The sequence below is a fragment of the Sulfitobacter sp. R18_1 genome (assembly GCF_017743915.1).
In the GTDB taxonomy this organism is placed as follows: Bacteria; Pseudomonadota; Alphaproteobacteria; order Rhodobacterales; family Rhodobacteraceae; genus Sulfitobacter; species Sulfitobacter faviae.
In genome coordinates, this window is the sequence record NZ_JAGHRG010000010.1 from 55,897 (window position 1) to 234,125 (window position 178,229).

Consider the following 178,229-nt stretch of genomic DNA (forward strand, 5'->3'; position numbering starts at 1 on the left):
GGTCAGCAGTGCGCTATGAGCGTCGGCATACAATGGGTGGGGCTCGCGGACCGATATCGCTCCGGGTGTGCCCAGCTTTCCCGCTTCGGCGCTCATTTATCGGACCTGTAATGGGCCATGAACATGGCCACGCAGCCTTCCATCAGACCAGGCGCCTCGGTCTGCTTATCGAGGAAGAACTTTGGCCAGAAGTAGAAGTTCTTCACCAGGGCGAGCAGCTGACTGGACACGAGGACCGGGTCGCTTTTGCGCAGTGTGCCGGCCTCCATTGCCTGCGCGACCAGTTGCGTTACAGGGTGATCATGTGCCGCGGTCTCCGCGAAAAACCAGCGTGATTGGTCGAGGTCCACGGGCTACTGCTTGAGAGACAGAAACTGCGATATCAATTCGCCTGCGTAGAGCGCGCTGAAGCGGCGCATGCGGATATAGAGTGGAACGGCAACAAGACCAAACACCAGTAGCGCCAGATGCCATTTCATCAATCCGCCGAGTAGAAGGATCAAGAGAGAGGTCAGCAGTGATCCTGCGACCATGCCGCGACAGAGGCCATAGGTGCGTGTAAAGGCGTCCAGCCTCCGGGTTCGGCCCTCCGCGTTCAATTGCGAGTAGATCTCTCGTGCTGTTGAAAACCAGGTATCATGGCTGAGGTCAGCGCCGGATGCATTCGTCCTGGCTCGGAGAACTTGTTCGAAGCGAGCCCACTGATCCGGGCTAACCGGCCTTCGGGTCGGACTGAAGAGCAGGGAGCTCCGCCCCACCCCAAGGCGGTCTTCCAGTGCCTCGATGCCGTTCCCGAACATATGGACGACATGCCCCACCACGAAGGAGACGATCAGGAAAATGCCGAACTCGCCGAGCTCTACTCCTTCTGTGCTGAGCACCGCAGCCAGCTCCGGGACGAGGAGAGACGCTGCCAGAGTGGGGAGGGCACCCGGGATGATGACAGCGACGAACTCGTAGGCGTCGAAGCTCATCGGACAGCCTCCCGAGCAGAAACCCGGAGTTCGTCAGCGCCGACGATGATCATCACGGCCGGTCGTTCTTCCGTGGCGAGGTCAGATGCCAAGGCGTCCATCTGCTTGCGATCTACCGGGCTGGGGTCGGCCGCAGCTCCATCCGGATGGGTGTGCCATTCGCCGAGGTAGGTGATCTGATGCATGACTTTTCCCCTTGCTTCATCTACGGCTTCGGAGAGGCCGCGAACTCCTCGCTCGAAGGCCCGCGGCGTCCCGTAGCTGTCGTCAGGCGCTGGAAGGCCGAGAGAGACCTCGATCCGCTTCCGACGATGGTCGACCACCCCGAGAAGGACTCCGCCTGTCTCGTTCGGAAGTGCTGTTGCACGGAGCTCTCTGAGCTGTTGATGGACCGCCCCCGAACAGCGGATGCGCCATCCTTGATGGGCGACCTCATGCATGCCGGGATTCACGGACGCTGTTACGATGCTCAAGGAACCGTCGGGGTGGAGCGAACCGATCATCAGATGGGATGCCGGAACGCGAAGTGCGCGGCCTATTGCGCCGGCCGCCGCGGCAGACAGCAGCGCGGCGTCGGAGGAGGAGATCCGACTCGTCACCGATCTGCACTGCCCGCTTGAGACTACAGCCTCGCTCGGAGCCCTGAGATGATGCCTCAGCGCGGGGTTGAGGATGACCTCTCTGTAGTATCTGACCTCCAGCGCGGCGAGATCCTCATGCCGCTTCTGATCCTCGACCATTACCACGACGGCGTCGCCACTCGGATTGTAGAAGGCACTGATCCCGCGACCGCGTTCCTCAGTATCTGACAGGATACGGCTCGCGCCCACTGATGCGGTCAGATCGAGTGCGAGGTCCGAGGTCGTGATGGCACCGACAAGATCCTCGCTCATGCCGCCCTCGCTAAGCTGCTCGGCGTAGTAGGCAGGGTGGATGTCTGGGCGAATATGATGAAGCTCAGAGGCGAGCACCTTCGCCTTCAGGGCTCCGACTTGGTCTTCGCGAAGGATGTGCCTGGCGAGGTTGTGGGGCCGCAGGCGGTCGTCATCGGCAATAACGAGTTCGGAGAAGGCACCCTCTCGAACGAGGCTGTCGAGAACCTGGCAGCCGATCGCTCCGGCGCCGAACGCAATCACCCGACCGCCAACTGCTTCGCGCCCGGCCCAGGTTTGGGCTGTGGCTCGATCGAAAGACAGGGACAGGTTCGCTGGCGTGAGGGACACCGCCTCAAGTTGGTCCGGCCTTGCCTCTCCCTCCGGAATTCGAAGTGTGTAGCCGCCGCCGGCGGCATCCATCGGAGGCCAGAGCAAGCCCAGAGCTTCACCGATTTCGCCGATCGATTGATGTGCCAGCAGGCAGAAGCTCTCAATGCGGTCGGTGATGACGTTGTGAGCGAGAACGCGGATCAGGAGGTGGGACTGGTGAATTCGCTCCGAGTTTGCGTCGGTCAGAAGCCGACGGACGTGACCCTTTAGATGCTCGAGGAGGTCAAACTCCACGTTTGAGAACGCCAGGTTCAGATGCCCGAGATGCCGTGGCGGATGCCACATTGCCCCGAGGTTCTCGACCCGGATGCCCAGCGTCAGCCCGAGGAAGGGTCTCCAGGCCCGGCCTTCGCCAGGCGGCGGCTTCGCCCTATCGTATTCTCGAGCTGCCCAGACTCTGGCATCATCTTCGGTTTCGGTGAGAGCGAGGAACAGCGGAGGCCCATCTACGGCATCCATCTCTTGCACGAGATGCGAGGACATGAAGACCGTATCAGCCGGGGGCAGAAACGCGGGGTCGCGGAACTGCATTTCGTCGTCCATCTGCCCCGTTCCCGCGCGCCGGAACCATGAATAGATGCGCCGGACGATTTCGGCACCGTTGTAGTCGGCGCAGGCATCAGCCCACGGTCGGTCATCTATGCAAAGCGCGATGCTGCCGGAGGTCGGCGCCTCTACGGGAAGGCCGAATGTGTGAGGCGTGGCCGGGAAATCTGCTCGGAGGGGAACGACGAGGGGGGAGGTGTCATCTTGAAACAGAACCACCAGCTGCTCGGAAGGAAGGACCTCGAAGGCGGGCTCTTGAGGGGAGCCGGTCTTGACGGCCAGACTGACGACTTCCATCCCGCTTTCCAGCCGACGCGTTTCATCGATGCGAACTTCCCGCCCACCAAGCTTCGCGACAAAGCGCACGAGAGACTGGGCAAGCCGATGATGGAGCGTCTTAGGGTCGACCGCCTCTCCGCCCAGGGCTTGGCCGTCAGCGTATTCTGGGGGAACCGCGCCGTCCATGTCTCACCCTGCACGCATGGGTTTTGAAGTGGAGCTCGAACCGGCGGACGCGGGACTCGAGAGACCAAGCGCCGCGCCGGTTGCGGTGATGTTGATCGTAAGGGGCTTCTTCGGATCGTCCATCGTCACTTCGAACTGTCCCTTCCGGCTGTTCTGGAGGGGCTTGTAGTAGGCCGCAGCCTGACGGTGCGGCGGCTGGTCATTGTCCTTCGCCGACCCCTTCGTGGGGATCGGGGCGCTCGGCGAAACTATGAAGGAACGTTCCTGACCTTGCTCTTCCAATAACCAGGCGACCTTCTCGACAGGCATGGTCTTGTCGGTCCCGCGATCGTTGCAATTAAGGGCTTTGTAAGAGCAGTGGTGGAAGAGCTTGAGGACGTCCCATTCGAGGCGCTCGTCGTTCTTGTGCCGCTGTGTGCTCTGAACGATCCGGCTCAAAGTGTCCGAGTTGATGTCGGAGCCGAGGAGCATGCGCGTGTCGCGGCCGCCCTCGCGGAGGATCGCTTGGAGCACGATCGAATCCTCGTTGCGAATCACCTCTCCATTCTCATCCTGAACCCAGCTGAGAGGACAGTGGACGAAGAAATCGGCCTGGGCGCTTCCGGTCAGCTCGAAGCCCGGCACACTCTCTCCGGCGTTGACGATGCAGTGAGAGCGTTCGACCAAGGAGATCCCGTTCTTTCGCAACCAGCCCTCAAGCGCCTTAGGGGTGGAGAATATCTTAATGCCCTCCCCCTCCTTGAGCCGGTGCTTCGCCTCCTTCTGCAACGCAATCGCCGCCGGTTCCTCCAGGTTCGGTTCGAGGACGGCCGCCGCGGGCACCCAGAGCTCGTCGAACTTGATCCGGTCCTTCGACTGATAGCTTGAATGGTGAGAGAGCCAGAAGGCCTCGTCCGCTCCGAAGCAGTGGTCCTTGTCAAGGTGGGTGAAGCACAGGACCGAAAGCTCGTTCTTCCCACCCTGCCGAAGGTCGCGTCGGATCTCGTCGGCAAGGTCGATCGTGACCTCCGACTTCTCAGATTTTCCCATGTCAGCGAAGTCGAAAAGGATGCGCTGACCGTCAGCCAAATTCAGTCGGGTCGAATCGGCGTTGCCGAGAGGGAAGAAAGTGATCGCCGCGCTCATATGGACCTCGTGAAATTTATCCTACAATACCACACGATGTGGGTATGGGGGGCGGAGATCACAAGGTAATGTGTAAAGTTTCTTCTGTTCGAGCTTGCATCGATCCAGGAAGTCTGTTGGCGGCTGCCAACCTCGAGCCTCAGTTGACAGGGGCACAGGTTGCTCAATCGAGAGCTCATAGCTCTACAATGCAAGCGCCTCGTGCAGCGCCTGTGACGCGCGACGCCCATGATCCTCATATGCCGGCGTAGCCGAGAAAGGAGTGCGTGCGGGGCACCGAATAACGGTGTCCAGAAACGGGGCAGGTAACTGGAAGCACATCGGCGGTCGAGGTTCCGAAGTCGGATCTGGAAACGAAAGACCGAGGATACGGGCTTGCTATGGCATGGCGCGAACATCGGCCATCGTCAGCAGACGCCCCACGCCCTACAGTCCCGAACAATCAGCAGCCTAATAGGCAGCTATTGAGGCCAAAGACGCGCGCGGAGCCACTGCTGCCGTTCGAGCATTGCGGGGCGAACGGCATGTGTGGATGGCTCCTACATAGCAAGACATTTTTGATCTGATTTGTGCATTTGTCAGAAGCAGTCATGTGTCAGGCCTGTTTGCGCGGTTTTGACCGCTGGCCCTGATGGGTTCCGCAAGCCAAGTTCCTATCAGCTTTGCGGGCTATTATGCCCGCGCCATTCGGCGGAGTGTCTTGGCTTTGGCGGCAGACTTATGCACCATCATCTCGCGGGTCTTGCTAACTCGTTGTTCCTTTCGTCTCAGGCTACGGTGCGTAGGCTGTAGGGTTCGTTGCGGGTAAGCACTGCCCAGACGATCCGGGCGGTCTTGTTGGCCATGGCGACGGTTGCGACACGCGCAGGTTTGCGTTCAAGCAAGGATGTAAGCCATTTGCTGGCTCGCTCGGGATGGGATCGTGTTTGTCGAACGAGTGATGTCATACCAACGACAAGCAATGATCGCAGATACTGGTCACCCATCTTGGTGATCCTCCCCAACTTCTCTTTACCGCCGCTGGATTTGTTGGCAGGCGTTAAACCCAGCCATGCTGCGAACTCCCGGCCGTTTTTGAATTGGTGACCATCTCCAATGCTGGCGATGATCGCAGAAGCCGTTACCGCGCCGACGCCGGGTATAGTGCGCAGCAAACGGACACGCGCATCTTCTTTGGCCACTTGCTTGAGGCGCTCTTCATACCATCGGACCCGCTTATGCAGAGCCATGAGCTGTTCTGAAAGGTTGCGGATCACCTCGTTGGCGATGTCTGGCAAGTCGAGCACTTCACCAAGAGTGATGTCCTCAGCAAATCCAATCACACGGGCCAGCCCTTTAGGAATGAATATGCCGAACTCCGCGACCAGACCACGCAGATTGTTGATGAGTTGCGTTCTTTGGCGCACCAAAAGGTCACGCGCCCGATGTAGCGACAACAGGGATTGCTGCTCGACTGTTTTGGTCGCAACAAACCGCATGGTGGGTCGGGTCACTGCCTCGCAAATTGCTTCGGCGTCAATGGCATCAGACTTACCGCGTTTGACATATGGCTTCACATACATCGGCGGAATCAGTCGAACCTCGTGACCAAGAGCTGTCAGTTCACGGGCCCAATGATGCGCAGTGCTGCACGACTCCATGCCAATCAGGCACGGATCCAGTTTTGCAAAGAACGGCAGAAATTGCGCTCGTCGCAGCGGCTTGTTGAACACGACTTCTTCGCTCGCGGTGATCCCATGGACTTGGAAAACGTTCTTGGCCAGATCAACGCCGATTGTGGTAGCTTGCATGGGGTGGCTCCTCTCATAAGCAGATTTTGACACCTGCACTATGGCGCATTGCGACGCCGGTTGAAGCAGGAGCCATCCACCCCATCAGCTCTCCGCCCTTCATCCCAAAGGTCTTCGCAAGCGCAGCGAAAACCGAGCGCCCGCAGCGAACGGTAGGAAGATCCGCACAGCAGACCTTGGCGCAAAGCGCAGCGAACATCCGCAATCCGCCCTCTCTGCAGGGGGAGTTCACGGGCCCATTCCTGCCGTTCAAGAGGGACGTCACGCTGCAATGCCGTATTCACCAGACCTGCCATTCGAAACCCGGCGCCAATTTCCGACTGTCCGAGTTCCTACAAAGCCACAACTTGATAGAGGCGCCGTATGTCGGCGGACGGATCAATGCGATTGAGATTAGCTACCGTCGGGAGCGTGTCCATTTTCTGATCAGAATTGAACATATTGAGCGCACCTCACTCGTTTACCCAATTCAAGGTGGACATATGTGTTTCTACTATGTTCTACTTTTTTCTCGGTTAAGGTGAAACTCAGCAGGGGCACTCACCTCCATCGACATTTTTTTAGAGATCACAGCTTTCAATTGGAATTCATCTATAGGTTGACACATGGGTAAGAATATCTGCATCTTTTCGGATGGAACTGGCCAGATGGGTGGTGCCAGGCCAGACCAGCGGCTCTCAAATGTCTACAAGATGTATCGCGCAATGCGCCCGGGCCCGGATTCACCCATTAGCCCTAAAGATCAAGTAGCTTTCTATGATCCAGGCTTAGGAACAGGAGAAAGCGGCGGGATCTTCATTCGTATCAAGCCGATCCTGGAAAGCGCGGTCGGAACTGGCTTAGATCACAACATTGTCGATTGCTACGAGCAGATAATCGCACACTACGAACCAGGCGACCGTATCCTTCTTATTGGGTTCTCAAGGGGAGCCTACACGGTCAGAGCGGTGGCAAACGTTATGAACCTCTGCGGTGTCCCAACGCAGATGCCCGATGGTTCGCCGGTTCCGCGCCACGGCCCCGGTCTGCGCAAGATCGCCAAGGATGCTGTGAAATTCGTGTATAACCACGGCGCGGGAAAACCCCGCGGAAAAGACCCTTACTTCCAGAACCGTGAAGAGCTCGGCAGACGGTTTCGCACGAAATATTCAAGCTTTCCTCTCGAAGGCAAAGACAATCAAGGCAACGTTCAGCCTACTTTCATCGGGGTCTTCGACACGGTTGCATCACTCCGAACCGCAGTCGTTCGCACACTGGTCTGGGGCGTCACCTTTGCGGCCGGGGTTACTTTAGTTGCTGGCATTGCATTGGAGTGGTCCTTGCTTCTGCTCATCCCTGTCGGCGTTTTATTCAGTGCGCTTCTTTGGCAGCTTAGCTCACTGCTGCTCGATAACTTTAAATATTTCTCGGACGATCACGATCGCAAACTGAAGCTCTGGCGCCCAATGGATTGGCCGCAAATTCTCAAGACGGGGCATTTCGCGGCTTGGAACAAGCGCAACTACGACAAGTGGCTGGATCCAGACGTTCAACACGCCCGCCACGCTATGGCGATCGACGAAGATCGTGCCGATTTTCCAAGGGTTGGATGGGCTTCCAGGGCAGCTGCCATCGAAACCAAAGATCGAGAGCCGAAGTGGCTCAAGCAGGTCTGGTTTCCGGGGTGTCACAGCGACATTGGCGGAAGCTATCCCGAGGCCGAGTCGCGCCTGAGTGATATCGCCCTGGATTGGATGGTCGAAGAGTTGAACGAATGTGTGCCTTCGATTCAGATCAACGAAAATGTCCTGAATCGCGCACCTGATCCTCTGGGTTTGCAGCACCGCGAAGACGCTATCGTGGCATTTGGACCTTTTCGCATCCTCTGGAAGAAGGGAATTCGCGCAATTGGTGACGATTTTCCTATCCATCCCTCAGTCGAAGCGCGCATGCGAGCAAAGACCGTAGCCCAGTGCGGGGATGTCAAACCTTATCGGCCGGTTCAATTGAAAGGGCGGCGTGATTTGGAGTGCTTTTATGAGGATTAAAAAAGTTCCTGGTCAAACCGTTAGTGCCAAATAACAGGTAACGACGGCCCGAGCCATGCGGCAAAGCAATTCCCAAAACCGGACGCTGCCGATTGTCCACGAATTATGGATCTTGGCTGCGGGTCAGTTTAGCAAAAGGTGGACGGATGTATTGGAAAGGGTTTTCGTTTATGGGTTGTAAAGCGTAATAGGTAGGTCATGCCGATTGCAATCACACCAGTCGCAGAGAAGGGTTGTTGGTCCGGGTCCACTTGGACGATCGACCACGAGGGTGAACTTGCGGAATTGATTGCACGTGTTGCCATTGGGCAGTCCAGAACTGTGGAACGCATTCTAAAAGCCACTGGTGATTTGCCAGCAGGATATCCAAAGGGCGGCTTTCAAGGCGCCAGGACGCTACTGACTGTTGGAAACGGAGATAAAACATATCACCGAGATGGTTGGGTATTTCAGGTCATCGCTTGGATCGCCGCCCATCGTTTCGATGAAGACGCCCTTATCCGGTCACCTCAAATGATTAAAGCTGACAAAGGCTTGGACGGGCTCATGATCGAGTTCGATGACAACGGCATTGCACAGGTTGTCATCTGTGAAGAGAAAGCGACCGAACATCCGAGACAGAAGATCAAATCTCAGGTCTGGCCAGAGTTTGAACAGTTCGAGACGGGTGCTCGCGACAATGAGCTTGTTGCGTCCGTCACGTCTTTGTTGGAGAAATCGGACGATGCAGATCCGGACCGAACCGTTGCCGATATCCTGTGGAACGAAAAACGTGCCTATCGTGTGGCCGTGACAGTTGGTGATAAGCATGCATCAGAAAAAGGGCGCAAACGCCTATTTGCAGGATACGAAAAAAGGGTGTTGGGCGACGTTGAGCGGCGCCGTGCGGAAACCTTGGTCTTAGAAGATGTGCGTGAATGGCTGGACAAGATAGCTGAGATGGCGCTTGCCGCAATTGAGGACGCGGAGGCCGACAGCCTTGTATGATCCCACGACAGCAGCGCTTATTCGATCCACACCAGAACTTGATGATCTGGATACTGAGGCATTGCCCGATCAGCTCGCACGCGCTTTCGCAGAAATTGTATCGGCGCGGGTGATGCTGCGTGAGGGCGACGAGGATCTCGCCTCGCTCAGTGAAACCACCAGCTTCGCGCGCCGGCTGGCGCAAACAAATGAAGCATTGGTCGCAATCAATCCTGATCGGGAGAACCGGGCTGCTGCAGGCTTTGTTGCCGCGAGCGCTTACCAGTTGCTGTATCAGGCACAGGCGCTGAAAGAACCGGAGCCGCCCGCATCGTTCATCACACCTGACGGTATTAGCCCTGAGATTTCAGCGATGCTGCTCTTTCTGGTTGCTGAAGCATCAGCCGATGCTGCAGAGGTCGCAGCAGCCATGCGGGTTCCAAGCGGTAACAGGCTTCAGTCAGAACTGATTCTTCATTTGATCATGCTGGCAAAGGGTCAAGTTGGTCGAATTCGAAACCGAAAACGGCCTCCACAGGACGACCTTGTCACTGGTTCGGGTGGCGAACGCGCAAATGCCGCACTCTATTACCGGATTTTGCGCGGTATTCGGGCGCTTGCGTTCGTGCTTCAGGGACGACGCATGAGGGGGCTGGTGGATCCAATTGAAGTTTTCACTGAAGTCAAGGATTTGGCAGCACCTGGTGCAGAAGAATTCGCCGATGAATATCCTGATGGCGTGGTCGCTGTATTCCCAGGGCCATTTCACTTGGCAAGTCTTCTGATTGCAGCGGGTTCAGCACTTCTTGGCGGCGCTGTTGTTAAATTGCCGCCTCCCGAGGGGGTGGATGGGGACCGATGGGCTAAGGCGATGAAAACGGTTTCTGAGACGCGTCCGTATCTTTGGCGCAATCACAGAGATGCCGTCGAGCAAGGTTATCTGGAAATAGGAACGTCCTCAGCGATAGGGTTCCCAACCGGGGCGGGTAAGTCAACCACAGCCCAACTAAAGATCCATGCAACGCTATTGTCCGGTCGCAAAGCGGTGTTCCTTGCCCCTACTCATGCACTCGTGGATCAAACAACGCGAGACCTACGCGATGCCTTCCCTCGGGCAACTGTCCGCGGCGAACGCACGGACGAGTTTGGGTTTTCGAGCCAGGGAGAAGACCTACCCGACGTCATGGTCATGACGCCGGAAGCCTCTCTGCTTTCAAGCCACATGGAGCCAGAGCGATTTGACGATGTCGGCTTGCTGATTTTCGACGAATGCCATCTTATGCATCCCAGCACAGATGGGGATCGTCGGGCCATTGATGCCATGCTCTGCATCTTGGGCTTCACCCGCGTCGCACCTGATGCTGATATCGTTCTCTTGTCAGCAATGATGAAAAACACGGATGAGCTCAGCGGCTGGCTTGAAGAACTTACGGGTAGAAAATCATTGCCTCTCGACAATGCATGGAAACCAACTCGCCAACTCAGGGGCTGTGTTGTCTATGACGCCAACAGATACGCAAATCTTCAAAACTTTCTGAAAGCGGAACGTCGCAAAAAGCCAACAGGGGGAGTGCCGGTCGCGGTCAAGCGCAAGCTCACGGCTACCCCAAGAGGTTTCTTTAGTGTTAAGCAGACTTGGGCGTCTCAAATTCGCAGTGACTACACGCTGGTCCCGCTCCTTGATACCGCGCTTGAGTTCTCAACCAACAAGTTTTGGAAGCTTACACCTAATTCCGGGATTGTCGCGTCGTCCATAGCTGTCGCTGCTGCGCGGGCTGGCTTGAGAACTCTTGTCTTCTCGCAATCTATTCCAAACGCGTTTTCGATCTCAGAGAAAGCACGCATGGCACTTGACGATTGTGCTGTCGAACTGACCGAGAATGAGCAGCGGTTCTATGAAGTTTCTGCCGATGAAATGGGTGGCGCTGACCAACTCTATTTGACGCTCGAGAACGGAAAGCTTGTGTCGCAGGCGGCCACGCATCACGGCCAGTTGCTTCCAGAGGAGCGGCAGCTCGCAGAAGCACTGTATAAGCGCGATGGTGCTCTATCTGTCCTCGCTGCAACTCCAACACTTGGCCAAGGTATGAACCTGCCAGCAGATTTAGTCATCATCGCAGAAGATAGCCAATACGATGCTGCATCGGGACGCAAAGACCTTTTGGAAGCTGAAGATCTTCTCAATGCCGCTGGTCGCGCGGGTCGAGCTGGTGAGAGCGCGACAGGCATTGTCTTGGTTGTCCCAGGGCAAGTTGTTCCGTTGGATGATACCGAGAACAAGATTGGTGGAAGATGGACACGCCTCCGGGCGATATTTGGTCAGTCCGATCAATGCCTTATTTTGGACGATCCGTTTACGGCATTGATGGATCGCATTCATGACAAAGCTTCAGACATTGGAGATCTGGAACGATATGTTGTCGCGCGGCTCGCGGAGACCGATCAAAGTGAAGACGGTGTTCTCGATGTGCGGCTTGGCCTATCGAGAAGCTTCGCAGCTTATCGCAAACGTCAGGATGCTGAAGAGGACTGGATTGAAAGCAGGACAGCAGCGGCCCTTTCGCTATTGAATGATGATGACGAAGCCCTGCCCGTTGAGTCCCTGTCTTTGCGCAATACTGCCTCTATGTTGGGGCTGCCCGAAGATGTCCTGAAGGACTTGTCAAATGCCCTTGCCGAAGAGGGGTTTCACAGCTTTCATTCAGTCGAAGCATTGTGCAATTGGATGTTCGAGTGGCTGACAGCCAAGCCTGAATATTTGGACCGTGTAATCAAGCCAGACAGCTTGGAGTATCTATTTGGAACAGACTTCAAGAAGCTTAAGGGCGACGCTGCTCGTGCGTCCCACGCCCTCCCAAAGCTGCGGGAAGCATTGAGCCTGTGGATGAACGGTGAGCCACTTAGGGCCATCCAAAAAGCCTTATCTGACAAAACTCGTGACCGGAAGCGCAGCACAAGTGCGCGAAAATTCGTGATCCGGCTTGTTCCGGATCTTGCACATCTGATGGGAGCCCCTCTTCATATCTTGCAGGGTCATCTTAATGTGCACGCTGATGAACAGATTAGTCCAACTACTGCATTGGGGCTTGCCAATCGGTGTGTCAGGCGTGGCTTCTCAAGCGCGGAGATGGCAGCATTTGGGACACTTATGTCATCTGTAAGATGGTCCAGACGTGAAGTGCACAGGAGTTTTGCAAACATCACACCTTATCTCCAGCCGGCAGGGGAGCACGAAACCCTCGAAAGACTTGAGCTGCGCGTTGAGTTGGCGTCGGACGAAGAACTAAACAACAGAACTTATCCAGATCCATTCCAAGACGGTTTATGACTGAAAAACAGAGGCGTAGTTTCCCCGAGCGTTGTTCGGAAAGGCTCTTCGAATTGAACAGTCGGGTCAGACCAGAAACAACCATCTGAGTGTCCGCTTTCCTAAGGAAAAGGTGATCGTCTTTTTGTTCTTCAGCTGCGGTGCCTATCCCGTGGTCTGCGACTTCGATCCGAACTTTCTGATCTATCCGTCTCACGCTCATTTCAACCACATCACCTTCAGAGGTAAACTTGGCCGCATTCGAAATCAGGTTACACAAAACACCACGGCGTAAGCGGCAATGTGACGGGGCGCGCGGTGGATCGCGGGACGGCTGTTGAGAGCGATAGGGATGCACGACGCAAATTGGGATTTCCGACGCAGCCGACACAGATCTCGTTGAGAGATGGTCGCCTGATCCATCTTTAGCCCGGCGGCACTAACCGTGCTGTCAATTTCAGGTAGCAGCTTATCGGTTGGGCTCTCCGTCTCAATCGTGCCAAGAAGATTTATCTACTCAAACTCATTGTTGGTGGCAGGATCGATGATGCCGCCACCTCCACTTAGTGCTCTCCCGATCCGACAACCATGCATCAGCTATCGCCTAACCCTATCTTAATTTGCATCAGTTTATTCACTGATGCATTGTCCAGTTCTGGGTATGTTCGGTCCTGTTCACGCATGGTTCTCAACGCAAATTAACACATCAAATCCCACTAAAACTTAATGGTATATTGCACTTACCCTATTCGATAATTAGGAGACTCCCGCGTGATCTGCACGTCATGCACGTGGCTTTCCTTCAGCCCTGCGCCGGTGATCTTCACGAAGTTGCAGTTGCGGCGCATCTCATCGACCGTGGCGCAACCGGTATAGCCCATCGCCGCGCGCAGACCGCCGACCAATTGGTGCAACACATTGCCCGCGCTGCCCTTGTAAGGCACCTGACCTTCGATCCCCTCGGGCACCAGTTTGTCGGAGGCGGCGTCTTTCTGGAAATACCGATCCGCCGAGCCGCGCGCCATGGCGCCCATGCTGCCCATGCCACGGTAGCTTTTGAAGCTACGGCCTTGATAAAGAACGACTTCGCCGGGGCTTTCGTCCGTCCCGGCGATCATGCTGCCGACCATGGCGCAGGAGGCACCAGCCGCAATCGCCTTGGCGAAATCGCCGGAGAACTTGATGCCGCCATCGGCGATGATCGGCACGTCGCCCGCAGCGGCCACGCAGTCCATGATCGCGGTCAGTTGCGGCACGCCCACGCCCGCCACCATCCGCGTGGTGCAGATGGAGCCGGGGCCGATGCCGACCTTGACCGCATCGGCGCCCGCGTCGATCAGCGCGCGGGTGGCGTCACCGGTGGCCACATTGCCCGCGACGACCTGCACATCGCCGAACTGTTTCTTGGCCCGGGTCACCGCATGGGCCACACCTTCGGAATGGCCATGGGCGGTGTCGATCACGATCATATCGACGCCCGCATCGACCAGCGCCTCGGAGCGCTCGAAGCCCGCGTCGCCCACTGTCGTCGCCGCAGCGACGCGCAAGCGGCCCAAATCATCTTTGCAGGCGGTGGGGTTCAGCACCGCCTGTTCGGTGTCGCGCAGGGTCAGCAGCCCGGTGAGCTTGCCTTCGGCATCCGTCACCAACAGTTTCTCGATCCGGCGCGATTTCATCAGGCTGATCGCCTCGTCCCGGTCCGCAGGCTCTTGCAGGATCGCCAGCCGTTCAGAGGTCATCATGACCGAGACCGGCGTGCGGTCGTCGGAGGCGAAACGCATGTCGCGGTTGGTGACGATGCCCAGCACGCGGCCATTTTCGTCTACAACCGGGAAGCCGGTCACGCGGTAGCGTTCTTGCAAAGCCTTGGCATCCGCCAGCGTCTGGTCGGGACGCAGGGTGATCGGGTTGTAAACGATCCCGGATTCAAAGCGTTTTACCCGACGCACTTCGCGGGCCTGTTCTTCGATCGTGAGGTTGCGGTGCACCACCCCCATGCCCCCGGCCTGCGCCAGTGCGATGGCCATGCGGCTTTCGGTCACCGTATCCATGGCCGAGCTGAGCAGCGGGATATTGAGCGCGATGCTCTGCGTGACGCGGGTTCGCGTATCTGCGGTGGACGGCAACACAGAAGACGCTGCGGGAACCAGCAGGACGTCATCAAAGGTCAGGGCCTCACGAATCTCCATTTAACACCTCGGGTCTGGATGGGTTCATTTGGCGGTTTCCTATTTCACGGATGGCCGGGATTGGAAAGGCCTATTCCCCCGCGTAAGCCACAGACGGCGAATGACGCAGGCGCGGCACGAATTGCCGCCCCGCATCTTTCCCCTGCCGCGCGGCACGCTATGCTGTCGCAAAGAAACAAAGGACGGCCCCGATGAGCAGTGACCCCCTCGTGATTTTCACGCCCTCCGGCAAGAGAGGGCGCTTTCCCAAAGGTACCCCGGTGCTGACCGCCGCGCGGCAGTTGGGTGTCGATCTCGACTCGGTCTGCGGCGGGCGCGGCATCTGTTCGAAATGTCAGGTCTCGCCAGGCTATGGGCAGTTCTCGAAACACGGGGTGACCGTCGCACCTGACGCGCTGAGCACATGGAACGCAGTCGAGGAACGCTATGACGAGAAGCGCGGCCTGAAGGAGGGCCGCCGTCTGGGCTGTCAGGCGACGGTGCAAGGCGATGTGGTGATCGACGTGCCGCCAGAGAGCCAAGTGCACAAACAGGTCGTGCGCAAACGCGCCGAGGCGCGGGAGATTGTGCTGAACCCGTCGGTCAAACTCTTCTACGTCGAGGTGACGGAGCCCGACATGCACGAACCCTCGGGCGATCTGGAGCGTCTCAGGGCCGCGCTGGCCGAGCAGTGGGAGTTGGAGAAAGTCACCGCCGATCTGCACATCCTGCAAATGATGCAGCCGGTTCTGCGCAAGGGCGATTGGAAAGTCACCGTCGCCGTCCATCTGGGCGATCAGGAAAACGCCGCGCGGATCATGAACATCTGGCCGGGGTATTACGAAGGCACTGTCTATGGTTTGGCGGTCGACCTCGGCTCCACCACCATCGCGGCGCATCTGTGCGATCTGCAAACCGGTGAGGTCATGGCCTCTTCCGGTGTGATGAACCCGCAGATCCGTTTCGGCGAAGACCTGATGAGCCGCGTCAGCTATTCCATGATGAACCCCGACGGCGCGCAGGAGATGACCCGCGCGGTGCGCGAAGGGATGGCGACGCTTTTCACTCAGATCGCCGCCGAAGGGAATGTCGCGCCCGATCTGATCGTCGACGCGGTCTTCGTCTGCAACCCGGTGATGCACCACCTGCTGCTGGGCATCGACCCCTTTGAGCTGGGCCAAGCGCCCTTCGCGCTTGCCACCTCCGGCGCGCTGCGTCTGCGGGCCGAGGATTTGGACCTGAACATTCACCCCTCCGCCCGTGTCTACCTGCTGCCCTGCATCGCGGGCCATGTCGGCGCGGATGCCGCCGCCGTCGCCCTGTCGGAAGCGCCTGAGAAGTCCGACGAGTTGATGCTGGTGGTCGATGTGGGCACCAATGCGGAGATCCTGTTGGGCAACAAGGAAAAGGTGCTGGCCTGTTCCTCTCCCACCGGGCCCGCGTTTGAGGGGGCGCAGATCAGCTCGGGCCAACGGGCGGCACCGGGGGCGATCGAACGGGTCGAGATTGACCCGGAAACCAAGGTGGCCCGGTTCAAGGTGATCGGCTGTGATCTCTGGTCCGATGAGGACGGCTTTGAAGAAGCGGTGGCGAGCACCGGCGTCACGGGCATCTGCGGCTCCGGCATTATCGAAATGGTCGCCGAGATGCGCATTCACGGCATCGTCGACGCGCCGGGTCTGATTGGCAGTGCTGCGCAGACGGGCTCGGCCTCGGTCTTTGCCGATGGGCGCACCAACAGCTATCTGGTCTATGACGGCACCGAAAAGGGCGGGCCCAAGATCACGGTGACCAACCGCGACATTCGCGAAATCCAGATGGCCAAGGCCGCGCTCTATTCCGGCGCGCGGCTGCTGATGGACAAATTCGGCGTCGACAAGGTCGACCGCGTGGTGCTGGCGGGGGCCTTTGGCGCGCATATCAGCCCCAAACACGCGATGGTGCTGGGCATGATCCCCGACGCGCCGCTCGACAAAGTCACCAGCGCGGGCAATGCCGCTGGCACCGGCGCCCGGATCGCCCTGCTCAATACCGAGGCCCGGGCCGAGATCGAGGCGACCGTGGGCGCGATCCACAAGATCGAAACCGCCGTCGAGCCGCGCTTTCAAGAGCATTTCGTCAATGCCTCGGCCATTCCCAACGCGGTGGAGCCTTTCCCCATCCTCAACAGCCTCGTCGCCCTGCCGGAGGTGACCTTCAACACCGGCGGCAGCGGCGAAAGCGAACGCGGCGGGCGTCGGCGCAGAAGAAAGGCGACATGATGAGCGCCTCCGACAACAGCGATCAGGTCGAATTCTGGAGCGCCTCTGCGGGGCAGAGATGGGCCGCGCGGCAGGCTGAGCTGGACATTCTGATGCAGCCGGTGCTCGACGGCGTGCTGGCGCGCGCCGAACTGGCACCGGGGCTGAGGGTGCTCGACATCGGCTGCGGCGCGGGGGCGGGCTGTCTCGCCGCCGCCGAGGCGGTGGGCGATGCGGGCGCGGTGCTGGGCGTCGATGTCTCTGCCCCGCTGCTCGACCTCGCGCGGCAACGGGCCGCCGCCCTGCCCCATGTCGCCTTTCATCACGGTGATGCAACGACGCTAGCGCTTTCCCCTCCCTATGATCGGCTGATCTCGCGCTTTGGCGTGATGTTCTTTGCCGATCCGGTGCTCAGCTTCACGCGCATGGCCGCGCAACTCAGCCCCGGCGCGAAGCTCAGCTTTGCCGCTTGGGGCCAAATCCCCGAAAACCCTTTCTTTACCCTGCCCGCCCGCGCCGCCCGGGCCACCATCGGGGCCATGCCGAAAAGCGATCCTGACGGCCCCGGCCCCTTCGCCTTTCGCGACCCCGAACGCGTGGTATCGATCCTCGCCGAGGCAGGCTTTGTCGATATCGCCTGCAAGGTGACACGGCTTGACCTCACCCCCGCGGGCACGGTCGATGACCTTGCCCAGCAGATGTGCGACATCGGCCCGGCCAGCGGCGCGATCAATCATTTCGAGGCGGGCCCGGCACAGGTCGCGGAACTTCGGCAGACCATCGCCGAAGCTCTGCGCCCCTATGCGAAAGACGGTCCCCTGCGCCTGCCTGCCGAAATCAATTTCGTCACCGCGACGAAACCCTGACTTGACCTTCCCCCGCGCGCCGATTATCTCACCCTCAGCGCGCGGGTATGGTGAAAAGGTATCACGGCAGCTTCCCAAGCTTTAGTTACGAGTTCGATTCTCGTTACCCGCTCCACGCTCCCCCCTCCGCCTTCGTGACGCCGCCACATGCCCTCGCATAGGCCCCGCAGGGTTCCCCAAGGTCACACCAATGAAAAGCCTAATCTGGTCCGAATTTCGCCATGATTGCCCGCAAAAGTAGCGATCTACAGGGAAGTAACTTACGCGCAAATGGCCCAACGATGTCGGATGCGCATTGAGGCAAAGGAAAAAAGCGTGGCAAACGCGTTTCGGGACTACGCGACATCCAAGGCGTATATCATCGTCAATTTCATCGTACTGTGCTGTGTCGCCGGCATCAGCTATTCGATCGTCAAACTGGATTACGAGCAGCATATCGCCAGCATCCGTCAAGATGCCCGGCAAACACTGCATGAAGTCAGCAATCAGGTGCAGCATCAGTTCCAAGAGACCATTCTGGTCACTAAGAACATCGAGAATATCCTGCTCTCCGGCGAGGCGTTCAAAGACAAAAAGATCGAACTGCTGGTCAAGGAGTTGCGCGACCGGAACCCCGGCATTCAGGCCTTCGCCCTCGCCCCAGACCTCAAGATCACCCATAGCTATCCCAAGACCCAGAATGGCGAGACGATTGGCCTGGAATACAAGAACATCCCGACGCAGCTTTCCGGCGTCGCCAATGCCTATCGCCGCCAAAGCCCGACCATCGAAGGGCCGCTGAACCTTGTTCAAGGCGGCAAGGGCTACATCATGCACTACCCGGTGTTCGAGCGCCCCATCGGCCTTGGTGCGCCGCGCTTTTGGGGGGTGATGTCCATCGTCTTCCAGCCCGACCGGCTGTTCGAGCCGCATCAAAACCCGCATCAGGCCGCCGACTACATCTATAGCCTCCGCGCCTTCCCCACAGGCGCCATGCCGCCTGAGATTGAGCCTGCGGCGGTCGACCCCACAGCCCCCGTGCGCACCCGGTTCGAGCTTTTGGGCAAGACATGGGAGGCGACGGCCAGCCCTGCCAACGGTCTGCCCCCCTATGCCCCGCAAAGCCCCTACCTCGTAGCCTTCGCCCTGATCGCGACCATCGCGCTGATGGCGGGCCTTTGGGCCTTCCGCCGGGTCACGTTGAAAAAGCAGGAAGCCCATGCGCTTTTGGCCGAAGGGATCGGCTCGATCCAAGAGGGGTTCATCGCCTTTGACGAGAAGGAACGCCTTGTCACCGTCAACAGCAAGTTTCTGGAGTATCACCCTGAAATTGCTGATCTTCTGATCCCCGGCAAAACCATCGAAGAGCTGTTGCGTCATTGGGTCGCCCGCCATCAGCACCCTGAGCAGGTCGAGGAGCGTGAGGCTTGGATCGCCAAACGTCTCGCCCGGTTCCGCAACCCGACCGGCGCCTTCATTCTTGAGGTCTCGGATAACTTCTGGCTCAAAGTCACGGAATCCCGCACGCCGCATGGCTATACCGTGGGCATCTGGACCGATGTGACGGCCGAGAAACGCGCGCTCGACGCGGCCAAGGCGGCGGACCGTGAAAAGACCGAATTCCTCAACAACGTCAGCCATGAGCTGCGCACGCCGCTCACCGTGATCTCGGGCCGAGCGACCTTTCTGCAACATGCCGAGAAGCTGCCCCAAGCCCGGCGTTTGCAGACCGCGCTGAACAACAGCGCCAATGCCACGCCCGACATTCGCCACAGCGTCGATGAGTTCCAAAACTTCGTCTCTGACCAAGCGGGCGGCATCGCGGGGTCGTCCAAACATATGCTGCGCCTTGTCGAAGACCTGTTGGATTGGACCAAGGTCGCACGCGGCAAGATGGAGCTTGATCTGCAAGAGATTGAGACCAGCGAGATCGCCCGCTCCGTTGCCGATGACCTGCGCCCGGATGCCGAGGCCAAGGGGCTGACGCTGACCTATGAGGACAATGGCACGGCCCTCGCCAATGCCGATCCGGTGCGCCTGCGGCAGATCCTCTACAACCTGATTTCAAACGCGATCAAATTCACCCGCAGCGGCAATATTCATCTTCAGATGCAGCAGGATGCCGAAGAGATCACCTTCTCGGTCTCCGACACGGGCTGCGGTATTTCCGAGGACAATCTCGAGCGGGTTTTCCTGCGTTTTCAGCAGGTTGACGGCTCAATGTCGCGTGAGAACGGCGGCTTGGGATTGGGCCTTGCGATTGCCGAGCAACTGGCCAGCCTGCATGGCGGCAGCCTGTCGCTGGAAAGCAAAGTCGACGTGGGCAGCACTTTCCGGCTGACCCTACCCCGCCCCGTGGCAGATAGCGAGATGCGCCGTTCGGCCTGACGGCAAAACGCCCCGGCCCAAAGCGGACCGGGGCGGATTACCTTAGCTCTCGCCCTGCATCAGCACATCGCCGAACCGGTCCCGCAGGTCGCGTTTCAGCACTTTGCCCGTCGCGTTTCGCGGCAGTGCCTCGGCGAAGACCACCCTGTCGGGCACCTGCCATTTGGCGATCTGATCCTCGAAAACCTTGAGGATATCCGCCTCTGACGGATCGGCCCCTTCGGCCTTCACCGCGACCAGGACCGGGCGCTCATCCCATTTGGGATGGGTGGCCCCGATGACGGCGGCGTCGGCCAGATCGGGGTGGGCGATGGCGATATTCTCTAACTCGACCGAACTGATCCATTCGCCGCCCGACTTGATGATATCCTTGGCGCGGTCCCGGATGGTGATATAGCCGTCGGCGTCCATCGTCGCGATATCGCCGGTGTCGAACCAGCCATCGCGCAGGGTGCTGTCCCGGTCGGATTGGTAATAGGCATCCAAAATCCAATGCCCGCGGGTGACCAGCGCGCCTTGGGTCTCGCCGTCATGGGGCAGCGGCTTGCCTGTGTCGTCCCAGATCTCAAGCTCAACACCAAAGACCGGGCGGCCTTGGTTCTCGCGCAGCTTGTGCTGGGCATCCTCGGGCAATTCACCGTGTTTCGCCAAGGGCTTGTTGACGCTGCCCACCGGCGACATCTCGGTCATGCCCCAAGCGTGGATGGTCTCCACCCCATAGTCTTCGCGGAAGGTCTTGATCATCGACGGCGGACAGGCCGAACCGCCGACCACGGTACGCTCTAGGCTGGGCAGTTCGCTGCCGGATTTCTTTGCCGCCGCCAAGAGCCCTTGCCAGATCGTCGGCACGCCAAGCGCCAAGGAAACGCGGTAGGTGTCGATCAGCCCCACCAGCGATGCCCCATCGAGGTTCGGCCCCGGCAGCACCATCCGCGCGCCGGTCATCGCACTGGCATAGGGGCAGCCCCAAGCGTTGACATGGAACATCGGCACCACGGCCATCACGATGTCCCGTGCGGAGATTGCGATGCTATCGGCCATGTTGATGCCAAAGGAATGCAGCACGGTCGAGCGGTGGGAATAGAGCACGCCCTTGGGATTGCCCGTGGTGCCAGAGGTGTAGCAAAGGCTCGACGCCGTGTTCTCATCCAGATCGGGCCAGTCGAACCCGGCATCGCCCGAAGCCACCAATTCGTCGTAGAAGACCAACCCCGGCAGCGCCTCAGCGGCCTCGGCATCAGGGCCGGACATCAGGACGAGGTGCTTGAGATGCTCCAGCTTGTCGCGGATCGCGGCGACGAGCGGCACAAAGGTCTTGTCGATGAAGAGCACCTCATCCGCGGCATGGTTGAGGATATAGACAAGCTGATCGGCAAAGAGCCGCGGGTTGATCGTATGGCAGACAAAGCCCGCGCCGGAGGTGCCGAAGTAGATTTCCAGATGCCGCCGATTGTTCCATGCGATGGTCCCGCAACGCGCCTGCGGCGACAGCCCCAGATCGGTCAAGGCCGCGCCCAAACGCCGCGCGTTCTCGGCCACCTGTCCCCAATTGGTTTCCTCGACCCCGCCGATGGTCGAGACCGAGATGATCTCGCCCTCGGGGTGATAGCGTTCGGCATGGGAAATCAGGCTTGAGATCAGCAGCGGCTGCGTCATCATCTGGCCAAGCATAGGGGGTCCTCCAATCATTTGCTTCGAGACTGTCCAAAGGTCAGGGCAGTTGCAAGCCTTCCCCTCCGGCAAGTCGTAATAGCGCTGACGGACAGGACAGTGGCACCGCGCAGGCGGCTGTCGCCCGCGGGGTGCCTCGTTCCGCTCGAAGGGCAGCCCCTAGCCGCGATGCTGGTGGATATAGCCGATCAGCCCTGCGGTAGAGCCGTCTTTCCCCTCGGTAGAGACCTCCCCTTCGACCAGCGGTTGGAGCGATTTGGCCAGTTCCTTGCCCAGTTCCACGCCCCATTGATCGAAAGAATTGATGCCGAGGATCACACCTTCGACGAAAACGCGATGCTCGTAAAGCGCGATGATCTGGCCCAGCGTGAAGGGATCAAGCGTTTCATAGGCGAGTGTGGTCGAGGGCCGGTTGCCGGGGAAGACACGGTGGCGGGCTTGGCGTTCAAGCGCGTCGCCCGAAAGCCCCGCATCGCGCATGATGGCGCGCGCTTCGTCCAGAGACCGCCCGCGCATCAGCGCCTCGGATTGGGCGAGGCAATTGGCGATCAGCAGATCGTGGTGATGCTGCAACTCCGGCTCATGTCCCTTGGCCGCCACCAGAAACTCGCAAGGGATCACCCGCGTGCCTTGGTGGATCAACTGATAGAAAGCGTGCTGGCCATTGGTGCCCGCCGCGCCCCAGACCACGGGGCCGGTGTGGCGCGGGCTATCGGCGCCGTCCATCTGCACGCCCTTGCCGTTCGATTCCATCTCAAGCTGTTGCAGGTAATCGGGCAGCATCTCAAGCCGTTGGTCATAGGGCAGCACCGCGCGGGTGGCATGGCCGCAGATTTGGTTGTGCCAGATGCCCACCAGCGCCAGAAGGATCGGCATATTCTCAGCCGGATCAGCGGCGCAGAAATGGCGGTCCATCTCCTGCGCGCCGCGCAGGAAGCTGTCGAAAGCCTTGGGCCCAATAGCGATCATCAGCGACAGCCCAATCGGCCCCCAGACGGAATAGCGCCCGCCGACCCAATCCTCGAAACCGAAGACGCGAGCCGGGTCGATCCCAAATTCGGCGGTCTTGCCATCCGCGGTGCTGAGCGCGGCGAACTGCGTCGCCGGATCGCCGCCATGGTCCTGCATCCATGCCCGTGCCGTGCGCGCATTGGTCATGGTCTCGATGGTGGTGAAAGTCTTGGAGGCCACGATCACCAGCGTTTTCTTGGCATCCAACCCACGCAGCGTATCCGCGATATGCGCGCCATCGACGTTCGAGACGAAGTGGCAGCGCGGCCCATCGTGATAGGGCGTCAGCGCGCGGGTCGCCATGGCGGGGCCAAGGTCAGAGCCGCCGATGCCAATGTTGACCACATCCGTAATGTCGCCGCTGCGCACCTGATCGGCAAAGCTGCGCATCCGCGCCAGCGTGTCGCGCACCTGCGGTATGACATCTTCGCCCGCGACTTCTACCGCCCCGCCATCGAGATTGCGCAGCGCAGTGTGCAACACCGCGCGGCCCTCAGTCTCATTGATCGGCGCGCCCGCGAACATCGCATCGCGGCGTTCGGTGACTTTGGCGTTTTCGACTAGTTGCAGCAGCGCCGCGCGGGTCTCGGTGTCGATATTCGTCTTGGCGTAGTCGAACAGCATATGCTGCGTGCGCAGGGAAAAATCCTCGGCCCGGTTCGGGTCGTCGAACAGTGCCGTGATCTTGCGGTCTGCCACGGCGCTTTGCCGCTCTTGAAGGTCTTGCCAAATGTTCATCATGCCGCCCAGTAAACTTCGATTTCATCCAGCACCGCTGCAATCGGCGCCTCTTCGGGGGAAAGCCCCTGCGCGCGCTCAAGGGCCGCGCGTTTCTCATCCCCGAAAATCACGAGATGCTTGTTCAGCGCCCCGTCGAGCACATGCGCCGGCAGCGTGACCCGCGCGGTCGGCTGGCCCTCGGGATAGACCGGGCACAAAAGCGGGGCATCGGCGGCCAAAGCGTCAGGCAGGCTGGGATCGCCGGGGAAAAGCGAGGCGGTGTGCATGTCGTCGCCCATGCCAAGCAGCAGAACAGAGATCGGCACATGATCCGTCAGACTGGGGGCCACCACCTCTGCCCCCTCGCCCGGAGAAAGCCCGGGTCGGAAAAAAGGGATGAACTGCGCCGCTGCGGCACGGTCGTTCAACAGATGCTCGCGCACCAGACGCGCGTTCGACAGCGGGTCATCCACGTCCACCCAACGCTCATCGGTCAGCATCACATCCACCCGGCCCCAATCCAGATCGGTCGCGCTGAGCATCTCAAAGATCGGCCCGGGGGTAGAGCCGCCTGGCACCGCGAAAGACACGTGGTCATTGCCCGAAAGCGCCGATTTCAACTTGCCCGCCAGTTTGTTGGCGACATTCATCACCAGCATTTCGCGGTCCGCATATTCGATGATGTTCATGGGGATACCTTTCGCCATTCACGGCCATCGCGCCGCATCATTTCTGTCGCATCCGTGGGCCCTGCCGAGCCGCTGTCATAGGGTTTGGGCACGTCGTGACGGGCCTCCCAGCCTTGGATGATCGGATCGGTCCAGGCCCAGGCGGCCTCGACCTCGTCGTCGCGCATGAACAATGTCTGGTTGCCCCGGATCACGTCCATGATAAGCCGCTCATAGGCATCGACCTGATCGCCCCCATCGGGGCCAAGCGCTTCGGCAAAGGTCATGTCGAGCGGCACATCGACAAGACGCATGCCCCCCGGCCCCGGTTCCTTGATCGTCACGCCAAGGGTGATGCCCTCATTGGGCTGCAAGCGGATCGACAGCACGTTGCGATGGCGGCCTGCGTCTTCGGCAAAGATGGAATGCGGCGTATCTTTGAAAACCACCGTGATCTCGCTGGAGCGCGCCACCATGCGCTTGCCGGTGCGCAGATAAAACGGCGTGCCATGCCAACGCCAGTTGCTGATATGGGCCTTCAACGCCACGAAACTCTCGGTCCGCGACCGTGGGTTGCCGACGGCATCGCGATAGCTGGGGGCATCTTCCTCATTGCCCTCCTCGGCCTCATACTGCCCACGCACCAGATGATGCGGCAGCACCGGGTCGATCGCGCGGATCACTTTCAGCTTTTCGTCGCGCACCGCATCGGGGTCGAAACGCGCGGGCGGCTCCATCGCGATCAGGCACAAGAGTTGCATCAGGTGGTTCTGCACCATGTCCCGCATCGCGCCGGATTTGTCGTAGTACTCGCCACGCCCGCCGACGCCCACCGTCTCGGCCACGGTGATCTGGATGTGGTCGACGTATTGACGGTTCCACAACGGCTCGAACAGCATATTGCCAAAGCGCACCGCCATGAGGTTCTGCACCGTCTCTTTGCCGAGGTAGTGGTCGATCCGGTAGATCTGCTGCTCTTTGAAATAGGTGGCCAGCGTCGCGTTGAGGGCGCGCGCACTCTCCAGATCGCGGCCAAAGGGTTTTTCAACGACAATGCGACATTCTTCGCCCGCCATGCCCCATTGCTGCAACCGTTCCGCCAGATCGCCGAAAAGCCCCGGCGCGACAGAGAAGTAATAGACCTCGATCCGGTCCTTGCCGGACATCAGGCCTTGCAGTTCGGCCCAGCCGGTCTCTCCGCGTGCGTCGATGGCGACATAGTCAAGCTTGGCGAGAAAGGCATCGAGGTTGTCACAGGCGTCTTTCCCGCCAAACTCTTCAATCGCTTCGGCCACCATCTCGCGGTAGCCTGCGGCGTCCATCTCGGTGCGCGCAGCGCCGATGATCCGCGCCTCTTCGGGCATTTGACCCGCACAGTAACGGCGATAAAGACCCGGCAAAATCTTGCGCCGGGCCAGATCGCCGGTGCCGCCAAAGATGACAAGATCGGAGGGGTCGACAGGGATAACACGCGAAACCATTGATTAATCCTTGTCCGGGCAGAATGGCAGAGTTAGCGCAAACATACTTATTTTTCCCTACATCACAAGACTGTGCGCCCCGGTGCTTGGACTTTTAGGGTGCGCCGCAATAGCTTACCACAACAGGAACACACGGGATCACGCAAGGAACAATCATGAAAGATATTGCGCAAGCAAACGAGGGCAAGTTCCAGAACCCGGCGGTCACCGCCAAGGGGGAACCCCGCGCCACCGTGGCCCTGCGCGGGGCGGAAACGCTTTGGTTCAACACAGGCACCCTGTGCAACATCGAATGCGTGAACTGCTACATCGCCTCCAGCCCCAAGAACGACGCGCTGGTCTATATCACCGCGGATGAGGTGCGCGACTATCTCGACCAGATCGAGGAGCGTAGCTGGCCGGTGCGCGAGATCGCCTTCACCGGCGGTGAGCCCTTCATGAACCCCCAGATGATCGAGATCACGGAAGCCTCACTAGAGCGCGGATACGAGGTGTTGATCCTGACCAACGCCATGCGTCCGATGATGCGCAGATCGGTGCAAAAGGGGCTGTTGCGTCTGCGCGATGCCTATCCCGGCAAGATGACCTTCCGCATCTCCGTCGACCATTATCGCCGCGACCTGCACGACGCGGAACGTGGCGAGGGAGCTTTCGACAAGACCTTGACCGGCATGGAATGGCTCCGCGACAACGGCTTTCGCATGGCCGTGGCGGGGCGGTCGATTTTTGCCGACAGCGATGCTGACAGCCGCGCGGGTTATGCCGCCTTCTACGCCGAACACGGCTTTGACATCGACGCGCAAGACCCCGCCATGACCGTCCTCTTCCCCGAGATGGACGAGGCCGTGGAGGTGCCCGAGATCACCACCGCCTGCTGGGGCATCTTGGACAAGTCCCCTGACGCGGTGATGTGCGCCTCCTCCCGTATGGTGGTCAAACGCAAGGGGGCCGAGAAGCCCGCCGTGCTGGCCTGCACGCTCTTGCCCTACGACCCTGAGTTTGAACTCGGCACCACATTGGCCGAGGCGGAGCGCGACGTGGCGCTGAACCACCCGCACTGCGCCAAATTCTGCGTTTTGGGCGGGGCGAGCTGTTCGGCCTGACGCCCTGCCCTCGGGCTTACCGGCTCAATGTAGCGTGAACTCGCCCACTTGGTTTTGCCATTCACCGGGGCCGGTCAGCCTGCGGTGGGTGAACCGGACCGAATGCAGCGGACCGTCCAACTCCGCGCGCCAGAATTCGACGAATTCGAACAGGCGCGGATGGTCCGGTGCGATGTCGTAATCCTGCCAGATATAACTGTTCAGCACATGGCTGTAATCGGGCATGTGGTAGAAGAACTCTGCCGTGGTCAGCCCGTAACCTTTCAGCATCAATTCGGTTTCACTGCGGGGCATGTTGCGCCTCCCTTGCTGCCTCTGTAGAACAAGTTTGCGTGGTCAGAATTACTTTTCAATGAAAACAGTGTGTTGGCACTTCGCCCCAAGTGCTGCCAGTGCGTTTCGGCCACAGCCATTGCACCTGATATGCCCCGTCTGCTATAGAAAACCCCAAGATATAGAACCATAAAAATGGTGGGCAAGATACGTGACCGATACGCCGGATACCCCTGAAAACGCAGACGAAAAGCCCATCTTTCACGGGCCGTCGGTGACCATCGAACACGAGATGCGCACGTCCTATCTGGACTACGCGATGAGCGTGATCGTCAGCCGCGCGATTCCCGACCTGCGCGACGGTCTGAAACCGGTGCACCGCCGCATCCTTTACGCGATGCATGAGACCGGCAACACGCATGAAAAAGCCTACCGCAAATCTGCCCGCCCGGTGGGCGATGTCATGGGCCAGTACCACCCCCATGGCGACAGCGCGATTTACGACGCGCTTGTGCGGATGGCGCAGGATTTCTCCATGTCGCTGCCGCTTTTGGACGGTCAGGGCAACTTCGGCTCGATGGACGGTGATAACCCGGCGGCCATGCGCTATACCGAGGTGCGGATGGACAAGCCCGCCGCCTATCTTCTGGCCGATATCGACAAGGAAACCGTCGATTTTCAGGACAACTATGACGGCAAGCAGCAGGAACCGACCGTCCTGCCCGCACGCTTTCCGAACATGCTGGTCAACGGCGCTGGCGGCATTGCCGTCGGCATGGCGACGAACATCCCGCCGCATAACCTTGGCGAGGTGGTGGATGCCTGCCTCGCGCTGATCGACGATCCGGACCTGACCTCGGAACAGCTCATCGAATACGTCCCCGGCCCCGACTTTCCCACGGGCGGCATCATGCTGGGCCGCTCCGGCGCGCGCAAAGCCTATCTCGAAGGCCGCGGCAGCGTGGTGATCCGCGCCAAGACCCGGGTTGAGGAAATCCGCAAAGACCGCTGGGCCATCGTCATCGATGAGATCCCCTATCAGGTCAACAAAGCCACGATGATCGAAAAGATCGCCGAACAGGTCCGCGAGAAGAAGATCGAGGGCATCGCCCACGTTCAGGATGAGAGCGATCGTAACGGCGTGCGCGTGGTGATCGAACTCAAACGCGACGCCACCGCCGAAGTGGTGATGAACCAGCTTTACCGCTTCACCCCGATGCAGACATACTTCGGCTGCAACATGCTGGCGCTGAACGGCGGCCGGCCTGAGCAGCTCACTTTGCGCAAATTCCTGAGCTACTTCATCGACTTCCGCGAAGATGTCGTGGCGCGCCGCACGGCCTACCTATTGCGCAAGGCGCGCGAGCGCAGCCATATCCTTTGTGGTCTCGCGGTCGCAGTCACCAATATCGACGAGGTGGTGGCCACCATCCGCTCTTCCGCCGACGCCGCCGAGGCGCGCGAGAAGCTGATGACCCGCCGCTGGCCCGCCGAGGACATTCTGCCCTATATCGCGCTCATCGACGACCCGACCCATACGGCGAACGACGACGGCACCTACAACCTCTCCGAAGCGCAGGCCCGCGCCATTCTGGAACTGCGCCTGCAGCGTCTGACGCAGATCGGCGTCAAGGAAGTGACCGACGAGCTGGAAGAACTGGCTGGCAAGATCAAGGAATACCTCGAGATTCTGGGCAGCCGCGAGCGCATCCTCGGCATCATCTCGGAGGAGTTGCGCGAGGTGCGCGAGCAATTCGCCGTGCCGCGCCGGACCGAGATCGTCGACTGGTCGGGCGACATGGACGACGAAGACCTGATCGCCCGCGAGGAAATGGTCGTGACCGTGACCTCCGGCGGCTACATCAAGCGCACGCCTCTGGCCGACTTCCGCGCGCAGCGCCGCGGCGGCAAGGGTGTCTCGGGCATGCAGACCAAGGAAGAGGATGTCGTCACCAACCTCTTCGTCGCCAACACCCATACGCAGCTTCTCTTCTTCACGACCGATGGCATGGTCTACAAGCTGAAGACATGGCGCCTGCCGCAGGGTGCGCGCACCGCCAAGGGCAAGGCCATCGTCAACATCCTGCCCATCCCGACCGGCGTCTCCATCGCGGCGATCATGCCGGTGGACCGGGATGAGAAGGAATGGGATGACCTGCAGGTGATCTTCGCCACCTCTGCCGGGACCGTGCGGCGCAACAAACTGTCGGATTTCACCAATGTGAAGGCCAACGGCAAGATTGCCATGAAGTTCGAAGGCGAGCATGAGGGCACCACGCTGATCAACGCGCGCATCGCCTCGAACGACGATGACGTGATGCTGGTCACCGACGCGGGCCGCGCGATCCGCTTCCCGGCGACCGACGTGCGGGTGTTCAACTCGCGCAACTCCGTTGGCGTCCGCGGCATCCGTCTGGGCGAAGGCGACAACCTCGTCTCCATGTCCGTCATCCGCCACTTTGAGGCGAGTTCGGAAGAGCGTGTCGCCTACCTCAAACAGCGCCGCCTGATGGCGGGGCTGACCGATGACGACAGCAGCGATGACGAGGAAGAGCAGGTTCAAGCTGGCCAGTTCAGCACCGAACGCTATGCCGAAATGTCCGCCGCCGAGGATCTAATCTTGACGATCACCGCCAAGGGCGCGGGCAAGGTCTCCTCGGCCCATGACTACCCTGTACGGGGCCGCGGCGGCATGGGCGTGACGGCTTGGACCAAGGCCATGGCCCACGGTCCCATCGTCGCCTGCTTCCCGGTCGAGATGTCCGATCAGGTGATGCTGGCGACCTCCAAGGGCCAGTCGATCCGCGTGCCGGTCGAAGGCATCTCCTTCCGCTCGCGCAGCGCAGGTGGTGTGAAAGTGTTCAGCACCGGCAAGAACGAGGAAGTCGTCAGCGTGGCTTGGATCGCCGATCAGGGCAACGAAGAGGATGAAGCCGAGGGTGACAGCGCCGCCGAGTGATCGGCGGCCACCCCGCCCCATGCATATGCTTTGGGGCGGGGGCTTTTTCCCAAAACAGCATCGAACAACAAAAAATCCCCCGCGCCATCAACGCGGGGGATTTTCTAATCTTAAACTTCCGTTAGGAAATTAGTTGGTAGTAGTGGTCGAAGAAGAGGAACCGGATGCCGCGACTGCAACCAGAACCAGAGCAGCACCAGCTGCCGCCGCGCCGCCACCAAGACCGGCACCAGCAGCAAAGAGCCCTGCACCAGCTGCAGCGGCAGGCACGCAAACGCGCGCAGTGTTGCCGTCTACGGTGACCGGATCAGGCTTACAGTTATAAACCACACCATTGGCACCTTGAACCTGAAGCGAATAGACCGCATCGTCAGACGCCCCAAGAACAGCCGCTTGAGAAGTGGTTTGGGCGAAAGCAGCACCCGAAAGAGCGATAGTTGCCGCCACCGTTGCAAGAATTTTCATGTCTAGGTACTCCTATATCTCGTCAAAAATGAAACTCACCGCAGCATCGCATATAACCTTATCCGGCGCAAAGGCGAAATATTAAGCTATGGTTAGGATTTATAGCGATGCCCGTTGTTTAAGCAACATCCAAAATGGCGATTTGTTCCCCATCTTAGATGCCTAAATTCCATACAGTTCCGTGAACTTGTTTTCTAGGTAGGTCAGCAACGGTGCCTCGGTCGGCGGCTTTCCGCAAGCGCGGGTGATTACCTCACGCGGCTCGTAAAGGCCCCCATGCTTTTGCACGTTCTCACGCAGCCAACCGGTAGCGGCACTCGTATCCCCCCTTGCCAAGGCTTCGTCGAGATCGGGTACGGCCTCCCACAGTGCCTCGTGAAGGCATCCGGCATAGACGTTGCCGAGGCTATAGGTCGGGAAATAGCCCAGAAGCCCGACGGACCAATGCACGTCCTGCAAGACGCCATTTGACGGGCGGTCGACCGGATAGCCGAAATCAGCCTCGAAGCGATCGTTCCACGCCGCTTCCAACCCGTCGCCCTGCAAGTCGCCCGACATCAGCGCCCGTTCTAGATCGAAACGCAGCAGGACATGGAGATTGTATTGAAGCTCATCCGCCTCGGTCCGAATGAAACCATCCGACACGCGGTTAACGATCCGGTAGAAGGTCTCGGCATCCGGTACGCCGAAATCGCCATAGACCGCCGTCATCTCACCAAAGAGCCACCCGGTGAAGGCGCGGCTGCGGCCGATTTGGTTTTCGTAGATGCGGCTTTGGCTTTCATGCACCCCCATCGACACGCCCCGGCCCAAAGGCGTCAGCAGATAGGCGCTGTCGATCCCCTGCTCATAGGCCGCATGGCCAACCTCATGCACGGTGGAATAAAAGCAATTGAACGGGTCGAGGGCATTGGTTCGCGTGGTAATCCGCACGTCCAGCCCCGATCCGGAGGAGAAGGGATGCACGGCCTTGTCGATGCGCCCGGTGGCCAGATCATAGCCAAAGCGCCGCGCCAGTTTGGCGGTGAGGGTCATCTGCGCCGCTTCGTCAAAGACACCCTCCAACACCGGCGGCGCTTCGGCTTCGCGGACGGCGGCGCGCAGTTCGGAGAGTTTTGGCCGCAGCGCGCCGAACATGGCTTCGAGGTCCGCCGCCGTGGTGCCGGGCTCGTAATCCTCCAGCATCGCGTCGTAAATCCCGATCCCGCGCCCTTGGGCCAGCGCGGCCCCCTCTTCGCGTTTGAGCGCGATCACTTCTTTCAGAGTAGGCGCGAAGGCCGCGAAGTCATCGGCGGCGCGGGCCTCGGCCCAAGTGCCTTGGGCGGCGGAGGTGACGCGGGCGATACGCGCCGCCAGATCGGCGGGCACGCGGGTGGCGCGGTCAAAATCGCGCTTGATGTGGCGCAGGTTCGCCTGCCCGACCGCGTCCAACGCCGCGGGCTCGATCTGGGCCAGCCAATCTGCGATGCGCGGGTCGATGCGGCGGGCGTGGAGGACGCTTTCCATCGCCGCCATCTCCTCGGCCCGCTGCGGGGCCGCGCCCCGGGGCATGACCGTCTCTTGATCCCAGCCCAAACGGCCTGCGACCTGCGCCAGCGCCTCGGTGTCGCGCTGAAAAGCCATCAAATCATCATATGCAGTCATGTCTCAGCCTCTCAGCGATGTGGCGACGGGATAGGCCGCAAGGAAACGCGCGCGCAGGATCAGCACCCAAAGCAGCACGGCCAGCGCCTGATGCGCGAGCGCCAGATGCACGGGCGCGGCATAGAGCACGGTGGTGATGCCCAGAACCACTTGCAAAGACAGCGCCGCCATCACGGCGTTGAAAGCAAAACGCGTGCGGGCATGGGCCGAGCGGCGACCGCGCAGCCAAACGACAACCCCGAAAGCAAAGAGCAGATAGCCCGCCATCCGGTGCATGAATTGCACCAAGCCCGGGTTCTCAAAGAAATTCCGCCATGTCGGCGTGATGTCGAATGCCTCGGGCGGGAAGAACTGCCCCTGCATCAGCGGCCAGTCGACAAAATAGCGCCCCGCGTCAATCCCTGCGACCAAGGCGCCCAGCAGGATCTGCAGTGCGGCGAAATGCAACAGACCCGTTGCCATGCCGAATTGCTTGGCCTCCTTGGCGCGGCGGGCCTGAATCAGATCGCGTTCGCTGCGACCCAGCAAGAGCACATACCAAGTGATGAAACCGAGGATGACAAAGGCCAGCCCGAGATGCGTCGCCAAACGGTAGGAGGCCACATCCGTCACCCCCTGCCCGCTGGTCACGCCCGAGGCGACCATCCACCAGCCGATCGCCCCCTGCGCGCCGCCCAAAGCGCCGATAAAGAGCAGCCGTTTGGACCAGCCGACAGGGATTTGGCGGCGCAGGAGGAAGTAGAGAAAGCCCAAGACCCAGACGAGGCCGATCACCCGGCCAAGCTGCCGATGCCCCCATTCCCACCAGTAGATGCTTTTGAAATCAGAGAGTTCCATCCAAGAATTCTGAACCTGAAACTCGTCAATCTGCTTGTATTTCTCAAATTCTGACTGCCAATCGGCCTCGTTCATCGGCGGCAAGGCACCGGTCACCGGGCGCCATTCAGTGATGCTGAGGCCGGAGTCAGTGAGCCGCGTGAGCCCGCCCACGGCGATCATGACAAAGACCAGCGCAAAGAGGATCATCAGCCAGACCCGGATCGGCCCGCGCGCGCCGCCCCGGCCCTTGTCGATCGTGCCGGTTTGCACCGGGGCACGGCTGGGTTGGTCGGTCCCGACCTCTTCGAACAGTTTGCGTTTCTCCGCCATGGCGCGCCTCTTTTTCCGTTTGGATAGAGTGGTATGACATGGGCAGAGAAAGGTCTAGCGGGGTGGGGTCGCCAGACAGGTGAGGGCCATCGCCTGCCCGGGGGTGGCGATCCGGCGGGGCCATCATGCCACTTTATGGCTCAGCGATGGTGCAACATGCGTAAGGCGTTGCATTGCTTTGCAAAATCGCCTCCCCGTGGGGCGGGCAGGCGATGGCCCGGCGCCTGCGGCTTGATTCCGGGCCGGGCTTCGGCTCAGCTCTTCTCCTTCCAGCGGACCATTTGCCGCAGGATGCCATGCAACATCTGCACATCCGCCCGCGTCAACGGCATCCGCGACCACATATTGCGAAGGTTGAGCTTCATCGAGGCGACCTTATGCTCGGGGAAGAAGAACCCGGCCTCGGTCAACTGCTCCTCATAATGCCGCGCCAGATGGTCGATCTCGGCGCCCTTGGCCCAATCGGTGCCCGCCATCTCGACCACCTCATGGGACACTTCGCCCTGCGCCCGCATCCATTCGTAAGACATCAACAGCACGCATTGCGCAAGATTGAGAGAGGCGAACTTTGGGTTCACCGGGACCGAGACGATGGCATTGGCCTGCGCGATATCTTCATTCTCAAGCCCTGCCCGCTCGGGTCCGAACAGCACCGCAACCCGTTGTCCCGCCAAAATTTTCTCCGCCGCCAACCGCATCGCGGCTTCGGGGCTGTAGACCGGTTTGGTCAGGTCTCGGCTACGCGCCGTGGTGGCAAAGGTGAAATCGCAATCGCCAAGCGCTTCGGGCAGATCGGCGCAATGCTGCGCCTCGTCCAACAGCCGCCCCGCCCCCGAGGCCATGGCCACGGCGGATTGGCTCGGCCAGCCGTCGCGCGGGGCCACGACCCGCATGTGATCGAGGCCGAAGTTCCACATCGCGCGCGCCGCGGCGCCGATGTTCTCGCCCATCTGGGGGCGGACAAGCACGATGGCCGGGATCGGCGCGGGCTGAACGGGGGAGGAGGATGTCTCTGTCATGCGCGCCTCATAGCCCCTGCGCCTGCGCACCGCAAGAAAGCCCGCGCGACGCACGCATATCCGTTTTCTTTTGCAACGCCCTGCGCTAGTCAGGCGCTCAGACCCGATTAAGGACAGTGACCATGGACGCGCCAGAACAGCCGCAGATTTACCTTATCACCCCGCCCGAAGTTGAGCTGAGCCAATTCCCCGCGCAACTCGCCGCCGTGCTCGACGCCCATCCGGTGGCCTGTGTGCGCATGGCGCTTTCGACCCGGGATGAAGACCGCCTCGCCCGTGCCGGTGATGCGCTGCGCGAAGTGACCCATGCGCGCGACGTGGCCTTGGTGATCTCGGATCATCTGCTGCTGGTCGAAAAGCTCGGCCTTGACGGCGTGCACCTTAGCGATGCCGCCCGCACCGTGCGCCATGCCCGCAAAGAGCTGGGCGATGATGCCATCGTCGGCGCCTTCTGCGGCACATCGCGGCATGAGGGGATGGCGGCGGGCGAAGCCGGGGCAGACTACATCAGCTTTGGCCCGACCCAAGCCAGCGCGCTTGGCGATGGAAGCTTTGCCGAGGCCGATCTGTTCCAGTGGTGGTCCGAAGTGATCGAAGTGCCCGTCGTCGCCGAAGGCGCGCTCGACATCAACATGATCCGCGATCTCGCCCCCCGGACCGACTTTTTCGGCATCGGGACCGAGATTTGGGACAAGGACGATCCGGTGGCCGAACTTGCCACCCTGATCGCTGCCATGCAGGGCTAAGCGCCCCCGAGGGCAGCCCGGTCAAGGGCTGCCCGCTCACTTACAAAAACACCCGTTCGATGAACCAATAGGCCCCGACCGCCGCGATGACGCAGGAGGCGGGGACCGCGATAGCGCGGCGGTACCAATCGCGATTCATCGCCCAGCCGACCAGTACGAAGGCGATGGCGATCACCGCAAGCTGGCCCAGCTCCACCCCGATGTTAAAGCCGATGAGCGCAGGCACGAATTGCCCCGCAGGCAGGCCGAAATCCCCCAGCACCGAGGCGAAGCCAAGCCCGTGCAACAGCCCAAAGCCAAAGATCACCAAGGGCCGCCAGCGGTTTAGGGCGGAGTGAAAGATATTCTCGACCGCGACATAGGTGATTGAGGCGGCGATCAGCGGCTCGACGATGGCCCCCGGCACGTTAACCCAGCCCAAAGCGCCAAGCGCCAGCGTGACCGTATGGGCCAGCGTGAAGGCAGTGACCTGCCAGATCAAAGGCCGCAGACGGGTCGACAGAAAGAACAGGCCCAAGACGAATAGGATGTGATCCAACCCTTTGGGCAGGATGTGGTCGAACCCGACGGGGATGTAGCTGACGAAAGCCTGCCAGCCGCTTTCGGCATCACCGCCCCCGAGGGCGATTTCGGGGCTGGTCTCACCGCCCGACAGATACCCGGTATAGGGCGCCTCCACCCCTTGCTGGCGCAGCACCAGCGCGCCCGCGCCATCCGGCCACGTCACCTGTACCTCTTCGGCGCCTGCCGGCACTGCGCCCTCCAACCGCCACTGGCTGTCGCGCGGCAGTTCGGCGTCGATCCCTTCGGGCACCTCGACCATCACACTCTTTAACGGCACGGCGGCGCCATCGACGCTGAGCAGCGGCAGGCTGTTCCACTTCGGCAAAAGCTCGGGCGCGCGGTCGGCGATGCGCGCGGCGGGCAGGCTGCGCAGCGCATCGTAATCGCCCGCATTCTCGGCATTGTCGGTGTCGTCGACGGTATCGAGGTCGATGCCCGCCAAGAGCGCTTCGAGGTTGATCTCAAGCGCCAGCACCGCCCGCCCGTCGGCCACGGTCAGATCCGCGATCGTGGGTTTGACCTCATGCGCCTGTGCACCCGCGCCTGCCGAAAGCAGTACCGCGCTTGACAACAGCCACAGCAACGCCAGCTTGGATCTTAACAAAATGAAAGTTCGCTTCATGAAACTGTCCCAGTTGTCCGCTATTATTTTCAGTATCTTATCGGCAGCGCCTGCCTTTGCACATGAATACTGGCTGTCGCCGGTGAACTATCAAGTGGAAAGCGGTGAAAAGATCGCGGCGCATTTTCGCAATGGTGAGGAATTTACCGGCGCGGCCTTTCCTTATCTGCCCAACCGGCTGACGCGTTTTGAGGTCAAAATCGGGGGGCGAGAGGTCGCGCTATCGCCGCGCGCGGGCGACAGCCCTGCCCTGAGCCTCCCCGCGCCCGAGGGTGACGCGCTGGTCGTGGCGGTGGCCGAAACGACGCCCTCCAAAGTGACCTATGAGGACTTTGATAAATTCCTCCGGTTCGCCGCGCATAAGGATTTCCCCAAGGCCGAAAGCGATCACCGCGCGAACGGATGGTCGACCGAGAAGGTCGTCGAGAGCTACACCCGCCACGTCAAAACCCTGATCGCCCTCGGCGCGGGCACGGGGCAGGATGCGCCCACCGGCATGGCGACGGAGTTCGTGGCACTAACGAATCCCTATGACCCAGATTTCGCGGGTGAGATGAAGGTGGCCCTCCTCTATCAAGGCACCCCCCGCCCCAACGCGCAGATCGAAGTGTTCGACCGTGCGCCGGATGACAGCGTCGCCATCTCCCTCCACCGCACCGATGCGGCGGGCGAAGCACTGATTCCGGTCACGGCGGGCCATGAATACCTCTTTGACGCGGTGGCGCTACGCCCGGCGGCAGAGGCACAGACCGGCCCGGGCTACGACCCCGATCAACCGGTCTGGGAAACGCTCTGGGCGGCGCTGACATTCGCGGTGCCACAATAACGCCGCTTGCGCGTGGGGAGATTTGGCGGCTAGAAGCGCCGCATGACCAAGACAGCTGACATCCTTTGCATCGGCTCCGTCCTTTGGGACGTGATCGGCCGTTCTGAAAACGCCATGCGCCAAGGCTCTGACATGCCGGGGCGGATCACCCGCCTGCCCGGCGGCGTGGCGCTGAACATCGGCATGGCGCTGGCGCGCTTTGGGCTAACGCCGGCGTTGCTTTCCGCCGTGGGGCGCGATGCCGAAGGGGATGAGTTGATCGCCGCCTGCGCCCTGCGCGGGCTGATCACCGATCACGTCTACCGCTCGGACGATCTGCCGACCGACCGTTACATGGCCGTCGAAGGGTCCAACGGGTTGATCGCCGCGATTGCCGATGCCCATTCGTTGGAGGCTGCGGGCGACAAGATCCTGCGCCCGCTGGAGGATGGCAGCCTGCCCAGCCCCTACGAAGGGGCCGTGGCGCTCGACGGCAACCTGACCGTCGAACTGCTGGCCCGCATGGCGCAAAGCCCGCTGTTGGCAAAGGCCGACCTGCGCGTCGCGCCCGCCTCACCCGGCAAGGCGCTGCGGCTGACGCCCTTCCTCAAAGCGGGACGCGGCACGCTTTATGTGAACCTTGAAGAGGCCGGGCTGCTCTGCCAGTCGAGTTTTGACGATTCCCCCACCGCCGCCCGCGCCCTGCTGGCCCGTGGCGCACGCCGTGCCGTGGTGACCGACGGCGGCAACCCCGCCACCGTGGGCCAAGGCGACGAGATCATCACCCTCACCCCGCCGCAGGTGCATGTCGCCCGGGTCACCGGTGCAGGCGATACATTCATGGCGGCCCATGTGGCCGCTGAACTTGGCGGTGCTATTGCGCAATCCGCCCTCAAGGCAGCACTCGATGCCGCCGCCCTTTACGTTTCCGGAGAGACCAAGATATGACCACCGCCACATCCGCCCTGCCCCTGACCTTCAGCGCCGAAGTGGCCAAGGCCCGCGAAAACGCCGCGCCGATCGTGGCCTTGGAAAGCACCATCATCACTCATGGCATGCCCTATCCGCAAAACCTCGAAGTGGCGCGGCAGGTCGAACAGGACATCCGCGACGCAGGCGCCGTGCCCGCCACCATCGCCGTGATCCGCGGCGCGCTGCACATCGGTCTGGACGATGACCAGTTGAGCGATCTGGCCCAAGCCAAGGACGTGGCTAAACTGTCGCGCGCCGATATGGCCGTCTGCATCGCTTCGGGCGGGACAGGTGCCACCACCGTCGCCGCCACCATGATCGCCGCCAATCTTGCGGGCATCGAAGTCTTCGCCACCGGCGGCATCGGCGGCGTGCATAAGGGCGCGGAAGACAGCTTTGACATCTCCGCCGATCTCATGGAACTGGCCCAAACCCCCGTCACCGTCATCGCGGCGGGCGCCAAGGCGATCCTCGACGTGCCGAAGACGCTGGAAGTGCTGGAAACCCAAGGCGTGCCGGTCATCACCGTGGGCCAAGACAGCTTCCCCGCCTTCTGGAGCGCAGGGTCGGACCTGCAATCGCCGCTGCGCCTCGACGATGCCGCAGCCCTTGCCAAAGCCCACCGCACCCGCGCCGCCATGGGCCTGCCCGGTGGCCAGTTGGTGGCCAACCCGATCCCCGCGGCAGAGGAAATCCCCGCCGCCGAACTCGCCCCGATCATCGCGCAGGCCCAGGCCGAGGCCGATGCCCAAGGGGTCCACGGCAAGGGTGTGACCCCCTTCTTGCTGCAACGCATCTTCGAGCTGACCGAGGGCCGTTCGCTCACCGCCAATATCGCACTGGTGCGCAACAATGCCCGGCTGGGGGCCAAGATCGCCGCAAACCTCGTCAACCTGCCGCGTTAAAGGCGAAAAACACCGCGGAGCCATTGCCGGGCCGGGGCATACGCCTTAGCTATGTTGCGATTAACTCTTCGGAAAACGGCGCAGATGAACACACCTTTTGATCCCGACCCAACGCAGGTTCGGCGTAGCCTTGTCGCAAGGCTGCGCGCGTCTTTCCTGACCGGTCTGGTCGTGATTGCGCCTGTCGGGCTGACCATCTGGCTGATCTGGAGCGTGGTCGGCTGGATCGACGGTTTCGTGCTGCCATTGGTGCCCAAAGCCTACCATCCCGACCGGCTGCTCCAAGATTTCTTGGGCCTCGACCCGTCGATGCAGTTCAACGTGCGTGGCCTTGGGGTGGTGATCTTTCTGATCTTCACCGTCATGGTGGGCTGGGCCGCGAAAGGGCTGATTGGCCGTTCGATGATCCGCTTCGCCGAAAGTCTGGTGGAACGCACCCCCGTCGTGCGGACGATCTATTCCGGCATCAAACAGATTTCCGAGACGATCTTCGCCCAGTCCGAGCGGAGCTTTGAGACCGCCTGCCTGATCGAATACCCGCGGCGCGGGATCTGGGCGCTTGGCTTCATCTCGACCGAGGCGAAGGGAGAGGTCTTAGCCCGCACCAACGCGGGGGGCGAGATGCTCTCGGTCTTTCTGCCCACCACGCCGAACCCGACCTCGGGCTTTTTGCTGTTCCTGCCGCGGGAGGATGTGATCGAACTCGACATGAGCGTCGAAGACGCGGCGAAGCTGGTGATCTCTGCCGGGCTGGTCTATCCGCCGCGCCCCGGTGCCGATCTGCCCGAGGCGCTGGCGCTGTCGGACCCTGAAAACTCAGCCGAACATCGCGGGTAGATCAACGCTGCTGCGCTGGTTCAGATCGTCGAAGTGATCCTCTAGAAACCGATCCGCCGCCGCCACGCCTGCCTCATGCAGCGCCCGGATCACCGCCGGGTTGGGCATCAGCTTCGTTGCCACCGACAGCTGCGCCATCAGCGCGTCATCGGCGATCATATGCATGTGCACGCGCTTCATCCGCCCCTCCGGCAGGGTGCCATCCGCAATCAGCCGCTGAACGAAGTCAATCGCCCGCATCTCGCGCAAGAGGCTGGAATTAAAGCTGATCTCATTAATGCGGTTCTGGATTTGCTGCGGCGTGACCGGCAGGTCTTCGCGGTCGAGCGGGTTGATGTTCACCACCACGATGTCTTCGGGCAGGTCATCGCGGAACAGCGGAAACAGCGCCGGGTTGCCGGTATAGCCCCCGTCCCAAAACGCCTCGCGCTGGCCGGTCTGGGCGTCGTCAATCTCTACGGCCTTGAAGATCGTCGGCAGACAGGCTGAGGCGAGCAAAGCATCAGGCCCGATCTCATCCCCCTCGAACACCCGGATCTTGCCGTTGCGGACCCGTGTGGCGCAGACGAAAAAGAACGGCGGCTTATGCGCGCCCACTTTGCCATAGTCGAACCGCGCCACGACATCTTCGAGCGGGTTGCGATAGAACGGGCCGTAAGCATAGGGCGAGACGACCCGCGTCAGCGAATCCGAGATCGCCATGGGCAGCGAATATTCCATTGCCTGACTGAGCTTGTCCAAACCGAAGGGCGCCAGCCAATGCGACAGCCGCAGGTCCGAAATGCCAGAGACCTGCGACCAAAGCCAATCGAGATTCTCCCGCGCGCCCTCGCGACCGCCTGCAATCATACCCGACTTCAACGCCGCCCCGTTCAGCGCCCCCGCCGAGGTGCCCGAGATCCCGCAGATATCCAGATCGTCCTGCTGCAACAGCCGGTCGAGCACCCCCCAAGTGAAAGCGCCATGGGCGCCGCCCCCTTGGAGGGCGAGGTTAATCCGTTTCTTGACCGCCACGGCGCTTACAACGCCGTCCAGCCGCCATCGACGCTGATCGTCGTGCCGGTGATCTGCGCCGCTGCATCCGAGCACAGGAAGGTCGCCGTGCCGCCCATCTGTTCAACAGTGGCGAATTCGCGCGACGGTTGCCGGGTGAGCATGACCTGTTCGATCACCTCTTCGCGGCTCATGTCGTATTCCTTCATCGTGTCGGGGATCTGCTTCTCAACGATCGGGGTCAGCACATAGCCGGGGCAAATCGCGTTGCAGGTGATCGGGTCTTTCGCCGTCTCAAGCGCTGTGGTCTTGCTGAGGCCGACGATCCCATGTTTCGCGGCGATATAGGCGGATTTATAGGGCGATGCCGTCAGACCATGGGCCGAGGCGATGTTGATCACCCGACCCCACCCCGCCTTGCGCATCATCGGCAAAGCCTCGGCGGTGGTGTGAAAGGCTGACGACAGGTTGATCGCGATGATCGCGTCCCATTTCTCGGCCGGAAACTCAGGAATTGGCGCGACATGCTGAATACCCGCGTTGTTCACCAAGATATCGCAGACCCCGGCTTCGGCAATCAAACGCCGACAGTCCGCCCCCTTGGACATGTCGGCCTTGATGTAGCGGGCCGTTACGTTGCATGTCTGCGCAATCTCCTGCGCCAGCGCATGATCCGCCTCGTCATCGGTAAAAGAGTTCAACACGATATCGGCCCCGGCCCGCGCCAATTCCCAGGCGATGCCCAGTCCGATTCCAGAGTTCGATCCCGTGATGACGGCTGTCTTGCCGGACAGGTCGATGGTGAAAGCCATGGCGCGTCTCCTTGTTCATGCTGCGCCTGCATAATGTACTGCGCGCGCGCCAAAGGGAAAGGGTTTGCGCGAAGGAGCTTAAGGGTCGGTGAAAATTGGCCAAAAAAAACGCCCGCACGAGGCGGGCGTAAGTTATTGAGGCAGGTTTCATACAGGCAAGAAACCTATCGAGCAGTGACCTCTGTATACGCCTTTCACGCTCACAATCCAAGCTAAAAGTTTGATAAGGCGATAATCCGCGGGTATGGAATAACTCCAACAAAATAAGGGCAGATCGTGATTGTTTCAAAAATGACCTGGGAATTTTTCTCGAAAGCACGGGGCGTTGCGGCCCTTTCTTCACTGATTCTGCTCTCGGGGGCGGCATGGGCCGCCCCGCAACATGGAATCGCTATGTATGGCGACCCTGTTCTGCCGGCCGATTTTGACGCCCTCCCTTATGTGAACCCCGAAGCCCCCAAGGGGGGTGAAATCGTTCTCGGCAATACCGGGGGATTCGACAGCCTCAACCCCTTCGTCCGCAAGGGCACCGCGCCTTGGCAGTTGCCGCATTTTACGCATGAGACCTTGATGGGGCGGTCCTGGGATGAACCCTTCGCGCTTTACGGCCTGCTGGCTGAGACGATCGAGGTGCCCGAGGACCGCTCTTGGGTGGAATTCACCCTGCGCGAGGAGGCGCGGTTTTCCGATGGCACGCCCGTCACCGTCGAGGATGTGATCTTTTCTTTCGATCTGCTCGGTACCGAAGGCCACCCCCGCTACCACGGGCTGCGCCAGCAGATCGACAGCATCGAACAGACCGGCCCGCGCAGCCTGCGCATGACTTTCAACAGCGATAACCGCGAGCTTGCCCTGCTCGCTGGGATGCGCCCCATCCTCAGCAAGGCGCAATGGGAGGGGCAGGACTTTGCCAATGCCCCCCTGTCCGAAATCCCCTTGGGCAGCGGCCCCTATACCATCACCGACTATCAGGCGGGCCGCCATGTCACGCTGACGCGCAACCCCGATTACTGGGGCGCAGAGGTGCCCTTTCGCCAAGGCACGCATAACTACGATGAGGTAAAGATCGACTTTTACGGCGATGCCAATGTGCTTTTCGAAGCCTTCAAGGCCGGTCAAATCTCAGCCGTGCGCGAATTCAACGCCGAGACTTGGGCCACGCAATACGCCTTCCCTGCGATCACCCGCGGCGAGGTGGTAAAATCGACCTTCCCGCATAGCAAACCGTCGGGCATGACCGGTTTTGTCATGAACGCCCGCCGCGCGCCTTTCGACGATTGGCGGGTGCGCGATGCGCTGATTTCGGCCTTCAACTTCGAGTATATCAACGAGACGCTTACCGGCGGCACCCTGCCCCGGATCACCTCTTATTTCTCGAACTCCGACCTTGCCATGCGCGACGGTCCGGCGTCGGGGCGGGTTTTCGACCTGCTGGCCGATTACGCCGACACGCTGCCGCCCGGCACGGTGGATGGCTATCGGCTGCCGGTGGGTGACGGCTCTGCCCGCAACCGTGCGGGCATCCGCGCCGCGATGCAGCAGTTGAATGCCGCAGGCTATCAGGCCGAAGGCGGCGTCATGCGCCGGGGCGATGGCACACCGCTGACCTTCACCATTCTGCTGTCCAAGGGAAGCCGTGAAAACCTAGCGATTGCAGAGCTTTACACGCAGGCCCTCAAGCGGCTTGGCATCACCGCCGAGATTGAAACCGTGGATGATGCGCAATTCGTCGCACGGCAGAACAGCTATGATTTCGACATGACAACCTTCCGCCGCGCCCTGTCGCTCAGCCCCGGTACGGAGCAGCGGTTTTACTGGGGGTCGGAGGCCGCCGATCTGCCCGGCACACGCAACCTCATGGGCGTGCGCTCTCCGGCGGTGGATGCCATGATCGACAGGATGTTGCAGGCCCGCGAAACGGCGGATTTCGTCGCCGCGACCCGCGCGCTTGACCGTATCCTGACGGCGGGGCGCTATGTCATCCCCTTCTGGCAGTTCGACGAAGGGCTGATCGCCCATGACGCGCGTATGGCCTACCCCGAGACGATCCCGCTTTACGGCGATGGGCCGAACTTCATGCCCGAGGTCTGGTGGTGGGAACCGGCGGAGGGGTCAGACCAGTGAGGTCACCCAGAGGATCGTCGCATCCTCATCGCTGAGCGAGACGACGTTATGCCCCATGGTGGCGTCGTAATAGGCGCTATCGCCCCGGCGCATGTCGACGGGCTCGTAAAACTCGGTAAACAGCCGCACCATGCCGGTCAGCACATAGAGGAACTCCTCCCCGTCGTGGCGCACCCAGCCGTCGAACTCTTCCATCCGGCGGGCGCGGATGCGGGCGCGGTAGGGCAGCATCTGCTTCTTGCGCAAGGCGTCGGCCAGCAGGACGTGCTCATAGGTGCCGGTGGCCTTGGGCGCGCCTTCCTCGGCGCGGGTCACGGCCATGCGGCCGGTGATCTTCTCCCCTGCGGGCGGGGTGAAAAGCTGCGGCACGGTGATCTCTAGCCCCACGGCGAGCTTTTTCAGCGCGTCATAGGTGGGCGACATCAGCCCGTTCTCAATCTTGCTCAGCGTAGAGCGCGCCAGCCCCGCCTGCCGCGCGGCCTGTTCCAGCGTCCAATTGCGCGCCTTGCGCAGCTCGCGCACCCTTGCACCAAGGTCGACCGGCGGGGCGGTCTCGCTCGCGCCGCTTTCGCGGGCGATCTGGATCAGGGAACGGGGCGGCGTATCTGTCATGGACCTGCTATAGCCGCGCCCCGGGGCGCATGCAACGCTGCCCGCTTGCGATACCGGCCCCGGCCCGCTATGCCCATTGCGCAGCAATAGATGGGGCGCATCATGGCCGAAGCGATCAAACTCGATATCATGTCAGACCCGATCTGCCCGTGGTGCTATATCGGCAAGGCGCATCTGGACCGCGCTTTGCAGGACCATCCCGACCATCCCTTTGCCATCGAATGGCACCCGTTCCAGCTCAACCCCGACATGCCGCGCGAAGGCATGGACCGGCGCAGCTATCTTGAACGCAAGTTCAGCGGCAAGGAAGGCGCCGTGCGCGCCTATGCACCGGTCGTGGAACATGCCGAGAAGGCCGGGCTGAAGATCAATTTCGAGGCCATGCAGCGCACGCCCAACACGCTGGATGCGCACCGTCTGATCCATTGGGCCGGGATCGAAGGCCGCCAGACCGCCGCTGTCTCCGCCCTTTTCAAAGCCTATTTCGTCGATGCCCGCGACATCGGTGACGCCGAGGTACTGGCCGATATCGCTGACAGTATCGAGATGGACGCCGCCGTGGTCACCCGCCTGCTGAAATCCAATGTCGACGCGCAGGACATCCGCGACCGTGATGCCCATAGCCGCAAGATGGGCGTGAACTCGGTGCCGACCTTCATCGTCGCTAACACCCATGCCGTGCCCGGCGCGCAGCCGCCCGAGCTATGGGCACAGGTCATTGCCGATCTGACCAATCAGCAGGACTAAACAGGGCGGCAATCATTGCCAAGTTAAGCGTTCTCGACTATCGAGAGCGCAACCACAAGTTATTCCCTGAATCCTGCCCAAACGGATCCGCCGTTCGGGACAATCGCCGGAGTGCGCCTTCGTGACCACCGAAAAACCAGAATTCTCTATGGGGCGGATCGAATTCGTCGGCCTTATCGCGATGATGATCGCCACCATCGCCTTTTCCATCGACGCGATGCTGCCCGCCCTCCCCGAGATCGCGGCGGAACTCTCGCCCGAGATGGCCCACCGCGCCCCGCTGATCCTAACAGCCTTCGTGCTGGGCATGGGGCTGGGCACATTCTTTAGCGGCGCGCTGTCGGATGCATTCGGCCGCCGCAATGTCGTCTTCGGCGGGGCGGCGCTCTATTGTCTTTCGGCCTTCGTCGCTTGGATGAGCAACTCTCTCGAAGTCATGCTCGTGGCACGCATCTTCCAAGGGCTTGGCGCCTCTGGCCCGCGTGTGGTGGCCGTGGCGATCATTCGTGACCTCTACGCGGGGCGCGAGATGGCGCGGATCATGTCGGTGGTGATGATGGTCTTCGCGCTGGTGCCCGCCTTGGCCCCGATGCTGGGCGCGGGGATCATCCTGACGGCGGGCTGGCGCGCGATTTTCATCGCCTTCATGGCTTTCTCGCTCATCTCGGTCATCTGGATGGCCCTGCGCCTGCCCGAAACACTTGCCCCCGAAGACCGCCGCCCGCTGCGCGCACGGCTGATCATTGGCGCGGTGCGGGAGTTGGTCGGCCACCCCACGGTGCGCCTGTCGATCCTCGTGCAGTCGCTCGCCATGGCAATGCTCTTTTCGATGCTGATGCTGGTGCAGCCGATCTATGACACCGTCTATGGCCGGGGCGAAAGCTTCCCACTGTGGTTCGGCGGCATCGCCGTGGTGGCGGCCAGCGCCAGCCTGATCAACGCGCTTTTGGTCGTCCGCTACGGCATGCGGCGGCTGGTGACCATTGCCTTGGGCGTGCAAATCCTGCTGTCGGGGGCCATGTATTTCCTCAACCTCGGCGCCCTGCCCGACCCTTACGGCTTTGCCGCCTTCGTGTTCTTCCAGACCTGCCTGTTCTTCCAAGCGGGGCTGACATTGGGCAACCTCAACGCCATCGCGATGGAGCCGATGGGCCATATCGCAGGCATGGCGGCTTCGGTCGTGGGGGCAATTTCTACCGTGCTGGCGGCGCTGATCGCCTCCCCGGTGGGGTTGATGTTCGACGGCACGACCAAGCCGCTGGCGCTGGCCATGCTGCTGATGGCAATCGCGGCCTATGCGCTGATGCTCTACATGGGGCGGGTGGAGAACCGGCAGCCGGCGGCGGCGGAATAACCGCCGCCTTTCGAAGGGCTTAGCCCTTCGCCTTGGCCTTTTTCGCGGTCTTTTCCTTGGCGATCACATGTTCGGCCAAATCGCGCGCAATGGCAAAGGCACCTTTGATCTTATCGGCATCCGTCTTCCAATCCCGGCGCACGACGATCTTGTTGTCCTTCACCTTCGCCAGCCCGCGCTGGTCCTGAATGAACTTCACCAACCCCTCGGGCGAGGCGAATTTGTCGTTGTGGAACTGGATCGTCGCGCCCTTTGGCCCGCCGTCGAGCTTGGCGATCCCGGCGCGCTTGCACATCGCCTTGATCCGCACCACCAGCATCAGGGTGTTGACCTCCTTCGGCAGCTTGCCGAAACGGTCGATCAACTCGGCGGCGAAACCTTCCAGTTCGACCTTGGTCGATAGCTCGCTCAGGCGGCGATAGAGGCCAAGCCGCACGTCGAGATCGGGCACATAGTCGTCGGGGATCAGCACCGGCACGCCAAGGTTGATCTGCGGCGCCCATTGCTCGTCGGCCTCGGACAGCCCCTCCAGCTCGCCCGCCTTGATCTTGGCAATCGCCTCTTCCAACATGGACTGATAAAGCTCGAAACCCACGTCGCGCATCTGGCCGGACTGTTCTTCGCCCAGCAGGTTGCCCGCGCCGCGAATGTCGAGGTCTTGGGATGCCAGCGTGAAGCCCGCGCCGAGCGTGTCGAGGCTGCCCAGCACCCGCAGGCGTTTCTGGGCCGTGTCGGTCAGCTTGGCGCGGGGCTTGGTCGTGAGATAGGCATAGGCGCGCGTCTTCGAGCGCCCCACCCGGCCCCGGATCTGGTAGAGCTGCGCCAGCCCGAACATATCCGCGCGGTGCACGATCATCGTGTTGGCGGTGGGAATGTCGAGGCCGGATTCGACGATGGTTGTCGCCAACAGAATGTCGAACTTGCCGTCGTAGAAAGCGTTCATCCGGTCGTCGAGCTCCCCCGGCGCCATCTGGCCGTGGGCGACGACGTAAGAAAGCTCGGGCAGTTGTGCCTTCAAAAACTCCTCGATCTCGCGCAGGTCACTCACGCGCGGCACCACGTAGAAGCTCTGCCCGCCACGGTAATGCTCGCGCAAGAGCGCCTCGCGGATGGTCACCGCGTCAAACTCGCTGACATAGGTGCGGATCGACAGGCGGTCGACAGGCGGCGTGCCAATGATCGACAGGTCGCGCACGCCGGTGAGCGACAGTTGCAAAGTGCGCGGGATCGGCGTGGCGGTGAGGGTCAGCACGTGAATATCCGTGCGCAGCGCCTTCAACCGCTCCTTATGGGTGACGCCAAAGTGTTGTTCTTCATCAATAATCAACAGGCCGAGGTCGTTGAAACGAATCCCCTTTGCCAGCAGCGCATGGGTGCCGATGACGATATCGACCGTGCCCTTGGCCATCCCCTCACGCGTCGCCGCCGCTTCTTTGGCCGAGACGAAACGGCTGAGTTGCCGCACGTTGATTGGGAAGCCGCGGAAGCGTTCCGCGAAGCTCTTGTAGTGCTGGCGCGCGAGCAGGGTGGTCGGCGCGATCACCGCGACCTGCACGCCCGACATGGCCGCGACGAAGGCCGCGCGCATCGCCACCTCGGTCTTGCCGAAACCCACATCGCCGCAAACCAGACGGTCCATCGGGTTGCCGGAGGTCAGATCGTCGATCACATCACCGATGGCGCGGAGCTGGTCGTCGGTTTCCGTGTAAGGGAAACGGGCCGAGAATGCGTCCCACATCCCCGGCGGCGGGTCGAGCACGGGCGCTTTGCGCAGGCTGCGTTCGGCGGCGATGCGGATGAGCTTGTCCGCCATCTCGCGAATGCGTTCTTTGAGCTTGGCCTTTTTCGACTGCCATGCGCCGCCGCCGAGTTTGTCGAGAAGCCCTTCCTCATGCCCGTAGCGCGACAGCAGTTCTATATTCTCCACCGGCAGGTAAAGCTTTGACTGTTCGGCATATTCCAGCACGAGGCACTCATGCGCGGCCCCGGCGGCGGTAACCACCTCCATCCCGTGATAGCGCCCGATGCCGTGGTCGACATGGACCACCAGATCGCCGGGGCTGAGGCTTTGCGCCTCGGTCAGGAAGTTCTCGGCCCGGCGCTTGCGTTTCGGCGCACGGATCAGACGGTCGCCCAGCACGTCCTGTTCTGAGATCACCGTCATCCCCGGCGCCTCGAACCCATGCTCCAGCGCCCAAACCGCCAGATGCAGCCCGCGCTTGCCGACGCGGGTGGCATCCATCACCGGGATCGCCTCGGCCAGACCTTCGTCTTCGATCAGCCCGGTCAGGCGCTCCCGCGCGCCTTCGGAGTAGCTGGCGATCAGCACCGGCCCAACTTCAAGCTTTGCTTTAATATGCCCGGCCAAGGCACCGAAAAGACTAACGGATTCCTGCTGACGCTCAGGGGCGAAATTGCGCCCGAGCCGCGCGCCTGCATCCAGCACTCCCGGCCCCGTGGGCTGCGGCAGCGGGTTGAACTGGATGACGCGGTGATCCAGCAACGCTTGGGTCCAGGCCTCATCGGTCAGGTACAGCCCCTCAGGTGGGGCCGGTTTGTACACGCTGTCCATCTTCGAGCGCGTCTTCATCGCCAGTTTGCGGGTCTCATACTGGTCTTCGATGGTTTCCCACCGCGCAATCCGCATCGGGGTCAATTGATCGTCCAGAGTGACCGTCGCCTTGGGTAGATAGTCAAAAAGCGTTTCCAGATCGTCGTGGAAAAACGCGAGCCAATGCTCCGCACCCTGATGTTTGCGGCCCGCGCTGATCGCCTCGTAAAGCGGATCGTCGGTGCCCGCGGCGCCGAATTCGATGCGGTAGTTCTGGCGGAACCGGGTGATCGCGGCCTCGTGGAGGATGACCTCGCTCACCGGGGCAAGCTCGACCAGATCGAGCTTTTCGGTGGTCCGCTGCGTCGCCGGATCAAACCGCCGCGCGCCATCCAGCACGTCGCCGAAAAGATCAAGCCGCACCGGGCCAAGATCGCCGGGCGGGTAAATATCGATGATCCCGCCGCGCACAGCGTAATCGCCCGGCTCCATCACGGTGGGGCTTTGCACGAAGCCCATGCGGACCAAAAACGCGCGCAGCGCCTTTTCGTCGATCCGGCTGCCGACGCGGGCGGCAAAGGCCGCGTCGCGCAGGGTGTCGCGGGCGGGGATGCGTTGGCTGGCCGCGTTCAAGGTCGTCAGCAGGACGAACTGATCGGGCATCCCATGCACCAGCGCCGCCAGCGTCGCCATCCGCTGGGCCGAGATATCGGCGTTGGGCGATACCCGGTCATAGGGCAGACAATCCCACCCCGGGAAGGTGACGACCGGCATGTCGGGTGCGTAGAACCGCAAGGCGGCCTGCATCGCCGCCATGCGCTTGTCATCGCGCGCCACATGGACCACCGGCTGGCCGCCCTTGGCGATTTCATCGAGGATGGCGCGGGCATCATAGCCTTCGGGAACGCCGGAGAGGGTGATATTGCGCGGATCGTTCATCGGGTCTCAATTGGCCCTCGGAGGGGGGCTGTCAACCCGCCAGCGGGCCGATGCTTAGATTTTGATACATTCCCCAAAGCGCGGTCACGAAGATCGAGACCATGCCGATGATCTGGGTGTAAAGCCGGTGCCGCATCAATCGCCGCCGCAGCACCTCACCGGTTGAGCCTTCGATGCGAATGAGCCGCGCGGTCGACAGGCTCAAAAGCCCCACCAGCGACATGGGAAAACCCAAGAGCAGCAAGGCTTGGGCGAATTCGATGCCATAGACGAACCCCAAGAGCACCAGAGAGGTCAGTGCGAAGAACCCCAGCCCCAAAAGCCACAGCCCCGAGACCTGCGAGATATAGAGCATCCGGTTCACGTTGATCCGCACGATGTCCTCCAGATCGGCCTCGGCCTCTCCGCCATAGCGGCGGGCGCGCAGGACCATGTCGAAGGGCACGCCCAGCACCCAGTGGCTTGCCGTTGACCACATCACAGCCAGCGCGATCCAGAACCAAAGGTTCGAGAAAGAGCGCATGTCGATCATTTCGAAAAGGGTTTGATACCAGTCCAAGGCGTGCTCGTCCGAAATTTAAGTTCGCATCTCTTAGCCGCCCGGCGCGACAATTCATAGGGTTGAGGCGTTCAAAAATACATGGCAAGCCCTTGCCGAGCCATTCTGAGGTATAATTGATGCAACCCGTCCACGCCCCCTTCCCCGCCACACGCCTGCGCCGCACCCGTGCCAATGCCGGTATCCGCGCGTTGGTGCGCGAGAATGACCTGCACTTGGGCGATCTGATCTGGCCGGTTTTCGTGCGCGAAGGCGAGGGCGTGGAAGAGCCGATCCCCTCCATGCCCGGTGTCATGCGCCGCTCGGTCGACACCTTGGTCCCGGCGGTGCGCGCGGCCGCGGATCTGGGCATCGGCACGGTCTGCGTCTTCCCCTATACCGGGCCTGAGGACCGGACCGAGGATTGCGCCCGCGCATGGGATCCGCAGAACGCCACCAACCGCGCCATCGCCGCGATCAAAGAGGCGGTGCCGGAGATGGTGGTGATGACCGATGTGGCGCTCGATACCTATAACATCAACGGCCATGACGGTTTCGTCGAAGACGGCATCATCGTGAATGACCGCACGGTCGAGGCGCTGGTCAAGATGGCGCTGGCACAGGCCGAAGCAGGGGCGGATATCATCGGCCCTTCGGATATGATGGACGGGCGCATCGGCGCGATCCGCGCAGGTCTCGAAGAGGCTGGACATCAAGATGTGATGATCCTGAGCTACGCCGCCAAATACGCCAGCGCCTTCTACGGCCCCTTCCGCGACGCGGTTGGCGCCTCCTCGGCCCTGACCGGCGACAAGAAGACCTATCAGATGGATCCGGCCAATAGTGACGAGGCGCTGCGGCTAGTGGCGCGCGACCTCTCGGAGGGGGCGGATATGGTCATGGTGAAACCGGGGATGCCCTACCTTGATATTTGCCGCCGGGTAAAGGACGCCTTCGGCGCGCCGACCTTTGCCTATCAGGTCTCGGGCGAATACAGCATGATCAAGGGCGCGGCAGACCAAGGTTGGATCGACGGCGAACGCGCGATGATGGAGAGCCTTCTGGCCTTTAAACGCGCGGGCTGCGACGGCGTGCTGACCTATTTTGCCCCCGATGTCGCCCGGCTTTTGCTCAAAAAGCGCGTGACCTAAGGGCGTAAATCTGCGCACAGGGGCCAATGAACATGACAAACCGCGTGATTATGCGTAATCTCGCGCATAAGTCGGGAAAACCGGCAGCAGGCAACCGATCTTGAATATACAGGCAGAAAAGATGACCAATCAGACATATAACCGGCGCTTCGTGACATTGGGCGCCCTCTCGGCGCTCGGCGCGACCGCGGCCTGCGGCAATGGCGTGGGCGGACGCGGCAGCGCGATGATCGACGCGCGCGTGGATGCGACACTGGCCGAGATGTACCGCGGCTATCCCAACACCCGGCAATTGGCCGAAAAGGCCAATGGCATGTTGGTCATGCCGCTGGTGACGGAAGCGGGCCTCGGCTTTGGCGGTGCCTACGGGCGCGGCGCGCTGCGCGTGAACGACGTGACGGTGGACTATTATTCGGTGACCAAAGCCTCGGGCGGCTTGCAGATCGGCGCGCAGCAATATGCGCATGTGCTGTTCTTCATGACCGAACCCGCCCTGCGCGAATTCCGCCGCTCGCCGGGCTGGGCCGCGGGTGCCGGGCTGGAATACGTGATCTCGGACAAGGGCGACAGCGTGAACGCCGATACCACCACCGTCATGGCCCCGGTTCTGGCCGCCGTCTTTGGCCGCGCGGGCCTGCGCATCGGCGCGACGCTGGAAGGCACGAAATACACGCGGATCATTCCGTAAGGTCGGCTATATGCTAAATGACACGAACGCCCGGCTTCAGACCGGGCGTTTTTTTTGTCCTACGGCTTATAACGGGTTCCGCCCGGCCGCAGGCCGGGCAGCGCCGACCCGCCCCCCTGGGGCGGCGCTTTCAGCACCACCCCGCGGGTCGGCGCTGCCCTTCGCATTTGATCGATACGTTTACCCGAGGTTCTGCAACCGTTTGAACAGGCTCGACGTATCCCAACGCCCGCCGCCCATCTTCTGCACATCCTTGTAGAACTGATCGACCAGCGCGGTCACCGGCAGGCTCGCCCCGGTCTCATCCGCCGCATCGAGACAGATGCCCAAATCCTTGCGCATCCAATCCACCGCGAAGCCGTGATCGAACTTGTCGTCGAGCATGGTCTCATAGCGGTTTTCCATCTGCCATGACCCTGCCGCACCTTGGCTAATCACCTCGACCACCGCGCGGCCATCAAGGCCCGCCTTCTCGGCGAAATGCAGCGCCTCAGCGAGGCCCTGCACCAGACCGGCGATGGCGATCTGGTTGCACATCTTGGTCATCTGACCTGCGCCGCTTTCCCCGATGCGGCGGCAGATTTTCGCGTAGACCTCCATGATCGGCAGCGCCCGGTCAAAAGCGCCTTCGTCGCCGCCGCACATGATCGACAACTGGCCGTTTTCGGCACCCGCCTGACCGCCTGAGATCGGCGCGTCGACAAAGCTCACCTGCGCCTCATCGGCGGCGGCATAAAGCTCACGCGTCACAGCCGCCGAAACGGTGGTGTGATCGACAAAGATCGCCCCCGCCGTCATGCCGCCAAAGGCCCCGTCTTCCCCCAAACAGACTGAGCGCAGATCGTCGTCATTGCCCACACAGGCGATCACGAAATCCGCATCCTTTACCGCCGCACGCGGGGTCTTGGCCATGGCGCCGCCATAGGTTTTCACCCAGTCGCCGGCCTTGGCTTCGGTGCGGTTGTAGACGGTCACATCGTGGCCCGCCTTTTGCAGATGCCCCGCCATCGGAGCCCCCATGACCCCCAGTCCCAAAAACGCGAGCTTTGCCATGTGCTTTTCCTTGTCATTCAGTTGCGTTATTCCCTGTCATTACACCTACCACCCTGCGCGCTCCGGTCAATCTGCGCGCCAGTCGAGGATCCCCCGATGGCATTGATGTTTCGCTGGCTTATCCGATTGGCGGTGTTTCTCGTCACGCTGAGCGTCGTGGTTTTGGTGCTGGTCTATTGGTTCGCCGCACGGTCCCTGCCCGACTATGACGATACGGTCGAGGTCGCGGGCGTCAGCGCCCCGGTCGAGATCGTGCGCGACAATGCCAATGTGCCGCATATCTTCGGGCAGAGCGATGAGGCTGTCTTTTTCGGCCTCGGCTTCGCCCATGCCCAAGACCGGCTGTGGCAATTGATCACCCTGCGCCGCACCGCGCAGGGGCGGCTGTCCGAGGTCTTCGGCACCGCCACCATCACCACCGACAAGCTGATGCGGCGCTATGACATCTACCGGCTTGCCGTGGCGGCGGCGGATAAGCTCGACCCCGAAACCGAAGCGGCGCTTGAGGCTTATTCCGCCGGGATCAACGCGCGTCTCGACCAGATCAACACCGAAGCCTTGGGCCGCGGTGCGCCCGAGATGTGGCTCTTCAATGCGCCCATGGCCCCCTGGCGGCCCGCAGATTCACTCGCGATCACCAAACTCATGGGCCTGCAAATGTCGGGCCATCTGGAGGCCGAGGTGCTGCGCGCGCGGGTGTCTTTGGAGTTGAGCGATCCGGACCGTCTGCGCGACATCCTGCCCGAAGCGCCGGGCAGCGGGGTCGCCGCCCTGCCCGAATATGCCGCCCTCTTCCCCGAGGTCACCCGCCGACGCGCCGCCGCAGTGCCGATGACGCGCCACCCGCTGTCGCCCTTCAAACGGCAGGCCTTCGCCGGGGCTTCCAACGCTTGGGCCGCCGCGCCCTCGCGCTCTGCCGCGGGGGGCACGCTTTTGGCCAATGACCCGCATTTGGGCTTCACCGCCCCCGCGATCTGGTATCTGGCCCGGCTGGAGCTTGAGACCGGCGGCGTAATCGGTGGCACCATTCCGGGGATGCCCGTGGTGCTTACGGGCCGCAGCGCCGATCTGGGCTGGGGGCTGACCACCGCCTATGTCGACGATCAAGACGTCTATATCGAAGAGCTGAACCCCGACAACGCCGAGGAATACCGCACGCCCAACGGGTTCAAGAAATTCCGCAAACGCGCGTCGATCATCAATATCGCCGATGCCGACCCGATCACCGTCACCCTGCGCTGGACCGACAATGGCCCCGTGCTGCCCGGGAGCCACTACAACCTTGGCAGCATCACCCCGCCGGGGCATGTGGCCTCTATCGCCTCGACCCTCTTTACCGAAGAAGACACCTCGCTTGCCGCCGCGATGAAGGTAATGCGCGCGAAATCGGTGCAGCAGGCGATCAATGCCGCGACCGACTATGTGGCGCCCGCGCAGAACCTCACGCTGGTCGACCGCGACACCATCGCGATGAAGACCATTGGCGCCATGCCGCGCCGCGATGCCAATCACCAAAGCGAAGGGCGCATGCCCAGCCCCGGTTGGATCGCCGCCAACCGCTGGGACGGGATGCTGCCCTATACCGCGAACCCCGAATTCATCGCCCCCGCAGGCGGCATCCTTGGCAATACCAACAACAAGACGGTCGACCGCCCCTTCCCCAACCATGTCTCCTTTGTCTGGGGCGACACGCAGCGGGTGCAGCGTTGGCAGCGGCTGATGCAGAACCGCGAGGTGCACACCCGCGACAGTTTCATCGAAGCGCAGCTTGATACCGTCAGCCCCACAGCCCGGTCGCTGCTGCCGCTCATCGGCGCCGAGCTGTGGTTCACCGGAGAGGCCGCTCCCGATGGCACGCCCGAGCGCCAGCGCCAGCGCGCGCTCGACCTGCTCGCCGGTTGGTCGGGTGAGATGAACGAACACCTGCCCGAGCCGCTGATCTATGCCGCGTGGATCCGCGCCCTACAGGACCGGCTGATCCGCGATGAATTGGGACCGCTGGCCGAGGAATTCACCCATATCCAGCCGCTCTTCATCGAACGCGCCTTTCGCGATGTGCAGGGGGCCGCGAAGTGGTGCGACGTGCGCCAATCCGCCCCGGTGGAGACCTGCCACGACATGGCCCGGCTGGCGCTCGACGATGCGCTGCTCTGGATCAACGAGACATGGGGCACGCAGCTGGAATCGCTCCGCTGGGGCGACGCGCATCAGGCAACCCATGATCACCCCGTGCTGGGCGACGTGCCGCTTTTGCGCTACTTCGTGAACATTCGCCAGTCGACCTCGGGCGGGGACAATACCCTACAACGCGGGCTGACACGAGGCACCGGCAAAGACCCGTTTTATAACGTGCACGGCGCGGGCTATCGCGGCGTTTACGATTTTGCCGATCCCGACAGTTCGGTCTTTGTCTCCTCCACCGGGCAATCGGGGCATTTCCTGTCGCGCCATTACGATGATATGGCGCAACTCTGGCGGCGGGGCGAATATATCCCGATGTCGCTGGACGCCGAACTGGCCCGCGCCGCCGCCGTGGGCGTGACCCGATTGGAGCCTGCCCAATGACCGCCCGCGTAATCCTGCTGAACAAACCCTATGGCGTGCTGTCGCAATTCACCGACAAGGGCACCGAAGGCAGCACGCGGCCCACCCTCTCGGCCTATGTCGATGAAAAGGGGTTTTATCCTGCCGGGCGGCTCGACCGAGACAGCGAAGGGCTTTTGGTGCTGACCGACCACGGCCCGCTTCAGGCCCGCATCGCGCATCCGAAATACAAACGGCCCAAGAGCTATCTGGTGCAGGTCGAAGGCACGCCGGATGCCGCGGCGCTCGACGCGCTGCGCAAAGGTGTCGAACTGAAGGACGGTCTGACGAAACCCGCCCAAGTGGATCAGATCGACGCGCCTGATCAGCTTTGGCCCCGCGACCCGCCGGTGCGCTTTCGCAAGACGGTGCCCGACGCTTGGCTGCGCATCACCATCCGCGAGGGGCGCAACCGGCAAGTGCGGCGCATGACAGCCCATGTCGGCTTGCCCACGCTGCGGCTGATCCGCGAAAGCGTGGGTGACTGGACGCTGGCCGGGCTGCAGCCCGGCGCATGGCGCTGGTCGACCGAAACGGGCCGTTAGGTGAAGGCGCGGGTGATCGCCACACCCGCCGTCGCCGCCGTCCCGGTCAGGACCGAGCCCCAAGTGAAGTCGCGCGCGACCATGGCCCATGTCCAATCCTTGAGCGTCGCCAGATTGGTGAACTCATAGGTGCCATAGCCCATCGCCCCGATCAGCAACGCATTGCCAAAGACCCAGAGCAGCGAATGATCCTGCACCATCGCGGGCCAAGACACGAACCACAGCACCACGGCCACGAAGAAGGCGTAGAAGATCAGCGCCGGGGCCATGCGGAATTCATCCAACAGCCAGTTGCCGATATCACGCTCGAACGCAGGTTTGATGAGATAGGTCAGCCCGAGATAATCCAGCCCGAGGAAGATGACGACGGTTGAGATATAGAGGATGACGAGGGTCATGTTGCGCGCTCCGTTTTTGGTCATAGGACCATATGCGGCGCGGGGCGCGGAATTCGAGCGAATTGCGAGGAATATCGCACAGCCGCCCCCCGCTGATGCCTAAGGGCGCGACCACCGCATCAAAACCTCGTCATAGTAAACGCCATCCACTAAAAGCGCTTCTCTATCTACCGCCCATGGGGTGAACCCCATCCGCTTGTAGAGACGCAGCGCGGCTTGGTTCGTGGAAACGACAGATAGGCGGATCGAGGTGCAGGTGCCATCAGCCTGCCCCATAGCCGCCTCCATCAGAGCACTCGCCAGCCCGCCCCCGCGCGCTTCAGGTCGAACATACATACCCCAGATTGTCGCGATATGCCGGGTCTTCGGCGCCTGAGACTGCGCAAGACCAACGACGCCCTCAAGACGGCCGGCATCACTGAAGCCTCCGAAAACACAACCTGCCGCCAGCCGCTTTGCCACATCGGCAACTGACAGGCGGGATTCCTCCTCAAAGGACGCGCCAAAGGCTTCGGGGCATGCGCGCAGTCCTTCGAGCCTAAGCGCATGAAACCCGGCGGCATCACTCGCGTGGAGCTTTCGAATTTGCATCTTCACTGATCCACCCGACGCCGCAGTACCTGCGCTCAACCCGTTAAAGTTGCTGGAATTCCGCCTCTTGCCGCGCGGACCAGCGCACGGTGATCTCGAACCCGTCGTCGGTCTGGCGCTCGCCCTCGACCACGTCCTGCGCGAACAGCCAAGCGCGTTTCTTTCCGTCGGCGAAACCGAGGGTCAGCACGGCCTCGCGCACGGCACCTTGCAGCGCCTCGGCGATAGTTTCTTGCAGCGTCTCCAGCCCCTCGCCGGTGATGGCCGAGATCGCCAGCACGTCATCGTTGCGCGCGGCACGGGCGCGCATAGCCTCGGCCCGGTCTTCGGGCAGCAGGTCCAGCTTGTTCCAAACCTCGAAACTGCGGGTCTCTTTCGGGACGCCGAGAGAGGCGAGAATATCACGCACGTTCTGCGCCTGCTCCTCGGTCTCGGCGTGAGAGACATCGCGCACATGGCAGATGATATCGGCGGCCAAAACCTCTTCCAGCGTGGCGCGGAAGGCGGCGACGAGTTCCGTGGGCAGATCGCTGATGAAACCCACCGTGTCGCTGAGGATTATCTCAGGCCCATCGGAAAGCACGAGGCTGCGCATGGTCGGGTCGAGCGTGGCAAAGAGCATGTCCTTGGCCATGACCTCGGCCCCGGTCAAACGGTTGAAAAGCGTGGATTTCCCGGCGTTGGTATAGCCCACAAGCGCCACGATTGGGAACGGCACCTTGGCCCGTGCGGCACGGTGCAACGCGCGGGTTTTCACGACCTTTTCCAATTGGCGGCGCAGGCGCACCAATTGGTCGTCGATGGCACGGCGGTCAGCCTCGATCTGGGTCTCACCCGGACCGCCGACAAAGCCCAAACCGCCCCGCTGCCGCTCAAGGTGGGTCCACGCCCGGACAAGCCGCGTGCGCTGATAGTTCAGCGCGGCCATCTCAACCTGAAGCACCCCTTCGCGGGTCGCCGCACGGTCGCTGAAGATTTCGAGAATCAGCCCGGTCCGGTCGAGCAATTTGACGCCCCAAGCCTTCTCTAGATTGCGCTGCTGTACCGGGGTCACGGGGCCATCGACCAGCACGAGGTCGACCTCTGCCCCTTTCATGCGCTGCTCAAGCTCTTCGATCTTGCCCTTGCCGAACAGCATACCCGCATGCACCGTGCGCAGGGGCACGACTTCGGAGCCGACGACCTGCAACTCGGGCAGCGCCTCGGCCAATGCCACGGCTTCGGCCAGCGCGGGCTCGGGCGCGCGCCGGTCGTTGTCGGACTTGATATCAGGATGCAGCACCCAAGCGCGCGTTACGCGGGGCCCGTCGCTGTTGTCGATCTGAAATGCTGGACGGCTCAAGAAGCGTCTTCGCCCTCATATAGGCTGATCGGCTGGCTTGGCATGATGGTCGAAATCGCGTGTTTGTACACAAGTTGCGATTGACCGTCGCGGCGCAGCAGAACGCAGAAGTTGTCAAACCATGTAATGACGCCCTGCAATTTGACGCCATTGATCAGGAAAATTGTCACCGGTACTTTGGTCTTGCGAACGTGGTTAAGGAACGCATCCTGAAGGTTCTGTCTGTCTGACGCCATCGTAGTCTCGCCTTTTGTTCTTGCTGGCGTCCGCGTACCGGACCCCCCCATTGCCTCAAGTATGGAGTGCGAAAGCGTGAGTTTCCAGCCCCAATATCAGAGGACTAGGACGGTTCTAGCGCTAAACGTGTCAAGCGCGCCACAAATTCGGGGTCATCAGCGCAATAATCGCCAAGGTTTCGAGCCGCCCCAGCACCATCGCGCCGCTTAGGATAACTTTGGCCGCCAATCCCAGCTCGATCAGGTGGATGGGCTTGTCGGCGGCATGTTCGATCAGCGGCCCTGTGGTGGAGAGGGTGGCCACCGACATGACCACCGCCGCATCAAAGGAGGCGCCGGTCAGGGTCAGCAGGAGGGTCACCCCGGCCAGTGACATGGCGAAGAGCATGAAGAAGATCCAAGCAATGAAAGCCCCGTTGCTTTGCAAACGCCGCCCGGCCGCCCCCGCCCCGCTGACGGAGTTGGGATAGACCAGCCGGTCCATCTCGCGCACCCCGTTTTGATAAAGCGCAAAAACCCGCAGCAGTTTCACCCCGCCCGCCGTGGTGGCCACCCCGCCGCCGATCAGCGCAAGCCCCATGAGCACCAGCCCCGGCGTGCGCAGCCCCGACCAATTCTGCGCGTCGGCCCAATGCTCAGAGACGAAACCGGTGGTCGACAGGAAGGACAGCACCGTGAAGAGCCCGCCCCAAAGCGCGTGCAAGGCGCGGGTGCCGTCGACCTCAACCTCAACCTCAAAAGCGCCGATCCAATGGCGCGCGAACAGCAGCAGCGGCACGCCGATCACCACCAAAAGACCGATGCGAAACTCAGGGTCGGTCATCAACCCGCCTTGGGTTGCTGTGACGGTATCCTTGGAAAAGGTCAGCCGCGACAGGGCGAAAAGCATAAAGAGCATCATCACCGCCTCGCCCGTCACGCCGACCTGCGCCTCGGCCACGCCGCCGATGGGCGAGATGCCCGAGGTCGCCATGACCGACATGGCATGGCAAAGCGCCACCAAGGCCGTCTCCCCACCGATGACCAGCAAGAGCCACAGCAGGAGCGTCAGCCCAAAGTAGATCGGCAGGAGCGCTTGGGTGGTGCGCAGCAGCCGTTGGCGCGGGGTGATCCGGCCCATCCGCGTGTTGATCCGGTCGTCGGGCCGCCCCGGCTCAGCCTGCGCCGTGACCTCGAAGCCTCCCAAATGCAGCGGGGCCAGAATGGCCGAAGCCGTGACCCACATCAGCAGTCCGCCCATCCAGCCGACCTGCGCGCGCCACAGATGCAGCGTGTCGCTCAGCCGTTCGGGGTTGAACATGGTGGCCCCGGTGGTGGTCAAAGCGCTGACCATCTCGAAATATACATTCACGAAACGCGTCGTCGGCAGCGCCTCAAGAAAAGGCACCGCAAAGAAGACCGGCAGCAAAACAAAGGCCGAGAGCAACGACAAAAGCGGCCCAAGCGCCCCGTCCAAAGGTTTGCGCCCGGCATGGGCGATGGCGATGAGCGTGAAGGCCACAAGCCCCAAAAGCCCCGCATATAGAAAGGCCCGGCTGGCCAAATGATCGTTCATCACCAACCCGTGGATCGACGGCAGGATCATCGATAGGGCGGAGACGCCGAACAGCTGCAAGAACAGCGGCAGCTGCACGATCTCCCGGCGGATGCCGGTCGGGCCTATGCGGGTCGGTTGCGTCACAAAGGCGCTCCTGCGCTTAGAAAAAGTCGATCGAGACCTGCAAAAGCTGTTCGACCCGCGGCACATCCTCGGCCAGAGCAAAGAGCGCGACCACATCGCCTTCGTCGATCCGCGTGCTGCCCAAGGGGCGAATGACCCTGCCTTCCTTGCGCAGCATGCCAATCAAAACACCTTCGGGGAAGTCGATTTCCGACACTTTCTTGCCCGCAAGGGGCGAGGTTGACAGCACTTCGGCCTCGATCACCTCGGCCTCGGCGTCACCGATGGAATAGACCGCTCGCACCCGGCCATGGCGGATGTGACGCAGGATCGAACTCACGGTCGTGGCGCGCGGGTTGATATAGGCGTCGATGCCGAGGTGGGTCATCAGCGGCACCAGCGTTGGGTCGTTGATCAGCGCGATGACATAGGGGCAGCCCTCGGCCTTGGCGCGGACGCAAGACAGCATGTTGGTCTTATCGTCGTCGGTCACCGCCAGCATCGCATCGGCGCGGCTGATGCCCGCCTCGGCCAGCAGCGCCGCATCCAGCCCGTCGCCATTGAGCACGATTGTCCGTTCCAACCCTTCGGCAGCGCGTTCGGCGCATTTTCGGTTCTTCTCGATCATTTTGGTGCGCACGCGCAGAGGCCCGCTTTCCAGATGCTGCGCCACGGTCAGGCCGACATTGCCGCCGCCCACGAGCACGACACGCTCTTGCTTGGTGGTTTGTTTGCCGAAAATCTCCATCGTGCGGGCGATGTCGTCGTGATGCGAAAAGACGTAGCAGTCATCGCCAACGAAAAGCTGGTCCTTCGCCTCGGGCGCGAACAGCGTGCCATCGCGGCGCACGCCCACGACGACCGCGCGTAGGGTCGAGAAGAGATCGGTGAGCTGCCGCAGCGGCGTGTTCACCACCGGGCAATCGCTGTCGATGGTAATCCCGAGAAGCTGTGCCTGCCCGTCCATGAAAATCTCGGTGTCAAAGGCGGCGGGCGCACTGAGACGCTGAAGGGCTGCGGTGGCGACTTCCTTTTCAGGGGAAATCACCACGTCGATCGGCATGTGATCGCGGCGGTAGAGGTCGGAGTAGATCGCGTCGAGATAGGATTGGCTGCGCAGCCGCGCGATCTTGCGGTTGATGCCAAAGACCGAATGCGCCACCTGACAGGTCACCATATTGACCTCGTCGGAATGGGTCGCGGCGATAATCATCTCGGCGTCCCGCGCGCCTGCACGGTCCAGCACGTCAGGGTAACTCGCGAAACCGGCGATGCCCTGCACATCCAGCGTATCGGTGGCGCGGCGGATCAATTCGGCATTGCTGTCGACCACGGTCACATCGTTGCGCTCTCCGCTGAGGTGACGGGCAATCTGCCAACCCACCTGCCCTGCGCCGCAAATGATGATTTTCATGAAGGCTTCCTTACCCTAAGCAAAGATCGTGTGAGGGTTGTCTTGGGTCGGTTAGAGGGCATGACAGATGGGTTGGCAAGGGTCAAATCAATTGTCTTTGCCCCGCAACGGCGGCATGATGGGGCCATGAAACCGATATTCCCTCGCCCCTCCCGCGCCGCTTTCGCCTTGACCTTTGTCGGCTTGGCGGCGGCGGCCTGTGCGCCGCTCAACACCTATTACAAACCGGGCGCGAGTGTCGCGCAGGTCAATCGCACCACCACCGCTTGCGAGGTTCAGGCCCTGCGCGACGTGCCGATCTCCACGCAGATCCGCCGCGAACCGCCGCGCTATGTGCCCGCGCGGCGCCACTGCGATGCCGATAACAATTGCACCACACGGGGCGGTTTTTACGTGCCGGGGGAATTGGTGACCTTTGACCCGAACGAAGACCTGCGCAACCGGGTCGAGGCGCAATGTATGGCCGACAAAGGTTTCGCGCCCGTGTCGATCCCCGCCTGCCCCCGCAATGTGGCCCGCGCCGCACCGACGCGCGCGACGACCACGCTGCCCGCGCTCAACCCCAAATCCTGCGTGATCCGCAACAGCGATGGGTCGTTCCAGATCGTCACCCAAGGGTGAAGCAAGCGCGCGCGGGGCAGCCCCCGCGCGCGACCGGCGGGGTTTAACCCGCCGCTTCGACTTCCTCGTCCACATGGGCCACGCGCACGCCCGCTTTGGCCGAGGTCACGACGCCAAGCGATTTCAGCTTGCGGTGCAGGGCGCTGCGCTCCATCCCCACGAAATTCGCGGTGCGGCTGATGTTGCCGCCGAAACGGTTGATCTGGGTCAGCAGATACTCCCGCTCAAACGCCTCGCGCGCTTCGCGTAGCGGCAGCGTCGCCAAGGCACCCGAGAGCACCACGCGCCCCTCATCGCTGCCATTCTCTTCTTCGCCCGGCAGTTCCCGCGCTTCGATTGGGCCGGTGCCATCGCCAAGGATCAGCACCCGTTCGACAAGGTTCTTGAGCTGGCGCACGTTACCGGGCCAGACCATCGTCTGCATCAGCGCCACGGCGTCTTCGGTCAGCGCGCGTTGCGGCAACCCTTGGGAGGCGTTGAATTCGGCGATGAAATGTTCGGCCAGCAGCGGGATATCCTCGCGGCGTTCTTCAAGCGAGGGCACGGCGATCGGCACGACGTTCAGACGGTGATAGAGTTCCTGCCGGAAAGTATCTGCCTTGATCGCCTGATCCAGATCGCGGTTCGTCGAAGAGATCACCCGCAGATCGACGCGAACCTTATCCGTCCCGCCAACGCGGGTGAATTGTTGATCGACCAGCACCCGCAGGATCTTGGACTGGGTGCCAAGCGGCATGTCCGCGACCTCATCAAAGTAGATCACCCCGCCGTGGGCCTGCTCCAGCAACCCCGGCTCGACCCCGCGGTCCGGCGTCTCGCGGCCAAAAAGCACCTCTTCCATCCGGTCTGGGGCCACCCCGGCGCAGTTGACGGTGACGAAGGGTGCGGAGGCGCGGGCGGAATGGGCGTGAATATAGCGGGCGGCCACTTCCTTGCCCGATCCGGCGGGGCCGGTCAGCATCACGCGGCCATTCGATTTGGTCACCTTATCAAGTTGGCCCAGCAGAGCACGATAGGGCGCGGAGGTGCCGATCATCTCGGAGGTCGCCACATCGCGGCGCTTGAGGTTCTGGTTCTCCCGGCGCAGACGCGAGGTCTCCATCGCGCGGCGGATCACCACCAGCAACTGATCGATGTTGAACGGCTTTTCAATAAAATCGTAAGCGCCCTGTTTGATGGCCGCCACGGCAATCTCGATATTGCCATGGCCGGAGATGATCACCACCGGCACATCCGGGTTGTCGCGTTTGACCGTCTTGAGGATGTCGATCCCGTCCATGCGGCTGTCTTTCAACCAGATATCGAGGATGATCAGCGCCGGTGCCTCGGTGTTGATCTCGGCCATCGTCTCATCCGAATTGCTGGCCAACCGCGTGGCAAAGCCCTCATCCTCAAGGATGTCCGAGATCAACTCGCGGATATCGCGTTCGTCGTCTACAATCAGAATGTCACTCATCTGCCTTATCCCCTTGGTCTGTCGTTGCGTCGATGGCCAAGGGCAGTGAAATGACTGCCATGGCACCGTGATGGTTTTGCCCGTCGAATGCGGGCGCGGTTTCGAGCGTCAGGCTGCCGCCGTGTTCCTCGATAATCTTTTTGACGATCGGCAGGCCCAACCCCGTGCCTTCGCTGCGCGTGGTCACATAGGGCTCGAACAGCCGGGCGCGGTCTTCGGGCAGGCCGATGCCATTGTCGGCAATGGTCAACCGCAAGAGCCGATTTTCGGGCGTCAGGACCACGCGAATTTGCGGCTCATGCCCCTCGGGCGTGCCTTCTTTCTTCAGGCTTTCAATGGCTTCGCCCGCGTTCTTTATCAGGTTGGTCAGCGCCTGCGAGATCATCGTGCCGTCGATATTGGCCATGATCGGCTCTGCGGGCAGGTCGAGTTTGATCGCCACCTCTTCCTGACGGCTTTGCTGAAGCAGCACCGCGTCGCGCAGCAACTGCCGGATGTCCTGACGGCTGGTTTCCGGCTCCGGCATCCGCGCGAATTTCGAGAATTCGTCGACGATGCGCCGCAGGTCGCCCGTCTGGCGGATGATCACGCCTGTCATCTGCTCCAGCGCGTCATCATCGCCCTCGGCCATCTTGGGGCCGAACTTGCGGCGAATGCGCTCGGCACTCAGCTGGATGGGCGTCAGCGGGTTCTTGATCTCATGCGCGATGCGGCGGGCCACATCGCCCCATGCGGCCATACGCTGCGCCGAGACCAGATCGGTCACATCGTCAAAGGCCACCACATAGCCCTCAAGATCGCCATCCTTGGACCGCCGGGTCGCCATGCGGACCAAGAGGTTCTCCATCGCCCCTTGGCGCGAGACCTTGACCTCGGCCTGCGCCACCTCGTCCGAGGCGGCCTTGACCGTCTCAAACAGCGGCCCGAACTCCGGCACAGCAAGGGTCAGCGGCAGGCTTTGCTGATCTTCCGACCAATCCAGCAGCCGCATGGCCGAGCGGTTCACGAAGGTCACGCGCCCCTCGGGGTCGAGCCCCACCACGCCGGAGGTCACCGAGCTTAGCACGGAATCGAACAACCGGCGGCGACGCTCGATTTGGTCGGTGTTCTCCAACAGCGTCTCGCGCTGGCCCTTCAACTGCCGGGTCATCTGGTTGAAGTAACGGCCCAGCATGGCGATCTCGTCATCGCCCTCTTCTTCGCGGACCTGTACGTTCAAATCACCCGCGCCCACCTGCTGCGCGGCCCCCGTGAGCCGCCCGACCGGGCCGGAAAGCCGCTCGGCAAACCACAGGCCCAGCCAAACGGCGGCCAAAATGAGGATTACCGCAAAGCCCAGATAAACAAGGGCGAATTCGAACAGCAGCCGCCCGCGTTCGGATTCAAGCTGTTGGTAGAGGCGCACCGTTTCCTTGGTTTCATCCAGCAGGGCGAGAATTTCACCATCCACCGCACGGGAGACATAGAGAAAACGATCGACATAGGCGTCCATCGGCACCAGCGCGCGAAATTCATTGTTGGGCCAGTCCTCGATGACCAAAAGCCCCTCTTCGCTGGCGGTTTCCAGCTGCGCCTCGGTGGGGGCCTCGAAATCAAAGAGATAGGACCGATCCCCCCGCGCGCGGATTTGCGCGGTGCTGTCGATCAGAAAGGCTTCGCGCAGGCCCCGTTGGATTTGCCGCTGGCCCTCGCCCAAAAGCTCACTGTCGCTCAGGTTAATGCCCTGTGCGCGGGCGCTGTCGATGCTGCGGGCAAGGGTCTGCGCGTCCAATATCAGAGCCTCGCGCTGCTCGGCCTCATAGGCTTCGGCCGCCGCGAGCGACGAGCCGACCACGCCGCTGACCCGGTCAGAGAACCACCCCTCGAGCCCGACGTTCACCGTGAGCCCTGCAAAAATCGCCACTGTGACGGTTGGGATTAGCGCCATCAGGGCAAAAACGCCCGTCAACCGCAGGTGCAAGCGCGACCCCGCCGATTTGGCGCGCCGCGCCGAGATCAGCCGCCCGACTTGGATCAGCACCAGCGCCGCCACCAGCAGCACATAGACAAGGTCGGACAAGAGAATGAGCCGCAGGTTGAGCGTATCCGCCCCCTGCCCTAGCGGCCCAAGCGCCAGGTAGGTCGCCAGCGCCAAGACCGGCCCCAGCACCACCAGCCCGAAGGTGGACCAATTGCGCAGCCGCTTGACCCGCCTGAGACGCCCCAACCGCTCGAGCTTGAACCTGCGTGACCGGGTTGCCACCCGCATACCTCACCGATGTTGTGATGCATCGCTGCATCAACCGCCATATTATGTGGTCCTGAACGGGGGAGTTCCCCGATGGCCACTGTTATGTGGCTCTTTTACATCATCTTGCGGCCCCGTGTCACCTCAATATCGAGGTCGGTGATCTTCTTACGCAAAGTATTTCGGTTAATTCCCAGCAAAGCGGCACATTTAGCTTGGTTCCCTGCCGTCGCGGCAAGGGCAATTTCAATCATCGGCAGTTCAACCTCACGCAGAATCCGCGCGTAGAGACCCGGCGGCGGCAGCATAGAGCCGTGCAAGTCAAAGTAGCGTTGCAAATGCCGCTCGACCGAGGCGCCCAGCCGTTCGGTATCCGCCTCGGTCTGCATCGGTGCCGGACCGCTTTGCGCGCCCAGCAGTTGCTCGGCCTCGCTGGCCGTGATCTCGGCCGCTTGACTGGCCAGCGCGAGTTGCCGCATCGCATGTTCCAATTGGCGCACATTGCCGGGCCATGGGAATTTCAGCAAGATTTGCGCAGCTTTGTCCGACAGCTTGCGCGGCGAGGCAGGGCCGGGATTGGCGCGGGCCAGAAAATGGTCCGCCAGAAGCGGGATGTCTTCGACCCGATCTCGGAGGGCGGGCACTTCGAGGGTTGCCCCAGACAGACGGTAATAGAGATCGCGGCGCAGCTTGCCCTCTTGCATCGCGGCATCCAGATCGCTTTGACTGGTGGCCATGAAGCGCGGCGCGTCATCGCCCGGCGCGTCCATCATCCGCACCAGACGGGCTTGGATATCCTGCGGGAAATCCGCGATCTCGTCGATCATCAGAGTGCCGCCGCCGACCCGCGCCAGCACCCGCGAGGGGCCTTCGATATCCGCAAGATCGGCGTCCGTCACGGTCACGAACGGCAGGCTGCGGCGATCAGAGAAGTCGTGAATCGCCCGCGCGATCAGTGACTTGCCCGAACCACTCTCACCCCAGATCAGCACCGGCAGGTCGGTGTTCATCACCCGCGCCACGGTGCGGTAGAGCGCCTGCATGACCGGGGTGCGGCCAATCATCGGCAGATCATCACGCTCCGCGTCGATCTCGGCACTATCATCGGCGGCGGCTTTACGGCTAAGCGTGGTGCGCTGTTCCAAGGCGCGCGCCGTGCGTTTCATCAGGTCCGGCAAGTCGAAGGGTTTGGGCAGATAGTCAAAGGCTTCGGCCTCTGCCGCCTTGATCGCGGTCATGATGGTGTTCTGCGCCGAGATCACGATCACCGGCAAGCCGGGTCGGTCCTCCGCGATTTTCGGGAGCATTTCCAATCCGTTGCCATCCGGCATGACCACGTCAGATATCACCGCGTCGCCCTTGCCCTCGCTGACCCATCGCATCAGGGTGGTCAGGCTTGAAGTGGCATGAACCTTGCAGCCCGCGCGGGTCAGCGCTTGGGTCAGAACGGTGCGGATCGTGCGGTCGTCATCGGCGACGAGGATGGTGCCATCCATGTCAATTCTCCTTGAGGGCAGCGGCGCCTGCGCGCGGCAGCGAAATGCGGAATGCGGTTCGACCGGGGGCGGAACTGACTGAAATCCAGCCTCCGTGGTCTGAAATGATTTTGCTCACCAAGGCGAGGCCCAGCCCCGTGCCATTCTCCCGGCCCGAGACGAAGGGATCGAAAACATCAGCGCGGATATGATCCGGCAGGCCGGGGCCATCGTCGATCACTTCGATCTGGAGGGGCAGCGGTTGGCCATCCCCATCGGCACGGCGCAGTTGGAAGCCGTGTTCATAGAAACTGCGCAGCCGGATGGTGCCCCCCGCCTCGCCCGCTGCCTCAGCCGCGTTGCGAATGAGGTTGAGCAAGACCTGCAAAAGCTGGTCCTTGTCGCCAAGCGCGGGCGGCAGCGAGGGGTCATAATCCTCGGTGATTTTCATGTGCGAGCCGAAGCCCAGCAAGGCCGATCGGCGCGCGCGGTCCAACACGTCATGCAGGTTCACGGGCTTGCGCTCAGGCGCGGTCAGATTGCCGAATTGTTCGACCTGCTCTAGCAGTTTCACGATGCGGCGGCTTTCGGCGACGATCAGATCGGTCAGTTCCAGATCATTCTTGGACAGGTTCATCGACAAGAGCTGCGCCGCGCCGGTGATCCCGGCGAGCGGATTCTTGATCTCATGGGCCAGCATCTCGGCCATGCCGATGGCGGATTTGGCGGCGGATTTCACGCTGTGATCTTGGGTGATGCGCCCGGCCAATTCGCGCGGCGTGATCATCAAAACCATCTCGCCTGCGCCGCCCACAAGCGGGGCGATCTGCAAGCCACATTGCAAAGGCGCGCGCTGCATCGCGCCCACATCCACGTCATTGACGAAAAGTGGCGTGCCTTGCAGCCGCGCACGGGCGAATGCAGCCTCAAGCGGGTGATCCACCGCGATCAGCTGCCAGATCGATTGGCCGATGGTGGCGCGGGCGGAGGCATTGAGGAAGCCTTCGGCTGAGGGATTCAGATCGACGACCCGGTCATCGGCACCGACGATGAAGGCAGGCACCGGCAGAGAGGTCCAAACCTGCCGCTCCGGGGTCTCGCTTCTCATGCTGCGGCCCGGGGTTGAGCGGTGGCGGCGTCATATTGCATGGCCTCCGCGATGAGATCGAAAGTGGTTTTCACCTCGCGCGCCGTGAGCAGCGCACGGCGCAGATCGGCAGGGGTGGCGCAGTGATCCATATACCAGCCAAGATGTTTGCGCGCGACCTTGGCACCCAGTTCGGCCCCGTAGAAACGCAGCATCTCGTCGTAATGTTCGGCCACCATCTCGGCCATTGCCTGCCCCTGCGGGATCATCGGCTTGGGCCGTCCGTGCAGATCATGGGCGATTTGCGCCAGCAGCCACGGCCTTCCTTGCGCACCGCGGCCCACCATCACACCGTCCGCCCCCGACAGCCGCAGCGCCGTGCGCGCGGAGTCACTGTCGATGATGTCGCCATTGGCGATGACGGGAACATTCACGGCCTCTTTCACCGCGCGGATCGCGGCCCAATCGGCGCGGCCCTTGTAGAACTGACAGCGCGTGCGCCCGTGGATGGTGATCATCTGCACGCCCACCTCCTCGGCACGTTTGGCGATCGGGGCGGCGTTGAGCATATTGTCGTCCCAGCCGAGCCGGGTTTTCAGTGTCACCGGCACCTTGACCGCGCCGACCACGGCTTCGATCAGCCGCAGCGCGTGATCGGGGGTCTTCATCAGTGCCGAGCCGGAGGCGCCCTGCGTCACCTTCTTGGCCGGGCAGCCCATATTAATGTCGATAATCCGGGCGCCCATCGCCTCAACCATGCGGGCGGCTTCGGCCATCGGTTCGGCCTCGCGCCCGGCAAGCTGAACGGAGGTGCCGATGACATCCAGCCCCAGCTCCGCTTTCGCCCGCGTGCCGGGGCGGCGGCTGAGCAACTCCTGACTGGCGACCATCTCGGACACGACCAATCCGGCCCCGAATCGCGCCACGAGGCTGCGATAGGGCAGATCGGTGATCCCGGCCATCGGGGCGAGGAATACCGGCGGGTCGAATGTCAGGGGGTCGGCGGTCACATGCTTAATCCTTGTGCGGTCCCTTGCTGTGTAGCTCTGCCACGGGGTGACCTCAATAAAACTACCCTGAAAAGCAGCTATGCGCCGAGGCACTGCCCATTTTTTAGGCAGCCACCCCAGATTGCACCCCGCCGCCGCATTGCCTAGACAGGGCCATGTTCGCCAGCTTTTCCGGATTGCCCAAATGAGTATCGCAGCTCTGATCGTTGCCGCAGGACGCGGCAGCCGCGCCGGCGGTCCGCAGCCGAAGCAATGGCAGGCGCTGGCAGGGGCGCGGGTGATCGACCACACGCTCGCCGTCTTTCGCGCCCTGCCCCAGATCACCGAGATCGTGCTGGTGTTGAACGCGGACGACATGGATCAGGCAGCGGCATTCACGGCGGACGGCATCACCGTGACCACCGGCGGGGCGGACCGCGCGGCCTCGGTCCAACGCGGGCTTGCGGCGATCCGGCAGGCGACGAAGGTGCTGATCCATGACGCCGCGCGGCCCTGTGTTTCGGCTCAGATCATCTCAGGCGTGATCGACGCGCTTAACCAACATCAAGCCGCCGCGCCGGGGCTGCCGGTGAGTGACGCGCTTTGGCAGGGGCACGAAGGCCGCGTCACCGGCACCCAAGACCGCAGCGCCCTTTTCGCCGCGCAGACGCCGCAGGGCTTTGACCTCGCCGCGATCCGTGCGGCGCATGCGTCTTATGACGGCCAAGCGGCGGATGACGTCGAAGTCGCCCGCGCCGCTGGCCTGACCGTTGCCATCACCCAAGGCAGCGCCGATAACCTGAAAATCACCCGGCCCGAGGATTTCGCCCGCGCCGCCCGCATATTGGAGACCCGCATGGACATTCGCACCGGCAACGGATTTGACGTGCACGCCTTCGGCCCCGGAGACCACGTGACCCTCTGCGGCCTCGACATTCCGCACACCCACGGGCTGGTCGGCCATTCCGACGCCGATGTGGCGCTGCATACGGTGACCGATGCGATCTACGGCGCGCTGGCGCGCGGCGACATCGGCCAGCACTTCCCGCCAAGCGATCCGCAGTGGAAGGGCGCGCGCAGCGATATCTTTCTGCGCCATGCCGCGCAGATGGCCCGCGATATGGGCTTCACCCTCACCCATGTCGATTGCACGCTCATCTGCGAGACCCCCAAGATCGGCCCGCATGTGCAGCCGATGCGCGCCGCGATGGCCGAGATGCTGGGGATCGAGATCGACCGCGTATCCGTTAAAGCGACCACAAGCGAGCGCCTCGGCTTTACCGGGCGCGGCGAAGGCATTGCCTGTATGGCCACAGCAACATTGGTGAAAACATGACCCCAGCCCATCTGATCGCGACGCTTCTGGGCGTCGGCCACATCCGCCCCGCGCCTGGCACTTGGGGGTCGCTCATCGCCCTGCCCTATGCGTGGCTGTTGCATGTGCTCGGCGGCTTTCCCCTGCTGGTGATCGGGATACTCGTGGCGATCCCTTTGGGCTGGTGGGCCACTGCGCGCTACACGGCGGGCGGGCCGGATCATGACCCCGGAGAGGTCGTGATCGACGAGTTGGTTGGCCAGTGGATCGCGCTTTTGCCGCTCTCTTACGCTGCGTGGTCGATGCAGATCCCGATCCTTGCCATGTGGCCCGGTTGGATCGCTGCCTTTGCGCTGTTCCGGCTTTTTGACATCACCAAGCCGCTGATCATCGGCTGGGCTGACCGTCAGGGCGGGCCGTGGGGCGTGATGCTGGATGATATCTTTGCCGGGATTTTCGCAGCACTTGGCGTCATGGCGCTGGCGGCGCTGTATCACGGGGTCCTGTAAATGACCCTTGCCGCGCAACTGCTGGAAAAGGCGCGCGAAACCGGCGCGATGGTTGCCTGTGCGGAGAGTTGCACGGGCGGAATGCTGGCCGCGGCACTGACCGATCTGCCGGGCTCATCGGCTCTGTTGGACCGCGGCTTTGTCACCTATACCAATGCCGCGAAAATGGCGATGTTGGGCGTCTCGGAGGAGGCGCTGGCGGATTGGGGCGCGGTGTCTGAACAGGTGGCCAGAGAGATGGCCGCGGGCGCGTTGGAACGGTCAGAGGCGCAGATCGCCGTGTCGATCACAGGCATCGCGGGTCCGGGCGGGTCGGAACACAAGCCCGAAGGCCGCGTCTGTTTTGGCCTGGCCACGGCAGCCGGGGTTCAGACCGAAACGGTGGAGTTCGGCGCGCAGGGCCGTGATGCCGTGCGCTTGGCCGCCCGCGACCACGCGCTCGGCCTTTTGCTGCAAGGCTTCGCGGCGCTTTAACCCTTGGGGCCGTAAAGCTCTTTCGCGCGGTTCTCGAAGGCGCGCACGATACGCTGCATCGCCTCATTGAAAACCACGCCGATGACCTTTTGCAGGATGGCGTTGCGAAATTCGAAATCGACGAAGAAATGCACCTGACAGCCTTCGAGGTTATCCTCGAAATGCCAGTTTGATTTCATATACTTGAAGGGCCCGTCGAGGTATTCCGTATCGATCTTCTTGGCCTCGGGCCACAGCACGACGCGGCTTGTGAACCGCTCCCGAAAGACTTTGAACGAGATCACCAGATCGGCATCCATCACCCGATGATCGCCGCGGTCCTCGTCGCTGCGGATGCGCGCGGCGGCGGTCCAAGGCAGGAATTCAGGGTAGCGGCCCACATCGGCGACAAGATCATACATCTGTTGCGCGCTATAGGGCAGTTGGCGGGTCTCTGAGTGCGTAGGCATTGCGTTCCGTAGCGTTGCGGGTTAACCCCCTATTTCACGTCTCAACCCCGCAGATTCAAGGGCAAAACCATGGCACACGGGCCTTATGTCATCGACGAAATGATCTCGGCCAAGGCCATCGCGGCGCGGATCGAAGATCTTTGCCGTGAGATTCACGGTGAATTCAACGGCACCGATAAATTGGTCGTGGTCGGCCTGCTGCGCGGCTCTTTCGTCTTTATCGCCGATCTGGTGCGTGAGTTGGACCTGCCGATCGAAGTCGATTTCCTCGAAGCCTCCAGCTATGGCGACGGCATGGAAAGCAGCCGAGAGGTGCGCATTCTCAAAGACTTGCGCGGTGCCATCGAAGGGCGCGACGTGCTGGTCGTCGAAGATATCGTCGATACTGGCCACACGCTGCATCATGTCACCAACCTGCTGCGCTCGCGTGAGCCTGCGCGGTTGAAGTCCATCGCCCTGCTCGACAAACCCACCCGGCGTGAGGTCGACCTCAAGGCGGATTGGACCGGCTTTGAAATCCCCGATGAATTCGTTGTGGGCTATGGCATCGACTTTGCCCAACGCGACCGCAACCTGCCCTTCATCGGGAAAGTCCGCTTTACGTGATGGACCCGCGGTGGCTGCTGCGCATGTCTCAATGGGCGCGCAATCCACCTTCGGGCAAACGGGTGATCTTGATCTTTGCGATCATCGCTGCGGCCTTGGCCGTGGGGCTTGTCGAATGGCTGGGCTATTGGCCTGACTGGGCCACGGCCGAACGTATCCCCCGCCGGTTCTGACCCCGCCCACAGTCTTATCCCGCTGATCACATTTTTGTTTTTTGCGACCTGCCCTTGCCATGTTACGCTGCGGCAAGAAAAGGGAGATGACCATGCATTTGACCAAAAGCATTACCGCCATTGGTATCAGCGCCGCCTTGATTGCCACCGCAGGCTTCGCCGCCAGCCATAGTGAGAAAGCCGCCAGTGCGGCGGTGAACGCGCGCCATGCGCAGATGCAACTGATCGCCTATCATACCGGCATTCTGGGCGGCATGGCCAAGGGCGAGACGGAGTATAACGCCGAGATGGCCACCGCCGCCGCGACCAATCTGAACGCCGCCGCCGGTTTCGCGCCGGGCACCCTCTGGCTTGAAGGGACCGAGCAAGGCGCTGTAGAAGGTTCCCGCGCCAAGGCCGAAATCTGGAGCGATGCCGAAGGGTTCAACGAAGCGCTGATGGCGCTGGAAACCGCCAGCGCGGATATGATCGAGGCCGCGGGCACCGATCTGGATGCGCTGAGGGCGGGCATGAGCGCAATCGGCAAGGCTTGCGGCGCTTGCCATGACGATTACCGCGGCCCCAAGAACTGATCCTTGCGACGGGTCATTCCTATACTGCTGGGCTGTGCCGCTCTCGGCGCGGCCCTTGGCTGGGCGCTCACCCGGCCCGATCCGCTTGAGCCATCCTATGGTGCCGGGCTGACACCGGACCCAGAGGCGGGCGCGCTGGTCTTTGCCGCCGGTGGCTGCGTTTCCTGCCACGCTGCGCCCGAAAGTGAGGAGGATGAGCAGCTGGTGCTGGCCGGGGGGCTGCCCTTCGCCAGTGATTTCGGCACCTTCTACGCGCCCAATATCTCCCCCGATCCAGATCATGGCATCGGCGACTGGACCCTGCAGGAGTTCGCCCGTGCCGTGACGCGCGGCGTCTCGCCCGAGGGGCAGCATTATTACCCCGCCTTTCCATACACCGCCTACCAACACCTCGCCCCGCAGGATGTGGTGGACCTTTTTGCCTACATGCAGACCTTGCCCGCCTCGGATACGCCGAGCCTGCCGCATGAGGTGGGGTTCCCCTTCAACATCCGTCGCGGGCTTGGCGCATGGAAGGCGCTGTTTTCACATGATGATTTCGTGATGAGCGAGGCGCCCGATGCTGAGGTCGAACGCGGGCGCTATCTGGTCGAGGGGCTTGCCCATTGCGGCGAATGCCACACGCCGCGCAATGCTTTGGGCGCGCTTGACCGGGGCGCTTGGCTGACCGGCGCGCCGAACCCTTCGGGCAAAGGGCGTATTCCCGGCATCACACCGGATCAGCTTGATTGGTCCAAACCCGATCTCGTGGCCTATTTCACCTCCGGCTTCACGCCGGAATACGACAGCGCGGGCGGTGAGATGGCCGAGGTGGTCAGCAACCTCGCGCAGCTCCCCGAAAGCGACCGCGAAGCGATTGCGGCCTACCTTAAAGCCCTGCCCGGCGGTTAACGCCGGGCGCGTCTTTTCGATCAGGCGATACCCAGCTTGCGGTTCCGCGCCTCGCGCAGCCGCGCGAAATCGTCGCCCGCGTGGTAGCTTGACCGCGTCAGCGGCGTGGCCGATACCATGAGGAAGCCCTTGCCGTAGGCCGCCTTTTCATAAGAGGTGAACTCTTCGGGGGTGACGAAACGGTCCAGCGCATGGTGCTTGGGTGTCGGCTGTAGGTACTGGCCGATGGTCAGGAAATCGATGTCGGCGGCGCGCATGTCTTCCATGACCTGAATGACCGCTTGGCGGTCTTCGCCCAAGCCCACCATGATGCCCGATTTTGTGAACATCGACGGATCCAGCTCCTTGACCCGCTGAAGCAGGCGGAGGGAGTGGAAGTAGCGCGCGCCGGGGCGTACTTCCGGGTAGAGGCCCGGCACGGTTTCAAGGTTGTGGTTGAACACATCCGGGCGCGCTTCGACAACCTTTTCAAGGGCTTCGGGGCCGCAGCGGATAAAATCCGGTGTCAGGATTTCGATCGTCGTGTCGGGGCTGCGGTGGCGCACGGCGCGGATCGTCTGGGCGAAATGTTCGGCCCCACCGTCTTCGATATCGTCGCGGTCAACGCTCGTGATGACCACATGGTTCAACCCCAGTTTGGCGACCGCATCGGCCACGCGGCCCGGCTCGAACACGTCCAACGCCTCGGGCGGCTTGCCAGTGGCGATGTTGCAGAAAGTACAGGCGCGGGTACAGACCTCGCCCATGATCATCATCGTGGCGTGGCCCTGAGACCAGCATTCACCGACATTGGGGCAGCCCGCCTCTTCGCAGACCGTGGTCAGCTTGTTGTCGCGCATGATCCGCGCGGTTTCGGCATAGCCTTTGCCGCCGGGCGCTTTGACCCTGATCCAGCTCGGCTTTTTCGGCTGGACGTTGTCGGGCTTGCGCGCCTTTTCGGGGTGGCGCTGTTCGGGTATCTTCAGATCGCGCATCGGGGGCCTCTGATCATTGTGTCGCGCTATGTTTATCACAGTCCTTAACCCGATGGCCACCTACTGCATACGCCCCCGCGACAAGGCTGCCATGCACAGGCGGCATCGCCCTAGATCGTTGATTTAGCGCATTGATATGTAACTGAAAAATTACAATGCAGTTGCAGCATTGCGAGAGTTGCCGAGGCTTCCTATATGGGCTACCAAGCCACAAAGATTCCAATCCGAGAAAGAGAGACGCGATGAAACCCGGTATCAATGTCCCCAACGTCACCTTCAAGACGCGCGTGCGCGACGAAAGCATCGAAGGGTCCAACCCCTTCCGCTGGGAAGACAAGACCAGCGATGATTTCTTCAAAGGCAAGCGCGTTGTGCTGTTCTCCCTCCCCGGTGCCTTTACCCCGACCTGCAGCACCTACCAGCTGCCCGGCTTCGAGAACAATTTTGCCGCTTTCCAAGAGCATGGCATCGACGCGATCTATTGCCTGTCGGTCAACGACAGCTTTGTCATGAACAAATGGAAAGAGATGCAGGGCGTCCAGAACATCGACGTGATCCCTGACGGTTCGGGCGAATTCACCCGCCGCATGGGCATGCTGGTCGCCAAAGACAACCTTGGCTTCGGCCCGCGCAGCTGGCGCTATGCGGCGATCATCAACGATGGTCAGATCGAAGCATGGTTCGAAGAGCCCGGCATCCGTGACAACCACGACGAAGACCCCTACGGCGTTTCCAGCCCTGAGACCCTGCTGGAATACCTCGAGAACCAAAAGCAAACCGAAGCGGCCTAAGCGCCCTTTGCATGACCTGATCGGGCCATTCGGCCCGGTCCTTGTGACCCACGCCCTTTGACCCGACAGGCCCCACCGCGCCTAGTATTTCGCGCGCAGTTCTCCGGTCAGCCCCTCCCCCACTTCCTTCAGCGTCTCGGCCAATTGCGCCGCCCAACCGCTGCCCGGCGTGCCCGCCCGGCGGACGAGCCCGATTTGCCGCGCAGGCTCCGGCGCGCCGAAACGGTGCAGGCGCAGCCCCGGTGCGGCATCAAGCTCGGTCTTGGCGGCGATTTCGGGCATCAGGGTCATACCAAAGCCCGCCTCCACCAGCCGCGACAGCGTGGCGAGGGAGGACGCCCCGGTGTGAATGCCCGCCTGCGTGCGGTCGCGCTGGCAAACCTCCAGCGCCTGATCGGTGAGGCAGTGGCCGTCCTCCAGCAACATCAGCGGCGTGCGGGCCAGATCGGTCGGGCGGGCGACATCCGCCCCCGCCATCCGGTCGGCCGACCCCGCCAGCAGAAAGCGATCCTCGAAAAGCGGCACCTCGGCCAGGCCCGTTTCGCCCGAGGGCACCGCCATCACCGCCGCATCCAGCGCCCCGGCGCGCAGATCGGCCAGCAATTGATCCGTCTGCGCCTCGCGCACCTCGACCCGAAGCGAGATATCCTGCGCGCGCAGCGCGGCCAGCACCCCCGGCAACAGATAGGGCGCCACGGTCGGGATTAGTCCGAGATTCAACGTGCCCGCCAGCCCCACCTGCTCCCGCGCCGTGGCCTCCAATAGCTTGGCGCGGCGCAGGATATCCTCGGCACGGGTCAGCACCTCGCGGCCCAAGGGCGTGAGCACCGAAGCGCGGCTCTGCCGCTCGATCAGCCGCCCGCCGAGCGTTTCCTCCAAAGTGCGGATCTGCACCGAGAGCGCAGGCTGGGAGATATTGCTCGCCTCCGCCGCCCGCCCGAAGTTGCCCAAGGTCGCCAACGCGCGAAAGTATTCGAGTTGTTTCAGGGTAAAGTTCATAACTTTTACCTATCGCAATTTTATAAAACTGCAATTGGAAATTATGGGCGGAATCGATCATCTTGCTGTCAGACAGTAACCGAGGGGATCCCCAAAATGAGCAAGCGTCTCACCACCACCGCCGGCGCACCGATGCCGACAAACGACACCAGCAAGACCGCGGGCGCCCGTGGCCCGGTGCTGCTGGACGACTACCAATTGATCGAGAAGCTCGCTCATCAGAACCGCGAGCGTATCCCTGAGCGTGCCGTTCACGCCAAGGGCTGGGGCGCCGAGGGCACCTTCACCGTCACCCATGACATCAGCCAATATAGCTGTGCTGCGATCTTCTCCGAAGTGGGCAAGACCTGCGAAATCATCTCGCGCTGGTCCACCGTGGCGGGCGAGCTTGGCGCCGCCGACAGTGAGCGTGACGTGCGCGGCTTCTCGGTGAAATTCTACACCGAAGAGGGCAACTGGGACGTTGTGGGCAACAACACCCCGATCTTCTTTGTCCGCGATGCCTATAAATTCCCGGACTTCATCCGCACCCAGAAACGCCACCCGCGCACCAACCTGCGCTCGCCCGAGGCGATGTTCGACTTCTGGGCGGCGCAGCCCGAATGTGTGCACCAGGTCACCATTCTGATGTCCGATCGCGGCATTCCGGTGAACCCGATGCATATGCACGGCTACGGCAGCCACACCTATTCGATGTGGAATGCCAAGGGCGAGCGTCACTGGGTGAAGTTCCATTTCCGCTGCCAGCAGGAAATCCGCAACCGCACCAATGAAGACGCGGAAAAGCTGATCGGCTCCACCCGTGAGAACTTCCAAGAGGATCTCTTTAACGCGATCGAAGGCGGCGACTACCCAAAATGGGAGCTGAACATCCAAGTCATGCCCGAGGAAGAGGCCGAGACCTGCGGCTTCAACCCCTTTGACCTGACCAAGGTTTGGCCGCATGCGGATTACCCGCTGATCCCCGTCGGCATGCTGGAGTTCAACCGCAACCCCGACAACTACTTCCAGAGCATTGAGAACGCTGCCTATTCGCCGTCGAACAAAATCCCCGGCATCGGCTTCTCGCCCGATAAGATGTTGCAGGCGCGGGTGTTCTCCTATGCGGATGCGCACCGCTACCGTCTTGGTACGCATTACGAGGCCCTGCCCGTGAACGCGCCCAAGGCCGCGCCCATGCATCACTACCACAAGGACGGCGCGATGCGGTTCTTCCCGCAGCAGACCGGCCACCCGGATGCCTATTACGAGCCGAACCAATACGAAGGCTCGGCCCGTCCCGATCCATCGGTGCAAGAACCACCGCTGCGCATCTCGGGCGATGCGGACCGCTATGTGCAGGAAGAGGCGGATGCCGATTACGTCCAGCCGCGCAAGCTCTATACCGAGGTGTTCGATCAGGCGCAGCGTGACCGTCTGCACGAAAACATGGCCGGTGCCATGGCGCCCTGTTCGCAATCGGTGAAAGAGCGCTGGTATGCGGTGCTTGAGAAAGTGCACCCCGACTATGCCGCCGGTGTGCGTGCCGCTTGCGAGAAAGACGAAGTCGCGATCTCGGTCACAGACGAGACGCCGGTAAAGGTCGCAGACTAAACAACCGGGGCGGCCGGGTTCTCATCCTGCCGCCCCTTCTTTACCCGACCAGCATTTACCCGATCAGGGGGCCGCCCGGCCCCACGGTTTCATCGTAATGCCGTTTCAGCCGCATGAGTGCGATCCGAAGCACGATCTTGCCCGACCGCGCTGACCAGCCGAGCCGTTTCTCGGTGGTTTCCAACCCTTCCAGATAGCAGCAACAGCGCAGCACCACGTCCGACAGGCCGGGGCCGAGGTCGGCCATGGCATCGGCAACCCTCTTACGCGCCTCCGCCGCGGCCATGGCGCCTGCCCCATCTCGCCCGCCGCTAGGCTTAGCGCCGGGGGTCAGGAAGTGATCCCAATTCTGCGTAACCTCACCGCCCATCTGCGCCAGTTCGAAATCTTCGCGCAGCCTTTCGCCCGCATGGACCAGCCCCTCGTTCAGAAAGAGCGCGCCGGATTTGTCGCGCCGCCGGGCGAGGGTCGAAAGCGGGCTTTCAGACAAGCAATAGCGGCCTCGACGCGGGGCCGTATCCGCATCCACGCCCACCTCTGCCGCGGGCGCGTCGGGCCCGCCCAGAAAGGCGGTCTGATCTTCGGCAAAGCCATCAGCAGCCGCGCCCTGCTCTTCAAGCATGCGCCGCAGCGCCGCGCGCCCCGCGCTGGTGATATGATAGCGTGTCACCCGGCCCGTGCTGCCCGGTGCGATCCAATCTTTCAACGCCATCGCCTGCGCCACGGCGCTGTCCACCACGGCAGTGCGTGCGCCGGGGCCGGTGTCCGTCTCACGCAAGACGACGGCCTTTTCCATTCCCACGGCCACGGCAAGGATCGCGCCTGCCTCATGCAGGCGCCGCAGGACGCGCAGCGCCTCGGCGGCGAAAGTGTCTTCGTCAAGAAGGGGGGCGGCGGGTTTGGTCATTGTCGCTGTCTTTCCTGCTGGGGGGCCAGCAGTACAATCCAAGGCGCGCCGCACCGCCCCGAGCCTGCGCAGGGCGGCATCCACCAGCGGATCGTCGCGCCGTGTCTCGATACGGCGAATTTGGCGCATGATGGTCGAGGCATGACAGCCAGCTTGGCGTGCCAAGGCCCGGATCGGGGCGCCGGTCTCCGTATGTGCGAGGTAATGCAGGGCTCCGTGCGGCACCCATCCCGGCAGGACGGACTGTTGAATTTGGTGATGCGCCTTCAATTGACTGCCACTTCCATTTTGGCGGGTCCCCAAGCTGGGTGAGTTATCCCCAGAGTTATTCACAACCTATGGATGTTTTGGTTACCCGTTCGTTAAAATCGTCGCATTTGGCAATGATTGTTTCCAAAAGGTAAACGCCATCGAAAGGCGCCGTGCGCCGGGAACCCGCAACACGCAACACCCGGAAAGGTTGTGCAACACTTCGCCAATCCGGGGTGATTCACCCCTCAGAAATCGGAGAGTGTGATGCAAGATTTACTGACCATGTTGCAAAGACTTCACCGCCCGCGCCTGCTGATGCGGGCCGCCCGCATCGGGGCCGAGGACTACCGCCGCGGCACCCATTTGCCACGGATACTGGGCTTTGGCATATTGCCACGCCACGGCACCGCGCTGATCAAACTGATCGAGATCGAGGCCGCGTTGGACACCCAGCGCAAGACGGCGGATGCAAGCTATAGCCTGATCCGCCATGTAGATGTTCTTATTGCCATGGTCGGCGAGGCGCGGTTCTTAAGGGCCGCGATGATGCCCAGCGCCTGAATTGAGATGCGGGGGATCGCCCCCGCCGCAAAGCTTTAGCTAAAGCTATCGGGTTCCGCCGCCTTGCGGGTCGCGACAAAGGCATCGAGCGCTTCGCGAATGGCTGGATCCAGCGCAGGCTGCTGATAGTCGGCCAGCATCTTTTCGACCCGCGCGGTGGCAAGGCTCTGCGTGTCGCGCGCGCCCTCGTCCGACCATGTCTCGAAGGGTTTGTAGTCCAACAGATCCGACTTCCAAAAGGCATCGCGGAAATTGCTCTGCGTATGGGCGCAGCCGAGGTAATGCCCCCCCGGCCCCACTTCGCGGATCGCGTCCATGGCCTGCGCGTTCTCGTCGATCTCTACCCCGCGGGCGAGGTGATGCAGCGTGCCCAGTTGATCGGCATCCATGACGAACTTCTCGAAAGAAGACACAAGCCCCCCTTCCAGCCAGCCACAGGCGTGCAGCATGAAGTTCACCCCCGAAAGCAGCCCCATGTTCAGGCTGTTCGAGGTCTCATAGGCCGCCTGCGCGTCGGGCAGTTTCGAGCCGGTGAAAGACCCGGCGCTGCGATACGGCAGGTTAAGCCGGCGGGCCAGTTGCCCAGCGCCATAGGTGATATGCGCAGCCTCGGGCGTGCCGAATGTGGGCGCGCCGCTGTTCATGTCGATGGAGGTGACGAAAGCTCCCATGATCACCGGCGCCCCGGGGCGGACCAACTGGCTATAGGCGATGCCCGCCAGCGTCTCAGCCAAGACCTGTGTCAGCGTGCCCGCCACACTCACCGGCGCCATCGCCCCCCCGACGATGAAGGGTGAGATGATGCAGGCTTGATTGTTCTCGGCATAGACCTTGAGCGCCCCCATCATCACATCGTCGAAGGTCATCGGCGAGTTGATGTTGATGAGCGAGGTCATCACCGTGTTTTCCTGCACGAAGTCCTTGCCGAAGAGGATACCGCACATGTCGACGGAATCCTGCGCGCGGCTGGGTTCGGTCACCGATCCCATGAAGGGTTTGTCGCTCAGCGTCATATGGGCACGCAGCATATCAAGGTGACGTTTGTTCACCGGGATATCTGTCGGCTCGCATACCGTCCCCCCCGAGTGATGCAGCCATTTGGACATATAGCCCAGCTTCACGAACTTCTCGAAATCCGCCATCGTGGCATAGCGCCGCCCCCCTGCGGCATCGCGCACGAAGGGCGGGCCATAGACGGGGGCGAGGACAAGGTTCCTCCCCCCGATCACCACATCCCGATCCCGGTTGCGTGCCACTTGGGTGATCGTCGAAGGCGCGGTGGAGCAGAGCTTGCGTGCCAGCCCCCGTGGGATACGCACCCGCTCCCCCTGAACATCGGCCCCGGCCTCACGCCAGAGCGCCAATGCCTCGGGATTGTCGGGGAAGTTCACGCCGATCTCTTCCAGCACCGCGTCGGCGTTCTGTTCGATGATTTCCAGCGCCTCTTCGGTCAGCACTTCGAAGTTCGGGATATTCCGTTCGATATAGCGCGCTGTCTCGAAAGAGACGGCTGTGCGTGCCGCGCGTCTTGCCGCACCACCACCGCCGCGTGCCCGTCGTGCTGATTCCGCCATTGCTCTATCCTTCCCGCAAGTCTTGGCCCGTCACTACCCCATTCCCGGCAGGGGCTTCGCGCGGATAACGCCCCCTAGCGGCAAAAAGCGACATCGCGTGCCGTCCCCACGCCACTTGCGCGAATTAAACGCGGGCGGCACCGGTCTTCGGCTTGCTAGAGACTTGCCAGAGCGCGCGCACGGGCCTAATCACAGCCCCATGACAGATATCACCCATGACCGCCTTCTCATCATCGACTTCGGCAGCCAGGTCACGCAGCTTATCGCGCGTCGCCTGCGGGAGCTGAATGTCTTTTGCGAAATCCACCCGTTCAACACGGTGGACGAAGCCTTCCTCAAGGAATTCGCGCCTAAGGCGGTGATCCTGTCGGGTGGCCCGTCCTCGGTGTTTGCCGAAGGCGCGCCGCGTCCGCCGCAGGCCGTTTTCGAACTGGGCGTGCCGATCCTTGGCATCTGCTATGGCCAGCAGGTCATGATGCATTGCCTTGGCGGCCATGTGGAGCGCGGCCATGGCACCGCTGAATTCGGCCGGGCCTTTGTCACCCCCACGGGCCAACAGCTTGATCTGCTCGAAGGCTGGTTCGCCACCGACCGCGAACAGGTTTGGATGAGCCACGGTGACCACGTCAGCAAGATCGCTCCGGGGTTCGAGGTCTATGGCACCTCCCCCAACGCGCCTTTCGCCATCACCGCGGATGTGGAGCGTCACTTCTATGCGGTGCAGTTCCACCCTGAGGTGCACCATACCCCCAACGGCCCGCGCCTTTATGAGAACTTCGTGCGTCTAGCGGGCTTCAAGGGCGACTGGACCATGAGCGCCTATCGTGAAGAAGCCATTGCCGCGATCCGCGAGCAGGTCGGCGACCAAAAGGTGATCTGCGGCCTTTCGGGTGGGGTCGACAGCTCCGTCGCCGCGGTGTTGATCCATGAGGCCATCGGCGACCAGCTGACTTGCGTCTTCGTCGACCACGGTCTGCTGCGCAAGGGGGAGGCCGAAGAGGTCGTCACCATGTTCCGCGACCATTACAACATGCCGCTGATCCACGCCGACGAGCAGGAGCTGTTCTTGGGCGAGCTGGACGGCGTCAGCGACCCCGAGACCAAGCGAAAGATCATCGGGAAGCTCTTCATCGACGTGTTCCAGAAACACGCCAAGGAAGTGGGCGATGCGACCTTCCTTGCCCAAGGCACGCTCTACCCGGACGTGATCGAGAGCGTCTCCTTCTCCGGCGGCCCCTCGGTCACCATCAAGAGCCACCACAACGTCGGGGGCCTGCCTGAAAAGATGGGCCTGAAACTGGTCGAGCCGCTGCGCGAGCTCTTCAAAGACGAAGTACGCGAGCTTGGCCGCGAGTTGGGCCTGCCGCCCTCCTTCATTGGCCGCCATCCCTTCCCCGGGCCGGGTCTTGCGATCCGCTGCCCCGGTGAGATCACCCGCGAGAAGCTCGACATCCTGCGCGAAGCCGATGCGGTCTATATCGACCAGATCCGCCGCCATGGGCTTTATGACGATATCTGGCAGGCCTTCGTGGCGATCCTGCCGGTGCGCACCGTGGGCGTGATGGGCGATGGCCGCACCTATGACTTCGCTTGCGCCCTGCGCGCGGTGACCTCGGTCGATGGGATGACGGCGGATTACTACCCCTTCTCGCATGATTTCCTTGGTGAGACCGCCACACGGATCATCAATGAGGTGCCGGGCATCAACCGCGTGACCTATGACATCACCTCGAAACCTCCGGGCACCATCGAGTGGGAATAAAATGCGGGTGGCCCTAACCGGCCACCTTCGCTGCGCCACCCGGGCCGAGGCGGACCGGGTGTGCGCAGGACTTGACGCGCATCAGCGTCTCACCTGGGCCGAGCCGGGCTGCCTTGGCTTCGACGTGACACCGACCGACGATCCCCTTGTCTGGCAGGTCGCGGAGCTCTTTACCGACCGCGCGGCCTTTGAAGCGCATCAGGCCCGTGCCGCAGCATCGGACTGGGCGCGGCTCACCGCCGGAATCGCCCGCGACTATCAGATCACAGAAACCACATGAGCCCCACTTTTCGCGCCGCACTCTGGATGATCGGCTCCATCGGGTCATTCTCCACCATGGCCGTGGCGGGGCGCGAACTCTCGGCGCGGTTCGACACTTTCGAGGTGATGCTTTACCGCAGCGTGATTGGCGTGATCATCGTCCTGTCGCTCGCCGGAGCCACGGGCGCGTGGCGGCAGATCAACACCCGCAACTTCGGCCTGCAACTGCTGCGCAACCTCGCGCATTTCACCGGGCAGAACCTATGGTTCCTCGCCGTGTCGCTGATCCCGCTGGCGCAGGTTTTCGCGCTGGAGTTCACTTCACCGCTTTGGGTCATCGTCCTGTCGATCTTTCTGCTGGGCGAACGGTTGACCGCCACGCGGGCGCTGGCCGCCGTCATGGGGTTTATCGGCATTCTGATCGTCGCACGGCCTGATATTGGCAACCTCAACACCGGCATTCTGGCGGCGGCGGGCTGTGCGGTCTTCTTTGCGCTGACCAATGTGCTGACCAAGCGGCTGACGCGCACCCAAGGGATCACCACGATCCTATTCTACCTCACAACGCTGCAATTGATATTTGGCCTGATCTCGGCGGGCTACGACGGCGATATCGCCGGACCTACTGTTGAGACGATGCCATTTCTGCTGCTCGTCGGCGCCTGTGGGTTGCTCGCGCATTACTGCCTGACCAACGCGCTGAGCCTCGCCCCCGCGACCGTGGTGGTGCCGATTGATTTCGTCCGCCTTCCGGCGATCGCGGTCGTCGGGATGCTCCTCTATGCCGAAGCGCTCGATGTCTGGGTCTTCGTCGGGGCCGCGATCATTTTTGCGGGCAATTACCTCAACATCTGGTTTGAGACCCGCAAAGCACACCCCAAGTAATGTTTGCCCAGATTTCAACCTGACCCAAGGTCAGTGATTGACGCAAACGGCAGCTATCCGCTTAGATCGTTTCTAACCTGTGCCGGGGAGGAACCGCACAGAAGTCTTGGGAGGAAAGCAAATGAAAACCTATTTCTTGGCAATTCCGGCACTGTTGGCATCTACGGCACTCGTTCACGCTGGCGGTATCGATCGGTCGGGTCAATCCATCAACGCCCTATTTGAAAGCGGCCGCTATGCGGAGTTCAGCTTTGGGCATATCGATCCATCCACCAGCGGGACGTCGACAATGGCAGTGCCGCCGCCATCGCTGTCGAATGTCAGCTCCGGCGATATGACCTCCAGCTATCTCCAGTTTGGCGCAGCCTATAAGGCCGACATCAACGACAAGCTGTCCTATGCGATCATCTATGATCAGCCGTTCGGCGCGGATGTCGATTACCCCACGCCCACCGGCTACTATGCACAAGGTGCCCAAGCGGATCTGGAAAGCCACGCGATAACCGGCCTGTTGCGTTATCGCATGAACGAGAACTTCAGCGTTCACGGCGGTCTGCGCGTCCAGACCATCGAAGCGGTCGCAGCTGTGCCCTTCGTCGCCGGCTATACGGTGAACGGCGAGCGTGACACCGGCGTCGGCTATGTTGCGGGTGTCGCCTATGAGCGCCCCGACATCGCCATGCGTGTCGCGCTGACCTATAGCTCCAGCATCGACCACGAGGTCGACACGACCGAGTTCGGCGCCATCATGAGCACGACCGAAATCGAAACCCCGCAGTCGGTGAACCTTGATTTCCAGACCGGCATCGCCGCCGACACGCTGCTCTTCGGTGGCGTCCGCTGGGTCGATTGGTCGTCCTTCGACATCACCCCCGCCCAATACCAAGGCGCGACGGGTGGCTCGCTCGTCAGCTACGATGACGACGTTTTCACCTACTCGCTCGGCGTCGGCCGCCGTCTGAACGACAACTGGTCGGTCTCGGCCTCCGTCGGCTATGAGAAGTCCAACGGCGGGTTCGCCTCCAACCTCGGGCCGACCGATGGCAACAAGAGCCTTGCACTGGCTGCCGTCTATACCCGCGATAACATGAAAATCACCACCGGCGTGCGCTACGTCAACATCGGTGATGCAGAGACAACTTTGAACGGTGCGAATGCATCGGGCGAGTTCGAAGACAACGATGCTCTGGCCTTTGGTGTGAAAGTGGGCTTCACCTTCTAATCCACACCAGACCCGTCGAGATTACGCCGCCCGAGACCCTCGGGCGGCGTTTTTTATGCATGCGCATCTTTCGGGTCGTGCCGATCAACGGAACGGCCTAAACCCGAGGTCATGATCACACAAAAAACCATTCCCCCGCGTGCTTGGATCGAAATGGGCTTTCTCGCTCTGCTTTGGGGCGCGTCCTTTGTGGCCGTGCGGGTGGCACTGGATGAGATCGGGCCGCTGACCTCGGTCGCGCATCGGGTGTTCTGGGCGATGTTGGTGCTTTGGGCCGCCGTCGCCACCATGCGCCTGCCACTGCCGCGCGACCCGCGCATCTGGGCGGCCTTCCTGCTGATGGGACTTTTGAACAATGTGATCCCCTTTTCGCTGATGGCATGGGGGCAGCTGCACATCCCCTCGGGGCTGACCTCGATCCTCAATGCCGCCACCGCGATCTTTGGCGTGCTGGCCGCCGCCATCTTTCTGGCGGATGAGCGGATCACCCCGCGCAAGGCGATTGGCGTCTGCCTCGGCTTCGCGGGCGTCAGCACCGCCATCGGTCTGGAAAATCTCACGAATTTCGACCTCGGCAGCCTTGCCCAGCTGGCGGTTCTGGGCGGGGCAATGTCCTATGCCATGGCCGGGGTCTGCGCGCGCAAACTGCTGCCGGGCCAGCCGCCGCAACTGGCCGCTGCCGGGATGCTCACCGGCGCCACGCTGGTCATGTTGCCGCTGGCATGGGTGGCGGAAGGGCCACTGACCCTGAACCTCGCCCCCGCCACCCTCGTCGCCATCGCCTATTACGCACTGGCCGCGACGGCGCTGGCCTATCTGCTCTATTACCGCGTGCTCGGCATGGCGGGCAGCAGCAACCTGATGTTGGTGACACTGCTGGTCGCCCCCGTGGCGATCCTGCTGGGCGCATGGCTGCGCGATGAGACCCTGCGCCCCGCTGCCTATGGCGGTTTCGCCCTTCTGGCACTCGGGCTTCTGGTGCTCGATGGCCGCATCTGGCGTCTGGTGAAACACTGGGGTAGTCAGGGGAAACAAAGCACTTAACCTTGGTGATACATGCTCTACCCCACGGCTGACGATTGGCGCGCGGCGCCGCGGCGCAAAGTTCTGATCTTCGGCATGTCGGGCTTGGGCAAGACCCATCTCTCCAGCCTGCTGCGCGCCAGCGGGGATTGGTTTCACTACTCAATCGACTACCGCATCGGCACCCGCTACTTGGGCGAACTCATCGCCGACAATGCCAAGGCCGAGGCGATGAAAGTGCCCTTCCTGCGCGATCTGCTGCTGAGCGATAGCATCTACATCGGCTCGAACATCACCTTCGACAACCTGTCGCCCGTAGCCACATGGCTGGGCAAACCGGGCGACCCTTCGCGCGGCGGGCTGCCGATGGAGGAATACGCCAAACGGCAAGAGGCTTTCCGCCGGGCCGAGATCAACGCCCTGCAAGACACCGCCTATTTCGCCACCCGCGCCGAGGCGCTCTATGGCTATCCGCATTTCATCTGCGACACCGGAGGCTCGATCTGCGAATGGGTCGACCCCGAAGACCCGAACGACCCGCTCCTGCGGCAATTGTCCGAGGAATGTCTGCTGGTCTGGATCAAGGGCGACGAGGCCCATACCGAGGAACTTATCCGCCGCTTTGACAAAGCGCCAAAGCCGATGGCCTATCAGCCCGAATTCCTCGCCCGGGCATGGGCCGATTATCTGGCGGAAAAAAACATCACCGAGGACGCGGTGAACCCCGACGATTTCATCCGCTGGACCTATGCCGCCGCCCTGTCGCACCGCCAACCCCGCTATGAGGCGATGTCCAAATGGGGCGTCACTATCACCCCTGCTGACATCGACGCGCTGAAAGCTCCCGAAGACTTTACCGACCTCATTGCCCGCCACCTGCCCGCGGGCGGTTGAACCCGCCCCGCCCAAGATTATCTGACTGCACTGGCCACCCCTGAAAGACCTGTCTCATGCCCATCAAGATCCCCTCCCGCCTGCCTGCCTTCGACGTTCTGCGCAACGAAGGGGTCATGGTGCTGGACGAGGAACTGGCCTCGCGGCAAGACATCCGGCCGCTGCGCATCGCGCTGCTGAACCTGATGCCCAAGAAAATCCAGACCGAGAACCAGTTCGCCCGTCTGATCGGCGCGACACCCCTACAAATTGAGCTAAGCCTCATCCGCATGTCAGACCACCAAGCCCGCAACACGGCAGCGGAACATATGGAAAGCTTCTACCGCCCCTTCGAGGAGATGAAGGCCGAAAAATTCGACGGGCTGATCATCACTGGCGCCCCGATTGAGCATCTTGAGTTTAACGAAGTGACCTATTGGGACGAGTTGGGCGAGGTGATGGAATGGACCCAGACCAACATCCACTCCACCTTTGGCGTCTGCTGGGGCGGCATGGCGATGATCAACCATTTCCATGGGGTTAAGAAACACATCCTGCCCGAGAAAGCCTTCGGCTGTTTCCGCCATCGCAACCTTGCGCCCGCCTCGCCCTATCTGCGCGGGTTTTCCGATGATTGCACCGTGCCCGTCTCTCGCTGGACCGAGATGCGCCAAGACGAAGTGAACAGGCACGCGGGCCTCACCACGCTACTGGGTAGCGATGAAGTCGGCCCCTGCCTGATCGAAGACCCCGCGCACCGCGCGCTCTATGTCTTCAACCATTTCGAATACGACCGCGACACGCTCAAGCAAGAGTATGACCGCGATGTCGCGAATGGCGTGCCGATCAACGTGCCCTGCAACTACTACCCCGAGGATGACCCCGCACGCACGCCGGTGAACCGCTGGCGCAGCCATGCGCATCTGCTTTATGGCAATTGGATCAACGAGATATACCAAACCACCCCCTTCGATATGAATGAGATCGGCCATTAAACTGCTGCTTGCCCTCCTCCTCGGGCTGGCGCTGCTCACCGCGCTCGTCCAATGGCGCGCCGCGCGGCATGAGGCGCGGGCCGAAGCCAGCCATCCGCCCGAGGGGGAGATCATCACGGTGGACGGCCTGCCGGTCCATGCCAAGATCATCGGCGACGGGCCAGATCTGGTGTTGATCCATGGGGCCAGCGGCAACCTGCGCGATTTCACTTTGGGCTTCGCTGAGCGGCTGAGCGACCGCTACCGCGTCATCATGTTCGACCGTCCCGGCATGGGCTATACCGCCCGCCTGCCCGGCGCGCGCGGGCCTTGGAACCCGCGCGGCGAGTCGCCACAGGAACAGGCCGCACTCTTGCAGAAAGCGGCGGATCAACTGGGCGTCGAAAACCCCATCGTGCTGGGCCATTCCTTTGGCGGGGCCGTGGCGCTGGCATGGGGGCTGCAACGCCCCGATGAGACCGCAGCACTGGTGCTGGTCTCTGCCGTGTCGGAACCTTGGCCCGGCGGTCTGGGCTGGCTCTATAACGTCAGCGCCTCACGGCTTGGCGGGGCGCTCTTTATCCCCGCAGTCACCGCCTTTGTCCCCGACAGCGTGGTGCAAAGCAGCATCGCGGCGATCTTTGCCCCACAGCAAGCGCCCGAAGGCTATGCCGATCACATCGGCACGGGCCTGACCCTGCGCCGCAGCGCCAGCCGCGCCAATGCGCAACAGGTCCATCAGCTTCGCCCCCATGTGGTTGAAATGGCGGCGCAATATGACCGCCTGACCATGCCTGTCGAGATCATCCACGGCGATGCCGATACCATTGTCCCCATGCATATCCACGCCGAGGAGCTGATCCAAGACATCCCCAACGGCGCCCTGAACCGCCTGCCCAGCATGGGCCATATGCCCCATCACGCCGACCCGCAGGCCGTGGTCGATGCCATCGACCGCGCCGCCGCCCGTGCCGGTTTGCGTTAATCGCCTTAACATCCCATATTGAAACAAGAACAACCCGCAAGGAGCGCCCATGGACCTGCCCTTTGACGGCGCAATCAGCGCCTTTTACGAAAACGACGCCCCCGAGGACATCCGCCAAGCGATCCAGCGGGCCGACAAGGACGATATCCTGTCGCCCAGCTATCCGCATGACGAACGTCTGTCGCGCAAGACTTATGAGCGCGACTATGATCGTTTGCAGATCGAAATGGTCAAACTGCAATCTTGGGTGCGCGAAACCGGGCAGCGCGTGGTCATGGTTTTTGAGGGCCGCGACGCCGCTGGCAAAGGCGGCACGATCCGCCGCATGCGCGAAAACCTGAGCCCGCGGTCTGCGCGGGTGGTGGCCCTGTCGAAACCCACTGAGACGGAACAGGGTGAGTGGTATTTCCAACGCTATATCAAACACTTGCCCACGGCGGGAGAGATGGTCTTCTATGACCGCTCTTGGTACAATCGCGGGGTGGTGGAAAAGGTTTTTGACTTCTGCACCCCCGAACAACGCGCGCATTTCTTTGAACAGGTCACCCCGTTCGAGCAGATGCTCGTCGAAGACGGCATTCACCTGATCAAATTCTGGCTTAACGTGGGCCGGGCCGAGCAGTTGCGCCGCATGTTGTCGCGCGAGTCCGATCCGTTGAAACAGTGGAAACTCAGCCCCATCGACGTTAAAGGTCTCGCGAAATGGGAGGAGTATTCCGCCGCCATCGCCGAGACGCTGATGCGCAGCCATACGGATGAAACCCCGTGGACGGTGATCCGCTCTGACGACAAACGCCGCGCCCGTCTGGCGGCCATGCGCCATCTGCTGCACCGTTTCGACTATCCTCAGAAAGACGCCAAGGCGATCGGCAAGATCGACGATGAGATCTGCGGCGGGCCGGACATCTGGGATGCCTAAGCGCGGCTACCACCACGGCAACCTGCGCCAAGCGCTGATCGACGCAGCGCTTGAGTTGATCGAGCAGCGCGGCCCCACGGGTTTCACCCTTTCCGAGGCCGCCAAACGCGCGGGCGTTACCCCGGCGGCGGTCTATCGCCATTTTGAAGGCCGCGAAGATCTCATCGCCGAGGCCGCGCATCAAGGCTATGATATCTTTGCCGATTTGATGGAATTCGCCTATCAATCCGGCCAGCCCTCGGCACTCAAAGCCTTTGAGGCGACGGGCCGCGCCTATCTTGCCTTTGCCCGCAAACATCCCGGCCATTATATCGCGATGTTCGAATCCGGCATCTCGGTCAACCGTACGCCGGAACTGGCCCATGCCGCCAACCGCGCCAATGCGGTGCTGGAACGCGCGGCGACCGACCTCAGCCAGCATATTCCGGCGGACAAACGCCCGCCAGCTTCGATGTTCTCAGCCCATATCTGGGCGATGAGCCACGGGGTGGTTGAGCTTTTTGCCCGTAACTCGCCCGGGCGCGCCTCACCCTTCCCGCCCGATGACCTGCTGGAAACCGGGATCGGGATTTATCTGCGGGGCTTGGGGCTGGTCAGCCCTGACGAGTGACGGCGGCGGCCCTTAGGCCGCCACTTTCATGTCCTGCAAGACAACCGCCGCAATCTCGAACGAGCGCAGGCGCGCTGAGTGGTCGTGAATCTGCCCGGTCAAGATCAACTCATCGGGTCGGTGCTGCGCGATCAGCGTTTCCAACTGGCGTTTCACCGTCTCAGGGCTGCCCACGGCAGAGATGCGCAACGCATGGTCGACCCCTTGGCGTAGGCCCGCGCCGATCTCGGCATCAATGTCGCGCACCGGGGCCGGCAGCTTGCCGGGGCGGCCAGTACGCAGACGGGCGAAAGCCTGCTGCATGGTGGTCCGCAGATAGGCGCCCTCCTCATCCGTGTCAGCGGCAAAGACGTTCACCGCCAGCATGAAACGCGGTTCGGGGCAGGCTTCGGATGGTTTGAAATCCCGACGATAGATCGCCGTGGCCTCTTCCAAGGCGTCCGGCGCGAAATGCGAGGCAAAGGCATAGGGCAGCCCGAAATGCGCCGCCAATTGTGCGCCATAGAGCGATGAGCCGAGGATCCAGATCGGCACATGCGTCCCCTCTCCCGGATGGGCGCGGACCGGCGCGCGGGGATCGGGCGCGCCTAGATAGGCCATCAACTCGGCCACGTCATCGGGGAATTGATCGCCCGCGCTCATGCCGCGGCGCATGGCGCGCATCACCGCCTGATCCCCGCCCGGCGCGCGGCCCAGCCCCAGATCGATCCGGTCGCCATGAATCGCCGCCAGCGTGCCGAACTGTTCGGCAATGGCCAAGGGCGCATGGTTGGGCAGCATCACCCCACCCGCGCCGACGCGAATCTCTTTCGTGTGGTCTGCTACATGCCCCAGCAGAACCGAGGTCGCCGCCGAGGCGATGCCGGGCATGTTGTGATGCTCCGCCATCCAAAACCGGTGATAGCCCTTGGCTTCGGCCAGTTGTGCCAGAGCGACGGAATTGGCGATGGCGGTGGTGGTGTCCGACCCTTCGGGCACGGGCGCAAGATCAAGAACTGAATACTGCATGACTGTCTCCTGTGTTGGGGCTGATATAGGCAGGCACAGCCCCGCCCGGAACCACGTCGTCCCAGAAAAACCAACGACTTGGGCGAAATTTCCGTCGATCACAATGTTATGTTTTAACGCATGCCAGATATGCGCAATCGAGCCTTGCCGCCCCCCGGTGAGCGCCCTATCCGAGGGGCCTACACAACCTGACCTCGCCAGTCGCAGACAAGCTATGGTCCAAAACTAGGCAAATGCCATGAATATCAAACATCTTATCGGGTTCGGCCTCACCGCCGGGCTGCTCTCCTCTGCTGCCTATGCGCAGGAAAACGTCACCACCGGTTTCGACCCGGTCATCGAAGACCGCAGCATGACTTCCATGGTTGGCTGGACCGCCGGCGTCTCTGCCGCGACGCGGTTCAACACGTCGGATGATTTCGATCACCTCGAAAACGAAGTCGAAGGTTTTGTCGAGCTGACCTACGGCGGCTTCCACACCGGGCTGAGCGCGACATCGCTTTACCAAGACCCCAGCGATGACGTCGAATTCGAAGCGAACCTCGGCTACGGCGCGGACTTCGGTCAGGGCCTGAGCTGGGATCTGACCTATGGCTACATCTGGCTGAACGATTCCAAAGACCACAGCGAAGAGATCACCGCGACGCTGGGCTTCCCCATCGGGCGTGACGTCTCGGGCGCATTCGCCGTGATCATCGACCCCGACAATGGCGAAAGCGATCAGGAAGTCGCGTTTGAAGCGCCCCTGTCCGAGCGTTGGACCGCCGTTGGCCTCATCGGCAACAGCGACCGCGACGACAACATCTATGCCGAAGCCGGTGCCGTTTATGACTTCGGTGATGGCGTCACCTTCGAAGCGCTTTACGAAGACACCAACGATGGCGACGGCGTGCTGGGCTTCACCGTGAGCTACGAAATCGGCGGCTAAGCCGTCTCGGGATCAGAAGCGATCCGACCCTAAGGCCGCTGCGGGAGACCGCGGCGGCCTTTTCCATGTGCCGCGGCCAACCCTGCTCACCCCAACGAAAAAGGGCCACCCCGGAGGGCAGCCCTTTCGCAAACTTGATCGGTAAGCTTAACGCTTGGAGAACTGGAAGCTCCGGCGCGCTTTGGCCTTACCGTATTTCTTCCGCTCGACGACGCGGCTGTCGCGGGTCAGGAAGCCTGCCGCTTTCAGCGCACCGCGCAGGGAGGGATCGTAGAGTTGCAGGGCTTTGGAGATGCCGTGCTTGACCGCGCCCGCTTGACCGGACAGACCGCCGCCTTTGACAGTCGCGATCACGTCGAACTGACCTTCGGTGTTGGTGATGCCGAAAGGCTGCGCGAGGATCAGCTGCTGCACGGGGCGCGCGAAGTATTCGTTCTGCGGCTTGCCGTTCACGATGACCTTGCCGGAACCGGGCTTGATCCAAACGCGGGCGACCGCGTCTTTACGTTTGCCGGTGGCATAGGCGCGGCCCAGTTCGTCACGAACCGGCTCACGGGGGGTCACTTCGGTCTCGGTGCCCTGCACGCCGCCGATGTTGTCGGTCACGGCTGCTTCCAGACCGTCGAGGGATTTGATTTCGTCAGCCATGCTCATGCACTCCGCGTGTTTTTCTTGTTCAGGGATTTGACATCCAGAACTTCGGGGCTCTGCGCCTCATGGGGGTGTTCGCTACCTGCATAGACGCGCAGGTTGGTCATGATCTGGCGGCTCAGGCGGTTGCCGGGCAGCATGCGCTTGACCGCTTGGGTCACAACACGCTCAGGATGCGCGCCTTCGAGGATCTGTGCCTTGGTGCGCGATTTGATGCCACCGGGGTGACCGGTGTGCCAGTAGAAGTGCTCTTCGCGCTTCTTGCCGGTCATCTGCACCTTGTCGGCGTTGATGACGATCACGTTGTCGCCGCAATCCATATGCGGCGTGAAGGACGGCTTGTGCTTGCCGCGCAGGCGCATGGCAACGATCGAGGCGAGACGGCCCAGCACGACGCCTTCGGCGTCGATGATGATCCATTTCTTGTCGATATCTGCCGGTGTCGCAGAAAAGGTTTTCATGGATGAATTCCCGTTTAAGGTTGGTCGGAACGAGGAATCCCCGCCCGGTGTCTGATGGAGGGGTTATAACCACCTGCATCGCCGGGTCAAGCGCAGCAATCACGGATTACGTAAGCAAAATCAGCTATTTATGATTTAGGTATAATAATACCCCATATTTCTACACGCTGATCTGCTCTGGCGGATTGTCCAAGAGACAGCGCAGCCGCTGCATCGCCGCCTCAAAAGAGCGCAGAGAGACATGGGCATTCACCGCGATGCGCACCGCATGGGGCGCGCGGCCATCGCGCAGGGCGAATTCATCGGCAGATCGGATCTGCACGCCCTGCGCCTCTGCCGCGCGGCAAAACCCCGCTGCGCGCCAACCCGGCGGCAAGTGCAGCCATAAGAAAGGCACGTCACGCGACCATTGCAATTCATGCCCGCCCAGATGGTTGACCGCGACCTCTACATATTCCGCCAGCCTCTCGCGGATATCTGTGCAAATGCCCTTTAGCCGCGGATCGGTGAGCAGAATCCGCGTCGCCTCGGCCAAAGGGCGGGCAAGGCCGAAGTACCCGTATTCCGCCACCCGCCGCAGGTCCGCCGACCGCCCCGCCGGCGCCAGCGCAAAGCCGACACGCAGCGCGGGCGTCAACTCTTTCGAGATCGAAGAGACATGCCAGACATGCTCCGGCCAGAGCGAGCGATAGCTCGGCGCGCGGGCAGAGCCCATGCGGTAGCAATCATCCTCCAAAATCTCCAACCCGTGCCGTTTGGCGACTTCCAGCAGCGCGCGGCGCCGTTCAAGACTGGTGTGACTGCCCGTTGGATTGTGCACTTCAGGTGTGGTGCAAAAGACCTGCGCTCCGCTGTCGCGCGCGGCTTTGTCCAACGCCTCGGGCAACACGCCGTCTTTGTCCATCGCCACCCCGACCACTTCGGCGCGCAGCACCTCCGCTGCCCGGCGAAACCCGGCGTAGGAGAGGTCTTCGACCAGCATCACCGGCTTTGGCCCCGAAAGGATCGCTTGCAGTACCAATACAATTCCACTCTGCCCGCCATGCGACAGCACGACGTCACGCTCGCTCAGCGGCCCGAGCGCGAGATGCGACAGCCAGTCGACCACCGCTTGCCGCACCGGGGCATAGGCGTCGCGGGTGGGATAGTTCATCAGATCTTCGCCCGGCACATCCGCCACCTGCCGCAGGGCGCTGCGGATCAGCGCCACCTGCCCCATGTCCGGCAGGCGCGGGCTGAAGAGGCTGACCGCATCCGTATCGGCAACCTCCAACTCCTTGATCCAACTATCTTGTTCGCGATTCCAAACATCCTCGCGGATGGCCGCCTGCGGCGGGGCGACAAAGGTGCCACGGCCCACCTCGGCCTCCAACAGACCCTCATCCGTGAGGATGGTATAGGCCCGCGCCACGGTGCCGGGGGTAATCCCCAATTGCCACGCCAGTTCCCGCACCGGCGGCAGCTTATCCCCCACCGCCAGAGCGCCGGAGTCGATCCCCTGCCGGATGGTCAGCGCGACGAGCTTGTACTTCGGCCCCTGCCCCTCGGCCAATGTCGGCTGCCAAATTGTACCCATTACAATATTCCTGTGGTCAAATTGTATCGCGCTTTGTACCTTTGTACCTGTAGGTATTCTGCACTTTGTGTCAATACAATTTCGCCAATACAAATTCAAGGAGTTCCCCCATGACACAGGCACGCCCCCTTACCGCTGATGCAATGACATTGATGACATACCGCGCCCTGCCGGTCCCTGCGGTGATTGCGCTGCGCTTTGCGGCGGTCGTGACCACATGGGCGGCCCGCCGACGCACCCGGATCGCGCTTGCCGCGCTTGAACCGTGGGAGCTTGAAGATGCGGGACTGACACCGGAACAAGCCTCGGCCGAGGCTTCCCGCGTGTTCTGGCAGGCGTAGCTTCCCTGTGGCGACTGCCGGACCTCTTCCTCGGGCCGGGTTTTCCCGGCCCTTTTTTGTGGCCTCTGAGAATTCCTCGGCCCGGAATCAAGCCGCAGGCGCCGGGCCATCGCCTGCCCGTCCCGGCGGGCTGGCGATTTGGTGAGGCTGGACGCATCTGCGAGAAGGCGCATCACGGCTGCGCCATAAAGTGGCATGGACCGGCGTCGCAATCGCCACCCCACGGTCAGGCGCTGACCCTAAACCCTGCCCCCTCACCCCATCGACGCAGGCGGAATCGCATAGGTCAGCCCGGCCCGCGCCACGGGCTTGTCCGACCCTTCGGAATAGATCAACACATCCGTCACCGACAGCTGCCGCCCCAGCTTCAGCAGCTTGGCATGGGCCACCAGCGGCACATCCGCCAGCGGTTTACGCATAAAATCAATCGAGCAATTCGTCGTCACCGCAAGCGCCTTGGGCCCGATCATCGCCAGCGTCACCAGATAAGCCGAGACATCCGCCAGCGCGAACATCGACGGGCCTGAAACAGTCCCTCCGGGCCGCAGATGGCGGCGGCTGGTCAACAGGCGCATGGTGATCTCGTTCTCGGCCACATGATCCACGGCGAAATCATCCGCCACCTGATCGAACACCTCCCGCATGAAGGCCTCCAACGCCTCCGCATCCATCACCACGGCCATACTTGTCCTCCCTGCTGTCCTCGGCGTAACGTTGGCGTGATCAACCGGGGAGGGCAAGGTGGCAATTCTTGACGTTACGGCACGCGGGCCGGTGACCCACCTGCGCATGAACGCCCCCGAACGGCTGAACGCCCTGTCGGACGAAATGCTGGCCGCCCTGAACGAGCGCTTCGACCAATTGGCCCAAGACCGCGACACGCGGGTCATCGTCCTGTCCGGCGCTGGCAAAGCCTTCTGCGCGGGCCACGACCTGCGCCAGATGACCGCCATGCGCCAAGCCGAAGACGGGGGCGCGGCGGGCTTCAAAGACCTTTTCGACCGCTGCGCCGCCCTAATGGCCCGCATTCAAAGCCTGCCGCAGCCCGTCATCGCCCAAGTGCATGGCATCGCCACCGCAGCGGGCTGCCAATTGGTCGCCACCTGCGATCTGGCCATCGCCGCGGATGACTGCCGCTTTGGCGTCAACGGCGTGAACATCGGCCTCTTCTGCTCGACCCCAATGGTCGCCCTGACCCGCAACATCCCGCGCAAACAGGCGTTTGAGATGCTCACCACCGGAGAGTTCATCTCCGCCCACCGCGCTGCTGAACTTGGCCTGATCAACCGCGCCGTGCCGGGCGACCAGCTGGCCCAAGAGACCGAGGCGCTGGCCGAGAAGATCGCCGCCAAACTCGGCACCGCCGTCGCGCATGGCAAAGGCGCTTTCTACCAGCAAATGCAGATGCCCAGCGAACAGGCCTACGCCTTCACGGGCGAGGTCATGGTCCGCAACATGCTCGAGACGGAAACACGCGAGGGCATCGACGCCTTCTTGGAAAAACGCCGCCCCGATTGGTCCCAATGATTGTTTCCAAAACCGCCAGCCTTTGTTGCCACGCGGGGGCTGGCAAATCTGGCGAAATCACGGCATAGTTATGTTAGGGCATAGAAACCCTGATGATTTTGGGTCGCCGCAGGCGGAAGGTCCCTCCGGGTCAGCCTCTCACTGACCGACCATTCCCGCCGCGGCGCCCCCAAAACCATTCCCCTCCCGCAGCCTCATCGCGCCTTCTTGCCTGTTGCGTGCGGCGCTACCCTGCCCTACATCGCCCCCATGACAGATACATTGCACATCATCGGCGGCGGCATGGCCGGATCAGAGGCGGCTTGGCAAGCGGCGAACGCGGGCGTGAAGGTCGTGATCCACGAAATGCGCCCCAAGGTCGAAACCTTCGCCCACCAAACCGGGCTTCTGGGCGAGATGGTCTGCTCCAACTCCTTCCGCTCGGATGATGACGAACAGAACGCCGTCGGCCTGCTGCATTGGGAAATGCGTGCCGCCAACGGGCTGATCATGGCCTGCGCCGACAAGAACCGCCTGCCCGCAGGCGGCGCATTGGCGGTGGACCGCGACCCCTTCGCGCAGAGCGTCACCGACACGCTGCTCGCCCACCCCAATATCACCGTGGAATATGGCGAAATCACCGAACTGCCGCGCGAGGGCAAATGGATCATCGCCACCGGTCCGCTGACCTCGGGCAAGCTCGCCGAAGCCATCGCGGCTGAAACCGGCGCCGAGGCGCTAGCCTTTTTCGACGCCATCGCGCCCATCGTCTATTTCGACAGCATCGACATGTCCAAAGCTTGGATGCAGTCGCGCTATGACAAGGGCGAGACCGAAGAAGAGCGCACCGCCTACCTCAACTGCCCGATGGACAAGGAGCAGTACGAAGATTTTATCGACGCGCTTTTGGCCGCCGAAAAGACCGAGTTCCGCGAGGGCGAAACCGCGGGCTATTTCGACGGCTGCCTGCCCATCGAAGTGATGGCCGAACGGGGCCGCGAAACCCTGCGCCACGGCCCGATGAAACCCGTGGGGCTGACCAATCCGCACCAGCCCGAGGTCAAGGCCCATGCCGTGGTGCAATTGCGCCGCGACAATAAACTGGGCACGCTGTACAATATCGTCGGCTTCCAAACCAAGATGAAGTACGGCGCGCAAACAGATGTTTTCAAACGCATTCCGGGGCTGGAAAACGCGCGCTTCGCCCGTTTGGGCGGCATTCACCGGAACTCCTTCATCAACTCGCCGACACTGCTCGACGACCAGATGCGCCTGCGCAGCCGCCACAATATCCGCTTTGCGGGTCAGATCACCGGTGTCGAAGGCTATGTGGAAAGCGCCGCTATGGGCCTGCTGGCGGGCCGTATGGCCGCTGCTGAAATCAAGGGCGGCAGCCTGCCCACCCCGCCCGACAGCACCGCCATGGGCGCGCTGATCACCCATATCACCGGCGGGGCCGAGGCAAAGACCTTCCAGCCGATGAACGTGAACTTCGGCCTCTTCCCCCCGGTCGAAGGGCTGAAATCGGGCCGCCGTGGCCGCAAGGACCGCTACAAAGCCTATACCGACCGCGCCAAGGCCGATTGGCAAACATGGCTTAATCAAGGTTAACGCGGCGGGGGTTAACACTGGATCCTCCCGCCCATCCCCCATATCCTAGGGGGCATGACACAGCATTTTTTCGACAAGGCCTATGCGGCGCGGGACACGAATGTGATCCGCAGCCTCTATGACGAATGGGCAAGCAGCTATGACGAGGACATCAAGGCGCAGGGCTATGCCACGCCCGACCGCGCCGCTGCCACGCTCGCAGAATTTCTCAACAACAAAGAGCAGCCGATCTTCGACATCGGTTGCGGCACCGGGCTGTCCGGCGCGGCGCTGAAACAGGCGGGTTTCACCACCATCGACGGCGGTGATGTTTCCGCCGCCATGCTAGAGCAAGCGCGCAAAAAAGGCATATACCGCAACCTATTAGAACTCGAAGTTGACGCGCCACTTCCCTTTGCGCCCGGGGCTTATGCGGCGATCAGCGCCATCGGTGTGATCGGCCCCGGTGCAGCCCCGATCAGCCTCTTCGATACGCTGATGCATGGATTAGAAAAGGGCGGTAAGCTCCTATTTTCACTTAATGAAAAGGCTCTGGAAGATCGCGGTGCTTTGGGCATGATCCACGAATGGACCGATTGCGGCGCGGCGATCCTTCTCTTTGCCGAGGAAGGGCCGCACCTGCCCGGGATCGACATGAAGTCTACCGTATATCTGATTGAAAAGAATTGACTCTTACCACCAGATTCGCACCATCCCCGACCGGACCGCTGCACCTCGGCCACGCCTATTCCGCGCTTTTGGCCCATGATCTGGCAAAGACCGCAGGGGGCGATTTTCTGCTGCGCATCGAAGACATAGACCAATCCCGCGCGCGTCCGCATTGGGAGGCGCAGATCTACGAAGACCTCGCATGGCTGGGCATCGACTGGCCGCAACCCGTCATGCGGCAATCGGATCGAATGGCAGCCTATCAAGCCGCCCTAGATGCCCTCTGGTCGCGCGGCCTGCTCTATGCCTGCACCTGCAACCGCCGCGACATTGCCGCTGCCACCAGCGCGCCGCAAGAGGGAGCGGAACCCGTCTACGGCCCCGATGGCCTCATCTACCCCGGCACCTGCCGCGCAGCAGGCCACTCCAAAGGCTCCGGCGCACTGCGCCTCGATATGCGTAAGGCACTGGAAACCCTTAGCAATACCAAGCTAAGCTTCACCGAAAACGGCGAGGGGCCGAATGCCGAAACAGGAAAGATCACCCTCTCCTCCGATCAATTGATCGGCACGGTCGGGGATGTGGTCTTGGCCCGCCGCGACATGGGCACGTCCTATCACCTTTCCGTCGTGCTCGACGACGCCGCGCAGGGGGTGACGCTGGTCCCGCGCGGGGCCGATCTGTTTGAGGCAACCCATATTCATGTGGTGCTACAGGCATTGCTCGATCTGCCGACGCCGCTCTATCACCACCACCGTCTGATCCGCGATGACAGCGGCAAACGACTGGCCAAACGTGATGACGCCCGCGCCATCGCGCTCTATCGCGAGAACGGCGCCACCCCCGGCGAAATTCGTGATATCGTCGGGCTTTAGCGCGCGACCTTAATCCATCGGCTTCATCAGTTCGACTTCTTCACCGTCCTGAATGCCGGTGTAAAAGCAGCTCCGCCGCCCGGTGTGACAGGCCGGCCCAGTCTGATCCACCATCACCAACAGGCAATCCCGGTCACAATCGACGCGCATCTCGACCAGCTTTTGCACATTGCCGCTGGTTTCGCCCTTCACCCAGAACGCCTGCCGCGAACGGCTCCAATAGGTGACCTTGCCGGTCTCGAGGCTGCGCGCGATGCTCTCCGCATTCATCCACGCCAGCATGAGCACCTCATGGGTCTCGGCGTCCTGCGCAATGGCCGGGATCAACCCCGCTTCGTTGAACTGAAGGCTAGCAGGATCAAATGTCATCAGGCACCTCGTGGAAATATTTGCATCTGTCTCTGCGGCGCTTATGTAGGGTTTCAGCACGAAAAGGAACAGCCCATGTCGGATGAGACGGACCTCATCAAGCTCTACTCCGCGCGCATTCTCGCGCTCGCGGCCGAGATCCCCCACTTGGGCCGCATGGAGGCCCCGCAGGCCAGTGTGAAACGCCGCTCGCCGCTCTGCGGCTCCACCGTGACAGTCGATGTGCGGGTTGAGGATGGGCATCTGGCCGAGATAAAGCAGGACGTGAAAGCCTGCGCCTTGGGGCAAGCCGCCGCCGCCGTGGTGGGCGATGCCGCCCCCGGCAGATCGCTTGCGCAGATCGCAACCGCACGCGATCAACTGCGCGCCATGCTTAAGGGCGAAGGCCCGGTGCCGGATGCCCCTTTCGACGGTTTCGAAGTGCTAACCCCCGCCACGGCCTATAAAAACCGCCATGCCTCCATCATGCTCAGCATCGAAGCATTGACGGAAGCGATGCAAGAGGCGGAGGCACCTGCCGAAGCGGGCGAGCGCTGATCGCGGCACAACCTCAGCCCGCCTTCCCTCGTAAAAGCTAAAAAAACGCCGCACATCCTGCGAAGGATGGCGGCGTCAGTCGGCGTGCCTCATGTGGGACCCACTTTGCCGAAACCCGACGCGGACAGGCAAGTCGGAGCATCAAATTGGGACGGATGCAGCGGCAAAACGGCATGAGAGCCTTGGCAGAACTCAGATAAAGGCGGGCAGATGCAGACCCACCACCAGCATCACGATCAAAGCGGCGGCCCCTGCTGCATCTTGCAGCAACGTGGCCTGTGATCTGACGGCGATAGATTTCAGGGCAGTGTAAGTCATCATCAATACCTCCTTATCTGTGTTGCTTCTTTGTTCTCATTTCTTCACTCACAAGTAAAGAACTTTTCGAGAACATCCGCGAACATAATGAGGTTTTGACTACTAACCCACTGTTATCAAACGGATCGCCTCATCCTGCCGCATGAGCCACAAAAGCAGTCTCACAGCCTTGCCGCGCGGCCCTTCGAGGCTGGGGTCATCGGCCAAAAGCTTGCGGGCATCCGATTGCGCCACCGCCATCAGGCCCGCCTGACGCTCCAAATCCGCCACGCGGAAACGCGGCACGCCGGACTGCGCCGTGCCAATCAGATCCCCCGTGCCGCGCATCTTGAGGTCGGTTTCGGCGATGACAAACCCGTCCTCGGATTCGCGCAGCACCTCAAGCCGCTGGCGGCCCGTCTCGCTCAGCGGCGCTTGATACATCAAAAGGCAGGTCGAAGCGCCTGAGCCTCGCCCGACGCGGCCCCGCAACTGGTGCAGCTGCGCGAGGCCGAAAATTTCGGCCCGCTCGACCACCATGATCGTCGCATTGGGCACGTCGACGCCCACTTCGATCACCGTGGTGGCCACCAGCACCTTGGTCTCCCCCGCTTGGAAGGCGCGCATGGCGGCGTCCTTCTCTGCGGCCGGCAATTGGCCGTGGACCAGCCCGACAACGCCCTCGCCCAGAGCGGCGCGCAGACGTTTAAACCGGTCCTCCGCCGCCGTGAGATCACTGACCTCGCTTTCCTCGACCAGCGGACACACCCAGTAGCATTGCCGTCCCTCGCCGATCGCATGGCGCATCCGGTCGATGACCTCATCCATCCGTGCGGTCGAGACGAGCGCGGTGCGAATGGGCTGCCGCCCGGGGGGCTTTTCATCCAGAATCGAGACATCCATATCGCCGTATTGCGCCAGCGCCAGACTGCGCGGAATCGGCGTGGCGGTCATCACCAACACATCAGCGAGCTTACCCTTGCGGCCCAGTTCCAGCCGCTGCCGCACGCCGAAACGGTGCTGTTCGTCAACCACGGCAAGGCGCAGATCGGCAAAGCTGACATCGGCCTGAAAGACCGCATGGGTGCCGACGAGGATCTGAATATCGCCGCGTTCCAGCGCCGCGAGCTTGGCCCGACGCTCGCCTCCCTTGTCGCGCCCGGTGAGCAGTTCCAGCACCACGCCCGCCTGTTCCGCCAGCGGTTGAAGCCCCATAAGGTGCTGACGGGCAAGGATTTCCGTCGGCGCCATCAGCACCGCTTGGCCCCCCGCCTCGACCGCGCGCAAGAGCGCCATGAAAGCCACCAGCGTCTTGCCCGCCCCCACATCGCCCTGCAACAGCCGGTTCATCCGGGTCGCGCGGCCCATGTCGGCGGTGATCTCTTCGATGGCGCGCTGCTGCGCGCCGGTGGGGCGATAGGGCAAGGAGGACAGCACCCTTCGTTGCAGCCGCCCGTCGCCCCGGTTTGCCCGCCCCATCTTGCGCCGCTCATTCTGGCGCGCCAATGCCAGGGTGACCTGATGGGCGAAAAGCTCGTCATAGGCCAACCGCTCGCGGGCGGGCGCGGTGGCGGTCAGGTCTTCGGCCTTCTGCGGATCATGGGCGGCCTCTGCGGCGGCAGCGAAATCGGGCCAGCCGGCCTGCGCCACCTGCCCCGGATCGGCCCATTCGGCGACCACGGGCAGCCGTTTCAACGCGCCGCGGGTGGCCTTGTACATTAGCTTTTGTGTCAGCCCGGAGGTCAGCGGATAAACCGGCTCAAAATCGGGAATGCTGCTGGCCTGATCCTCCGGCACTGCGAAATCGGGGTGGACCATCTGCGCCATCCCGTCGAAAAATTCCACCCGGCCCGAGACGATGCGACGGCTGCCTTCGGGTAATTGGCGCTGCCAGTAATCGCCCCGCGCGTGGAAATAGACCAGTTGAAAACTGGTCTGCGCGTCCTCGACCATGATGCGATAGGCGCCGCCCTTGTTGCGGGCCGGGCGATGCGCGCCGATGGTGACCGCGACGGTCAATGTCGCGGGCAGATGCGCGTCCTTCACACTGTCGCGCAGACGGCGGTCGATGCCGGAATGCGGCAGGGTAAAGATCAGATCGCGCGGCGCTTGGATGCCCAATTGCCCCAGCAATTGCGCGGTCTTAGGCCCCACCCCTTCGAGCGTTTCCAGCCCGGCGAAAAGCGGGAAAAGCTGTTCCGGTCTGCCGCTCATTGGCCGTCGATCAGGGCCAGCCAGCCGTCTTCATCCAAGGTCTCGATCCCCAGTTCGGCGGCCTTTTTGGCCTTGGACCCGGCCCCCGGCCCCGCGACCAGAATGTCGGTCTTGCCGCTGACCGAGCCTGAGACCTTGGCCCCCAAACGCTCCGCGCGGGCCTTGGCCTCGGCACGGCTCATCTTCTCCAAGGTGCCGGTGAAGACAACCGTCTTGCCCGCCACGGGGCTGCCTTCGGTGTCGGGTCGTTCCGTCGGGACCACCGTAAGATGGGTCACCAGCCGGTCGATCGAGGCGCGCTCGGCCTCCTGCGCAAAGGCCGACACGAGCGAGCCCGCCATGACGCTCCCCACCCCATCGACGCTGATCAGATCGTCCCACGCTGGGCCGTCCAGCCCGCGCGCCTCGGCCATGGCGGCCTCGAAACTCTGCCAATCGCCGTAGTGGAGCGCGATCAGGTTCGACGCCGCCTCGCCCACATGGCGAATGCCGAGGGCAAAGATCAGCCGCGCCATGGGAATTTCGCGTCGATCTTCAATGGCTTGGAACAGATTTTCGGCCGATTTCGGCCCCCAGCCTTCGCGGTTTTTCAACTGCTGCACGCCGCTGCCGTAACGCTCTCTCAGGGTGAAAATATCCGCAGGCTCTGCGATCCAGCCGTCGTGGTAGAACTGTTCGACCTGTTTGGCCCCCAAGCCATCGATGTCAAAGGCTTTGCGGCTCACGAAATGGATCATCTTTTCAACGGCTTGGGCCGGGCAGATCAGCCCGCCCGTGCAGCGTCGCACCGCATCGCCCGGCTCGCGGATCGCATCCGACCCGCATTCCGGGCAGGTGGTCGGAAAGACGAAAGGCGCCGCATCCTCGGGGCGTTTCGACAGGTCCACATCGGCCACTTTGGGGATCACATCGCCCGCGCGGTAAATCTGCACCCAGTCACCGACGCGCACATCCTTGCCACCGCGGATTTCGGCGCCCTTGCTGTCGAGCCCTTTGATGTAGTCCTCATTGTGCAGCGTGGCGTTGGAGACGACGACACCGCCCACCGTCACCGGCTGCAACCGCGCCACGGGAGACAATGCGCCGGTGCGGCCGACCTGAATGTCGATGCTCTCAAGCCGGGTCCATGCCAGTTCGGCAGCAAATTTATGGGCCACGGCCCAACGCGGGGTGGTCGAGCGAAAGCCGAGCCGGTCCTGCAGCGCGAGGTCATCGACCTTGTAGACCACGCCGTCGATGTCATAGCCAAGCGTGGCGCGCTGCGCCTCGATCGCCTCATAATGAGCGACCATATCGCCCGGCCCCTCGCAAAGCGCGGTCAAAGGGTTGGTCGAGAACCCCAGTTCCGCCAAACGGTCGATGGCGCCCTTTTGGGTGTCAGCAAAGGGCGCCGAAAGCGCGCCCCAAGCATAGGCGAAGAACCGCAGGGGCCGCGCGCGGGTGATTTCGGGGTCCAATTGGCGCAGCGATCCGGCAGCGGCATTGCGCGGGTTGGCGAAAGTCTTGCCGCCCCTTTCCGCCTGCCGCGCGTTCAGGGCCGCGAAATCGGCGTGGCTCATATAGACCTCGCCGCGCACCTCCAGCAGATCGGGCGCATTCTTGAGCTCTTGCGGGATGTCTTGGATCGTGCGGGCGTTCGCGGTGACATTCTCACCCACAGCACCATCGCCGCGGGTGGCGGCTTGGACCAGCACGCCGTTTTCGTAGCGCAGAGAAAGCGACAGCCCGTCAATCTTGGGCTCGGCGGTATAGGCTAGCGGCGCATCGGCGCCGAGGCCGAGGTATTTGCGGATTCGTGCGTCGAATTCGGTGACTTCCTCGGCGTCGAAAGCATTGGCGAGCGAGAGCATCGGCACCGCATGGCGTATCTTCCCAAAACCTTCGGCGACCGGCGCGCCGACCTGTTCGGAGGGACTATCGGCGCGCTTGAGGTCCGGGAAACGCGCTTCGATCTCGGCATTGCGGCGTTTGAGCACGTCATATTCCGCATCGGAAATTTCCGGTGCATCTTCCGTATGATAGGCGGTGTTGGCCGCGCTCAACACCTCGGCCAGCCGGGCCAATTCCGTCTCCGCCTGCGCTTTGGTCAGCGCTTCAACCTCGATCTGGGATGTCACGATCTGCCCCCGATATTGTCATCTGTCGCTTAGATAGGTGGCGATCAGGGGCAGGTCTAGCGATTTCAGGGCGAATGATTTCAAGCCGGGGCCGAGGGGGATCAGGCGCTGGCGGCCAAATCCATCTCGACCGGGTCAGGATCGCGCAGCACATAGCCGCGGCCCCAGACCGTCTCGATATAGCTCTCCCCGCCAGTGGCTTGGCTCAGTTTCTTGCGAAGTTTGCAAATGAAGACATCAATGATCTTCAACTCAGGCTCATCCATGCCGCCATAGAGGTGGTTGAGAAACATTTCCTTGGTTAGGGTGGTGCCCTTCCGCAGGCTCAGGAGTTCGAGCATCTGATATTCCTTGCCCGTCAAATGCACGGGGGAATCATTCACGCTGACGGTCTTGGCATCAAGGTTCACCGACACTTGGCCCGTCTTGATAATGGATTGCGAATGCCCCTTGGACCGCCGAATGATGGCATGGATCCGGGCGACCAATTCCTCCCGATGAAAGGGTTTGGTCAAATAATCGTCGGCGCCGAAGCCGAAGCCCCTCAGCTTATTTTCCGTATCGTCGGAGCCCGAGAGGATCAGGATCGGCGTCTCGATCCGGGCGAGCCGCAACTGGCGCAGCACGTCATGGCCGTTCATATCCGGCAGATCGAGGTCGAGCAGGATCAAATCATAATCGTAAAGCTTGGCCAGATCGATTCCCTCTTCGCCCAGGTCGGTGGCGTAGACGTTAAGATTCGCATGGGTCAGCATCAGTTCGATACTGCGAGAGGTCGTTGGGTCGTCTTCAACTAACAATACACGCATTTCGGTTACTCCGGCTCATCTTGGACGATGGGCTCACCCTGAGCAAAAAAGGTTAACTACCCGTTACCGATACTCGATAGGATAGATTAACAACTTAAAGTTGTCTATATTTTTTCAAGGCCGTGGCTTTCAGCGCCGCCTCCCCATGTTCGGTAACCGCATGTAACCACTCCATAAATTCCTCATCACTGATGCCGTAACGCTCCAGCGCTTCGGATTGGGTGATCAGCCCATAGACCACCCCCCGCACCACCGCCGCCTTGCGCGAGGCGACCCATCTGCGGGTATCGGCGCTTGGCAAATCGGCGCGGGACATCACGCTCCCGTCAGCGAGGGTAACAGACCGTGGCCCATCGACTTTTTTCAGGTACATCGCATCATCCGCCATTGTTTTGGCGTCCAATAACCCCCACCTGCCTTAACGCGGCGTGAAGCCCGCCCTTGTGACTAGGTAGGATTTTCCTATATTCGCGCACAAACTCCGGAGAGACCCATGGCCCTTGATCAGACCCCGCCGCTCAATTCGCTTGGCTTTGCCAAAGCGCCTGCCGATACGCGCGTCGTCGTGGCGATGTCGGGCGGCGTGGACAGTTCCGTCGTCGCGGCCATGCTCAAGGACGAGGGCTATGATGTTGTGGGCGTCACCCTACAGCTTTACGATCACGGCGCGGCGCTGGCCAAGAAAGGCGCCTGCTGCGCGGGGCTCGACATTCAAGATGCCCGTCGCGTGGCCGAAGAGATGGGCTTCCCGCATTACGTGCTGGACTATGAGAACGTCTTCAAGGACGCCGTGATCGACGAGTTTGCCGACAGCTACCTCGGCGGCGCCACGCCCGTGCCCTGCATCCGCTGCAACGAGCGGGTGAAGTTCAAGGACCTGCTGGAAACCGCCAAGGATCTGGAGGCCGACTGCATGGCCACCGGTCACTATATCCAGCGCAAGATGGGTGAGAACGGGCCGGAGCTTCATGCCGCCGCCGATGGCAACCGCGACCAGAGCTATTTCCTCTTCTCCACCACCGAAGAGCAGCTTTCCTACCTGCGCTTCCCGCTGGGCCATCTGCCGAGCAAGGACGACACCCGCAAGCTCGCCGCGAAATACGGGTTGGAGGTTGCCGACAAGCCCGACAGTCAGGACATCTGCTTTGTCCCGAACGGCGACTACGCTGCGGTGATCCGCAAGCTGCGCCCCGAGGCCGCCGATCCGGGCAATATCGTCGACACCGAGGGCAATGTACTGGGCAGCCACGAGGGCGTGATCCATTACACCATCGGCCAGCGCCGCGGCCTCGGCATCGGCGGTCTTGCCGATCCGCTTTATGTCGTGAAGCTCGACCCAGAGCGCAAAGAAGTTGTCGTCGGTCCGAAATCCATGCTCGCCACCCGCAAGATCCCGGTGCGCGAGATCAATTGGTTGGGCGATGCGCCCCTGACCTCGCAGGCGGAATGGAACATCGCCGTGCGGGTGCGCTCTACCCGTCCACCGCGCGATGCAATCCTGCGCCCGATCAGCGAGACGGAGGCCGAGGTCGAGCTACTCACCGCCGAGGAAGGCGTCTCTCCCGGGCAGGCCTGTGTTTTCTATGATCCTGAAAGCACGCGCATTTTCGGCGGCGGCTGGATCCACCGGGGCTGACGGCCCCTAGAGCCGCGCCAGCACCGCCCGCGCGGCGCGCAGGCCGGGAGCCTCACCCCCCTGCCCCAGACGCTGCATCGTCAGCGCCATGGCGTCCTTCTGGGCGCCGGGCGCGCGCAGCACTTGCAAAACCCCTTCGGCAATCGGGCCGGGGCGGCAGTTCGCGCCGATGAACTCCGGCACAACGCGGGTTTCCGAAACGAGGTTGACCAGCGTCACCGTATCCACCCGCAGCATCCGACCGATGATCTGGCGGCTGATCCAATTCATGTCATAAGCGATGACCATCGGCGTGTTCACAGCGGCCAGTTCCAGCGACACGGTGCCCGAGGCCGCAAGCGCCACATCCGCCGCGCGGAAGGCGGCGCGCTTGCTGGCAGTGAAAGCCTCGGCACTTTGGTCGCGCGGGTCCAGCACCAGCGGGTTGCCCGCCCAGTTGCGCGTGACCTGTTTGACCAAGGCCGCCACGGGGGCCGCCGCAGGGACGACGACACGCAAGGACGGCTCGGCCTCGACCAATCGCGCGACGACCTGCTGAAACACCGGCGCCAGCCGCGAGACCTCGCCCCGGCGCGAACCGGGCAGGGCAAGCAGCAAGGGCGCATCGGCGAGGCGGTGTTCGGCGCGGAACGACGCCGCGGCGGCGTCATCGGCCACGGGCTCGGCCACCACCGGGTGGCCGACGAAATCACAAGCCATGCCCGCCGCTTCCATATAGGGCGGCTCGAAGGGGAACAGGGCGAGGACGTGATCGACGGAACGGGCCATCTTCTCGGCCCTGCCGGGGCGCCATGCCCAGACGGTTGGGGCCACGTAATGCACTGTTCTGATGTCGGATTTCTCTTTCACCTTGCGCGCCACGCGCAATGAGAAATCGGGGCTGTCGATGGTGATGAGCACATCTGGCTTGGTTTCAATCACCGCCTGCGCCGTCTCGTTGATCCGAGCCATCAGCGCGCGGTATTTCGGCAGGATTTCGGCCAGCCCCATGACGCTGAGCTCATCCATATTGAAGCGGCTTTCCAGCCCCTCAGCCATCATCTGCGGCCCACCGATGCCGTCGAATGTCACCTCGGGGCAGAGCTCTTTCAGCCCCGCCATCAGCGCGCCGCCCAACCGGTCGCCCGAAGGCTCGCCTGCCAGAATGAACACCTTCATCCCGCGTCCCCCTCTCGGACCCAAAGCACCAATCCCAATTCATCTGCCAGCGCCACGCAAGCGTCCCGCTCCAGCAGCATCACCCCACCCGCCTTGACCACCACGCCCGCCAGCCCCGCCGCATGGGCGGCGCGCAGCGTGTCGGGGCCGATGGTCGGCAGGTCGATCTCACGGATTTGGCCAGTTTTCGGGCCTTTGCAAAGCACTGCGCGCGCGCCCTGTACCGCTTCTGGCAGGGTCGCAAGCAGGTGATCCGTGCCCCCAATGGTCTCGACCCCATAGACCTGTTCACGCCCGATCACGCAGGCCTGCCCGATGTCCAAGCTTGCCAACCCGTCCAGCACCGCCGTGCCGCGCGCCGCATCCCGGCGCATCTGATCGTCGGGCCGCTCGCGGGACAGCACACCGCTGTCGGCCAGCAGGTCCGGGACCAGTTCATCGGCCCCAACCACCCGCAGGCCGTGATCTTCGAAAATCGTCTTGATCACCTCAAGCGCGCCATTGTCGCCCGCCGCAAGGGCGGCTTTGAACTGCGGCACGAGAGGTGCGGTGCGCATGTCGAGCTTGGCAGGATCGAGCGTAGGACGGTCAATCGCACCGCAGAGGCAAACCTCGCGGATGCCAAGGCCCAGAAGATGCGTAAGCAGGCTGCCCAAAGTCTCCAACCGGAAGGTCAGATCGGCCTTCAGCCCATCGGGCGCGCAGCCCTCATAGGCGCAGACCAGGGGCGGCACGTCCTGCGCCGCCGCCACCCGCGCGGGCAGGCCGCCGCGCCCGGCGATCAGCGCAAGGCTCATTTCGGCGTCAGGAAATGGCGGCCCGTGTCGGCCATGACAAAATCGACGATCTGGCGGACGTAATCGCTTTGGGTCTCGTCCCCCAAACGCCGCGCCCGGTCGGAGAATGTCCCCTCGCCCTGCGCCAGCATCTGGAACGCGGCCCTGAGCGCTGTGATGTCGCTGCGCGCCACGCCCGCGCGTTTCAGCCCAACAAGGTTCAGCCCGTCAAGATCACCGCGCGGCGCTTGCACGAGGCCGTAGGGGATCACGTCATTCGTCACCATGGTCACCGCGCCGATGATCGCACCCTGCCCGATCCGCACCCATTGATGAATGCCAGACAGCCCGCCGATAATCACGTCATCTTCGAGCACGCAATGCCCGGCAACGGCGGCGTTGTTCACCACGATCACGCGATTGCCAACCACAGCGTCATGAGCGATGTGGCAGCCGGCCATGAAGAGCCCGTCATCACCCACCCGGGTCACCCCGCCGCCGCCTTCGGTGCCGCAGTTCATGGTGACATGTTCGCGGATACGGTTCCGCTCCCCGATGACCAGACGGCTGGCTTCGCCCTTGAACTTCAGATCCTGCGGAATTTCACCGATCACCGCGAAAGAGAAGATCACCGTGCCTGCGCCGACCTCGGTCCGACCGGTGACGACGACATGGGATTTCAGCTCCACATCCGCCTTTAACACGACCTCGGGCCCGACCACGCAGAAGGGGCCGACGCGCGCCGAAGGGTCGATCTGCGCGCCCTCTTCGATCACGGCACTGGGGTGGATATTGCTCATGCCGCGTCCTGCGGGAGGTCCAACATCGCCATGAACTCGGCCTCGGCGGCCATTTCACCCTCAACGGTGGCCACGCCGCCGAACTTCCAGATTTTCGCACCCGGCTTGCCGCGCAGGGTCTTGAGGTCCATCCGCAGCACATCACCGGGGCCAACCTTGCGGCGGAACTTACATTTGTCGATGGACATGAAATAGATCAGCATGTCGCGGTCCTGCATGCCGAGGGCCGTGCCCACCATCACACCCGCAGTCTGGGCCATTGCCTCCACAATCGTCACGCCCGGCATGATCGGCGTGCCGGGGAAATGGCCCTGAAAATGCGGCTCGTTCATGGTGACGTTCTTGTAGCCGACAGCACTCTCGGTGCCCGCGATCTCTTCGACCTTGTCGACCAGCAAAAAGGGATAGCGGTGCGGCAGGATGCGCTGGATCATTTGGATATCGGCGCGCAGCAGCTCTTCGGTCATGGACTGTCCTTTGTCTCAGAAGGTTGCCGAAGGGCTACCAATTCGGGCGGCCGGGGGCAAGCATCCCGGCAGCTGCGGCGCTTACTCGGCGTCCGTCAGCCCGCTGCCGATCGTCTCGTCCAAAAGCGCAATCGCCCCATCCGTAACCTCGATCGCAGAGGACGAGACAAAGACCCGCCGCCGCTCCAGAATGACCGCCGCGTCGGAATTGCGCATCAACTGTTCAAGCACCGGGGCCGCAGCGGCCAGAAACCGCTCGCGCTCAAGGTCCAGCGCCTCGCTCAGCGCCCGGTTCTTCGCCGCCTGCTCTGCCCTTGTGCGCTGCACCTTTTCGTCAAAGGCGTCGGCCAAAAGCCGGAACTGCGCCGGTTTCAGCTGAGAGCGTTTTTCGGTGAGTTCGCGCTCTTCCGCCTCAAGCGCCGCTTCGATCTCGCGGTTCTCCGCGGCAAGCTCCTCGCTCTGGGCTTCGATCTCGCGGCTGACGCGCTGGCCAAAGGCACTGTCGCGGAACAGACGTTCGGAATCGATGGTCAGCACCGGGCTGATCACGCCGCCCCGCGCCGGGGCGGGCGTGTTTGTCTGAGGGTCTGCCACGGGCCCGTGCTGCGCAAGGCCGGGGGCGGCCCCGGCCAGCATCATCACCAAGGGGATGAAGGCGCGGCGCATGGGCTTAGAACGTGGTCCGCAGGGTGACCTCAAAGCTCTGCTCTTTGTCAAAGCTCTCTTTCTTCAGCGCGTCGGAGACGTTGAACTGAAGCGGGCCAAGCGGCGTGTCCCAGAAGACCGAGACGCCGATCACATGGCGGAACGAACCGCTTTCGCCGACGATGGTGCCGCCGGACGTGTCGACATCACTCAGGTCCCACAGATTGCCCACGTCATAGAAGACGCCGCCGGTGATGCCATATTCCTCAGGCAGACCCAGCGGGAACTCCGCCTCGAAACGGGCAACGGCAAAGAGGTTACCGCCAAGCGCATCGTCCACACCATTGCTCTGGTCGCGCGGCCCGATGCCGCCCGGCTCAAAGCCGCGCATGATGGATGGGCCAAGGATGAAACGGTCCACCGCGCGGTTGGTGCCGCTGTTCCAAGACAGCGCACCACCTTCGAGCGTGGCACGCAGGGTGACTTCCTCGTTAAAGATGCGCTTTTCGCCCGCGATCTTGGCCGTGGTCTTGATATATTCGTTGTCGCCGCCCAGCCCGGCGAAGTCCTGCCCGAACTCGAACAGAACGCCCTGCGTCGGGTCCAGCCCGCTGCGACGGGTGTCATAGGTATAGGTGTAGCCGACGGAGGAGGAAAAGACCGCGCCCTCTGCGATTTCATTCGCGATGGTGGCGCTGTTGTCTTCGTCCTCCCGCTCCAGCATCTCGATCCCTTCGAGGGTATAGCGCGTCGACAGACGGCCATTCTCGCTCACCGGGAAGGTCAGGCTGGGCTGGAACACCAGACGTTCGGTGTCATAGCTGGTGTAGGAAGAATTGGTCTCGGCGTAGTCCAGCTTGAGGCCAAGCGCCACGTCGCGGCCAAGGAAGCGCGGCTCGACAAAGGTCACGCCATAGCGGGTGGCATCCTCGGCGGTGGAGATCGACAGGTTCAACCGCTGGCCGCGCCCGAGGAAGTTTTCCTCTTGGAAGCTGACCGCCACACCGAAACCGTCGTTGTTCGAGAAGGAGCCGCCGAAGTTCAGTGAGCCTGTGGGCTTCTCTTCCACATCCACGTCGATCACGACCTGCTCGGGGCTGGAGCCTTGGCGGGCATTAACCTCTGCCGTCTCAAAATACTGCAACGCGCGGATGCGTTCCGCCGCTTGGCGGATTTCGCGCGGGTTGAAGGGGTCCCCCTCAACGCTGTCGAACTCGCGCCGGATCACACGGTCAAGCGTGGTGGTGTTGCCTTCGATGTCGATCCGCTCAACAAAGATACGCTCCCCACGGGAGAGTTTGTAGGTCACGTTGAGCGACAGATCGCGGTCGTTGCGGTCGATCACCGGCTCGACGCGCAGGAAATCGACGCCATCGCGGATCGCTTGGCGCTCGATCCGGGCGATGTCATTCTCGATCAGGGTCGGGGAATAGATCACGCCGGGGCGGATCTTGAGCAGGTCGCGATAGGCCGCCGCATTCAGGCCGGGCACTTCGGATTCCAGCTTCACTTCGCCGAAACGGAACTGCTGCCCCTCGGTGATGTTATAGGCCACAAAGACGCCATCACGCTCTTCGGTCAACTCGGCATTCACCGCCTCGGTGCGCATGTCGACATAGCCGCGCGACAGGTAAAAATCCCGCAGCAACTGTTTATCGGCCTCGACGCGGCCCTCAACATAGGTGTCGCGTTTGACCAAGCGGCGGAACAGACCGGCTTGCTTGGTGCCCAGAACGCGGCGCAGGCGGCGGTCGGAATAGACGCGGTTGCCGACAAAGCTCAGACGCTCGATCTCGACATTGTCGCCTTCGAAAATCTCGAACACCAGATCGACGCGGTTCTGGTCGCGGCGGATGATGCGCGGCTGCACGCGGGCCGACAGGCGCCCCTCGTTGCTATAAGCCTCCGCAATGGCGGCGGCGTCTTGCTCGGCTTGGCTGGGGTTGAACACCCGCCGCTCGGTCGAGCCGATGAGTTCGGCCAGCATCTCATCCTTGATGCGGCGGTTGCCCTCAAAACTGACGCGGTTCAGCGTCGGCAGTTCGACCACCGTGATCACCAGCGTACCGCCCTGCGGCTCAAGCGAGACGGATTCGAAAAGGCCCGAGTTTTGCAGGTTCTGGTAGGCGTCGTTCAACTGACCACCCGTCACCGCCTGCCCGCGCCCGATGCCCGCGCGGCGCAAAATGGCGCTGTCGCCAATCCGCTCATTGCCGTCGATGACGACCGTGTTGAACTGATATTGCTGCGCCTGCGCTTGGCTGCCGGGCACGAGCCACGCGACGGACAACATGACACAAAGCGATGCCCCCCGAAGGGTCTTGCCGACATTGCTGCGCTGCGCCCATTCGACGGGCATTCTGCCCTCGTTCCTCAGTCCCATTACACCGACCCGTTTTTTTACGACATTGTTGTCAACCTGACTACGCAGGTTAACGGGGTTTGTCAAAAGCAACGGCGGGAAAAATATACCATATCATGCGGCATCTTGAGCCAGAATGACATGATGGGACAAGATCGTGTGAAACTGCCCGAACCGGCAGCTCGCAGCGGTCAGAGAGAGGCGACAAAGGCCCCGGCGGAAAGCGCCGCCGCGATGGCCGCACCAAAGAACGCACGGTCCCAGTTCAGGTCCAAAAGCAGGCTCAGGCCGCGGTATGTTCCTTGCAAGACGTGCATCTTCCGTTCCTTCTCGATGAAGGGGAACCATAGCCAGAGATTGCGGCACGATTTTGTTCAATTGTGGCCATTTGAAGGCATTGCGCCCTGCCCCGAAGGGCAAGGCAGGGCTGTCTTTCGCTATCGTTGCGCCGCTTACGGGCAGAACAGATCGTTGCCAAGCGCAAAGAGCATCAGGGTCAGCACTAAGGCGATGCCGATGCTCATCAAAAAGCGCAGCGCGCCATCGCTGGGCGGTTTGCCGGTCACCGCCTCATAGGCGTAGAACACGAGATGCCCGCCGTCCAAGGCCGGGATCGGGAAGAGGTTCAGCAGACCGACCGCCGTGCTCAGCACCGCGATGAAATAGATGAAGGACTGCGCCCCTTGGCTGGCCATCGCGCCCGAAGTCTGGGCGATGCCCACCGGGCCGCTGAGGTTGCAGGTGCTAATATTGCCGACGATCATCTCACGCAGGCCCGAGATCGAGCCGGTGATGATGCGCCAAGTGTTATCCAAACCGGTGCCGAGCGCCTCACCCACGCCGGGGGTATCGGTCGCAGGCACGAAGGCCATGCCGCCAACGATGCCGATGCGCAGGTTTTGTTTGAAACTGCCATCGGGCTGCGGCTCATCCGTGGCTTTGGGGACAAGAGTGAAAGGCAAGCTCTCGCCATCGCGCCAGACGGTCAACTCCTGCGGGGCCCCTTCGGAGGCTTCGACCACCTCTTTCAATTCCCCAAAAGCCACGATCTCTTGCCCATTCACGGCGGTGATCACATCGCCACTGCGCAGACCGGCCTCTTGCGCCGCCGATTGCGGGGCGACGTTGCTGACCAGCGGCGGCATCAGATAGGGGCCGGGCACGGTCAGCTCTTCGCCATCGCGGGTGATGTCATAGCTCAGCACCGCTTCCTGCGGCAGGTTGGTCAGGAAATCGCCATAGCCTTCCCCGGCAGAGAGGGACGGCACCGGGGTGCCTTCGACCGCGCGCAGAATATCGCCCGGAGCCAACTCATAGGCGTCACTCGGCAGCGCGCGCAGCGCGCCCACGGTCAGCGGATCACGGGCGGTGCCCGCCGTCATCGCCACGGCGAAGAAAATGATGATCGACAGGGCAAAGTTAAACACCGGCCCCGCCGCCACGGTCAGCGCGCGGGCATAGAGCGGCGCGCCGTGCATCGTGTGGCGCAGCGCCTCGGGGTCGTCGGCGAGCGCTTCCATAGCGGTCTCATCCTTGCCCGAGGCCGCGTTGGAGTCGCCTGCGAATTTCACATAGCCGCCAAAGGGCAGCAGCGCGAACTGCCAGCGCGTGCCGCGTTTGTCGACGCGGGAGAAAAGCACCGGGCCGAAACCAAGGCTGAAGACATCCGCCTTGATCCCGGTCCAACGGCCAACGATGTAATGGCCGTATTCGTGGATCGCCACGATCACCGACAGCGCCACGACAAAGGCCAGTATCGTCCAGATCAGCCCGCCGAACTCCGGCAAAAATCCCATGATGTCCAACGTGCTACCCTGCCTTTTTCTGAATTGCGGCCTCTGCCGCCCTGCGTGCGAGATGGTCCGCCTGCGCCACCAGTTCAAGTGTCATGTGGTCGCGGCCCTGCGCAGCCTCTTCGGCGCGGCGCTCCAGCACCTCTTCGACGATCTCGGCCATCTGCGTGAAGCGCAGCCGCCCGTCGATGAAACCGTCAAGCGCCACTTCTTTGGCCGCGTTAAAAACCGCGCCCATCAGACCGCCGGCCGCCATGACGTCCCGCGCGAGCCGCAGCGCAGGCCAGCGGGCGTCATCGGGGGCGGTGAAATCGAAACGTCCGATCTTGGTCAGGTCCAAACGCTCGACCGGCAGATGCCCGCGCGCGGGGTGGTGCAGCGCATAGCCGATGGCATGGCGCATATCCGCGGGGCCGACATGGGCCATCAAGCCACCGTCGCAGAAACCTACCAGCGCATGGATCATCGACTGCGGATGCACCAGCACCTCGATCGCCTCCGGCGAGACGCCAAAAAACTCACGCGTTTCAATGACTTCCATCGCCTTGTTAAACATCGACGCCGAGTCGATGGTGATACGCTGCCCCATATCCCAATTGGGATGGCTTGAGGCTTGGTCGAGCGTCGCATGGGCAAGGTCTTCGAGCGGCCAATCGCGAAACGCGCCGCCGCTGGCGGTGATGATGACACGCTCCACCGCGGCCATATCTTCGCCAACGAGCGCCTGAAACACGGCGGAATGTTCACTGTCCACGGGCAGGATCGTCGCGCCGTGGCGCGCGGCCTCGCCCATGATCAACGCCCCGGCGCAGACCAGCGATTCCTTGTTGGCCAGTGCCAGCGTGCCACCTTGGCGCAGCGCCGCCAGCCCCGGTGCCAGCCCCGCCGCACCGATGATCGCCGACATGGTCCAATCCGCCGGGCGCGATGCGGCCTCGGTGATCGCCTCGGCCCCCGCAGCGGCTTCGACACCGCTACCGCTGAGCGCGTCGCGCAGATCATCCAGCAGGTCTTCGCGGGCGGTGACGGCCACATCGGCCTTCAGCGCAATGGCATCCTTGGCCAATTGCGCGATATTGCCCGCGCCGGTCAGGGCCACGACCTCATAGGCGTCGGGCGCGCGGCGGATCAGGTCAATCGTGTTTTGACCGATGGACCCGGTCGCCCCCAGTATCGAAATCTTGCGCGGCATAGCGGGTCAGTTCACACCCGGCGGGAAACCGATCAGCGGCCCGACGATCAGCAAGAAAACGGCGGCGCCCAGCATCCCGTCAAAACGGTCCAACAGGCCGCCATGGCCGGGGATCAGCGCGGAGCTGTCTTTGACGCCCATCTTCCGCTTCATGCCCGACTCCGCCATATCGCCCATCTGAGAGGCCATCGACAGCGCCACCGAGATGCCAACGAGTTGCAGGCCAAAGCCTGTGTTGAACGAAAAAATCAGCCCAACAACAGCCGCCCCGACCCAGCCCGAGGCGGTGCCGGACCATGTTTTCTTGGGGCTGACCTTGGGCCAGAATTTGGGCCCGCCGATGGCGCGGCCTGCGAAATAGCCCACCACATCGGTCACCACGACCACCAGCACCAGCCACATCAACCAGCCAAAGCCCATGTCATCGCGCAGCTGGATCAGACCAAAGCCCGCCAGCAGGATCAGCGCGGTAAAGCTCATGTAAAGCGTGCGGTTGGCGCTCAATAGTGCGAAACCCGCCAGCGCCGGGGCCAGCAAAAGCGGCAGGCCAAAGCCCACCGGCAGATAGACCGACGCCAGCACCGCCGCCGCGGTCACCAGCCCCAATTGCCAAGCCGCCGCTTGCCCCTGCCCGCGCAGCATGCCGACCAATTCCCAGACCATCATGCCGCAGATCAGCGCCACCAGCAGATGAAAGACGGTGCCGCCCAACCAGATGCCCAAAAGACCGATCAGGATCATCGCGCTGGCCGACAGCATGCGGGCGCGTAGGTCGGACCATTGTTCAGGTGATTTCATCGCAGCTCTCCTCAGGTCTTGACCGCACCGAACCGCCTGTCGCGCCCGCCATAGGCGGCGCAGAGCCGGGCGAATTCCTCGCGGGTGAAATCCGGCCACAGCGTGTCGATGAACTCATATTCCGCATAGGCCGATTGCCACAGCAGAAAGTTCGAAATCCGCGCCTCGCCGCTGGTGCGGATCACCAGATCGGGGTCGGGCAGCACATGGGTATCGAGGTAGCGCGGCAGGGTCTCTTCGTCCACGCTATCGGGGTCAAGTTTGCCGCTGGCCACATCTTGGGCCAAGCGATGCGTGGCGCGGGCCACTTCGTCGCGGCCCCCGTAATTCAGCGCAATCGTCAGATTAATGCGGGTGTTATGCGCGGTGTGGGCCTCAAGCTCTCCCATGAGCTTGATCAGCTTGTCATCCAGCCGGTCGCGATCCCCAATGAACCGCACCCGCGCGCCATAGTCGCTGAGGCTGCGCATTTCCTTGGAAATATAGCGCCGAAACAGGGACATAAGCCCCGCCACTTCGACCTGCGTGCGTTTCCAATTTTCGGTCGAGAAGGCAAAGATCGTCAGATACTCGACCCCCACATCGGGGCAGCATTCGACGATCTCGCGCACGCGTTTGGCGCCGGCGTGATGCCCAAAAAGCCGGGGCCGCCCGCGTTGGGTGGCCCAACGGCCATTGCCGTCCATGATGATCGCCACATGGCGTGGCCCGCCGGGTATCGTTTGGGGCTGAATTTCGGCGGTGCTCATGTCTCGACCTTTTTCTTTCAAGTGCTGTTTCCCTGCGTCTTGGCGGGGTCAGACTTGCATGATTTCGGCCTGTTTCGTCTCAAGCTGTTCATCGATGAGCGTGATGAAACGGTTGGTCAGATCCTGCACTTCGCCTTCCCAGATTTTCTGGTCGTCCTCGGACATGGCGCCGTCGTTCTTGGCTTTCTTGATCTGGTCCATCCCGTCGCGGCGGATGTTGCGGATCGAAACGCGCGCGTGTTCGGCATATTGCCCTGCGACCTTGGTCAACTGGGTGCGGCGCTCTTCGTTCAGTTCGGGGATCGGCAGCATGATGATGGTGCCATTGAGCTGCGGGTTGATGCCCAGTCCGCTTTCGCGAATGGCCTTCTCGACCTTGCCGACGAGACCCTTGTCCCAGACGTTGATCGTAACCATGCGCGGCTCCGGCACGTTGACGGTGCCGACTTGGTTCACCGGGGTCATCTGGCCATAAGCCTCGACCATCACCGGCTCCAGCATGGAGGCCGAGCCACGCCCCGTGCGCAGTGATGCGAACTCGGTCCGAAGCGACGCAATCGCGCCGTTCATCCGCCGTTCAAGATCATCGGTATCGAGCATAAATTCGTCTGACATGGCGAGCCTGCTTGTTGTTTCCTTGCGTTACGGCTTTCTAACGGTGGCGCGGCGCTTTCACAACTGCCCATTGTTGCGCCACCATGCGCGCCCCGCGCCCCTGTTGTGAGAGACGCGGGCAGCATCAGGTCAATCGCCCTGCCGCGGGGCGATGCCTTGGAATGCGGGCGGAGTTACCCGACGCGGGTATAGGTGCCCTGCCCCGCCAAGATACCTTGGAAGCCGCCCGGCTCATCCAGCGAGAAGACGATGATCGGCAGGTTGTTGTCCCGCGCCAGCGCGATGGCAGAGGCGTCCATCACGCCGAGCCGCTTTTGCAGCACGTCGTCATAGCTCACCAGATCATAGCGTTTCGCATCGTCGAACTTGGCCGGGTCCTTGTCATAGACACCGTCGACCTTGGTGCCCTTGAAGATCGCCTCGCAGGACATCTCATTGGCGCGCAGGGTCGCGGCGGTGTCGGTGGTGAAATAGGGGTTGCCGGTGCCCGCGGCAAAGATGCAGACCCGCTTCTTCTCAAGGTGGCGCACGGCGCGGCGGCGAATATAGGGCTCGGCCACTTCGTTCATGGTGATGGCGCTGATCACGCGGGTGTGGATGCCCAGACCTTCGAGCGCCGATTGCATCGCCAGCGCGTTCATGACGGTGGCGAGCATCCCCATGTAATCCGCCGTGGTCCGCTCCATCCCCTGCGCCGAGCCTTGCAGCCCGCGGAAGATGTTGCCGCCGCCGATCACCATGCAGATTTCGACGCCCAGACTGTGCACCGATTGCACCTCACGGGCGATGCGCTCAACGGTTGGCGGATGCAGACCATAGCCGAGGTCACCCATCAGCGCCTCCCCGGAAATCTTTAGCATCACGCGGTTAAAGGAGACTTGGGGGGTGTCTTGGGACATCGGGCACACCTTACTATTTCACCAACCGGGGGAGATTTAAGCCTTGCGGCGGTGAAGGGTTTTCATTTCGCGCCAAAATGTCGCAAATACGCCCAAGGTTCAATGCGGGACGTAAGGAAGACGCAAAGAAATGCCGGATATTCCCAAGGCCCAGATGGACGCCCTGTTGCAAGGCTTGCCGCCCGAACGGCCGGTGTTGATCGCCGGGCCGACCGCCAGTGGCAAATCCGCCCTTGCCCTCGCCATTGCCGAGGCGCAGGGCGGTGTGATCGTCAACGCCGATGCCAGTCAGGTCTACGCCCCCCTGCGCATCATCAGCGCCCGCCCCTCGCCCGAGGAAGAGGCCCGCGCGCCGCATCTGCTTTATGGTCATCTGGCCGAAGATGCGCCCTATTCCACCGGCCATTGGCTGCGCGAAGTGGCCCCGCTGCTGGGCGGCGACCAGCGGGTGATCATCACCGGGGGCACCGGGCTTTACTTCTCTGCCCTGACGCAGGGGCTGGCCGAGATTCCGGCCACCCCGGTAGAGGTGCGCGCCCAAGGCGACGAGATGGCACTCGAAGACCTGTTGGCGGGGCTGGACGCCGAAACCGCCGCAGGCCTCGACCAACGCAACCGCGCGCGGGTGCAACGCGCTTGGGAAGTGTGGCAGGCCACCGGGCGCGGCCTGTCGGACTGGCAGCGCGACACCGGCGCGCCGCTTTTGCCGCTGGCGGATTGTCTGCCGATCGTCTTCGATGTCGAGCGGGATTGGCTGAACGCCCGCATCGCGCAGCGCTTTGACCTGATGCTAAAGCAAGGCGCCTTGGAAGAGGTCGCCGCCCTTCGCCCGCGCTATGACCCATCCCTGCCCGCCCATCGCGCCATCGGCGTGCCGGAACTGATCCGCCACCTCGACGGCGACTGGCCATTGCACCGCGCCCGCGAGGCTGCCGTGGTCGCCACCCGCCGTTTTGCCAAGCGGCAGCGCACTTGGATGCGCAGTAAGATGGCAGATTGGCAGCGGGTGACGCCAGAATAGCCGCCGAGCGGGCGGAATTTCTTGCGTTATCCCAACCCTCCGCTAGCCTGACGTTGAAGATTACCCTTGTAAGGTTTCCATTTCTCAACGAAAGCGCCGTGTGCCCGTGACAGAGATTCAGACCCAGACCTTGGCCCAGCTTTCGGCGGGGCAAGATTGGCGGCTGACCCTCGCGCACGACCGCGACCACCATCTTTTGATCTGGATCACCCGGGGCCAAGGGCGGCTGCTGCTCGATGGCCAACGCCGCGGCATCAGCCCGCATAACGCGCTTTGGATACCGGCGCGGTCGCTCTTCGCGCTGGAGCTAGGCTATCAATGTCTGGGCCATGCGCTGCTGATCCCCAAAGACAGTGACGAAAGCCTGCCCAAGACCCCGCGCCAATTGCGCATCCGCGATGGGGCCGCGCAATCGGAGATCGCAACCCTTATCGAACAGACTCAACGGGAGGTCCAACAGGCCCGCCCCCTGCACCAAGATGCGCTCAAAGCGCAGGTGGCGCTGATGTCGGTCTGGCTGCGCCGCCAGATCATGGCAGAGGCCCATACCGCCCCCCGGCCCAAGGCAGGCGACAGGCTGAGCGCGCGCTTCTGCGCCTTGGTCACTCAAGGCGCCCCCAAGGGCACCAGCATGGCCGAACACGCCGCAGCTCTCGGCGTGACCCCAACCCATCTGACCCGCGCCGTGAAGGCAGCTACCGGCAAATCCGCCGCTGACCTTCTGACCGAGCGCAGTTGCCACGCCGCCCGTCGCCTGTTGGCCGAGACCAATCACACCGCTGCCGAAATCGCTGCCACCTTGGGCTTCGGCTCTGCCGCCTATTTCACCCGTTTCATGCAACAGCACAGCGGCCTGCCCCCCAGCAAACTGCGCTGAGAGCCGGGCCGAAATGTCGCTTTCAGACCCTCAGGATGTCGCAAAAACTCCTCCAAACTCCTCAGCCGAATGTTGACGCGCGGGTGATTTCCGTGCCTCATGGCTGAACCCCTCTGCACAGGGGCGGGGCAATGAACAAGCGCAGGCTGCCAGAAAAACCGCCAAAAGGTCTTCGGCACCCCAGCGCAACAAGGCAGAGAAAACCTGCCGCGAACAGAACCGGCGCCCCCAAGGCGCCGCACCAATTAAAAAGGCCAAAAGGCCGCATCGTCGGGCCAAGTCACCGCCCGACCCTGCTACAGGGGACCACATGGGACTATTCATTTTGCGCCGGCTGGGTGTGATGTTGCTGACGGCGCTCTGCCTGACGTTCATCGTATTCTGGCTGACCAATCTCTATCCGAACCTCGAAAAACTTGCCAAGACCCAAGGCAACTTCCGCATGTCGGACGAGGCCGTGGCCAGCTACCTCGAAGACCGCGGCTATTTGCAGCCCACTGTCGACAAATTCGGCGAATGGCTGGGCGTGCTGCCCGGCTGGGTCACGGAAGGCGAGACGCCCGAGGAAACCTTTGGCCGCTGTTTCGCTCCCGGCACCCCGGTGGAGGAGCGCCCCACCCGCTGCGGCATCCTGCAAGGCGATTGGGGGTTCTCGACCGTCTTCAAGGAGCCGGTGGGCGAAACGGTGCTGACCCGTCTGGCACTTACCGGCAAGCTGATGTTCTGGGTGCTGGTGCTGATGGTCCCCTCGGCGCTGATCGTGGGCGTGCTGGCGGGGATGCGCGAAGGCTCCAAGCTCGACCGCTCGCTTTCCACCTTCTCCATCGCCACCACGGCGACGCCTGAATATGTCTCGGGGGTGATCTTCATCGCGGTACTCGCCTCCTCGCGCTTTGGCCTGTCGCCGCTTTTGGCCGAATGGGGCTGGATCGACAGCAAGACACTGTTTCTGGGCTCGGCCACCTCTGCCATGAAAGACGCGAACTTCTGGAACTTCTTCCTGCCGGTGCTGACCATCTCGCTCTACGGTATGGGCTATATCGCGCGGATGACACGGGCCTCGATGACCGAGGTGATGACCGCGCAATATATCCGCACCGCAAGGCTCAAGGGCGTGAAATTCTCGGAGATCGTGCTGAAACACGCGCTGCGCAACGCACTCATTGCGCCCTTCACCGTGATCATGCTGCAAATCCCGTGGCTCTTGAACGGCGTGGTGATCGTCGAGACCCTGTTCAACTACAAGGGCTTCGGTTGGCTGCTGGTGCAGGCCGCGGCCAATAACGACATCGAACTGCTGCTGGCTGTCTCTGTCGTGTCGGTGATCGTCGTCCTCGTGACGCAGCTGATTTCGGACATCGGCTATGTTTTCCTCAACCCGCGCATTCGCATTTCTTAAGGGAGCTTGGACATGGAACCTTTGACATGGACCGGGTCGCTTGCGGGGCTCAACATCATCTTCCTCGGTCTTGCGGTGCTTCTGGCCTTGGCCGTGGCGGTGCAGATCGTCGTTTCCTTCTTTCCCGCCAGTGAAGCACGCCAGATCAACCCGGACGGAACCGTCGCCCGGCAAGCCGGGCTGGCGGGCGGGGTGAACCGGGCGGTGATCCTGCTCTTTGCGCTGCTGATCCTCGTGCTGCTGATCTATATCATCGCAGGCGCCTTCATGGGGCCGCAGGCGGGCATCATCGGCGGCATGTCGCAGCAGATGCTGCCCGTGTGGATCGCGCTGATCCTGACCTTCGCCCTCTCTATCCACTTCAAGCGGCGGCTCGGCCTTTACGGCAAGCTATTTGACAGCACCGTCGGCATGATCGGTTTCGCCATCGTCATGTTCTGGGTCTACACCGGCATCTTCGGCGGGCTGTTCGACCTGTTGGTGACGCATGACAGCCTCAGCCAGACCTCGGGGATGAAGAACAAACTGCCCGGCACGCCCCAGCGCAGCCCGGATGAAGGCGAATACCCTTGGTTCCTTCTGGGCGGTGACAACCTTGCCCGCGATGTCTTCTCCCGGCTGATCAAAGGGTCTTGGGTCGTGGTGCAGATCGCGCCGATGGCAACGCTCTTTGCCTTTATGGTGGGGATCACGCTGGGCCTGCCTGCGGGATACTATGGCGGGCGGTTGGACACGGTGCTGAGCTTTCTGGCGAACCTGATCCTCGCCTTCCCGGTGATCCTGCTCTTCTACCTGCTGGTCACGCCCGAGATCGTGCTCACCGGCATCCCGAACTACATGGCGGTCTTCCTATTCATCTTCCCGCTGATCTTCCTCGCCGTGCTGTTGAACGCGCGCTACTACACGCAACCTTCGTTCCGCACGCCGCTCTTGATCGTGGTGCTTGGGGTGGTCGGCTGGCTCTACCTGTCGCTGGTCTCCACCGACGGGGCGATCGTAGCGACAGACAGCTACCGCATTCCCGGCCTGCCGAGCATGATCGACCTTTTCGACATCGACCCCGGTGTGCTGGTGGTCTTTGTCTCGGTGGTCTTCGTGAACTCGCCCACGGTGTTCCGCATTGTGCGCGGCTTGGCCCTCGACATCAAAACCCGCGACTACGTCGCCGCCGCCCAGACCCGTGGCGAAGGCCCGTGGTATATCATGCTATGGGAAATCCTGCCCAATGCGCGCGGGCCGCTGATCGTCGATTTCTGCCTGCGCATCGGTTATACCACGATCCTTCTGGGCACGCTGGGCTTCTTCGGTCTGGGGCTGGAGAGCGAGAGCCCCGATTGGGGCAGCACGATCAACGCGGGCCGCCGCCTGCTGTCGCTCTACCCGCATGCCGCCATCGCGCCTGCGCTGGCGCTGCTGAGCCTCGTGCTGGGTCTGAACCTCCTGGCCGATGGCCTGCGCGAAGAATCCCTGCGCGACTAAGAAACATCCTCCGGGGGGCGAGCCCTCCCGGCCCCTTTTGATCCCCCGACTGGGAGAGCCAAATGCCAAAGACTGATTACGACGGTCCCATTCTTGAGATCAACAACCTGTCGATCTCCTTTTTCACCCGCCTGCGGGAAATCCCCGCCGTGATGGACTTCTCCGTCAACGTCCAACCGGGCGAGGCCGTGGGGCTGGTGGGCGAGAGCGGCTGCGGCAAATCCACCGTGGCGCTGGGCGTGATGCAGGATCTGGGCCGCAATGGCCGGATCGTCGGCGGCTCTATCAAGTTCAAGGGACGCGACCTGAGCGAGATGAGCGCCGAAGAACTGCGCGACATTCGCGGCAGTGAGATCGCGATGATCTATCAAGAGCCGATGGCCAGCCTCAACCCCGCCATGCGGATCGGCAAACAGCTGATGGAAGTGCCGATGATCCACGCCGGCATGTCCGAGAAGGAAGCCTATGCCCGGGCCCTGCAAGTGGTCACGGACGTGAAACTGCCGGACCCCGAGCGCATCCTGAAGGCCTATCCGCACCAGCTATCAGGCGGCCAGCAGCAGCGTATCGTCATCGCCATGGCGCTGATGTCCGAACCCTCGCTCTTGATCCTTGATGAGCCAACAACCGCGCTCGACGTGACCGTTGAGGCGGCGGTGGTGGAATTGGTGAAGGATCTCGGCAAGAAATACGGCACTTCGATGCTGTTCATCTCGCACAACCTCGGGCTGGTGCTGGAAACCTGCGACCGGATCTGCGTGATGTACTCGGGCGAAGCGGTCGAGAAAGGCTCGATCGAGGATGTCTTTGACGAGATGCAGCATCCCTATACGCAGGCGCTGTTCCGCTCGATCCCGCTGCCGGGGGCCGACAAGAACGCGCGGCCCCTGAAGGCCATTCCGGGCAATTTCCCCCTGCCCCACGAACGCCCGCCGGGCTGCAACTTCGGCCCGCGCTGCGACTATTTCGTCCCCGGCCGCTGCGACGCCGCGCCGATCCCGATGGAGAGCGTGCCCGGCAACGACCGGCATGAGACCCGTTGCATTCGGTTTCAAGAGATCGACTGGCAAGCGCCCTTGGAGCTGGCCGAGGTCAAGGAAAAGAGCGATGTCGGTGAGGTCGTCCTCAAGATGGACAAGCTCAAGAAATACTACCAAGTCGCGGCCAATGCCATGTTCGGCGGCGGCAATACCAAAGTAGTCAAAGCCAATGAATCCCTCAGCTTCGAGGCCCATGAAAGCGAAACCCTCGCCATCGTGGGCGAGTCGGGCTGCGGCAAGTCCACATTCGCCAAGGTGCTGATGGGGCTAGAGACGGCGACCGAGGGGCATATCTACCTCGACGGGCAGGACATCGGCGGCGTGCCGATTGATGACCGCACGACCAAGAACGTGGCCGATGTGCAGATGGTGTTTCAAAACCCCTTCGACACGCTCAACCCCTCAATGACCGTGGGGCGGCAGATCATCCGCGCATTGGAGATTTTCCGCATCGGCAAGAATGAGAAAGAGCGCCGCCAGCGCATGCTCGAACTGCTCGATCTGGTGAAACTGCCCCGCGAATTCGCAGGCCGGATGCCGCGCCAACTCTCGGGCGGGCAAAAGCAGCGCGTCGGCATCGCCCGCGCCTTTGCCGGGGATGCGCGGATCGTGGTGGCGGATGAGCCGGTCTCGGCCCTCGACGTGAGCGTACAGGCCGCCGTCACCGACCTGCTGATGGAGATCCAGCGCGAGCAGAAGACGACGCTTTTGTTCATCTCCCATGACCTGTCCATCGTGCGCTATCTCTCCGACCGGGTGATGGTGATGTATCTGGGCCATGTGGTTGAACTGGGCGACACCGATCAGGTTTTCGCCCCGCCCTATCACCCCTATACCGAAGCGCTGCTAAGCGCGGTGCCGATTGCCGATACCAAGGTGAAAAAGAAACACATCGTGCTAGAAGGCGACGTGCCCTCGGCGATGAACCCGCCCCCGGGCTGCCCCTTCCAGACGCGCTGCCGGTGGAAGTCGCAGGTGCCGGGTGATCTTTGCGAACGCGAGGTGCCGCCGATGGTGACCATGGCCGATGGCCATGAGATCAAATGCCACCTCTCCGCCCAGCAATTCGCCGAGATGGAGCCGGTGATCGAGACAGGCACGGCGGCGGAATGAAAAAAGGCGCGGTTCCGAAGAACCACGCCTCATGCCTCAGGCTATCTAAGGGGGAACGGCCTGAGGTTATGACGATCCGGCCAACACGGCCAAATCAAACCCGGATTTAGGGATCAACGGGCGAACCGGCAGTGTTCACATTGGCCAGACCTTCGGCGACCACGTCAGCGAAGGTAGAGACGAGCGCCACATAGAACTCGGTCTCAGAGGGCTGCACGTTCACATAGCCTTCGGGCGCGATCTCATCGCCGCTATAGGCCGAAATCATCACCGGGAAGCTCAGGCCGGCGTTGTCACCAGTGGGGCTTGTGATATCAACAACGCCTTCCAACTCGTTGAATTCCTTGCTGTCGGGCAGCATTGTCGCGCCGTTCAGAGAGATTTTGCGGATGTCGATCTTGATCTGCGGATCGGAGCCATCGCTGCTCATCGGCACGCGCTCTGCCACTTCGGCGCGCAGGTCTTCTTCCAGGTCAGGATAGAAATCCATGGCATTGCTGTCAGCCGCGGCGGCGACAGAAGATTCGACGTCGATTTTCGAGACCATGATCTTGTCATCGGCGAAGGCAGAGCCGCTCAGCGCGATAACACTTACACCAGCGGCAAGGGCGATGTTTTTCATATTCGTCAGCATGTCGTTCTCCTTTGATCTTTCTTCTCTGCGGCGAGAATGCCCCGCTGCAAAGTTTCTGATCAGAGAACACCACGATTGCCCCGGCGGTTCCCAAGGGGGCCGATGCCAAAGGGGCTTACGGGGGTGCAAATAGGCGGACAAACGCCCAAGCGCAGCGCCAACCCCATAAATATCAATGACTTAACTGCCCGTGATCACTTTAACGTAATTGCGGGTTTCCTTGTAGGGCGGGATGCCCCCGTATTTCTTCACCGCCCCCGGCCCCGCGTTATAGGCGGCCAGCGCCAGCTCCCAACTGCCGAAAGCGCGGTACTGCATCTTGAGGTAACGCGCCCCGCCTTCGAGGTTTTGCACCGGATCGGCGGGATCGACACGCAGCGCCCGCGCGGTCTGCGGCATCAACTGCGCCAGCCCCATCGCCCCCTTGTGCGACAGCGCCTTGGGGTTCCACCCGCTTTCCTGCTGCACCAGCCGCAAAAACAGATCGACCGGGATGCCGTGGCGCGTGGCCGCGGCACGGGCATGGGTTAGAAAGGCCCCTTTGTAAGACCCGTTGTATTTCGGCACGTCCCATTTCGTCGGGGTGACGACCTTGGGCGGTTGCAGCCGCACGGAGGCGGAATATTGTTTGGACGCCCGATTATCGAGGATGCTTTTCTGCGAGGCAAAGAGCCCCGCGCGGTTCTTGCTGGCGAACATATCGGCAGCCGCTGGTGCCGCCGCCATCGCGATGATCCCGGCTGCCGTCAAACTCACCGCGGCCAGACCGGCCAAAAGTCCCGTCTTTCGCATATCTGCCCCCTGCCGTTGCATTGCGCGCAGTATACTTAAATGCGCCCCTTCTACCAGCCCCCGAAATCCCGGCCATTTCGCGGGCCGCGGCGATGGGCGGCGGGATGGAAAGCCGGTGTCATCCGGCGAACAAGCACGATATAAACAGCCGAATTGGGCGCGCTCGGATTCGCGCCCGACGCAATGACACAGCAATGATAAACGAGGGGGCAAGATGGCCGGCTCAGTGAACAAAGTGATCCTTATCGGCAACCTCGGGCGCGACCCCGAGGTGCGGTCGTTCCAGAACGGCGGCAAAGTGTGCAACCTGCGCATCGCCACCTCGGAGACATGGAAAGACCGCAACACCGGTGAGCGCCGCGAGAAGACCGAATGGCATTCGGTGGCGATCTTTCAAGAGGGGCTCGTCCGCGTGGCCGAGCAATACCTCAAGAAGGGCTCCAAAGTGTATATCGAGGGCCAGTTGCAAACCCGCAAATGGCAGGACCAATCGGGCGCAGACCGCTATAGCACCGAAGTCGTGTTGCAAGGCTTCGGCGGCACGCTGACCATGCTCGACGGTCCCGGCGGCGGCTCCGGCGGCGGCGGCGGTGGCGGCGGCTACGGTGGTGGCGGCGGTGGCGGCTACGGCGGTGGCGGCAACGACTACGGCGGCGGCTATGACAGCGGCCCGTCCTCTTCGGGCGGCGGTGGCGGCGGCGGCAGCCGTGACCTCGATGATGAGATCCCGTTTTGATTTAGACTATTGGGTGGGGCGCTGGAGCGCCCTGCCCGCCTTGAGCGACGGCTCAAGATTACCACCCAGCCCGGAATCAAGCCGAAGGCGCCGGGCCATCGCCTGCCCGCCCCACCGGGTAGGCGATTTGGTGAGGTTAGCCGCGACTTTGCGAGCGCACATCACGGTTGAGGCATAAAGTGGCACGAAGCGAGGTTGGATCGCCGACCCGCGGGCAGGCGATGGCCCTCGGCTAAACAGCAGCCTCGCGCAGAGACACGTCTCAGGCCAACTGATCCGAAAATTACCTAGCCCGAATTTTAACTGCAGGCGATGGCCCTTTACGCGAAGCCGTAGCCGTGGGGCTTCAGCCGAGCGCATCCCGCAACAGCGCCAGCACCTGCTCGTTCTCCACCTCGGCCCCCGCAAAGGCCTGCCCGATGCCCCGCGCCAGAACAAAGCGCAATCGGCCATCGACGACCTTTTTGTCCTGCCCCATCAGCCGCAGCAGTTCTTCGGCTTCGGGCAGATCGCCGGGAATGTCGCGCAGGTCGGTCTTCATGCCCATCTGCACCAAATGGGCGCGCAGACGGCTCGGGTCTTCCTGCGGGCAAAGCCCCAGCCGCGCGGAAAGCTCAAAGGCCAGCGCACAGCCAATCGCCACCCCTTCGCCATGCAGCAGCCGGTCGGAATAGCCCGTCGCCGCCTCAAGCGCATGGCCGAATGTATGGCCAAGGTTCAAAAGCGCACGGTCGCCCTGCTCTGTCTCGTCGCGCTCCACAATATCGGCTTTCATCTGAACCGACCGCCGCACCGCTTCGATCCGGGCGGCCATATCGCCCGCCGCAAGGGCCGGGCCCTGCGCCTCCAGCCAATCAAAGAACGCCGCATCGCCAAGCAGCCCGTACTTTACCACCTCGCCATAACCGGCGAGGAAATCCCGATTGGGCATGGTGCCCAACACCTCGGTATCCGCCAGCACGAGGCTGGGCTGGTGGAAGGCCCCGATCAGGTTCTTGCCTTGGCGCGCGTTGATCCCGGTCTTACCGCCGACCGAACTGTCGACCTGCGCCAAAAGAGAGGTGGGGATCTGCACAAAACGCACCCCGCGCCGCAGCACGGCGGCAGCAAAGCCCACCAGATCACCGATCACCCCACCGCCAAAGGCCACAACGATATCGCCGCGCTCCACCTGCTCATCAAGCAGCCAGTCCACGCAGCGCTGAAGATTGGCCCAATCCTTGGTCCCCTCTCCGGGGGCGAGTTCCAGCGCAGACATCGCGATGCCCTTGGCGGCCAATCCCTCCCGCAGCGCTTCTAAATGCAATGCGGCGACGCGGCTTTCGGTGATGACGGCCACCCGCTTGCGGCGCAGCAGCGGCGCGATCAGCGCGCCTGCATCCCCCAGCAAGCCGGGCCCGATAACCACGTCATACTCCCGCCCCGGCAGGGCGACGGAAACCGTCTCACGCATCCAATCTCTCCAAAACATCGGGCCTTGTCAGCAGCTTGTCGATCACCCGGTTGGCCATGGCGTCAATCGACAGACGCGGATCGCAGCGCACCGAAAGATCCGCCAGCCGGTAAAGCGGCACCCGGTCGCGATAAAGCGCGGCCAGCGTGGCCTTGGGATCAGCCGTGCGCAGCAGCGGACGGCTGTCCTTGTAGCGCACCCGGTTCCACAGCAGCTCCAAATCCGCATCGAGCCAAAGCGCCACACCGTAAGCTGCGATATTGTCGCGGTTCACCTCGGCCAAAAACGCACCACCGCCAGTCGACAGGATGCAACGTTCCTCGGCCAAAAGCCGCGCGATCACCTCGGTCTCGCGCTTGCGAAAGAACGGCTCTCCGTCGCGGGTGAAAATCTCAGGCACGCTGAGATTGGCCGCCGCTTCGATCTCCGCATCGCTGTCCAGAAAAGGCGCGCCCAGTTTGGCCGAGACCGCACGCCCCACCGCCGTCTTGCCCGCGCCCATCATGCCAACCAGCGCCACCGTCTTGTTCAGACGGTAGCGGGGCGGCGTTTCTTCGCCATTGGTCATGCTGTGCTTAATTCCGCTCATTTTTCTCTGAATGACGTGATCTTGCCGAAAAGGCCATATATAGTTTGGCAAAATAGCAGAATTCCGGGCAGGCATAAATCATGGGTAAACTTTTTAAGCTTTTGATATTTCTATTGATTGTCGGCTTCATCGGTCTTGTGGGCTATGCCTATGTCGGGCCTTTCTTTGGCGTGGATTTTTCGCCCGAACAGATTGAGACGCGCCAGCCTGTCACGCTGACAGCGGATTGAGCGGCGTGGCAAACGCCCTGTCCAAACGCAAATGGGCCGTCAGCGCTGCATTGATCTGCTCGGTCAGCGCCACGGCCCTGCTGGCTGAATCCGAGGAAGACCGCAATCTGGGCCGCGAATCGCGTCAGGCGGCGCAGCAGCAAGAACAGACCCCCGCGGCCAATGATCAGCCGCTGTCGGTGATCGACTGGCTGGGCGCGCAATCGCCGCCCGAAAACCGGCCCAAACGCCCGCCCAATCCGGGCCGGGTGCCGGAACCGCCCGTGGCCGACAGCGCCCTGCCGCCGCCCGTGCAGGTCACGCCCTTGGGCGATGGCGCACCGCGCCGGATCGGGCTGGTGCCCGGCTCTGTCACCGGGCTGCGCGGGGACATCTGGCTGGGCAGCGACACAACCGCCCTGATCGACCGCATCCGCGATTTGCCGGACCTGCATCTGCCCGCCGCGCAGGCGCTGCTCTACACCGTGCTTCTGGCCGAGGCGCAGGCCCCGCAGGGCGAGGCGCGCAACGGCGATCTTTTGGCGCTGGCGCGGGGCGAAAAGCTGATGGAGCTTGGCGCCCTCGACCCCGCGCTGTCGCTGATCGAACAGGCCGGGGTGACCACCTCGACCGCGCATTTCGACCTGTGGATGCAGCTTTCCCTGCTCACCGGGACCGAGCATCGCGTCTGCGAGCGGTTGGTGAAATCCCCGCATCTGACCCGCGACTATGGCACCCGGATTTTCTGCAACGCCCGCGCTGGCAATTGGGAGAACGCAGCCCTGACCTTTGGCTCGGCCCAAGCGCTCGGCCTGCTGCCCGAGGCGCAGCTCGAACTCTTTGACCGTTTCCTGAACCCGGATTTCTACGAAGGGGCCGAACCGCTGCGCGTGCCGCGCCAGATGGACCCGATGACCTTCCGCCTGTTTGAGACCATTGGCGAGCCCTTGCCCTCAAACATCCTGCCGCGTGCCTATGCGGTGGCCGATCTGCGCGACATCGCCGGATGGAAGGCCCAGCTTGAGGCCGCCGAGCGGCTGACCCGCGCGGGCGCCCTGCCCGACAACCTGCTGCTGGGGCTTTATACTGATCGTCAGCCCGCCGCCTCTGGCGGGGTCTGGGACCGGGTTGCGGCGCTGCAACGGTTTGAGACGGCCCTGCGCACCGGCAGCGCCGAGGCGGTGGCCAAGACCCTGCCGCCCGCTTGGGAGGCGATGCGCGAAGCCTCTCTCGAAGTGGCCTTTGCCGCGCTCTTTGCCGAACCGCTCTCGACCATTCCGCTGGCGGGCCATGCCGCGCGTCTGGCGCGGGATGTGGCGTTGCTGTCGCCTGAGTATGAGGCCGCCGCGGCACGGGTGATCGGCAAGTCCCCCGAGGACGAATTGCTGCGCGCCGTGGCCGTGGGCGACGCGCCCAACGGCCCCGCGCCCGATGCGCCATTGGCCGCCGCGGTGCATGACGCTTTCGCCAACCCCAGCCCCCGCGCCGACCTGATGGCGCTGGCGCGGGACAAGGAATTGGGCATGGCGATTTTGCGCCTATTGTCGCTCTTGCATGACGGGGCGAGTGGTGACACATCGTCGCTCCGCGACGCCCTAGCCACCCTACGCGCCCTCGGATTGGAAGACACCGCCCGACGTGCCGCCTTGCAGATTGTATTGCTCCAGCAATGATGATGTCCCAGACCCCGACCTTCCATTGGATCTCCAGCTTTCTGGAGGCCGCCGCCGCCGAACAGGGTGCCGCCACCAACACGCAGCTGGCCTATGGCCGCGACCTGAAGGATTTCGATTCCTTTCTGGCGCAGCGCAACCATGATTTCCTCACCGCCAGCCGCGGCGAGGTCGAAGATTACCTTGTCTATTGCGACGCGCAGGGGCTGGCCAAATCCACCCGCGCGCGGCGGCTCTCGGCGATCAAACAGCTTTACCGTTTCGCCTTTGAGGAAGGGCTGCGCGAAGACAACCCGGCGGTGCAGATCGCCGGACCGGGGCAGGACAAACGCTTGCCCAAGATCCTGTCCGAGGAAGAGGTCGACCGGCTGCTCGATGCCGCGCGCAACTCTGGCCGGGCGCTGGCCGATCAGCTGCGCAACACCTGCTTGATGGAACTGCTCTATGCCACCGGCATGCGGGTCAGTGAATTGGTCAGCCTGCCGGTCAGCGCCGCGCGGGGCGATCCGCGTCTGCTGCTGATCGCAGGTAAAGGGGGCCGCGAGCGGCTGGTGCCCCTGTCAGAACCCGCGCGCGACGCGCTGGCGGCATGGCTCGTGGTGCGCGACAAGGCGGATGAGGCGGCCCAAGCCAAGGGCAAACCGCCTGCGCGGCATCTCTTCCCCTCGCGCGGGGCGATGGGCCATCTGACGCGGCATCGCTTCTATCTGCTGATCAAGGAATTCGCCGTCACCGGCGGCGTGCCGCCCGAGAAAGTCACGCCTCACACCCTGCGCCATGCCTTTGCCACGCATCTGCTGGCCAATGGTGCCGATCTGCGGGCGATCCAGACCATGCTGGGCCACGCCGATGTCGCCACGACCGAGATCTACACCCATGTCTTGGAAGAGCGCCTCTCGGACCTCGTGCTGGAGCGTCACCCCCTCGCCAAGGACGGCACCCGCAATCCCGGCGGCAACACGTCTTCCGAAGGCCAGTAACCGCTTTGTAGCGCCTCTGCATAGGCGCGCGGCAAGCCCGCCTTGGCCATATCGGCCACGGCCCCGGCCACATCGTAACTCAGCCGGTGAAAGCCCACCTCACCCCCGTCGAGCAGCGCCACCCGCGTCTGCTGGCCGCCGTCATGGGGCGGTATGCCGATCACGCCTGCGTTGATCCAACGCCCGCGCGCTGTCTCGCGGATGAAGGGCAGACCGGAGTGGCCCGCGATGATGTGATCGACGGGGCCTGCGATGTCTTCCAGCGCCTGCCATTCTTCTTCGAACACCGCCGCCGCACTCTCGGACCAGATGAACCGCGCCACATCGCGCACCCCGCCGTGGATCACGCCATAGCGCTGGCCCTGATGGCGGAACACCGCCACATCCGGCAGGCGGCCCATCCAGTCTTTCGCGCCCGCGTCCAACCGACTTGCCGCATGGGCATACCAAGCGCCCGACAGCATGTCGCAACTGCTGCCCGGCGCGAAGCCGCAGCCGCAATCTTCGGCCCCGCTGGCCAGTTGCACTTCGCAATTGCCCGCCACCACGGTACAGCCAAGCGCCCGGATTGCCGCCACGCATTCGCGCGGCGCGCCGCAATAGGCAACAATGTCGCCGGTGCAGATCATCTGCCCCCCGTCGATGCCCCGCGCCGCGGCGAAAGCCGCCAGCGCCTCGACCGCCTGAAGGTTGGAATAGGGCCCGCAAAAAAGCAGCAACGGCCCGTCCAAAACCCCAAGCTCCGCGCAGTTGATTTTCGCCTGCATCGCACCACCCTGCCCCGTTGCAACCCTTGAATGACGCAGCCCCTGCGCCCATAACATTCGCAACACATAATGGATGGATTTAGACCTCATGGAAACGGGCCCCGCCCTTTTTGACACCGCTTTCTGGATCAGCACCGGAATTATCCTGTTTCTCCTCGTCCTCTCGGGCTTCTTCTCAGGCTCCGAGACCGCCCTGACCGCCGCCTCGCGCGGCAAGCTGCGCGCGCAGGCCGACAAGGGCGCAAGCGGCGCAATCCGCGCGCTCAAGATCACCGAGGATAATGAGCGTCTGATCGGCTCGGTCCTTTTGGGCAACAACTTGGTCAACATCCTTGCCGCCTCCATGGCGACGGCGCTGTTTACGCGGCTCTTCGGTGAAAGCGGCGTGGCGCTGGCAACGCTGGTGATGACGCTTCTGGTGCTTGTCTTTGCCGAGGTGCTGCCCAAGACCTATGCCATCACCAATGCGGAAACGGCGGCGGCGCTGGTCTCGCGCCCGATTAGCATCGTGGTGCTTGTCTTCTCGCCCGTGGTGACGGCGGTGCGCTATTTCGTGCGCGGGGTGCTGCGGCTTTTCGGCGTGCAGATCGACCCCGACAGCAACATTCTGGCGGTGCGCGAGGAAATCGCCGGGGCGCTGCAACTGGGCCATTCCGAAGGCGTCGTCGAGAAAGAAGACCGCGACCGTATTCTGGGCGCGCTCGACCTGCGCGAACGCGCGGTCGAAGAGGTCATGCTGCACCGCTCGGGGATCGAGATGATCGACGCGGATTCAGACCCGACCGACATCATGGAGAAATGCCTGCAATCGAACCACACCCGCCTGCCGGTCTTTCGCGATGATCCGGAGAACATCATCGGCGTGATCCATGCCAAGGACCTGTTGCGCGCCATGTACAAGCTGATCGGTGGCCCCAACGGCGATGCCGCAGCGCTCAATGGGTTCAACGTGGCCGATGTGGTGATGAAACCCTATTTCGTGCCCGAAACCTCGACCCTGGACGAGCAGATGCGCCAGTTCCTGCGCCGTCGCACGCATTTTGCGCTGGTGGTGGACGAATATGGCTCGCTCCAAGGGCTGATCACGCTCGAAGACATCCTCGAAGAGATCGTGGGCGAGATCACGGATGAGTTTGACCCCGATGCGGATCACCCGCTGAAACAGTCGGACGACGGGCATCTGATGGTCGAAGGCGCGATGACAATCCGCGACCTCAACCGCGCGACCGATTGGTCCCTGCCCGATGATGAGGCCAATACCGTGGCCGGGCTGGTGATCCATGAGGCGCAGATGATCCCCACCGTGGGGCAGGTCTTCTCCTTCCACAACTTCCGCTTTGAGGTGATCGAGCGGGACGGCAACCGGATCACCCAGCTCAAGATCCGCCCCCTCTGATCCGGCTCAGGCCGGGGTGTCCACCGCGGCCTGCACGTCCTTGCAGGCGGCGGACCAGATGCGGGCGCGGTCGGGGCCGAAGGGCACCTCTTCAAAGGCGCGGCGCAGATGATCTTCTGCCGCGTCACGGGCGGCGGCCGAGAGGCCGGGATCGGGGTGCTGCATCAGCCCTGTCAGCACCTCTTGCAAGACCATCTGCACATCGACGACCGAGGCGCCATCGCGCGCCAGTGCGCCAAATCCGTCTTCGATCAGCGCATCCGCCGGGATCGGCGGGATATGCAGATTCGGCAGCGCGACCTTGCCGCCCGGCTTGGCCTCATCCGAATAATAGGACAGCACGCGCCCGATGCGGGTGATCACATCGATCGCCGTACCGCCATCGTTGATCCCCGGCGACAGCGCCTTGGAGGCAACCTCGCCCAGCACCCGCAAGCCAAAACGCGGGTCTTGGTCAAAGGTGCGCAGATCGCCCAGTTGCACGGTCTCCAAAACCTTTTGCTCTAGACTGTCCCAAACATGTTCCGCGTCCTGCGGGCTGCCCCGCCGGGTGACCATCACCAGAGGCTCACCGACAAAGACGAAATCACCGATGCGCCGGGGCAGATAGATCGCCACCCCATGGTCCCGCGCCTGCTGGTCCAGCGCCTCGGGGTAGATATGTTGGATATAGCCGCTCTCAGGGGCAAAGATCGGGCGCGCATCCTCGGGCACCGTGCCGGTCAGGGGATGCCCGCCCATGCAGGGCGTCTTCAGCCGCTCCTTGAACAATGAAGTGGTCACCGTCTCGATCTGGCGGGTGGTGTCGATCAGGCTGCCGAAGCTTTGCAGATGCAGCACCCAGCGGATCAGGAAGATCACGATGATCGCCAGCACCAGTACCGTGGTCAGGAACAGCACGAAAGAGCGTTCGTCGATATAGATGCCCAACTCGCGCATGATGATCGCCACCAGCGCATAGACATAGGCGCCGATAAAGACGGCCAGCGTGTTCTGCGTGGTGCGGTCCTGAATGATCAGACGATGCGCCCGTGGCGTGAATTGCGCCGAGGAGGCCCGGTAGACCGTGACCATGATCGTGATCGAAAAGATCGTGACCGCCAGCATCGCATCGGCGATGATCTGCAACAGACGGTCCGCTGCTTCGCCGGTCAACCTCGTGGCGACTTCCTTGGGCACCAAGGGCTCAAAAAGCTGGGTCAGCCCGAGGGCGACAAAGGCCAGCAGCCCCATGAAGACCACCCGCACCCAAAGTTTGCGAGAATATTCGCGGGCTTTGCGAAACAGCGTGTACGGGATCAGGTCCTTGATATTCATGGGGAAAGGGTAGCACGAAAAAGCGCCCTGCCAACGGCGGTTTAGCGGAATTTGCACTCTGGCCCGGCGCGAAACGCCGCCCCACGGCGCGGGGGCAAGAAAGCCCTTATCCTCGCCCCCCGTGCCCGGTAGGTTGGGCGGCATGACGATAGCCCCTTTGCCCGTGATCCTCCTCGCCGCCGGTGCCTCAACTCGGATGCGGGGGCGTGACAAATTGATGGAAGATATCGTCGGTGAGCCCTTGTTGCGCCGTCAGGCACGGCTGGCACAGGACATTGGCCCCGTCACCGTCGCCCTGCCGCCCGCGCCGCACCCGCGCTACACGGCGCTTAGCGGGTTGGACATCACGCCGCTCCCCATCCCCGAGGCCGCAGAGGGCATGGGCGCCAGCCTGCGCAGCGCTTTTGCCGCCCTGCCGTTGGACACGCCCGCCGCCATGGTGCTGCTGGCGGATATGCCCGCGCTTGAGGCCCGCGATCTTGCCTGCCTCGCGGCTGCGGTGGACCTGACGGGCGAGACCCTGATCTGGCGCGCGACCACAGAGGACGGCAAGCCCGGGCACCCCATCGTCTTTGCCGCCGCGCTTTTCGATCAGTTGAAACAGCTGCGCGGCGATGACGGGGGCCGCGCGGTTGTGCGCGCTGCCGCAGACCGGATGCAGCTTGTGCCCCTGCCCGGCCAGCGCGCGCGCCGCGACCTCGACACGCCCGAGGACTGGGCGGCGTGGCGCGCAGAGCAGGAATAGCCCGCGCATGAAAAAACGGGGCGGTCGCCCGCCCCGTTTTCAAACTTTGTCACGCTCGGCTTTTGCCGGATTACTTCACCAGCAGGCTGGCCTCGTGCTTTTTCAGCGAACGGCGCGCGGCGGTGTAGCCTTCGATCCCGTCCTTTGTCGCCAGTTCGGGGAACAGTTCAAAGATTTCCTGACGCTGCTCTTCGCCGATACCGGCCAGCGACATGTCACCGGGCTGGAAGCTCTCGGTCCATGTCCCGTCGGAGAGGATCACCTCGTGACGGTCGAACATCACATGGATGTAGCTGGTGCCCGAAACCTCGACCACGTCGATGCCTTCCATCCCGGTCAGATGTTTCGCCGCGACGAGCACCTCACGCTCTTCGAAGTAGAGCGCGGTCTTTTCGTTGGCGACCAAGACGCGGTGGTTGGGGCTGACCATCATGTCACGCTCAGGCAGGTCGTTGCCAAGCGCGCCCTTGCGGATCAACACCGGCTTGAGATGCGCGGCCATTTCGAACTCGGCCCCGGTCATCTCACGCGCGCCGACCCAGCGGATCGTCTGGATGCCGTTGTCGCGGGTGATGACCCGGTCACCGACCTGAAGCGCCTCTACCGGCACCTCACCGCGCGGTGTAGCGATCTTGGTCCCCGGGGTGAAACAGGGGATCACATTCTCGATCTCGACGAAGTTCAAACGCCCGGCATCGCTGCCGTCTTGGTTGAAGTAGTCAACGAAACCGTCTTCGCGATCGTCGGAGGTATAGGTGATCTCTAGACGGCCACCCTCGGGGGCAGAGCCGCGCAGGTCGAGCGTGTCGTAATCCACGCCCGCGCTGCCACCGTCGACATCATCGCCTGCGTTGACGTTGACGAAGCTGTCCTGATCGGCACCGCCGGTCATCACGTCGACGCCCGCGCCACCGTCGAGCAGATCGTCGCCCCGACCGCCTTGCAGTTCGTCGTCGCCTTCGCCGCCCATCAGCGTGTCATTCTCACCGCCACCGTCGAGCAGGTCATCGCCTTCACCGCCGACCAGCAGGTCGTCGTCCCGGTTGCCGCGCAGGGTGTCGTCGCCGGTGCCGCCGTCAAGCTCGTCATTGCCCTGACCGCCCGAGAGGCTGTCGTCGCCCTGACCGCCCAGCAGCGTGTCGTCGCCGGTGTTGCCCGAGATGACGTCATCGTCGATCTGGCCGTCGATATAGTCATCGCCCGAGCCGCCGCGCAGCATGTCCGCATCGTCGGCGCCATAGATCACGTCATTGCCCGCGCCGCCGTCGACGGTGTCCATCCCGTTGTTCGGGTTGCGGTCGGGGGTGAAGGGGTTGGACGCATCCTCTTCGTCGGGGATGTCGAGCACATCGAGGCCCAGATCGGGGTCGTTGCCCGCATAGATCGTGTCGTTGCCAGCGCCGCCGAGCAGGCTGTCGTTGCCCTCGCCGCCGACGATCCGGTCGTCGCCGTCACCGCCGTCGACGATATCGTCGTCGATGCCTGCGTTAATCACGTCATCGCCGGTGCCGCCGGTGATGGTGTCGCGGTCATCGCCGGTGCTGATCGTGTCATTGCCCGCCCCGCCATCGACGGAGTCGCGGTCATTCTCGGGGTCGGCGTCGGGGTCAAAGCCCAGATCGTCGCTGTCGCTTTCCGGGTAGCCCAGATCGGGGGCGAGGTCATCGTTGCCGGTGGTGATCATGTCGTCACCCTCACCGCCCTCGACCACGTCGGAGCCTGCGCCCGCCTCGACGATATCATCGCCGTCGCCTGCCAGAATGGTGTCGTCGCCGTCACCCGCGCGAACATAGTCGTCGTCGCCTTCCGCATCGGGCAGGATCGCGTCGTCATTGTCGATCATGTCGCCATCGGGGTCGCCGGTATAGGCAGTGTCGATCAGGTCGTCGCCATCCGTGCCATCGACATAGCCGTCACGGTCTGTCGGCGGCGGCGGGGGCGGTGTGCCGCCGTCATCCACCGTCACGGTTACCGAGCCTTCGTCGGTCAGCCCGTCGGGGTCTGCCACGGTATAGGTGATCGTCGCGTCACCGGTGAAATCGTCATTGGCGACAAAGGTGATGGTGCCATCGTCATTGATGGTCACGGTGCCATCATCGCTCGACGCATCTGTCACGCTCAGGGTGTCGCCGTCCACATCGGTGTCATTGTCCAGAACCGGGATTACGACCGGATCGGTGCCGGTGGTGCCCGCGGTGTCGTCATTGGCGACGGGGGCGTCGTTCACCGGGTTCACGGTGACATTCACGGTACCGGTGTCGGTGCCGCCATTGCCGTCATCCACGGTATAGGTGATCGTGGTGTCGCCATTGAAATCCGCGTCCGGCGTGAAGGTCAGTGTGCCATCGTCGTTGATGACGACCGGGCCTGCCGGGCAGGTTGCCATGGTGACGGTCAGCGTGTCGCCATCGCTGTCGCTGTCATTGCCCAGCACGTCGACGGTGCCAGAGGTGTCTTCGTCGATCTCAAGCACATCGTCTTCGGCCACGGGCGCATCGTTGCCGCCGCCCTGCGGTTGGCCATCGTCGAAAACCAGATTGTCGATCGCGCCCGAGCCTTCGAAACGCACTTCGAAACGCGACACGCCATCGATGTTGAACTGCACAAAACGCTCACCGCCATCGCCGGTGGGCTGCACATAGTGGTTTTGGATCACATCGCCATTGTCATCGTAAAAGATGACACGGGTGCCTTCCCCGCCGGTCTCTTCGATGTCTTTGAAGGTCACGCCCTTCATGCGCACCATGTCATCGAAGTCAAAAAACAGGCTGCCGCCGCCGGCGTTATCGTCCGGGTCGCTCTGGTCGCCGTCTTCCGAGACGATCAACAGCCCCTCAAGTGTGTCGGAGGCCAGATCGCCGTCGCCGCCCGTGGGGTTGCTGCTGTCAAAGACCATCGCATCGCCGGAGCCGCCGCTGGCCGAAACCGTAACGCCCAGATCCGCATATTCGTCGTCAATGATGGTGCCTGCGCTGAACGCATTGAAATCAAGTGTTCTAATCATTGTGAAATCTCCTGAGCGGTGTTGCACGCGGCGCGCAACGCGGCCGTCTTGGAAGTGGATGCTGTTTCAATCTGGTGAATGGAGCGCCGAACGGCAGAGCGGTCGAACCGGGCATTTCTTGCCCCGCAGAAGGCCAGTGGCAGGGCCTGTCGCTTGTGTATCATCTCGTCTCTCCCTCCGTTCACACGCGCCCCGTTGGCAGAAATCCAGATCGAGCGGCACGCATCCTGCGCAACGAAGGGGAAGAGCCGGAACATGGCCCACAGCCGAGGCGCGATGTGCTTCGGTATGTTGTGTTTACGGTCGCAAACTCGCGGTGTACCCACATTTCCCGCATCCCTGATGCGCTTAATGCGGCCGCCCCCGTGACCTACAGACTTCTATGCCCCCCAGTTGGGCATCTATAGGAATAGCCCTCCTATACGAATGGACAAAGCAAAAAATGTTTGAAAATTGCCGGAACCAAATGAAGTTTTGCCGCAATTCAGGTGGTTTAGCGCGCCTTTTGGGCGCGATTGTTTCCGGCGCACCCCCTGCCGGGATCCCGAATCGCCATAGAATTAGGGTGAATTAACGCCGGCACGGGACGACTGCATCGATCCCTCGGTCAAGACTGTTTCGCATTGCGCGACAATGCCGCCGCAAATCAGCCGCATCTGCGCCGCCTTGTTTTCGTCATTCTTTTCGATTGCTTGTTCACCGGCTGGAACCAATCGCCCGCAAACCTGGGGAACTGGTGACGAAACCACGGGCGACCCGCCTTATTCCCGCCGAATCGATTCCTCGCGGCAATAGGCGCCCGCGGGGGCGAAAGCCGCGCGCGTTACGGACGAGTCATGGTGAACTCCCCGCCCCTCACCTCGCGCCGAGATAGACCGCGGAAAAATGCGAAAGCCAGCCGCGAAGGCCACCCAAACAACCGCCCCTTTCCGTTCGATCCGCCGCGCCAAAATGCCCCAAATCCGACTCTCAAAACGACATTTCAGATGCCACAAACGACACCGCGCCGGGCGGGCGGAAACCTCAGCCATAGTGGGCTCTGCGCCTCGCACATGCGGCAGGGTGCCGCACCCCTATTTCGCCCTATTGCAAAGCCCGCTCGGGTGGACCAAATGCGCGGCATGTTGATGTATGCTGTTCATAAGAGGCGCCCGCGCAAACCGGGCACGCTGCTGAACCGCCGGTAACCCCGGTCGGACAGGCCGATCCGCCTGTTTAGACCATCGGGGTTCCAACTGACTTTCCGGATCACACTCGGGATGAGACCCACACAACCGACCCGGCCCGGCCTTTTGGCACTGACCGTCGTCTTTTGCGGATCCTTCCTTTTACGACCTTTCTGATATGGAGCATGCCATGCATTTCCGCCTGCTGAAAAACACCAACCAGATCGCCGGGATGCCCGGAACCGCCTTTAACGGCAGCATCGGTCAAGTCGCCAATGCCGAGGGGCTGGCCCTTGTTGCCATGCTGCGCCGTGCGCTGCGCGACACCGCACGTCGCTGGGAGCGTAACCGCACGCTGTCGACGCTGAACGCAATGGACGACCGCCTGCTTCAGGATATCGGCCTGAACCGCAAAGACATCCCCCAGCACATCCGCGACATGGAAAGTTTTTCCCGCCGCTGAATGCTCTGGCCCGTGCCCCGCGTGAGGGGCCGTGCCGACCCTTAAAAATATAGCGTTCTGCATGGGAACGCCACATATAGCGGCATCGCGTCAGGCCCGGCGCGGTGCCCGTTCTTGCGTCTTGCGTCCGGCAATCGTGTTGCACAGGGGCGCATGATTTGTTTTCATATCTCCAGCAAACCCGCCCATCGAAAGCTGCCGCGCCTGACGCGCGACCGGCTCCTTCTTGATGGAAAGGGGCAAAGATCAGCGGTGCGCGGCTGCGCGACACTGCGGATACAATAGAGGAGATATCACTATGAAACGCTATTTGCTTGGCACGGCCTTTGCCGTTGCAACCCCGATGGCCGCCGCCGCACAGGACTGTGGCGAAGTCTCGATCGCGGAAATGAACTGGGCTTCGGCGCAGATCGTCACCGCCGTCACCGAATTCCTGCTGACGCAGGGCTATTCCTGCGACGTGACCGTGGTGCCTTCGGACACCACCCCCGCCGTGACCTCCCTGTCCGAGAACAACGAGCCGGACATCGTGCCCGAACTGTGGCCGAACTCTGCCGGTGACGCTTACAAAAAGCTGAAAGCGGACGGCAAGATTGTTGAGTTGACTTCCGTGCTCGATCCCGGTGGCGTCGAAGGCTGGTGGATCCCCACCTATCTGGCCGATGAGCACCCCGAGCTGAAGACCATCGAAGGCATCTTGGAAAACCCCGAACTGGTCGGCGGCATGTTCAACAACTGCCCCGATGGCTGGGGCTGCCGCGTGGTGAGCGACAACCTCGCGCGGGCCTATGACCTCGAAGGCAACGGCATCGAAGTCTTCAACCACGGCTCGGGTGAGACGATGGTGACCTCGATGGCCTCGGCCTACGAGAGCCAAGAGCCTTGGTTCGGCTACTACTGGGCGCCGACCACCCCGCTGGGCAAATACGACATGACCAGCGTCGATCTGGGCGAATATGACGAAGCCGCGCATAACGCCAACCAGAACGCCGACACGCCGGACCCCAAGCCTTCGGCCTTCCCGACCGCGCCGGTGCTGACCGTCATGACCAAGGATTTCCACGACGAGAACCCCGAGATCGCGGAGTTCATCGGCAACGTGACCTTCAAGACCGACGAGATGAGCAAGCTGCTGGCATGGCAGGGTGAAAACAACGCCTCCAACGAGGAAGCGGCGGTGTATTTCCTGCAAAACAACAAGGACGTCTGGGCCGAATGGCTAAGCGATGACGCCCGTGGCAACCTGTCCAAGCTGCTTGAGCAGTAAGACAGACTGACCGAAACGACGGGCGGGGAACTCATCAGGGTTTCCCGCCCGTTCGTTTCGATGACCGGCGGCTAGACTTACGTCTTTTCATACCGACTGCGCCTTGGCCCCTTTGGCCCGATGCGCAGTTCCTTTGTAAGGACATAGGTTTGGATTGCCGCCACTGCATGGGGCAGCCGACGCCGCGCGGCCTGCGCGGCGCACCGGCCCCCTTCCCCAAAGCAAACGGTCTGATGCAGACCGGGAAAGCGACAGATGGCAACCTACGACAATCTCTTTGACACGCTCGGTCTGCGGGACTGGTGCGGCGACGATCAAGGCGGCGGGCTCAGCTCCATGGCCGACCTCATGGGCCAAGCGGGCGGTGATACCGACACCACGCTTTGGGACATGCCCTTCCCCTCTTTGGATGCGCTGCACGACAGCTGCGAAGCCATCCCACAATCGCGCGACCTGACCCAAGGGCTGGAGCAAGGCTTCCTTGCCATCAAGGACAGTCTCAAAGTTGTTGTCGACCCCCTCACCCAACCGCTGAGCTGGGCGCTGGAGAACGCGCTTTGGCTCATGCAATCGGTGCCGTGGTTCATGATGATCCCGCTTTTGATGGCAATCACCTATGCCGTGGGCCGTTCGCTCAAGCTCGTGGGTCTGGTCGCGCTGGTCTTTGGCTTCCTCGCCTTCATCGACTTTTACGAACACACCATGCAGACGCTGGCGATCATCTTTGTCTGCGCCTTCATCTGCGTGCTTTTGGGCGTGCCCATCGGCATCGCTATGTCGCGCAGTGACAGGGTACAACGCTCGATGATCCCGGTCTTGGACATGCTGCAAACCCTGCCGCCCTTCGTCTACCTGATTCCGCTGATCTTCCTCTTTTCGGTGACCGAGCCCAAGCTCTACGGCATCGCGATCATCCTCTATGCCATCGTCCCGGTGGTGCGCCTGACTGACCTTGGCATCCGTCTGGTCGATAAGGACGTGATCGAGGCCGCCGACGCCTTTGGCATGACCAACCGCCAAAAGCTCTATAAGGTGCAGATCCCGCTGGCCTTGCCCAACATCATGGCCGGTGTGAACCAGACCATCATGATGAGCCTCGCCATGGTCGTTATCGCCTCGCTGGTTTCGGCCCCCGGTCTGGGCGTGCTGGTGCTGCGCGGCATTCGCAGCCTTGAGTTGGGCGTGGGCCTCCTGTCGGGTCTGGGGATCGTGCTGCTTGCGATCATCCTCGACCGGGTCACCAAAGCCGCGCTTGCGCGGATCAACGCGGCGCAGAAGTGAGGCCAGACATGACAGACGACATCAAGATTTCCGTCCGCAACCTCTATAAGATCTTCGGCGACGACCCCAAAATGGCGCTTGAGAAAGTCCGCGGCGGCATGTCCAAGGCCGAGCTTCAGGCCGAAACCGGCCATGTGCTGGGCCTCAATGACATCAACGTGGACATGCCCGCAGGCAAGACCACGGTGATCATGGGGCTGTCGGGCTCGGGCAAATCGACGCTGATCCGCCACCTCAACCGGCTGATCGACCCCACGGCGGGCGAGGTCATCGTGAATGGCGAGAACATCCTCGACTATAACGAGCGTCGCCTGCGCCAGTTGCGCAAGCACGACATGTCGATGGTGTTCCAGAAGTTCGCCCTGCTGCCCCACCGCACGGTGCTGGAAAACACCGGGCTAAGCTGGGAGATCGAAGGCAAAAGCCGCAGCAAATACGCGGATGAGGCCACCAAATGGCTGAACCGCGTCGGGCTGGAAGGTCAGGGAGAGCAATATCCCGCGCAGCTTTCCGGCGGGATGCAGCAACGTGTGGGCATCGCCCGGGCGCTGACCTCGAACTCCGACGTGATGCTGATGGATGAGGCGTTTTCCGCGCTCGACCCGTTGATCCGCACCGACATGCAGGACCTGCTGATCGAATTGCAGGAAGAACTGCATAAAACGGTGATCTTCATCACCCATGATCTGGACGAGGCGCTGAAACTGGCGGACCATCTGGTGATCCTCAAAGACGGGTTCATCGTCCAACAGGGCGAGCCGCAGCATATCCTGCTGAACCCCAACGATCCCTATATCGAGGCCTTCGTCAGCGACATTAACCGTGCCCGCGTGCTGCGCGTGCGTTCGGTCATGGAAAAGACCGATGTGCCGCCCACGGATGTGGCCGGTGAGGTTGATTTCGACGACACGCTGGAAAGCATCATCGCGGTCTCCGGCGGGGACACCACCAACAACTACCGCGTCATGCGGGCGGGCAAACAGGTTGGCGTGCTGCATATGCGCGATCTGGTGCGCGCGCTGGTGCCGCGCCATCCCGGCGAAGCGGCAGAATAACGTCGCGGCAGCCCGCGGCGGGCAACAAGAAGGGCAGCATCCGGTCACATCGCCGATGTTGCCCTTTTTGCAAGCGATCCGCGCAGGTTCGCCGCAAAACCTATCACAAAACAGCGACTTACACAGCGTTTCATTATGTAAAACGGCGCTTTGTCGCCGATCAAAATCCCTGCATCCTATTGACACTCACCCCCACGATTGGCCTATGAGGGGGTGAAATTAATACTGGGGTTTAAGATGCCGCAATCTGCTACGGCCAATATTCTGACTGTTCTCGACACCGATTTCAAAGGCATCATCGAAGAGTGGCTGGGAACGCAGGTCAAAGAGGGCGTGAAACGTTCTGACCTGTTCTCTGATGCGGAAAGCCGGAAGCAGAATAGCGAATTGCTCAAAGCCTTCTCCAAAGGTGTGCGCGATGGCGTCACCGGTGAGGATTTCGACTTTGACGATACCCAATGGGACGATCTGCGCGCCGTGCTGACCGATGTCAGCCGCGAGCGGGTCAACCGCGGCGTGACCCCGACAGAGATGGCGACCTTCGTGCTGGCGCTGAAGGCGCCGCTGTTCAAACGGCTCGAAGCGATGCAAGACAGCGACCACGGGATGCTGATCCGCGACGTGATGCTGGTCACCCGTCTGGTCGATGCCTTTGCCATCTACACGAATGAGATTTTCATTCTCGAGCGTGAGCAAATCATAGACCGCCAGCGCCAAGAGATGTTGGAGCTCTCAACGCCGGTCGTCGAACTTTGGGACCGTGTTTTGACCCTGCCGCTGATCGGCACGCTTGATTCCGCCCGCGCCCAAGAGGTGATGGAGAACCTGCTGCAAACCATTCTGGAGCGTCAGGCCGAAGTGGTCATCATGGACATCACAGGCGTCGGCACCGTCGATACGCAGGTGGCGCAACACCTGCTGCGCGCCGCCGCCGCCGTGCGCCTGATGGGGGCCGAATGTATCATCAGCGGCATCAGCCCGATGATCGCCCAGACCATGGTACAGCTTGGCATCGACGTGGGCACCGTCTCTACCCGGTCCAGCATCCGCACCGCCCTGTCGGATGCGCTGATGACCGTCGGCTATGTGATCAAGAAGACCGAGGGCCAATAAGGTGGCCGGTGTCACGTCGATTAATCTGGTCGAACATGCGCTCCTCGTTTCGATACAGGATGACATCACGGACACGGAGATTTTGGAGCTTCAAGACCGGTTGTCGAACAAAATATCCGAGAACCGCATCGACGGGGTGATCCTCGATATCTCAGCGCTTGAGATTGTGGACACTTTCGTCGGCCGCGTGATCGCGCAATTGGCCGGGATCTCGCGGTTGCTGGCGGCGGATACCTATGTCGTCGGCATGCGCCCCACGGTCGCCGTCACGCTGGTCGAGCTTGGCATGTACCTGCCGGAAATTCGCACCGCGTTAAGCCTGACCCATGCCCTTGCCCAGCTACGCCGCGTTTGATGAAAAGGACCTTGGGGCGCAGGTTCTTCTCTCTCAGTTCAAGTTGAAGACCAGCGGCGACGCGGTAACGGTCCGCCAAGCCGTGGCGCGCTACATGAAAGAACACGGCGCCTCGGCGCTGAATGTCACACGCTTTGCCACCGCCGTCAGTGAAATTGCCCGCAATGCGATCGTTCACGCTGGCGGTGGCGAATTTTCCATCTATGTCGACCCGAAGGCCAAGCGGCTGAGCGTGGTCTGCTGGGACAAGGGACCGGGGATCGAGGACGTGGCACTGGCCCTGACGGACGGCTATACCTCGGGCGGCGGGCTTGGCCGGGGCTTGGGCGGCGCGCAGCGGTTGGCCCAGAAGTTTGAAATTCGCACCGCCGTTGGCGGGGGCACCAGCGTGTTGATGAGTGTGAACCTATGATACAATGGGTCGAAGTGCAGGACCAAAGCGCCATCGCCGTGGTGCGCCGCGCCGCCCGCCGTCTGGCGGCGGAACACGGCTGGCCCAAACACCGGACCGATGAATTGGCCATTGTCGCCACTGAGGCCACCACCAACATTCTGCGCTACGCCGAGAAAGGCCGCGCCCTGATCACCGCCCCGCCAGAGGGCAAGGGCGACAGGATCGTGATGATTTTCACCGACCGCGGCCCCGGTATCAGCGATATGGATCACATGTTCCAAGACGGTATGAGCAGCGGCGGCTCTGCCGGGCTGGGGCTTGGCGCGATCCGCCGCCTGTCGAATGATTTCGACATCTTTAGCGGGCCGGAGGTGGGCACCACCATCGTTTGCACCTTTGTCAAAAACAGCACCCCCTGCCCGACCCATGGGGTCGAGGCCGTGGGCCTGCGGGTCTGTCACCCGAACGAAACGGAATGCGGCGACGATTACCTGCTGCGCAAGACGCCCAAAGCCACCGATATCCTGCTCTGCGACGGTCTGGGCCACGGCCCCGAGGCCGCAGCCGCATCGCTGGAGGTGACTGACGCCGTCAAAGCCACCCGCAGTTTCAACAGCGAGCCGGGCGCGGTGATGCATGAGGTGACCGAGCAATTGATCGGCAAACGCGGCGCGGTGGCAGCGCTTGTGCATATCGCGCAGCCGCAGATGGTGCTGCGCTATGCCGCTTTGGGCAATATCGCCACGCTGCGGGTCCGCGACGGTGAGGTCAAACGCCTGCCGGTGCGCGACGGGCGGATCGGCGCCCGCGCCACGCGGGGCTATGAAGAAAGCTTTGACCTTCAGCCGGGGGATCTGATGATCCTGCACAGCGACGGCTTGAAAACCCTGCGCGACAGCTACCTTCCTCAAGGTCTATTGTGGAAAACTCCGCTTTTGATCGCTGGCTACCTGCTCGACCGGGCATTTCGCGGGCGTGACGACGCCTCCATCGTGGTCATACGCATTGCACGGGACGCGGACTGATGAAAGCAACCAATCTCACCTCGGTGAACCTTGAAAAGGGCGGTGATATCGCGGCCCTGCGCCAGATCGCCCTGACCCTGACCGAAGCCATGCGCTTTACCTCATTCGAGCGGACGCGCACCGTCACCGCCGCCGTGGAACTGGGCCGCAATGCCATCGAGCATGGGCAGAAGGGCCGCGCGCGCTTTTCGTTGACCGATGTCAACGGCAAGCCCGCGCTTGGGCTGACGGTGATCGATCAGGGCCGTGGGATCGAAGAGGACAAGCTCGACCCCAACCGCGCCATTGTGTCAGAGACAGGCATGGGGCTGGGCCTGCGGGGCGTGCAACGCATCGCGGCGCGTTTTGATGTGGACACCGGGCAAGAAGGCACGCGGATTCATGCGGAATTCCTGCTGCCCGAACCGCAATCCGCCGTCGAACAGATCAAGGCCGATGCCATGGCGGCTTTGGAGGCCTATAACGCCAAAGACCCGACCGCGGCTTTGACCGAACAGAACCGCGAACTCAGCGAAGGCATCGCCGACCGCGATCTCTTGATGCAGGAACTCCACCACCGAACGGGCAACAACCTTGCCCTGATCGTGGCGCTGATCCGGATGAGCAAGACCCAAGCCAAAGAGGATGAGACCCGCCAAGTTCTGGGAGAGTTGGAAACCCGCGTCGGCTCGCTTTCCAAAGCGCATGAGCTGATGCAGCGCTCGACCGATAGCACCGACCTCGACCTCGCGGATATGCTGGATGAAGTCGCGAAAAACGCCGAACGCGCCTTTACCGGAGATCGTCAGAGCATCGCGATCAAGCTAATTTGCCCCAGCCTCAAGATGGACAACAAACTGGCGGTCGATATCGGGCTGATCGTGGGAGAGTTGATCACCAACGCCTATAAACACGCCTTCAAGGGGCGCGACAAAGGGGTGATCACCATCGAAGTCACGCAAGAGGATGACGAAGGGCTGACGCTCAAGGTCTATGACGATGGCGTCGGCCTGCCCGATGACGCCAAACGGCCCGAGAGGTCGGATTCGCTGGGCTGGCGCATGATCCGCACACTGACCTTCCAGCACGAAGCGACGTTGAAAGTCGAAGGCCAAGACGGGCTTTGTGTCGAAATCAGCTTCCCGGCGCAGGGCTGAGCGCGCGCCCTGCCCGCCCACGGGGTTCGGGCCGCCGCGCCCGTCTTTTTGATCAAAAGCCACCTCTGAACTTTTCCGCCCCGTAAAATTGTCCTAGGCATATCGGGAGCCGGCGATTCCCGGACACTTCTAGGCGGCAAGAACATCGCCCGCCCGGCCAATAACGGAGACAGAGCATGATCGAAAAACGTGATTTCTATATCGACGGCAAATGGGTCGCCCCGCTTGAGGGCAGTGAACATAAGGTCATCAACCCGTCGACCGAAGAACCCTGCACCGTGATCTCGCTCGGCGGGCCGAAGGATGTGGACGCTGCCGTAGCCGCGGCCAAGGCCGCCCTGCCCGCGTGGATGGCCACCGCCCCCGAAGAGCGCATCGCGCTGATGGAGAAACTGGCCGAGGTCTATAAATCCCGGACCGAGGACATGGCCCAAGCGATCAGTACCGAGATGGGCGCACCTATCGAGATGGCGCGCAGCTCCCAATGGGGGGCGGGTTACAGCCACCTGAAGAACTTCATCAAAGCGGCGAAAGATTTCAAATTCGAAAAGCCCTTGGGGGATCACGCGCCGAACGACCGGATCATTCACGAGGCGGTTGGCGTCGTGGCGATGATCACGCCGTGGAACTGGCCGATGAACCAAGTGATGCTGAAAGTCGGTGCCGCTGTCGCCGCGGGCTGCACCATGGTGCTGAAACCGTCTGAGGAAAGCCCGCTGAGCGCGGTGATCTTTGCCGAGATGATGGATGAGGCAGGCTTCCCCGCCGGTGTCTTCAACCTTGTGAACGGCGACGGCGCGACCGTGGGCACCGCCCTGACTGGCCATGAGGATGTGGATATGGTGAGTTTCACCGGCTCCACCCGCGCCGGCATCGCGATTTCCAAGAACGCGGCGGATACGCTGAAGAAGGTCCATCTGGAGCTTGGCGGCAAGGGCGCGAACCTTGTCTTCGCCGATGCCGATGACAAGGCCGTCAAACGCGGTGTGCTGCATATGATGAACAACACCGGCCAAAGCTGTAACGCCCCCAGCCGGATGATGGTCGAGGCCAGCGTCTATGACCAAGCGGTCGAGACGGCAGCCGAAGTGGCCAACAAGGTCGAAGTCGGCCCCGCCAGCGAAGAGGGCCGCCACATCGGCCCGGTCGTGAACGAAGCGCAATGGGGCAAGATCCAAGACCTGATCCAGAAAGGCATCGACGAAGGCGCGCGTCTGGTGGCCGGTGGCACCGGTCGGCCCGAGCATCTGAACCGGGGGTTCTATGTCAAACCCACCGTTTTCGCCGATGTGACGCCCGATATGACCATCGCCCGCGAAGAGATCTTTGGCCCCGTCTTGTCGATCATGAAGTTCGAGAGCGAGGATCAAGCCGTCGAGATGGCCAATGACACGGTCTATGGCCTGACCAACTATGTTCAATCCAGCGATGGCACCCGCCGCAACCGTCTGGCGACCAAGCTGCGTTCGGGCATGGTTGAGATGAACGGCGAAAGCCGTGGCGCAGGCGCGCCCTTCGGTGGCATGAAACGCTCGGGCAACGGGCGCGAAGGCGGCGTTTGGGGGATCGAGGACTTCTGCGAGATCAAAGCGGTTTCCGGCTGGTCCAACGACTGATCGCTTTTTAGCGCAAGCATGATGCGGCAGGGCCAAGATTGGCCCTGCCGTTTGCATTTTGGCGGTCAGATCGCCTTTTGATTGACCCGCTTCGACAGTTCCTCAGCGCTTTCCTTCCGCTCGCTATAACGGTCGAGCAGATAGTCCTTATTGTCGCGGGTCAGCAGGGTGAATTTCACCAACTCCTCCATCACATCGACCACGCGGTCATAGAAGGGTGAGGGTTTCATCCGGTCATCCTCGTCAAACTCCAGAAAAGCTTTGGGGGTCGAGGATTGGTTGGGGATGGTCAGCAGCCGCATCCAACGGCCCAAAATGCGCAGTTGGTTCACCGCGTTGAAACTTTGCGAGCCGCCGCTGACCTGCATCACGGCCAATGTCTTGCCTTGGGTCGGACGCACCCCGCCGAGCGACAGGGGGATCCAGTCGATCTGGGTCTTCATGATCCCCGTCATCGCGCCGTGGCGTTCGGGCGAACACCAGACCATGCCTTCGGACCATGACACCAGATCGCGCAGTTCCTGTACCTTGGGATGCTCAGGCGCGGCATCGTCGGGCAGCGGCAGGCCCGTGGGATTGAAAGTCCGCGTCTCGGCCCCGAGACGGGTGAGGATGCGGGCGGCCTCTTCGGTCATCAGGCGGCTGAAGGACCGCGGGCGAAGCGAGCCGTAGAGCAGCAGAATGCGCGGGCCGTGGGTGGCGCGCTTATGCGGCAGGAGGCGGGCCTCGTCGATGGGGTTGAAGTGGTCTTCTTGGATGTTCGGCGTATCGGTCACGGGAATTTCCTTAGGCGGCAGAGGGTTAGCGGGCGTGGTTCACTTGGCGGCGGGGAACCAGTGCTGCGTGCGGTTGGCAAAGCCCACGAGGGAGAGCATGACCGGCACTTCGACCAAGACGCCCACGACGGTGGCCAAGGCCGCGCCTGACCCCAGCCCAAAAAGGCTGATCGCCACGGCGACCGCCAGTTCAAAGAAATTCGACGTGCCGATCAGCGCGCAGGGGGCGGCCACGTTGAAGGGGATGCCCCAAGCCCGCGCAGCACCATAGGCGATGAAGAAGATGCCGTAGGATTGCAGCAACAGCGGCACGGCGATCAGCGCGATGACGAGCGGACGGTCGAGGATCACCTCGCCCTGAAAGCCAAAGAGCAGCACGACCGTCAGCAGAAGCCCCATGATGGCAAAGGGCTGCACCCGAGCCTTAAAAGCGTCGACCGCCGCCTCACCGCCCTTGGCCACCAACCGCCCGCGGGTGAGGTAGCCTGCCAGCAGCGGCAACATGACGTAGAGGCCGACCGAGATCAGCAGCGTGTCCCAAGGCACGGTGATGTCGGTCACGCCCAAGAGGAAAGCCACGATCGGCGCGAAGGCGAAGACCATGATCACATCGTTCACGCTGACCTGCACCAGCGTATAGGTCGCGTCGCCGCGGGTGAGGTTGGACCAGACAAAGACCATGGCGGTACAGGGCGCGGCCCCCAAGAGGATCACCCCCGCCAGATAGGCCTGCGCATCATCGGGTGGGATCAGCCCGGCGAAGACATGATTGAAGAACAGCACCCCAAGCGCAGCCATGGTGAAGGGTTTGATCAGCCAGTTGACCACCAGCGTCACCACCAGCCCTTTGGGCTTGTCCCCCACCTGCCGCAACGCGCCAAAATCGACGCCGACCATCATTGGAAAGACCATGGCCCAGATCAGCACCGCCACCGGCAGGTTGACCGAAGCAACTTCGAGCGCCGCCAGCGCGCCAAAGATGCCGGGAAAGAGATTGCCCAGTAAAAGCCCCGCCCCGATGGCCAGCGCCACCCAGAGCGAGAGCCAGCGTTCAAAGGCCCCAAGGCCAGCGGTTGCGGGATCAGCGGTATCGGTCATGGCGGTCTCTCGTGTTGGGGGTTCGGGGGTTAGCAGCAGGTCAGCTCATCCAGCAGCGGTTGGCACAGTTCAGGCTGGCCGCCGCAGCAGTCTTCCAAGAGAAAGCCCAACAGCGCGCGCAGCCCGTTCATATCGGCGAAATATCGGATGCTGCGCCCTTCGCGCTTGCTGCGGATCAGCCCCGCGCGGGCCAGTACCGAGAGGTTGGCCGACATCGTATTCTGCCGCACATCAAGCGCGGTGCCGATCTCGCCCGCCGACATGCCTTTACCGCCCGCTTTGATCAGCAGGCGAAAGACATCCAGCCGGGTCGGCTGACCCAAGGCAGCGAAGGCTTGGAGGGCGTTTTCATTATCCATATATCTCGAATTATTGATATAATACCGCCCGGTCAACCCCGCCCCGCCAATCTCTGTGCAACGAAGCGCCGCCCCGTGCGTTAATCTCGCGACCCCCGCAGGCTTGGTAAGGAAGAGATAGGATGCTCGATTGGATCGCAGAGAATTCCGGCACGTTGCAAGTGGCGGTGAGCCTTTTTACGGCAGTGGTCTGGCTCGCCTATCTGCATATCCTATGGCTCAACTTCCGGCGGCAGCGACAGCCGGTGATTTTGATCAACCGATCGATCGCGCGGGATGAGAATGCCCATTGTTTCGTGACAAATATGGGGGCCGAGCCGATTTACCTGCTCGAAGTCATGGCGCGGGTGGTGACGGATGACAAAACCTACCACGTCAAGGTCACCGAACGCGAAGAAGTGGCACTGAACGATGTAGAGAACCCCCTGACCCGCACCAATCAAGGGCCGATCAAGAGCGGCGATTTCATCGACATCGGCAGCTTCCTCGACCTGTTGCGCCGGGCCGAGACGCGGATTGGGACCGAGGGGCTTTTTGACAAGGTCCGGCAGATGGACCTCACGGTCGCTGCCGCAGATGGGCATACCACAAGGCTGATCGCCGCGCGCCATGAGTTCCGGGCGGAATGGAAAGACGGCAAACCCTATTTCGTGCCGGAGCGGATCATGGCGCATCAGATCCGCAATGTCTTTCAACGGCGCAAGATCACCACGATGCTGGAAGAGCAGATCGAATAGCGCCCGCTGGCGCTACAACCGCTCCAGCCCTTCGGCGATTTCGCGGGCGATGGCATGGGCGTCGATCCCCTCCCGCTCGGCCGAGACGCGCAGGCCCAAAAGATCGCTCTGATAACGCCGGGCCAGCGCCTTTGGATCATGCGCCGCGCCGATTTCCCCGTCTCGCTGCATCTGCGCGAAAAGCGCCGCGAATTGCTCTTCCATCCCCATAAGATGCGCGCTGGCCCGTTTCGCCAACGGGTGGCCATGGGCCTGCAACTCCAGCAAGGTTTTGGACAGCATGCAGGCTTTGGCCGGAGCCTCCTCGCGGCAGATCGCCAATTCGGGATAGCGTTTCAGCGCCGCCATCGGACCATGTTCCGCGACCAATTCGGCCAAGCGCCCAGCACCATCCTCGGCATATTTGTCCAAAGCGATTTCAAACAGCGCCTCTTTTGACCCGAAGGCCGCGTAGAAACTGCCGGGCTTCATCTTCAGCACCGCTTCGAGGTCTTTCAGCGACGTGCCCGCCCAGCCCTGACGCCAGAACAGATCGCGGGCGCGGTCAATCAACTCGGCTCGGTCGTGGTTCGGTTTGCGGGGCATGTGATCACCATATGTTGAACGGTCACTCAAATATATACTTGAGTGACCGCTCAAGAAAGCCTAAATGACGGATATCGACGATTTACAAAGGTAGAAACCATGACATTCCCGTCCCACGACCAAAACACCGCGCCCGAAGCCTCCAAGCCGCTGCTGGATGAATCGCAAAAGGCCTTTGGCCGCCTGCCGGGTCTGCACAAGGTGCTGGCCGAAAGCCCGCAGGCCTATGAAGGCTATCAGGTGCTGCACAAGCTTTTCACCGAGACGGATTTCGACGCCGAAGAGCTGACCGTGGTTTGGCAGTCGATCAACGTAGAGAACGAGTGCCATTACTGCGTGCCCGCCCACACCGGCATCGCCAAGATGATGAAAGTCTCGGACGAGATCAGCGACGCGCTGCGCAATGAGACGGCCCTGCCGACGCCGAAACTCGAAGCACTGCGGACCTTTACCGTGCAAATGGTGCGCAACCGCGGCTTCGTTTCCGACGCGCAGATGCAGGCGTTTTTCGACGCAGGCTATGGCCACCGCGCGGTGCTGGACGTGATCCTCGGCATGGCACAGAAAACCATCTCCAACTACGTCAACCACGTTGCCGAAACCCCGGTGGATGAGGTTTTCCAGCCGCTGGCATGGAAACGCGGCGACAAGACGCTGGACGTTTAAATCAAAAGGCGCGCCCGATTGCGGCGCGCCTTTTTTCGCCTTCGCGCGGACGTAGCGCGCCCATTCTCCCTTCCATGGCCGACAGATATCTGCCCCATCGCCTGATTGGCTGCGGGTGGTCGAAATGTGCTGTCCTTCTTCAAGAGAACCGCCCCCATGCCCCTCACTCAGACCCTTCGCACCCTCGCACTGGCAGGGCTTGCCGGTGAAATCGCCTTTGAGCTTTATGCTTGGCTGTTGTCCCCTCTCCTTTTTGGCGTCGCACTCGCCCCGGCGAACCTTGTCGTAGCAATCGCTAAGCTTATCGGGGTTACCCTGCCCTATTGGTTTGGGTTTGTGCTGCATATCGCCATTGGCATCGCAGGCTTTTCAGCCACGGTCTGGCTCGCGCATCGCTTGACGCGGCTGGGCCTAGTGCTGTCAGGGGCGCTGTCGGGTCTTGTGCTTTGGTTTGTCGCACAGGGGCTTCTGGCACCACTGATCGGGCGTAGCTTTATGATGGGATTTGGGGCTTACACGCAGTCATCCTTTGTCGGACATGTCGGGATGGCCATGGTGATCGGCTATGTCATCGCGGCCCTGCAACGCAAACAAACAGCGTAAATCGAGCGCGGCAGGTGAATTGTTCCCTGCCGCGCCCGCAGTATGAATCAGGCCGCGCTTTTCCATCGATTAAGCGTTAGTGTGACCAGCGCCTCTTCCAGATTGACCGCCACCTCGCCGTCTTGGATCATCACCTGAAGCTTCATCGCGCGGTTTGCCAGATCGGCCAGCGCTTTCGTGTCGGCCTCGGGCAGGTTGACCACTTCGAGATTGTCAAAACGGGTGGTACCGTTCTTGACCTTATCCCACCAGACCTCTGCCGTTTTGCCGCCATAGGGGTAGACCACGACCTTCGCCGCCTTGTTGCAGGACTGGCGCAGGACCTTCTCACTCGGCAAGCCGAGCGTGATCCAAACGTCCAACTCGCCGCTCAGACTCTTCTGCCAGATGTCCGGCTCATCATCCGTAGAGAGGCCCTTGGTCATCTCCAGATGCTCATGAGCGTTAAGGGCAAAGGCCACCAGCCGCACCATCAGGCGCTCATCGGTTTCCGAAGGATGTTTGGCGATGGTCAGCTTATGGGTCTCGTAATAATGACGATCCATGTCCGAGACCGAAAGCTCGACTTTGTAGATGGTGGCATTCTGCGCCATGATATGTCTCGTTTTCCAAGGTAGGCGCTGCCTACGCGCTTGGGCCGACCGGGGAAAGGGAATTGTCACTGGGCTCTGCGCGGGTCCGGCAGACGAAAGCCCGCCAATATTGCGCGAAATTGGCGTTATTCAGCTCGCGGCAGCGCCCGAAAGGCCAAGCATCTTCGCAAGCGCGCCGTTGTGCGGCCGCGGAAGTCACCCTACCCTAGCCCCATGATCGACCGTCGCACGCTTCTCTTGGCCCTCGGCTCTACCGCTTTGACTGCGACAGTGGCGTTTTCGCGAGAGGCGGGTGGCATCCTACGCGGGTTCAACCTGATCGAGACGCCGAACGCCCCCTTCGGCAGCTCCGCCGCCGCCCAAAGCATCGCGCGGCTGCGTGACACGGGCGCGACGGCGGCGACGGTGATCCCCTTCCTATGGCAGCCTTCGCCCAGCTCCAGCGCCATCGTTATGGGAGATGCGCTGCCCCATGACAGGATCGCCGCCGGGATCGCGCAGCTGCACGCCGCCGGGCTGGCCGCCATCGTCAAACCGCATGTCTGGGTGCCCGAAAGTTGGGCCGGCGCGATTGCGCCGGAGCCGGACAGCGCAGACGCATGGCACGCCGCCTACGCAGAGGTTCTACGCGCCATCGCGTTCACAGCAGAGCGCAACGTCGCCGACGTGCTTGTCCTCGGCACCGAATTGCGCGGCGTATCGGGGGCGGCGCAATGGGGCGACACCATCGCCGAGCTACGCGCGCTTTTCAGCGGAAAACTCACCTATGTCGCCCATGGCGCCGACGAGGCCGAGAAGATCGCCTTCTGGCCCGAACTGGATGCCGTGGCGGTATCCCTCTACCCCGTTCTAGGCGCCCCGGACGCGCCGACCGATTGGGACCGCGCCATCGCCGCAGAATTGGACCGGGTCGCCGCCGTGGCGCGAAAATATGCAAAACCCATCTGGATCGCGGAAATCGGCCTCCGCTCCGCCGAGGGCGCGACCGCCCGCCCATGGGAAAGCGCCGAAGAACGCGCCGCCCCCGCCGATATGGCGCTTCAGGCCGAGGTGCTGGATCGCTGGCTCCGCGCCCTTGAGGCCCGTGGGATTCAAGACGTCTGGATCTGGCGTTGGTTCACCGACCCCAAAGGCGGCGGCGCGGGAGACACTGATTTTACGGTGCAGAATAAGGTGGCGCAGGAGGTGATCGCAGGTTTTTGGCGCGAAGGATGAACGGGCTTAGGCGGCGCAGAGCAGCGGGATCGTTCATACGAATATGCGGAAAACCTTCTGGAAAAGGTGGTACCCAAGGCCGGACTCGAACCGGCACGCCTCGCGGCGGGGGATTTTGAATTCTTCGGAAATACCTTCTTATCAAGATGTTAACACCAGACCACTCACAGAGACATTGCGTGAACGACTCGTGAAACTGGGAGGGTGGACGTTCTGCGTGGAAAAAACATAATGGATCGCATTTTACGGCGCGGGGACGCAGGAAAAATCTGGCGTGCTATGGGGCCACGTTTTTGGATACCTATCCTCGGTTGACCCTGAGAAAACTACCGCCGATGCACCGGCTTCGCGGCATTTCTCAAGAGAAGAGTATTCTCCAATTGTCACTGCACCGTAAGGGAACAACACTACCAACACAAAAGCTTGAAACATAAAATACCCCTATTGATCATAGTTTACTTTACTCAAATCATCTTGAGTAACAAATCGACCCGTTTCCGTTACTCAAGCGCCGCTTGATCATAGCGCCCGAAAGGAACAGCAATGCCCCTGCAACCCCATGAAGAACGAGTCCTCGCCGAGCGCGCCGAACTAGCCGACAAGTGCGTGAAGCTGGAAGCGTTCATTGTCTCCGACGCCTTCAAGGCGGTCGACATTCTCGACCGCGATCTGCTGGAGGAACAGCACAACGCCATGATTATCTACTTGGCGATTTTGGACCGCCGGATCGAGCGCTTCGCGCCGCAGTCCATCTAACCTCGGGAGGGAACATGAAGCGCCTATTCCTCGCACTATACCTTCTAATCGGATTGGGGGTTGCGCAGGCCACGCCACTGACGATGGATCCAGCCGCGCTGCAATTCACAATCCGAGTGGCAATCTGGCCCGCCATGCTTGCGCAGAACGCGGCCCGCAAATAACCCGCCTACATCGTCAGCGGCTTCTTCTTCGGAAACTTGACTACATAGGGCCACCCGGTGCCGCACTTGCAGGTGGCCCGCTTCTCGAAATCGTAGTCGGTGATACCTTCGGGCACGTCTCCGGGATTGAGCGTGACGCTGTGGCCGCAGGACCAGCATGTCACCTCGATATGCGTGACCCCTGCCCTGAATAGCTGATTGTCCAACGCCTGCGCTCCACCTGTATAGACCGGTGAGCGCATACATGACCGCAGGGCTCATGCAAAGCGGGCATGGAGCCTCACTGCGGCCCAAGCACCTCGGCAATCGCCCCGATCTTGGCGTTTGCAAGCTGGGCGCTGTTCAGATGCTCGGTGGCCAGCACCGCCAGATCGCGGTAGGTTTCCGCGCGCCGGTCAGAGATAGGCACCTGCACCAGCAGATCAGCCGGCACTTCCGGTTTCACGGGCACATACTCAATCTTCGGGTCGCACATCCCGGCGGCTAAGAAGATCGATAAGGGCAGGATCCAGGGGCGCATCGGCGCAATCTCCCAGTTTCATGGTTTGGATGGCCTCTATGGTTTTCGAGGCTTCGACGTTCAGGCGGCGTTCTCGTTGTGCATGGGCGGCGGCCACGGCGGCGGATTGGCGGGCTTGCTCGATCTGGCCGCGTATCACGTTGGCGTTGCGCGTCAGGCGCGCGTTCTCATCCTCTAGGCGCTGTAGGTCGCCTGCCTGCCACCAGAGAGCAGCGGCAAGCCCCAAACAAGCCACCAGCGCCGCGATAAGCGCGTATGACCCCAGACGGGAGATCACCGCAGCGCCCACCACGTCACGGCCACCACAGCCAAGGTTACGGCTATGAGGACCAGATCGTGCATCAAGCCCGGGCCCCGTCGTAGATGGCCTTAGCCAGAGCGGCCTTGCGCGCGTCTGCGGCTTCGCACTCCGCTTTGTTCGACCCGAAGTATGGCTCGGTCAGGATTGCCGGGGCGCGACCGGCCCAGAGAGAACGGCCGCCGCGATCCCCCTTGCCGACGAAGCGAACCCCGCGATCCTTGTTCCCCAGGGCCGCGACACATGCCTTCTGCACACTTGCAGCCAGAGCGCGGGATCCACTTGTCCCGCTGGACAGCATCAGACACCCGTTTGCCGCGGGATTAGTCGACCCGTTGAAATGGAGCTCAACGCTCACATCGGCGCCCCATGCGTCGACCTCGGCATACACCCGATCGATCTCGGTACTGTACCCGCCCCCGGGCTTGCGCCGGAATACCTTGATGTGAGCCGAATCGTGCGCCTCGATCATCTTCGCAAGGTCACTATTCCAGTCGTATTCCGTGCGTCCGTCAGTGCAGCGGACAGCGCCCTGCGCGCCTGCGTTATGGCCAATCACAATCGCGATACGTTTCATCCTACCATCTCCATACGATGCTGAAACGGCGCGGATAGAACGGCACGGTCAGCCAGTTGTAATGATCTCGCTCGGGCAATGGCAGGCTGCGGTAGAGCGCCCCCAGGGCGGCCAGTGCCGCGGCGATTGCCCAGAGGTTGAAGCCGGTGTTGATCGCCTGCCCCGAGAGGGTGAAAATACCGGGCGGCAACCACTCCCAAGCTCCGGCAAGGGGGCGCAGCAGGGACCACCAAAGAAGGCGAACCCAGACCAAGCTGGATGTCAGCGCAACGAACGCGCTCATGAGGCTGTTAGCGTCGTGGTCCTTCAGCCGGAGCCGCAGGTGTGGGGCGAATCCGATAGTCACCAGTCCCATCAGCAGAAAGGCGATGATCGCCGTCACCACGTTTGCCCAAATCAAAATCGTCACGGTTCAACACCTCGTTTCGGTAAGACCCCTTCCACAAGGCCGTTCACTTCTCTCTTGCGATACTTGATTGCCCGTTCGAGACGCTGGCGGGCGGCCTCACTGACCTCCCGCGCCTGCACGGAATCCACTTCTTCACGGGATGGCGGCGTAGGCTTGCCCCTTAGCGTCTTCCAAAACTTAACCACGGCCACTCCCCTCAATGAACCGGAGGGCTTGGTCGAGCGTCTTGGTGTTCTCAGCCATCTGGCTTGAATGCTGCTTGTGATCGGTGAAGCGGGCGTCGATCTGCTCGTTGAGCCGCTTCCATAGCGCGCGGATCGTCCACCCCAACGCGACGATCACCGCCACCAGAAGGGCGATGAAGGGGCCATATTGTTCGGCCAGTTGTGGTATGTCGATGGGGTTCATCGGTGGACGCGCTTTCCAATCTGCCCACGGGCCTAGCCCGATCTGATTGCCGCACGTCCTGCGCGTCGATATGTAGATATTTACCCCAGATTTGGCGTTTTGCCTAGATCGCTTCTCTTATCTGGTGTTCGTCTCAATAATTCGTCGGAACAGTGAGGCCGCGCCGTTCAAAGTCGTCGTCGCGGTTGTAGTAAAGTTCGTCACATAGCGCTCCGAGCGTCATTTCTCCGCGATCCAGCTTGCCGCGATAGTAGGTATAGCCGCCATCGTCGGGTTCACGCTGCAAAACTGCGCGATACATAGCTGCAAGATCATCCTGGCGAGGGACATCAGCGGCCAACAGTTGAGCGGCCACCTCCCGACCGAAACAAGATCGCAGGACGTAATCATCTGTGCGCGGCGTCACATCCTCGCGCAGCTCCACCAGCCCAGCTACAACGGGCCGCTGAAACCGGATGCCGCATTGCGCCTCGATCTGGTCAAGCAAGCGATCCGCCTGCGCCCCCAGCCCGTCGATAACGGCAGGATTATGCAGCCCGCCGTAGTCGTTCGCTTGCCTGCGTTGCGTTGAGGTTGGCTCCGTGCCGAACATCAGCCGGAATGCGTCTAGTGCGTTCATTTGCCCTCCATTCCCCCTGTGCGCACATTGACCGCAAGGAGGTTGTACTACCTCAGATCAGCTCTAAAACCACATCGCCATAGCCGGAAGCCACGGAGATTTCGACCGCGCCCGCTGAAACATAGTCATCGTGGATCGTGACGTTGGCATGGTCCTTGATGATTGAAACCGCCCGCCCATTGTAACCGGTAATCGAAACGCTCTTATTCGCAAGCGTCTGATGCGCGGTGATGTAGCAGAATGTCCGATTGCCAATCTCAACAATGATGCCGGGAATGGTTAGATCGCCCGTAGGGTCTGGCGCGAAAGGCACAACAAACCAGCCAGCCTCCAACAAGTCGCCCGCCGCCGCATCTCCTGCCGCCTCGTCAATGGCAATGGGGTAGAGTTTTTCGGCGCTGCTAAAGAACATCACATCATTGACGCTTGCCGCCCTCGTCGCCGGTACGCCTAGTCCATAGGTCCGGTCATAACCGATCAACATATTTGCCACGACATTCCCGCCCGCATCCTTGCCGACCATACAGAAATGCGATGCTGGGTCATTCGGGTCTGCGCAGGACATGCGCGGGATACGCACCTCTGTAGTGTTATCGGTAATATCTGCCATAGACTGGAAGTCATACCCAGCAACTGTTGAGGCCATGTCAGGAACGTACAGATGAACTGTGGCTGTTTCTGTGCCAGCGCCCGCAACGTAATCACCAGTTAAGGTAAGGCGTTGGCGCTGGAAAAAACCGGTATAGTCAACATTAAGACCACGCCGGAACGCATTTTTAACACCCATCGCTGAACGTCCTGCCATGCCCCCAGCAGCAAAAAACGTGTGTTCATTGTACATTGAAAACTGAGTATCAATCGAAGTGTCCAGATAATCTACCGGGGTTGCCCCAACATTTGCGATTAGATAATCAAGCTGCTTGGCTGCGTTGATCACCTCGTAATATTCGGAGAGGGATACGGCAGTGGCGCTCTTCTCTCCATCGTCTGCCACCGCAACCCCGTCCACTGTGGCTTGCGAAGTGTAGTTTCTCACTACAGGGCATCCGCCTTGGCTCTGTACGGAATCTGTAGCTGCAAAATCAGCAGTGTTCGTTGCCCCTGAAACGTGTGTCAGTGTCAGGCTTGCGGGGGCCGCTGTGCTGATCGTCCACTTATCATCCGAGCCTGTGTACATGCGGATAAATAGCACTTCACTGGACGATTTCACGCGTACTAGAACATGGTTGTCCACCCCATCGGACCAAAGAGAACCCACGTCAGCCTCAGTTTTTCCGTGACCGGCCATAGTTAGCATATAGCCAATCGTAGAGTGGCCAGACCCACCTATGTACATGCTGTTAACTTTGCTTGGTGCCCCCTCGTCAGTCCCATGCAGGATAACGTCTTCTGATTGGTTAAATGCGGCGATTAAACCAAGTCGTGGAATTTCTTCATCAACGATTCTATGCCCTTGAGTGTCGATAGTGCCGTTTGAAGTCCCAATACGATCAGGGTCGGCCCCATAGCCATACTTGACGCGAGACAATAGGGTAGAGCCTGCGCTCTGCTGATAGCCAGTTTTGAAATAAGTATAATCGCCCTGCATGGCGAAAGTCATTTCTTCATCTGAGATGGCTTCAAAAATACTAGAAGACGGCGAGAACGTGCCATCGCTGTACGGAGCAAATGGCAAGGCGGTATCGCCCTCGTTTATCATTACTGCCGAAGATACAATGTCCACATGCTCCTCGGTTACCGGGATTGACGCACTAAAGTCTGTCACGTTGCGCATATTCGGAGCAATAGAAACGGGGGCGGCGGGGGTCGTAAACGTAATCTCACGAGGATAGCCTGCCGGGCTTACCGTAAAGCCAGAGGTGATATAGCTGTGCAAAGACCCATCAGCGTTAAAAAATTGTAAGTATCCATTGGTGTAGAAATAAGCCCCCAAAGGCGCACCGTGGCAAGAAATGGTGTACTCCGTAGACGGCTCAAGCATTGGGCTTTTCCGAGAGGCCCAGAAGGACCACAGCGAAGACGAGTTTTGCGCGCTCAACACTCCGGTCGTGTTCCCGCGAAGGCGGTGCAGTTGGTTTGCCGTTGTTGTGCCAATGGAAGGCGCAGAATCGCCGCCGTTAACAACATCGCTGACTTCGGGGTTCCACTTGTTGGTGGTGACGGGCTTTGCGACTACTGCCTTCGGATCTACAAGAGCCGTTCTAGGCGATGATCTTTCAGCAATAGACTGAATGTCCTCTTTGAGTGACGGGACCACGCTACTTGCTTGGTCTGCACTGATTGCAGCTTGCTCTGCACTTCGAAATGCAGCTTCTGCTTGATCAGTAGCCTCTTGGACAGCCAAAGGCTTAAACTGATCCATGAGAAGGCGCATTGCATCGACGTTGCCGCGTTTGGTGGTAACTTCAAGAGTGTGCTTCTCGGGCATGGGACGTTTCCAACCTTAGAGCGGGCCAGTTCCCGCTTTTATTGCCGCACGTCCTGCGCGTCTATGAATATAAGTATAGATTGTTTAACCACGTTTGGGAATATCGGGTTAGACTACTTCAACCGCCAGCCCGTAACGCGCCTTGCACTCAATGACATCACCAGCCTCATAGGAAGTAGGTTCCACCCCATCGTGCCGCATGAAATACATCTTGCAGATCATCGAAGATGCGGGGTCATCATTAGGGTTTTTGTTGCTCATGTTCATGGATTTGGAGCAGAAGGTTCGGCTATTACCGTTCCAGTTCTCGACGCCGCTGCCATCAACTTGCAGCCATGCCGCAAATTGTAGCCCGGTCGGGCCATCACCGGGGTAGCCAAGAGTGCCATCAGGAACATAGGCAGGGCCATATCCGACCTGCACATAGTCCTTTGTCATGCCTGTGCTGTCGTCTTCGTATGTCGGTGCCATGGCGTCATAGTAGTAATCAGACGCAAAGCGCGAACCATCACAGGGGGACCACATTTCTTTGAGGGAGAACTTGTAAGCCCCGGACGCTGAGTTGTAATGCAGCAAAGCCCACAATGCAGCGTAGAACCAGCCCACCTCCATCGCCATATTGAGCGTATGCCTATGACCCACCTCAACGAAAGGCGCTGCGAAAGACCGGCGCAGAACCGTATCAACAACGACTGTTGAGCCCCCGCCAATTTCCGAGTGTGTCGCCTCAATCACTTCCTTGATCGTGAAGCTGTTCCCAATAAGCCAACCGCCTTCAACAGGCGAAATTAGACCGCTATCTGAATACCAAGAATAAGACGTTTGAGCCTCATTGCCGTGCGCTGCGCCGCCCACGTCCTCTTTGGTCGTCGCGCCTGCTGGCTTGATTTGATAGGCATATTCAAGCTGGGAACCTGCGCCTTGCAGACGCTGGCGCGGCAACCCATAGCTGGAATATTCACGCGTGAAGGTTCGATATGTCCAAGTCACGCCCCCATCGCTGATTGATCCGCTGGTGTGCGTGGGCGCTGTTGCGCCAGTGGTTCCTGCTACATCGGCGATGTAGTAATTGCCGCCATACTTTCGCCACTCGTTTTCTAGCACAGCTTCGCCCGTCGTCCATGTGGCCGCATCTGTACTTTGAAGCCAAGGTCCAGTGGCATCGCCGTCCCATCCAATCGCATTAAACCAAAGCCGGTTGCCAGAACTGGCTGCGTTTTTGCCAGGTAGCGAGCTGAGAACTATCGTGTGAACACCATCAGGAACGCCCGACGCCACTTTGACGATCTTCTTGGGTTCAGAAGGAACGCTATAAGCGTCGAAATACTTATTCCCAGAGCCATCATCAGGCAGCGCGAGATATTCAGTCCCGCCGTCCAGCGCGACCCCAATGTGGCCGCTGTCCGACCTCGCATAGAAAATAACGTACAGATCGCCGCCGCCGGTGAATGTGATTTCGACACTCCCACCAATATCATTGATACGCCTTGCCCGTCCGTTAACATACAGGGTCGCTGAACCTGAACTGATTTTCAAATCAGCCGTTCTGTCCCACTCCCAATCGACGCCACCATCACTGACAGAACCGCTCAAATGGGTTGGTGGCGTACCGCCTGTTGTTCCACTTGTGGTCGCGGAATAAACAATGCCGTCATTGTAGCGAGTATCCCCGGCAGTCACAGCTTCGCCCGATTGCCAGTTAGGCACGGTAGACGCATAGGTTACGCCACTTTCCTCTGCCGTTTTGAAAGCCAATAGCTGTTCAAGCCACGTCTGCTCCCAATTGAACGGGATGCCGGAGGTGCTGCGTCCAAGGTAATAGTGCGCCCAATTCTTCCCGCCGAGCGGACGCCAGATTTCAAAGTTGTCGCTGTCAATCTGAGTGAGCGCGAGCTTCTTTGTTGTAGAGGGAGTCAGGAGCCGTGGCGCAGCCGACGCCGACCGTGCCGCACCCTCTACGCTGTCAAAGACGATTTCCCGGCCATCCATCAGCAACGTGCCGTTCCGGTAGTCGCGTTTTAGCTGGATGCCGTCCGATGTGTCCTGGCCGTAGGACGTGAGCGCGTAGGACCGCCCGCCAAGATCAACAGGACCGGTCCCTGCGGCTTCAATGATTTTGAAGGCTGCTGTATCGTCTGTTATACCGTCAGCGTTGGGGCCAAAGGAAAGCGCATTATTTACGCTCAAAACGCGTAGTTTCACTTCACCCGCTGTCAAAAGCGGATACCCATCAACGATTGGTGTGGCTGGGTCAGCCACTTCAAAAGCGGCTCCCTCCTTCCGAGTTCGTAGGATTTGCCCCGTTTCAAACCCAGTTTGTGTGGATGCTAGAGCGGTGGGTACATCATAAAATAGCAGCTCCCCCAGCCACCCCAGAAACACACCATTTCCAGAAATATTCTCAAAAACTGCCGTTCCCGGTTCGTTTTGAACCAAGAACACGTCACCGTCCGACGTTCTGGATTCACCGGCAACAAGGGAGGAAAAAAATTGCGCGCCAACCGCTTGTGCCGCAAGGGATGCAGTTTGCGCGGACCCTGCAGCGGAACCAGCATCCAGCCCTGTCTGCTTCCGATCAAGACCCGTTTGCAGCCGATCCCGCGTTGTAATCTCTACAGCGTCCGCAAGTGCTTGCGCGTCATAGCTTCCAGCGTAGTCTTCTGCTTCCTCCATAAATTCCTTGGCCGCAAGAGCCGCGAACACGCTTACTTCGGCACCCGTACGGGAACTCATGGTGTCAGGACCAGCAGGGGGCGTCTCTTTCTCAGCCCAATCCTGAGCAAGTTGGGCCATTTTGTCGCTCTTGCCCACTGGATCGACATTTACCGAAAGATTGCCAGAAGGCAGAATTGTTACATTCACCGCGTCAGTCATGTCGTTACCTGCTTGTGGATAGGATAATGGCCATGCAGATAGGTTCGCACCACATTGTCGGGGAAAATGATTTGAAGATCATAAACGTGGACCCCCGGCACGTCAGGAACCTCATAATTTCCGATTGTTGCTTCGCCTTTGGTGACGCTGGTAATATCAATACCAGCGGAAACCGCACTGGTTAGCTCCAGCACGACGGCGCCGGTTCGGCTATTGCGCACCTGCATCTTAATGACGGCCCCTGAAAGGTCTGTAGGTTCTCCGTACTTGTTGAAAACCAGTGTAAAAGGCCAAGCGGTATCGCCGGAATACTGCGCCGGCCAATCGTAGCAACCGGGCATCATGCTGAAACCTCCCCATTCAGGAGGGCGCCGGTAGCACAGGTGAGGGCTGTGATGGCTGCGGGCATAAGACGTGTTCCAACCGTTTCGCGGGTCAGAGCCCGCCTAGATTGCCGCACGTCCTGCGCGTCTATTGCCCTTGTAATTACACCATAAGCCTCGTCTTGACTAGGTTAGTTGTAGACGGGCTGCGTCACTTCTGAACGCAGACGTGCGTTGAGCTTAGGATTGAGCGAGATCCCGAACTCATTGCGCTGCTTGGCCCGCTGACGCCCTCGGAAGGACTGCTTGATCGTCTGACCTGTGATTGGATACTCAGGGAACCGCCTGTTGAAGTCACGCACCATATCCATCACCTTTTCAGGTATGGGACCACCCGCAGCAATCGCATCGCTTGCGGCTTTGTGGATTTCTTTGCGCTCGTCCATGATCTTTCGCTCACGGTTCTTGAGGCGGTTGTTGATCTCGTACCGCTCGGCGGTGTATCGGCCGGTGAATACAAGCTAAGCGGCATCCATCACGCTGCATTCAATTTGGTCAACGATTTCTTCTAATTGCGATAGATTAGCCCCACTTCCCTCCATAACTCCTCGGTAACGGTTGAGCCACGCCCGTAGCGCCTGAGCGCCCTGCTTACGCAACTCCGATACCATAGCAGGATCGTCAGGATGGAACGGTTCATAACCGCCCCCAGACTTGCGACCCGATATTGGTGAAACCATCGCAGGATATTCCCGAACCCGAACGGTGACCGATTTACTCTCTGGCACCTGAACCTTGGATATGATCCGCAATCCGCTTGCCATCTGTCTGGCCAATCCGATGCGGTATTCGCGCGCCGCCTCGGCGTCGTCTTTTGCAAAAAACCAGGGATAAGCTTCGTGGTGTGGATTAATCTCCAGCCAGTCAATAAACTCTGAGGGAACAAACATGTTTCTGCCTGTCCCCGCCAGATATTCATCAATGATACGCTGCCGGTCCTTTGATGTGAATTGAGCCATTGCCTTCTCCTTGATGCTGAATGAAGGGTGCGCCCTACCCCGCTTGGGGTAGGGCTTGGTAGTTGGGGGAATCTCCTCGGCCCGCCTCGCCTTGCCTAGCCTTGACCACCTTGACCGCCATACCGGACCTCGACATGCCGCTCCGTTCCACACCTCGACCGTCTCGACCTGACGTGCCTAGCCCGTCCGTACATAACCCCTCCTCGACCGCCTAACCGTGTACGACTGATTTAAAGACCGCCGAACGTCTGTGCTGCCTACCCTTGGCGGATAAGCCGTTCTTCGTCCAAGACATCCATCAGGTCCGCCGTTTCCTGATCCGCAAATCCGGGATCATCCAGTGCGGCTTGCTGAACATCGCGGCCTTCTTGTGTGATGTCGTCCCACATTTCCTGCCAGTCGCCCATGTCCTCGCCGGATACAGCGAACGTGCCGAACGAACCCTTGCCCTTTTCTTGGCGAAAGTCGCCGATCCCGCAGACAACGCCAGCGTTTGACAACAGCGACACGATAGAGTGAACGCTCAGCGTCGGCGTAACGAACGCGATATCAACCTCAGCGCACCAGCGGGGCAGGAAAGCCCGCGTTCGAACATCCGGCGTCCGATTCATGTCAGCGCTGCGAACAACGTCCATCTTCAACTGAGGTTTTCCCCAGATGTTGACCTTTTGCTGCGGCAAGAAGATCAGGCGCTGGACGCTTGTCTTTGTCACGCCCGGCGTCTCAAGTGCCGCCGTTGCCATTGCAGCCTTGATCCCCGGCGCAGGGAAGCAAAGCAACGTATCCCCGTTGGTCTGGCGATAAACGCTGTCCCGAAACTCTTCTTCCGGATTGTGTTTTAATTGCTTCCGCTCGGCTGCGGTTTTCTTGCCCCCACCGATCAGTAGGGATCGCTTCGCCTTGGCGCTCATTGCGTTGAAGTAGAACGGCGTTGTGCCGATTAGCCTTAGAGTGACGCGCCCTTGCTTGAGCGCGTCGATTGAAAGTTCCTCGTTCTTTTTTGCGACAGCCATCATCCAGCCTCCACGAATTTGAGCTCTGTAACCTTCCACCCATCAAACATGTCGGGGCGGAAGTTCGCTCGGTTGTGACCGGAACGGCCGCTTGCCCAGAAGCTATGTGCTCGTCCCTCACATACGAACCAGTTCACACCATCAATCTCGATGCCGTCTGCGCCCTGCCCGATTAGGTCAGTGATAGCCTGCATATGCTGCTGAACCTGCTGGCCTAGGGTCAACTCTTCCGCCTGTTTGGCGTTGGCAACCATTGGCATTAGCGATACCGCAGAAGTCGCGGCCATGAACTTGCGGCGCTTCATGACGCACCTCCTTCAGAGAACACCTTAGCCAACTTGGTCAGGCCTTTGGGCGTGATCATTAATGTGATGCTGATCCCCTTCTCACCATCACTCTTGGTGTACTCACCGTGCTTGTGGTCGAGATAGCCCACGTTTCTCTTGTCCGTGTAGGCTTGCAGCGGTCCCTTCCCGCTCTGACGGAATGCCCAGCGATTGACCTGCAACCACGTTTTCAGCTTGTGCTCAGGAATGCCCAGAACCTTTGCCGCAGGACGAATAGACAAGCTGCCGCTCATGGCTTCGAGCTGATCATAAGCGATCGCTTTGGGCTGCATTTCCGAAACCTTCGCTTCCGCGATCTGTGTCCGTTCTGCGTAGTTGGCAAGAAGCGGGACCAGCTGCGATGGATCGTTCAAGTCGAGAGCAATCGGCTGGGTCATGTTGCGGAGCTTCGTCTCCATCGCGCTGAACGCTTCCAGAAACTTTATCTTCCAATCCATCGCTTTCTTGCCCGTGAACCCCATCACCAGCATTGAGTAGCCATCGCGGGTCATTTCGTACATTTGGTATGTTTGACCGTTGGACGGCTCAACATAGGGGGTCTCCTCAAAATTGAGGATGCCCCACTCTGGGTTTGTGTCGATCAACCGGCGGATATCGCGCTGAACATTATCGTGACGCTTCTCGAACCGATCAGCGACAATACGGCTATTGGTCTTTAGGTTCTCGCTTACTAAGCTTGCGAAGCTATTAGGGTTTGCAATCATACCCATCACACCAGCCCTCCTTTGAGAGCGCCCAACAGGTTATTGAACAACTGGTTGTCCAAATCCTTCCAGACGTTGCCGGTCACGTACTCACCGAAGTTGTCCAGGGCATGTTCAAGCTGGGCCACTGCACCGGCCATTGAGGCGGGCTTTGCCGTACAGATCTTCTCTTCGAGTTCCTGCAGGGCCAGCAACTCAGTGTCCGGATCACCCTCTGTCTCGTTGATGTGGCCTCTCAGTGCTTTCCACTGCTCGCACCATTCAATGATGGGTTCGTCCTGAGCGGGGGCTTGAGCCTCCTCAAGCGCGTGGGCGACTGTAGCTGTGGCTGCAAGGGCCGGGATTGCCGCGAATAACGAACGGCGGTTGATTTTGGTGGTGTGTGTGCGTATATTCATTGCTGAACATCCTTTCTAGCAAGTTTGGGTTCAAAGGCCGCTCACATGGGATTGCAGTCCCGAGCGGTCTTTTTCGTTTCTAGGCGGTGGCGGGCTTTTCCGCCGATAGAGATTGCTTCAGAGTCATAAGAATATGGGTATTCATGCTACGACCCATTTCATCCGCTTGCGCTTTAACCTCATCTCTAAGGTCAACGGGGAGACGCAAAGTCACGGGCACAACCCCCTGCCCTACTTTCCCTTGTATGTTTGCCATAATCGATCCTATGCAACTACCGTAGTAATGACACTACAGTAAATCATTTGACCGTCAACCCAAAAAAACACAGTAGTGTCAAAAAGGGAGTTAAAGATGGTGGCTGGCAGAATCGGTGATGGCGATACAGTGGGAACGATGGTCCGAATGCCCGCTGAGCTGCGTGACCGTATCAAGAAATCTGCTGATGCAGAGGGGCGCAGCATGAACAGCGAAATCGTGTCCGCATTGCAAGAAAAGTACCCTGCGCTACCGACATTCTCAGAACTCGCAGAGTTGATTGAACAGACCGCCGACAGGTTAGCGGAAATGGAGCAGACTCAGGAGTGGTTTGAAACATCCCAAGCACTCGTATCTCTTATAAAGTCGTTGGAACAGAAAATCCCCCGGGAAGGTGATCCAGTTAGCCACCCCGATACTGCTTCGCCGTTCGAGTATACCGTAAAAATACCTTCCCCCGACGCAGATACGCGGCCCAAAGCGGCCAAAGAACCCTCAGATACCCCGCCACGGAAGTAGTAGCCCGATTGTCAAAGACGATCCTCCGATCATATTCTAAAATGCATATTTGAGATCCGACATAACTATATTCTCTCTGAAAAACTCAGCCCCCATTAAAGGATAGTCAATTTGTACCAGATCGATAATATTAACACCTACCGCCCCCATGATGATCCTGATCTAGAGACTCCTGCTGCAGGAGCATCGAAATGAGCTTTTTTGACAGGCTGCCCAAAGACGCGGATTCGGCGTTCCAATTTACGTTGATTGAACTCCAGAACGCAGCAGACGCGTACCCAAACGGGGCCCTAAATGCCGAGACCAAAACTCAAGCCGTAATCTATATACGAGCGCTTCAGGCTATTAGTAGAAGGCTTGCGCAATCGGGAGACTATGAAGAACTACTAGAGCAGATTCACAGGCAAGCCATAAGCAATGGCGCAGCGACTGTGAAGAAATCGCTCGATCTCCTACAGCAACTCTATCTTTCAAACAGCCTCGATAACCACTTCATTGATGAAGAAGAGGAGGCCTTGTTCAATGAAGTGAAATGGAGTGGAGATGATAGGGCGTTGGTTCTTGACCACCTGTCGAACGCGCGCAGAGCGGTGACGGACTCATCCGGATTTGACGACCACCACAAGCGCCGCGTCCTATACTGGCTGGCGAGGGCTGAGAATGAAGCCCTAAAGGAAAAAGGCAGGTTCGCTACCTTTGTTGCAGCAACAAGTGAAGTGCTCTCATTAGCTGAAGAAGCTGGTGAAAAAGGCAAACCGCTCGCCAATCTTGTGCAGATGGTTCGCACCGCGACAAGACGCAACGTAACGGTGAATCAAATCGAAGCCGACGAAAAACCGAAACAGATAGCGCCACCAACTGATAAACCGGATTGAGTGGAAATTGATTTTGGTGGGGGTTGGACCGCACCATCGAACCAACCGATCCAACCCCCTAACCGGCCGCGCTGCCATCGCCGCCGGATTGCGTTGCCTACACCGATGGGTTCCCCCCTACGGCGAGGTCAATCCTTCTGACCGATAGTGATCGCTCCACCTTGCTCTCGGATTATCTGTCCGACCGCGCTATTCATTTGATCACGAGTTGATAGTCGAGCGCTATCGCCTGCGACGCCCTCTCCCATTAGGTCTGCTCGCTGCCGCGCTTTACTGACGAGCTCACGCCACTGATCGCGAGAGAAAAGCCCGCATTCACTTCCCCAAAGGCGTTGATCTCGCATGGCGTCGACGATCTTATGCATGGCCAGGAGTGGACCCTCGTCACTCACTGTGGGCTTTCCCCCTGTCGATAGCCCTTTGACTGGCTGCGTAGGCTTGGACATGTCAGCAGAGGCAATCCATTCCTTCAATGCGGCCACGTTCATCGTGGTGAAGGAACCTATGCGGTCCGAACCCTTCCCATCGGAAAATCCATCTTCATAAATCTTCAGGGCCTCATCTTCGTCGATCGCGCCCAGCACCAGCTTGTGCTCATCGAAGGATCCGTCTTGAATATCCACCTGGTTTACAATCACGGCAATGTCGCTCTCAGGATGATCGCCCATGTAAAAGTCCAGCGGATCGCCGTCGGCGCCGGTGGTGAGCTTCACATCCCCATAGTGTGCCGGCATCTGAACAGACCACTCCTTACCGTCCGACCCGATACCGCGGCGCTCGCCACCCTTGGCCGTTTCGATAACCAACTCCAGACCGTTCCACTTGAACCGACCCTTGCGGTAATTTCCGGCCTCGGCCTGAGCGGTAGACGGGTTAGCGTTGACTTGAGCTGCTGCCCCGTCAATCTCACGCTCAAGGTTGCTTGCCTCCTCATTCGGTGACACATCCAAAGCGGCCAGCACCTTAGCTGCATGGCGCCGCGGGAAGATGAACCCATCAACCGAGGCATCCCACTTCAACGTGACACCAGCAACACTGGGCGGCTCATCTTGGGGGAAACCCTTGAGGGCAGCGGCACTGCCTCGAATGTTTTCAATCGTTGGTGAATTGGGCGTCATGATGTCCTTCGCCATAGTGTCCCTCTGTTTCTGGGGGTCTATGACAGCCACATCCTGCGCCGCCTTAGTGCCATACTACCATGTTGAGGGGCTTGAGCAAGGTTGGACAAAAGGCGCGAGCAAAGATGCCATTTGTCATCATTTAACCCTGTCCGCTCAGGGTTAGACCTGAACTTTAATTGCCACAAATTTCGCGTGTAACTGTAACAACTCCTATCTCACTATTATCAGTCCGCTGATATACGTGTTCGACGATAGCACCGGCCTCGATGACAGGCCGCAAACCTTCATAGATGCAATTATGCTGAACAAGACCAATTCGCATCGACAAGGGCAGCGCGTCCAAGTTTGTTGAGACCTCGTATACGTACCGAAGAGTACTGCCTTCTCCCGAAACTCGAAGTAAGGTCGTCGTTTCGTCAACGCGCTGGCTCGGAACCTCAGCCGCTATCAGTCGAAGTGTTTTCTCAAGTCCCTGTCCGCGCAGCATCATGTCGATGCCTGCTCGCTGCATTGCAGGGTCATTGTCGGCATCTGATACCATACGGTTCGTCTCAACCTGAATGAACGCGCTCAGCACGAAGCCCAATATGAGAAAGATGAAGCCTGTCAAAACGCCCAAGGCACCCGTCAAGAGCGAGATTATCTTCGCACGGTTCGGGGAAAAGTCGCTCTTGGATGGTTTGAGCAGAAGCCAGAGATTTGCGATGGGAATGAAGGCAAGAAAAGCCATCCGCGCATGACCGTAAGCGTCGCGGGATCGCGCCATAGCGATCATACCGTAGGCATATCCAGTGCCGAGTCCGACAACCACATCCACGAGCATGAAAATCCACAAGAAGCCTCCGGTAATGGCCGCTATCGAGCCAAACCAGATAAGTTGCGATACTGCAGCGATGAAGAATAGTATTCCTGAATAAGCGAAGTAGGCAGCGCGCGGGATCTCTGCGCGACCTTTGTGTAGGACAGCTGCGACGACAGCGCCTGCTATGGTGATCCCATAAAATATCTGCCGCAGGCTGTCGTCCGTTTGACTAACATACTGTATTGCAATTTCTTCAAGCATAACACCCTAACCCCAGCAGCAAAAACGTTGAGCGGATACAATCTATGGGGCATAATAACACCCATGAGTTTTATTCAGCGCGAGCTTGATCGTATATCCGCTGCCCTGCGAGAGAACCCGCAGAGCAACGACTATGACCGCCTCTACGCAGCCCAGCAGGCGCTGTCTTGGGCGACAGACCCCAATGGGTTTGCTTCACCCATGAAGCACATCAGGGGCATTCAGGCAGACTCAGAAGGTTGTTTGGCTGATCACCATCCGCAACCGTCTTGATGTATTTGTTACCATAGCGACTTGTGGCTACCACAACATCAACTCGATCTCCGCGAACCTCCACATAGAACTCCCAACTTCTATCTTCGATCTCACGAATGGTTTGCTCTTGGGTTTGACGCCACCGTGTTCCATCTGAATTGACGCCGCCAACATGCGTGATGCGCTCCCATGAGCTATCTCGATCGGTTTTGTTGATGCATCTTATCTGCGCTGTATATGTCATAAAATCGAATCCCTTTGTAATAGAATCCAAGCCTGCGCGACATACGTGGGTTGAGTCAAAAGAACAGTTGATCAATTCAACCTTGCCAGAACGCCCATGAGCGCCTTTATATACTCTCATGGATTATGACCCAAAGAACGCTGATCCCGATAAAAAATGTCTGCGCGCTGAGTTTGAAGCACGTTTTTTTCGCTTAATGGCTGAAGATCTTTTACATTATATGGGTCAAAAGGAGGTAATAGGCCCAGAGGTAGTGCGCAGTTATCTTGAAAAACTGCCTGAAAGGCCGTAAACCTCCGGCGGCGGCCGTCTGATCTCGGGTTCGATCCGATGATAAGTCCGACCTTATGTCCGACTTTATCAACCGCCCTCAAATCGAAGTTCTTTCCGCTGCCGATGGTGATCGCCGCCGGT

Annotated in this window: 171 protein-coding genes and 1 tRNA gene; 78 read left to right on the forward strand and 94 right to left on the reverse strand. The window is 61.5% G+C overall.

Annotation, left to right across the window (positions count from 1 at the left end):
* Positions 1-92: 92 nt before the first annotated feature.
* From J7392_RS18315 to J7392_RS18335, 5 genes are all read right to left on the reverse strand, one after another.
* Complete coding sequence (locus J7392_RS18315; protein ID WP_209218818.1) at positions 93-350, reverse strand: TetR/AcrR family transcriptional regulator C-terminal domain-containing protein; 258 nt, start codon at positions 348-350, stop codon at positions 93-95.
* Between the two features lie 3 nt (positions 351-353).
* Positions 354-974: a hypothetical protein gene (locus J7392_RS18320; protein ID WP_209218819.1), complete on the reverse strand. Its 621-nt coding sequence runs from the start codon at positions 972-974 to the stop codon at positions 354-356.
* A complete protein-coding gene (locus tag J7392_RS18325; RefSeq protein WP_209218820.1) occupies positions 971-3,250 on the reverse strand; it encodes a ThiF family adenylyltransferase in 2,280 nt (759 codons plus the stop codon). The genes J7392_RS18320 and J7392_RS18325 overlap by 4 nt, the downstream gene beginning before the upstream one ends.
* A 3-nt stretch (positions 3,251-3,253) precedes the next feature.
* Entirely contained in the window at positions 3,254-4,375 is a 1,122-nt protein-coding gene (locus J7392_RS18330) for an MBL fold metallo-hydrolase (protein ID WP_209218821.1), read from the reverse strand.
* A 767-nt stretch (positions 4,376-5,142) separates the two neighbouring features.
* Positions 5,143-6,165, reverse strand: coding sequence for an IS110 family transposase (locus tag J7392_RS18335; RefSeq protein ID WP_209218822.1), 1,023 nt, complete (start codon positions 6,163-6,165; stop codon positions 5,143-5,145).
* Between the two features lie 605 nt (positions 6,166-6,770).
* On the opposite strand from J7392_RS18335, the gene J7392_RS18340 reads away from it, so the two are divergent.
* From J7392_RS18340 to J7392_RS18350, 3 genes are all read left to right on the forward strand, one after another.
* Positions 6,771-8,192, forward strand: coding sequence for a DUF2235 domain-containing protein (locus J7392_RS18340; RefSeq protein ID WP_209218823.1), 1,422 nt, complete (start codon positions 6,771-6,773; stop codon positions 8,190-8,192).
* 198 nt (positions 8,193-8,390) lie between these two features.
* Complete coding sequence (locus tag J7392_RS18345; RefSeq protein WP_209218824.1) at positions 8,391-9,179, forward strand: hypothetical protein; 789 nt, start codon at positions 8,391-8,393, stop codon at positions 9,177-9,179.
* Entirely contained in the window at positions 9,172-12,486 is a 3,315-nt protein-coding gene (locus J7392_RS18350; RefSeq protein ID WP_209218825.1) for a DEAD/DEAH box helicase, read from the forward strand. Before J7392_RS18345 ends, J7392_RS18350 begins: the two co-directional genes overlap by 8 nt.
* A gap of 719 nt (positions 12,487-13,205) precedes the next feature.
* Here the strand turns inward: J7392_RS18350 and guaB are convergent.
* The gene (guaB, locus tag J7392_RS18355; RefSeq protein ID WP_209218826.1) at positions 13,206-14,654 is read right to left on the reverse strand and encodes an IMP dehydrogenase; all 1,449 of its coding nucleotides are present in this window, start codon (positions 14,652-14,654) and stop codon (positions 13,206-13,208) included.
* 191 nt (positions 14,655-14,845) lie between these two features.
* Between guaB and J7392_RS18360 the strand changes: the two genes are divergently transcribed.
* The 4 genes from J7392_RS18360 (at position 14,846) to J7392_RS18375 (ending at position 20,106) form a co-directional block, all read left to right on the forward strand.
* Positions 14,846-16,894, forward strand: a complete 2,049-nt coding sequence (locus J7392_RS18360; protein WP_209218827.1) for an ASKHA domain-containing protein — start codon at positions 14,846-14,848, stop codon at positions 16,892-16,894.
* Positions 16,891-17,739, forward strand: a complete 849-nt coding sequence (locus tag J7392_RS18365; protein ID WP_209218828.1) for a methyltransferase domain-containing protein — start codon at positions 16,891-16,893, stop codon at positions 17,737-17,739. The genes J7392_RS18360 and J7392_RS18365 overlap by 4 nt, the downstream gene beginning before the upstream one ends.
* 41 nt (positions 17,740-17,780) lie before the next feature.
* A tRNA-Gly gene (locus J7392_RS18370) sits at positions 17,781-17,854 on the forward strand.
* Positions 17,855-18,054: 200 nt separating this feature from the next.
* Positions 18,055-20,106, forward strand: coding sequence for an ATP-binding protein (locus J7392_RS18375; RefSeq protein ID WP_209218829.1), 2,052 nt, complete (start codon positions 18,055-18,057; stop codon positions 20,104-20,106).
* Between the two features lie 42 nt (positions 20,107-20,148).
* Here the strand turns inward: J7392_RS18375 and J7392_RS18380 are convergent, their stop codons facing one another.
* From J7392_RS18380 to zwf, 4 genes are all read right to left on the reverse strand, one after another.
* Entirely contained in the window at positions 20,149-21,777 is a 1,629-nt protein-coding gene (locus tag J7392_RS18380; protein WP_209218830.1) for a long-chain fatty acid--CoA ligase, read from the reverse strand.
* A 159-nt stretch (positions 21,778-21,936) separates the two neighbouring features.
* Positions 21,937-23,529 carry a glucose-6-phosphate isomerase gene (gene pgi / locus J7392_RS18385; RefSeq protein WP_209218831.1) on the reverse strand — a complete coding sequence of 531 codons (1,593 nt, stop codon included), beginning with the start codon at positions 23,527-23,529 and terminating at the stop codon, positions 21,937-21,939.
* Positions 23,526-24,197 (reverse strand): 6-phosphogluconolactonase, encoded by a 672-nt coding sequence (gene pgl, locus J7392_RS18390; RefSeq protein ID WP_209218832.1) that lies wholly within the window; start codon positions 24,195-24,197, stop codon positions 23,526-23,528. Before pgl ends, pgi begins: the two co-directional genes overlap by 4 nt.
* Positions 24,194-25,657 (reverse strand): glucose-6-phosphate dehydrogenase, encoded by a 1,464-nt coding sequence (gene zwf / locus J7392_RS18395; RefSeq protein WP_209218833.1) that lies wholly within the window; start codon positions 25,655-25,657, stop codon positions 24,194-24,196. The genes pgl and zwf overlap by 4 nt, the downstream gene beginning before the upstream one ends.
* Before the next feature lie 155 nt (positions 25,658-25,812).
* Here zwf and J7392_RS18400 point away from each other — a divergent pair, with 155 nt between their 5' ends.
* Positions 25,813-26,760 carry a radical SAM protein gene (locus J7392_RS18400; RefSeq protein ID WP_209218834.1) on the forward strand — a complete coding sequence of 316 codons (948 nt, stop codon included), beginning with the start codon at positions 25,813-25,815 and terminating at the stop codon, positions 26,758-26,760.
* Positions 26,761-26,784: 24 nt separating this feature from the next.
* On the opposite strand, the gene J7392_RS18405 is transcribed toward J7392_RS18400, so the two are convergent.
* On the reverse strand, positions 26,785-27,054 hold the full coding sequence (locus J7392_RS18405; protein ID WP_209218835.1) for an usg protein: 270 nt from the start codon (positions 27,052-27,054) through the stop codon (positions 26,785-26,787).
* 190 nt (positions 27,055-27,244) lie between these two features.
* Here J7392_RS18405 and gyrA point away from each other — a divergent pair, with 190 nt between their 5' ends.
* The gene (gene gyrA / locus J7392_RS18410) at positions 27,245-29,992 is read left to right on the forward strand and encodes a DNA gyrase subunit A (RefSeq protein WP_209218836.1); all 2,748 of its coding nucleotides are present in this window, start codon (positions 27,245-27,247) and stop codon (positions 29,990-29,992) included.
* A 129-nt stretch (positions 29,993-30,121) separates the two neighbouring features.
* Here gyrA and J7392_RS18415 read toward each other — a convergent pair whose 3' ends face one another.
* The 4 genes from J7392_RS18415 to J7392_RS18430 all read right to left on the reverse strand — a co-directional run bounded on the left by J7392_RS18415 (position 30,122) and on the right by J7392_RS18430 (position 34,269).
* Complete coding sequence (locus J7392_RS18415) at positions 30,122-30,457, reverse strand: hypothetical protein (RefSeq protein ID WP_209218837.1); 336 nt, start codon at positions 30,455-30,457, stop codon at positions 30,122-30,124.
* A 162-nt stretch (positions 30,458-30,619) separates the two neighbouring features.
* On the reverse strand, positions 30,620-32,101 hold the full coding sequence (locus J7392_RS18420; protein WP_209218838.1) for a carboxypeptidase M32: 1,482 nt from the start codon (positions 32,099-32,101) through the stop codon (positions 30,620-30,622).
* A 3-nt stretch (positions 32,102-32,104) separates the two neighbouring features.
* Positions 32,105-33,250 (reverse strand): heme A synthase, encoded by a 1,146-nt coding sequence (ctaA, locus tag J7392_RS18425; protein WP_209218839.1) that lies wholly within the window; start codon positions 33,248-33,250, stop codon positions 32,105-32,107.
* Between the two features lie 254 nt (positions 33,251-33,504).
* Positions 33,505-34,269, reverse strand: coding sequence for an RNA methyltransferase (locus J7392_RS18430; protein WP_209218840.1), 765 nt, complete (start codon positions 34,267-34,269; stop codon positions 33,505-33,507).
* A 122-nt stretch (positions 34,270-34,391) separates the two neighbouring features.
* On the opposite strand from J7392_RS18430, the gene J7392_RS18435 reads away from it, so the two are divergent.
* On the forward strand, positions 34,392-35,015 hold the full coding sequence (locus tag J7392_RS18435; protein ID WP_168613092.1) for a thiamine phosphate synthase: 624 nt from the start codon (positions 34,392-34,394) through the stop codon (positions 35,013-35,015).
* 40 nt (positions 35,016-35,055) lie between these two features.
* Here the strand turns inward: J7392_RS18435 and J7392_RS18440 are convergent, their stop codons facing one another.
* A complete protein-coding gene (locus J7392_RS18440; protein ID WP_209218841.1) occupies positions 35,056-36,201 on the reverse strand; it encodes a HupE/UreJ family protein in 1,146 nt (381 codons plus the stop codon).
* Here J7392_RS18440 and J7392_RS18445 point away from each other — a divergent pair.
* The 4 genes from J7392_RS18445 (at position 36,200) to J7392_RS18460 (ending at position 39,720) form a co-directional block, all read left to right on the forward strand.
* Positions 36,200-37,027: a DUF4198 domain-containing protein gene (locus J7392_RS18445; protein WP_247744648.1), complete on the forward strand. Its 828-nt coding sequence runs from the start codon at positions 36,200-36,202 to the stop codon at positions 37,025-37,027. The two genes, J7392_RS18440 and J7392_RS18445, sit on opposite strands and share 2 nt — an antisense overlap.
* A gap of 42 nt (positions 37,028-37,069) precedes the next feature.
* On the forward strand, positions 37,070-37,954 hold the full coding sequence (locus J7392_RS18450; RefSeq protein ID WP_209218843.1) for a PfkB family carbohydrate kinase: 885 nt from the start codon (positions 37,070-37,072) through the stop codon (positions 37,952-37,954).
* Positions 37,951-38,883: a pseudouridine-5'-phosphate glycosidase gene (locus J7392_RS18455; protein ID WP_209218844.1), complete on the forward strand. Its 933-nt coding sequence runs from the start codon at positions 37,951-37,953 to the stop codon at positions 38,881-38,883. The genes J7392_RS18450 and J7392_RS18455 overlap by 4 nt, the downstream gene beginning before the upstream one ends.
* An 84-nt stretch (positions 38,884-38,967) precedes the next feature.
* Positions 38,968-39,720 (forward strand): DUF502 domain-containing protein, encoded by a 753-nt coding sequence (locus J7392_RS18460; protein ID WP_067262054.1) that lies wholly within the window; start codon positions 38,968-38,970, stop codon positions 39,718-39,720.
* Here the strand turns inward: J7392_RS18460 and J7392_RS18465 are convergent.
* Together J7392_RS18465 and J7392_RS18470 are read right to left on the reverse strand one after the other, a co-directional pair.
* The gene (locus J7392_RS18465) at positions 39,700-40,734 is read right to left on the reverse strand and encodes a patatin-like phospholipase family protein (protein WP_209218960.1); all 1,035 of its coding nucleotides are present in this window, start codon (positions 40,732-40,734) and stop codon (positions 39,700-39,702) included. The genes J7392_RS18460 and J7392_RS18465 overlap by 21 nt on opposite strands.
* Before the next feature lie 5 nt (positions 40,735-40,739).
* Complete coding sequence (locus tag J7392_RS18470) at positions 40,740-41,525, reverse strand: 3-hydroxybutyrate dehydrogenase (protein WP_247744649.1); 786 nt, start codon at positions 41,523-41,525, stop codon at positions 40,740-40,742.
* A 393-nt stretch (positions 41,526-41,918) separates the two neighbouring features.
* Between J7392_RS18470 and J7392_RS18475 the strand changes: the two genes are divergently transcribed.
* On the forward strand, positions 41,919-43,649 hold the full coding sequence (locus J7392_RS18475; RefSeq protein WP_209218845.1) for an extracellular solute-binding protein: 1,731 nt from the start codon (positions 41,919-41,921) through the stop codon (positions 43,647-43,649).
* Here the strand turns inward: J7392_RS18475 and J7392_RS18480 are convergent.
* Complete coding sequence (locus J7392_RS18480) at positions 43,638-44,261, reverse strand: XRE family transcriptional regulator (protein ID WP_067262060.1); 624 nt, start codon at positions 44,259-44,261, stop codon at positions 43,638-43,640. The two genes, J7392_RS18475 and J7392_RS18480, sit on opposite strands and share 12 nt — an antisense overlap.
* Before the next feature lie 102 nt (positions 44,262-44,363).
* On the opposite strand from J7392_RS18480, the gene J7392_RS18485 reads away from it, so the two are divergent.
* Together J7392_RS18485 and J7392_RS18490 are read left to right on the forward strand one after the other, a co-directional pair.
* Positions 44,364-45,008, forward strand: a complete 645-nt coding sequence (locus J7392_RS18485) for a DsbA family oxidoreductase (protein ID WP_209218846.1) — start codon at positions 44,364-44,366, stop codon at positions 45,006-45,008.
* A gap of 148 nt (positions 45,009-45,156) precedes the next feature.
* Positions 45,157-46,362 (forward strand): multidrug effflux MFS transporter, encoded by a 1,206-nt coding sequence (locus J7392_RS18490; protein WP_209218961.1) that lies wholly within the window; start codon positions 45,157-45,159, stop codon positions 46,360-46,362.
* A gap of 19 nt (positions 46,363-46,381) precedes the next feature.
* Here the strand turns inward: J7392_RS18490 and mfd are convergent, their stop codons facing one another.
* Both mfd and J7392_RS18500 read right to left on the reverse strand, forming a co-directional pair.
* Complete coding sequence (gene mfd / locus J7392_RS18495) at positions 46,382-49,852, reverse strand: transcription-repair coupling factor (RefSeq protein WP_209218847.1); 3,471 nt, start codon at positions 49,850-49,852, stop codon at positions 46,382-46,384.
* Between the two features lie 31 nt (positions 49,853-49,883).
* Complete coding sequence (locus J7392_RS18500; protein ID WP_136720314.1) at positions 49,884-50,411, reverse strand: component of SufBCD complex; 528 nt, start codon at positions 50,409-50,411, stop codon at positions 49,884-49,886.
* Positions 50,412-50,530: 119 nt separating this feature from the next.
* Here J7392_RS18500 and hemB point away from each other — a divergent pair, with 119 nt between their 5' ends.
* Together hemB and J7392_RS18510 are read left to right on the forward strand one after the other, a co-directional pair.
* Positions 50,531-51,541, forward strand: coding sequence for a porphobilinogen synthase (gene hemB / locus J7392_RS18505; protein ID WP_209218848.1), 1,011 nt, complete (start codon positions 50,531-50,533; stop codon positions 51,539-51,541).
* A 121-nt stretch (positions 51,542-51,662) separates the two neighbouring features.
* A complete protein-coding gene (locus tag J7392_RS18510) occupies positions 51,663-52,229 on the forward strand; it encodes a YSC84-related protein (protein WP_209218849.1) in 567 nt (188 codons plus the stop codon).
* Between the two features lie 180 nt (positions 52,230-52,409).
* Here J7392_RS18510 and J7392_RS18515 read toward each other — a convergent pair whose 3' ends face one another.
* Entirely contained in the window at positions 52,410-53,282 is an 873-nt protein-coding gene (locus J7392_RS18515; protein WP_209218850.1) for an NAD(P)-dependent oxidoreductase, read from the reverse strand.
* Positions 53,283-53,378: 96 nt separating this feature from the next.
* Between J7392_RS18515 and J7392_RS18520 the strand changes: the two genes are divergently transcribed.
* The gene (locus J7392_RS18520; RefSeq protein WP_209218851.1) at positions 53,379-55,847 is read left to right on the forward strand and encodes a penicillin acylase family protein; all 2,469 of its coding nucleotides are present in this window, start codon (positions 53,379-53,381) and stop codon (positions 55,845-55,847) included.
* Positions 55,844-56,410, forward strand: coding sequence for a pseudouridine synthase (locus J7392_RS18525; protein WP_209218852.1), 567 nt, complete (start codon positions 55,844-55,846; stop codon positions 56,408-56,410). The genes J7392_RS18520 and J7392_RS18525 overlap by 4 nt, the downstream gene beginning before the upstream one ends.
* On the opposite strand, the gene J7392_RS18530 is transcribed toward J7392_RS18525, so the two are convergent.
* From J7392_RS18530 to trkA, 6 genes are all read right to left on the reverse strand, one after another.
* Complete coding sequence (locus J7392_RS18530; protein WP_209218853.1) at positions 56,407-56,808, reverse strand: DUF2177 family protein; 402 nt, start codon at positions 56,806-56,808, stop codon at positions 56,407-56,409. The genes J7392_RS18525 and J7392_RS18530 overlap by 4 nt on opposite strands.
* Before the next feature lie 99 nt (positions 56,809-56,907).
* On the reverse strand, positions 56,908-57,399 hold the full coding sequence (locus tag J7392_RS18535; RefSeq protein ID WP_209218854.1) for a GNAT family N-acetyltransferase: 492 nt from the start codon (positions 57,397-57,399) through the stop codon (positions 56,908-56,910).
* A gap of 43 nt (positions 57,400-57,442) precedes the next feature.
* Positions 57,443-58,741 (reverse strand): GTPase HflX, encoded by a 1,299-nt coding sequence (gene hflX, locus J7392_RS18540; protein WP_209218855.1) that lies wholly within the window; start codon positions 58,739-58,741, stop codon positions 57,443-57,445.
* Positions 58,738-58,977: an RNA chaperone Hfq gene (hfq, locus tag J7392_RS18545; protein WP_007119530.1), complete on the reverse strand. Its 240-nt coding sequence runs from the start codon at positions 58,975-58,977 to the stop codon at positions 58,738-58,740. Before hfq ends, hflX begins: the two co-directional genes overlap by 4 nt.
* A gap of 130 nt (positions 58,978-59,107) precedes the next feature.
* Positions 59,108-60,724 carry a potassium transporter TrkG gene (locus J7392_RS18550; RefSeq protein WP_247738100.1) on the reverse strand — a complete coding sequence of 539 codons (1,617 nt, stop codon included), beginning with the start codon at positions 60,722-60,724 and terminating at the stop codon, positions 59,108-59,110.
* The gene (trkA, locus tag J7392_RS18555; protein ID WP_209218856.1) at positions 60,675-62,051 is read right to left on the reverse strand and encodes a Trk system potassium transporter TrkA; all 1,377 of its coding nucleotides are present in this window, start codon (positions 62,049-62,051) and stop codon (positions 60,675-60,677) included. The genes J7392_RS18550 and trkA overlap by 50 nt, the downstream gene beginning before the upstream one ends.
* Positions 62,052-62,177: 126 nt before the next feature.
* Between trkA and J7392_RS18560 the strand changes: the two genes are divergently transcribed.
* Positions 62,178-62,672 carry a hypothetical protein gene (locus tag J7392_RS18560; RefSeq protein ID WP_247744651.1) on the forward strand — a complete coding sequence of 165 codons (495 nt, stop codon included), beginning with the start codon at positions 62,178-62,180 and terminating at the stop codon, positions 62,670-62,672.
* Positions 62,673-62,715: 43 nt separating this feature from the next.
* On the opposite strand, the gene J7392_RS18565 is transcribed toward J7392_RS18560, so the two are convergent.
* From J7392_RS18565 to dusB, 5 genes are all read right to left on the reverse strand, one after another.
* A complete protein-coding gene (locus tag J7392_RS18565; protein WP_209218858.1) occupies positions 62,716-64,128 on the reverse strand; it encodes a sigma-54 dependent transcriptional regulator in 1,413 nt (470 codons plus the stop codon).
* A complete protein-coding gene (locus J7392_RS18570; protein ID WP_209218859.1) occupies positions 64,121-66,376 on the reverse strand; it encodes a PAS domain-containing sensor histidine kinase in 2,256 nt (751 codons plus the stop codon). The genes J7392_RS18565 and J7392_RS18570 overlap by 8 nt, the downstream gene beginning before the upstream one ends.
* 95 nt (positions 66,377-66,471) lie before the next feature.
* On the reverse strand, positions 66,472-67,851 hold the full coding sequence (locus J7392_RS18575) for a response regulator (protein WP_209218860.1): 1,380 nt from the start codon (positions 67,849-67,851) through the stop codon (positions 66,472-66,474).
* A gap of 1 nt (position 67,852) precedes the next feature.
* On the reverse strand, positions 67,853-68,938 hold the full coding sequence (locus J7392_RS18580; protein ID WP_067264058.1) for an ATP-binding protein: 1,086 nt from the start codon (positions 68,936-68,938) through the stop codon (positions 67,853-67,855).
* On the reverse strand, positions 68,935-69,927 hold the full coding sequence (gene dusB / locus J7392_RS18585; RefSeq protein WP_209218861.1) for a tRNA dihydrouridine synthase DusB: 993 nt from the start codon (positions 69,925-69,927) through the stop codon (positions 68,935-68,937). Before dusB ends, J7392_RS18580 begins: the two co-directional genes overlap by 4 nt.
* 184 nt (positions 69,928-70,111) lie before the next feature.
* Between dusB and J7392_RS18590 the strand changes: the two genes are divergently transcribed.
* From J7392_RS18590 to J7392_RS18600, 3 genes are read left to right on the forward strand one after another with little or no spacing between them, the layout of a single operon-like run.
* Complete coding sequence (locus tag J7392_RS18590) at positions 70,112-71,242, forward strand: bifunctional 2-C-methyl-D-erythritol 4-phosphate cytidylyltransferase/2-C-methyl-D-erythritol 2,4-cyclodiphosphate synthase (RefSeq protein WP_209218862.1); 1,131 nt, start codon at positions 70,112-70,114, stop codon at positions 71,240-71,242.
* Complete coding sequence (locus J7392_RS18595) at positions 71,239-71,730, forward strand: phosphatidylglycerophosphatase A (protein ID WP_209218863.1); 492 nt, start codon at positions 71,239-71,241, stop codon at positions 71,728-71,730. The genes J7392_RS18590 and J7392_RS18595 overlap by 4 nt, the downstream gene beginning before the upstream one ends.
* On the forward strand, positions 71,731-72,204 hold the full coding sequence (locus tag J7392_RS18600; protein WP_209218864.1) for a CinA family protein: 474 nt from the start codon (positions 71,731-71,733) through the stop codon (positions 72,202-72,204).
* Here J7392_RS18600 and J7392_RS18605 read toward each other — a convergent pair.
* The gene (locus J7392_RS18605; RefSeq protein WP_168613460.1) at positions 72,201-72,653 is read right to left on the reverse strand and encodes a type II toxin-antitoxin system RatA family toxin; all 453 of its coding nucleotides are present in this window, start codon (positions 72,651-72,653) and stop codon (positions 72,201-72,203) included. The genes J7392_RS18600 and J7392_RS18605 overlap by 4 nt on opposite strands.
* Before the next feature lie 69 nt (positions 72,654-72,722).
* On the opposite strand from J7392_RS18605, the gene hpt reads away from it, so the two are divergent.
* From hpt to J7392_RS18625, 4 genes are all read left to right on the forward strand, one after another.
* Positions 72,723-73,259 (forward strand): hypoxanthine phosphoribosyltransferase, encoded by a 537-nt coding sequence (hpt, locus tag J7392_RS18610; RefSeq protein WP_067264049.1) that lies wholly within the window; start codon positions 72,723-72,725, stop codon positions 73,257-73,259.
* Positions 73,256-73,432 (forward strand): hypothetical protein, encoded by a 177-nt coding sequence (locus J7392_RS18615; protein WP_209218865.1) that lies wholly within the window; start codon positions 73,256-73,258, stop codon positions 73,430-73,432. Before hpt ends, J7392_RS18615 begins: the two co-directional genes overlap by 4 nt.
* Positions 73,433-73,524: 92 nt before the next feature.
* Positions 73,525-74,004, forward strand: a complete 480-nt coding sequence (locus J7392_RS18620) for a cytochrome c (protein WP_209218866.1) — start codon at positions 73,525-73,527, stop codon at positions 74,002-74,004.
* 3 nt (positions 74,005-74,007) lie between these two features.
* Positions 74,008-74,895 carry a cytochrome c gene (locus tag J7392_RS18625; protein WP_209218867.1) on the forward strand — a complete coding sequence of 296 codons (888 nt, stop codon included), beginning with the start codon at positions 74,008-74,010 and terminating at the stop codon, positions 74,893-74,895.
* Between the two features lie 20 nt (positions 74,896-74,915).
* Here the strand turns inward: J7392_RS18625 and lipA are convergent, their stop codons facing one another.
* Positions 74,916-75,869 carry a lipoyl synthase gene (gene lipA / locus J7392_RS18630; RefSeq protein WP_209218868.1) on the reverse strand — a complete coding sequence of 318 codons (954 nt, stop codon included), beginning with the start codon at positions 75,867-75,869 and terminating at the stop codon, positions 74,916-74,918.
* Positions 75,870-76,111: 242 nt separating this feature from the next.
* On the opposite strand from lipA, the gene J7392_RS18635 reads away from it, so the two are divergent.
* Positions 76,112-76,660, forward strand: a complete 549-nt coding sequence (locus J7392_RS18635; protein WP_067266850.1) for a peroxiredoxin — start codon at positions 76,112-76,114, stop codon at positions 76,658-76,660.
* Between the two features lie 81 nt (positions 76,661-76,741).
* Here the strand turns inward: J7392_RS18635 and J7392_RS18640 are convergent, their stop codons facing one another.
* Positions 76,742-77,659 (reverse strand): hydrogen peroxide-inducible genes activator, encoded by a 918-nt coding sequence (locus tag J7392_RS18640; protein WP_209218869.1) that lies wholly within the window; start codon positions 77,657-77,659, stop codon positions 76,742-76,744.
* A gap of 96 nt (positions 77,660-77,755) precedes the next feature.
* On the opposite strand from J7392_RS18640, the gene J7392_RS18645 reads away from it, so the two are divergent.
* Entirely contained in the window at positions 77,756-79,252 is a 1,497-nt protein-coding gene (locus J7392_RS18645; RefSeq protein ID WP_209218870.1) for a catalase, read from the forward strand.
* Between the two features lie 55 nt (positions 79,253-79,307).
* Here J7392_RS18645 and J7392_RS18650 read toward each other — a convergent pair whose 3' ends face one another.
* Entirely contained in the window at positions 79,308-80,396 is a 1,089-nt protein-coding gene (locus J7392_RS18650; protein WP_209218962.1) for a DUF6456 domain-containing protein, read from the reverse strand.
* A 279-nt stretch (positions 80,397-80,675) separates the two neighbouring features.
* Between J7392_RS18650 and J7392_RS18655 the strand changes: the two genes are divergently transcribed.
* Positions 80,676-80,972 (forward strand): DUF6477 family protein, encoded by a 297-nt coding sequence (locus tag J7392_RS18655; RefSeq protein WP_209218871.1) that lies wholly within the window; start codon positions 80,676-80,678, stop codon positions 80,970-80,972.
* Between the two features lie 35 nt (positions 80,973-81,007).
* Here J7392_RS18655 and J7392_RS18660 read toward each other — a convergent pair whose 3' ends face one another.
* Positions 81,008-82,546 carry a trimethylamine methyltransferase family protein gene (locus tag J7392_RS18660; protein WP_209218872.1) on the reverse strand — a complete coding sequence of 513 codons (1,539 nt, stop codon included), beginning with the start codon at positions 82,544-82,546 and terminating at the stop codon, positions 81,008-81,010.
* Positions 82,547-82,745: 199 nt separating this feature from the next.
* On the opposite strand from J7392_RS18660, the gene guaA reads away from it, so the two are divergent.
* From guaA to J7392_RS18710, 10 genes are all read left to right on the forward strand, one after another.
* Positions 82,746-84,308 carry a glutamine-hydrolyzing GMP synthase gene (guaA, locus tag J7392_RS18665; protein WP_067266859.1) on the forward strand — a complete coding sequence of 521 codons (1,563 nt, stop codon included), beginning with the start codon at positions 82,746-82,748 and terminating at the stop codon, positions 84,306-84,308.
* A gap of 1 nt (position 84,309) precedes the next feature.
* The gene (locus J7392_RS18670) at positions 84,310-84,588 is read left to right on the forward strand and encodes an antibiotic biosynthesis monooxygenase (RefSeq protein WP_209218873.1); all 279 of its coding nucleotides are present in this window, start codon (positions 84,310-84,312) and stop codon (positions 84,586-84,588) included.
* Positions 84,585-85,454: a DMT family transporter gene (locus J7392_RS18675; RefSeq protein ID WP_209218874.1), complete on the forward strand. Its 870-nt coding sequence runs from the start codon at positions 84,585-84,587 to the stop codon at positions 85,452-85,454. Before J7392_RS18670 ends, J7392_RS18675 begins: the two co-directional genes overlap by 4 nt.
* Positions 85,455-85,575: 121 nt before the next feature.
* A complete protein-coding gene (locus tag J7392_RS18680; protein ID WP_209218875.1) occupies positions 85,576-86,676 on the forward strand; it encodes an outer membrane protein transport protein in 1,101 nt (366 codons plus the stop codon).
* A 111-nt stretch (positions 86,677-86,787) separates the two neighbouring features.
* Entirely contained in the window at positions 86,788-87,720 is a 933-nt protein-coding gene (locus J7392_RS18685) for a DMT family transporter (protein WP_209218876.1), read from the forward strand.
* A 12-nt stretch (positions 87,721-87,732) separates the two neighbouring features.
* Positions 87,733-88,593, forward strand: a complete 861-nt coding sequence (locus J7392_RS18690) for an ATPase (protein WP_209218877.1) — start codon at positions 87,733-87,735, stop codon at positions 88,591-88,593.
* 56 nt (positions 88,594-88,649) lie between these two features.
* Entirely contained in the window at positions 88,650-89,567 is a 918-nt protein-coding gene (metA, locus tag J7392_RS18695; protein WP_209218878.1) for a homoserine O-succinyltransferase, read from the forward strand.
* Positions 89,551-90,531, forward strand: a complete 981-nt coding sequence (locus tag J7392_RS18700; RefSeq protein ID WP_209218879.1) for an alpha/beta hydrolase — start codon at positions 89,551-89,553, stop codon at positions 90,529-90,531. The genes metA and J7392_RS18700 overlap by 17 nt, the downstream gene beginning before the upstream one ends.
* A gap of 49 nt (positions 90,532-90,580) precedes the next feature.
* Entirely contained in the window at positions 90,581-91,450 is an 870-nt protein-coding gene (gene ppk2 / locus J7392_RS18705) for a polyphosphate kinase 2 (RefSeq protein ID WP_209218880.1), read from the forward strand.
* Positions 91,443-92,060: a TetR/AcrR family transcriptional regulator gene (locus J7392_RS18710; protein WP_067266873.1), complete on the forward strand. Its 618-nt coding sequence runs from the start codon at positions 91,443-91,445 to the stop codon at positions 92,058-92,060. Before ppk2 ends, J7392_RS18710 begins: the two co-directional genes overlap by 8 nt.
* 12 nt (positions 92,061-92,072) lie before the next feature.
* On the opposite strand, the gene J7392_RS18715 is transcribed toward J7392_RS18710, so the two are convergent.
* Positions 92,073-93,068, reverse strand: coding sequence for an LLM class flavin-dependent oxidoreductase (locus J7392_RS18715; RefSeq protein ID WP_209218881.1), 996 nt, complete (start codon positions 93,066-93,068; stop codon positions 92,073-92,075).
* A gap of 238 nt (positions 93,069-93,306) precedes the next feature.
* Here J7392_RS18715 and J7392_RS18720 point away from each other — a divergent pair, with 238 nt between their 5' ends.
* Positions 93,307-93,996 carry a hypothetical protein gene (locus tag J7392_RS18720; protein ID WP_209218882.1) on the forward strand — a complete coding sequence of 230 codons (690 nt, stop codon included), beginning with the start codon at positions 93,307-93,309 and terminating at the stop codon, positions 93,994-93,996.
* Between the two features lie 147 nt (positions 93,997-94,143).
* Here the strand turns inward: J7392_RS18720 and rpsI are convergent, their stop codons facing one another.
* The 3 genes from rpsI to J7392_RS18735 all read right to left on the reverse strand — a co-directional run bounded on the left by rpsI (position 94,144) and on the right by J7392_RS18735 (position 96,684).
* Positions 94,144-94,644: a 30S ribosomal protein S9 gene (gene rpsI, locus J7392_RS18725; protein WP_067266905.1), complete on the reverse strand. Its 501-nt coding sequence runs from the start codon at positions 94,642-94,644 to the stop codon at positions 94,144-94,146.
* A 2-nt stretch (positions 94,645-94,646) separates the two neighbouring features.
* Positions 94,647-95,108: a 50S ribosomal protein L13 gene (gene rplM / locus J7392_RS18730; RefSeq protein WP_067266879.1), complete on the reverse strand. Its 462-nt coding sequence runs from the start codon at positions 95,106-95,108 to the stop codon at positions 94,647-94,649.
* 160 nt (positions 95,109-95,268) lie between these two features.
* Positions 95,269-96,684 (reverse strand): PLP-dependent aminotransferase family protein, encoded by a 1,416-nt coding sequence (locus J7392_RS18735; RefSeq protein WP_209218883.1) that lies wholly within the window; start codon positions 96,682-96,684, stop codon positions 95,269-95,271.
* Between the two features lie 110 nt (positions 96,685-96,794).
* Between J7392_RS18735 and J7392_RS18740 the strand changes: the two genes are divergently transcribed.
* The gene (locus J7392_RS18740; RefSeq protein ID WP_067266882.1) at positions 96,795-97,025 is read left to right on the forward strand and encodes a DUF1127 domain-containing protein; all 231 of its coding nucleotides are present in this window, start codon (positions 96,795-96,797) and stop codon (positions 97,023-97,025) included.
* Between the two features lie 254 nt (positions 97,026-97,279).
* On the opposite strand, the gene J7392_RS18745 is transcribed toward J7392_RS18740, so the two are convergent.
* Positions 97,280-97,708, reverse strand: coding sequence for a PaaI family thioesterase (locus J7392_RS18745; RefSeq protein ID WP_209218884.1), 429 nt, complete (start codon positions 97,706-97,708; stop codon positions 97,280-97,282).
* A 58-nt stretch (positions 97,709-97,766) separates the two neighbouring features.
* Between J7392_RS18745 and J7392_RS18750 the strand changes: the two genes are divergently transcribed.
* From J7392_RS18750 to gluQRS, 4 genes are all read left to right on the forward strand, one after another.
* Complete coding sequence (locus J7392_RS18750) at positions 97,767-98,552, forward strand: enoyl-CoA hydratase (protein WP_209218885.1); 786 nt, start codon at positions 97,767-97,769, stop codon at positions 98,550-98,552.
* Between the two features lie 249 nt (positions 98,553-98,801).
* On the forward strand, positions 98,802-100,142 hold the full coding sequence (gene trmFO / locus J7392_RS18755; protein ID WP_209218886.1) for a methylenetetrahydrofolate--tRNA-(uracil(54)-C(5))-methyltransferase (FADH(2)-oxidizing) TrmFO: 1,341 nt from the start codon (positions 98,802-98,804) through the stop codon (positions 100,140-100,142).
* Between the two features lie 54 nt (positions 100,143-100,196).
* A complete protein-coding gene (locus tag J7392_RS18760) occupies positions 100,197-100,811 on the forward strand; it encodes a class I SAM-dependent methyltransferase (RefSeq protein ID WP_209218887.1) in 615 nt (204 codons plus the stop codon).
* On the forward strand, positions 100,808-101,665 hold the full coding sequence (gene gluQRS, locus J7392_RS18765; protein WP_209218888.1) for a tRNA glutamyl-Q(34) synthetase GluQRS: 858 nt from the start codon (positions 100,808-100,810) through the stop codon (positions 101,663-101,665). Before J7392_RS18760 ends, gluQRS begins: the two co-directional genes overlap by 4 nt.
* Before the next feature lie 9 nt (positions 101,666-101,674).
* On the opposite strand, the gene hisI is transcribed toward gluQRS, so the two are convergent.
* Positions 101,675-102,034, reverse strand: a complete 360-nt coding sequence (gene hisI, locus J7392_RS18770; RefSeq protein ID WP_209218889.1) for a phosphoribosyl-AMP cyclohydrolase — start codon at positions 102,032-102,034, stop codon at positions 101,675-101,677.
* A 75-nt stretch (positions 102,035-102,109) separates the two neighbouring features.
* Here hisI and J7392_RS18775 point away from each other — a divergent pair, with 75 nt between their 5' ends.
* On the forward strand, positions 102,110-102,571 hold the full coding sequence (locus tag J7392_RS18775; protein WP_209218890.1) for an iron-sulfur cluster assembly scaffold protein: 462 nt from the start codon (positions 102,110-102,112) through the stop codon (positions 102,569-102,571).
* Positions 102,572-102,763: 192 nt separating this feature from the next.
* Here J7392_RS18775 and J7392_RS24370 read toward each other — a convergent pair whose 3' ends face one another.
* The 5 genes from J7392_RS24370 to J7392_RS18795 all read right to left on the reverse strand — a co-directional run bounded on the left by J7392_RS24370 (position 102,764) and on the right by J7392_RS18795 (position 108,381).
* Positions 102,764-102,892, reverse strand: a complete 129-nt coding sequence (locus tag J7392_RS24370; protein ID WP_269451604.1) for a hypothetical protein — start codon at positions 102,890-102,892, stop codon at positions 102,764-102,766.
* 99 nt (positions 102,893-102,991) lie between these two features.
* Positions 102,992-105,082 carry an ATP-dependent DNA helicase RecG gene (gene recG, locus J7392_RS18780; RefSeq protein ID WP_209218891.1) on the reverse strand — a complete coding sequence of 697 codons (2,091 nt, stop codon included), beginning with the start codon at positions 105,080-105,082 and terminating at the stop codon, positions 102,992-102,994.
* A complete protein-coding gene (gene ligA / locus J7392_RS18785; RefSeq protein WP_209218892.1) occupies positions 105,079-107,199 on the reverse strand; it encodes an NAD-dependent DNA ligase LigA in 2,121 nt (706 codons plus the stop codon). Before ligA ends, recG begins: the two co-directional genes overlap by 4 nt.
* A gap of 101 nt (positions 107,200-107,300) precedes the next feature.
* A complete protein-coding gene (locus J7392_RS18790) occupies positions 107,301-108,008 on the reverse strand; it encodes a response regulator transcription factor CtrA (protein WP_209218893.1) in 708 nt (235 codons plus the stop codon).
* A 94-nt stretch (positions 108,009-108,102) separates the two neighbouring features.
* On the reverse strand, positions 108,103-108,381 hold the full coding sequence (locus tag J7392_RS18795; RefSeq protein WP_067266163.1) for a DUF1153 domain-containing protein: 279 nt from the start codon (positions 108,379-108,381) through the stop codon (positions 108,103-108,105).
* A gap of 120 nt (positions 108,382-108,501) precedes the next feature.
* On the opposite strand from J7392_RS18795, the gene mnmA reads away from it, so the two are divergent.
* Positions 108,502-109,644, forward strand: a complete 1,143-nt coding sequence (mnmA, locus tag J7392_RS18800; protein WP_209218894.1) for a tRNA 2-thiouridine(34) synthase MnmA — start codon at positions 108,502-108,504, stop codon at positions 109,642-109,644.
* Positions 109,645-109,650: 6 nt separating this feature from the next.
* Here the strand turns inward: mnmA and lpxB are convergent, their stop codons facing one another.
* The 13 genes from lpxB to pyrH all read right to left on the reverse strand — a co-directional run bounded on the left by lpxB (position 109,651) and on the right by pyrH (position 121,898).
* Complete coding sequence (lpxB, locus tag J7392_RS18805) at positions 109,651-110,802, reverse strand: lipid-A-disaccharide synthase (protein ID WP_209218895.1); 1,152 nt, start codon at positions 110,800-110,802, stop codon at positions 109,651-109,653.
* Positions 110,799-111,599 carry a UDP-2,3-diacylglucosamine diphosphatase LpxI gene (lpxI, locus tag J7392_RS18810; RefSeq protein ID WP_209218896.1) on the reverse strand — a complete coding sequence of 267 codons (801 nt, stop codon included), beginning with the start codon at positions 111,597-111,599 and terminating at the stop codon, positions 110,799-110,801. Before lpxI ends, lpxB begins: the two co-directional genes overlap by 4 nt.
* Entirely contained in the window at positions 111,596-112,378 is a 783-nt protein-coding gene (gene lpxA, locus J7392_RS18815) for an acyl-ACP--UDP-N-acetylglucosamine O-acyltransferase (protein ID WP_136720306.1), read from the reverse strand. Before lpxA ends, lpxI begins: the two co-directional genes overlap by 4 nt.
* Complete coding sequence (gene fabZ, locus J7392_RS18820; RefSeq protein ID WP_067264885.1) at positions 112,375-112,845, reverse strand: 3-hydroxyacyl-ACP dehydratase FabZ; 471 nt, start codon at positions 112,843-112,845, stop codon at positions 112,375-112,377. The genes lpxA and fabZ overlap by 4 nt, the downstream gene beginning before the upstream one ends.
* Positions 112,846-112,926: 81 nt before the next feature.
* The gene (locus J7392_RS18825; RefSeq protein WP_209218897.1) at positions 112,927-113,511 is read right to left on the reverse strand and encodes an OmpH family outer membrane protein; all 585 of its coding nucleotides are present in this window, start codon (positions 113,509-113,511) and stop codon (positions 112,927-112,929) included.
* A 4-nt stretch (positions 113,512-113,515) separates the two neighbouring features.
* Positions 113,516-115,849 (reverse strand): outer membrane protein assembly factor BamA, encoded by a 2,334-nt coding sequence (bamA, locus tag J7392_RS18830; RefSeq protein ID WP_209218898.1) that lies wholly within the window; start codon positions 115,847-115,849, stop codon positions 113,516-113,518.
* Positions 115,850-116,043: 194 nt separating this feature from the next.
* On the reverse strand, positions 116,044-116,169 hold the full coding sequence (locus tag J7392_RS24375) for a hypothetical protein (protein ID WP_269451576.1): 126 nt from the start codon (positions 116,167-116,169) through the stop codon (positions 116,044-116,046).
* A gap of 135 nt (positions 116,170-116,304) precedes the next feature.
* Positions 116,305-117,657: an RIP metalloprotease RseP gene (gene rseP / locus J7392_RS18835; RefSeq protein WP_209218899.1), complete on the reverse strand. Its 1,353-nt coding sequence runs from the start codon at positions 117,655-117,657 to the stop codon at positions 116,305-116,307.
* Between the two features lie 4 nt (positions 117,658-117,661).
* The gene (dxr, locus tag J7392_RS18840; RefSeq protein ID WP_209218900.1) at positions 117,662-118,837 is read right to left on the reverse strand and encodes a 1-deoxy-D-xylulose-5-phosphate reductoisomerase; all 1,176 of its coding nucleotides are present in this window, start codon (positions 118,835-118,837) and stop codon (positions 117,662-117,664) included.
* A 6-nt stretch (positions 118,838-118,843) separates the two neighbouring features.
* Positions 118,844-119,635: a phosphatidate cytidylyltransferase gene (locus tag J7392_RS18845; protein WP_067261564.1), complete on the reverse strand. Its 792-nt coding sequence runs from the start codon at positions 119,633-119,635 to the stop codon at positions 118,844-118,846.
* A gap of 11 nt (positions 119,636-119,646) precedes the next feature.
* A complete protein-coding gene (uppS, locus tag J7392_RS18850; RefSeq protein ID WP_067261562.1) occupies positions 119,647-120,384 on the reverse strand; it encodes a polyprenyl diphosphate synthase in 738 nt (245 codons plus the stop codon).
* A gap of 48 nt (positions 120,385-120,432) precedes the next feature.
* Entirely contained in the window at positions 120,433-120,999 is a 567-nt protein-coding gene (gene frr / locus J7392_RS18855; RefSeq protein ID WP_067261561.1) for a ribosome recycling factor, read from the reverse strand.
* A 173-nt stretch (positions 121,000-121,172) separates the two neighbouring features.
* Positions 121,173-121,898 carry a UMP kinase gene (pyrH, locus tag J7392_RS18860; protein WP_067261559.1) on the reverse strand — a complete coding sequence of 242 codons (726 nt, stop codon included), beginning with the start codon at positions 121,896-121,898 and terminating at the stop codon, positions 121,173-121,175.
* 130 nt (positions 121,899-122,028) lie between these two features.
* On the opposite strand from pyrH, the gene miaA reads away from it, so the two are divergent.
* The 5 genes from miaA (at position 122,029) to J7392_RS18885 (ending at position 128,827) form a co-directional block, all read left to right on the forward strand.
* A complete protein-coding gene (miaA, locus tag J7392_RS18865) occupies positions 122,029-122,919 on the forward strand; it encodes a tRNA (adenosine(37)-N6)-dimethylallyltransferase MiaA (RefSeq protein ID WP_209218901.1) in 891 nt (296 codons plus the stop codon).
* 106 nt (positions 122,920-123,025) lie between these two features.
* Complete coding sequence (locus J7392_RS18870) at positions 123,026-123,796, forward strand: helix-turn-helix domain-containing protein (RefSeq protein ID WP_209218902.1); 771 nt, start codon at positions 123,026-123,028, stop codon at positions 123,794-123,796.
* Between the two features lie 310 nt (positions 123,797-124,106).
* Positions 124,107-125,195 carry an ABC transporter permease gene (locus tag J7392_RS18875; protein ID WP_209218903.1) on the forward strand — a complete coding sequence of 363 codons (1,089 nt, stop codon included), beginning with the start codon at positions 124,107-124,109 and terminating at the stop codon, positions 125,193-125,195.
* 12 nt (positions 125,196-125,207) lie between these two features.
* Entirely contained in the window at positions 125,208-126,674 is a 1,467-nt protein-coding gene (locus tag J7392_RS18880; RefSeq protein ID WP_209218904.1) for an ABC transporter permease, read from the forward strand.
* Positions 126,675-126,736: 62 nt separating this feature from the next.
* Complete coding sequence (locus tag J7392_RS18885; RefSeq protein ID WP_209218905.1) at positions 126,737-128,827, forward strand: ABC transporter ATP-binding protein; 2,091 nt, start codon at positions 126,737-126,739, stop codon at positions 128,825-128,827.
* 106 nt (positions 128,828-128,933) lie between these two features.
* Here J7392_RS18885 and J7392_RS18890 read toward each other — a convergent pair whose 3' ends face one another.
* Entirely contained in the window at positions 128,934-129,461 is a 528-nt protein-coding gene (locus tag J7392_RS18890; RefSeq protein ID WP_209218906.1) for a hypothetical protein, read from the reverse strand.
* Between the two features lie 180 nt (positions 129,462-129,641).
* Positions 129,642-130,187: a lytic transglycosylase domain-containing protein gene (locus J7392_RS18895; RefSeq protein ID WP_209218963.1), complete on the reverse strand. Its 546-nt coding sequence runs from the start codon at positions 130,185-130,187 to the stop codon at positions 129,642-129,644.
* 280 nt (positions 130,188-130,467) lie between these two features.
* Here J7392_RS18895 and J7392_RS18900 point away from each other — a divergent pair, with 280 nt between their 5' ends.
* Positions 130,468-130,989 (forward strand): single-stranded DNA-binding protein, encoded by a 522-nt coding sequence (locus tag J7392_RS18900; RefSeq protein WP_067261546.1) that lies wholly within the window; start codon positions 130,468-130,470, stop codon positions 130,987-130,989.
* 346 nt (positions 130,990-131,335) lie between these two features.
* Here the strand turns inward: J7392_RS18900 and aroB are convergent, their stop codons facing one another.
* The gene (gene aroB, locus J7392_RS18905; RefSeq protein WP_209218907.1) at positions 131,336-132,442 is read right to left on the reverse strand and encodes a 3-dehydroquinate synthase; all 1,107 of its coding nucleotides are present in this window, start codon (positions 132,440-132,442) and stop codon (positions 131,336-131,338) included.
* Positions 132,435-133,031: a shikimate kinase gene (locus J7392_RS18910; RefSeq protein WP_247744652.1), complete on the reverse strand. Its 597-nt coding sequence runs from the start codon at positions 133,029-133,031 to the stop codon at positions 132,435-132,437. Before J7392_RS18910 ends, aroB begins: the two co-directional genes overlap by 8 nt.
* Before the next feature lie 80 nt (positions 133,032-133,111).
* Here J7392_RS18910 and J7392_RS18915 point away from each other — a divergent pair, with 80 nt between their 5' ends.
* Genes J7392_RS18915 through J7392_RS18925 form a run of 3 tightly spaced genes read left to right on the forward strand, consistent with a single transcriptional unit; the run spans position 133,112 to position 135,893 of the window.
* A complete protein-coding gene (locus J7392_RS18915) occupies positions 133,112-133,261 on the forward strand; it encodes a hypothetical protein (RefSeq protein ID WP_007120408.1) in 150 nt (49 codons plus the stop codon).
* A 5-nt stretch (positions 133,262-133,266) separates the two neighbouring features.
* The gene (locus J7392_RS18920; RefSeq protein ID WP_348540711.1) at positions 133,267-134,913 is read left to right on the forward strand and encodes a hypothetical protein; all 1,647 of its coding nucleotides are present in this window, start codon (positions 133,267-133,269) and stop codon (positions 134,911-134,913) included.
* A gap of 2 nt (positions 134,914-134,915) precedes the next feature.
* Positions 134,916-135,893 (forward strand): tyrosine recombinase, encoded by a 978-nt coding sequence (locus J7392_RS18925; protein ID WP_209218909.1) that lies wholly within the window; start codon positions 134,916-134,918, stop codon positions 135,891-135,893.
* Here the strand turns inward: J7392_RS18925 and J7392_RS18930 are convergent.
* On the reverse strand, positions 135,830-136,660 hold the full coding sequence (locus J7392_RS18930) for a metallophosphoesterase family protein (protein ID WP_247744653.1): 831 nt from the start codon (positions 136,658-136,660) through the stop codon (positions 135,830-135,832). The two genes, J7392_RS18925 and J7392_RS18930, sit on opposite strands and share 64 nt — an antisense overlap.
* Before the next feature lie 88 nt (positions 136,661-136,748).
* On the opposite strand from J7392_RS18930, the gene J7392_RS18935 reads away from it, so the two are divergent.
* Positions 136,749-138,056: an HlyC/CorC family transporter gene (locus tag J7392_RS18935; protein ID WP_209218910.1), complete on the forward strand. Its 1,308-nt coding sequence runs from the start codon at positions 136,749-136,751 to the stop codon at positions 138,054-138,056.
* Between the two features lie 6 nt (positions 138,057-138,062).
* Here the strand turns inward: J7392_RS18935 and J7392_RS18940 are convergent, their stop codons facing one another.
* A complete protein-coding gene (locus tag J7392_RS18940; RefSeq protein ID WP_348540712.1) occupies positions 138,063-139,517 on the reverse strand; it encodes a DUF2254 domain-containing protein in 1,455 nt (484 codons plus the stop codon).
* Between J7392_RS18940 and J7392_RS18945 the strand changes: the two genes are divergently transcribed.
* Positions 139,516-140,118 carry a nucleotidyltransferase family protein gene (locus J7392_RS18945; protein WP_209218911.1) on the forward strand — a complete coding sequence of 201 codons (603 nt, stop codon included), beginning with the start codon at positions 139,516-139,518 and terminating at the stop codon, positions 140,116-140,118. The two genes, J7392_RS18940 and J7392_RS18945, sit on opposite strands and share 2 nt — an antisense overlap.
* Positions 140,119-140,188: 70 nt before the next feature.
* Here J7392_RS18945 and J7392_RS18950 read toward each other — a convergent pair whose 3' ends face one another.
* The gene (locus J7392_RS18950; RefSeq protein ID WP_209218912.1) at positions 140,189-143,122 is read right to left on the reverse strand and encodes a Hint domain-containing protein; all 2,934 of its coding nucleotides are present in this window, start codon (positions 143,120-143,122) and stop codon (positions 140,189-140,191) included.
* Positions 143,123-144,478: 1,356 nt separating this feature from the next.
* On the opposite strand from J7392_RS18950, the gene J7392_RS18955 reads away from it, so the two are divergent.
* The 10 genes from J7392_RS18955 (at position 144,479) to J7392_RS19000 (ending at position 153,993) form a co-directional block, all read left to right on the forward strand.
* On the forward strand, positions 144,479-144,751 hold the full coding sequence (locus tag J7392_RS18955; protein WP_169306066.1) for a DUF1127 domain-containing protein: 273 nt from the start codon (positions 144,479-144,481) through the stop codon (positions 144,749-144,751).
* 298 nt (positions 144,752-145,049) lie between these two features.
* Positions 145,050-146,018, forward strand: coding sequence for an ABC transporter substrate-binding protein (locus J7392_RS18960; RefSeq protein ID WP_209218913.1), 969 nt, complete (start codon positions 145,050-145,052; stop codon positions 146,016-146,018).
* 255 nt (positions 146,019-146,273) lie between these two features.
* Positions 146,274-147,299, forward strand: coding sequence for an ABC transporter permease subunit (locus J7392_RS18965; protein ID WP_209218914.1), 1,026 nt, complete (start codon positions 146,274-146,276; stop codon positions 147,297-147,299).
* Between the two features lie 8 nt (positions 147,300-147,307).
* Positions 147,308-148,354 carry an ATP-binding cassette domain-containing protein gene (locus J7392_RS18970; protein ID WP_209218915.1) on the forward strand — a complete coding sequence of 349 codons (1,047 nt, stop codon included), beginning with the start codon at positions 147,308-147,310 and terminating at the stop codon, positions 148,352-148,354.
* Between the two features lie 237 nt (positions 148,355-148,591).
* Complete coding sequence (locus J7392_RS18975) at positions 148,592-149,467, forward strand: STAS domain-containing protein (protein ID WP_209218916.1); 876 nt, start codon at positions 148,592-148,594, stop codon at positions 149,465-149,467.
* A 1-nt stretch (position 149,468) separates the two neighbouring features.
* Positions 149,469-149,822 (forward strand): STAS domain-containing protein, encoded by a 354-nt coding sequence (locus J7392_RS18980; RefSeq protein ID WP_067627401.1) that lies wholly within the window; start codon positions 149,469-149,471, stop codon positions 149,820-149,822.
* Positions 149,794-150,234 (forward strand): ATP-binding protein, encoded by a 441-nt coding sequence (locus J7392_RS18985; protein ID WP_209218917.1) that lies wholly within the window; start codon positions 149,794-149,796, stop codon positions 150,232-150,234. Before J7392_RS18980 ends, J7392_RS18985 begins: the two co-directional genes overlap by 29 nt.
* A complete protein-coding gene (locus J7392_RS18990) occupies positions 150,231-151,241 on the forward strand; it encodes a SpoIIE family protein phosphatase (protein ID WP_209218918.1) in 1,011 nt (336 codons plus the stop codon). Before J7392_RS18985 ends, J7392_RS18990 begins: the two co-directional genes overlap by 4 nt.
* Complete coding sequence (locus J7392_RS18995) at positions 151,241-152,377, forward strand: ATP-binding protein (RefSeq protein WP_209218919.1); 1,137 nt, start codon at positions 151,241-151,243, stop codon at positions 152,375-152,377. Before J7392_RS18990 ends, J7392_RS18995 begins: the two co-directional genes overlap by 1 nt.
* A 176-nt stretch (positions 152,378-152,553) precedes the next feature.
* A complete protein-coding gene (locus J7392_RS19000; protein WP_209218920.1) occupies positions 152,554-153,993 on the forward strand; it encodes an aldehyde dehydrogenase family protein in 1,440 nt (479 codons plus the stop codon).
* A gap of 65 nt (positions 153,994-154,058) precedes the next feature.
* On the opposite strand, the gene arsH is transcribed toward J7392_RS19000, so the two are convergent.
* From arsH to J7392_RS19015, 3 genes are read right to left on the reverse strand one after another with little or no spacing between them, the layout of a single operon-like run.
* Entirely contained in the window at positions 154,059-154,769 is a 711-nt protein-coding gene (gene arsH, locus J7392_RS19005) for an arsenical resistance protein ArsH (RefSeq protein WP_209218921.1), read from the reverse strand.
* A gap of 39 nt (positions 154,770-154,808) precedes the next feature.
* A complete protein-coding gene (gene arsB, locus J7392_RS19010; RefSeq protein ID WP_209218922.1) occupies positions 154,809-155,867 on the reverse strand; it encodes an ACR3 family arsenite efflux transporter in 1,059 nt (352 codons plus the stop codon).
* A 29-nt stretch (positions 155,868-155,896) separates the two neighbouring features.
* Positions 155,897-156,226 (reverse strand): helix-turn-helix transcriptional regulator, encoded by a 330-nt coding sequence (locus J7392_RS19015; protein WP_209218923.1) that lies wholly within the window; start codon positions 156,224-156,226, stop codon positions 155,897-155,899.
* A gap of 122 nt (positions 156,227-156,348) precedes the next feature.
* Here J7392_RS19015 and J7392_RS19020 point away from each other — a divergent pair, with 122 nt between their 5' ends.
* On the forward strand, positions 156,349-156,963 hold the full coding sequence (locus tag J7392_RS19020; RefSeq protein WP_067268345.1) for a hypothetical protein: 615 nt from the start codon (positions 156,349-156,351) through the stop codon (positions 156,961-156,963).
* Between the two features lie 12 nt (positions 156,964-156,975).
* On the opposite strand, the gene J7392_RS19025 is transcribed toward J7392_RS19020, so the two are convergent.
* Positions 156,976-157,548, reverse strand: a complete 573-nt coding sequence (locus J7392_RS19025) for a TetR/AcrR family transcriptional regulator (RefSeq protein ID WP_209218924.1) — start codon at positions 157,546-157,548, stop codon at positions 156,976-156,978.
* Positions 157,549-157,647: 99 nt separating this feature from the next.
* Between J7392_RS19025 and J7392_RS19030 the strand changes: the two genes are divergently transcribed.
* Complete coding sequence (locus tag J7392_RS19030) at positions 157,648-158,214, forward strand: carboxymuconolactone decarboxylase family protein (RefSeq protein WP_209218925.1); 567 nt, start codon at positions 157,648-157,650, stop codon at positions 158,212-158,214.
* 156 nt (positions 158,215-158,370) lie between these two features.
* Positions 158,371-158,817: a hypothetical protein gene (locus J7392_RS19035; protein ID WP_209218926.1), complete on the forward strand. Its 447-nt coding sequence runs from the start codon at positions 158,371-158,373 to the stop codon at positions 158,815-158,817.
* Positions 158,818-158,864: 47 nt separating this feature from the next.
* On the opposite strand, the gene J7392_RS19040 is transcribed toward J7392_RS19035, so the two are convergent.
* The gene (locus tag J7392_RS19040) at positions 158,865-159,410 is read right to left on the reverse strand and encodes a YaeQ family protein (RefSeq protein ID WP_209218927.1); all 546 of its coding nucleotides are present in this window, start codon (positions 159,408-159,410) and stop codon (positions 158,865-158,867) included.
* A 213-nt stretch (positions 159,411-159,623) separates the two neighbouring features.
* On the opposite strand from J7392_RS19040, the gene J7392_RS19045 reads away from it, so the two are divergent.
* A complete protein-coding gene (locus J7392_RS19045) occupies positions 159,624-160,625 on the forward strand; it encodes a hypothetical protein (RefSeq protein ID WP_209218928.1) in 1,002 nt (333 codons plus the stop codon).
* Positions 160,626-161,168: 543 nt separating this feature from the next.
* A complete protein-coding gene (locus J7392_RS19050; RefSeq protein ID WP_209218929.1) occupies positions 161,169-161,381 on the forward strand; it encodes a hypothetical protein in 213 nt (70 codons plus the stop codon).
* Positions 161,382-161,550: 169 nt separating this feature from the next.
* Here J7392_RS19050 and J7392_RS19055 read toward each other — a convergent pair whose 3' ends face one another.
* From J7392_RS19055 to J7392_RS19130, 16 genes are all read right to left on the reverse strand, one after another.
* On the reverse strand, positions 161,551-161,751 hold the full coding sequence (locus tag J7392_RS19055; RefSeq protein ID WP_209218930.1) for a hypothetical protein: 201 nt from the start codon (positions 161,749-161,751) through the stop codon (positions 161,551-161,553).
* Positions 161,752-161,825: 74 nt separating this feature from the next.
* Complete coding sequence (locus J7392_RS19060; protein ID WP_348540713.1) at positions 161,826-161,996, reverse strand: hypothetical protein; 171 nt, start codon at positions 161,994-161,996, stop codon at positions 161,826-161,828.
* 4 nt (positions 161,997-162,000) lie between these two features.
* Positions 162,001-162,357: a hypothetical protein gene (locus J7392_RS19065; RefSeq protein WP_209218932.1), complete on the reverse strand. Its 357-nt coding sequence runs from the start codon at positions 162,355-162,357 to the stop codon at positions 162,001-162,003.
* A 49-nt stretch (positions 162,358-162,406) separates the two neighbouring features.
* Positions 162,407-162,940, reverse strand: a complete 534-nt coding sequence (locus J7392_RS19070) for an N-acetylmuramoyl-L-alanine amidase (protein ID WP_209218933.1) — start codon at positions 162,938-162,940, stop codon at positions 162,407-162,409.
* A 1-nt stretch (position 162,941) separates the two neighbouring features.
* On the reverse strand, positions 162,942-163,349 hold the full coding sequence (locus tag J7392_RS19075; protein ID WP_209218934.1) for a hypothetical protein: 408 nt from the start codon (positions 163,347-163,349) through the stop codon (positions 162,942-162,944).
* Between the two features lie 177 nt (positions 163,350-163,526).
* Positions 163,527-163,757 carry a hypothetical protein gene (locus tag J7392_RS19080; protein WP_209218935.1) on the reverse strand — a complete coding sequence of 77 codons (231 nt, stop codon included), beginning with the start codon at positions 163,755-163,757 and terminating at the stop codon, positions 163,527-163,529.
* Between the two features lie 133 nt (positions 163,758-163,890).
* Positions 163,891-164,376: a DUF4214 domain-containing protein gene (locus tag J7392_RS19085; protein ID WP_209218936.1), complete on the reverse strand. Its 486-nt coding sequence runs from the start codon at positions 164,374-164,376 to the stop codon at positions 163,891-163,893.
* A gap of 52 nt (positions 164,377-164,428) precedes the next feature.
* Positions 164,429-166,804, reverse strand: coding sequence for a hypothetical protein (locus tag J7392_RS19090; RefSeq protein ID WP_209218937.1), 2,376 nt, complete (start codon positions 166,802-166,804; stop codon positions 164,429-164,431).
* Between the two features lie 108 nt (positions 166,805-166,912).
* The gene (locus J7392_RS19095) at positions 166,913-169,678 is read right to left on the reverse strand and encodes a hypothetical protein (RefSeq protein ID WP_209218940.1); all 2,766 of its coding nucleotides are present in this window, start codon (positions 169,676-169,678) and stop codon (positions 166,913-166,915) included.
* Positions 169,675-170,022 (reverse strand): hypothetical protein, encoded by a 348-nt coding sequence (locus J7392_RS19100; protein ID WP_209218941.1) that lies wholly within the window; start codon positions 170,020-170,022, stop codon positions 169,675-169,677. The genes J7392_RS19095 and J7392_RS19100 overlap by 4 nt, the downstream gene beginning before the upstream one ends.
* A 170-nt stretch (positions 170,023-170,192) precedes the next feature.
* Positions 170,193-170,447: a hypothetical protein gene (locus J7392_RS19105; RefSeq protein WP_209218942.1), complete on the reverse strand. Its 255-nt coding sequence runs from the start codon at positions 170,445-170,447 to the stop codon at positions 170,193-170,195.
* A gap of 75 nt (positions 170,448-170,522) precedes the next feature.
* Positions 170,523-171,020 (reverse strand): hypothetical protein, encoded by a 498-nt coding sequence (locus tag J7392_RS19110; protein WP_209218943.1) that lies wholly within the window; start codon positions 171,018-171,020, stop codon positions 170,523-170,525.
* 257 nt (positions 171,021-171,277) lie between these two features.
* The gene (locus J7392_RS19115; protein ID WP_209218944.1) at positions 171,278-172,036 is read right to left on the reverse strand and encodes a hypothetical protein; all 759 of its coding nucleotides are present in this window, start codon (positions 172,034-172,036) and stop codon (positions 171,278-171,280) included.
* A complete protein-coding gene (locus J7392_RS19120) occupies positions 172,033-172,338 on the reverse strand; it encodes a hypothetical protein (protein ID WP_209218945.1) in 306 nt (101 codons plus the stop codon). Before J7392_RS19120 ends, J7392_RS19115 begins: the two co-directional genes overlap by 4 nt.
* Positions 172,335-173,090, reverse strand: a complete 756-nt coding sequence (locus J7392_RS19125; RefSeq protein ID WP_247744664.1) for a phage regulatory protein/antirepressor Ant — start codon at positions 173,088-173,090, stop codon at positions 172,335-172,337. The genes J7392_RS19120 and J7392_RS19125 overlap by 4 nt, the downstream gene beginning before the upstream one ends.
* On the reverse strand, positions 173,090-173,482 hold the full coding sequence (locus J7392_RS19130) for a hypothetical protein (protein WP_209218947.1): 393 nt from the start codon (positions 173,480-173,482) through the stop codon (positions 173,090-173,092). Before J7392_RS19130 ends, J7392_RS19125 begins: the two co-directional genes overlap by 1 nt.
* Positions 173,483-173,834: 352 nt before the next feature.
* On the opposite strand from J7392_RS19130, the gene J7392_RS19140 reads away from it, so the two are divergent.
* Positions 173,835-174,257 carry an Arc family DNA-binding protein gene (locus J7392_RS19140; RefSeq protein WP_209218949.1) on the forward strand — a complete coding sequence of 141 codons (423 nt, stop codon included), beginning with the start codon at positions 173,835-173,837 and terminating at the stop codon, positions 174,255-174,257.
* A 191-nt stretch (positions 174,258-174,448) separates the two neighbouring features.
* On the forward strand, positions 174,449-175,132 hold the full coding sequence (locus J7392_RS19145) for a hypothetical protein (RefSeq protein WP_209218950.1): 684 nt from the start codon (positions 174,449-174,451) through the stop codon (positions 175,130-175,132).
* 128 nt (positions 175,133-175,260) lie between these two features.
* Here the strand turns inward: J7392_RS19145 and J7392_RS19150 are convergent, their stop codons facing one another.
* The 4 genes from J7392_RS19150 to J7392_RS19165 form a co-directional block, all read right to left on the reverse strand.
* Positions 175,261-176,265 (reverse strand): hypothetical protein, encoded by a 1,005-nt coding sequence (locus J7392_RS19150; protein WP_209218951.1) that lies wholly within the window; start codon positions 176,263-176,265, stop codon positions 175,261-175,263.
* A gap of 160 nt (positions 176,266-176,425) precedes the next feature.
* Positions 176,426-177,316, reverse strand: coding sequence for a hypothetical protein (locus J7392_RS19155; RefSeq protein WP_209218952.1), 891 nt, complete (start codon positions 177,314-177,316; stop codon positions 176,426-176,428).
* 211 nt (positions 177,317-177,527) lie between these two features.
* Positions 177,528-177,815 carry a DUF3892 domain-containing protein gene (locus J7392_RS19160; protein WP_209218953.1) on the reverse strand — a complete coding sequence of 96 codons (288 nt, stop codon included), beginning with the start codon at positions 177,813-177,815 and terminating at the stop codon, positions 177,528-177,530.
* A 116-nt stretch (positions 177,816-177,931) separates the two neighbouring features.
* The coding region (locus J7392_RS19165; RefSeq protein ID WP_209218954.1) for a hypothetical protein at positions 177,932-178,229 on the reverse strand (298 nt) is incomplete at its 5' end.

Excerpts from the sequence above, each read along its gene's own strand:
- J7392_RS18530 (WP_209218853.1), bottom strand. The coding sequence starts at position 56,808 with ATGACCCTCGTCATCCTCTATATCTCAACCGTCGTCATCTTCCTCGGG.
- J7392_RS18335 (WP_209218822.1), bottom strand. The coding sequence starts at position 6,165 with ATGCAAGCTACCACAATCGGCGTTGATCTGGCCAAGAACGTTTTCCAA.
- J7392_RS18680 (WP_209218875.1), top strand. The coding sequence starts at position 85,576 with ATGAAAACCTATTTCTTGGCAATTCCGGCACTGTTGGCATCTACGGCA.
- J7392_RS19015 (WP_209218923.1), bottom strand. The coding sequence starts at position 156,226 with ATGGATAATGAAAACGCCCTCCAAGCCTTCGCTGCCTTGGGTCAGCCG.
- J7392_RS18575 (WP_209218860.1), bottom strand. The coding sequence starts at position 67,851 with ATGGATGGCACCATCCTCGTCGCCGATGACGACCGCACGATCCGCACC.
- J7392_RS18790 (WP_209218893.1), bottom strand. The coding sequence starts at position 108,008 with ATGCGTGTATTGTTAGTTGAAGACGACCCAACGACCTCTCGCAGTATC.
- J7392_RS18710 (WP_067266873.1), top strand. The coding sequence starts at position 91,443 with ATGCCTAAGCGCGGCTACCACCACGGCAACCTGCGCCAAGCGCTGATC.
- dxr (WP_209218900.1), bottom strand. The coding sequence starts at position 118,837 with ATGCCGCGCAAGATTTCGATACTGGGGGCGACCGGGTCCATCGGTCAA.
- ppk2 (WP_209218880.1), top strand. The coding sequence starts at position 90,581 with ATGGACCTGCCCTTTGACGGCGCAATCAGCGCCTTTTACGAAAACGAC.
- J7392_RS19105 (WP_209218942.1), bottom strand. The coding sequence starts at position 170,447 with ATGGACGAGCGCAAAGAAATCCACAAAGCCGCAAGCGATGCGATTGCT.
- J7392_RS18775 (WP_209218890.1), top strand. The coding sequence starts at position 102,110 with ATGTCGGATGAGACGGACCTCATCAAGCTCTACTCCGCGCGCATTCTC.
- J7392_RS18955 (WP_169306066.1), top strand. The coding sequence starts at position 144,479 with ATGCATTTCCGCCTGCTGAAAAACACCAACCAGATCGCCGGGATGCCC.
- J7392_RS18740 (WP_067266882.1), top strand. The coding sequence starts at position 96,795 with ATGACACAGGCACGCCCCCTTACCGCTGATGCAATGACATTGATGACA.
- lpxA (WP_136720306.1), bottom strand. The coding sequence starts at position 112,378 with ATGAGCAATATCCACCCCAGTGCCGTGATCGAAGAGGGCGCGCAGATC.
- J7392_RS18825 (WP_209218897.1), bottom strand. The coding sequence starts at position 113,511 with ATGCGCCGCGCCTTCATCCCCTTGGTGATGATGCTGGCCGGGGCCGCC.
- J7392_RS18475 (WP_209218845.1), top strand. The coding sequence starts at position 41,919 with ATGTATGGCGACCCTGTTCTGCCGGCCGATTTTGACGCCCTCCCTTAT.
- J7392_RS18515 (WP_209218850.1), bottom strand. The coding sequence starts at position 53,282 with ATGGCAAAGCTCGCGTTTTTGGGACTGGGGGTCATGGGGGCTCCGATG.
- trkA (WP_209218856.1), bottom strand. The coding sequence starts at position 62,051 with ATGAAAATCATCATTTGCGGCGCAGGGCAGGTGGGTTGGCAGATTGCC.
- J7392_RS18565 (WP_209218858.1), bottom strand. The coding sequence starts at position 64,128 with ATGAGTGACATTCTGATTGTAGACGACGAACGCGATATCCGCGAGTTG.
- J7392_RS18795 (WP_067266163.1), bottom strand. The coding sequence starts at position 108,381 with ATGTACCTGAAAAAAGTCGATGGGCCACGGTCTGTTACCCTCGCTGAC.
- J7392_RS19140 (WP_209218949.1), top strand. The coding sequence starts at position 173,835 with ATGGTGGCTGGCAGAATCGGTGATGGCGATACAGTGGGAACGATGGTC.
- J7392_RS18325 (WP_209218820.1), bottom strand. The coding sequence starts at position 3,250 with ATGGACGGCGCGGTTCCCCCAGAATACGCTGACGGCCAAGCCCTGGGC.
- J7392_RS18845 (WP_067261564.1), bottom strand. The coding sequence starts at position 119,635 with ATGAAATCACCTGAACAATGGTCCGACCTACGCGCCCGCATGCTGTCG.
- J7392_RS18400 (WP_209218834.1), top strand. The coding sequence starts at position 25,813 with ATGAAAGATATTGCGCAAGCAAACGAGGGCAAGTTCCAGAACCCGGCG.
- J7392_RS18900 (WP_067261546.1), top strand. The coding sequence starts at position 130,468 with ATGGCCGGCTCAGTGAACAAAGTGATCCTTATCGGCAACCTCGGGCGC.
- pyrH (WP_067261559.1), bottom strand. The coding sequence starts at position 121,898 with ATGTCCCAAGACACCCCCCAAGTCTCCTTTAACCGCGTGATGCTAAAG.
- J7392_RS18450 (WP_209218843.1), top strand. The coding sequence starts at position 37,070 with ATGACCAAGACAGCTGACATCCTTTGCATCGGCTCCGTCCTTTGGGAC.
- J7392_RS18345 (WP_209218824.1), top strand. The coding sequence starts at position 8,391 with ATGCCGATTGCAATCACACCAGTCGCAGAGAAGGGTTGTTGGTCCGGG.
- J7392_RS19030 (WP_209218925.1), top strand. The coding sequence starts at position 157,648 with ATGACATTCCCGTCCCACGACCAAAACACCGCGCCCGAAGCCTCCAAG.
- J7392_RS18605 (WP_168613460.1), bottom strand. The coding sequence starts at position 72,653 with ATGCCTACGCACTCAGAGACCCGCCAACTGCCCTATAGCGCGCAACAG.
- J7392_RS18950 (WP_209218912.1), bottom strand. The coding sequence starts at position 143,122 with ATGATTAGAACACTTGATTTCAATGCGTTCAGCGCAGGCACCATCATT.
- J7392_RS19095 (WP_209218940.1), bottom strand. The coding sequence starts at position 169,678 with ATGACTGACGCGGTGAATGTAACAATTCTGCCTTCTGGCAATCTTTCG.
- J7392_RS18935 (WP_209218910.1), top strand. The coding sequence starts at position 136,749 with ATGGAAACGGGCCCCGCCCTTTTTGACACCGCTTTCTGGATCAGCACC.
- J7392_RS18590 (WP_209218862.1), top strand. The coding sequence starts at position 70,112 with ATGAGTATCGCAGCTCTGATCGTTGCCGCAGGACGCGGCAGCCGCGCC.
- J7392_RS18655 (WP_209218871.1), top strand. The coding sequence starts at position 80,676 with ATGCAAGATTTACTGACCATGTTGCAAAGACTTCACCGCCCGCGCCTG.
- J7392_RS18660 (WP_209218872.1), bottom strand. The coding sequence starts at position 82,546 with ATGGCGGAATCAGCACGACGGGCACGCGGCGGTGGTGGTGCGGCAAGA.
- ctaA (WP_209218839.1), bottom strand. The coding sequence starts at position 33,250 with ATGGCGGAGAAACGCAAACTGTTCGAAGAGGTCGGGACCGACCAACCC.
- J7392_RS18550 (WP_247738100.1), bottom strand. The coding sequence starts at position 60,724 with ATGTGCCGCGGGTCGAACAGCTTTTGCAGGTCTCGATCGACTTTTTCT.
- J7392_RS19155 (WP_209218952.1), bottom strand. The coding sequence starts at position 177,316 with ATGCTTGAAGAAATTGCAATACAGTATGTTAGTCAAACGGACGACAGC.
- J7392_RS19020 (WP_067268345.1), top strand. The coding sequence starts at position 156,349 with ATGCTCGATTGGATCGCAGAGAATTCCGGCACGTTGCAAGTGGCGGTG.
- arsB (WP_209218922.1), bottom strand. The coding sequence starts at position 155,867 with ATGACCGATACCGCTGATCCCGCAACCGCTGGCCTTGGGGCCTTTGAA.
- J7392_RS18635 (WP_067266850.1), top strand. The coding sequence starts at position 76,112 with ATGAAACCCGGTATCAATGTCCCCAACGTCACCTTCAAGACGCGCGTG.
- J7392_RS18330 (WP_209218821.1), bottom strand. The coding sequence starts at position 4,375 with ATGAGCGCGGCGATCACTTTCTTCCCTCTCGGCAACGCCGATTCGACC.
- metA (WP_209218878.1), top strand. The coding sequence starts at position 88,650 with ATGCCCATCAAGATCCCCTCCCGCCTGCCTGCCTTCGACGTTCTGCGC.
- J7392_RS18760 (WP_209218887.1), top strand. The coding sequence starts at position 100,197 with ATGACACAGCATTTTTTCGACAAGGCCTATGCGGCGCGGGACACGAAT.
- J7392_RS18405 (WP_209218835.1), bottom strand. The coding sequence starts at position 27,054 with ATGCCCCGCAGTGAAACCGAATTGATGCTGAAAGGTTACGGGCTGACC.
- J7392_RS18435 (WP_168613092.1), top strand. The coding sequence starts at position 34,392 with ATGGACGCGCCAGAACAGCCGCAGATTTACCTTATCACCCCGCCCGAA.
- guaA (WP_067266859.1), top strand. The coding sequence starts at position 82,746 with ATGACAGATATCACCCATGACCGCCTTCTCATCATCGACTTCGGCAGC.
- J7392_RS18990 (WP_209218918.1), top strand. The coding sequence starts at position 150,231 with ATGATACAATGGGTCGAAGTGCAGGACCAAAGCGCCATCGCCGTGGTG.
- pgi (WP_209218831.1), bottom strand. The coding sequence starts at position 23,529 with ATGATGAACATTTGGCAAGACCTTCAAGAGCGGCAAAGCGCCGTGGCA.
- J7392_RS18700 (WP_209218879.1), top strand. The coding sequence starts at position 89,551 with ATGAGATCGGCCATTAAACTGCTGCTTGCCCTCCTCCTCGGGCTGGCG.
- J7392_RS18510 (WP_209218849.1), top strand. The coding sequence starts at position 51,663 with ATGACCAATCAGACATATAACCGGCGCTTCGTGACATTGGGCGCCCTC.
- miaA (WP_209218901.1), top strand. The coding sequence starts at position 122,029 with ATGCCGGATATTCCCAAGGCCCAGATGGACGCCCTGTTGCAAGGCTTG.
- hisI (WP_209218889.1), bottom strand. The coding sequence starts at position 102,034 with ATGACATTTGATCCTGCTAGCCTTCAGTTCAACGAAGCGGGGTTGATC.
- J7392_RS18930 (WP_247744653.1), bottom strand. The coding sequence starts at position 136,660 with ATGCAGGCGAAAATCAACTGCGCGGAGCTTGGGGTTTTGGACGGGCCG.
- J7392_RS18685 (WP_209218876.1), top strand. The coding sequence starts at position 86,788 with ATGATCACACAAAAAACCATTCCCCCGCGTGCTTGGATCGAAATGGGC.
- J7392_RS18675 (WP_209218874.1), top strand. The coding sequence starts at position 84,585 with ATGAGCCCCACTTTTCGCGCCGCACTCTGGATGATCGGCTCCATCGGG.
- lipA (WP_209218868.1), bottom strand. The coding sequence starts at position 75,869 with ATGCGCGATCTGAAGATACCCGAACAGCGCCACCCCGAAAAGGCGCGC.
- J7392_RS18890 (WP_209218906.1), bottom strand. The coding sequence starts at position 129,461 with ATGCTGACGAATATGAAAAACATCGCCCTTGCCGCTGGTGTAAGTGTT.
- J7392_RS19000 (WP_209218920.1), top strand. The coding sequence starts at position 152,554 with ATGATCGAAAAACGTGATTTCTATATCGACGGCAAATGGGTCGCCCCG.
- J7392_RS18580 (WP_067264058.1), bottom strand. The coding sequence starts at position 68,938 with ATGAGAAGCGAGACCCCGGAGCGGCAGGTTTGGACCTCTCTGCCGGTG.
- J7392_RS18440 (WP_209218841.1), bottom strand. The coding sequence starts at position 36,201 with ATGAAGCGAACTTTCATTTTGTTAAGATCCAAGCTGGCGTTGCTGTGG.
- J7392_RS19080 (WP_209218935.1), bottom strand. The coding sequence starts at position 163,757 with ATGAACCCCATCGACATACCACAACTGGCCGAACAATATGGCCCCTTC.
- J7392_RS18735 (WP_209218883.1), bottom strand. The coding sequence starts at position 96,684 with ATGGGTACAATTTGGCAGCCGACATTGGCCGAGGGGCAGGGGCCGAAG.
- mfd (WP_209218847.1), bottom strand. The coding sequence starts at position 49,852 with ATGAACGATCCGCGCAATATCACCCTCTCCGGCGTTCCCGAAGGCTAT.
- J7392_RS24370 (WP_269451604.1), bottom strand. The coding sequence starts at position 102,892 with ATGATGACTTACACTGCCCTGAAATCTATCGCCGTCAGATCACAGGCC.
- J7392_RS18975 (WP_209218916.1), top strand. The coding sequence starts at position 148,592 with ATGCCGCAATCTGCTACGGCCAATATTCTGACTGTTCTCGACACCGAT.
- J7392_RS19035 (WP_209218926.1), top strand. The coding sequence starts at position 158,371 with ATGCCCCTCACTCAGACCCTTCGCACCCTCGCACTGGCAGGGCTTGCC.
- J7392_RS18875 (WP_209218903.1), top strand. The coding sequence starts at position 124,107 with ATGGGACTATTCATTTTGCGCCGGCTGGGTGTGATGTTGCTGACGGCG.
- uppS (WP_067261562.1), bottom strand. The coding sequence starts at position 120,384 with ATGAGCACCGCCGAAATTCAGCCCCAAACGATACCCGGCGGGCCACGC.
- J7392_RS19110 (WP_209218943.1), bottom strand. The coding sequence starts at position 171,020 with ATGGCTCAATTCACATCAAAGGACCGGCAGCGTATCATTGATGAATAT.
- J7392_RS19145 (WP_209218950.1), top strand. The coding sequence starts at position 174,449 with ATGAGCTTTTTTGACAGGCTGCCCAAAGACGCGGATTCGGCGTTCCAA.
- J7392_RS18720 (WP_209218882.1), top strand. The coding sequence starts at position 93,307 with ATGAATATCAAACATCTTATCGGGTTCGGCCTCACCGCCGGGCTGCTC.
- J7392_RS18445 (WP_247744648.1), top strand. The coding sequence starts at position 36,200 with ATGAAACTGTCCCAGTTGTCCGCTATTATTTTCAGTATCTTATCGGCA.
- recG (WP_209218891.1), bottom strand. The coding sequence starts at position 105,082 with ATGAGCGGCAGACCGGAACAGCTTTTCCCGCTTTTCGCCGGGCTGGAA.
- hemB (WP_209218848.1), top strand. The coding sequence starts at position 50,531 with ATGCAACCCGTCCACGCCCCCTTCCCCGCCACACGCCTGCGCCGCACC.
- J7392_RS18645 (WP_209218870.1), top strand. The coding sequence starts at position 77,756 with ATGAGCAAGCGTCTCACCACCACCGCCGGCGCACCGATGCCGACAAAC.
- J7392_RS18915 (WP_007120408.1), top strand. The coding sequence starts at position 133,112 with ATGGGTAAACTTTTTAAGCTTTTGATATTTCTATTGATTGTCGGCTTC.
- J7392_RS19045 (WP_209218928.1), top strand. The coding sequence starts at position 159,624 with ATGATCGACCGTCGCACGCTTCTCTTGGCCCTCGGCTCTACCGCTTTG.
- J7392_RS18640 (WP_209218869.1), bottom strand. The coding sequence starts at position 77,659 with ATGAACTTTACCCTGAAACAACTCGAATACTTTCGCGCGTTGGCGACC.
- J7392_RS18455 (WP_209218844.1), top strand. The coding sequence starts at position 37,951 with ATGACCACCGCCACATCCGCCCTGCCCCTGACCTTCAGCGCCGAAGTG.
- trmFO (WP_209218886.1), top strand. The coding sequence starts at position 98,802 with ATGACAGATACATTGCACATCATCGGCGGCGGCATGGCCGGATCAGAG.
- J7392_RS24375 (WP_269451576.1), bottom strand. The coding sequence starts at position 116,169 with ATGCACGTCTTGCAAGGAACATACCGCGGCCTGAGCCTGCTTTTGGAC.
- J7392_RS18430 (WP_209218840.1), bottom strand. The coding sequence starts at position 34,269 with ATGACAGAGACATCCTCCTCCCCCGTTCAGCCCGCGCCGATCCCGGCC.
- J7392_RS18595 (WP_209218863.1), top strand. The coding sequence starts at position 71,239 with ATGACCCCAGCCCATCTGATCGCGACGCTTCTGGGCGTCGGCCACATC.
- J7392_RS19040 (WP_209218927.1), bottom strand. The coding sequence starts at position 159,410 with ATGGCGCAGAATGCCACCATCTACAAAGTCGAGCTTTCGGTCTCGGAC.
- J7392_RS18470 (WP_247744649.1), bottom strand. The coding sequence starts at position 41,525 with ATGGCTTTCACCATCGACCTGTCCGGCAAGACAGCCGTCATCACGGGA.
- J7392_RS18525 (WP_209218852.1), top strand. The coding sequence starts at position 55,844 with ATGACCGCCCGCGTAATCCTGCTGAACAAACCCTATGGCGTGCTGTCG.
- J7392_RS18945 (WP_209218911.1), top strand. The coding sequence starts at position 139,516 with ATGACGATAGCCCCTTTGCCCGTGATCCTCCTCGCCGCCGGTGCCTCA.
- J7392_RS18910 (WP_247744652.1), bottom strand. The coding sequence starts at position 133,031 with ATGAGCGGAATTAAGCACAGCATGACCAATGGCGAAGAAACGCCGCCC.
- aroB (WP_209218907.1), bottom strand. The coding sequence starts at position 132,442 with ATGCGTGAGACGGTTTCCGTCGCCCTGCCGGGGCGGGAGTATGACGTG.
- zwf (WP_209218833.1), bottom strand. The coding sequence starts at position 25,657 with ATGGTTTCGCGTGTTATCCCTGTCGACCCCTCCGATCTTGTCATCTTT.
- J7392_RS19120 (WP_209218945.1), bottom strand. The coding sequence starts at position 172,338 with ATGAAGCGCCGCAAGTTCATGGCCGCGACTTCTGCGGTATCGCTAATG.
- J7392_RS18320 (WP_209218819.1), bottom strand. The coding sequence starts at position 974 with ATGAGCTTCGACGCCTACGAGTTCGTCGCTGTCATCATCCCGGGTGCC.
- bamA (WP_209218898.1), bottom strand. The coding sequence starts at position 115,849 with ATGCCCGTCGAATGGGCGCAGCGCAGCAATGTCGGCAAGACCCTTCGG.
- rplM (WP_067266879.1), bottom strand. The coding sequence starts at position 95,108 with ATGAAAACCTTTTCTGCGACACCGGCAGATATCGACAAGAAATGGATC.
- J7392_RS18925 (WP_209218909.1), top strand. The coding sequence starts at position 134,916 with ATGTCCCAGACCCCGACCTTCCATTGGATCTCCAGCTTTCTGGAGGCC.
- J7392_RS18485 (WP_209218846.1), top strand. The coding sequence starts at position 44,364 with ATGGCCGAAGCGATCAAACTCGATATCATGTCAGACCCGATCTGCCCG.
- J7392_RS19160 (WP_209218953.1), bottom strand. The coding sequence starts at position 177,815 with ATGACATATACAGCGCAGATAAGATGCATCAACAAAACCGATCGAGAT.
- J7392_RS19085 (WP_209218936.1), bottom strand. The coding sequence starts at position 164,376 with ATGAACGCACTAGACGCATTCCGGCTGATGTTCGGCACGGAGCCAACC.
- lpxB (WP_209218895.1), bottom strand. The coding sequence starts at position 110,802 with ATGAAGGTGTTCATTCTGGCAGGCGAGCCTTCGGGCGACCGGTTGGGC.
- J7392_RS19150 (WP_209218951.1), bottom strand. The coding sequence starts at position 176,265 with ATGGCGAAGGACATCATGACGCCCAATTCACCAACGATTGAAAACATT.
- J7392_RS18340 (WP_209218823.1), top strand. The coding sequence starts at position 6,771 with ATGGGTAAGAATATCTGCATCTTTTCGGATGGAACTGGCCAGATGGGT.
- J7392_RS18570 (WP_209218859.1), bottom strand. The coding sequence starts at position 66,376 with ATGCGGGTGGCAACCCGGTCACGCAGGTTCAAGCTCGAGCGGTTGGGG.
- pgl (WP_209218832.1), bottom strand. The coding sequence starts at position 24,197 with ATGAACATCATCGAATATGCGGACCGCGAAATGCTGGTGATGAATGTC.
- J7392_RS19050 (WP_209218929.1), top strand. The coding sequence starts at position 161,169 with ATGCCCCTGCAACCCCATGAAGAACGAGTCCTCGCCGAGCGCGCCGAA.
- J7392_RS18460 (WP_067262054.1), top strand. The coding sequence starts at position 38,968 with ATGAACACACCTTTTGATCCCGACCCAACGCAGGTTCGGCGTAGCCTT.
- J7392_RS18960 (WP_209218913.1), top strand. The coding sequence starts at position 145,050 with ATGAAACGCTATTTGCTTGGCACGGCCTTTGCCGTTGCAACCCCGATG.
- J7392_RS18420 (WP_209218838.1), bottom strand. The coding sequence starts at position 32,101 with ATGACTGCATATGATGATTTGATGGCTTTTCAGCGCGACACCGAGGCG.
- J7392_RS18715 (WP_209218881.1), bottom strand. The coding sequence starts at position 93,068 with ATGCAGTATTCAGTTCTTGATCTTGCGCCCGTGCCCGAAGGGTCGGAC.
- guaB (WP_209218826.1), bottom strand. The coding sequence starts at position 14,654 with ATGGAGATTCGTGAGGCCCTGACCTTTGATGACGTCCTGCTGGTTCCC.
- lpxI (WP_209218896.1), bottom strand. The coding sequence starts at position 111,599 with ATGAGCCTTGCGCTGATCGCCGGGCGCGGCGGCCTGCCCGCGCGGGTG.
- J7392_RS18600 (WP_209218864.1), top strand. The coding sequence starts at position 71,731 with ATGACCCTTGCCGCGCAACTGCTGGAAAAGGCGCGCGAAACCGGCGCG.
- J7392_RS18985 (WP_209218917.1), top strand. The coding sequence starts at position 149,794 with ATGCCCTTGCCCAGCTACGCCGCGTTTGATGAAAAGGACCTTGGGGCG.
- J7392_RS18965 (WP_209218914.1), top strand. The coding sequence starts at position 146,274 with ATGGCAACCTACGACAATCTCTTTGACACGCTCGGTCTGCGGGACTGG.
- hfq (WP_007119530.1), bottom strand. The coding sequence starts at position 58,977 with ATGGCGTCAGACAGACAGAACCTTCAGGATGCGTTCCTTAACCACGTT.
- J7392_RS18560 (WP_247744651.1), top strand. The coding sequence starts at position 62,178 with ATGAAACCGATATTCCCTCGCCCCTCCCGCGCCGCTTTCGCCTTGACC.
- J7392_RS18365 (WP_209218828.1), top strand. The coding sequence starts at position 16,891 with ATGATGAGCGCCTCCGACAACAGCGATCAGGTCGAATTCTGGAGCGCC.
- J7392_RS18880 (WP_209218904.1), top strand. The coding sequence starts at position 125,208 with ATGGAACCTTTGACATGGACCGGGTCGCTTGCGGGGCTCAACATCATC.
- J7392_RS19115 (WP_209218944.1), bottom strand. The coding sequence starts at position 172,036 with ATGATGGCTGTCGCAAAAAAGAACGAGGAACTTTCAATCGACGCGCTC.
- fabZ (WP_067264885.1), bottom strand. The coding sequence starts at position 112,845 with ATGACCGAAGAGCTGCTGCGCGCCGATATCCAAATGATCCAGCGCATC.
- J7392_RS18995 (WP_209218919.1), top strand. The coding sequence starts at position 151,241 with ATGAAAGCAACCAATCTCACCTCGGTGAACCTTGAAAAGGGCGGTGAT.
- rpsI (WP_067266905.1), bottom strand. The coding sequence starts at position 94,644 with ATGGCTGACGAAATCAAATCCCTCGACGGTCTGGAAGCAGCCGTGACC.
- frr (WP_067261561.1), bottom strand. The coding sequence starts at position 120,999 with ATGTCAGACGAATTTATGCTCGATACCGATGATCTTGAACGGCGGATG.
- J7392_RS18380 (WP_209218830.1), bottom strand. The coding sequence starts at position 21,777 with ATGCTTGGCCAGATGATGACGCAGCCGCTGCTGATCTCAAGCCTGATT.
- J7392_RS18670 (WP_209218873.1), top strand. The coding sequence starts at position 84,310 with ATGCGGGTGGCCCTAACCGGCCACCTTCGCTGCGCCACCCGGGCCGAG.
- J7392_RS18480 (WP_067262060.1), bottom strand. The coding sequence starts at position 44,261 with ATGACAGATACGCCGCCCCGTTCCCTGATCCAGATCGCCCGCGAAAGC.
- J7392_RS18690 (WP_209218877.1), top strand. The coding sequence starts at position 87,733 with ATGCTCTACCCCACGGCTGACGATTGGCGCGCGGCGCCGCGGCGCAAA.
- J7392_RS18520 (WP_209218851.1), top strand. The coding sequence starts at position 53,379 with ATGGCATTGATGTTTCGCTGGCTTATCCGATTGGCGGTGTTTCTCGTC.
- J7392_RS18895 (WP_209218963.1), bottom strand. The coding sequence starts at position 130,187 with ATGGCGGCGGCACCAGCGGCTGCCGATATGTTCGCCAGCAAGAACCGC.
- J7392_RS19090 (WP_209218937.1), bottom strand. The coding sequence starts at position 166,804 with ATGCCCGAGAAGCACACTCTTGAAGTTACCACCAAACGCGGCAACGTC.
- J7392_RS19070 (WP_209218933.1), bottom strand. The coding sequence starts at position 162,940 with ATGAAACGTATCGCGATTGTGATTGGCCATAACGCAGGCGCGCAGGGC.
- J7392_RS18360 (WP_209218827.1), top strand. The coding sequence starts at position 14,846 with ATGAGCAGTGACCCCCTCGTGATTTTCACGCCCTCCGGCAAGAGAGGG.
- J7392_RS18535 (WP_209218854.1), bottom strand. The coding sequence starts at position 57,399 with ATGCAAATTCGAAAGCTCCACGCGAGTGATGCCGCCGGGTTTCATGCG.
- J7392_RS19100 (WP_209218941.1), bottom strand. The coding sequence starts at position 170,022 with ATGATGCCCGGTTGCTACGATTGGCCGGCGCAGTATTCCGGCGATACC.
- J7392_RS18415 (WP_209218837.1), bottom strand. The coding sequence starts at position 30,457 with ATGAAAATTCTTGCAACGGTGGCGGCAACTATCGCTCTTTCGGGTGCT.
- J7392_RS18490 (WP_209218961.1), top strand. The coding sequence starts at position 45,157 with ATGGGGCGGATCGAATTCGTCGGCCTTATCGCGATGATGATCGCCACC.
- J7392_RS19130 (WP_209218947.1), bottom strand. The coding sequence starts at position 173,482 with ATGAATATACGCACACACACCACCAAAATCAACCGCCGTTCGTTATTC.
- J7392_RS18970 (WP_209218915.1), top strand. The coding sequence starts at position 147,308 with ATGACAGACGACATCAAGATTTCCGTCCGCAACCTCTATAAGATCTTC.
- J7392_RS19125 (WP_247744664.1), bottom strand. The coding sequence starts at position 173,090 with ATGGGTATGATTGCAAACCCTAATAGCTTCGCAAGCTTAGTAAGCGAG.
- mnmA (WP_209218894.1), top strand. The coding sequence starts at position 108,502 with ATGGCCCTTGATCAGACCCCGCCGCTCAATTCGCTTGGCTTTGCCAAA.
- hpt (WP_067264049.1), top strand. The coding sequence starts at position 72,723 with ATGGCACACGGGCCTTATGTCATCGACGAAATGATCTCGGCCAAGGCC.
- J7392_RS18940 (WP_348540712.1), bottom strand. The coding sequence starts at position 139,517 with ATGCCGCCCAACCTACCGGGCACGGGGGGCGAGGATAAGGGCTTTCTT.
- J7392_RS19025 (WP_209218924.1), bottom strand. The coding sequence starts at position 157,548 with ATGCCCCGCAAACCGAACCACGACCGAGCCGAGTTGATTGACCGCGCC.
- J7392_RS18745 (WP_209218884.1), bottom strand. The coding sequence starts at position 97,708 with ATGGCCGTGGTGATGGATGCGGAGGCGTTGGAGGCCTTCATGCGGGAG.
- J7392_RS18885 (WP_209218905.1), top strand. The coding sequence starts at position 126,737 with ATGCCAAAGACTGATTACGACGGTCCCATTCTTGAGATCAACAACCTG.
- J7392_RS18620 (WP_209218866.1), top strand. The coding sequence starts at position 73,525 with ATGCATTTGACCAAAAGCATTACCGCCATTGGTATCAGCGCCGCCTTG.